The 230686-nt window shown below is 43.1% G+C and carries 220 protein-coding genes, 4 tRNA genes and 7 pseudogenes (2 of these 231 cut by a window edge); 127 read left to right on the top strand and 104 right to left on the bottom strand.

Translation table 11 applies throughout. The features are described from left to right. The 3 genes from MSSIT_RS18780 to crcB (MSSIT_RS18770) form a co-directional block, all read left to right on the top strand. Window positions 1-123, top strand: partial view of a molybdopterin molybdotransferase MoeA gene (locus tag MSSIT_RS18780; protein ID WP_048173980.1) — the 3' portion only. It extends 1068 nt beyond the left edge of the window; 123 of the gene's 1191 nt are visible here — the last part of the coding sequence; the start codon falls outside the window, past its left edge; it ends in the stop codon at window positions 121-123. A 151-nt stretch (window positions 124-274) separates the two neighbouring features. Beyond that, entirely contained in the window at window positions 275-655 is a 381-nt protein-coding gene (gene crcB, locus MSSIT_RS18775; RefSeq protein WP_048175094.1) for a fluoride efflux transporter CrcB, read from the top strand. 3 nt (window positions 656-658) lie between these two features. Continuing rightward, entirely contained in the window at window positions 659-1027 is a 369-nt protein-coding gene (gene crcB, locus MSSIT_RS18770) for a fluoride efflux transporter CrcB (RefSeq protein ID WP_048173979.1), read from the top strand. Window positions 1028-1512: 485 nt separating this feature from the next. On the opposite strand, the gene MSSIT_RS24365 is transcribed toward crcB (MSSIT_RS18770), so the two are convergent. Then, on the bottom strand, window positions 1513-1686 hold the full coding sequence (locus tag MSSIT_RS24365; protein WP_157860371.1) for a DUF5350 domain-containing protein: 174 nt from the start codon (window positions 1684-1686) through the stop codon (window positions 1513-1515). Window positions 1687-2263: 577 nt separating this feature from the next. On the opposite strand from MSSIT_RS24365, the gene MSSIT_RS18765 reads away from it, so the two are divergent. Then, window positions 2264-2968 carry a YkgJ family cysteine cluster protein gene (locus MSSIT_RS18765; protein WP_048173978.1) on the top strand — a complete coding sequence of 235 codons (705 nt, stop codon included), beginning with the start codon at window positions 2264-2266 and terminating at the stop codon, window positions 2966-2968. Between the two features lie 20 nt (window positions 2969-2988). Here the strand turns inward: MSSIT_RS18765 and MSSIT_RS18760 are convergent, their stop codons facing one another. The 4 genes from MSSIT_RS18760 to MSSIT_RS18745 all read right to left on the bottom strand — a co-directional run bounded on the left by MSSIT_RS18760 (window position 2989) and on the right by MSSIT_RS18745 (window position 6417). Beyond that, window positions 2989-3675 carry a 2,5-diamino-6-(ribosylamino)-4(3H)-pyrimidinone 5'-phosphate reductase gene (locus tag MSSIT_RS18760; protein ID WP_048173977.1) on the bottom strand — a complete coding sequence of 229 codons (687 nt, stop codon included), beginning with the start codon at window positions 3673-3675 and terminating at the stop codon, window positions 2989-2991. A 211-nt stretch (window positions 3676-3886) separates the two neighbouring features. Then, window positions 3887-4741 (bottom strand): CBS domain-containing protein, encoded by an 855-nt coding sequence (locus MSSIT_RS18755; RefSeq protein WP_048175092.1) that lies wholly within the window; start codon window positions 4739-4741, stop codon window positions 3887-3889. An 85-nt stretch (window positions 4742-4826) separates the two neighbouring features. After that, entirely contained in the window at window positions 4827-5288 is a 462-nt protein-coding gene (locus MSSIT_RS18750; RefSeq protein ID WP_048173976.1) for a universal stress protein, read from the bottom strand. Between the two features lie 19 nt (window positions 5289-5307). Beyond that, window positions 5308-6417, bottom strand: coding sequence for an amidohydrolase family protein (locus MSSIT_RS18745; protein WP_048173975.1), 1110 nt, complete (start codon window positions 6415-6417; stop codon window positions 5308-5310). Between the two features lie 578 nt (window positions 6418-6995). Here MSSIT_RS18745 and MSSIT_RS18740 point away from each other — a divergent pair. Both MSSIT_RS18740 and MSSIT_RS18735 read left to right on the top strand, forming a co-directional pair. Next, complete coding sequence (locus MSSIT_RS18740) at window positions 6996-7313, top strand: DUF167 domain-containing protein (RefSeq protein ID WP_449288713.1); 318 nt, start codon at window positions 6996-6998, stop codon at window positions 7311-7313. Window positions 7314-7394: 81 nt separating this feature from the next. Beyond that, a complete protein-coding gene (locus tag MSSIT_RS18735) occupies window positions 7395-7823 on the top strand; it encodes a toprim domain-containing protein (protein ID WP_048173974.1) in 429 nt (142 codons plus the stop codon). Between the two features lie 361 nt (window positions 7824-8184). Here MSSIT_RS18735 and MSSIT_RS18730 read toward each other — a convergent pair whose 3' ends face one another. Next, window positions 8185-8601: a DUF356 domain-containing protein gene (locus MSSIT_RS18730; protein WP_048173973.1), complete on the bottom strand. Its 417-nt coding sequence runs from the start codon at window positions 8599-8601 to the stop codon at window positions 8185-8187. Window positions 8602-9454: 853 nt separating this feature from the next. On the opposite strand from MSSIT_RS18730, the gene MSSIT_RS18725 reads away from it, so the two are divergent. From MSSIT_RS18725 to proC, 3 genes are all read left to right on the top strand, one after another. Continuing rightward, window positions 9455-10798, top strand: coding sequence for a glutamate-5-semialdehyde dehydrogenase (locus MSSIT_RS18725; protein ID WP_048173972.1), 1344 nt, complete (start codon window positions 9455-9457; stop codon window positions 10796-10798). 138 nt (window positions 10799-10936) lie between these two features. Beyond that, the gene (gene proB / locus MSSIT_RS18720) at window positions 10937-12094 is read left to right on the top strand and encodes a glutamate 5-kinase (protein ID WP_048173971.1); all 1158 of its coding nucleotides are present in this window, start codon (window positions 10937-10939) and stop codon (window positions 12092-12094) included. A gap of 308 nt (window positions 12095-12402) precedes the next feature. Then, entirely contained in the window at window positions 12403-13215 is an 813-nt protein-coding gene (gene proC / locus MSSIT_RS18715; RefSeq protein WP_048173970.1) for a pyrroline-5-carboxylate reductase, read from the top strand. A 708-nt stretch (window positions 13216-13923) separates the two neighbouring features. Here the strand turns inward: proC and MSSIT_RS18710 are convergent. Next, window positions 13924-14589, bottom strand: a complete 666-nt coding sequence (locus MSSIT_RS18710) for a peroxiredoxin (protein WP_261789154.1) — start codon at window positions 14587-14589, stop codon at window positions 13924-13926. A gap of 321 nt (window positions 14590-14910) precedes the next feature. On the opposite strand from MSSIT_RS18710, the gene MSSIT_RS18705 reads away from it, so the two are divergent. The 3 genes from MSSIT_RS18705 to MSSIT_RS18695 all read left to right on the top strand — a co-directional run bounded on the left by MSSIT_RS18705 (window position 14911) and on the right by MSSIT_RS18695 (window position 17338). Beyond that, entirely contained in the window at window positions 14911-15891 is a 981-nt protein-coding gene (locus tag MSSIT_RS18705; RefSeq protein WP_048173968.1) for a YbgA family protein, read from the top strand. Window positions 15892-15925: 34 nt separating this feature from the next. Next, window positions 15926-17017, top strand: a complete 1092-nt coding sequence (locus tag MSSIT_RS18700) for a hypothetical protein (RefSeq protein WP_048173967.1) — start codon at window positions 15926-15928, stop codon at window positions 17015-17017. A gap of 141 nt (window positions 17018-17158) precedes the next feature. Further along, window positions 17159-17338 (top strand): PspC domain-containing protein, encoded by a 180-nt coding sequence (locus MSSIT_RS18695; RefSeq protein ID WP_048173966.1) that lies wholly within the window; start codon window positions 17159-17161, stop codon window positions 17336-17338. A 144-nt stretch (window positions 17339-17482) separates the two neighbouring features. Here the strand turns inward: MSSIT_RS18695 and ftsY are convergent, their stop codons facing one another. From ftsY to MSSIT_RS18640, 12 genes are all read right to left on the bottom strand, one after another. After that, window positions 17483-18736 (bottom strand): signal recognition particle-docking protein FtsY, encoded by a 1254-nt coding sequence (ftsY, locus tag MSSIT_RS18690; protein WP_048175088.1) that lies wholly within the window; start codon window positions 18734-18736, stop codon window positions 17483-17485. A gap of 219 nt (window positions 18737-18955) precedes the next feature. After that, a complete protein-coding gene (gene pfdA / locus MSSIT_RS18685; protein ID WP_048173965.1) occupies window positions 18956-19384 on the bottom strand; it encodes a prefoldin subunit alpha in 429 nt (142 codons plus the stop codon). Window positions 19385-19389: 5 nt separating this feature from the next. Further along, window positions 19390-19569 (bottom strand): 50S ribosomal protein L18Ae, encoded by a 180-nt coding sequence (gene rpl18a, locus MSSIT_RS18680; RefSeq protein WP_331455333.1) that lies wholly within the window; start codon window positions 19567-19569, stop codon window positions 19390-19392. 54 nt (window positions 19570-19623) lie between these two features. Continuing rightward, on the bottom strand, window positions 19624-20283 hold the full coding sequence (locus MSSIT_RS18675; protein WP_048173963.1) for a translation initiation factor IF-6: 660 nt from the start codon (window positions 20281-20283) through the stop codon (window positions 19624-19626). 32 nt (window positions 20284-20315) lie between these two features. Further along, window positions 20316-20585, bottom strand: a complete 270-nt coding sequence (locus MSSIT_RS18670; RefSeq protein WP_048173962.1) for a 50S ribosomal protein L31e — start codon at window positions 20583-20585, stop codon at window positions 20316-20318. Between the two features lie 19 nt (window positions 20586-20604). Next, a complete protein-coding gene (locus tag MSSIT_RS22630; RefSeq protein ID WP_011024005.1) occupies window positions 20605-20760 on the bottom strand; it encodes a 50S ribosomal protein L39e in 156 nt (51 codons plus the stop codon). 295 nt (window positions 20761-21055) lie between these two features. Continuing rightward, window positions 21056-21658 (bottom strand): DUF7411 family protein, encoded by a 603-nt coding sequence (locus MSSIT_RS18665; RefSeq protein WP_048173961.1) that lies wholly within the window; start codon window positions 21656-21658, stop codon window positions 21056-21058. A 5-nt stretch (window positions 21659-21663) separates the two neighbouring features. Next, entirely contained in the window at window positions 21664-22032 is a 369-nt protein-coding gene (locus tag MSSIT_RS18660; protein WP_048173960.1) for a DNA-binding protein, read from the bottom strand. Window positions 22033-22119: 87 nt separating this feature from the next. Then, entirely contained in the window at window positions 22120-22569 is a 450-nt protein-coding gene (locus MSSIT_RS18655) for a 30S ribosomal protein S19e (RefSeq protein WP_048173959.1), read from the bottom strand. Between the two features lie 294 nt (window positions 22570-22863). Further along, window positions 22864-24138 carry an adenylosuccinate synthase gene (locus tag MSSIT_RS18650; protein ID WP_048173958.1) on the bottom strand — a complete coding sequence of 425 codons (1275 nt, stop codon included), beginning with the start codon at window positions 24136-24138 and terminating at the stop codon, window positions 22864-22866. A gap of 227 nt (window positions 24139-24365) precedes the next feature. Beyond that, window positions 24366-24707 carry a TIGR00304 family membrane protein gene (locus MSSIT_RS18645; RefSeq protein ID WP_231590009.1) on the bottom strand — a complete coding sequence of 114 codons (342 nt, stop codon included), beginning with the start codon at window positions 24705-24707 and terminating at the stop codon, window positions 24366-24368. A 17-nt stretch (window positions 24708-24724) separates the two neighbouring features. Further along, window positions 24725-25039: a TIGR00304 family membrane protein gene (locus tag MSSIT_RS18640; RefSeq protein ID WP_231590007.1), complete on the bottom strand. Its 315-nt coding sequence runs from the start codon at window positions 25037-25039 to the stop codon at window positions 24725-24727. Between the two features lie 918 nt (window positions 25040-25957). On the opposite strand from MSSIT_RS18640, the gene MSSIT_RS18635 reads away from it, so the two are divergent. From MSSIT_RS18635 to MSSIT_RS18610, 6 genes are all read left to right on the top strand, one after another. Beyond that, window positions 25958-27199 carry a proteasome-activating nucleotidase gene (locus MSSIT_RS18635; RefSeq protein ID WP_048175085.1) on the top strand — a complete coding sequence of 414 codons (1242 nt, stop codon included), beginning with the start codon at window positions 25958-25960 and terminating at the stop codon, window positions 27197-27199. A gap of 183 nt (window positions 27200-27382) precedes the next feature. Continuing rightward, window positions 27383-27457, top strand: a tRNA-Glu gene (locus MSSIT_RS18630). Between the two features lie 318 nt (window positions 27458-27775). Then, window positions 27776-28735, top strand: a complete 960-nt coding sequence (locus tag MSSIT_RS18625; RefSeq protein ID WP_048173956.1) for an ADP-ribosylglycohydrolase family protein — start codon at window positions 27776-27778, stop codon at window positions 28733-28735. Window positions 28736-28761: 26 nt separating this feature from the next. Beyond that, complete coding sequence (locus MSSIT_RS18620) at window positions 28762-29214, top strand: GIY-YIG nuclease family protein (RefSeq protein ID WP_231590004.1); 453 nt, start codon at window positions 28762-28764, stop codon at window positions 29212-29214. 124 nt (window positions 29215-29338) lie between these two features. Beyond that, window positions 29339-30880: an MBL fold metallo-hydrolase gene (locus MSSIT_RS18615; protein WP_048173955.1), complete on the top strand. Its 1542-nt coding sequence runs from the start codon at window positions 29339-29341 to the stop codon at window positions 30878-30880. Between the two features lie 214 nt (window positions 30881-31094). Continuing rightward, window positions 31095-31550, top strand: a complete 456-nt coding sequence (locus tag MSSIT_RS18610) for a phosphatase PAP2 family protein (RefSeq protein WP_148705980.1) — start codon at window positions 31095-31097, stop codon at window positions 31548-31550. 7 nt (window positions 31551-31557) lie between these two features. Here the strand turns inward: MSSIT_RS18610 and MSSIT_RS18605 are convergent. Continuing rightward, window positions 31558-31642: transfer RNA gene (locus tag MSSIT_RS18605), tRNA-Leu, on the bottom strand. A gap of 69 nt (window positions 31643-31711) precedes the next feature. Continuing rightward, window positions 31712-31783 (bottom strand) — tRNA-Gly (locus tag MSSIT_RS18600). Between the two features lie 1011 nt (window positions 31784-32794). Here MSSIT_RS18600 and MSSIT_RS25795 point away from each other — a divergent pair. From MSSIT_RS25795 to MSSIT_RS18525, 15 genes are all read left to right on the top strand, one after another. Then, a complete protein-coding gene (locus MSSIT_RS25795) occupies window positions 32795-32899 on the top strand; it encodes a CcmD family protein (protein ID WP_082089069.1) in 105 nt (34 codons plus the stop codon). A gap of 26 nt (window positions 32900-32925) precedes the next feature. After that, window positions 32926-33306, top strand: a complete 381-nt coding sequence (locus MSSIT_RS18595; RefSeq protein ID WP_048175082.1) for a cytochrome c maturation protein CcmE domain-containing protein — start codon at window positions 32926-32928, stop codon at window positions 33304-33306. Continuing rightward, the gene (locus MSSIT_RS18590; RefSeq protein WP_048173953.1) at window positions 33282-34169 is read left to right on the top strand and encodes a geranylfarnesyl diphosphate synthase; all 888 of its coding nucleotides are present in this window, start codon (window positions 33282-33284) and stop codon (window positions 34167-34169) included. Before MSSIT_RS18595 ends, MSSIT_RS18590 begins: the two co-directional genes overlap by 25 nt. Before the next feature lie 138 nt (window positions 34170-34307). Then, window positions 34308-35489: a radical SAM protein gene (locus MSSIT_RS18585; RefSeq protein ID WP_048173952.1), complete on the top strand. Its 1182-nt coding sequence runs from the start codon at window positions 34308-34310 to the stop codon at window positions 35487-35489. A gap of 899 nt (window positions 35490-36388) precedes the next feature. Beyond that, a complete protein-coding gene (gene ahaH, locus MSSIT_RS18580; RefSeq protein WP_011024040.1) occupies window positions 36389-36718 on the top strand; it encodes an ATP synthase archaeal subunit H in 330 nt (109 codons plus the stop codon). Further along, the gene (locus tag MSSIT_RS18575; RefSeq protein ID WP_187151804.1) at window positions 36711-38657 is read left to right on the top strand and encodes a V-type ATP synthase subunit I; all 1947 of its coding nucleotides are present in this window, start codon (window positions 36711-36713) and stop codon (window positions 38655-38657) included. Before ahaH ends, MSSIT_RS18575 begins: the two co-directional genes overlap by 8 nt. A 4-nt stretch (window positions 38658-38661) precedes the next feature. Further along, entirely contained in the window at window positions 38662-38910 is a 249-nt protein-coding gene (locus tag MSSIT_RS18570) for an ATP synthase (RefSeq protein WP_048173950.1), read from the top strand. A gap of 199 nt (window positions 38911-39109) precedes the next feature. Continuing rightward, window positions 39110-39661, top strand: coding sequence for a V-type ATP synthase subunit E (locus MSSIT_RS18565; RefSeq protein WP_048173949.1), 552 nt, complete (start codon window positions 39110-39112; stop codon window positions 39659-39661). Between the two features lie 6 nt (window positions 39662-39667). Then, window positions 39668-40750, top strand: coding sequence for a V-type ATP synthase subunit C (locus MSSIT_RS18560; protein ID WP_048173948.1), 1083 nt, complete (start codon window positions 39668-39670; stop codon window positions 40748-40750). Continuing rightward, window positions 40750-41055: a V-type ATP synthase subunit F gene (locus MSSIT_RS18555; protein ID WP_048173947.1), complete on the top strand. Its 306-nt coding sequence runs from the start codon at window positions 40750-40752 to the stop codon at window positions 41053-41055. Before MSSIT_RS18560 ends, MSSIT_RS18555 begins: the two co-directional genes overlap by 1 nt. Continuing rightward, window positions 41046-42785: an ATP synthase subunit A gene (locus MSSIT_RS18550; RefSeq protein WP_048173946.1), complete on the top strand. Its 1740-nt coding sequence runs from the start codon at window positions 41046-41048 to the stop codon at window positions 42783-42785. The genes MSSIT_RS18555 and MSSIT_RS18550 overlap by 10 nt, the downstream gene beginning before the upstream one ends. A gap of 2 nt (window positions 42786-42787) precedes the next feature. Beyond that, window positions 42788-44170 (top strand): ATP synthase subunit B, encoded by a 1383-nt coding sequence (locus MSSIT_RS18545; RefSeq protein ID WP_048173945.1) that lies wholly within the window; start codon window positions 42788-42790, stop codon window positions 44168-44170. Between the two features lie 5 nt (window positions 44171-44175). After that, window positions 44176-44805, top strand: coding sequence for a V-type ATP synthase subunit D (locus MSSIT_RS18540; protein ID WP_197080299.1), 630 nt, complete (start codon window positions 44176-44178; stop codon window positions 44803-44805). Window positions 44806-45066: 261 nt separating this feature from the next. Beyond that, complete coding sequence (hypF, locus tag MSSIT_RS18530) at window positions 45067-47373, top strand: carbamoyltransferase HypF (protein ID WP_048173942.1); 2307 nt, start codon at window positions 45067-45069, stop codon at window positions 47371-47373. A gap of 159 nt (window positions 47374-47532) precedes the next feature. Further along, window positions 47533-47997 carry a DUF1699 family protein gene (locus MSSIT_RS18525; protein WP_052721722.1) on the top strand — a complete coding sequence of 155 codons (465 nt, stop codon included), beginning with the start codon at window positions 47533-47535 and terminating at the stop codon, window positions 47995-47997. A 27-nt stretch (window positions 47998-48024) separates the two neighbouring features. Here MSSIT_RS18525 and MSSIT_RS18520 read toward each other — a convergent pair whose 3' ends face one another. Continuing rightward, on the bottom strand, window positions 48025-49674 hold the full coding sequence (locus MSSIT_RS18520; RefSeq protein WP_048173941.1) for a coiled-coil domain-containing protein: 1650 nt from the start codon (window positions 49672-49674) through the stop codon (window positions 48025-48027). A gap of 938 nt (window positions 49675-50612) precedes the next feature. Here MSSIT_RS18520 and MSSIT_RS18515 point away from each other — a divergent pair. After that, window positions 50613-51407, top strand: coding sequence for a corrinoid protein (locus tag MSSIT_RS18515; RefSeq protein ID WP_052721721.1), 795 nt, complete (start codon window positions 50613-50615; stop codon window positions 51405-51407). A 69-nt stretch (window positions 51408-51476) separates the two neighbouring features. Next, complete coding sequence (locus tag MSSIT_RS18510) at window positions 51477-52511, top strand: uroporphyrinogen decarboxylase family protein (RefSeq protein WP_148705978.1); 1035 nt, start codon at window positions 51477-51479, stop codon at window positions 52509-52511. Here MSSIT_RS18510 and MSSIT_RS18505 read toward each other — a convergent pair. Beyond that, window positions 52462-52818: a pentapeptide repeat-containing protein gene (locus MSSIT_RS18505; protein ID WP_048173939.1), complete on the bottom strand. Its 357-nt coding sequence runs from the start codon at window positions 52816-52818 to the stop codon at window positions 52462-52464. The two genes, MSSIT_RS18510 and MSSIT_RS18505, sit on opposite strands and share 50 nt — an antisense overlap. Window positions 52819-52947: 129 nt before the next feature. On the opposite strand from MSSIT_RS18505, the gene MSSIT_RS18500 reads away from it, so the two are divergent. Continuing rightward, window positions 52948-54315, top strand: coding sequence for an MFS transporter (locus MSSIT_RS18500; protein WP_231590002.1), 1368 nt, complete (start codon window positions 52948-52950; stop codon window positions 54313-54315). 875 nt (window positions 54316-55190) lie between these two features. On the opposite strand, the pseudogene MSSIT_RS25870 reads toward MSSIT_RS18500, so the two are convergent. Beyond that, a pseudogene (locus MSSIT_RS25870) lies at window positions 55191-55425 on the bottom strand (IS1634 family transposase); the annotation flags it as partial. Between the two features lie 406 nt (window positions 55426-55831). Between MSSIT_RS25870 and MSSIT_RS18490 the strand changes: the two are divergent. Next, entirely contained in the window at window positions 55832-56026 is a 195-nt protein-coding gene (locus tag MSSIT_RS18490) for a hypothetical protein (RefSeq protein WP_048173937.1), read from the top strand. A gap of 168 nt (window positions 56027-56194) precedes the next feature. Here MSSIT_RS18490 and MSSIT_RS25865 read toward each other — a convergent pair. Next, a pseudogene (locus MSSIT_RS25865) lies at window positions 56195-56414 on the bottom strand (IS1634 family transposase); the annotation flags it as partial. Between the two features lie 276 nt (window positions 56415-56690). Between MSSIT_RS25865 and MSSIT_RS18485 the strand changes: the two are divergent. Both MSSIT_RS18485 and MSSIT_RS18480 read left to right on the top strand, forming a co-directional pair. After that, window positions 56691-57545, top strand: coding sequence for a helix-turn-helix transcriptional regulator (locus MSSIT_RS18485; protein WP_048173936.1), 855 nt, complete (start codon window positions 56691-56693; stop codon window positions 57543-57545). A 1077-nt stretch (window positions 57546-58622) separates the two neighbouring features. Next, a complete protein-coding gene (locus tag MSSIT_RS18480) occupies window positions 58623-59030 on the top strand; it encodes a DUF1699 family protein (RefSeq protein ID WP_048173935.1) in 408 nt (135 codons plus the stop codon). A gap of 782 nt (window positions 59031-59812) precedes the next feature. Here MSSIT_RS18480 and MSSIT_RS18475 read toward each other — a convergent pair. The 3 genes from MSSIT_RS18475 to MSSIT_RS18465 all read right to left on the bottom strand — a co-directional run bounded on the left by MSSIT_RS18475 (window position 59813) and on the right by MSSIT_RS18465 (window position 62683). After that, entirely contained in the window at window positions 59813-60691 is an 879-nt protein-coding gene (locus MSSIT_RS18475; protein WP_048175076.1) for an EFR1 family ferrodoxin, read from the bottom strand. Window positions 60692-60939: 248 nt separating this feature from the next. Beyond that, a complete protein-coding gene (locus MSSIT_RS18470) occupies window positions 60940-61347 on the bottom strand; it encodes a DUF1699 family protein (protein WP_048173934.1) in 408 nt (135 codons plus the stop codon). A 436-nt stretch (window positions 61348-61783) separates the two neighbouring features. Continuing rightward, window positions 61784-62683 carry a DHH family phosphoesterase gene (locus MSSIT_RS18465; protein WP_048173933.1) on the bottom strand — a complete coding sequence of 300 codons (900 nt, stop codon included), beginning with the start codon at window positions 62681-62683 and terminating at the stop codon, window positions 61784-61786. Between the two features lie 793 nt (window positions 62684-63476). Here MSSIT_RS18465 and MSSIT_RS18460 point away from each other — a divergent pair. The 5 genes and pseudogenes from MSSIT_RS18460 to MSSIT_RS18440 all read left to right on the top strand — a co-directional run. Continuing rightward, a pseudogene (locus tag MSSIT_RS18460) lies at window positions 63477-64547 on the top strand (4Fe-4S binding protein); the annotation flags it as partial. Continuing rightward, complete coding sequence (locus MSSIT_RS18455) at window positions 64548-66302, top strand: formylmethanofuran dehydrogenase subunit A (protein ID WP_048173931.1); 1755 nt, start codon at window positions 64548-64550, stop codon at window positions 66300-66302. Window positions 66303-66306: 4 nt separating this feature from the next. Further along, entirely contained in the window at window positions 66307-67173 is an 867-nt protein-coding gene (locus MSSIT_RS18450; protein WP_048175075.1) for a formylmethanofuran dehydrogenase subunit C, read from the top strand. Window positions 67174-67183: 10 nt separating this feature from the next. Continuing rightward, window positions 67184-67573, top strand: a complete 390-nt coding sequence (locus MSSIT_RS18445; RefSeq protein ID WP_048174417.1) for a molybdopterin dinucleotide binding domain-containing protein — start codon at window positions 67184-67186, stop codon at window positions 67571-67573. Between the two features lie 2 nt (window positions 67574-67575). After that, window positions 67576-68877 (top strand): formylmethanofuran dehydrogenase subunit B, encoded by a 1302-nt coding sequence (locus MSSIT_RS18440; RefSeq protein ID WP_048173930.1) that lies wholly within the window; start codon window positions 67576-67578, stop codon window positions 68875-68877. Window positions 68878-69371: 494 nt separating this feature from the next. Here MSSIT_RS18440 and MSSIT_RS18435 read toward each other — a convergent pair whose 3' ends face one another. From MSSIT_RS18435 to MSSIT_RS18420, 4 genes are all read right to left on the bottom strand, one after another. Next, entirely contained in the window at window positions 69372-70082 is a 711-nt protein-coding gene (locus MSSIT_RS18435) for a class I SAM-dependent methyltransferase (RefSeq protein ID WP_048173929.1), read from the bottom strand. 347 nt (window positions 70083-70429) lie between these two features. Then, a tRNA-Thr gene (locus MSSIT_RS18430) sits at window positions 70430-70501 on the bottom strand. A gap of 187 nt (window positions 70502-70688) precedes the next feature. Next, entirely contained in the window at window positions 70689-71162 is a 474-nt protein-coding gene (locus MSSIT_RS18425; RefSeq protein ID WP_331456197.1) for a chorismate--pyruvate lyase family protein, read from the bottom strand. Between the two features lie 107 nt (window positions 71163-71269). After that, complete coding sequence (locus MSSIT_RS18420; protein WP_048175073.1) at window positions 71270-71584, bottom strand: DUF5611 family protein; 315 nt, start codon at window positions 71582-71584, stop codon at window positions 71270-71272. Between the two features lie 374 nt (window positions 71585-71958). On the opposite strand from MSSIT_RS18420, the pseudogene MSSIT_RS22620 reads away from it, so the two are divergent. The 3 genes and pseudogenes from MSSIT_RS22620 (at window position 71959) to MSSIT_RS18400 (ending at window position 74584) form a co-directional block, all read left to right on the top strand. Further along, window positions 71959-73056 (top strand): annotated as a pseudogene (locus tag MSSIT_RS22620) (IS1-like element ISMac25 family transposase). 302 nt (window positions 73057-73358) lie between these two features. After that, window positions 73359-73760 (top strand): pyridoxamine 5'-phosphate oxidase family protein, encoded by a 402-nt coding sequence (locus MSSIT_RS18405; protein ID WP_048173926.1) that lies wholly within the window; start codon window positions 73359-73361, stop codon window positions 73758-73760. Between the two features lie 521 nt (window positions 73761-74281). Then, window positions 74282-74584, top strand: coding sequence for a hypothetical protein (locus MSSIT_RS18400; RefSeq protein ID WP_048173925.1), 303 nt, complete (start codon window positions 74282-74284; stop codon window positions 74582-74584). A 128-nt stretch (window positions 74585-74712) separates the two neighbouring features. On the opposite strand, the gene MSSIT_RS18395 is transcribed toward MSSIT_RS18400, so the two are convergent. Further along, window positions 74713-75711: a methanogenesis marker 2 protein gene (locus MSSIT_RS18395; protein WP_048173924.1), complete on the bottom strand. Its 999-nt coding sequence runs from the start codon at window positions 75709-75711 to the stop codon at window positions 74713-74715. 313 nt (window positions 75712-76024) lie between these two features. Between MSSIT_RS18395 and MSSIT_RS18390 the strand changes: the two genes are divergently transcribed. Beyond that, window positions 76025-76201: a 4Fe-4S binding protein gene (locus MSSIT_RS18390; RefSeq protein ID WP_048173923.1), complete on the top strand. Its 177-nt coding sequence runs from the start codon at window positions 76025-76027 to the stop codon at window positions 76199-76201. Window positions 76202-76300: 99 nt separating this feature from the next. Here MSSIT_RS18390 and nifB read toward each other — a convergent pair whose 3' ends face one another. From nifB to queC, 5 genes are all read right to left on the bottom strand, one after another. Then, entirely contained in the window at window positions 76301-77272 is a 972-nt protein-coding gene (gene nifB / locus MSSIT_RS18385) for a nitrogenase cofactor biosynthesis protein NifB (RefSeq protein ID WP_048173922.1), read from the bottom strand. A 209-nt stretch (window positions 77273-77481) separates the two neighbouring features. After that, window positions 77482-77835, bottom strand: coding sequence for a 6-carboxytetrahydropterin synthase QueD (gene queD / locus MSSIT_RS18380; protein WP_048175071.1), 354 nt, complete (start codon window positions 77833-77835; stop codon window positions 77482-77484). Window positions 77836-77960: 125 nt separating this feature from the next. Continuing rightward, the gene (locus MSSIT_RS18375; RefSeq protein ID WP_048173921.1) at window positions 77961-78728 is read right to left on the bottom strand and encodes a 7-carboxy-7-deazaguanine synthase QueE; all 768 of its coding nucleotides are present in this window, start codon (window positions 78726-78728) and stop codon (window positions 77961-77963) included. Then, window positions 78729-79289 carry a DUF366 family protein gene (locus tag MSSIT_RS18370; RefSeq protein ID WP_048173920.1) on the bottom strand — a complete coding sequence of 187 codons (561 nt, stop codon included), beginning with the start codon at window positions 79287-79289 and terminating at the stop codon, window positions 78729-78731. A 123-nt stretch (window positions 79290-79412) separates the two neighbouring features. Then, window positions 79413-80108 (bottom strand): 7-cyano-7-deazaguanine synthase QueC, encoded by a 696-nt coding sequence (queC, locus tag MSSIT_RS18365; protein ID WP_048173919.1) that lies wholly within the window; start codon window positions 80106-80108, stop codon window positions 79413-79415. Window positions 80109-80319: 211 nt separating this feature from the next. Between queC and MSSIT_RS18360 the strand changes: the two genes are divergently transcribed. After that, window positions 80320-80820, top strand: coding sequence for a metallophosphoesterase (locus MSSIT_RS18360; protein WP_048173918.1), 501 nt, complete (start codon window positions 80320-80322; stop codon window positions 80818-80820). A 150-nt stretch (window positions 80821-80970) separates the two neighbouring features. Beyond that, the gene (locus MSSIT_RS18355) at window positions 80971-81393 is read left to right on the top strand and encodes a putative zinc-binding protein (RefSeq protein ID WP_048173917.1); all 423 of its coding nucleotides are present in this window, start codon (window positions 80971-80973) and stop codon (window positions 81391-81393) included. Window positions 81394-81404: 11 nt separating this feature from the next. On the opposite strand, the gene MSSIT_RS25085 is transcribed toward MSSIT_RS18355, so the two are convergent. From MSSIT_RS25085 to MSSIT_RS18345, 3 genes are all read right to left on the bottom strand, one after another. Further along, window positions 81405-81578: a hypothetical protein gene (locus tag MSSIT_RS25085; protein ID WP_231590000.1), complete on the bottom strand. Its 174-nt coding sequence runs from the start codon at window positions 81576-81578 to the stop codon at window positions 81405-81407. Window positions 81579-81653: 75 nt separating this feature from the next. Next, window positions 81654-82004: a metallophosphoesterase family protein gene (locus tag MSSIT_RS25080; RefSeq protein ID WP_231589992.1), complete on the bottom strand. Its 351-nt coding sequence runs from the start codon at window positions 82002-82004 to the stop codon at window positions 81654-81656. A 16-nt stretch (window positions 82005-82020) separates the two neighbouring features. Further along, window positions 82021-83949 carry a hydantoinase/oxoprolinase family protein gene (locus MSSIT_RS18345; protein WP_048173916.1) on the bottom strand — a complete coding sequence of 643 codons (1929 nt, stop codon included), beginning with the start codon at window positions 83947-83949 and terminating at the stop codon, window positions 82021-82023. A 355-nt stretch (window positions 83950-84304) separates the two neighbouring features. Here MSSIT_RS18345 and MSSIT_RS18340 point away from each other — a divergent pair, with 355 nt between their 5' ends. Continuing rightward, a complete protein-coding gene (locus MSSIT_RS18340) occupies window positions 84305-85006 on the top strand; it encodes a class I SAM-dependent methyltransferase (RefSeq protein ID WP_048173915.1) in 702 nt (233 codons plus the stop codon). Window positions 85007-85200: 194 nt separating this feature from the next. Here the strand turns inward: MSSIT_RS18340 and MSSIT_RS18335 are convergent, their stop codons facing one another. After that, complete coding sequence (locus MSSIT_RS18335; RefSeq protein ID WP_048173914.1) at window positions 85201-86034, bottom strand: ABC transporter permease; 834 nt, start codon at window positions 86032-86034, stop codon at window positions 85201-85203. Further along, a complete protein-coding gene (locus MSSIT_RS18330) occupies window positions 86031-87020 on the bottom strand; it encodes an ATP-binding cassette domain-containing protein (protein WP_048173913.1) in 990 nt (329 codons plus the stop codon). Before MSSIT_RS18330 ends, MSSIT_RS18335 begins: the two co-directional genes overlap by 4 nt. A 900-nt stretch (window positions 87021-87920) precedes the next feature. On the opposite strand from MSSIT_RS18330, the gene MSSIT_RS18325 reads away from it, so the two are divergent. The 6 genes from MSSIT_RS18325 to MSSIT_RS18300 all read left to right on the top strand — a co-directional run bounded on the left by MSSIT_RS18325 (window position 87921) and on the right by MSSIT_RS18300 (window position 91541). Then, a complete protein-coding gene (locus MSSIT_RS18325) occupies window positions 87921-89330 on the top strand; it encodes an ammonium transporter (protein WP_048173912.1) in 1410 nt (469 codons plus the stop codon). Window position 89331: 1 nt separating this feature from the next. After that, window positions 89332-89679: a P-II family nitrogen regulator gene (locus tag MSSIT_RS18320; protein ID WP_048173911.1), complete on the top strand. Its 348-nt coding sequence runs from the start codon at window positions 89332-89334 to the stop codon at window positions 89677-89679. 89 nt (window positions 89680-89768) lie between these two features. Further along, the gene (locus MSSIT_RS18315) at window positions 89769-90200 is read left to right on the top strand and encodes a hypothetical protein (protein ID WP_231589989.1); all 432 of its coding nucleotides are present in this window, start codon (window positions 89769-89771) and stop codon (window positions 90198-90200) included. Window positions 90201-90518: 318 nt separating this feature from the next. After that, a complete protein-coding gene (locus MSSIT_RS18310) occupies window positions 90519-90818 on the top strand; it encodes an Hsp20/alpha crystallin family protein (protein ID WP_048173910.1) in 300 nt (99 codons plus the stop codon). A gap of 76 nt (window positions 90819-90894) precedes the next feature. Next, window positions 90895-91179, top strand: a complete 285-nt coding sequence (locus MSSIT_RS18305) for an Hsp20/alpha crystallin family protein (RefSeq protein ID WP_231589988.1) — start codon at window positions 90895-90897, stop codon at window positions 91177-91179. Window positions 91180-91316: 137 nt separating this feature from the next. Then, window positions 91317-91541, top strand: a complete 225-nt coding sequence (locus tag MSSIT_RS18300) for a DUF1059 domain-containing protein (protein WP_048173908.1) — start codon at window positions 91317-91319, stop codon at window positions 91539-91541. Window positions 91542-91705: 164 nt separating this feature from the next. Here MSSIT_RS18300 and MSSIT_RS18295 read toward each other — a convergent pair whose 3' ends face one another. Next, a complete protein-coding gene (locus MSSIT_RS18295; protein WP_048175068.1) occupies window positions 91706-92188 on the bottom strand; it encodes a TspO/MBR family protein in 483 nt (160 codons plus the stop codon). Between the two features lie 340 nt (window positions 92189-92528). On the opposite strand from MSSIT_RS18295, the gene glnA reads away from it, so the two are divergent. The 5 genes from glnA (at window position 92529) to MSSIT_RS18265 (ending at window position 99053) form a co-directional block, all read left to right on the top strand. Next, complete coding sequence (glnA, locus tag MSSIT_RS18290) at window positions 92529-93872, top strand: type I glutamate--ammonia ligase (RefSeq protein WP_048173907.1); 1344 nt, start codon at window positions 92529-92531, stop codon at window positions 93870-93872. A gap of 827 nt (window positions 93873-94699) precedes the next feature. Next, the gene (locus MSSIT_RS18280; protein ID WP_048173905.1) at window positions 94700-95752 is read left to right on the top strand and encodes a class II glutamine amidotransferase; all 1053 of its coding nucleotides are present in this window, start codon (window positions 94700-94702) and stop codon (window positions 95750-95752) included. Then, a complete protein-coding gene (locus tag MSSIT_RS18275) occupies window positions 95749-97260 on the top strand; it encodes a glutamate synthase-related protein (protein WP_048173904.1) in 1512 nt (503 codons plus the stop codon). The genes MSSIT_RS18280 and MSSIT_RS18275 overlap by 4 nt, the downstream gene beginning before the upstream one ends. A 2-nt stretch (window positions 97261-97262) precedes the next feature. Further along, entirely contained in the window at window positions 97263-98006 is a 744-nt protein-coding gene (locus MSSIT_RS18270) for a GltB/FmdC/FwdC-like GXGXG domain-containing protein (RefSeq protein ID WP_048173903.1), read from the top strand. Between the two features lie 6 nt (window positions 98007-98012). Then, window positions 98013-99053 (top strand): Coenzyme F420 hydrogenase/dehydrogenase, beta subunit C-terminal domain, encoded by a 1041-nt coding sequence (locus MSSIT_RS18265; protein ID WP_048173902.1) that lies wholly within the window; start codon window positions 98013-98015, stop codon window positions 99051-99053. A 242-nt stretch (window positions 99054-99295) separates the two neighbouring features. On the opposite strand, the gene MSSIT_RS18260 is transcribed toward MSSIT_RS18265, so the two are convergent. Then, on the bottom strand, window positions 99296-99739 hold the full coding sequence (locus tag MSSIT_RS18260; protein ID WP_048173901.1) for a GNAT family N-acetyltransferase: 444 nt from the start codon (window positions 99737-99739) through the stop codon (window positions 99296-99298). A gap of 693 nt (window positions 99740-100432) precedes the next feature. On the opposite strand from MSSIT_RS18260, the pseudogene MSSIT_RS18255 reads away from it, so the two are divergent. From MSSIT_RS18255 to MSSIT_RS18235, 4 genes and pseudogenes are all read left to right on the top strand, one after another. After that, window positions 100433-100772: pseudogene (locus MSSIT_RS18255) on the top strand (UPF0228 family protein). Between the two features lie 274 nt (window positions 100773-101046). Further along, on the top strand, window positions 101047-102123 hold the full coding sequence (locus MSSIT_RS18250) for a hypothetical protein (protein WP_231589986.1): 1077 nt from the start codon (window positions 101047-101049) through the stop codon (window positions 102121-102123). 754 nt (window positions 102124-102877) lie between these two features. Beyond that, window positions 102878-104539 carry an IS1634 family transposase gene (locus MSSIT_RS18240; protein WP_048169656.1) on the top strand — a complete coding sequence of 554 codons (1662 nt, stop codon included), beginning with the start codon at window positions 102878-102880 and terminating at the stop codon, window positions 104537-104539. A 79-nt stretch (window positions 104540-104618) separates the two neighbouring features. Next, window positions 104619-104843, top strand: coding sequence for a hypothetical protein (locus MSSIT_RS18235; protein WP_052721719.1), 225 nt, complete (start codon window positions 104619-104621; stop codon window positions 104841-104843). Window positions 104844-105842: 999 nt separating this feature from the next. On the opposite strand, the gene MSSIT_RS18230 is transcribed toward MSSIT_RS18235, so the two are convergent. From MSSIT_RS18230 to MSSIT_RS18205, 6 genes and pseudogenes are all read right to left on the bottom strand, one after another. Continuing rightward, on the bottom strand, window positions 105843-106466 hold the full coding sequence (locus MSSIT_RS18230) for a UPF0228 family protein (RefSeq protein ID WP_048173899.1): 624 nt from the start codon (window positions 106464-106466) through the stop codon (window positions 105843-105845). Window positions 106467-106706: 240 nt separating this feature from the next. Continuing rightward, window positions 106707-108217 (bottom strand): annotated as a pseudogene (locus tag MSSIT_RS18225) (IS1182 family transposase). Between the two features lie 14 nt (window positions 108218-108231). Continuing rightward, the gene (locus MSSIT_RS18220; RefSeq protein ID WP_052721718.1) at window positions 108232-109092 is read right to left on the bottom strand and encodes a reverse transcriptase N-terminal domain-containing protein; all 861 of its coding nucleotides are present in this window, start codon (window positions 109090-109092) and stop codon (window positions 108232-108234) included. Between the two features lie 677 nt (window positions 109093-109769). Further along, window positions 109770-109913 (bottom strand): hypothetical protein, encoded by a 144-nt coding sequence (locus tag MSSIT_RS23730; RefSeq protein ID WP_156157498.1) that lies wholly within the window; start codon window positions 109911-109913, stop codon window positions 109770-109772. Between the two features lie 32 nt (window positions 109914-109945). After that, window positions 109946-110359, bottom strand: coding sequence for a hypothetical protein (locus MSSIT_RS18210; protein ID WP_048065937.1), 414 nt, complete (start codon window positions 110357-110359; stop codon window positions 109946-109948). A gap of 148 nt (window positions 110360-110507) precedes the next feature. Continuing rightward, window positions 110508-111410, bottom strand: coding sequence for a hypothetical protein (locus MSSIT_RS18205; RefSeq protein ID WP_048065938.1), 903 nt, complete (start codon window positions 111408-111410; stop codon window positions 110508-110510). Between the two features lie 551 nt (window positions 111411-111961). Between MSSIT_RS18205 and MSSIT_RS22615 the strand changes: the two genes are divergently transcribed. Next, window positions 111962-112135, top strand: a complete 174-nt coding sequence (locus MSSIT_RS22615; RefSeq protein WP_082089067.1) for a winged helix-turn-helix transcriptional regulator — start codon at window positions 111962-111964, stop codon at window positions 112133-112135. A 76-nt stretch (window positions 112136-112211) separates the two neighbouring features. Here MSSIT_RS22615 and MSSIT_RS18200 read toward each other — a convergent pair whose 3' ends face one another. After that, the gene (locus MSSIT_RS18200; RefSeq protein ID WP_048173898.1) at window positions 112212-113405 is read right to left on the bottom strand and encodes a M24 family metallopeptidase; all 1194 of its coding nucleotides are present in this window, start codon (window positions 113403-113405) and stop codon (window positions 112212-112214) included. Between the two features lie 414 nt (window positions 113406-113819). Between MSSIT_RS18200 and MSSIT_RS18195 the strand changes: the two genes are divergently transcribed. Further along, the gene (locus tag MSSIT_RS18195; RefSeq protein WP_048173897.1) at window positions 113820-114359 is read left to right on the top strand and encodes a DUF2284 domain-containing protein; all 540 of its coding nucleotides are present in this window, start codon (window positions 113820-113822) and stop codon (window positions 114357-114359) included. Between the two features lie 151 nt (window positions 114360-114510). Here the strand turns inward: MSSIT_RS18195 and MSSIT_RS18190 are convergent, their stop codons facing one another. Beyond that, the gene (locus MSSIT_RS18190; protein WP_231589985.1) at window positions 114511-116067 is read right to left on the bottom strand and encodes a S8 family peptidase; all 1557 of its coding nucleotides are present in this window, start codon (window positions 116065-116067) and stop codon (window positions 114511-114513) included. Window positions 116068-116640: 573 nt separating this feature from the next. Here MSSIT_RS18190 and npdG point away from each other — a divergent pair. The 3 genes from npdG to hdrB all read left to right on the top strand — a co-directional run bounded on the left by npdG (window position 116641) and on the right by hdrB (window position 119544). Then, on the top strand, window positions 116641-117348 hold the full coding sequence (gene npdG / locus MSSIT_RS18185) for an NADPH-dependent F420 reductase (RefSeq protein ID WP_052721717.1): 708 nt from the start codon (window positions 116641-116643) through the stop codon (window positions 117346-117348). A 792-nt stretch (window positions 117349-118140) separates the two neighbouring features. After that, window positions 118141-118626 (top strand): CoB--CoM heterodisulfide reductase subunit C, encoded by a 486-nt coding sequence (gene hdrC, locus MSSIT_RS18180; RefSeq protein WP_048173895.1) that lies wholly within the window; start codon window positions 118141-118143, stop codon window positions 118624-118626. Between the two features lie 15 nt (window positions 118627-118641). After that, complete coding sequence (gene hdrB / locus MSSIT_RS18175; RefSeq protein WP_048173894.1) at window positions 118642-119544, top strand: CoB--CoM heterodisulfide reductase subunit B; 903 nt, start codon at window positions 118642-118644, stop codon at window positions 119542-119544. Window positions 119545-119599: 55 nt separating this feature from the next. Here hdrB and MSSIT_RS18170 read toward each other — a convergent pair whose 3' ends face one another. The 7 genes from MSSIT_RS18170 to MSSIT_RS18140 all read right to left on the bottom strand — a co-directional run bounded on the left by MSSIT_RS18170 (window position 119600) and on the right by MSSIT_RS18140 (window position 124432). Next, window positions 119600-120067 (bottom strand): DUF1284 domain-containing protein, encoded by a 468-nt coding sequence (locus tag MSSIT_RS18170; RefSeq protein WP_048173893.1) that lies wholly within the window; start codon window positions 120065-120067, stop codon window positions 119600-119602. Between the two features lie 52 nt (window positions 120068-120119). Next, window positions 120120-120653 (bottom strand): DUF1847 domain-containing protein, encoded by a 534-nt coding sequence (locus tag MSSIT_RS18165; protein WP_048173892.1) that lies wholly within the window; start codon window positions 120651-120653, stop codon window positions 120120-120122. A 252-nt stretch (window positions 120654-120905) separates the two neighbouring features. Next, window positions 120906-121604, bottom strand: a complete 699-nt coding sequence (locus tag MSSIT_RS18160) for a DUF169 domain-containing protein (protein WP_048173891.1) — start codon at window positions 121602-121604, stop codon at window positions 120906-120908. A gap of 157 nt (window positions 121605-121761) precedes the next feature. Further along, window positions 121762-122694: a nucleotide-binding protein gene (locus MSSIT_RS18155; RefSeq protein WP_048173890.1), complete on the bottom strand. Its 933-nt coding sequence runs from the start codon at window positions 122692-122694 to the stop codon at window positions 121762-121764. Then, complete coding sequence (locus tag MSSIT_RS18150; RefSeq protein ID WP_048173889.1) at window positions 122691-123545, bottom strand: ATP-binding protein; 855 nt, start codon at window positions 123543-123545, stop codon at window positions 122691-122693. Before MSSIT_RS18150 ends, MSSIT_RS18155 begins: the two co-directional genes overlap by 4 nt. A 45-nt stretch (window positions 123546-123590) precedes the next feature. Continuing rightward, entirely contained in the window at window positions 123591-123965 is a 375-nt protein-coding gene (locus MSSIT_RS18145; RefSeq protein WP_048173888.1) for a NifB/NifX family molybdenum-iron cluster-binding protein, read from the bottom strand. A gap of 95 nt (window positions 123966-124060) precedes the next feature. Then, complete coding sequence (locus MSSIT_RS18140; RefSeq protein WP_048173887.1) at window positions 124061-124432, bottom strand: NifB/NifX family molybdenum-iron cluster-binding protein; 372 nt, start codon at window positions 124430-124432, stop codon at window positions 124061-124063. A gap of 214 nt (window positions 124433-124646) precedes the next feature. Between MSSIT_RS18140 and MSSIT_RS18135 the strand changes: the two genes are divergently transcribed. From MSSIT_RS18135 to MSSIT_RS18120, 4 genes are all read left to right on the top strand, one after another. Then, window positions 124647-124985 carry a DUF134 domain-containing protein gene (locus tag MSSIT_RS18135; protein WP_048173886.1) on the top strand — a complete coding sequence of 113 codons (339 nt, stop codon included), beginning with the start codon at window positions 124647-124649 and terminating at the stop codon, window positions 124983-124985. Between the two features lie 51 nt (window positions 124986-125036). After that, window positions 125037-125879 (top strand): Mrp/NBP35 family ATP-binding protein, encoded by an 843-nt coding sequence (locus tag MSSIT_RS18130; protein WP_197080298.1) that lies wholly within the window; start codon window positions 125037-125039, stop codon window positions 125877-125879. Window positions 125880-126232: 353 nt separating this feature from the next. Then, on the top strand, window positions 126233-127816 hold the full coding sequence (locus tag MSSIT_RS18125; RefSeq protein ID WP_231589984.1) for an ABC transporter substrate-binding protein: 1584 nt from the start codon (window positions 126233-126235) through the stop codon (window positions 127814-127816). A gap of 250 nt (window positions 127817-128066) precedes the next feature. Beyond that, window positions 128067-128693: a class I SAM-dependent methyltransferase gene (locus MSSIT_RS18120; protein ID WP_052721716.1), complete on the top strand. Its 627-nt coding sequence runs from the start codon at window positions 128067-128069 to the stop codon at window positions 128691-128693. Between the two features lie 245 nt (window positions 128694-128938). On the opposite strand, the gene MSSIT_RS18115 is transcribed toward MSSIT_RS18120, so the two are convergent. Beyond that, window positions 128939-129499: an epoxyqueuosine reductase gene (locus MSSIT_RS18115; protein ID WP_156158904.1), complete on the bottom strand. Its 561-nt coding sequence runs from the start codon at window positions 129497-129499 to the stop codon at window positions 128939-128941. A gap of 319 nt (window positions 129500-129818) precedes the next feature. Here MSSIT_RS18115 and nikB point away from each other — a divergent pair, with 319 nt between their 5' ends. From nikB to MSSIT_RS18085, 6 genes are all read left to right on the top strand, one after another. After that, complete coding sequence (gene nikB, locus MSSIT_RS18110; protein ID WP_048173883.1) at window positions 129819-130766, top strand: nickel ABC transporter permease; 948 nt, start codon at window positions 129819-129821, stop codon at window positions 130764-130766. After that, on the top strand, window positions 130750-131580 hold the full coding sequence (locus MSSIT_RS18105) for an ABC transporter permease (protein WP_048173882.1): 831 nt from the start codon (window positions 130750-130752) through the stop codon (window positions 131578-131580). Before nikB ends, MSSIT_RS18105 begins: the two co-directional genes overlap by 17 nt. After that, a complete protein-coding gene (locus tag MSSIT_RS18100; protein ID WP_048173881.1) occupies window positions 131577-132560 on the top strand; it encodes an ABC transporter ATP-binding protein in 984 nt (327 codons plus the stop codon). Before MSSIT_RS18105 ends, MSSIT_RS18100 begins: the two co-directional genes overlap by 4 nt. Further along, window positions 132553-133494 (top strand): ABC transporter ATP-binding protein, encoded by a 942-nt coding sequence (locus MSSIT_RS18095; protein WP_048173880.1) that lies wholly within the window; start codon window positions 132553-132555, stop codon window positions 133492-133494. The genes MSSIT_RS18100 and MSSIT_RS18095 overlap by 8 nt, the downstream gene beginning before the upstream one ends. 242 nt (window positions 133495-133736) lie before the next feature. Continuing rightward, window positions 133737-134222 (top strand): thioredoxin family protein, encoded by a 486-nt coding sequence (locus tag MSSIT_RS18090; protein ID WP_048173879.1) that lies wholly within the window; start codon window positions 133737-133739, stop codon window positions 134220-134222. A gap of 156 nt (window positions 134223-134378) precedes the next feature. Then, window positions 134379-135029, top strand: coding sequence for a cytochrome c biogenesis CcdA family protein (locus MSSIT_RS18085; protein ID WP_048173878.1), 651 nt, complete (start codon window positions 134379-134381; stop codon window positions 135027-135029). A 108-nt stretch (window positions 135030-135137) separates the two neighbouring features. Here MSSIT_RS18085 and MSSIT_RS18080 read toward each other — a convergent pair whose 3' ends face one another. From MSSIT_RS18080 to cbiT, 8 genes are all read right to left on the bottom strand, one after another. Further along, window positions 135138-135563 (bottom strand): hypothetical protein, encoded by a 426-nt coding sequence (locus MSSIT_RS18080; protein WP_052721714.1) that lies wholly within the window; start codon window positions 135561-135563, stop codon window positions 135138-135140. Window positions 135564-135772: 209 nt separating this feature from the next. Continuing rightward, on the bottom strand, window positions 135773-136495 hold the full coding sequence (locus MSSIT_RS18075) for a precorrin-8X methylmutase (RefSeq protein ID WP_048173877.1): 723 nt from the start codon (window positions 136493-136495) through the stop codon (window positions 135773-135775). Continuing rightward, a complete protein-coding gene (cobJ, locus tag MSSIT_RS18070) occupies window positions 136485-137285 on the bottom strand; it encodes a precorrin-3B C(17)-methyltransferase (RefSeq protein WP_048173876.1) in 801 nt (266 codons plus the stop codon). The genes MSSIT_RS18075 and cobJ overlap by 11 nt, the downstream gene beginning before the upstream one ends. Further along, the gene (locus MSSIT_RS18065) at window positions 137254-137607 is read right to left on the bottom strand and encodes a cobalamin biosynthesis protein (protein ID WP_048173875.1); all 354 of its coding nucleotides are present in this window, start codon (window positions 137605-137607) and stop codon (window positions 137254-137256) included. The genes cobJ and MSSIT_RS18065 overlap by 32 nt, the downstream gene beginning before the upstream one ends. A gap of 75 nt (window positions 137608-137682) precedes the next feature. Continuing rightward, window positions 137683-138138 carry a cobalamin biosynthesis protein CbiG gene (locus tag MSSIT_RS18060; RefSeq protein WP_082089065.1) on the bottom strand — a complete coding sequence of 152 codons (456 nt, stop codon included), beginning with the start codon at window positions 138136-138138 and terminating at the stop codon, window positions 137683-137685. 80 nt (window positions 138139-138218) lie between these two features. Further along, on the bottom strand, window positions 138219-138947 hold the full coding sequence (locus tag MSSIT_RS18055) for a cobalt-precorrin-4/precorrin-4 C(11)-methyltransferase (protein ID WP_048173873.1): 729 nt from the start codon (window positions 138945-138947) through the stop codon (window positions 138219-138221). A gap of 17 nt (window positions 138948-138964) precedes the next feature. Then, window positions 138965-139573, bottom strand: a complete 609-nt coding sequence (locus tag MSSIT_RS18050; protein ID WP_048173872.1) for a cobalt-factor II C(20)-methyltransferase — start codon at window positions 139571-139573, stop codon at window positions 138965-138967. Window positions 139574-139663: 90 nt separating this feature from the next. Continuing rightward, the gene (gene cbiT / locus MSSIT_RS18045; protein ID WP_261789153.1) at window positions 139664-140350 is read right to left on the bottom strand and encodes a precorrin-6Y C5,15-methyltransferase (decarboxylating) subunit CbiT; all 687 of its coding nucleotides are present in this window, start codon (window positions 140348-140350) and stop codon (window positions 139664-139666) included. A 470-nt stretch (window positions 140351-140820) separates the two neighbouring features. Between cbiT and MSSIT_RS18040 the strand changes: the two genes are divergently transcribed. Continuing rightward, on the top strand, window positions 140821-142152 hold the full coding sequence (locus MSSIT_RS18040) for a homocitrate synthase/isopropylmalate synthase family protein (RefSeq protein WP_048173870.1): 1332 nt from the start codon (window positions 140821-140823) through the stop codon (window positions 142150-142152). Window positions 142153-142241: 89 nt separating this feature from the next. Here the strand turns inward: MSSIT_RS18040 and MSSIT_RS18035 are convergent, their stop codons facing one another. Further along, window positions 142242-143270: an isocitrate/isopropylmalate dehydrogenase family protein gene (locus MSSIT_RS18035; RefSeq protein ID WP_048173869.1), complete on the bottom strand. Its 1029-nt coding sequence runs from the start codon at window positions 143268-143270 to the stop codon at window positions 142242-142244. A 353-nt stretch (window positions 143271-143623) separates the two neighbouring features. On the opposite strand from MSSIT_RS18035, the gene MSSIT_RS18030 reads away from it, so the two are divergent. Then, window positions 143624-144466 carry a TatD family hydrolase gene (locus tag MSSIT_RS18030; protein ID WP_048175059.1) on the top strand — a complete coding sequence of 281 codons (843 nt, stop codon included), beginning with the start codon at window positions 143624-143626 and terminating at the stop codon, window positions 144464-144466. Between the two features lie 286 nt (window positions 144467-144752). On the opposite strand, the gene MSSIT_RS18025 is transcribed toward MSSIT_RS18030, so the two are convergent. Next, window positions 144753-145238: a multiprotein bridging factor aMBF1 gene (locus MSSIT_RS18025; protein WP_048173868.1), complete on the bottom strand. Its 486-nt coding sequence runs from the start codon at window positions 145236-145238 to the stop codon at window positions 144753-144755. Between the two features lie 57 nt (window positions 145239-145295). On the opposite strand from MSSIT_RS18025, the gene MSSIT_RS18020 reads away from it, so the two are divergent. The 12 genes from MSSIT_RS18020 (at window position 145296) to MSSIT_RS17965 (ending at window position 154714) form a co-directional block, all read left to right on the top strand. After that, window positions 145296-146594: a proteasome-activating nucleotidase gene (locus MSSIT_RS18020; protein WP_048173867.1), complete on the top strand. Its 1299-nt coding sequence runs from the start codon at window positions 145296-145298 to the stop codon at window positions 146592-146594. 133 nt (window positions 146595-146727) lie between these two features. After that, window positions 146728-147318 carry an endonuclease dU gene (locus MSSIT_RS18015; RefSeq protein WP_048175058.1) on the top strand — a complete coding sequence of 197 codons (591 nt, stop codon included), beginning with the start codon at window positions 146728-146730 and terminating at the stop codon, window positions 147316-147318. A gap of 514 nt (window positions 147319-147832) precedes the next feature. Further along, window positions 147833-148957, top strand: coding sequence for a cell division protein FtsZ (ftsZ, locus tag MSSIT_RS18010; protein ID WP_048173866.1), 1125 nt, complete (start codon window positions 147833-147835; stop codon window positions 148955-148957). A gap of 421 nt (window positions 148958-149378) precedes the next feature. After that, on the top strand, window positions 149379-149594 hold the full coding sequence (locus MSSIT_RS18005) for a protein translocase SEC61 complex subunit gamma (protein ID WP_048129861.1): 216 nt from the start codon (window positions 149379-149381) through the stop codon (window positions 149592-149594). Next, window positions 149591-150049, top strand: coding sequence for a transcription elongation factor Spt5 (locus MSSIT_RS18000; protein WP_048173865.1), 459 nt, complete (start codon window positions 149591-149593; stop codon window positions 150047-150049). Before MSSIT_RS18005 ends, MSSIT_RS18000 begins: the two co-directional genes overlap by 4 nt. A 110-nt stretch (window positions 150050-150159) precedes the next feature. Beyond that, window positions 150160-150645, top strand: a complete 486-nt coding sequence (locus tag MSSIT_RS17995; protein ID WP_048173864.1) for a 50S ribosomal protein L11 — start codon at window positions 150160-150162, stop codon at window positions 150643-150645. A 231-nt stretch (window positions 150646-150876) separates the two neighbouring features. Continuing rightward, window positions 150877-151518 carry a 50S ribosomal protein L1 gene (locus MSSIT_RS17990; protein ID WP_048173863.1) on the top strand — a complete coding sequence of 214 codons (642 nt, stop codon included), beginning with the start codon at window positions 150877-150879 and terminating at the stop codon, window positions 151516-151518. After that, entirely contained in the window at window positions 151519-152565 is a 1047-nt protein-coding gene (locus MSSIT_RS17985) for a 50S ribosomal protein L10 (protein ID WP_048173862.1), read from the top strand. Between the two features lie 43 nt (window positions 152566-152608). Next, window positions 152609-152923: a 50S ribosomal protein P1 gene (rpl12p, locus tag MSSIT_RS17980; RefSeq protein ID WP_048173861.1), complete on the top strand. Its 315-nt coding sequence runs from the start codon at window positions 152609-152611 to the stop codon at window positions 152921-152923. A 261-nt stretch (window positions 152924-153184) separates the two neighbouring features. Further along, the gene (locus tag MSSIT_RS23720; protein ID WP_197080297.1) at window positions 153185-153307 is read left to right on the top strand and encodes a type II toxin-antitoxin system HicB family antitoxin; all 123 of its coding nucleotides are present in this window, start codon (window positions 153185-153187) and stop codon (window positions 153305-153307) included. Between the two features lie 129 nt (window positions 153308-153436). Beyond that, the gene (locus MSSIT_RS25075) at window positions 153437-153604 is read left to right on the top strand and encodes a hypothetical protein (RefSeq protein ID WP_231589981.1); all 168 of its coding nucleotides are present in this window, start codon (window positions 153437-153439) and stop codon (window positions 153602-153604) included. A gap of 117 nt (window positions 153605-153721) precedes the next feature. Then, window positions 153722-154714: a radical SAM protein gene (locus MSSIT_RS17965; RefSeq protein WP_048173859.1), complete on the top strand. Its 993-nt coding sequence runs from the start codon at window positions 153722-153724 to the stop codon at window positions 154712-154714. 70 nt (window positions 154715-154784) lie between these two features. On the opposite strand, the gene MSSIT_RS17960 is transcribed toward MSSIT_RS17965, so the two are convergent. After that, complete coding sequence (locus tag MSSIT_RS17960; protein WP_048173858.1) at window positions 154785-155114, bottom strand: pyrimidine dimer DNA glycosylase/endonuclease V; 330 nt, start codon at window positions 155112-155114, stop codon at window positions 154785-154787. Window positions 155115-155301: 187 nt separating this feature from the next. Between MSSIT_RS17960 and MSSIT_RS17955 the strand changes: the two genes are divergently transcribed. Both MSSIT_RS17955 and MSSIT_RS17950 read left to right on the top strand, forming a co-directional pair. Beyond that, complete coding sequence (locus tag MSSIT_RS17955; RefSeq protein WP_231589979.1) at window positions 155302-156282, top strand: hypothetical protein; 981 nt, start codon at window positions 155302-155304, stop codon at window positions 156280-156282. Window positions 156283-156435: 153 nt separating this feature from the next. Then, on the top strand, window positions 156436-156918 hold the full coding sequence (locus tag MSSIT_RS17950; protein ID WP_048173856.1) for a peroxiredoxin: 483 nt from the start codon (window positions 156436-156438) through the stop codon (window positions 156916-156918). Window positions 156919-157209: 291 nt separating this feature from the next. On the opposite strand, the gene MSSIT_RS17945 is transcribed toward MSSIT_RS17950, so the two are convergent. The 4 genes from MSSIT_RS17945 to MSSIT_RS17920 form a co-directional block, all read right to left on the bottom strand. Beyond that, on the bottom strand, window positions 157210-157443 hold the full coding sequence (locus tag MSSIT_RS17945) for a DUF378 domain-containing protein (RefSeq protein WP_048173855.1): 234 nt from the start codon (window positions 157441-157443) through the stop codon (window positions 157210-157212). A gap of 1027 nt (window positions 157444-158470) precedes the next feature. Further along, window positions 158471-159859: a deoxyribodipyrimidine photo-lyase gene (locus MSSIT_RS17935; RefSeq protein WP_048173853.1), complete on the bottom strand. Its 1389-nt coding sequence runs from the start codon at window positions 159857-159859 to the stop codon at window positions 158471-158473. Between the two features lie 522 nt (window positions 159860-160381). Further along, on the bottom strand, window positions 160382-161122 hold the full coding sequence (locus MSSIT_RS17925) for an MBL fold metallo-hydrolase (RefSeq protein WP_048173851.1): 741 nt from the start codon (window positions 161120-161122) through the stop codon (window positions 160382-160384). Beyond that, window positions 161119-162405 carry an ATP-binding protein gene (locus MSSIT_RS17920; RefSeq protein WP_048173850.1) on the bottom strand — a complete coding sequence of 429 codons (1287 nt, stop codon included), beginning with the start codon at window positions 162403-162405 and terminating at the stop codon, window positions 161119-161121. Before MSSIT_RS17920 ends, MSSIT_RS17925 begins: the two co-directional genes overlap by 4 nt. A gap of 495 nt (window positions 162406-162900) precedes the next feature. Here MSSIT_RS17920 and purC point away from each other — a divergent pair, with 495 nt between their 5' ends. Continuing rightward, a complete protein-coding gene (gene purC, locus MSSIT_RS17915) occupies window positions 162901-163614 on the top strand; it encodes a phosphoribosylaminoimidazolesuccinocarboxamide synthase (protein WP_048173849.1) in 714 nt (237 codons plus the stop codon). Between the two features lie 161 nt (window positions 163615-163775). On the opposite strand, the gene MSSIT_RS17910 is transcribed toward purC, so the two are convergent. From MSSIT_RS17910 to yciH, 3 genes are all read right to left on the bottom strand, one after another. Beyond that, window positions 163776-165002: an Nre family DNA repair protein gene (locus tag MSSIT_RS17910; RefSeq protein ID WP_048173848.1), complete on the bottom strand. Its 1227-nt coding sequence runs from the start codon at window positions 165000-165002 to the stop codon at window positions 163776-163778. Next, on the bottom strand, window positions 164999-165364 hold the full coding sequence (locus tag MSSIT_RS17905; protein ID WP_048173847.1) for a transcriptional regulator: 366 nt from the start codon (window positions 165362-165364) through the stop codon (window positions 164999-165001). The genes MSSIT_RS17910 and MSSIT_RS17905 overlap by 4 nt, the downstream gene beginning before the upstream one ends. Before the next feature lie 210 nt (window positions 165365-165574). After that, window positions 165575-165883 (bottom strand): stress response translation initiation inhibitor YciH, encoded by a 309-nt coding sequence (gene yciH / locus MSSIT_RS17900; RefSeq protein ID WP_011023951.1) that lies wholly within the window; start codon window positions 165881-165883, stop codon window positions 165575-165577. A gap of 474 nt (window positions 165884-166357) precedes the next feature. Here yciH and MSSIT_RS17895 point away from each other — a divergent pair, with 474 nt between their 5' ends. From MSSIT_RS17895 to MSSIT_RS17870, 6 genes are all read left to right on the top strand, one after another. Next, window positions 166358-166597: a transcriptional regulator gene (locus MSSIT_RS17895; RefSeq protein ID WP_048173846.1), complete on the top strand. Its 240-nt coding sequence runs from the start codon at window positions 166358-166360 to the stop codon at window positions 166595-166597. Between the two features lie 476 nt (window positions 166598-167073). Beyond that, window positions 167074-169221: a phosphoribosylformylglycinamidine synthase subunit PurL gene (gene purL / locus MSSIT_RS17890; RefSeq protein ID WP_048173845.1), complete on the top strand. Its 2148-nt coding sequence runs from the start codon at window positions 167074-167076 to the stop codon at window positions 169219-169221. Between the two features lie 241 nt (window positions 169222-169462). Beyond that, window positions 169463-170599, top strand: a complete 1137-nt coding sequence (locus MSSIT_RS17885; RefSeq protein WP_048173844.1) for a glycoside hydrolase family 57 protein — start codon at window positions 169463-169465, stop codon at window positions 170597-170599. Next, entirely contained in the window at window positions 170596-171786 is a 1191-nt protein-coding gene (locus MSSIT_RS17880) for a glycoside hydrolase family 57 protein (protein WP_048173843.1), read from the top strand. The genes MSSIT_RS17885 and MSSIT_RS17880 overlap by 4 nt, the downstream gene beginning before the upstream one ends. A 43-nt stretch (window positions 171787-171829) precedes the next feature. Beyond that, window positions 171830-172636, top strand: coding sequence for a V4R domain-containing protein (locus tag MSSIT_RS17875; RefSeq protein WP_048173842.1), 807 nt, complete (start codon window positions 171830-171832; stop codon window positions 172634-172636). After that, window positions 172633-174609: a glycoside hydrolase family 15 protein gene (locus tag MSSIT_RS17870; protein WP_048173841.1), complete on the top strand. Its 1977-nt coding sequence runs from the start codon at window positions 172633-172635 to the stop codon at window positions 174607-174609. Before MSSIT_RS17875 ends, MSSIT_RS17870 begins: the two co-directional genes overlap by 4 nt. A 318-nt stretch (window positions 174610-174927) precedes the next feature. On the opposite strand, the gene serS is transcribed toward MSSIT_RS17870, so the two are convergent. Beyond that, on the bottom strand, window positions 174928-176193 hold the full coding sequence (gene serS / locus MSSIT_RS17865) for a serine--tRNA ligase (RefSeq protein ID WP_048173840.1): 1266 nt from the start codon (window positions 176191-176193) through the stop codon (window positions 174928-174930). Window positions 176194-176328: 135 nt separating this feature from the next. Next, window positions 176329-177567: a signal peptide peptidase SppA gene (gene sppA / locus MSSIT_RS17860; protein ID WP_048173839.1), complete on the bottom strand. Its 1239-nt coding sequence runs from the start codon at window positions 177565-177567 to the stop codon at window positions 176329-176331. A gap of 327 nt (window positions 177568-177894) precedes the next feature. On the opposite strand from sppA, the gene metG reads away from it, so the two are divergent. Further along, the gene (gene metG, locus MSSIT_RS17855; protein ID WP_048173838.1) at window positions 177895-180030 is read left to right on the top strand and encodes a methionine--tRNA ligase; all 2136 of its coding nucleotides are present in this window, start codon (window positions 177895-177897) and stop codon (window positions 180028-180030) included. A 272-nt stretch (window positions 180031-180302) separates the two neighbouring features. Next, window positions 180303-181082: an N-acetyltransferase gene (locus MSSIT_RS17850; RefSeq protein WP_048173837.1), complete on the top strand. Its 780-nt coding sequence runs from the start codon at window positions 180303-180305 to the stop codon at window positions 181080-181082. A gap of 91 nt (window positions 181083-181173) precedes the next feature. Here MSSIT_RS17850 and MSSIT_RS17845 read toward each other — a convergent pair whose 3' ends face one another. The 6 genes from MSSIT_RS17845 to MSSIT_RS17820 all read right to left on the bottom strand — a co-directional run bounded on the left by MSSIT_RS17845 (window position 181174) and on the right by MSSIT_RS17820 (window position 187308). Continuing rightward, a complete protein-coding gene (locus MSSIT_RS17845) occupies window positions 181174-182835 on the bottom strand; it encodes an IS1634 family transposase (RefSeq protein WP_048169656.1) in 1662 nt (553 codons plus the stop codon). 411 nt (window positions 182836-183246) lie between these two features. After that, window positions 183247-183777, bottom strand: a complete 531-nt coding sequence (gene cyaB / locus MSSIT_RS17840; protein ID WP_048173836.1) for a class IV adenylate cyclase — start codon at window positions 183775-183777, stop codon at window positions 183247-183249. 103 nt (window positions 183778-183880) lie between these two features. After that, window positions 183881-184279 (bottom strand): Zn-ribbon domain-containing OB-fold protein, encoded by a 399-nt coding sequence (locus MSSIT_RS17835; RefSeq protein WP_048173835.1) that lies wholly within the window; start codon window positions 184277-184279, stop codon window positions 183881-183883. 5 nt (window positions 184280-184284) lie between these two features. Next, window positions 184285-185457 (bottom strand): thiolase domain-containing protein, encoded by a 1173-nt coding sequence (locus tag MSSIT_RS17830; RefSeq protein ID WP_048173834.1) that lies wholly within the window; start codon window positions 185455-185457, stop codon window positions 184285-184287. Window positions 185458-185473: 16 nt separating this feature from the next. Further along, window positions 185474-186523, bottom strand: a complete 1050-nt coding sequence (locus tag MSSIT_RS17825) for a hydroxymethylglutaryl-CoA synthase (protein ID WP_048175056.1) — start codon at window positions 186521-186523, stop codon at window positions 185474-185476. 44 nt (window positions 186524-186567) lie between these two features. After that, window positions 186568-187308, bottom strand: coding sequence for a helix-turn-helix domain-containing protein (locus tag MSSIT_RS17820; RefSeq protein ID WP_048173833.1), 741 nt, complete (start codon window positions 187306-187308; stop codon window positions 186568-186570). A gap of 140 nt (window positions 187309-187448) precedes the next feature. On the opposite strand from MSSIT_RS17820, the gene MSSIT_RS17815 reads away from it, so the two are divergent. From MSSIT_RS17815 to MSSIT_RS17770, 9 genes are all read left to right on the top strand, one after another. Then, on the top strand, window positions 187449-188267 hold the full coding sequence (locus tag MSSIT_RS17815) for a CRISPR-associated protein Cas4 (protein WP_231589978.1): 819 nt from the start codon (window positions 187449-187451) through the stop codon (window positions 188265-188267). Window positions 188268-188965: 698 nt separating this feature from the next. After that, window positions 188966-189343: a hypothetical protein gene (locus MSSIT_RS17810; protein ID WP_048175053.1), complete on the top strand. Its 378-nt coding sequence runs from the start codon at window positions 188966-188968 to the stop codon at window positions 189341-189343. Beyond that, the gene (locus tag MSSIT_RS17805; protein ID WP_231589976.1) at window positions 189340-189972 is read left to right on the top strand and encodes an ABC transporter permease; all 633 of its coding nucleotides are present in this window, start codon (window positions 189340-189342) and stop codon (window positions 189970-189972) included. The genes MSSIT_RS17810 and MSSIT_RS17805 overlap by 4 nt, the downstream gene beginning before the upstream one ends. Window positions 189973-190090: 118 nt before the next feature. After that, complete coding sequence (locus tag MSSIT_RS17800; protein ID WP_261789152.1) at window positions 190091-191023, top strand: ABC transporter ATP-binding protein; 933 nt, start codon at window positions 190091-190093, stop codon at window positions 191021-191023. Between the two features lie 427 nt (window positions 191024-191450). Beyond that, on the top strand, window positions 191451-192221 hold the full coding sequence (locus tag MSSIT_RS17795; RefSeq protein ID WP_231589974.1) for a hypothetical protein: 771 nt from the start codon (window positions 191451-191453) through the stop codon (window positions 192219-192221). 1080 nt (window positions 192222-193301) lie between these two features. Then, complete coding sequence (locus tag MSSIT_RS17785) at window positions 193302-195584, top strand: PKD domain-containing protein (protein WP_048173830.1); 2283 nt, start codon at window positions 193302-193304, stop codon at window positions 195582-195584. Between the two features lie 263 nt (window positions 195585-195847). After that, a complete protein-coding gene (locus MSSIT_RS17780) occupies window positions 195848-197239 on the top strand; it encodes a beta-propeller fold lactonase family protein (protein ID WP_449288710.1) in 1392 nt (463 codons plus the stop codon). A 290-nt stretch (window positions 197240-197529) separates the two neighbouring features. Beyond that, window positions 197530-198132: a hypothetical protein gene (locus tag MSSIT_RS25790; protein ID WP_048173829.1), complete on the top strand. Its 603-nt coding sequence runs from the start codon at window positions 197530-197532 to the stop codon at window positions 198130-198132. A gap of 171 nt (window positions 198133-198303) precedes the next feature. Further along, complete coding sequence (locus MSSIT_RS17770; protein WP_048173828.1) at window positions 198304-198900, top strand: UPF0228 family protein; 597 nt, start codon at window positions 198304-198306, stop codon at window positions 198898-198900. 119 nt (window positions 198901-199019) lie between these two features. Here MSSIT_RS17770 and MSSIT_RS17765 read toward each other — a convergent pair whose 3' ends face one another. Continuing rightward, window positions 199020-199307 carry a hypothetical protein gene (locus MSSIT_RS17765; RefSeq protein ID WP_048173827.1) on the bottom strand — a complete coding sequence of 96 codons (288 nt, stop codon included), beginning with the start codon at window positions 199305-199307 and terminating at the stop codon, window positions 199020-199022. 184 nt (window positions 199308-199491) lie between these two features. Here MSSIT_RS17765 and MSSIT_RS17760 point away from each other — a divergent pair, with 184 nt between their 5' ends. After that, entirely contained in the window at window positions 199492-201396 is a 1905-nt protein-coding gene (locus MSSIT_RS17760) for a phosphoadenosine phosphosulfate reductase domain-containing protein (protein ID WP_048173826.1), read from the top strand. 528 nt (window positions 201397-201924) lie between these two features. On the opposite strand, the gene MSSIT_RS17755 is transcribed toward MSSIT_RS17760, so the two are convergent. The 3 genes from MSSIT_RS17755 to MSSIT_RS22610 all read right to left on the bottom strand — a co-directional run bounded on the left by MSSIT_RS17755 (window position 201925) and on the right by MSSIT_RS22610 (window position 204696). Further along, window positions 201925-202179: a protease inhibitor I42 family protein gene (locus MSSIT_RS17755; protein WP_048173825.1), complete on the bottom strand. Its 255-nt coding sequence runs from the start codon at window positions 202177-202179 to the stop codon at window positions 201925-201927. Window positions 202180-202659: 480 nt separating this feature from the next. Next, window positions 202660-203760, bottom strand: a complete 1101-nt coding sequence (gene dinB, locus MSSIT_RS17750; RefSeq protein WP_082089063.1) for a DNA polymerase IV — start codon at window positions 203758-203760, stop codon at window positions 202660-202662. Window positions 203761-204558: 798 nt separating this feature from the next. Continuing rightward, window positions 204559-204696 carry a hypothetical protein gene (locus tag MSSIT_RS22610; protein WP_156158903.1) on the bottom strand — a complete coding sequence of 46 codons (138 nt, stop codon included), beginning with the start codon at window positions 204694-204696 and terminating at the stop codon, window positions 204559-204561. Window positions 204697-205310: 614 nt separating this feature from the next. Here MSSIT_RS22610 and cbiM (MSSIT_RS17740) point away from each other — a divergent pair. Genes cbiM (MSSIT_RS17740) through MSSIT_RS17730 form a run of 3 tightly spaced genes read left to right on the top strand, consistent with a single transcriptional unit; the run spans window position 205311 to window position 208105 of the window. Beyond that, complete coding sequence (gene cbiM, locus MSSIT_RS17740; RefSeq protein WP_048173824.1) at window positions 205311-206300, top strand: cobalt transporter CbiM; 990 nt, start codon at window positions 205311-205313, stop codon at window positions 206298-206300. A 30-nt stretch (window positions 206301-206330) separates the two neighbouring features. Continuing rightward, the gene (gene cbiQ / locus MSSIT_RS17735) at window positions 206331-207272 is read left to right on the top strand and encodes a cobalt ECF transporter T component CbiQ (protein ID WP_048173823.1); all 942 of its coding nucleotides are present in this window, start codon (window positions 206331-206333) and stop codon (window positions 207270-207272) included. Next, complete coding sequence (locus MSSIT_RS17730) at window positions 207269-208105, top strand: energy-coupling factor ABC transporter ATP-binding protein (protein ID WP_231589969.1); 837 nt, start codon at window positions 207269-207271, stop codon at window positions 208103-208105. The genes cbiQ (MSSIT_RS17735) and MSSIT_RS17730 overlap by 4 nt, the downstream gene beginning before the upstream one ends. A gap of 36 nt (window positions 208106-208141) precedes the next feature. On the opposite strand, the pseudogene MSSIT_RS17725 reads toward MSSIT_RS17730, so the two are convergent. The 3 genes and pseudogenes from MSSIT_RS17725 to MSSIT_RS23715 form a co-directional block, all read right to left on the bottom strand. Further along, a pseudogene (locus tag MSSIT_RS17725) lies at window positions 208142-208899 on the bottom strand (IS5 family transposase). 462 nt (window positions 208900-209361) lie between these two features. Further along, entirely contained in the window at window positions 209362-209598 is a 237-nt protein-coding gene (locus MSSIT_RS17720) for a hypothetical protein (protein WP_156158902.1), read from the bottom strand. Window positions 209599-210007: 409 nt separating this feature from the next. After that, window positions 210008-210148: a hypothetical protein gene (locus tag MSSIT_RS23715; protein ID WP_156158901.1), complete on the bottom strand. Its 141-nt coding sequence runs from the start codon at window positions 210146-210148 to the stop codon at window positions 210008-210010. A gap of 691 nt (window positions 210149-210839) precedes the next feature. Here MSSIT_RS23715 and MSSIT_RS17715 point away from each other — a divergent pair. Together MSSIT_RS17715 and cbiQ (MSSIT_RS17710) are read left to right on the top strand one after the other, a co-directional pair. Continuing rightward, window positions 210840-211790, top strand: coding sequence for an ATP-binding cassette domain-containing protein (locus tag MSSIT_RS17715; protein WP_231589967.1), 951 nt, complete (start codon window positions 210840-210842; stop codon window positions 211788-211790). Continuing rightward, a complete protein-coding gene (gene cbiQ, locus MSSIT_RS17710; RefSeq protein WP_048173821.1) occupies window positions 211790-212596 on the top strand; it encodes a cobalt ECF transporter T component CbiQ in 807 nt (268 codons plus the stop codon). Before MSSIT_RS17715 ends, cbiQ (MSSIT_RS17710) begins: the two co-directional genes overlap by 1 nt. 139 nt (window positions 212597-212735) lie before the next feature. Here the strand turns inward: cbiQ (MSSIT_RS17710) and MSSIT_RS17705 are convergent, their stop codons facing one another. From MSSIT_RS17705 to MSSIT_RS17690, 4 genes are all read right to left on the bottom strand, one after another. Then, window positions 212736-214895 carry an MEDS domain-containing protein gene (locus MSSIT_RS17705; RefSeq protein ID WP_082089061.1) on the bottom strand — a complete coding sequence of 720 codons (2160 nt, stop codon included), beginning with the start codon at window positions 214893-214895 and terminating at the stop codon, window positions 212736-212738. Window positions 214896-215461: 566 nt separating this feature from the next. Beyond that, a complete protein-coding gene (locus MSSIT_RS17700) occupies window positions 215462-216316 on the bottom strand; it encodes a nicotianamine synthase family protein (protein WP_231589963.1) in 855 nt (284 codons plus the stop codon). Next, window positions 216276-217058, bottom strand: coding sequence for a nicotianamine synthase family protein (locus MSSIT_RS17695; protein ID WP_231589961.1), 783 nt, complete (start codon window positions 217056-217058; stop codon window positions 216276-216278). Before MSSIT_RS17695 ends, MSSIT_RS17700 begins: the two co-directional genes overlap by 41 nt. Window positions 217059-217479: 421 nt before the next feature. Continuing rightward, entirely contained in the window at window positions 217480-218274 is a 795-nt protein-coding gene (locus MSSIT_RS17690; protein WP_231589960.1) for a class I SAM-dependent methyltransferase, read from the bottom strand. Between the two features lie 400 nt (window positions 218275-218674). Between MSSIT_RS17690 and MSSIT_RS23710 the strand changes: the two genes are divergently transcribed. Genes MSSIT_RS23710 through MSSIT_RS17680 form a run of 3 tightly spaced genes read left to right on the top strand, consistent with a single transcriptional unit; the run spans window position 218675 to window position 219781 of the window. Continuing rightward, entirely contained in the window at window positions 218675-218827 is a 153-nt protein-coding gene (locus MSSIT_RS23710; RefSeq protein WP_156158900.1) for a hypothetical protein, read from the top strand. A 7-nt stretch (window positions 218828-218834) separates the two neighbouring features. Beyond that, on the top strand, window positions 218835-219479 hold the full coding sequence (gene cbiM / locus MSSIT_RS17685) for a cobalt transporter CbiM (RefSeq protein ID WP_231589958.1): 645 nt from the start codon (window positions 218835-218837) through the stop codon (window positions 219477-219479). After that, window positions 219476-219781, top strand: a complete 306-nt coding sequence (locus MSSIT_RS17680; protein WP_048173817.1) for a PDGLE domain-containing protein — start codon at window positions 219476-219478, stop codon at window positions 219779-219781. Before cbiM (MSSIT_RS17685) ends, MSSIT_RS17680 begins: the two co-directional genes overlap by 4 nt. Before the next feature lie 233 nt (window positions 219782-220014). On the opposite strand, the gene nth is transcribed toward MSSIT_RS17680, so the two are convergent. Together nth and MSSIT_RS17670 are read right to left on the bottom strand one after the other, a co-directional pair. Continuing rightward, complete coding sequence (gene nth, locus MSSIT_RS17675) at window positions 220015-220719, bottom strand: endonuclease III (RefSeq protein WP_048173816.1); 705 nt, start codon at window positions 220717-220719, stop codon at window positions 220015-220017. A 172-nt stretch (window positions 220720-220891) separates the two neighbouring features. Then, window positions 220892-222244: a dihydrolipoyl dehydrogenase family protein gene (locus MSSIT_RS17670; RefSeq protein WP_048173815.1), complete on the bottom strand. Its 1353-nt coding sequence runs from the start codon at window positions 222242-222244 to the stop codon at window positions 220892-220894. A 390-nt stretch (window positions 222245-222634) separates the two neighbouring features. On the opposite strand from MSSIT_RS17670, the gene purH reads away from it, so the two are divergent. Together purH and MSSIT_RS17660 are read left to right on the top strand one after the other, a co-directional pair. After that, window positions 222635-224251: a bifunctional phosphoribosylaminoimidazolecarboxamide formyltransferase/IMP cyclohydrolase gene (purH, locus tag MSSIT_RS17665; protein ID WP_048173814.1), complete on the top strand. Its 1617-nt coding sequence runs from the start codon at window positions 222635-222637 to the stop codon at window positions 224249-224251. A gap of 716 nt (window positions 224252-224967) precedes the next feature. After that, a complete protein-coding gene (locus tag MSSIT_RS17660; protein ID WP_048173813.1) occupies window positions 224968-225753 on the top strand; it encodes a helix-turn-helix transcriptional regulator in 786 nt (261 codons plus the stop codon). 269 nt (window positions 225754-226022) lie between these two features. Here the strand turns inward: MSSIT_RS17660 and MSSIT_RS17655 are convergent, their stop codons facing one another. From MSSIT_RS17655 to MSSIT_RS17645, 4 genes are all read right to left on the bottom strand, one after another. Continuing rightward, entirely contained in the window at window positions 226023-226946 is a 924-nt protein-coding gene (locus tag MSSIT_RS17655; protein WP_048173812.1) for a UbiA family prenyltransferase, read from the bottom strand. Window positions 226947-227654: 708 nt separating this feature from the next. Next, the gene (locus tag MSSIT_RS25065) at window positions 227655-227885 is read right to left on the bottom strand and encodes a hypothetical protein (protein WP_052721712.1); all 231 of its coding nucleotides are present in this window, start codon (window positions 227883-227885) and stop codon (window positions 227655-227657) included. A gap of 43 nt (window positions 227886-227928) precedes the next feature. Beyond that, on the bottom strand, window positions 227929-228237 hold the full coding sequence (locus MSSIT_RS25060) for a class I SAM-dependent methyltransferase (protein WP_052721711.1): 309 nt from the start codon (window positions 228235-228237) through the stop codon (window positions 227929-227931). Between the two features lie 305 nt (window positions 228238-228542). After that, entirely contained in the window at window positions 228543-229145 is a 603-nt protein-coding gene (locus MSSIT_RS17645) for an acetate uptake transporter (RefSeq protein WP_048173811.1), read from the bottom strand. A gap of 269 nt (window positions 229146-229414) precedes the next feature. Between MSSIT_RS17645 and gpmI the strand changes: the two genes are divergently transcribed. Continuing rightward, on the top strand, window positions 229415-230686 hold the 5' portion of the coding sequence (gene gpmI, locus MSSIT_RS17640; RefSeq protein WP_048173810.1) for a 2,3-bisphosphoglycerate-independent phosphoglycerate mutase. Its footprint extends 282 nt past the window's final position; 1272 of the gene's 1554 nt are visible here — the first part of the coding sequence; the start codon lies at window positions 229415-229417; its stop codon lies off the right edge, out of view.

Here is a 230686-nt window from a genome sequence, read left to right as displayed (position 1 = left end):
CCCCTTACGGGAAAGGCAGGCGTCCTGAGTTCGGTTGCGAAGGCTGACGGTTACGTACTCGTGCCTGAGAACCTGGAAGGCTATGAGGCAGGACAGGAAGTGGACGTCTTCCTTATTGAGTGAAATAATAATCAATAAGCTGGTGCGTAAACGGGAGCGGTTAGCTCTTTCAATTACTTTGCTATATAAAATGAATAAAATTTTATACTAACAGGGGGTAATGAGAAGGACATAACCGTCCTTTACTCCAATTTCCATAATTAAAGTGAAAAAAATGCCCTCCCCAGATAGAGAAATGGATAAGATTTTTTTAATAGGAGCCGGCGGCTTTCTAGGAGCAGTTTGCCGATTTTTGCTCTGTGAGCTTGTGGAAGGGCAACTTGGAATCCTGTCCGTAAACGTCATCGGAAGTTTCATGCTGGGCATGATAATGTACGATACCGAGTACCTTGGCTTCATAGGTCCTAAAGGAAAGATTGCGTTCGGGACAGGTTTTATGGGAGCATTTACGACCTTTTCCACTTTTGCAGTCCAGTCTTTCAGCCTGCCTTTCATCCCGGCTCTCGGGAATATCAGTGCAAATATCTTTCTTACCCTTACAGGCGTGTTCTTCGGCAGGAGTGTCATAAAAGCCCTTTCAAGCAGGGAGATCTGAGATATGTTCCCCGCTTCAGGCATAGGAGACCTTTTTTTGGTAGGCACGGGTGGTTTCATAGGGGCATCTCTCCGTTATACGATCTCAAGCCGCGTACCAAAAATCCAGAATATCCCCGCAGGGACCCTTACAGTAAACCTTCTGGGCAGCATAGTGCTCGCACTCCTAACTTTTTCCTCGGAACCGGAGTCCATGGTCTACCTGGTAAACATAGGAATACTTGGTTCCTTTACAACTTTCTCTACTTTTGCCTATGAAACTTTCAGGCTGCTTGAGGACGGGCAAAACATTTCTTTTTTTCTCAATATCTTTCTGAATGTCATGCTCTGCCTCCTGGGAGTGAGCATCGCATATCTTGCCCTTATGCTTTGATTTTGGAAAGTTATTTGTATTGAAGCATCGGTCATAGCGGTTTCGGATTAATTTGTAGTTTTATTACGGACTCCGTGAGAGAATCACTTATTTCTCCCTGTGCCGCACATTGAGGAAGCCAACCCGGGAGCCAGAGAGATAAACTCCTTGACTCCGGAGATCGCTTTCAATTCAGGAAAATAAAAAAACCTCCACCTACCGGTCTGATAGCTCATCAAAAAGGAAGTAGGTACATGGTTTTGAGAACGAGCTAATCCCAAAACCTATTTTATTCCTGCATCGATAAAAGTTTTAGAATTATTCTCTTTATTTATAGCTTGATTGACTATTTTATAGTCAAGATTCGGAGAGCCAATTTTGATTTTTGGGATCAGCTCTGATATCAGCTCTGATACTACTTTTGGGATGAACTCAATATGTAAAAAAAGACCGTTATGTAACTTAAAAACAGAACTAAAAATGGTAAAATAGAAAAGCCCTGAGGTTTATTTTACCAGGGCTTTTGCAGATCTTCTGATGAAGCGCCTCTTGTGGCCCGAAGAGGTGAAGCGCTGTGCAGGTCCAGGGTGTGCTTTCTGAGATTTTGATTTCTGGATCTTGATTACTCTGCCTTTTCTGCCTTTTACTTTTACCCAATCAATGCTACCGGTTTTGCCCATTATCATTCCTCGTTAATTTTGATCTGAATTTAGTTTGTATTTGTTTTAACTTTATTCACATACCATGTCTGCTTTGTCGCCGACCACTGCTGTTTGCCGCGGATTTACCCTTCAGCAGCGATCCCGAAACATAGGTATTTGATTCGATGATCTGTCAAATCGATAATCTTTCAATGATCTTAATTGGAATACTTGAGATTCCTTGAAGCCTGAAAGTAAGAGATATGATTTTCATCAAGCCTTGAGTTTATCATAAAGAGAAATGCTAGTAATTAAATGTTACGGACATTGCCCTGAATCCGGGCACAAAAATATCGGAAACATACGCAAGATATAAATAATTCTTTCAAGGGAAGATGCATATAGATTTCCTAAGCTTTGCAGGCACGCAGTGATATGTGGTACCCAGCCGGTGATGTACTCAGACATTAAGGTACCCAGGATGCGGCATTCAGATGATACCTTACTCGGATGATAAGGTAATCAAATTATGCTAGGAACAGGATGAACAGCAGGAAAGGAGATAACGGGACCTTCGAATAGCAGAACAAATGTTTCATAATTCTTTTCTTAAAAGGTGATTTCCGTAAAAAATAATCCAATTGAAACCAGGATTGCCGAAGTGCGAGAAGAACTGAGAGACTTAAAAAGCTTCCCGGGCTCAGAGTTTGTCGGCATAATCAAAGAACTGGGGTTCAGGTGTGAACTCTGTGCCCGTTGCTGTACCAAAGAGTTTAACGACCACGTTTTTCTGCTCGATTCGGACCTGGAAATAATAAAACAAATCGACCAGGAGGAGGTCACTCCTGCCCCATATTACGAGTTTTGCGACCAGAACGGCAGGTTCTATGTCTCCGGCTATGCCCTAAAAACAAAACCTGACGGTTCCTGCATCTTCCTGGAAAATAAGCGGTGCAGGATTTACAAAAACCGCCCCTCAATCTGCAGGGTGTATCCCCACATGCTGCACAGGGAAGCTGATGAAACAGGAAAAGTAGACTGGAGGCAAATAAGCGGTTTGAACGAACATGGAAGCTATCATTCAGAACTCGATGACTCGACGTGCGAAGCAATTGCACAGGAGACCAGGGCTTATGAAGAAGCTTACCTGATGCAGATGATTGGTTTTCTTGAGGCTGTCCGGGATCACTTCAGGAGGAACAACTTAAAACATGTCCAGAGAACCTACGACCGTAAAATGAGGGAATTCCTTAAAGGGGAGTGCGAACTTGAGGTCTTTGTGTACTGCAGAGGCGGGTTCAAAAGGCAAAAACTAAGGTAATAGAAAAGAAAAGAAAGGTTTCAGTTTCGTTTACCTTCGACCTTCCACTTAAGAAGTACTCCGGCCTCAATTTTTTCAGCCGAAAGCAGTTCAAGTCCGAGGAGTTCGGCTTCCGTGAACCCTTCCCCGTCCGTGAAAGTAGGGGCTGTTTTTCCTCCGATAATGAGGTTCCCGACGAAAGTATAGACCTCATCAACAAGGCCTGCGGAGAGCATCCCCCAATTCAGGGTCGCGCCTCCTTCGACCATTAGGGTGTTTATGCCCATTTCCTTTAATTTTACCGCAAGTTCTGGAAGGTTAACTTTAAAGTCTCCTGTCTTAATGACCCGAGCTTTTTCTTCCAGGCTTTTGATCTTCTCTGAGGGAGCTGAATTTGAAACGGCAATTACCCTGAGCCCCTCACCTTTTTTGAAGATATCGGAATTAAGAGGAATTCTTGCGGCACTGTCAACAATAATTCTTACTGGATTTTCGCTTTTTCCGGCGGCTTTTCGGGAAGCTTTCCTTTCAGGAGATTTTACCGTCAGGCTGGGGTCATCGGCAAGTACGGTGCCTATCCCTACCATGATTGCATCTGCCTGAGCCCGGAGTTCATCCATTCTTTCAAAATCGAGTTTTCCGGAAATCTTTACCTGTTTTCTCTCTTTTGTTGAGAGTTTACCGTCGGCTGACATAGCGGAGTTTATAAAAATAAAGGGCCTGTCCATGTTATGGCTCCTGAAAAAAGTATTAAATTAAAAGGCACTTTGTATAAAAAATCACCGTTATACATTAGAATCCTGAAATACGCCGGACTTGAAATGAGAGTTTTTCCGGATTTTTATCTGTTTTTATTTTTTGACTGAAATAAGTTTGAGCTGAGGCTTAAAATATTTTTAACCCGGCTCAAAACTGTATTCAACCCGCATTAGCCTGGGATTATTCCGATTCTATCAGAGGCTTAAGAAGATCGTGGTCTCTTAGGAGGCCCTGAAGCTTGCGGTTTGAATTAATAATCGGTATCTGGTCGATCCTGTTACGTTTCATTTTTCTTGCGCAGTCGCTGACAGATGCAATGTAGGTAGCTGTGATTGGTTCCCGGATCATGATATCGCTTCCGATCAGGTTCGGGACCTTGATCCTGGACACGCTGTAGTAGATGCTCATGGTATCCCGCATGGACTCCCAGGTCCAGGCATCGTCGTCCTGCCCTGCGGACATATCCGACATTTCCACGCTGTCTTCGATAACACTTGCGGCGATTACGTCCCGGTCCGAGATGATCCCTATGAGTTCAAGAGCTGCATCAAGTACAGGCACAGCCTTGACCCCGGAAAGTTCCATGATCCTGGCTACAACAGGTAACGGGGTCTCGCTATAGATTGCAACTACTTCCTCTTCCACATAGTCCTTGATAGGAATATCGATATTCATATCCGCAATTGTGCCCACCAGGTCTGCAACCGTAACAAGCCCCACAAGTTTTCCGTCATCAACAACCGGAAGTCTTCTGATACCGTGCTGCAGAAGCAGGCGTGCAGCAGTCTGCAGGTCCGATCCAGGGGATATGGTTATCGGGTCTCGTGTCATAAGAAGGGCCAGTTGTTCCTCTTCAGGGTTTTGTAACAGGTTTGTCCGGGTTACTATTCCTACTACTTTGGAATCCTTGAGTACCGGAACTCCCGAGATATGTTTGTTCTTAAGAATTTTAAGAACCTCGTCCCTGGAACCTGGCAGGGTCGCGCATGCGACGTCCCTTACCATGATATCTTCTATGAAGATGTTTTTTGGCATATGATCTACCCCTGTATTGTCCTCTGAATCCTGGATTTTTTTGATTAATCGTTTCTCTTCAAAAGGCTTCCAGTCGATAGCAATATCAGCTTGTTTCTCCACTCCGGACGACCATTACCGGAACAGTTGAGCTTCTGACTACCTTTTCTGCAACACTTCCCATGAGGAATCGGTCAAGTCCGGTTTTTCCAAGCGTTCCCAAGACTATCAGGTCAACATTGTTTTTCTCTGCGAACTCGAGAATCGCAGCACTAGGGTTCCCTTCCCAGACAATTTCTCTTATGTCTTCTACCCCTGCGGCCTTTCCCTGCTGCTTGACGGCAGAGACTGCACTCTGACCCTCCTTTTTCAGGATTTCGAACATTGCTTCCCAGCCGCCGTCCGAACTCATGGGTATCGACGAAAAAGAAGATGTGTCCACTACATAAAGTGCGTGAACTGTGGCTCCACTGAGTTTTGCAATCTCAATTCCGTAAGAAATTGCTCTCTGGGTGTTCTCAGATCCGTCTGTTGCAATTACTATGTTCCGGTAAAATTCGCTCGTCATATCTCGTTCTCCATTTGCTTTACGAATGAAGTACCGCTAATATATCGTCGGGCCTTGCCCTCTTTGTGATTCCACTAATAGGATCTTTTATTCCTGCCAGATTGTTTGAACTTCCATTCAGGATCATTAAATTCGCTTTATTCCCCTTTTCGATCGAACCCGTGGAATCAGGCCCCATTACAAAAGAACCATTAAGTGTGCAAATTTTAAATACTTGCCTATCCTCGATCGAAAAGACCTTGGACATAAATTCCATTTCAGCAAACATATTTACAGAGTTCAGCATTACATTATCTGTTCCGGCTGCCACACGGATTCCAGCCCCAAGCATTTCAGCTATCGGCGCCATTCCTGATCCTGTCACGAAGTTAGACCTCGGACAGACAACAACTGGGGCTCCTGTCTGAGCTACTTCCTCCAGGTCTTTTTTTGTGGCGTGTGTTAGATGAATCAACAGGTCAGGCTCCAGGGACAGGGCTTTTTCAATGTCACTTCTGTTCTTTTCCCCTGCGTGGATTGCAAAAAGTTTTTTTTGGACCCTGGTGCAGGTTGTAATCTCCTGCAAGAGTTCCATATCGAGATCATTTGCTCCACTAATTCCAAGCCCGTCAGAGTGCAATAAAACCCTTTTTATTTCGGCAAGTACCACTCCCGGAGGAAGCTGGGGTTCTGTGGGTCTGCCAAATATAAGGGAATGCAGGTCAAGTCCTTCAAGGGCTTTATTAAGGGCTGCAAGTCCTACAACTCCTCCTTCTCTAAAATCCGCAAAAGCACAGGTTCCGGTCTCAATAATATCCAGGAGAGACTTTCTAATGTACTGAATTAGTGTTTTATAAGAAGTTTCCCTGAGAATTCTGTGTTTCAATCCGTCCGGTGGCTTTACCAGGGAGTCGAGGTCTTTCTGGATCCGGAAACCGGAGACTGTTCCCATAAGAGGGTCTTTGCAAACTGAATCTCCAAGATGGGTATGGGCATTGACAAAACAGGGAGCTATTATGTTTGCAGAATATGTATGCTCTTCTCCAATTTCCGTTATAATCCCATTTTTTACACAGATGTATCCCTCTATAGGATCAAGTTCGGGGCCTGCGATAATTGTTCCGGAAATTACCTGTTCAGTGCCGTACATATATACGCACCTCTGTTGTTTATCAAACGCTTGTGCTCAGTTAATGGAAGACCAAACATTATACATCATATATAACTTTTCCTTAAACTCCTTTAATGGTGCCCGAAATGTTTCCATTTTCGGAACTTGTCAGAATAGTTTTCCTTATGTTTCAAGAGGTTTCCCCATAAGTGATGCTCATGCCGGGGTTCGATTTTACCGGTATATTTATAAGTTAGTAAATATATATAACCACCTGTCGCATTGTATAGGTCCTTGCATGAGACAATGGAAAATCCTGACTGTGAGTGTACAGACAACCCCAATGCGGTACATCGATAGTGTGACACTGCCCGACACGAGGGTAACTGAAAGGGACTGCGGAAAACCAGAGGATGAACTTTCGGAGTTAGTGCGCTCGGGCTACAGCACTATTTTACACAAATCTGTTTTTAGAGCTCACTTCATAAAAGTTCACTAAATTATTCGGACTATTTCTTAATTATTCGGACTATTTCTTAAAGATCGAGCATTATTCCCTTAATTTGTCGGGAAACCAGTTACCCATTTATATATTTACTTCCAAAATGATGACACATATGTCCTTCGAAGAGGCAATAAAAACTCTGGACTCCGGTATAATTATTGAGATTGAAGTTACCCCCGGCTCCAGGTCACTTTCCGTTCCCAGCGGCTATAATGAATGGCGAAAGAGGATTGAAGTAAAATTGACTAAAAACGCCCAGAAAGGAAAGGCAAATGAACAGCTTATTGAGAGCCTTGCCGAACTTTTCGGGATCGGCAGTTCGGAAATTCTGATAAACAGCGGAGCTACAAACAGCAAGAAGTCTTTACTGATAAAAGGAATCTCATATCAACAGGCGGTATCGGTTCTTGGTGCCCGTTTAAAGGAATGAGAAAATAATTGCAAGACACGATTTTTACATTAATCCCCTGATTAACCAATCTCCTGTTTAACTAAAAGGTTGCAGAATAACGTGACTGATATTGAAATATACAGAAAAAGACTGGAAAGAATTGAAGAACTGCTCCTGGAACTTTCGGAATACTCCAAAAAGGGAGCAGTGGTTATCGTTGAAGGGAAAAGAGACATTATTTCCATGAAGCGGCTCGGCATTGATGGCAACTTTGAACTTGCAACCCACCACTCTCTTTTTAATTTTTCGGAAAGAATAGCGAAACTGGGCTGCGAAGTTATCATACTCACTGACTGGGATAGGAGAGGGGACATACTTGCCACTAAACTTTCGGAATATTTTGGAAACTTTGGGGTAAAACCTGAACTCCAGATTAGGAATAAATTGAAACTAATAACGCAAAAAGAAATTAAAGATGTTGAAAGCCTGTATACTTACGTTTCCAAACTGAGGTCAAAGACAGGTGTATATTTCGATCAGGAAGATTAGATATGAGGCACAGAAAGATGCAACATAAGATCCTGAACTAATTGAAAGATGCTTTTAAACCGGGTGAAACTTACATAAATGTGGATTGAATCCGGACAAAAATTCGGCTAAACATATATTTATTAATAAAGTCCATAGCTAAAAGTCCATAGCTAAAAGCAGTCCATAGCTAAAAGCAGTCCATAGCTAAAAGCCCATAGCTAAAAGCCCATAGCTAAAAGCCCATAGCTAAAAGCCCATAGCTAAAAGTCCATAGCTAAAAAGGTTAGTTATCTAAAAAGGAGATTTCTCTTTTTCTCTACATATCTTAGAAAAAGAGAAATAAAAGGTAATTTTAACTTTCGCTTTGGATGAGAAAGTATTACTCTTTATGCATCGGGTTGGGTGTTTCCCCTTTCTCCTGAATCATATCCATACTTTGAGAACTCTTTTGATGATTGAAGGTTCTGTCAAATTCAGGATATTTCTGGAATTTGCCAGCCAACTCTTCAAACATTTTATGCCTTGGACTGATAATAATTATATGTGCAGGAGGATGAATCTTCTTCAACCTGCTAATAGCCGCTCCAGCGTGATTACTCAACTCAACAAGGGCTGCAGAGTTGCATTTTGACCTTAGTGATACGCCCATTACATTTACAAGAAGCTCATCAGCATAATTAGGTTCTATACATTTAGGAGTCGCTGAAAATTGAATATGCCCGTATCGTTCTAGATCATGTAATGCTATTTTTACTTTATCCGAGTCGTCTGCCCGGACTAACGCGAATGATTTCATTTTTTACACACCACCAATCTACAGAAGTTATCCCCATTCCGATATGGATTTACCCCTATAATAAACTTTGTGTATGAAACGGCTTACTGGACGACCGTAAATTCCCAACAGAATGCGGCATCCACAATATATAAAAACTGTTTAAAATGGCCATTTCCGGGGCCTTGATATTTTGTCCGTCTTTCGTCTCATTGCAGAATATGCTCAAAAATTACAGGGGTATTTCACAAGCTCTTTTTTCAAGATCTAGTATGCGCTCCCACGAAATGAAGTCGCATATGCTATAGTTATATGCATCGTATATATATTCGTTTTGAAATAATATTTTACTAACAGGGAATCTTTACATAAAATTAAATGTAGTTGAGTTCTAGGAAACATTCATTATTATATTACTAATGTAAAATGTTCCTGTTTGATCCCTTAAACCTTGTTTTTTCATTCCCGAATTTCGGAAAATAAGAGACCTTTATCCGGATTATTCCCTAAATAAAGGGATATCACAGCCTTAAATGATTTAATATAATCTTTAAAAATATCATTTCAGATTAAAAAAATGATGTAATATATACTTACTCTTTTTATTCTGCCACAGGAACCAAGCCACAGGAACCAAAAATAACTTCGCTAAATGGGATCTTTTATTTAGAACTTTGCCATATCATATACCGAGACAGTATACAAAAATATTTATCATAGAACTCTCTGTGTTCTTTTTTCATCTTTGTGCATGAAAAAACTCAAGTATTCTATGGACTGAATTCCTCATCTTATGGATCTCAATCAATTACATCTTGTAATCTCAAATATCCTCTAATCTCGATTAGGGTCATTATATAAAGACGGTGAATATATGGCTGAAGACATTGAAACGAAAGTGATTAAGGCAAAAAAAGCTTCAATTGAGCTTTCCGGTGTAAACGAAGAGGTAAAAAACAGGGCTCTTGAAGCTATGGCAGAAGCCCTGGATAGAGAAAGAAAAGCTATCCTTGAAGCAAACTCAAAAGACCTTGAATATGCATCCGAACTGAAAAAAGCCGGGAAGCTTACCCAGGCCCTTGTAGACAGGCTCAAGGTTACAGATTCAAAGATTGACGGGATGATCGCAGGAATCAGAGATGTAATAAAGCTAAAAGACCCTGTTGGAGAAACTCTTTCCACACTCGAGCTTGACAATGATCTGATCCTCTATCAGATTAGCTGCCCCATAGGCCTGATAGGAGTGATTTTCGAATCCCGGCCTGACGTTGTGCCTCAGGTAATGTCCCTCTGTCTGAAGAGCGGAAACGCAACTATTTTCAAAGGCGGAAGTGAGGCTAGAGAGTCAAACCGCACAATTTTCGAAATTCTTGTTAAAGCCATAGAATCCATTGAGGTCATGCCTAGAGGAGCCTTCCAGCTAATGGAGACAAGAGAAGAGATCATGAGCCTTCTGAGCCTTGATGCGTATGTCGACCTCCTGATCCCCAGGGGTTCCAATGAGTTTGTCAAGTTCATCCAGGACAATACAAAAATCCCGGTCCTCGGGCACACAAGCGGGATCTGCCATATATACGTGGATGAGTTTGCAGACCTGGACACTGCCTGGAAGGTCTGTTTCGATTCCAAGGTCCAGTACCCTGCAGTCTGCAACGCCATTGAAACCCTGCTTGTAAACCGCAAAATTGCGGAAGTTTTCCTGCCGAAGATGGCAGAGATGTACATAAAAGTAGGAGTGGAACTGCGCTGTGATGAAGACAGCTATACCCTGCTTGCGGAAAAGGGACTAGCCCCACTTTCAAAGGCGGCAGAAGAGGACTGGGGCCTCGAGTATAACGACCTTATACTTTCAATAAAACTTGTAGATTCCATAAAAGAAGCAATTGACCACATAAACACCTTCGGCTCCCACCATACTGACGGAATAATCACGGAAAATGCTTCCCGGAGAAAAGAGTTCATAGGGCTTGTTGACTCCTCAAGCGTGATGGTAAATGCCTCAACCCGGTTTGCGGACGGTTACCGTTATGGAAAAGGTGCCGAAGTCGGGATCAGTACGAACAAGATCCACTCCCGTGGGCCTGTTGGTATGGAAGGGCTGCTGATTTACAAGTACATCCTTATGGGGGAAGGGCAGATCGTTGCCGATTATGCAGGAGAACAGGCAAAACCCTATACCCACAGGAAGCTTGACCTTAAGTTCGAGGATGTGGATTAATACACCCCTGAATATTTATGATATGTTTATATATTTGAATCGAAATACCAGCGCAGGTAAAGTGCAAAAACCGGAAATCCCGGTTGCGGTCGAGGTTATCTGCAGCCGTCTTCCAAATAACCTTCAGAGGCACTTCCATTGACAGATAGAGAACAATTCTTCCGTGATGTTAATAAAATCGTTATTAAGATTGGAACTTCTTCGATAACCAGAAAGGGCTGCGACCACACAAAGGAAAACTGCAATATTGACCCGGCTTTTATGGAAAGTATCGCAGCTCAGGTCTACGAGCTTCGAAAACAGGGAAAAGAAGTAATTCTTGTAAGTTCGGGAGCAATAGGCGTGGGGCTTAACGAGATGGGCATAGTCCCCAAACCCCGTGAGATCCCTATAAGGCAGGCAGCTGCAGCTGTGGGGCAGAGCATACTGATGCAGGACTGGAGCAGGGCTTTTTCCAGATATGGGATGAAGGTAGCCCAGATCCTTCTTACCTATGAATTCTATTCCGACCGCGTAACCTACCTTAACCTGAGGAACAGCATTTCAGCCCTTCTGGAGTATGGGGTCGTCCCGATAATAAATGAAAACGATTGTACCTGTACAAACGAGATTGAAGCAATCTTCGGGGACAATGACAAGCTCTCTGCAATGGTTGCAAGCAAAATTGATGCTGACCTCCTGATCATCCTTTCAGACATTGACGGTCTCTTTGACAGGAACCCAAAAATACATCGTGACGCAAAGCTACTGGCCCTTGTAAAAAAGATCACACCTGAAATCGAGAGCTACGGAGGAGACCCCACAAGCTTCAAGGGTGTGGGAGGGATGCGGACCAAGATAAAAGCTGCAAAAATCTGCAGCATGGCAGGCTGCTATGTCGTAATCGCAAACAGTGACATAGAGGATGTGGTTATGAAGATCCTTTCCGGAGAAGAGATCGGAACGCTCTTCCTTGCAGAGAGGCATATTCAGAAAAACCGCGCTCGCTGGATAATTCTTGCCAGGGCCTCAGGGACTGTCCGGGTGGACGCCGGAGCAAAAGCTGCGGTGCTGGGAAAAAACAGCCTCCTGCCTGCAGGGATTGTGGATATTGATGGAACTTTTGACAGGGGAGACGTCGTGAAGCTCGAGTGTGAAGGCAGGGTCTTTGCAAAAGGGATCACGGATTATACTTCCGAAGAACTTATCAAAATCAAAGGAGCCCAGACAAATCAAATTGACAGTATTCTGGGCTATAACAATTATGATAATGTAATTAAGAAAGAAAATATCGGCATACTGGAAGAGATAAATTAAATTCATCGGTCAGGAAAATATCCCGTATCTCGTCTGACCCCGGAAAACCGCAATAAATCCGGAGAGTTCGACCGGGATATTGAGTTTCCGAAGCTTAAAAAAGTAATATGAGTTCCCGAAACTTTAACAGGTAAACTTTAACAGGTAATATTGAGTTTCCAACTCTAACAGAATATGAGTTTCCGAAACCTTAACAGGTAATAAATGCAGGTGTGCTTTGAGATCAGCATTTCACAGGTGAGCTTCGGAAGTATTCCTTTTCAAAATTTAATTTAAAATTATTTTCTGGAAATAAGGAGATTTTGTACATGGAAAATCAAAAAATAGGATTCATAGGGGCAGGGAAAATGGGCTCTGCCCTCATGCAGGGCATCATTAAAGCCGGAATCGTAACGCCCGAAAATATAGGGGCAAGTGATGTATACGAGCCCTTTTTGAAAGACCTGCAGGCAAAGCTGGGAATCCGGGTATCAACTGACAACGCCGTTATCGTCCGGGAATCGGATATTCTTGTTCTTGCAGTAAAGCCCCAGACCCTGGGCCCGGTGCTCGCAAACCTCAAGAGTGACATCACTTCGGAAAAACTCGTGATCTCAATTGCTGCAGGAGTACCTCTCTCCACCTACGAGGACGCTCTCCTTGAAGGCACCAGGGTCGTGCGCGTGATGCCAAACATAGCAGCCACGGTTTCTGAAGCTGCTTCAGGGATCGCCCCCGGAAAGAACGCCACTCCCGAGGATCTGAAAGCTGCCCTTGAGATCTTTTCTGCAGTCGGCACGGCAGTCCAGGTACAGGAATCTCTGATGGATGCCGTAACAGGGCTTTCGGGCAGCGGACCTGCGTTTATTTTCCCGGTTATTGAAGCAATGGCTGACGGGGCTGTCCTTGAAGGGATGGACAGGAAGAGCGCACTCACGCTTGCAGCCCAGACTGTGCTGGGAGCTGCAAAAATGGCGCTTGAAACAGGCATGCACCCGGGAGAACTCAAAGATATGGTTACATCTCCCGCCGGAACTACAATCCAGGGGATTCACGCCCTTGAAGAAGCCGGGATCCGGGCTGCTTTTATGAATGCAGTAATAAGGGCAAGTGAACGCTCAAAGGAACTCGGAAAGAAATAATATCCGACTCCTTCTCTCCTTCCCTTTATTTTTATATCATTCATCTTCTTTTTTAATTGGTAACTTATTCAGAAGATTTCAAAATGTGAATTTATTCAGATTAAATTTGGTTTTAAGGCTTAGTTTTTGCCTTTTGATTTTTATTCTGTCGTTATTTAACCTCTCTCTGACTTTAACCTCACCTCTGACTTTAACCTCTCTCTGACTTTACCCCCCTCTGACCTTATCCTGCTCATCTCGTATAATTATCTAAAAAAGATAACGAATGTTAGTGATAAATAGGAGCAAATATTATATATCAGTGTATTCAATATTATTTTAGTCAAATAATTAAGCTGAACATGTAAGATTGGAAGAAACGGGGGTCATACTTCATATCTCATGTCCAGCTTTCAGTTATGACAATATTCGGACTTGGAGTATCTATCCGTATTCTTCCGAGCTGCGAATTTATTCTTCCAGCGACATTCATCATCGAACTGAGAAATCACGATAAACGGAAAGTCAACGAAAAGCTGAGATAAACAGTAAAGATGAAAAAATTACAGAAAATTTTGGGGAATCGGAGTTCTTAAACACTCCGTTCGCCAGGAGGAATCTCTTATGGGGGAAAGAGGTTCCTCCCCAAATTGTTCTTTTATTTTCAGTCCCCGCAGAAATTCATATATCTGGGGAACTCTCATCAAAAAAAGTAAAATATTTTTTAGCTTATTTTTTGCTATCTTTTTTCAGGCAGAGGAACCAGTCAAGACAACACTTTCCTTCCTCTTCCGTTCCAAGCCTTTCTTTTACGGCTTCCATTGAATTGGGAGGCGGAATGATTACATCGTCGCCGGGCTGCCAGTTAGCCGGGGTTGCAACTTTTTCGGCTGAATTCTTCTGAAGGGCGATTACTATTCTCTTGATTTCCTGCATATTCCTGCCGGTTGACTGCGGATAGTAGAGTATTGTCCTGATTTTGGCTTCGGGGTCTATGATGAATACGGCTCTTACAGCCTGTGTAGTCGAAGTTTTTGGCTGGAGCATACCGTATTTTTTTGCAACCTCCATTTTCAGGTCTTCTATCACAGGGAATTTTACCTCGATATTTTTCATACCTTTATATTCGATTTTCTCTTCGATCCGCTTAAGCCAGGCAATATGAGAAAATACGCTGTCTATGGAGAGTCCTATCAATTCGGTGTTCATTTCCCTGAACTCTTCCTGCATACTGGCAAAAGTCATGAATTCCGTAGTACATACGGGCGTGAAGTCTGCAGGGTGGCTGAACAGGATGACCCATTTTCCTTTATAATCATCAGGGAAATTGATCATTCCCTGTGTGGTCACTGCGGTGAATGAAGGGGCATCATCTCCAATGAGAGGCATACGTATCTGTTCGGATTCTGTTTCTGTTATGTTCTCACCTCATACTCTAGGATGCAACAATTTTCCGTTATCGGAAGCACGACTTCAGGTTAATGGTATTGAATCATGAAAAGCACTACTCATTCCCTTTAATCGTCCCCAAAAACTATCTTATTATTCATTCCATTGTTATATATCTCTTGCTGATAACGGAAAAAATCCCTCCTTTCTGGAAATACTGCCATTATAACCCCTATTATAAACTTACAACTCTTTTGAATAAGCCCCATGCTCTTTTTTGCCTGAAAAGCAATTTATGCAAGTAATTCCTTTTTGTATGGGGGTTAAATGCGAGAGTTTTCTCGGCCGAAGGTCGTTGTTAGCAAGTGCCTTGAGTTCGAACACTGTCGATATAACGGGGATATGATTAGGAGTCCTGCGGTGGCAAAACTTAAGGAATACGTTGATTTCCTGCCTGTCTGTCCAGAAGTAGAGATCGGGCTTGGAATTCCAAGAAAGCCGGTAAGAATAGTCCTGGAGAGGGGCGAACACAGGCTTATTCAGCCCTCGGGAGGGAAGGATGTCACGGAGGATATGAAAACTTTCTGTACTCGTTTCCTTGACTCTATAGAAAACGTGGACGGTTTCATCCTGAAGTTCAGGTCTCCTTCCTGTGGGTTCAAGGACGTAAAGTTTTACCCGTCCGTAGATGGAAAAGGAGCCATTGGGAAAACTTCGGGATACTTCGGGGGTGCGGTTCTGGAAAAATACCCTTTCCTCCCTGTTGAAGATGAAGGCAGATTACGAAATTCCCGGATAAAAGAGCATTTCCTGACAAAACTCTTTACATTAACAGCTTTTCGAGAAGTAAAGGCCAAAGGTAGTATGAAGGATCTTATAGACTTCCACACGGAGAACAAACTTCTTCTTATGGCTTACAGCCAGGCAGAGCTCCGCAAATTGGGGGAAATTGTCGCAAACAGAGAAGGAAAAACCTTCAAAGAACTGGCTTCCGAATATGAGATACACCTGTACAATGCTCTCTCCGGTGCCCCGAAATATACCTCCACAATAAATGTGTTGATGCATGTATTGGGGTATTTTTCGGATAAACTTTCGAGCCGCGAGAAGACCCTGTTTCTTGACTGGGTCCAGAAGTACAGGGAAGGAAAGACTACCCTCTGTCCCGCAATAAATACAATCAGGTCGTGGATCGTACGGTTTGAAAACGACTACCTTATGCACCAGACCTTTTTCGAACCGTATCCCGAAGATTTGATAGAATTGAATCCTGCGGAGTCTCACTTAAGAGAGGGCCTCTGGAAATGAGGTTTGATTGAGTATATCCGGGTGGGTGTTGATCATGAAAGCTAGAATTAAACTGATTTTTCTTTTCTTACTCGTTTATCTGGTCGGGGTTTATTTCTTCTGGCCTTTTTCCGAGGAATCCGGAGATTCTGGTGACAAAGGGATACAGAATAACCTGCAGGGAGCAGCGGATGAAAATATTGAGCCTTCCAGCAGCCTGGTCGTGGAAGAAGCCGTATCACCAGGGAAATCTTCCCGAACTTACTCATGGAACTATGAAGGCTACAGGTGGAGCCTTAGTTTACTGCTTGACGACAAGCTATATGACGCTTATAAGTCAAGGACGCGCAAAAGGGAGTATGACCTTTTTGCTTCGGATCCCTATGACGACTGGCTGATCAAAAATATTGCAGATACCCTTCTTTCCCTTTCAAAAGAGTACGGGCTTGAAGAAAACAAGGTACCCGGACTTTGTGTTTCTTTTATCCAGTCCCTGAACTACACTTCGGACTTTGCAAGTTCAGGATATGACCAGTACCCCCGTTTCCCTTATGAGACTCTCTATGATAACGGAGGAGACTGTGAAGACACCTCCATCCTTTCCGTAGCGATCCTGCAGGAGATGGGATACGATGTCGTCCTCCTCGAACTCCCGGAGCATATGGCGCTCGGAATAAAGTGCGACCCTGAAACAGAAGGCAGGAGTTTTGAATATAAAAACAATCACTATTACTATCTGGAAACCACAGGAAGCAACTGGCAGATCGGAGAGATGCCTGAAGAATATAAGAGTGAGCCTGTCCAGGTCATCCCTGTGTACAGAAGACCCCTTGTTAACCTGGATTTTAGTGCTCAGTGTGAGTACTCGAATAAAGGAGGGTGGGTGGACGTAAATGTAACTCTCAGAAATGTGGGTTCCGAAATGGCTGAAAATACCACTATTTATGTTGCCCTTCAGGCTGATGATGAAAGCGTGATTTGGGACCAGGTAGAAAGTGATCCTGTAGATGTAGAGCCGGAAGAAGCTTACCAGTTTACCGCAACAGGGCTTAGGGTTCCCGGAGGCAAGACTTTCAGGGTGTATGTGCGGGCTCTTGGGGAAAACCTGTTCACGGAAGAAATAATTAGTGAATGGGTAAGCATCTGATACAAAAAAGGATAATCACTTATAAATCTTATATAAACAATTCATTATAAGGGAAAACCAAATTCAAATCCGGTATAATCAGAAAACTGGTTATAATTAAGGGAACTCGGAACGTTTTCCTGAAGTAGAGGTTGTAGTCATATGAAGAAACTATACAGATCAAAGAAAAACAGGATCATTGCCGGAGTATGTGGGGGCATAGGCGAATACCTTGATGTGGACCCTACGCTTATCAGGCTTTTATGGGTGCTCCTTGCCCTGGAAGGGATTGGAGTAGTTGGTTATATTATCGCCTGGATTATAATTCCCGAAGAGCCTTAAAGATACCCGATTTTACAGTTGAATTCCCGGAAAACACTCAGAGCTACGGGCATAAATACGCTACTTCCGTAAGTGAGCTATTTGTTCCTGCACTCTTTCTTTTCCGGGAATCATTCTGATTACTGAGAGCTTACTGTTTTACGCTTACTGGTTGAAAAGCTGGTCTACAAACCATTCGGGATCGAATTTTTTCAGATCTTCATACCCCTGCCCAACCCCGAAAAAGAGAATCGGTTTGCCTGTAATGTAAGCAATGGAGATGGCAGATCCTCCTTTTGCATCGGCATCGATTTTTGTCAGGATGGACCCGTCAATCGGGACGGCCTCATTAAACTGGGCAGCCCTTTCTACCGCATCGTTTCCGGCCACGGCTTCGTCCACGAAGATAATAAGGTCAGGAGAGCTTACCCTGCAGATCTTCTCCATCTGGGCCATAAGGTTCATGTTCGTGTGCATACGGCCTGCGGTATCGGAAAGCACAAAATCGATCTTATGGGCTTTTGCATACTGGACAGCATCATAAATAACAGCTGCCGGGTCGGCTCCTGCCTGATGTTTGATCATCTTTACCCCGAGTCGGCTTGCATGAATTCCAAGCTGGTCAATAGCGCCTGCCCTGAAGGTATCTCCCGCAGCAAGGACTACGGAATACCCTGATTTAAGCAGCCTGTTGGTTATCTTTGAGATCGAAGTGGTTTTCCCGGTCCCGTTAATCCCTACAAAGACAATATGAACCGGTTTTTCCCTGTTTTTCACATATTCATCGAAATCAAAGGTATTGGCAGATACGACGTCAAGGATTGCTTTCTTCAGGGCAACCTCAACTATCTCCCCGGTATTGCTTCCGATCCTTTTTGTGGTGCCTGTGAGCTGGTTTTTCACGGACTCGACAATAGCCTCGGAAACCGATAGGGCAAGGTCACTTTCCAGAAGGCCCATCTCGAGCTCCCAGAGAGGCTCTTCCAGGTCTTTATTGTCCAGATATACTTCCCTGTTAAATACAAGAGCTTTAGCTTTCTGGGCAAACCCTATTTTCGGGGCGACTTTTTTGAAAAAAGACTTTTTCTCTTCAGGAGGCTTTTCTTCCTCCACTTTTATCTCTCCGACTTCCTTTCGGTCTTTGAGCTTTTTCCTGTATTCAGCCTTCTTCAGATCATCTATCGGAATATGAGCAATAGCCTGAGAAGCAGTTTCCGTTTCAGCTTCGGGACTTTCTGCTTCCAGGGCAGCCTCAAGGACCTCTTCCTCAATTATCGGCTCAATTTCCTCTTCGAGGCTTTCTTCGCTTTCAGGCACCTGCTCAATGACTACCGGTTCGACTTCTACTGCCTTTTCATCAATCGTTTTGCTGAGCGCCTTCTTAAAACTCCCAAGTTTCTCTTTAAATTTGTTGAACACAGGATCCATCCCAAAAAAATTCAGTAAAAAATAGGAATTAAAGTTTAATGAAGTAATTATGATCAGTTAAATCAGTTAGGTAATTGGGGTTGATGGAATAATTAAAGTTAATGATATTGTTCGATTCCCAAATACGGACTTTGATTCTTTCAATAAGTCTTCGAGATCCTCAAACCCGTTGTTTTCCGAATAAGTTGTATGCCTGAGCCAGGGCTTTATTCAGGCCTGGCCAGGTTGAAGTTTTGCAGCTTCTGCTTCAAGGGTCTGCATCCCCTGTACAATCTTAGTCAGTGAAGCATTCATCTGTTCAAGTATTTTTGTAAGCTGCTCTTTGCGGCGGTTCAGAGTTCCGATTGCTTCTTCTGCAGTTTCCTCCGCGCTAAATTCTGCTCCGAGATTGACAATAATTCGATCTGGATTTTTTACTTCAGCATAAACGTAAGAACCAAAACCTACCGGAACCATTGTTTCCGCAGGCTTGCCTGCTTCTGAGGCTGCTTTCAGCTCATTTATCGTCACAATGGCCTGGTCGCAACTGGAGAGAGAAGTCTGTATCATGCCCATCTCCTGCCTGATAGCTTCAGCCTGCCTCTGTAATTCCTGATGCCTGGCTGCCAGATTTCTGATTTCTTCACTGACTTCTGCCATATCCTTCACTCCTCAGCTACTACGCTTTCGATCTGGACCTGGCTTCTGTTAACGCCGTGCTTGCTTCCGAAGATCGAATATGTCTTGTCAGTTGCGTTCTTTTCATTCTGACTTTCGATCTTCTTTGTGAATTTTTCCCAGGTATTTCCTGCTTTAAATTTACCTTTAACAATAAAACTCTTCATCATTACCACTCTCTTGCTGTAACTTAGTTCCGGAACAGATGGATGATATGATGCTTACTCCAGGAACCCAAGGGCTTCTTCAATTCTCCCGAGTTCAGGACCTGTTGTTTCAGAGCCTGCCACAAAGTTTTTTGAGTTTGCAAGTAACCCTGAGCCAAGCATCTGGGTCCCGAAGTTAGTAGTCCCTATGTTTACCGGAAATCCGAAGATATTTTCCAGAGCATCTCTTTCAGAAGCTGTCACTTTAGGATGTACCAGAAGCCCCTTATTCGTAACGACTCCTGCCATCCCTACATTTTTAATCCCGGCAATCGTTCCCCTGTAAACATCCACCTTAAGGGTCCCGGCAATGGCTTCCAGAGCTTTATCTGACAGGTCGGGGTGAACAAGAGCTGCTGAATCGTTTGCAAGCACGATGTTTCCCACTGCATTTAGTCTGTCAGGGAGGATGCCCACGGGAATGCCGGTGAGCTTCTGCATCTCCTCAGCCCTGGCTCCGTATGGAAGCATAAAACCGTTCGAGTTACCCCTGGAAAGGGCTCCCACTACGATGCTTTCGTTTATAAGGATCTCAAGGACTCTTACCTCCAGCACGTCTTCGAGTAGGGCGCAGACCTCTGGCTTTGTCAGAGGGGGAACTAGAACAATATCTTCGGTACAGGTTGCAAATACCCCGATGATTGAGGTATCGTAGATATCCACTGTTCGAATCATATTCTTTGACTTTTCGCGTTCTCTGGTAATACTTACTGGGCAAGTTCTGCCTGTACTTCACCATCTGCGAATTTCACAGCCCGTACCCGGATTGAGAGAGGCGGCTTTTCACAGCCTTTTTCCCAGAGACGTTCATTGATGGATTTGTCCAGCTTAACCTGCGCGGATTCGGTTTTCATGTGCCTTACGAGAAAACCCCTTACTTCAGTAACTGCCCTGTTGGCTCTTTTCCATGCAGGGACTTTCCTTATCTCTCTGAGGGGAATAGTATATATCTGTTCTTTGACCATGTCGTCTGCCATTTTTTCCCACCGTCCTCGCTTATTTCACATCCAGGCTTCTTCTTCTCCAGTGTCTGCGCCTGGGATGACTCACTACCTTCCGGTTAGTTTTCACAATAACCCACACTGGGACTCGCGTATTCTGTTTGTGCGCCTTTGCAAGACGCTTCTTCTGTCCTTTCATGTTATGACTCAAGTGGATCACACCTGTTGACCTGTAAGTAATCTAATTCTGTAAATTTACAGTTATATCCGGTAATTAGCTGATTGTGATTTCAACCCTTACGTAATTGCGGCTCTCCCATGCCTGAACGAATAGGCAAGTCTGTTAGGCAAGTCTATTGAACCATATCCTGTAAATTCTATGATGGTCTATAGTTAATCTGCAGCAGTATAGGGGTTGAATATAACTCGATTATTCTATAAATCTTTATTCCAGAATTTTCCCCTTCAAGGAAGCCTCCAGTTTTTGAGTTCACATGCTTCCCTTTTTAGGGAAATTTCTTCCTGGAAAGCACACGGGACTGGAAATGGACGGGAAACAGTTTCTTTATTGCATCTTCTCCCCGTCTCTGCCGGATTAACTCCCTGAGTTCGGTTTCGTAATCTGCTTTCTGGGTGCTTTCACTCGGCCCCTGTTCAATATTTAGGCGAGATCCGACGAGAGAATCCACAACTTTTTTGCCATAGCCTTTGAGGGGGCAAAAATACTGCACTCCCAGCCGGTCTTCAATGCTTCTCACCTGTGAGACCGAAAGCACCGGGACCCTGTCATCCCGCCTGGTTCCGTCGGCAATCAGTTTAACTGCCGGGTCCAGAGCAAGCGTTTCGACAGCTTTTTCATGAATATAATTGATAGCCCCTCTCGGAAACCCTTCATTTAGAACCAGCTCGTAGGCCTTTTCCAGGATCTCCCGGTCAAGAGAAAGGACCCTGTGCGGAAAATGTAACTCCTCAGCAGTTTTTGCTGCGATTTCTCCTGTCGGAAGCAATCCGAAGTTACAGGTTACGAGTTCGACCTCAAAAAACGGTTCCAATAAAAGGGCAGAGAGTGAACTGTCCTTTCCTCCACTAAAGAGGACCGAGACTTTCATTTTGCTTAAACCCGGGTTATGGACGTCTTGCGTTTCTTGGGCTGCATCCGCATAAGGAGCGTTTTCAGCTGCTCATCATCGATCTGAGCCTTGATTCTCCCACTCTGAGCAAGCGAAATAAGTTGCATCTCGAGCTGTTCCCCAAGAGCCGGCCTCGACATCTTAAGAGTGGTCAGGCGTTCCCTTGCCTCGGGAGTCAGGATCTGCCTCAGGATAGCCTGTTTCTGGGCTTCCATTTCGGCCCTTGCCTGCTCCTGCTGGTAAGCTGCCTGCACGTCAGAAGGCTGTTGCTGTGCCTGCTGTTTCTGAATCTCTGCAAGTCGTCTCTTTCGGATTTCTTCGAGTTCGTCATCCATATTAGACATGGCAATCACCGAAAAAACCGGTTTTCTGGAATATTGTTAGCAATATTATATATGGGGACCCGAATACTCAGACCCCTTTCCGAAGGATTTTCATTCTCAGTATTTTGCAAGTTCCGGGATCTTTTCAACCAGCTCAAGCTTAAGTTCGTGAGCTGCGTTGTCCACCATGGAACGTCCTTTTGCAGATACTGTTCTTCCGTCCTTTACCTTCTGCAGGAAGCCTGCAGCTTCAAGCTGCTGTACGGTCTTTCTTGCAACAGAACCACTGCCCTTTGCCTTGTGGAAAGGCTTGGAACCGTTGTCCTTCTTACCCCCATATACGGAGCGAAGTCTCTCGATTCCGATTGGCCCATCGGTATAGATCTTTCTCAGGACTGCTGCACACCTGATGTACCACCAGTCGTCATTGATCGGGGGAAGTTCTTTGTGAACCCCGGTTTTCACGTTCCCTGCCCATTCAGGGGGGACGATCTTATCATTTTCTTTAAGAATGCCTGCAAGCTTTTCGATCATTTCCATTGCAGGGACATCGAATACTGTTGTCATGCTCTCCTCCTTATGCGAATTCCGTTAGTTTTGCAGGTTCGGGGATAGTGCCGATTTTTTTCCTCGAATCTGTCAGGAATGTAACTCTTGCTCTCGAAATGAGGTAACTCTTATGCTCTTCCGAGAAGTCCATTGCTGGTTTTTAGCTGGCTACGGACTCTTGGGATTTGGGCCGGAAGGCCCGATAATGCCGGTTAATATAATTTGAGTCTAAACTGGAAAATGGGGTTGATAAATTTATTGGTTAATATATACACTTTTCGGTAATCTATCGGGAAGATTTACTTAATGGCATTATCCTTTTTTAAAGGTTTGTTCCCTTCCCGGGCCCACAGAGATATAGTTAATAGGGACTTTCATCAGTTCTTCAAGCCTTTTGATATAGTTTCGGGCGTTTTCTGGAAGCTCACTATAGGCTTTTACTTCGGTCAAATCGTTTTTCCAGCCAGGAAGGTCTTCATATACCGGACTGCACTCCCAGAGGTCCTCGGCAAGTTCCGGGGGATAGTCCAGGTCTTCTCCCTTATATTTGTATCCGACACAGATCCTGAGAGGGTCAAGCCCTGTCAGCACGTCCAGCTTGGTAAGGGAAATTTCCGTATATCCGTTGAGGGCAATAGCTTTTTTAAGGAGCGGGAGGTCAAACCAGCCGCACCTCCTACCTCTGCCTGTAGTTGTCCCGAATTCTCCGCCGGCTTTCTGGATCTTTTCTCCCAGTTCCCCGGAAAGCTCTGTTGGAAGGGGTCCTTCTCCCACTCTTGTGATATAAGCTTTAACTATGGCAATAACGTTATCCACCCTTGTAGGGCCCACTCCGAGGTTGGCACATGCAGAACCCGAAATTGTGGAAGAAGAGGTTACGAATTTCTGGGTCCCGTGGATCACATCAAGATGAGTCCCCTGGGCAGCTTCGGCCATGACATGCTTTCCTTCGTCAAGCGCCTGATTGATTTCCATGGAAACATCCGTAACATAAGAAGCAAATTGCTCGCCAAGTTCCAGATACCTTTCTATGAGGGCGGGGTCTCTTACGATCTTCGGGTCTCCCCCCATTGCCTCGATTTCTTTTTCCTTCTGGGGGGCAAGTTCTTCAAGCCTTCTCAGGAAACGCTCTTTGTCCACAAGTTCAGCCATGCGGATCTCGTCCCTTGCGACCTTATCGATATACGCATAGCCTATTCCGCGCTTTGTAGTCCCGATTTTTGTTTTCCTTGCAGCTTCCCTGAGCCCGTCCATTTCTATGTGGTAGGGCATAATGATGCTTGTCTTGGCATCTACTCCGAGTTTCCCTGCGTCTACCTTTATTCCGTGCTTCTCAAACATTGCGGCTTCTTCGGCTAAAACCTCAGGGTTCAGGACAACCCCAGGCCCGACCAGGACCCTGGCATCAAGTAAAATGCCCGAGGGGATCAGGTGCAGTTTGTAGACCTCATCTCCTACCCTGACTGTATGGCCTGCGTTGTTCCCACCCTGGAAACGGGCAACAATGTCATAGTCTTTTGCAAGAAGGTCGACAATCTTGCCTTTTCCCTCGTCACCGAACTGCGCGCCTGTGATTATCGTAAACATAAGCCCTGAATCGGGCTTAAACCTTAATAAGGTTTTGTCCGGTTTATCTGCCTCTTTCCCGGAGATTTTTTACCCTGAACCCTTCAAGGTATTAAATAGTCAGCCGGTAAGAGAAAATTAGGGTTGGTATGTGTAGACAGGGGTGTCAGAAGCAGTAACGTGCATAAACCAGCAAGATGACGTGAAGCAATAACAATGAAGGATACATCTAGAATATATTGAATCGATTAGAAGATCATACCTCTGAAAATAAGAAGGCTAAGAACCATAAGGATTATCGCAAGGATCATTGCTGTCTTTGCACTATCTCCATCGCTTCCGAAGACAATTGGAATCGGGCCGAGCATGATTACTCCTCCACCCTTTATCCCGGATTTAGCTTTTTCTGCATGGGGGGCTTTCCGGTCAGGGCCTTTAAAACCGAAAGAATTTCCCGAACCAGCTTCCATTCCGAACTGATCCCTTCTATTTGAATATTCATTTCCAGATTCGGAATTCTCGCGCATGCCAATGGCTGTTCCGATGATGAGCATTAAAAATCCGAAGAGTATTATGAAAATTCCAGTCAAAATAAGTAAGTTTCCAATCAACGTTTAGTCTTCCATAGGAATAGGTAAAGGATCGTTATTAATAACCCAAGTCCAAGCATATTTGTTGTAATTTCAGGAGCAGAGCCAAACACTATCGGGATGGGACCGAGCATAATAAGGCCGCCCATTTGAGCGCTTGCGGGATGTTGTAACATTGTGAGAGCGATTCCTAACAATACTATAATAAAGCCAACAAATGTAACTGTTGCACCTACTCTTAGAAAATCTTCTGATGCACGCATGTGGAATGATATTATGCTTTTATTATTAAATCTATCCTTTGAATTTTTTAGGCATGTAGCCGAGTTCATACTTTTTATTGCCTGGTATGGAGAACTATAGAGAAAACAAGGATCAATTATCAGTAATATGATGAGGTGAGGGACTGGTTTTAACTATTTATGCTTGTTTGTCTTTTCTCAGCCCGGAATTCTACACATCTCTAACGAAAGGTTATTATAGTACTGTATTCCCAAGGCAGAGAAATATAAAAGTGGCGGAATTTTCGGCTTCTATGTCTTGAATTAGAACTCTATATGGGAGAAATGCGGGGCATTGAAAAATGCCAATTGTGTATAATGTAGAATTAATAAAGAGGAAAGATAAAAAGTCTGAAAGAAACAAAAAAGCTGATGTATATTAAGTGAGTATTAGACAGTAATTAAAAAATTAAGTGAGTATTTGGCAGTAATTAAAAAGGGGCCGTCAATGGGCTGCAGACGTTGCAGGAACTTATATATATCCTTTTTATATTTTACTATATATAAATTATATCCGGCATCTTATATATACTGTGAATACGATAAGAAGCTCTTCAATTGCATTTTAACCTTTGATATGTGTACGCTGTCCTGTAAAAGGCATATGTATGAAGTCCTGTAAGAGTAGCATGCAATTTCCTTCCGAAGGACAATAGTCATAAAGTATCGTTCTGTTCCTAGCGTCTGTTTTCAGGCTTTTGCTTTTTTGTAGAAGCCCTGAAAGAGCAGAAGAAGGTCCGGAAGAATTACATAATCCATAGATAGAAGTCTGCAGGACAATTCTCAGAACTTTGTAGTTACAGCTTATACCTGCAAACCAAATTAATCTGTAACATCCCACCTTCAAATATAGCCATATAATACACGTTTAAAACCCAATAATCATACAAACTATTTAGAACCCAATTAACCTGAAAACGGACATCCAGATCAATTTTATCGATAAAAAAGGTGTTTCAAATGTCAGATATGTCAGATGACAGTGCCATAAGATCTTCCCTGGAAGATATCAAGTCCAGGGTAGAATTTCAGCTTGAGAGCGGGGAAATCAGTCCCGAGGATGTGAAATCTCTCTTAACCGAAATCGAGATACTTAAAGTCCAGAACGAAAACATGAAGGCACGGCTCCTTGAAGCCAGCGTAGCCACAGGCAGGCACCTTCAGGAAATCAATAAATTAAAAGCTCACCTGGAACAGCTTACCGAACCTCCGCTTTTCATTGCGACCATCCTTGAGGTAAACGGGGAAATTGCTCTTATCAGGCAGCACGGCAACAACCAGGAAGTCCTCACGCAGATCCCGGAAGAGTGCCTCGGAAAAATAGAGCCTGGAATGAGGGTTGCCGTAAACGGAGCTTACTCGATTATCTCCATAGTGAGCAGGGCTGCCGATGTGAGAGCCCAGGTTATGGAGCTTATCAATTCCCCAGGCGTGGACTACAGCATGATTGGCGGGCTTGATGAAGTGCTTCAGGAAGTCAGGGAGAGTGTGGAACTTCCGCTCACCGAACCCGAACTTTTCGAGGACCTGGGAATCGAACCCCCCTCCGGAGTCCTGCTTCACGGTGCCCCCGGTACCGGAAAGACCCTGATCGCAAAAGCCATAGCCTCCCAGGCAAAAGCCACTTTCATCCGGATGTCAGGTTCCGACCTCGTCCAGAAGTTCGTAGGAGAAGGCTCAAGGCTCGTAAAGGACATCTTCCAGCTTGCAAGGGACAAGTCCCCAAGCATCCTCTTCATAGACGAAATCGATGCAGTAGGCAGTATGAGGACATATGATGGGACCAGCGGTTCAGCCGAGGTAAACAGGACAATGCTTCAGCTCCTTGCTGAGATGGACGGCTTTAACCCTAAAGGCAATGTAAAAGTAGTTGCGGCAACCAACAGGATTGACCTACTTGACCCCGCCCTCCTCAGACCCGGCAGGTTTGACAGGTCGATTGAAGTCCCACTTCCTGATGAGAAGGGCAGGATAGAGATCCTGAAGATCCACACCCGTAAGATGAGACTTGCCGATGATGTTGACTTTGAGAAGTTTGCAAAGACTCTGTCAGGAAAAAGTGGAGCAGAGATCAGCGTAATCGTCAAAGAAGCCGGGATCTTTGTACTGCGCAGGCGCGGCAAAGAGATCACCATGGCAGATTTCATGAAAGCTTACGAAAAGGTCGTAAACGTGAAGGAGCCCTCCATTCCTCAGGCCATGTTCGTATAACTTGTTACCGGAAAAGTAAACAGATAACCTTCATATGAAGGAAATCTCCTTCAGCCCTCTGCCGGGAAAAGTTGAATACCTTCTCGGCAGCCTCAATTTTTTTAGAGGATCGGACGAAAGATTTATATTTTATAAATCACTTGAAAGTATGCTGTCTTACTGACAACACATAATTAACAGCGTGCTCCGATAGTGTAGCTCGGCCAATCATTCAGGACTCTCACTCCTGCGACTGGGGTTCAAATCCCCATCGGAGCATATTTCCTTTTTGCGCCTCATTTTTATAACTTTTTACATTATTTTTATCCATTTTACATTTTTCTGTGCAGTTTTTCTTTTTCCTTTAAACTACGCTCAGTTTTCAAAAACAGAAAAGGGAGAACTGTAGAATGGGAGGACTGTAAAATAATAGTGCAAAAGAATATAGAATCATTTAAGAGGGAACGAAAATTAAGATAGTTACTAAATTACAAACCACTTAAAACATCAACTGCCTGATGAGGGAGCACTTTTTTCTTTGATATGTGTTTAATTTTACAACAGCTGAAATCAAGATAATTACAGGATTAAAAAACCATGAGTGAAGGAAACACACAATCCACTCCTGATCTTGAAAACAAACTCCAGGGCTACATTTTCGGCACAGCCTGCGCAGATGCTCTCGGCCGCCCCGTAGAACACCTGACCCTTGAGCAGATTAAGGAGAAATACGGAGAAGATGGAATCCTTGAGATTCCTCCTGAGTCCCCCTGGACCGATGATACCCAGTTGATGCTTGTGCTTGCCAGAGGGCTCTTGAATGGAGCAGAACTTGAACTTCCCGGACTTATGGATAAGATTGCAGAGGAACTTGTCCTGTGGCTGGATGAACCTGACCTTGGAGCAGGGGCGACAACCAGAGGTGCAGCTCTGAATCTCAAGGACGGGATTCCCTGGAGCAGGTCAGGAATAAACTCAAAAACATGTGGAAGCCTCATGCGGGTTGGAATCCTCGGTTTCATCTTCAGTAATGATCCTGAAAAATTGATTAAAGCAGCCTCAATTTCCGGCAGGATTACACACTCTCACCCAACCGCAGACGCTGCATCCGTTGCGGGAGCATATGCTGTAAAACTGGCTCTTGATGGGATGGTCCCTGAAGATATGTTTCAGCCTCTTCTCAGGGTAACCGAAGGAATTTCGGAGGAATTTACGGAAGCTCTCAAAGGCTCTTATGAGCTTGCTCACAGCAATTTGAGTGATGAAGAAGCTCTCCAGAAAATCGGGCAGGGCTGGTATGCGGATGAGACTTTTGCTCTTGCTTATTTCTGCATCCTGAGATATCCTGATGATTACAAAAAAGCCGTTCAAACTGCAGTGAACATAACAGGAGACTCGGATTCGGTGGGCAGTGTTGCAGGTGGAATTCTAGGGGCAAGGCTTGGAATCAAAGCAGTGCCATCTTCCTGGGTTGAATCCCTGAAGGAAAAAGAGAAACTGGAAGGAATGATTAAGCTTCTGCTTGAGAAGCATTTTCAGGTTTCCGGGATGAATTGAGGGCTTAAAACCAGGGGTCTTTGAAAATGGATTTTTCGAAAATGGACTTTTCCGAAAAAGGAGTTTACTGCCTTGTATTCGAGAACAGGGATTGCGTGATTGAAGTGGGAAAAAAGGGCAATTTTTCATTTTCTGAAGGTTTTCATATCTACACTGGCTCAGCGCTCGGACCCGGAGGCATGAAGCGGGTAAAAAGGCATATTGACCTTTCTTCGAAGAGGGATAAAAATCCCAGATGGCATGTCGATTATCTCCACCTGACCCCTTCATTCAAACTGGAATGGGCGATTTGTGCCGCCACTTCTGCCCGTCTTGAGTGCGAACTTGCCCGCAGGCTCGGAGGAGATTCGGTTCAGGGCTTCGGGTGCACGGACTGTGCCTGCAAATCTCATCTTTTTTACAGGAAAAAGAACCCTCTTTCGGAGATAAAAGGAGTCTTTGAGGTGTTTGAACTCCGGGCTATTGTGCTTGAGTGCTGAACTATTATGAGTACTAATTATTTGATTGATGAATCTTTTTTACAGATACGGGAAAGTTTAAAGTAAGGCAGGATTTTATTTACATTAACCAGAAAAACGGCTTTATCTGATCAGAGGCTGCTTTATGGAACAATTCTCTTTTATCGCCTGCATGCCAGATAAGCCCGGAGCCCTGCACAGAGCAGCCGAGATTATCACGCGGTATGAAGGAAACATTAACCGGATCCAGTATGACCGGAGAATCGACAGGAACACCGTTTTTTTCGAGGTGACGGCAGCTTTGCAGGCATATCAGAAAATCCTTGGGGAGCTGGAAAGAATAGGATACCTCCAGACCTCCCTGCAGCCTGTGGCTTTTCTGAAATTCAATGTCTATCTCCCAAACTGCTCGGGAGCATTATTTGATTTCCTGAACCATACTTCTTCTTCCGGGGCAAATATCACATTTCTTGATTTCGATGACCGGGGGCAGCACCCTGAAAGGCTTGTTGTGAGCCTGAATAATGAAGATGCCAGCCTTATAGATGCACTCCTGAACAGGCTCAAATCAAAATACAGGCTTGAGATCGTTGAGTATGACACGACAGGAGAAAAGCTCGACGATACGGTTTTTTACCTCAGGCTTGCCCAGAAACTGAGGAACTATGTCGGAAACGCAGAAGATGCTTTTTTAATGAAATTCCTGCACGACATTAACCACATAGCCCAGGAGCTCTCAAACCTGAGGAAAGATCCCGTTGAGGTCTTTGAAAACATCCTCAAGGTCGGAGAAACTCTCAGCCGGACTTCAGGGGAAGGCTTTTATGCCGATGTGCAGAGGGTCAGGATAAAGGACGACATTGAACTTTTCTGCTTCCAGTTGCCCTGCGGAGGGAATATATATCTTTTTGATACTCCCGACGAAAGGGTAATGATTGATACGGGCTACGGGATATATCAACCTGATGTCGTGAATATGCTCCAGCACTACGGGCTTGGGGACCTGAGCCTCCTAAAAAGAATCTATATTACCCATGCAGATGCAGACCACTGCGGGGCAGCAGGCTATTTTTCCGCCCCTTCTTACCTGAATGGGGAAACCCTGAAAATCACGCGGGAAACCAGCAGGGCCTATGGGTCCAGCAATCAGGGTTGCATTCTGGAAGAGGTTTATACAAAAATGATTAACCTCTTTTCAAGGTTCACTCCTCCTTCAAATGTGATCCTTTTTCCGGAGATCTCAGTGCAGGCCGGAGAAGGCGAGAAAAGGGGAGCTTTTCCGCTTATTGCCCGTTTCAGGGTAGGAAACCTTGAGTTTGAAGCCCTTCAGGGTCTGGGAGGGCACATGCATGGAGAAATCTTCTACCTGTGCCCCGAAGAAGGGCTTGTCTTTCCCCAGGACGCGGTGATTAACTTCAGGAGCCTGAGCCAGGAGAGAACGGAGTACAATACCCTTGCTGATTATCTCATGACATCGGTAAATGTAGACAGCACCCTTGCAAGAGAAGAACGAAACACCCTTATGTCCCTGATACTTGAACTTGAAAACGAGCTTTCAAAAAAAAGTAAGAAATGCCTCATCTGTTGCGGACACGGTTCATTGTCCGTACTTGAAAATGGGAAACTTGTCGAGCATCCCGGCTCAGAGAGATATCTTGCAAGAAAATCCCGTAAGAGAAAAGCATAAGAGAAAAACATGTGCAGAGAATTAGCGTCTTGCCTTAAAATAATAGATAGTTTGAAATCAGAAAATAAACTAATTAAATTAACTTAAATTAAATATAAATGGTTTTAGCCCTGAATCCGGAAAAGCTAAGAAGTGATCCTGCTTGTCAATATATTCTCAGTTTGATTATTATGCCCTGATATTTCTTAACTCTTTTTCCTTTCTCGACCCTTTCATGTTATTTGTAAGCCTTAAATTCGATTATTTTATTTTTCTGATTATTGCTGTGCTCTATTATTATAACGGAAGGGAGCAGACGATCCTTTTCCTTGCCTTACTCGTATCAGCATGGGCTCTGGCCCTGGCTCTAAAGCCTGTTTTTGAAGTCCCAAGACCTGAAGATATCCGCTTTGTGACTTGCACCACAGGTTACTCCATGCCGAGCGGGCATTCCCTAATGTCCTTTGCTCTGGCTACATTTTTACATCCGAGGGCAGGAAAGTACAAACTTTTAGTTTGGGCTTTTGCCATTACCGTAAGTTTGAGTCGGATATTTATAGGAGTCCATTACCCTTCGGATGTGATAGTTGGTGCATTTATCGGCTTACTGGTCGGATTTTTCTGGATATGTGTTGAAAAGATGCTGATTAAGTACGGGCTTTTCGGATATTCTCTGGAAAAAGCCCGGTAAAAGAAAATGCGAGGGGTGCGATTCGAACGCACGAATTCCTACGAAAATGGGTCCTAAGCCCATCGCCTTTGACCTGGCTGGGCAACCCTCGCACTAAAACGTCTCTGGGTGCGGTAAAATAAGGAAAAAGAAATTTAAACACTATCCGAATAAGATTTAAATGCGCCGACCGGGATTCGAACCCGGGTTTTGGGCTTGGAAGGCCCAAGTCATAGCCGCTAGACCATCAACGCAAACTGCAACACCTTTAGAGGTATTTGTTAAATATAATGTTTTCGCTCGACATAATATCTTTTTTCATACACTTGGAAATTAGTACAGCAAATCACTTTCTTCCTCACCACAACTCACTATAATTTGCCCTATATTTATGAAATTCTCCCGGGTTAGTCCTCATTATTCTTCTCTTAGTTCAAAACTCCCAGGATTAACCTTTACTATTCTTATTCTTAATTCCCAACAGTCTGATTTATCAGTACGGAAAGGATCTGGATTTATATATTGGTATGAGACTTTTTAGATCCATCTTCCAATCCAGAAGTTGGGATGTGTCCATACCGCCCCGTAGGGCGATCTTCTCGGAAAAAATAAATGAACATATAAATGAAAACCAACTGATTATTCATCAGTTAAAAAAGACAGACAAAAGAAAACGTGAAGCTGAATTGGATTAACACTATTGAACCGTGCAAAGGAACACGTTTAGAAAAAAATTGAAAGCTCCAGTCGAATTATCATGAAAAATATTATGAGATGTATAGTTAAATTTTATATGAGCCGCTTTATTTTATTGTTAACCCAGCTGGCCTGAAAAAGGCTTTTAACAGGAATGTTTTAGAGTAAAAATCCCAAAATACAAATATAACAATAAAATAATTATTGTTATGTTTGAGGCGAACTTTCCAGGCAAATTAGTCGTTTTTTGCTAATTTTTAAATGAAAAGCACTTCTTCCCCAGGCAACAACTTTGCAAAATTTTTTATTTTATAAATATGATATATATAATATAATACATCAGCAATAATATTACACACTTGGAATAAAAATCACTATTATTATTTTTACTGTTAAGAATAAAACTGGGATTTCATCTGCTTTCTCTCCAGAAATCTTATTTCTCTGAGAAAGAATATATACTCTTATATAGAGCTAGACACAAGTTTTCAAAACCAGCGTTCTTACTTTTCCTCGCCCTGGATTCAAAATCGGGTTGAAGGAACTGATAGCGCAGAGATGTGATATGAATGGAACCTTTTATTCTGGCATTTGCAATCAGCTGGATACTCATAGTTGCCTACTTTCTTTCATTAATCAGGAAGTATGCGGGACTCAACAAAAGGTTAATGTAATGATCGAGCCATACGGGGTTTTAAAAATGAATAAAAAAAAGAAAACATTGCTTGCAGTTGCTTTTATTGCTGGTGTGTTCCTTATAGGGTTATACGGAGTCGACTCTTCTGAAGGATACCTGGCAGTATCCGAGCTGCTTTCTGACCCTCAGGGCTATACCGGGAAAAATATAAATGCCGTCGGAATCGTAGAAGCAGGAAGCCTTGAAAAGGCCCCTGGCGTGACATCATTCGAACTGAAAGACGAAAATGATGAAAACCTTAAGATACATGTGAACTATGTAGGAGACCTCCCTTCCAATCTTGCCGAAGGAAAACAGGTAACCGTTAGCGGAACAATGATTTCCGAGTCTACGTTTGAGGCAAATAAGGTCATTACCGGATGCCCGTCAAAGTATACGGAGTAATATTGATGAATATTGAAGAGTGGGAAGAATACAGATATGTTGAAGCCGGGATCGAGGACTCAATTGCCCGGATAGGGGACTCCAGCTTAAAAAAAATGGTTGAACATGTCTGTCATTCCGGTGGAAAACGAATTAGACCAATTATCCTGCTTCTGGCAAGTGAGATCTGCTCAGGCTCTTATTCCCGGAGCCTTGATGCTGCCCTTGCTGTTGAAATGATGCACTCGGCTTCTTTAATTCATGATGACCTGCTTGACCAGGGACTTCTCCGAAGGAACCTGCCCTCTGCACCGGAAAAATTCGGGCATTCCAGAGCCCTGCTCTGCGGGGACTATCTCATTGCAAAATCTATTGCTTTCATATCTCCCTATGGGAAAAAGGTCATTCGGGACTTCGGAAAAGCCGGGATGGATATGGCGGAAGGAGAAGTTCTTGACCTGAGACTTGATGACGATAAGTTCGGAGAAAGCGATTATTTTAAATGCATATATAAAAAAACAGCTTCCCTATTCGCAATCAGTGCATCCATCGGAGCATATACCGGAGGAGCTGATGAGGTTCTTGCGGAGCGTTTTAACTTCTTTGGAAATTCCCTGGGAACTGCATATCAGATTGTTGACGACATCCTTGAATTTTTAGAAGTTGTTGAGGGTAAAGAGTCCAAATTCACGTCTGAAACTTTGCCGCACATTTACATGAGGAACATGTCAAAGGAAGAAGCCTTAGAGAAGTCCATAGTTTCTGTAAAGCAGCACGTTAGTGCCGCAAAAGAAACCCTGGAAACATTCAGAGCATGTTCGGCGAGGGATAAGCTTTTCCAGATAACTGATTATATAACCGTAGACATGCTTGAGAATATATGATTTAGTCCCGCTCATCCTGAAAAATGAATCAACTCTGTCAAATTTCTGGATCTGAAATGCCATAAATGATACCATTTAGTTGCTTACTTAAACCCTTAAAGTTTTCAGCTTTTGACACTAATTTTATCAGGTGTATCCATGCGAGTATATGATAGCCCGGTGATTAAGGTAAACGCCAGCACGGAAAATGAAAAGATGGTGCTCGATGCAGAGGGCCCTCTTTCCCACCTTGCAAAACCCTTTCTGAAACGTATAAATAACATCTTTGCGGAAGAAAAACCCATCTCGATAAGTGAAGAAGAGATTATCTTTTCTACCTGGATCCCTCCCATCCCGGGCCCTGTTTTCAGCCGGGTCATAAGTGCTGAAATTGCCGCCATAAGGAAGAAACGCGTTCCGGATCAATTTTCAATAGGAATTACCGCACGCTGTCCAAACAGGTGCATTCACTGTGGGGCAGCTGACATAAAACCTGAAAAGGAACTGACCCTGGACGAGATCTGTTCCGCTGTTGACCAGAGCCTTGACCTTGGGGCCTATCTGGTTTCCTTTGATGGCGGGGAGACAATGCTCAGAAACGACCTGGTTGAAATGGTAGCAAGGGTAGACAAGACAAAAGCAATTGCCACATGTTTTACTTCAGGCTTCAAGCTCTCCGAAGAAAGATCAAAAGCCCTTAAGACCGCAGGGCTTTACGCCTCAAGGATCAGCCTTGACAGTCCCTTCGAAGCTGAGCACGACCGCATAAGAGGCCGGGCCGGGGCATACAAAGACGCAATTGATGGGATAAAGAATGCAGATGCCGCAGGAATCCTTACCGATATGTTTGTGGTTGTTTCTCCGCATAACATCGATGACCTTGAAGAGTTTTATTCTCTTGCAGCCGATCTGGAAATGAAGGAGATGTCAATCTATGAGATCATTGCGGTAGGGCGCTGGCTTGAACACGAAGACGAGGTAATAAGCAAAAAGGACGTCTCAAGGCTTCAGAGTTTCCAAAAAAACATGAACATCAAACCAGAAGGCCCGAGAGTCACTGCTTTCCCATATTTTATGGGACCTGAACTTTTCGGATGCTTTGCCGGCAGGCGCTGGATGCATGTCGCTTCGGACGGAGAGGTAATGCCCTGTGCATATACCCCACTATCTTTCGGCAATATCTCCGAAGAGCCCCTGGAGACTATCTGGAAGCGCATGGGAAAGCATAATGCTTACAAAAAAGATGATGCAGCCTATTGCATGATGCGAAACCCTGAATTCCGTAAGGAGTACATACATACCATTCCCAAAGGAGCAAAAATCCCTTACCGGCTTAAATAATTTCCTTTCAATGTCCTATATGGGTGTACTTGTTCTTATATAGGTATAATTATTCCTTAAGGGCAACTTATTTCTGGTTTTTTGCTTTTTCCAGAGTATTCCATCTTCTTTAATATTATTGGATATTTATTTTTTTGATTTCCTGTATTTTTCATTATTTTAAAGGAGTTCCCGTGTTTTCAGGGATCATTTTCCAGCTTTTTACCTTACCTTATAATCTTCAATTTCATCTCATTTTCTCTGTATATCTTTCTGTAATATTTTTTTTGAAATTCACAAGTGAAAGGGGAAAATGAACAGAGATACCCACCCTATGAGTCCCATCATCGGAGAAACACAGTATATATTTTTAAAAAATCATTATATTTATCACTCTTAATAAATTCATTTATTTCTTAGTTAAAATTACTTTAAATTTCTTAACGATGAAAAAGGGGAGTATATGCGTTTTAAGCCCAAACACATCTATACGATTTATTTTACAAAGTTTTAAATCCAGGACGTAAATTCACATTTATTTTTGGCTGAACTTAATATTCCCTATTAAAATGTTAATTTAAAAAAGGTTTTTCATGGCTTTGCATTTCTATTCTGCGGGCAGGATTCAGCATTTTCTGTCAATTAATTATATTAAACTGTTTCTATTTAATTATTTTTTACTGTTCTATTTAATCTTTTGGATTTTAACCGTATATGTTGATATTTATATTTTTAAAATTCTTAAAAATTTCCTGTAAATTCAGTACATAATGATTGATCGTGATAATTATTAATGTCCTCTTCGATAAAACCGAAGCTGTTATATAGTTCTTTCGCAAAGGATTTGTTAACTACCTCCATTGGAGTAGGGATTTTTAATTATTAATTTATATATTAAATTTTGAGAGACGGAGATTCACATGGCTAAAAATGAAATCTTATCCGAAATAAAAAAGGCGGAAGAGAGCGCCAAAGCGATGGTTGATGAAGCCATTGATTCTAAAAACAAGCGCATCTCCGATGCTCGGGCCGAAGCCAGGGAAATCCTGCGACAGGCCGAAATCGATGCACATAAAGCTGCACAAGACTCTTTTAAAGTAGGTGAAGAAAAGATCCTGGAGGAAAGAGATAAGATCGTCAACGATGGTGAAAAAAACGCATTAGCCATGTCCCAAAAAGCTCAAGCTAATATCGACAAATCCGTCAATTACCTTGTACAGGAGTTTGAGAGGGCGGTCCTTAATGAGTAGACCTAAAGAGATGACAAGGGCCGTTATTGTCGGGCATAAAAGCATATTAAAAGAAACCATCGATTCACTGCATGATACAAGTCTCTTTCATATTGAAGATTTTGTCGAAGACGAGTCTGGTTTTAAGATCAGCAAGCCATTCAAAAACGCAGAAGAAGTCTCGAAAAAGCTTGTGAAGATCCGTTCTATCGCCAATTATTTGGGGATTGTAAACAAAGAACCGGTAGTTCAGAAAACTGACTCTGTCCTGCGCGACCTTGATTCGAAGCTGGATGAACTGGATAGTGCAATTGAAGCGAAAATAGAATCAATTGCTCAGCTAGAAAATGAGCTGAAAGACCTGGAATCCCAGAAAAAGGAGATCATGCCTTATCTATCCATCAATCTTGACTTTGATGACTACCGTGGTTACGAAAGCCTGAAAGTTTTCGCAGGCACTATAAAAGGGAACCTGGATGGAAGTCAGATTTCAAGCATCACCAAAGCTTACGAGTTGTACTTTGACCCTCAATCGAAGGCTATTGTACTGTTTGTAGCTAAAAGCGGTGCCGACAAAGTTTACGAGTTACTTCAGGGTCTTGGATTCAGAGAACTCAGAGTTCCGGAAAGAGGTGGTGTCCCAAGCGAACTGTTAAGATTTATCGAACAGAGAGAAGCCGAAGTCACCAAAAAGATCGAGTCCTTAAAGGCTGATATTGAATCCTTGAAATCCAAGTATGCAGATTTCATCCTGGCCAGCGACGAGGTCTTGAGCATCGAGAGTCAGAAGGCAGAACTGCCTCTGAGAATAGCTACATCTGCAAATGCATTCATAATAGAAGGCTGGACCCCAACCGAAAGTTATGACAAAGTTGTCAGTGCGGTCAACAGTGCCACTAACGGCAAGGCATACGTCACAAGCCTCGAGGTAGAAGAGGAAGAAGAAGAGCATGTCCCTGTTGAGTACAACAACTCAAAAATTGCAGAGCCGATGCAGCAGATCATGGACCTGTACTCCAGGCCCAAGTATACTGAACTTGATCCATCCTCAGTGATTTTAATCACTTTCCCGCTGATGTATGGACTGATTCTCGGAGACATCGGATATGCACTGATACTGGGAGCAATTGCGCTGGCTATCAAAAAAGCAGTTAAGTCAGATGCAGTAAAGCCTCTCATGGATATTCTGATCTATTGTCAGATCTCAACATTTATATTCGGGATTATTTATGGTGAGTTCCTGGGATTCCCTCTTGCGAGTATGCATTCGGAACACGGAGTGGTTCCGGGCCTGATTCCGGGCTGGGATACTATTGTTCTGTTTGGAGGGCTCGGAGGCGAGGAATTTACATTCCCGATCCATAGAACTCACATGGTAATGACTATGATTGCAGTAACTGTCCTGATAGGACTGCTTCACCTGAATCTCGGGTTCCTGCTAGGATTTTCAAACATCGCCAGGCACCACGGAATGAAGCATGCGGTTCTTGAAAAAGGCAGTTGGATTGTTATTGAACTTGGTGTACTTCTTGCAGCCATCGGCTACCTTGGCGGCACAGGACTGGCTTATGTCGGTGCTGTAATTCTTGTTCTTGGAATTGTGATGCTCACCATGGGTGAAGGTATCAAAGGTCCGATTGAATTGCCATCTCTTATGGGTAATGCGTTGTCGTATGCCCGTATTATAGCGGTCGGTCTGTCTTCGATTTACATCGCTTCAACGGTCAATGATATTGCTTTTGAAATGATCTGGGCTGATCACTCCAAGATCGGTTTCGTAGCAATAGCTGCAATACTTGTGTTTATACTCGGACATGCTCTTAACACTGTCTTGAGTATCATCGCTCCCGGACTGCATGCACTCAGGTTGCAGTACGTAGAATTCTTCGGAAAATTCTACGAAGGCGGGGGCAGAAAATACAACCCATTCGGATACATAAGAAAATACACGGAGGAATAAAAACATGGTAGGAGAAGAAATAGTTAGTGGACCTTTCCTGGACGCAGACGGAATGAAAGCACTCGGTGCAGCACTCGCAATCACAGTAACTGGGCTTGCATCTGCATGGGCTGAAAAAGAAATCGGTACCGCAGCAATCGGCGCTATGGCAGAAAACGAAGGGTTATTCGGTAAGGGTCTTATCCTTACTGTCATTCCTGAAACCATCGTTATCTTCGGTCTTGTCGTTGCATTGCTTATTAATTCTGCTTAAATTTAAGAGCGTATCCCGCTCTTAAATTTCTTAGAGCATTACTCGAGCCCCCCGGGTGTGTTTTTCCCTTACCAGGTGGAGTTGGAGTGTTTATATGCTCTAAGTTTCCCCTTAGGTATCGTTGCACTCTAAGCAGCTTAGAGTTTTGCTCTAAGCTTTAGAGCACTTTTTTGCTCTAAATTTATTTGGAGGTGTAAGCATGGGACTAGAGATCGTTATAAAAGACATCCAAGAGGGTGCGAGAGCTGAGGTTTCCCGTATAAAAGCCGAAGGCGATGCAAAGGCCTCCGAGATCACAAATGAGGCTAAAGAAGTACAGAAGAAGATGCTCGGGGACAGCCTTGCCAAGGTGGAAGAGGACCTCCAAAAGCTGCACCAGCAGGTTATATCAAGTGCAAACCTAGAAGTAAAAAGAATTACGCTGAACAAGCGTAAGGAGCTTCTAGATAAGGTTTATAGCCAGACAGTTGAGTCCATCAAGTCAATGCCAGCGTCCAAAGAAGAAAAATTACTGAAGCATATTATTGACAAATATGAAGCTAGCGGTAGTAAGATTTATTCTTCTAAGGCTTCAGAAGAGACTGTCAAGAAATTATCTTCTTTAACTTATGCTGGTAATATTGACTGTATCGGCGGCGTTGTTCTGGAAAACGAAGACGGGTCAGTCAGGTTAGATTACACATATGATTCAATCCTGAAAAACGTGTATGAGCGTTCATTGAAACAGATATCTGACATATTATACGGGTGATGTTCGATGCGGCTTTTGGAGAGACTCTGGGGGAAAAAACCCTCACGAAAATCCGATAAGAAGAAAAAAGGCACTTCTAACTATGCTTATGCCGTAACCCGTGTCCGTGCGATGAAGAGTAAGCTGCTTCCAAAAGAAACATACCCGCGGCTTCTCAATATGGGGATTGATGAAATTACCCGCTTTATCCAAGAGTCTGAGTACAAAAACGACATTGATGAACTGGCAATGAAATACAGCGGCGGCGATCTGGCCGAACATGCATTAAACAGGAATCTTGCGCTCACCTATGACAAGTTGCTCAGGATCACCTCAGGAGAATTGAATTACCTGATCACTGCATATCTTATGAGGTATGATGTCTGGAACGTAAAAACACTTCTCCGCGGTAAAATTTACAATGCATCCGTTGAGGACATCCTGGAGTCTCTGATATCTGCCGGAGAGTTTACCTATACCTTCCTGTCAGAACTTGCAGCCAAGGCCACATATCAGGAAATCATTGATGCCCTGAAAGATACCGATTATTATCCCCTACTGCAGGAATTTGACGGAAATAATCTGGCATATATTGAAAACGAGCTTGACAAGATGTACTATTCAAGCCTGTTTGCCGCAATCGGAAGACCAAGATCCAAGGACCGTAAGCTCTTTGCTAGGTTCGTCAAACTCGAAGTCGATGTCAAGAACCTGGGTACCCTCTTCAGGCTGAAAAAAGCAGGAGTTGAAAAGTCTGATGAAATCATGCCTCTTATGATTGAAGGTGGCCTGGAGCTGAAAACCGAGAAACTGGCATCTCTTCCTTATGAACAGTTCATCGAGGATCTTCGGAAAACCGACTACTGGGATGCAATTTCAGCTGTCGCGGATCCGGAAACGACTTCTCTGACTATCGTTGAAAGCAGGCTCATAAGGTACTATCTTGAATCTGCAACCACTTATTCGCATGTATCTCCGATCTCAATTGTACCTATCATGGACTTTATTATCCATAAAAATAATGAGGTCGACAACCTCCGGATTATTTTCAGAGGTAAAGAGGCCGGCCTCGATGATACACTAATTAAAGACCAGTTGGTGGTTATCTAATGGAATTGGCAGTGATCGGAAAGAGCGAATTTGTCACGGGGTTCAGGCTGGCGGGGATTAGAAAAGTCTATGAAGTAATCGATACCCCGACCGCTGAGTCCGCGGTAAAATCGGTGCTTGAAGACAAAAGTATCGGGATTCTTGTAATGCATAATGATGACATTAGTAATCTGCCGGAAATATTAAGTAAAAACTTGAACGAGTCTGTCCAGCCCACAGTGGTAGCCCTCGGAGGATCTGGAGAAGGCTCAACGAGTTTAAGAGATAAAATAAAACAAGCGGTAGGTGTTGATCTGTGGAAGTAAAAGGTGAAATTTATCGTGTGGCTGGGCCTGTCGTCACCGCTATCGGCTTGGATGCAAAGATGTATGACCTTTGCAAAGTCGGTAACGAAGGGCTGATGGGTGAAGTCATCCAGATAGTAGGTGACAAGACCATCATCCAGGTTTACGAAGAAACAGGAGGCGTCAGACCAGGTGAACCCTGTATGACTACAGGTATGTCTCTGGCCGTAGAGCTCGGTCCAGGTCTTCTCTCCAGTATTTATGATGGGGTTCAGAGGCCACTGCATGTCCTGCTAGAAAAAACAGGTGGTTTCATTGGCAGAGGTGTCACTGCAGACGGGCTTGACCACGAAAGAATATGGGAATTCAAGCCAGTTGTCAAGAAAGGCGACTCTGTAAAGGGTGGAGATGTAATAGGAGTTGTTCAGGAAACCGTGAACATTGAGCACAAGATCATGGTGCCCCCTGACTCTCCAGCAAGTACGGTTGCTGAGATCAAGAGCGGTAACTTTACAATATTAGATACTATCTGTACCCTCACTGACGGAACCGAACTGCAAATGATGCACAGATGGCCAGTCAGAAAACCAAGGCCAGTCAAGAGAAAACTCACTCCTGAAAAGCCTCTGGTCACAGGGCAGAGAATCCTGGACGGACTTTTCCCTGTCGCAAAGGGAGGCACTGCTGCAATTCCAGGACCTTTCGGATCTGGCAAAACCGTTACCCAGCAGCAACTTTCAAAGTGGAGTGATACCGAGATTGTGGTCTACATCGGCTGTGGTGAACGTGGAAACGAGATGGCAGATGTTCTGTGGGAGTTCCCGGAACTTGAAGACCCGCAGACCGGAAGGCCTCTCATGGAGCGTACCATTCTTGTCGCTAACACTTCAAACATGCCTGTGGCTGCAAGAGAAGCATCTGTGTACACAGGAATGACACTTGCGGAGTACTACCGTGACATGGGATATGATGTATCCCTGATGGCAGATTCCACCTCAAGGTGGGCAGAAGCCATGAGAGAAATCTCCTCCCGTCTTGAAGAAATGCCTGGTGAAGAAGGTTACCCGGCATACCTGTCTGCAAGGCTGGCAGAATTCTACGAGCGTGCCGGTGTTGCCGAGACTCTCTGTGGTGAGAAAGGCTCAATCACTGCCATTGGTGCAGTGTCCCCACCCGGTGGTGACTTCTCCGAGCCTGTTACTCAGAACACTCTGCGTATCGTGAAGGTGTTCTGGGCTCTGGATGCAAAGTTATCCCAGAGGCGTCACTTCCCTGCAATCAACTGGCTGAACAGCTACAGCCTGTATAAGGAAGACCTCAATGACTGGTTTACCGAAAACGTGGCTCCCGACTATGTTGCTATGAGAGAAAAGGCAATGGATATGCTGCAGACGGAATCCGAACTGCAGGAAATCGTGCAGCTTGTCGGTTCTGATGCTCTGCCGGAAGAACAGCAGCTCCTGCTTGAAATTACCCGTATGATAAGGGAAATCTACTTGCAGCAGAACGCATTCCACCCGATAGACACCTACAGTCCGTTCGCAAAGCAGTACAAGATCATGCAGGCTATCATGAAATGGGGAGACGCTGCAATGGACGCCCTGAAATCAGGTATACCGGCATCGGAAATTGTCAAGATGGAATCAAAGGACGATCTTCCAAAAGTCAAGTTCGAAGAAGACTTCGAAGGTTCTTTGAATACTGTCCTTGGAAAAATGGACAAGGAGTTTGCAGCCCTGGGAGGTAGGTAACAATGGTAAAAGAGTATAAGACAATCACTCAGATTGCAGGGCCTCTTATCTTTGTCGAGAAAACAGAGCCTGTAGGTTACAATGAAATTGTTAACATTAAAATGTCTGATGGGACAATGCGTAGGGGTCAGGTGCTTGACTCTTCCGCTGACATTGTGGTTGTTCAGGTTTTCGAAGGTACCGGTGGGCTTGACAAGGAATGCGGTGTGATTTTCACAGGGGAAACCCTGAAGCTTCCCGCATCTATCGACCTTCTCGGCAGGATTCTATCCGGTTCCGGAGACCCAAGGGACGGCGGACCTAGGATTGTTCCCGACCAGTTGCTGGACATCAACGGGGCCGCAATGAACCCGTACGCCAGGCTGCCTCCAAAAGACTTTATCCAGACAGGCATCTCCACAATCGACGGGACAAACACGCTGGTTCGTGGGCAGAAACTGCCTATCTTCTCAGCATCAGGTCTCCCACACAATGAAATTGCCCTGCAGATCGCAAGGCAGGCTTCTGTGCCAGGGTCCGAATCTGCTTTCGCTGTGGTTTTCGCAGCAATGGGTATCACCAATGAAGAAGCCCAGTATTTCATGAGCGACTTTGAAAAGACAGGCGCTCTCGAAAGAGCAGTTGTGTTCCTGAACCTTGCAGACGACCCTGCTGTCGAACGTATAGTCACTCCGCGTATGGCTCTCACAGCAGCCGAGTACCTGGCATACGAGCACGGAATGCATGTTCTCGTCATCCTGACTGACATTACAAACTATGCAGAAGCTCTCCGTCAGATGGGTGCCGCCCGTAACGAAGTTCCTGGTCGCCGTGGTTACCCCGGTTACATGTACACTGACCTTGCAACTCTCTACGAGCGTGCAGGTATTGTCAAAGGTGCCAAGGGATCCGTTACTCAAATTCCTATCCTCTCAATGCCCGGTGACGACATAACCCACCCGATTCCTGACCTTTCAGGGTATATTACCGAAGGCCAGATCGTGGTTGCCAGAGAACTGCACAGGAAGGGTATTTACCCGCCAATTAATGTGCTGCCATCCCTGTCAAGGCTGATGAACTCCGGTATCGGACCAGGCAAGACAAGGGAAGACCACAAGGCGGTTTCTGACCAGATGTACGCAGGTTATGCAGAAGGGCGTGACCTGAGAGGTCTCGTGGCAATCGTCGGTAAGGAAGCGCTGTCCGAAAGAGACACCAAGTTCCTTGAGTTTGCCGACCTCTTCGAGGACAAATTTGTCCGTCAGGGCAGAAACGAGAACAGGACAATAGCGGATACCCTGGAGATAGGATGGCAGATCCTTACTCACCTTCCTGAGAACCAGTTGGGTAGGATTGACAACAAATATATCGAAAAATATCACCCGGCACACAGAAAGGCTAAGTGATTGCCATGGCTCAGCAGGATGTAAAACCAACTCGGTCAGAGTTAATCCAGCTCAAGAAAAAGATCAAGCTGTCTGAAAGCGGGCACAAGCTCCTGAAGATGAAAAGAGACGGTCTGATCCTTGAGTTCTTCAAAATCCTTAACGAAGCAAGGAACGTCAGAACCGAGCTGGATGCTGCCTTCGCAAAAAGTACGGAAAAAATTAACCTGGCCTGTGCTGTGAATGGAATGGTTGAGGTCAAATCAACTGCCTTTACAGCTAAGGAATTCCCTGAAATTCAACTTTCAGGGCATAACATCATGGGTGTAGTGGTGCCAAAGATCAGTTCTACTGGAGTCCGCAAACCCCTCTACGAGAGGGGTTACGGTATTATCGGTACAAACTCGTACATTGATGAGACTGCCGATGCTTACGAGGACCTTGTAGAAAAGATCATTGTTGCCGCGGAGCTGGAAACAACAATGAAAAGGCTCCTTGATGAAATCGAGAAGACCAAAAGGCGTGTTAACGCTCTTGAATTCAAGGTCATTCCCGAACTCAATGAAACCATGAAATTCATCCGTTTCGCCCTTGAAGAAATGGAAAGGGAAAACACCTTCAGGCTAAAGAGAGTCAAGGCAAGAATGAAAGATTAAGCTTGATTTGAATGGCAGCTTGCGACGATCGATCGAATCTGATTGAAAGAGCAGTACTTAAGTTAGGTGAACCCGAAAACCAGGCCCGCCTGCTGCAGGCAGCTTGGCGGATCTCCCTTTTAATGATGATCATCGGGTTCATTATTATCTTAAAAACGATCTTTCCAAATTTTACAATTACCTGAACTCAGGATAATTCTTTTTTTATAAGCCTGTTACCAGAAAGTTATTTTAACGACAAATATCAATCCTAATTTCCTTATGCAAAACGAAGCCAGACTTCTTCATGTGACAGGCACGGTGCAGGGTGTCGGCTTTCGCCCTTTCATCTATCGGCTTGCAAAATCCCACGGGCTTTCAGGTTACGTGAAAAACCTTGGAAACCACGTAGAGATCCTTATCGAGGGCAAAAGGGCAAACCTTGAAAGTTTCCTTAACAACCTGCCTGAAAAGAAACCTCCGCTTGCGAGAATAAAAAAAATCAAAATAAATATCGTCTCTTTTTCCGGTTTACCGGAGTTCATTATTATCCAGAGTGAAGAGGGGACATTTGAAAACTCCATAATTCCTCCAGACACGGCTATTTGTGAAGAATGCAGGAGGGAAATTTTTGACTCCTCTTCCAGATACTATCATTATCCTTTTACAGTCTGTACAAACTGCGGCCCACGTTACACAACAGTCCGCACCCTCCCCTATGACCGGGAAAATACTACAATGGCAGATTTTCCCCTCTGCGAGGACTGCGAAGTGGAATATACCAACCCTTTCAACCGGAGGTACCATGCCCAGCCTTTTTGCTGCCCGGAATGCGGACCCGAAATCTGGCTTTCGGATGCTCAGGGAAAAGTCTTCGAAAAGAATTATGAAGCAATTGTAAAAGCTTCCGACCTTCTCGAGCAGGGTTCGATTCTCTCGATCAAGGGCTTCGGAGGTTTTCATATTGCCTGTAATGCCCGAAAGGAAGACCCCGTAAAAGAGCTTCGAAGAAGGCTCGGGCGCCCGGAGCAGCCTTTTGCGGTCATGGCAAAAAACACAGCAGTTGTAGAGTCCTTTGCAGAGCCGAGAGATGGAGACCGGAGATGCCTCACCTCTTCCCGCCGCCCCATAACCGTGCTTCCCAAATCAAAGGCCTTCAAACTGGCAGAATCGGTTTCTCCGAACCTGCACAATATAGGAGTCATGCTTCCCTATACAGGCACCCAGAACCTTCTATTCGATCTTGTGCCGGATTCTGTATATGTTATGACCTCGGCAAACCTTCCGGGAAGGCCTATGGTTATTGAAAATGAAGAAGCGCTTGAAAAACTTAAAGGGATTGCGGACTTTCACCTGTTACATAACAGGGTTATCGCAAACAGGAATGATGATACAGTTATCCGGGTTGTTAACGGACAGAAGGCTTTTATCCGGCGTTCCCGAGGATTTGTGCCTGAACCCATAGGACTGCCCTTTGAAGTTGAAGCAGTGGCAGGGATCGGGGCTGAAATGAACTCGACAATAACCCTGGCGAAAGGAAACCTGGCTTACATCTCCCAGTATCTCGGAAATACCAGCCATATTGAAACCTTCAGGTACCACGCTGAGGTTTTCCAGCATCTGGTCCAGCTTACAGGAATAGAACCCCTCAAATGGGGCTGCGACCTGCACCCTTCTTTTAATACAACCCGTTTTGCAATAAGCAGGGGCGAAGAAAAAGCCCTTCGGATCCAGCACCACTACGCCCACATCCTTGCCCTGATGGCGGACAATTCCCTGCCTGAAGACTCCAGGGTTCTGGGAATTGCCCTTGACGGGGTCGGTTACGGGGAGGACGGCACGGTCTGGGGAGGAGAAATTCTTGGAACCTCATATTTCGGATACAAGCGCCTGGGACACCTGCTTCCCCAGTCCATGCCTGGAGGAGACCTTGCAGTAAAAATTCCTGGCAGAATGGTTCTTGGGATGCTTTCCGGGAAGCTTGGAGAAGCAGAACTGGAAAAGCTGCCTCTTTACTTCCCCAGGGGCAGGCAGGAGTTTTCTGCAGTTGCGCAGCAGCTCCGGCGAAAAATAAACGTTACCGTGAGCAGCAGCGCAGGAAGAGTGCTGGATGCGGCGGCAGCCCTTCTGGGAATTTGCCAGGTAAGGACCTATGAAGGTGAGCCTGCAATGAAGCTTGAATCTGCAGCAAAGAAAAGCCTTCAAAAGCCTGACCTTCCTCTGGTTTTCAAAAAGGAAGGAAAAGCCGGAACCCCGGTACTTGATACTACTGAACTCCTGCTGGGAGTTTACGAATATTCCGGCGGAAAATATTCCCCTGAGGATCTTGCGTTTGCCGTGGAAGAAAACCTTGCAAAAGGAATAGCGGAAATTACCATCACCCTTGCCGCGAAAAAAGGTTTTGAGAAGGTCGGATTGAGTGGGGGGGTTGCCTACAACGACCATATAACCTCCTGTATTGCAGGAACTGTAAAGGAAGCAGGCTTTGAATTTCTCACTCACCGCCGTGTCCCGTGCGGAGACGGCTGTATTTCCTTCGGGCAGGCTATAGCAGCCGGGCTCGCAACTGGTTCAGAAGGAACTCTATGATGTAGGAAGCCGTTAATTCAACAGATAAAAGATTTACTGTCACCGTTTCTGCTGGTTCTGCCTCCTGCTCGCTCATCCGACATACTGAAATTTGATCCGAAATACTGAAATACAAAATTAAATAAATGATTCATGCTTACTATAGGAGTGGGAGCATAAATGGGGTTAGGTAGTATACGTATTAGAGTGGTAACCAGCAGGGATGAAATCCTTAGCCTGGAACATGAAGAAAAGGCAGTACATCTTGCTTTCAGGCCCTCGGATAGGGACCTCTTCAGTCTGGTCAAGACCTGCCCTGGAATTGAAATACTTCAGCTTCCGGCCTCATCCTATGAAGGGCTTTCAAAATTTATTAAGATGTTTTTAGGCTCTTCAGGAATTCACCTGGTAAAGGGTGATGTCAGCGGGCACTGGCATGACCTGAATAATTATTTTGTAATACCTTCCTATGTGCTCGAGAAAATAAAAGAGCTGGAGGTTCAGGGCAGAACCGAAGAAGAAATAATTGAGGAGATAACAAGTCTCAGAAAAATCAGCCCTGATATGGTCCTTCACCTGCTTCACAGTTCTTTTCTTACCACATGCCCCGAAAGGCCCGGAATAAACAATATAAACCGGTTTTAACCAAATGAGTTTAAGTAATCCAGGGGATTACAGGCGTTTCCACCATTTCTTTGAGGATTTCTGTTCTTCTATCTGTCTTAATCCTTCAGCTTCAAGTTTCTGCTGCTTCCTGTACTTCCGATTTTCTTCATTGAGCCGGGAAACTTCTTCTTCTTTGCTTACAAGTGTGCATCTGATCTGTTTTATTAGTTCATCTTTTTCCCGGAGCTGCTCCACCAGTTTTTCTTCTCCTTTATATCCAGAGAGTTGTTTTTCAAGCTTTCTGGCTTTTTCTTCACTTGCGGCAAGCCTGGACTCTACTGTGTTTATCTTTCTCTCTTTTGCAGTGAGCTTCTCTTCCAATCCCTTTACTTTCCCACTCTTTGCAATAACCTCTTCGGCAAGGGTCTTAAGGTCCTGATCCTTTACCCGGATGCTTTCTTCAAGTTTTTTCATAGCTCTTTCTTTTGCCGGGAATTTTTCATTAAGCATCTTTATTTCTTCAATTTTTACTTTGAGAGCCTTACCAAGGTCATTCCTCTCATTTTCGAATCCAATCAGCTCGGTCTTAAGTTTTCCGATCTCCTCATCCCTAACGGCAAGTTCTTCGAGAAATACCTGAAGCTTTGAGTCTTTTTCCTGAACTCCGACCTCAAAAACGCTTATAACTTCTTCTTTCTCTTTCAAGCTGGATTTAAGCTCTTCAATGATGCCGCTATTTTGGGTAATCAGGGCTTCGAGCTTTTTTATAGCTTCATCTTTCAGAACAAGCTGGTTTTCCAGATCCTTTACAGCTTCATTTTTCTGAATAAGCTGGTTCTCCAGATCCTTTACAGCTCCATCTTTTGTAATAAGGAGACCCTCGAGAGTTCTTATTTTTTCGTTTTTTTCAACGATCTCCCTCCCAAATTCCCCAAGTTTACCTTCCTTTTCGGAGATTAGCTTTTCAAGCTCATTGAGTTTGACTTCTTTTCCGGCGAGCTTTTCTTCAAGGTCTTTAATATTTTCTTCCGAGTCTGAGAAAGATTTTTGAAGGGCAACTATTTTTCCGGCTCTTGTTTCAAGTTCTTCCCGAAGACCGCTGATTTCCCTGTCACTGCCTGCAACCCGGCCCTCAAACTCTTTTATTTTCTGCAGGCTTTCTGCAAGTTTGATTTCCAGGCTTTTTAATTCCGCATCCCTGTTTGCAAGCTGGGAATTTAAAGAATCTATTTCGGCTTTTTCTTCTCTTTTTTCCACTTTTGGAGCAATAGGAACTGCTTTTTCAGATTCTGAAACCTGCTCTTTTTGTTCCGGGAGCAGGCAAAGCTGTCCTCTTGTATTTTCACAAATTTCAGCCCAGGCGAGAATTGATGCTATCGGCGTTATCCTCTTAAATACGCTGTCTCCGGGCTTGCAGCCGTAGATCTTACTGGCAATATAACCTTCCAGGGTATTCAGATCAAGGTTAGGGTCCCCCAGCCTGGAGTTTGTTGCATTTCCTTTTTTAACCTTCCCTCCGTTTTCCTGCAGAAAATTAACGGCTTCTGAAAATATTTTCCAGGGGAGGAAGGGCTGATTTTTCAGATTATCAACGTAGATTCCGTCTTCTTCTGCCCTGGATTCGAAAAACTGCTTCCCGCTCATGAGGGGAATCTTTGCTGGATTTCCTTTTTTATCAAACTGATTTTTTATTCTTGCAACAACAGGGTCTTCCATGCATGGGCCTCAAACAGTCTTAGTTTCTGGAATATAATAAGGATAACATTTAATAAAAGTTATGTTATGGCCCAAAAATTTATGGAGCAGATAGGGACAGAAAGCAAACGTAAAAGAACTTTGGGTTGAGAGAAAACCTACACTCTCGGAAGCTCAGGAACATAAAGGTTCCCGAATTGAGGAACTCTACTTAATTGCCGGATTTATTCAGGAATCGAGCAGCAAACCTATCCGTTATCTCTTTTCGCACCGCACGGAAGTTAATACATTCCTTAACTTCAGAAACGGTATTCCAATTAAGAGAAATCTAAAAGCCTGCACAAACCTGCATATCTGCCCGTCAAAAAAGAAGTTATTACCGAATTTTGTGAGTAGGGAAAACGGCACAAAACAGCAGGAAGCGACTGAATTTCAGATATCTACAGAATAATTATATATATGTTGTGGCTATAAAGGAAAGCATTTGAGAGATACAAGCCTAAAAAGCCTGAAATTCAGATTCATAGCCGGATCCGGAATTCAATTTCAGGCAGGAAAATCAACGCCATGCCGGAAATCAACGCCGTTGATATTATAAACGGGGCTACGAAATAATCAAAATCTGAAGGTTTTATGAAGAGATGTTTCAGGAATTAACATGTTTATTTTTCAGAGCCTTCTGTTTTTTAAAAGATTGTTTATTATAGTAATTGAATATAATTTTTAATATACGCTGCTATTTTTAATATGGAGCATATTTTCATTAAAGTTATGAGTTTTTCCGATGACGGTTAGTATATCTATTTTTGAAACCTATATCTAATTGCTTTCTGTTAGAAGAAGGAAAAGATCCGGACCTTTACCCTGTACCTCTTCAGATGCAATATGGTGTATCAATAAGTGGAGTATTGATGAGCAGTTGTGGATTATTATGAGCAAATCGAACCAGAGGTATCAAAATGGATGATCTACCGGAAGAAGTCCAGGAAATAATCGAAGAACTGGATGAAGCAGCAGAAGATGAAGATGAGGATGCAATTAAAGAGCTGACCCAAAAGCTTCTGGCCACCGGAGCTGATGTGGAAGCAATTACCCTCAAAAAACTTGCACTCCTGGTAATGGACGGAGAGGAGGAAATGACCCAGGGCTGGACACAGGTGGCAATCCAGATCGGAATGGACCCCTTCAAAACCCTTATAGAAGGGCTCGCAGCAGGTATGAGCCTTATCGGGAAAAAATACGAAGAAGGAGAAGCCTTTGTTCCCCAGCTCCTGATAGCTTCGGCTGCAATGTACGGCGGAATGGACCTTCTCGCCCCCTACATGAAACAGGATGAAAACAGCGCTTCAAAAGCTATAACAGTTGTCATTGGGACGGTTGAAGGCGATGTCCATGATATTGGGAAGAGCCTTGTAAAAACCCTGCTCAGCGCAAATGGTTTCAATTGTGTGGACCTTGGAAATGATGTCCCGGCCCCCAGGTTCATCGAAGCTGCAAAAGAGAATAAAGCAACCGCAGTTTCCATGAGCACCCTTATGACCACAACCATGGCCGAAATGCCGAAGGTTGTCAAAATGCTTGAAAATGAAGGCATCAGGGACAAATTACTGGTAATGGTTGGTGGAGCTCCTATCACAGCCGAGTATGCATCCCAGATAGGGGCAGATGTTTCTCCCCACGATGCAGCCAGTGCGGCAAGCTGGCTGAAAGGAGCGGTTTTTGACTTTCCATCCGAAAGCGTGAGATGGAGTTAAACTTTACAGGTGCTTTTGCGAACAGATCTGACTAAAAAGCATAAAGAGAGTAAAAAAGGAGGAAAAAACATGGTATCTGAGATGACCTCAAAAGAAAGGGTCTTTGCAATGCTCAACAGAAAGCCGGTTGACAGAGTCCCGGTGATCACAGGCTCTGCTATGGTCAAGGAATATATAGAGAAGAGCGGGAGTTCCTGGCCCGATTACCATAGCAATGCAGAGATGATGGTCAATACTGTGAGCCTTATGCATACCGACGCCGGGCTTGATAATATTGTAATGCCTTTTGGAATGTTCATAGAATCCATGGCTCTTGGCCTTGAAGTGAAGATGGGAAGAATTGATATTCAGCCTTCGGTAAGGAGCTTTTTCAACAAGCCCGAGGAGGTAAAATATGACAATTTCCTTGAAGACAAATATGTACAAACTACACTTGACGCCATAAAACTCGCAAAGGAAAAATACCCCGACGCAGCAGTTACTGCGTTTCTCGTAGCTCCCATAACCCTTGCAGGAGATCTCATGGGTGCTGAGAACCTGTCCATGCTCAGCATCAAGTGCCTCCAGAAGGAAAAGCAAATGCAAAAAATGAAGGACTGGATTTCGATAGCCCTGGAAATTAACAAAATCTATGCCAAGGCCTGTGTCGAAGCCGGGGCTGATATCCTGTACTATTCGGATGCATCCGCATCTCCCAATCTGGTAATGCCTGAGTTCTACTACCAGATAGCTGTTCCTGCTGAAAAAGAAATAGGGGACTTCGTGCACCATCTAGGATGCCCCTGGGAACTTCACATCTGCGGAGATACCGTCCCGATCATTGAAGGAATGGCATCCACAGGCGCGGACTGCCTCAGTGTAGAACAGGCTGTGAATATGGACGAAGCAACCAAGATCGCCGGAAACGTGCCTATTGTCGGGAATGTGACCCCCCTCCTGATGGTCGAAGGCACGGAAGAGCAGATTATCGAAGAAACAAGAAAAGGGCTTGACGGCGGAGCAAAAGCCAGCATGCTCGGATGCGGAACCCCTCCCCTGAGCAGCTCGGACAAGCTCAAAACCTGGGTAAAAGCTGCAGCTGACTGGTCTGCAGACAATCTTTGATCAGATAAGATTTGATCAGATAAGCTTCGGTCAGATAAGCTTCGGTCAGATAAGCTTCGGTCAGATAAGCTTCGGTCAGATAAGCTTCGGTCAGATAAGCTTCGGTCAGATAAGCTTCGATCAGATAAGCTTCGGTCAGATAAGCTTCGGTCAGATAAGCTTCGGTCAGATAAGCTTCGATCAAAAACCCCTGGTCAAAAAACCTTGCTCGGGAAAATGCATCAAAAAATACGAATTGCTGTTTGAAGAAAAAAACTGTTCCGGGAGGAGACCACCTCAGTAAGAATGGGATATCGGCATCTTTCATTCAAGATCTTCCCGGGATCAAAACGGAAGGACCGGATTGCAGCACATCTTGTAAAGGATTCCTGATTCCGGTACCCCTTTACACCTGTATTATTCGTGTTCTTAATTATTGTCATTGGGAGCGAGAGCTATGGAAATTAATCAGGATAATGTAAGTAAAGTTATGAAATATCGCTGGGTTGTCTTTGTTATCCTTGCCCTTGCATATTTCTTTGTGTACTTCCACCGCGTGTCTACAGCAGTAGTTGCGACTGACATCATGAATACATTTGGAGTGGGCGCTGCCTCCATAGGACTGCTCGGGTCCGCATACTTCTATGCCTACACGGCAATGCAACTTCCAAGCGGGATATTAAGTGACAGCTGGGGTGTAAAAAAGACCGCTGCTGTCTTTACCCTGCTTGCCGCAGTCGGAGCCGTCCTTACCGGAGTTGCCTCCAACTTCACTATGGTCCTTATCGGAAGGGTATTAATAGGGATAGGAGTGGCAATGGTCTACATTCCTGTAATGAAGGTACTTGCCATCTGGTTCAAGAAGAACGAGTTTGCTTCAATGTCCGGAGTCCTGCTGGCAATAGGGAACATCGGTGCCCTCAGTGCGGCAGGTCCTCTTGCCATAATGGCAGCGGCCTTTGGAGACTGGCAGAAAGTCTTCCTTATGCTCGGGGTATTTTCAGCACTGCTTGCAGTAGCAATCTTTGTGCTTGTTAAGGATAAACCCGAAGATATGGACTGCCCGACCATTCCTGAAATCGAAGCCTACGAAAAAGGTGAAAGATACGTACCCCCGAAAGCCGTCGAAAAAATTCCGATGGGTGAAGCCCTCAGGCAGACATTCAGCTCCGGCATGAAGTTCTGGCCCCTTTCCATCTGGTTCTTCTTTATGTACGGAAGCCTCATGGTCTATCAGGGCCTATGGGGAGGCCCCTTTTTCAGGGACGTTCTCGGCTGGGATAAAGGGACCTATGCAGGTATCCTCTCCTTCATAGCAATAGGTATGATCTTCGGCTGTCCGATTGCAGGCTACCTCTCGGATAAAGTGCTCAAGTCCAGAAAGAAAGTCCTCATTGCAGGCACTGCAGTATACATAGTGCTCTGGGGAGTCATCTGGTCACAGGCAGGAAACATTACCAGTACCACCGCATACACCCTCATCCACTTCCTCTTCGGGTTCTTCGGAGGTTTCTTCATCGTATCCTATGCCCAGATAAAAGAATGGTTCCCGGCATCGATCGTAGGAACCGCAACAGGGGCATACAATATTTTCCCCTTCCTTGGAGGAGCCATCTTCATGACCCTGACCGGGAAGATGATGGAAGTCTCGGACGGCGCTGTTGCTTCCGTAGCCCAGTATAAATCCGTCTGGCTCCTCATGTTTGCCTGCATGGTCTTTGCCTTCCTCTGCCTGCTGGTCTCAAAAGAAAAAGGCGCAGAAAACACTGCTGCCCCCGTAAAAGTTACAGAAGCCGGGGATGCGCCTGTCGGGTCTCAGAGATAAGAAAATAAGGAAGGTATGGAGCAAAAATCAGGGAGAAAAGAAGCAAAGATAAGGAACGATATAGCAAAAATTTGGAAAAAATAAGAAGTAAAGACAGAAGAAACTGAGAGAAGACAGGTATCGGAGAAAGAGCTGGCTAAAAAACAATAATTATCCGTGTTTTCAGGTATGTAAGCCGGGAAATGGGAATGGCTTTATTCTCCGAACCTTCCTTTTCAGCCTTCGAATTATGAAATTCAAAATATGTCCATGTTTGAGATTTGACTTACAAAGTGTAAAACGAAGTGTAAAACCTCCAAGATTAAAAACGAGCACGAGGTCCTGGAGACAGAAAAAGAGTTTCCAGAGTACCTGAAAAACCCAGAGTATCTGAAAAACCTTAGTTTTCCAGACCTCGGTCTTCCAGAAAACACCCACATCCATTCAAAAATCAAGGTAAATGGTTCTTCGTGTATTTAGCAGGAACATTTCTTCCCGAAGTGTGCATAAGAATTTTTGAAAAGCAGAGTGGTTCCAGATGCGAAAATGCTTTTGTGCGAGTTTGCAGCAAAAACCTGCAAAGGCGAAGAGCTTCATTTACACACCTCCCGCAGGAGTCTCCAAAACTCTTGTGAAGTGTTTCACATCGATGGCAGTAAAACTTAGCTTTTCTAAGATGTGCTGTCATCATATATCCCCAGAGCAGGCAGTATGCCTGCAACCCCACCTCTGCGCAGGCACATATTGCCATTTTAATGTGCTTGCGCAAACTTTTTTACAGCCTATATCAGGAAAGATGGAGAAAATATCTGGAGAACGTGGAACTCCGGGCTAGCTGTTAGGCTGGCTGTTAGACTGGCTGTTAGACTGGCTGTTAATACCTAACTTCCGTTTTTTCAAGCGCACAAATTCAATTTTTCCATAATATTTCTTTTTGCTTTCTTGTGATTTCCATAACTATTACATCCCCATCTTGCAGTTATACTTTCCTTATATTTTCAAGTTTTAAGAGTAAACTTTCAACTGCATATTCTTCGATAATCTTAGTTTCTTTCATATATTGAGCAGCATCATTCTTATTATGAGTCCGATGAAACAGATAAATATGAATCCTTTTATTGTCGAATCTTTATGTGCCTAACTCATGAGTTCCTTAACACATTTAAGTGCCATTGTAGCCGGCATGATAAAAGGAATTTGTTCATCGAGCATCCTTTTGATTGTATATTTAGGGTTGTAACATCAACAGGTCGTGTCCTTAAATCATTGACTTAATATTATATAATTTTAAATCTGTTATTATTTGGAGGATCTTAATCACTTCTGAAATCGATTTTTCACAATTTTTTTGCTGGAACAAAGACTGCATTGATTATGGAATTAAAAATCAAGGAAATATAGTCCTTAAAGAGAGATATGGTAAAAACAATCACGTTCTACTTAATGTAAAACCTGTAAATGTTGTTTTAGTGAAACCAGAGGAACAATATTTTTCGAACTCAATACTCCTGATAAAGAAGTCCTAAGGACAATATCTATGCTTCCTGAAAAAGGCAGTATTCGTGGAGTTGCAAGAGCTACTGGACATAGTAAAGACACTATTTGTAGATGGCTTGAGATCGCAGGAACCCATGCAGAAGAAGTTACAACTTATTTCCTCAAAAATCTTAATCTTACGGGAGTAGAGGTTGACGAGATCTGGTCATACATAAAAAAAAGCAAAAAAATGTGACTGAAGAGGACTCTGAAGAGTGTGGTGATGTATATTCACTTACAGCAATCAAAAGCAACACAAGATTGCTTCTTTTCCATCATGACGGAAAACGTAGTACGGAGGATGCTATAGAGTTATTTAATGGAGTTGAGAAGATACGAGACGCATCTTCTCCTATTCCTGTATTATGCTATACATCACGAGAATGCCTTTTTCTTTATCCACAATCACAGAGAGATTTATTTGAGGGAGATCAAAACCATCTCTATTACATCCCGCATTCAAAGAGATTTACCAGTTGAGAGCAACTTAAGAAACTGGTAAGATCGTAAACTAATGTGCGTTTTGTTCCAAGATTTCTGAGCGTTTTGCCCGTAAATGTAGATGGGATGTCACCGTTACCTACTGAAAGTCAAAAGAAGGAAAACTCATGCGCAATTGCGCATGAATAGAGAGAACTCAGAAAGGATATGAAAATTATGCGCTTAAAATGTGGGGACTAAGGTTAATAACTTTTTGATGCAATCAGAATAATAACTTTTTAATATCAAATAATCCTATATTAGGTTGCTTATAAATTTCAAAGAATGTTTTCTGATTCTCTTCTGCTAATATTCAATGGCGTTGATCCTGTCAAGCTGTCGTTTTACCCTGAAGGGTTATAAGTCCTTGGTGATTGAGATTGGACCCATCTTGCCTGATAAAAACAATCTTTTTATCCGAAAAAAGAAAAAATGTACTGGTTCTTCTCCTGAAAGAAGGGCCAAAGAGCATCGATGAAATAAAAGAGGCTCTTGATGTCAACTCAAGTGCCCTTATGCCCCAGATTAAGAAACTTCTTAAATGGGATCTCGTAACCTACGACCCCGTTGAAGACAAATATAAGTTATCGGACATGGGAGTCCTTATTGTTGAAAAAATCGAGGAATTTCTGAATATTATCAACATTTATGTAGAAAATCATGAGTACTGGGAAACCCGCGACCTTAGTGAAATCCCGTATCATATGAGAAAAAGAATCGGAAACTTGAAGCATTGCGAGCTTCTGGAAGCAGACAGAGACTGTCTTTTTGAGTTCCATCCGACTTTTGTCGAAAAGGTCCTTACCTCAAAATATGTTATGATGACAAGCTCCACCTTCCAGCCCCAGACAGTCAGCATATTTTCAAAGCTCCTCCGGAATAACGCAAAAGTCTCTTTCGTACTTACGGAACAGGTTTTTGATAAGTTTTTTGACGATTTCCCGGACCAATTTAAGTGCTTCCTTTCCCATGAAAACATGAGTGTTTCCATGCGCAGCGGGCATATTGGCCCTCTTACTCTTGCTGTAACAGACACCTTTATGGCACTCTGGCTCTTTGACAAGAACGGGAGGTTCGACGGGACCACACTTATAAGTTACGAGGAAAGCGCTATCAAATGGGGAAGAGAACTCTTCACTTATTACTCCAGCATCTCAAATATGGTCTATATAAATTTGGATTCCGGAAAAATGGAGTTTACAGGCTATAATATCACAAAAGCAAACAAATTCTGAATTGTTTCAGAATTTTTTGTATTTATCGGTAGATTTCTCCCGGTTTACAATATTATAATTTGTGAAGATAAGAATGTACGCCTGAAAAAAAAGTATGTTAAACCAAGCTTCATCCGAAAAGAATATGTTAAATTTTACATCAATTGTCTTGCTAACAGGTAAAGTAAAAAGATCAGGCAAAGAAAAAGAAATAAATGCATCAATATCCCAAGGGCTACTTCTGAATCTACTTTGTTGTTGCTTAAATATGGAACGTTTTGTTTCAAAGTGGAGAGAAAATTCCTACGGACATCTGCCATAATTATGCAATAATCTCTCTCATATATAGAATTATAGTTTTGATTTAATCACAAAATTTTACATTATCAACGTGATGAATATTACCAAATGGGGCTTTACTGTACTAATTTAACTTTTGTAGAGAACACTAGAGATCGACAAGGAAAAACGGAAAAGGTGTGAAATCTAAACGAACTCTTCAAGAGAATGTGATAACTCGGAAAAATTAGACCTGTTTGGAGATTTCCCTTTCTCCGTAGATACATCCTTTTCTACCTGAAAAAAAGATGATCCAATTGAAGACAAAAAATTAGGTCCTTAATAATGTCCGGAGAATATAAGCTCGCTGAAATTTCAGCTTAAAGTTAACACATTTTGGAAACCCAACAGACTTACGCAAGACATTTACACAGATGGACTTCAGGGATATTTACGCTAAAATATGAAAAAGTGAATAAGTACAATTTTGGAGGGTAGGAAGTATTCTTGAGAACTTCGACACTATTAAAAATGCCCTGACTTGAGACAAAACAAATATTGTTTTGATAATATTCTTATTTTTTGTTGATTTTGTTCCTCATGCTTTTCAGAAGTTCAGACTGATTAGTTATTAATATGTGAAATAAAAAAGTGCTCCATATGCCGATTTTGAATACGGAAAAGAAAAATACGTGGGAATAAAAGAAAGAATGTAAATACTAGTTATTTCTAAATAAATCATGTAGTTATAGAAAAATATTTAATGAAGAATTTTTTAGTATCAAATGAAAAAAAATCAATAGATCGGGAGGACAAACTTTGAAAATAAGGGTTGTGAGTTCAAGAGAAGAAATCTTTACATTGAATCCAAACGAAAGAATAGTTCACCTGGCATTCAGGCCTTCAAACAAGGATATTTTTTCCCTGGTCGAGAACTGCCCGAAGATTGAGGTAATACAGCTTCCGAAATCATACAGGCGCACGGTCTCAAAGTCCATAGAAATGTTCCTTGAAATGCAGCGCATCCAGCTCATAGAAGGAGATGTCTGGGGACACAGGAAAGATATAAACGAATACTACCGCATTCCTTCCTCTATAATTGAGGAGATAAAGGAATTGAAAATCGAAGGTAAGTCCACTGAGGCTATCGAAGAAAAAGTCTCAAGGGAAAGCAAACTTAATCCTGAAATGGTTGCATACATCCTCAGAAAGGATATTACTGCATGAGCCTCTAAAATAAATTTACAGGCTCTTCCCATTTTATTTTCGTTTAATTTTTATTGCTTCGTAATTTTAATTATTGATTTATTCGTGTTACTTTTTTAAATAAAGGATCTTATAGTTTCATTACTTTTCAAGTTTAGTTACTATTTTATTTTAATTACTTCTTATTTTTAATTACTTATTATTTTTAATTACTGTCATATTACCATTGTCTTGTAACTTTTTATAATGGCGCCTTTTTTAATAATTCGTCCCATAATAATACCCATAAAATGCGATAGAGAGAAATTTCTGGATAGAGCTTCTTTCCAACATGAAAGTGTAAAAGTTTTTCAAAGCTGATACGATAAATTTTTCTAAATTGTTATATCAATTCTTGAGAACTTATCTCATTAGTGAGATTTCAATAAACGGCTGGAAGAGTTTATTCATATAATTCATTGAAATCCCTATATCTAGAATAACCAAGATTTGCATCAACGATATCGAGTTTTCAGGTTTGACAAGAAGGATGAATGCATTAGTTTCCATAAAAAGGTATGGATACCCTCATCTGCCGAAAATCTATCTGTTGACCTGATATTCCGTATAAGTACTCCAGGCTTATGAAATGAATGCGGGGAGAAACCACCGTATCCGAATGAGAAAGAACTATCTTCATTGTGAACATCCTGAAACGCTACACACCTGCAATGTAAGTCATGAATCTGGAGTAAAACCCGATAACCCTGGAAATTCCATAAAGAATTCAAAAAACTTCCTGAAATATGCCCGTGCCGTGAAATTCAATCTTCAAGTAAGTATTTTTTTACCCCTTTCCAGAGAAATCCCTTCGCCAGATCCTCTACCGGAAACGGTCGGATTCCTTCCATTCTCTTTTCGATTTCCTTGAGGTCATACCCTTCCTTCAGGATGATGAATTTGAATGCCCCTGCACTAAGGGCTTTCCCGGGACAGCCGTAAATACATTTTAAGCATAGAAAACAATCCTTTCCAAAGACCGGTTTTCCTTCCAACATATTGATGTTGTTTGCAGGGCATTTTTTTTCACACCAACCGCAGCCACTGCAGTTCTCATTTACCTGAATTCTTTCCCCAAAGAATTTGGTCCCTTTTTTTTCCAGCTCCCCAAACATGGAGAATATGCGGTCTATGAAATTGGGCTCGGTTCTGCGCACAACGCCTGCTAGCAGGTCATCAGCTATACGCTCAACCTTTGAAGGCAGGATCTCAAGCAACCGGATAGCCAGCATATCATCGGTTTTCACCACCCAGTTTGAAGGCATAACTATCATCTTTTCATAAACAACCCGGTAGTTCTTTTTCTCCAGTTTGCGTATAGAGCTTACTCGGCAAGCAGTATTGGGGGTTATTTCCCCACCCCCAGAAACGGATATTACAGCCGCTGGAACGATTTCATTATTCTCGGAAAGGCTGTCAATCCACTGATATACAATCCCGGGAGCATTGAAAGCATGTACAGCAAATAATAGTACCAGGAGGTTCTCTTTATCTCCGGTAGGGAGATTTCCGGCCCTTATCCCGAACCTGACGACAGATACCCCTCGCCTCTCCAGTTCCTTCTGGAGAGCACCTGCAACCCGAGCTGTGCTTCCGGTTCCTGAAAAGTAGGCTATTTTGACTATACGAATTTTTCGCGGCATTTCCATGATAGAGTTCCTTGAATGTGGAAAAAGAAGGCAATTTACCTGTTATATAGAGCTGGTTTCAGAAATATAAATCTTCATGAACGAGGATTCTAATAAATATTCTGCAGGTAATCAAAAAAGAGCCCAGAAGAATAAAAAGTCTCAAGCTTTAAGTTAGAGATTAGATCCCGATATATAACCCCGGTTATATCCGATCTAATCTCCAGTAAAACACCTACTGATATGCTTTATCCTACTTGAATTTAAGCAAGAGTTTCCTTTGTCAGGAGATAAGCGACCATTTCAGGATTCAGCTTGCTTTCTCGTGAAACCTTTTTCTCAATCTCCTCCGCGGACTTGCCTTCGATTTTTAATTCCTTAATTTTTTCAATCACTGAAGATGGAATTGCGTAATATTCGTTTATATCTTTCCTGTGCCCCCAGACATCTCCTTCAAGAAGCTGGATGCGCTGCATCTGCAGGAACATCTCTATAGATCCTGAAACAGTGGCCATATAAGATTTGGGTAACTGAATTACCTCAATCTTCGGGCATGTTTCAACCAATCCAAAGATGTCCTTGTTTGAAGGTCTGAATGCCAGGTGAACTATTCTTTCGTTTGGATTCAATGTAAAGATTTCTTCTCTTGAACTGACTACTCTTATCTTCATGATATTCTCCTCAACTGTTGAGGTCTTTTTTTATTGTATGTAGATACAAGCTAGGTTTACTTATTATAAATAATTATCTCATTAAACTAATATTATTTAGATAGTATTCAGACAATGCCAGTTGTATCAAACCTACAAGAAAGATCTTAAATTGCTATAAGAAGGGTCAAAACGGCATATATAAAGTCAGATATTTAAATTTTACTCTGGATTTTGCCTTTCTTCATACTATAATTTTTTTTAAAAACTAATCAAATTATTTTTACATTTAATACCTTTTAGATTTATAATTAAATGGAACCTTCCTCGAGAGTAAAAGAGAAATTTAATGCAGGGCCTGTTCCTGAAGGAAAAATTCCTGAAAAAAGAAATGATAAGTGAGTTAAACTCAGATATAATGAGTTTATTTCCCATTTTTTAGATCTAAAAGAAAATTTTAGACCTGACAGAAAAGTAGACGTGGGAAATCCATATTCTTTTTCTGGAACCCTGCAGCGTTCCTGTGCCCCCCGCCTCCGTATTGCTGAGCAATTTCGGCACAATCGGGGGAGTCAGGATTCCCCGAATCCGACCTCAGACTGAATACCACCATATCTTCCACAGCCTGCCACATGATAGCAATATCATATTCAGGCATCCTGTAGATGAATTCTCCGAGCTCGGAGATACTTCCGGTAGTGTTCACAAGCCTGGCTCTCCAGTTATGGAAAGTGCAATCTACCCCGCGTTCGAATGCTTTCCGAAGCTTGTAATTTTGAGATTCCAGGAGCAATTTACCGAGAGATATCATCTTATTTACAGTATCCTCGCATTCGGACCCGGAACCAAGAAGCACTTCCCATGCCGGATCCTCAGGAGTTTTCACCATCAGACTGAAGCCAGCGCTAAAAGCCCTGGTCTCGGCGTATTCAAACTTCCACATGTCTTTGTCCCCGATATAGGCAACGGCTGCAGGAGGTGAAAGAGTTTCAGGATGCGTGTACTCCCATGTAAGTACACAGGCTGCCTTTTTGATAGACCTGATTCCCGGGATATTGCCCGAATTCCAGAGCTCAGGAAATTTCTCGATGGCAGTTTTATGATGATCTATCCATGTAAGTTTAGGCCCGCAAACCTTTACGAATTCATTCATTTTATCGCTTGTAAAATCAAGAAGCCACACTTTTTCAGCTGCCCCTATTTCCTCCTTATTCCAGGATTCCTTGCCGTAATTTATAGCAACAAACTTTATGGCAAATTCATTTCGATCATAGTAATTTCCAGCAACGGCGGCTGCACAGTATCCATCATTGTCATCGTGATAATAAATTAAAATCGTGCGTTTATCATCTGTCATTTACTGTTCTCCCTTACTCTATATGATCTCCTGTAAATTATACCAGTTGCCCAAAATTTGTTTAGTTGTCATATTTATTTTATTTTATTTTATTTTATTTTATTTTTATAATTGAATTAAGCTCGTAACAAAACCAATTTTATTTTCACATCTTAACAGTTTCAGAACTATTTCCATAATCGGAAATTCGATTGATCAACTGGATTTGATAATTCAAAGGTGCAATTTTGAGTTTTGTGATCAGCTCATATAATACCTGTTTTTTAGATCAGGTAGTTGTCAGGGAGTGATTTTTAAAATTATTTTACCGGATAATTTTATCAATAGCAGATAAAGAATTAACCTATACTACGGGGCTTTTAGGGGGCTTGCCTGAGAGTATTTTATTTCAATTCCTTTGGACAGGAGATCAGATAAATAAAGATTTAATGGGAGTATTGGTGCCTGCTTTGAAACAGGGCTGAGGACGCTGTTTTTAAGTACGGTTGTGGAGGTATGACCGTTTTTGACCTTACGGATGAAACGAACTCAAAATCCAGATGTGAAAACTGATCGCTGAATTGGAGAAATCCAATTAAAATTTGCGTGCCGAAAATATGACACTAAACCTTGCCGGAATTAAGGACTTATCCGAAAAGTGGTTACCTGCTGAAACTTTTACAATATGTAATATGCAAAACCAGAACGGATACTCTGATATTATAGATCCATTGTGATTTTTCAACATGCATTTTGACTTTTCGGATAGGCTCTAAGTGCAAAATGACCGAAGGGAAGCTGCTGTGCAGCGGCTGCACAGTATAACGTAAAGGGGGTAAGCAAAATGCAAGATGATATGCGATTGCCTGTCTTTGCAGAAAAAAAAGACAGACAGCTGATCTATAAGCCTGAAAGATGCATTGGCTGCGGGACCTGTGTACAGGCATGCCCTAAAGGTATCCTGGCAGTGGGGGCTGTGGGAGCTGTAGTAAGAGGATTATTGGATGCGAATTTTCTGGAAATGAAGGAACGTGAAGAATGTATTGCCTGTGGTATTTGTGCGAGAGTCTGTCCCACCGGGGCTCTTGAGTTGAGACAGGAAGGAAAAACTCTCAATGACAGATCCTATCTTTTTGAAGCCATGAAACCAACAACAGTAAACGAAAAATGTGTTCACTGCGGGCTTTGCGAAGATATCTGCCCTCAGGGCTGTATTGAGGTAACCCGGGAGATTTCACCCGACGGAAAGCTGAAGCTTGTAGGAAAAACCGATATCGATACAGATTGCTGTGTCCACTGCGGATGGTGTGCTGCTGTCTGTCCTGTTAATGCCATTGTTGTGGAAAAGCCCTTTGAAGGGCGCTGGACCGGGAGCGAAGATACCTGCCGGACCTGTCACACCTGTGTGGAAGTTTGTCCTGCAAATGCCATTTTCAATAAAAAAGCCAAATTCGGAGAAAAAGTAGAAAAGATCAGTCACCGTCCTGATGCGTGTATTTACTGTGGAGCCTGTGCGGTTTCCTGTCCTGTAAACGCTATTGATGTCCGAAAAACTGCAATTCTGCCGGATGTAGAGAAAAAGAGTGTTCTTGAGAAAAAACTGCTTGAAGTCCCCGTTCCTGAGGCTCTGCTCCGTACCTGCCTGGAAACGGATAAGTATGCGTGCCTGGGCTGTGGGAACTGTGTGATTGTCTGCCCTGTAAATGCCCTCTATAGCCGTGAACTTGCTTCCGGGTACCTGAACGATATGGACGAAAAAGCTCTCCTTGAGGTTAAGAACGGCATAATTTCAGTCGTAAACCAGGACGTGTGCGGAGCAGACGGAGCCTGCGCCATGATCTGTCCTGTTAATGCTATCTGGCTTGTGAAAAGAGAGGTGAAATAAATGGCAGGAACAATTGCAATCAAGAATGGATACGTCTTTGATCCCCTCAATGAAATTAACGGGGAAATTATGAATATTTTCATCAGAGATGGAAAAGTTGTAAAAGAGCTTTCTGCAGCCGAAATTAAAGAATCAAAGATTATTGATGCTTCTGGTATGACGGTAATGCCTGGAGGCGTTGATTCTCACTCTCATGTTGCAGGCCCAAAGGTCAATACCGGAAGGATGATGCGCCCTGAAGACCATTATAAAGAAAATCTTAAGAAGACTTCACTAACTCATTCAGGTTCGGGTTACACTGTTCCTTCCGTTTACAAACAGGGGTACGATTATGCAGCAATGGGTTACACAACAGTATTTGAACCTGCAATTCCTCCTCTTGAAGCTCGCCATGCCCATGAAGAGATGCATGCAACTCCACTCCTTGATATGGGAGGATATCTGGTACTGGGAAACAACTTCTTTTTGATGCGCTATCTCAGGGATGGAGAACTTGAAAGAGCGGCTACTTATGTTGCCTGGATGATGAAGACCCACAAGACCTACGGGATCAAATGTGTTAACCCTGCAGGCGTCGAAAACTGGGCCTGGGGTAAAAACGTAAGCGATCTTGACGAAGCCAACATTCACTTTGAGATTACTCCAAGAGAGGTTATAAAGGGACTTGCTGAGATCAACGAACGCCTCGGTATGCCAGTACCTCTCCATCTACATGCAAACAACCTGGGGCACCCTGGTTGCTATACAATTACGAAAGATTCTCTCAAAATTCCCGATGGCGTAAAGACCAGACAGAACATGGACGTGGAATGGGCAGAAACCAAAATCGACCCTTCAAGGGACCGCTCCATATATCTTGCCCACCTGATGTTCAACGGTTTCACAGGTACTACCTGGGCAGACTGTGAGTCCGGTGTTAAAGACATTGCAGATTACATCAATAACAGGGATCACGTAGTAATTGATAGCGGCTGCACTCCTTTCGGAGAAGCCACAGTTATGACAGGAGACGGACCCGCCATTCACGACCTTTACACCCTTACAGGAAACAAGTGGTCAAACACCGACATTGAGATGGAGTGCGGGTCAGGTGTCATTCCCTTTACCTATCTCAAGTCCAACCCTGTACACAGCCTGCAGTGGGCAATGGGGCTTGAATGTCTTTTGCTTATCAATGACCCCTGGAAGACGATCATGACCACGGACAGCCCCAACGGTGGGCCGTTTACCAAATATCCTGAGGTGATGACCTGGATAATGTCCGAGGCTTTCAGGAAGCAGACCTTCGGTGAATGCCACAAGTGGGCAAATGACAGGAGTGCACTCGGAGGCGTAAACCGTGAGCTTTCCCTCTATGACCTTGCGATCCTGACCCGGGCCAATCCTGCCAAGACAATTGGCATGGCTCACAGAAAAGGCTCTCTCGGAGTGGGCGCGGACGGAGATGTTACAGTCTACAACTTAAACCCGCAACAGCTTGACGCAAATAACTACGAAGCCCTCCTCCAGGCCTTCAGAAAGGCGGAATACACTGTAAAGGGCGGTGAAATCGTGGCGGTTAAAGGAGAGATTGTCTCCCTGCCTGAGAAGCGGACTTACTATTCCGAAGTTCACGTAGAAAATGAGCGGGAAAAGGAGATGCTGGCTGACGTGAAGGAATGGTTCAGGTACTATACCCTGGGCTTTGCCAACTACCCTACTCCAGAGAAATACCTGGCAAACCCGACTCCCATACAGGTAAATTGTGAGAGGTGAAGGCATGACAGAGGGAGTACTTATTAATAAAATGACCGAAACCGGAAAAAGTGCCGGAGAAATGGAAGAAGTAACGCTTATTCCTAAAAAATCAATTGACATTAAACTGGAAGCAGACGTGATTACTCCTGACTCCTTTGCAGGCAAAAGTGCAGAAGAAATAGGAATGCTTTCCGTCTGGCAGGGGCCTACAACCTATCCTCTTTCCGATTTCTTTGAAGTAACAGGCAATGCAGGCAGTTCTGCCGCCGAGACCCTGGTCCGCATAAAAGGCGATGCAATGAGGATCAAAAGGATCGGAGAAGGCATGAGTGCAGGTAAAATTGAAATTGAGGGCTCTGCAGGTATGCATGTCGGGACCGGGATGAAAGGAGGCGAGATCGTCGTTTACGGAGATGCCGATTCCTGGGCTGGCATGGAAATGCTTGGTGGGCTCCTTCACATCAAGGGCAATGCCGGGGACCATGTGGGCTGTGCTTACAGAGGCAAGTGGCACGGCATGAAAGGCGGGTGCATAATTATCGGAGGCTCGGCCCGGCACCAGCTCGGCGGTGGCATGGACGGCGGCGAAATTCTGGTGGAAGGCAATGTTGAAGGCTTCTGCGGGATTCGCCAGAACGGCGGGCTCATTGTCGTAAAAGGCGGGGCTCTTCGCACAGTTGGAGTGGAAATGGCAGGCGGAACCATAGTTGTCGGGGGAAAAATTCAGCGCTTCTCCCCGGGTTTCGAATTTGTGTCCATGGAAAACAAAGTCACTTCGGGTGAGACTGAGATAATAGGCGAGTTTAAGAAGTTCACAGGGGACTATGCGATCAGCAAGAGGGCAAAAGGAGCTCTCTATGTGTCTGCAGATGCAAACCCGGAGCTCTGAGGTGAGAGTTATGGAAGTATTACTCATTACCGGAAGTACGATTGACGAAGGCAGGCTTGCCAAAGGGGGGGACAAGTTCACGGATGATTACACCATGGAGTGTGCATCCTGCTGGATTTCTCCTGCGGATTTCGTGTCCCTCTGTTCCCCTGCTAAAGTAAAGGTAACAAGCAGGGACGGGAAACATTCGATTGTTGTTTATTCTAAATGTACGGATTCGGTCCAGCCTGGACAGGTGTTCATGCCGAGGGCTATCTGGTCGAATGTTGTCATCGATCCCGATACCCTTTCCACGGGTTCCCCTCTCTATAAGGGTGCCCCGGTAAATGTTGAGCCCTCGGGAGAAGAGGTTCTCAGCGCCGAAGATGTAGTGCTGAAAGTTTATATCGGAGGGCAGTGAGCATGATTTACAAAAACATAGTCTGTCCTGTGTGCGGGGCAGCCTGTGATGATATCCAGGTTGAGTACGGGGACGGAAAGATTGAGGCCAGAAACGCATGTAAAATGGGGAATGCCAAGTTCAAGGAAGTCGTAAGTTCCCACAGGATCAGGCAGCCTCTTATCAAAGATGGTGGAAAACTGACCCCTGCAGCCTGGGACGAAGCTCTCGAGAGAGCTGCCGATATCCTCGTCTCGGCAAAGCGCCCCCTCCTTTTCATGGGCAGTGAGACTTCCTGCGAAGCTCATGAAATCGGGCTCAAGATCGGGGAATACCTGGGTGCGCTTGTCGACTCCAATTCAACTGTCTGTCACGGGCCAACAGCTATGGGGATTCAGGAAGCGGGGAAAGTCGGTGCAACCGAAGGGCAGAAGAAAAACAGAGGCGACCTCATTGTCTACTGGGGAACCAATCCTCTCGAGTCCATGCCCAGGCAGATGTCCAGGTACGGGGTTTTCCCGAGAGGTTACTGGACCAAACGCGGGCGTTTTGACCGTACGGTCATCACTGTGGACCCGAGAAGAACTCCTACGGCTGTTGCTTCCGATCTGCACGTGCAGCTTAAACCGAACTCTGATTATGAACTGATAAGTGCACTTCTCACTCTGCTTCACGGAAAAACCCCTCATCCCTCAGTAGAAGAGATTACTGGAGTGCCTATTCCTGTTATAGAAGAGATGCTTGATATAATGAAGGACTGCAACTTCGGGGCTATTACAGTAGGTCTCGGGCTTGCATCTTCAATGGGGAAATACAGGAATTCCGAAATTGCCATGAATCTGGTAAAGGAACTGAACAATTATGCCAAGTTTACTCTTGGAGCTATTCGCGGCCACTGTAATGTTGCAGGCTTTAACCAGATTGCTTCGTACATGTATGGTTACCCCTTCGGGCTTGACTTTATGCGCGGGCACCCGCGTTACAATCCGGGTGAATATACAACCGTGGACGTACTCCGAGAAAAGGATGTGGATGCAGCCCTTGTGGTGGGTGCTGACCTTGTAAGCCATATCCCTGCTGACTGTGCAGCTTACCTTGGAAAAATACCTATGGTCTGCGTGGATATTACTCTGTGTCCGACTACAGTTGTTTCAGATGTAGTGCTTCCGGGTGTTATCGATGCCATGGAGTGTGACGGAACCTTCTACAGGCTTGATGATGTGCCAGTACACGTTGAACCTTTCACAAGCCCACCCTTCGAATTCACTCAGAGCAACGAAGACACCTTAAAACAGCTATTTGAGAAGATTAAAGCAAGAAAATAGTCATTTACAGGTTATTTCTTTCTGCAATAAGAAAGTTGAAAAAAACAATAACTCGAAATTTCCCGGACCTTTGGTAAATGAAAAATTAGCATGCAATAACAAGGATTTGCGCAGCTGGATTGGGAATATGGTAGGGAATTTCGAGAAACATCCTATTTAATTTTATTTTTATATATTTTTTGTGTGTAATTCTCAAACTCTGAGGCCTCTCTTAGAGGCTGTATTAAAATTCAAACCATTTCTACATTTGGATAATGATCGTTGTTGATTTTTAATTCAGATTGTAAATTCATTAGATTAATAAGATTAGATTTACTCGCTCGATGTATAAAATCAAATATATCAGACATCATGGTTAAAATTTATACTTTAGATATTTAACGGTTTAATGCTACATTTTTCAGTACAAATGAGTAGTATACTAAGTAGTATACTATCACTATTGCAGAATCAATTTAATATTAAGAAACATTATTATAAATTTTACAGTCTCTTCATTTGGTTGCAGCCATTATGGCAAGGTTGCGAGACTTCCACAAGCAATCAACATATCTAAACCCTGCTGCCTTCATATCATGGAATGTCTCCCATAACGTTCCGGGCTTATCGCCCATTTTTTGGGCATTTTCCAGCCGATTAAGCTTCAGCTCATCAAAGGTCCATTCCTGTCCAAGTTTTTCTTTAAGGCGTATAACCAGAGAAGATATGCTGTTATTAAACTCCCATTGATCAATAATAAGAGAATCTTCCCTAAAGAGATCCCCGTTTATGAATAAACCCTGGTCTTTCAGGACTTTATGGATATCGGAGTACAACCTGGTTCTGTTTTCAAACTCCACGTGATGTATAGAAAAACAGGATACAACAGCATCAAATCCCCTATCTTCGGTTATGTCTAAAATCCCTTGATTTAAATTCTGTTTAACTACAGTTATATTTCTATCATCCCTGAACCTTTCACTACTCCGCCGTATCATTTCATCAGAAAAATCAAGCATAAGAACATTGGCGTTGGGCTTTAACTTCACAATTTCAGCGGTCACATCGCCTAAGCCGCAGCCCAGATCAATCATCTTAGGGTTGATGGCTGCCAACTCTGTTGCAAGCCTTGAAATAATTGACAGCATTTCTCTCCTTTCAGGTATAATTATATCAGCCATCAGAGCATAATTTTCAGCAGCTTCTGGATTAGTCCATCCTTCCATACTCTCTTTCTCCTATATCTAACGATATTTCTCCGCTCAATTATAAATCTCTCTTGGAGATTGTATTACTTTCATCAGCTTAAACCCTGAAACCTTCTAGCAATCTCTTTACAAGGTTTGAAACTAGATCTTGAGTATTTGAATCAAACTTCAGCCCGTAATATCATGAAATTAGTAGCTTGAAAATTAAATTTCAGCCAAAAAAAGAAAAATAAGTAGGATTTTTAGGACTTATATATTTCAAATAGTGATTCTATATGCTGTAGAAGACTATAGTTATAAATGCCCACATCCACAATGTCACTTCTTTATGTGAAAAAGTGGGACTTTAAACCAAAAAAGAAAAAAGCCTCGGGCGGGATTTGAACCCGCGACCTCGTCCTTACCAAGGACGCGCTATACCCCTAAGCCACCAAGGCACTGTTGCTGTAAGAGCATCTCCAAAATATCATACTACAGATATAAAGGTTTCGACTGAGAGGGACTGTAAACGGAAAAAAGCCCTTTACTGTTTGAAAATATATATGAATATGCACAAAACAGAGAGGGAATTGCAGGGAAAATTACCCGTCTCTTTAAAAAATATTTTTTAGTAGAACTCTGATTTCAGAGTTTCCAGCGTTCATCTATGGGGAAGCGCTCGTTGATCCACATAAGGACATGGTTGTTGTGGACTATTTTGTAGGTACGGGAGAGGATGGGGATTCCATCAAAGGTGGGTTCGCCTTCAAGGATTTCGAGTTCTACCATGTCTCGCCTGGTTTCGAGGTTGTGGCTGCGCAGGATGCGGCCGATTGGGATGTCTGCCCGCATTAGCTGGTCCCGCATGGTCTTAGGCATGCGTTCCAGAGGGGAGAGTGACCTTGCATGGACCAGAACTGTGTCTTCGGCATAGAGCCGGACGGTCCTGTCATTTACCTCGCTGCCTTCGTCTACCCCGAGAAGGTCAGCTATTTCCTTATCGGCTTTGACCACATATTGAGACTCGGTTTTTACACTGACCGGTCTTCGGGTCATTATTTCAAGAAGAAAAGTTACGGAACCGTCAGTCCCACAGCAGACCCGGAGGCAGGTGGGAATTTCGAGACTTTTCAGTTTTTCAAGGAAATTTCCTTCCAGAACTATACCTCCAGGTAAATGCTGCAGATATTATTGGCAATATTAGATAAAAATGAGTAGTCAGGAGGTTATGCTTTTCCGACTTCCTTTTTCGCCATTTTCAGGCGCTCTTTTGCCGTATACCCGGTAGCTTTTAAGAGAAAATCCCGGTAGGCTTTGTTGGTCTGCAGAATCGTGTCATCATCCTTTACGGTAACATCGGAAACCGTGTCCACACAGAGCTTTTTGTTCTCTACCCAGACCGTTATCTTTGACATTGCCCCATATGAGGTCTCGAAGCGGTCCCCATTCCGGGAGATTTCGACAGGGAAGCATTCCTGCATTACCTGATAGATTCTTTCAGGTTCGGGTTTAAACCCGCGTTTTAACTTATATTGCTGCATTACTATCCTCCAATAAGATATTTTCATCTCAGATAAAGTTTGCTCAGAATTTCTTTGCCTGGAACATACAGGAATAACCCGGAGCAAGCGGAATATCTCATCCCGAAAGGCGGCTTTTTCTTCAGGGATCAGAGCCATGCATTTTTACTTCAGGTATACTCGCAAAATTTTGAGCTACTCAAGTTGATTTTTCGGGAAACCGAATTGGTTCCAGAGCAGATAACCACTTATTATTAATTAGAATATTAGAGTTAATCAGTATTAAATTAATTATAAATATGTATTTGCCACACCTTATAATACTGTATTTAAATACATTGATGGCCAATTTGTATTTGATTGGTATTATATATGAGGAATTATATGTTTATATTATGGGGAAGAGAGGTCCTAAACCACAATTTACTGACGTTGCCTGTCCTAACAAAGGCTGCAAGCTCTACGGCCTTACTGGTCAAGGCAATGTTACTGGAAATGGAACTTACATAAGCCGTGGAGAAAAAACAAGAAGATATCGTTGCCATGCATGTGGCAAAGCATTTTGCAACCATACAGGTACTTTTTATCATGATCTTCGCAAAGATGATAAAACAATTGATTTAGCTTTAAAGATGTCTATGAAAGGAATGAGCATTCAAGCTATTGCCGATGTTTTAGAGGTACAACCTGCCAGCGTAAAGCGCTGGCTATCCCGTGCAGCTGAACAATGCGATAAAGTAAATGATACTATGATGAAGAACGTAGATGTGTCAAAGGTAGAAATGGATGAACTATGGGTTATAATCCAAAAAAATATTCCCCACGAATGAAAAATTATGAAGATGATGGGCCCTGGATGTGGGTATCTTTTGCACCAGGTTGCAGGCTAATTCTTGACTTTGTAATAGGTCCAAGAAAGCAGTATGTTGCAGACAAAACTGGTTGAGTTAACTATCAAACATCTTCCAGATAAAATCCCTCTTTTTGTCACAGATGGGTTGAACTTTTATAAAGAAGCTCTTTTAAAACAATTTGGAGTTTTGATAGAGTTCCCAAGAACTGGGAAAAGAGGAAGACCAAAGAAACCAAAAATCGTTTCCTCTGAGGATTTAAGGTATGCACAGGTAGTAAAAACAAGAAAAAATGGAGTACTTGAGAAAGTAGAGAAGAAAATCATTTTTGGAGAAGACATTGAACAAAGCGAAATATCAACAACTTTACTGGAAAGACAAAACCTAACCTTCAGGCAGGATAACAACAGAGTGTCAAGGAAAACAATAGGGTTTTCAAAAATGAAAGAATGGTTAGAAATACAGATGAAGCTCTATTGCACGTATTTTAACTTCTGTAGAGGGCATGGAGGATTAAGATACAAAGATGAAAGAGGGGTTGAATGCAAAAATACACCTGCAAGAGAAGCAGGGATTACAGAGTCAAAGTGGACTTTGAAGGAAATACTGACATTTAGGTGTTTCAAAACATCAATCGGATAAAGATGGACCATCAATACATTCATACGTTATTAAATAACTATTAAATACGGTTGCAATCAGCCAGATGCAGCTTTTATAAGGATTACAGGAATTATAAGGATTTTAGGCCTGAAAACAGGATCTCCGAGTCAAAAACAGAAGTATTTGGAGTAAAAAATGAAGTATTTGGAGCAAAAACAGGAAACCGGAGTTAGAGAATAGCAGGCTTAGTCTCCGGCTTAAAATGTATAACTTAATCCGGAACTGCCGGATATCTTACTTATTTCTAAAAGATTGAACTGAAATAAAAGGAGATAATAAACATGGTAAAACTTCCTGCAGATGTAAAAGAAGCACTTGCAAATCAGCAGGTTGCTTCCCTGGTGACAGCAGACAAGAACGGAGTGCCAAACGTATGCCTGATGGGTTTTGTGCAAGCAAGAGATGATGAAACCATAATTATGGCAAATGTTTTCTGGAAAAAAACTGAGGCAAACCTGAAAGAAAACCCGAAAGCTGCCCTCAGTGCGTACATGCCTCCGATGAAAGCCTACCAGATAAAGGGAAATGTTGAACTTATCAGTGAAGGGCCTCTCATGAATGAGGTTATCGATTGGGTCGCCTCAAAGATGACAAACCTTAAACCCAAAGGAGCTGCCCTTCTCCACGTGGAAGAGATCTACAGTGTAAGTCCGGGACCTACCGCAGGGGAAAGGATAGCATAAGAATAACGAAAACATAGACCTCAAACTTTCAGAGACCTCAGACTTTCAGAGGCCTCAAACTTTTTTCATTTTCACGCTTCCTGGAAAGGAGCTTACTCTTTCGGGTTAATGATTTTAAAGAGTTTAACTTCAGCATCTGATCTTTGTTACTGCGACACGGATGATAAGAAGCAACCATTAAGAAGCAACCATAAATAGGATTATACTTATCATGATTCATGCACAAAGAGAGACAGGACTGGAAAACTTTTATCCAGAACAGGAGATATGGCCTTAGTTTGAAATCATTCTGTATACAGATCAATTGCTTTAATTGACCAATTGATTTGATCGATTGCCCTGATCGATCAGCTACTTAAATCGATCAATCACTTTAATAAACAAGTTACTTTAAGCCCTTAATCTCTTTAAAAAGGAGACAAGAATTAAGTCGCTTAACTCTATTTGAATTAGCTTACTATCTTCTTACTAATGGAAAATAAGATCCAAGAACTGCAATCAATAAAGGAAGGTGACCCCGGATGCACAAAACACTCAATCTTGATGATTTAATTGCCAAAAAGAAGCAAGAAAATGCTGAGAAAGGTTCCGAAATGGAATATGAAGAGCTCTACGACCTGATTATCCCCCCAGGAACGGTTGTGTCCATAATCTACGATATGGTGGAAGAATTTGAGCTTGAACCCATAACTCGGAAGATGCCCGTAAGTATTGCAAACAGTGAAGAAAGAGAGATTCTTGTCCTCCGCGGGCCTCTTGAAAAGGTTCAGGCTGCGGAAGAATTTCTCTATAAGGAAATGAAAGCCTGGATTGAAGATAAGTAACTTCAGGAGTTCCCGACCAGAGAGGAATTAAAGTAGTGGGAACAGGTGCTGGAGAAGTGAAATAAAAACTTTCCAGCAAAAAATATTTTTTCTTTGAAATCAGTATAAAACATGTGGGAAGGTCCCGATTATTCGGAAACTATACCTGTTTCGGAAACTATACCTGTAATACTATCTTTGGAAAAGTCAAAAACGGTTACTCTGCCTGTTTTATCGTACATATCGAGTTTTGAGCCCTCTTCAATGATTCCTATAACTGCAGATGTGAGCCCCGCTTTTTTAAACACGTCCACGCACTCTTCTGCGTTTTTCGAGCCCGCAGTAAAGACATAACCTGTTCCGGGGTGGACTTTAAGCCACTGCTCAAAGTCCACATCTACCGGCCTTGGAACCTTTTCCAGATCCACGGAAGCTCCTACCCTGCTAGTCTCGCAAAGCATTCCGAGCGTGCCTATTATCCCGGGGTTACTTATATCCTTGCCGGCGCTTACAAGCTTTTTCTTTGCGATTTCCTGAGTTACAAGATAATTTTTTCTTAACACCGAAGGTTCCTTAAAAGAAGTAGTGTCCCAGCTGTAAGGGGAGTTCGGGCCGATTTTCCCGTCCATATCATAAGCTGCAATTACCAGATCACCGGGCTTTGCTGTATCACTCCTGATTACGCAGTCCTTTTTGACAATCCCTATGATAGCAACGGAAAGGGAATTATACCGGGTGTCGGGATGGACGTGCCCTCCTACCACAGGGACTCCGAACTTTCTGACCCCCTCAGCCAGCCCTTCCATCAGTTCCCTGCAGGCCTGAGGAGAATTTGCAGAGGCAATATCCACCATGGCGAGAGGTTTTCCGCCCATGGCTGCAATATCATTTATGTTAACGACCACAGCCCCGTACCCTGCCCACCAGGGACTTGCATCCAGCAGCCTCCCCCAGATGCCATCCGCTGCAAAGAGGATAACATCATCTCCTCCAATATCGATCACCGCAGCATCGTCCCCGAAATCAACGATAGCGTCCCCATATTCCGGGCGGACGGCTTCGAAAATGGAAACTATATCTTCAATCTGTTTTTTGCGGGTAACCCCTTCAAAACTTTTTATCCTTTCGGCTAGCTCTTCCAGACTCAATTAAAGGCTTCCTGTTTGTTTTTTAATTGTATCAATACTGATTAACAAAAATTCATAATAATATAACGATAAACTGATGATAAACTAGTGGTAAGGTCGCGATTATTCTTCCTTAATTATTCTTCCTTAATACCAGGGAAATTCAAAGCATTAAGGTCAGTACGTAATTAGGGTTATCCTTTATTTGTTTTGTTCTTTGACCCAGAAAAGGGAAGCGACAGCTTTTTATTAAATTATTATCTCCTAATATGTCTACCCAATATAATTTCGGCTCTATAAAAATCCCAAATTGCTGAAATAAGGAGTGAAAAACATGGTAGCTAAAATCGACGCAGACGCCTGCACAGGCTGTGGAAGCTGTATAGATGAATGCCCTGCAGCTGCAATTTCCCTCAGTGACGATGAGATTGCAGTTGTAGACGAAGATGAATGCCTTGACTGCGGGGCATGTGAAGATGCCTGCCCGAATGGGGCAATCACCCTCGAGTAACGCTTTTAAAATAAGTCAGAGAAGCGGAGTTCTCAAACTCCGCCTTTCGGCTCCGGCCTTCAAAGCTTTTTAGCCCGGAACTGAATATTTTCGAGTTTTTCAGTCTTCTTTTTTCCCGTTCTTCTCAAGAACTGCCCTTGCTTTTTCCATGTCTTCTTTTGTCTGGATTTTGATAACCTTTCTGCGCTCTTCACTCATCTGCGACATGTCCTGGGCAAGGAGTCCGTAAGCATCGGCTCTGCACTGCCTGCAGTGGCGCATCTGCATAACATAAGGCTCACAGGCTTCCTGAACGGCTTTTCGCTCTTCGGGGGTGGGGGGCTCAAGGTCTGCAAAGGCGCCCTGGGTGATAAGGGGCATGACGTTCATAATGTAAACCCCGAGTTCATTGAGTTTTTTGGCGATTTCGATTACGTGTTTGTCATTGATGCCCGGGATGAGCACGGTGTTGACCTTGACAACAATTCCTGCATCAACCGCTGCCTTTATTCCATCAAGCTGGTTTTTAATCTGGATTTTGGCAGCTTCAACCCCTTTGTAGACCTTACCATGGTAGACTATATGATCCACGATTTTCGCCTGAATTTCGGGGTCTATTGCATTTACTGTAACCGTAAGTGTGGAAACTCCCGTACGCAGCATTTCCGGCAGTTTTTCAGGGAGCATAAGTCCATTTGTGCTCATGCAGAGGGTTATTTCAGGAAACTCGTTTCTTATAAGTTCAAACGTCTCAAAGGTCTCATCATTAGCTAAAGGATCTCCCGGTCCTGCAATTGCAACGACCTTGATGAACGGATAATCTGCCAGGATCTGCCTTGTCTTTTCAAGGGCTTCTTCCGGAGTCAGGACTTGACTCGTAACCCCGGGCCTGCTCTCATTTACGCAGTCAAATTCCCGGACACAGAAGTTGCACTGGATATTGCACGCCGGGGCAACCGCCAGGTGAATTCTCCCGTATTTATGCTGGGCGTTCTTGTCATAACAGGGGTGCTCGGAAATCTTTCTCAGGAGCTCTTCCCCAAGTATGGGACCGTTATTGTTCTCTTTGGTAGGTTGGTTCTCTTCTGGCAAATTATTCGCCTCCGCTGGAATATTTAAAAGTGAAGTAAAATCTCAGTAAAGGGGGTTTTATAATGTCTAAAGCACCTATTGATACACCCCTTCATATACATTGTGGAATTATTACTTAACTATTTAGAGAAATATTTGAAACTTTATTTTAAGTTCGTTAAAACTATTTCAGAACTATTGTAGATCCTGGTATGATTTATTCCTCCTTTTCAATTTGAAAAATTGTCCATCTCGCACCACTTGCCTTCTCCTTCCCAAACCCTTACAAGAAAGGGAAAGCCGAACCTGTTCAGAAGGTGGGCATGGATATGCTGGCAGAGATATTCGGAGCTGGGATACTCTATAAGATCATTTAGCAGGATATGGTCGTATTCCTGAAGGGTTTCCTTAATACCTTTTTTCAGGTCATAAAAATCAATTACCATCCCGTTTTCCCGGACTTCTCCTTCTACCACTACCTCGATTTTATATGTATGCCCGTGTACTCTTCCGCACTTCCCATGCCCTGGAAGGTAATGGGCACTGTCAATATAATCAATTACTCCCAATCTCATTTTTGTCATTTTATTCATCCCTTTTAGGACTAACTGCTCCTGCCATTTGACCACTTACAGTGTATCGCTTCTTATTTTGTTAAACTGTAATTCTACACTTTTATACCGTAACTTTCTGCCGTATCCAGGTAGGATTATAAGCAGCCCCACATCCTGTGGGTCTGAGGAATGATACGCGTATCGGCAAGTTCAAGCAGGGTTTTTTGCAGTTTTAAAATGGTCTGCACGGATGCCTGTGTAAACCGTGGGGTCCTTACCGCACTGCCAATCGGCGTTTCGGGCTGCAGTATTATACAGGATACATAGGAGGCTATTGCCTCGGCAGCCAGAATTACGGTTTCGGGCTTTGTATCCCTGCCTACAACGATTTTACAAAAGCAGTCTCTAGAATTGTTTTTTCTCAGGAGCCTGAAGCACTCTACCGTATTTTCCACATGCACATCCCGGACTTCAGGGCGAATTTCCCTGAGAGCTTCCGGGAGTTTAAAGTCCCCTGCGACATAGGCGATGTTTTCACGCAGCTTCCTTGCCTGTTCCGGCAGAGTCATGTTGGACTCAAGATAAAGAGGCACGGGAAGCTTCAGTTTTTCGATGAAATCCGCATGCATAAGAGGTTCTCCTCCTGTAAGGGATACCGAATGGAGTTTTTTGAACGGTTGCAGCAGGGATTCCAGTTTTTCTACGTTTACAGGGTTTGGGATCCTTTCGAAAATGCCACTTCCCTCGACTTTTTCATACTCGCAGGTCCCTGGGTTTTCAAAGTTCGTATCGCAGTAGTTGCAATTAAGGTTGCAACCTGAAAACCGGACAAAAGCCTGCCTTGTGCCAACGTACGGGCCTTCCCCCTGCACAGAGCAGAAGATCTCTCTTATGGGGGCGGCTTCATAGCTTGAAGAGGACATTTACACCACCCCGAGTGGGCGGGATTTCCGGAGGTCCTTTTCTATGTCCTTAAATTCCCTTACATAAGCTTCCCCGATTTCCTGCATGAAACGCACAATGCTTTCATCGTCGCCTATTCCGGCTTCTCTCAGGTTTCCGTATACTTCGTGGGAGACGTTGATCCCGAAGTGGATTTTCTGGGAAACTGCCGAGGTGCTGGCAATTGATACGGTCAGCTTTTTTCCTTTGAGGAAAAGGTCATCTCCTTCCCTTGAGGTGGAGACTCCCAGACCGGCAAGGCGTTCCCTTACAATTGCGGTAAAAAGGCGCTGGCGTGCATAGACCAGTTTCAGTCCAGTTGAATCGAAATGTTCTATAACGAAACTCACCATGTCTTCGGACCAGATGGACTCGTTTGCCCTCCGGTCTTCGAGGTCAATCATGTGCTCGATTTTTACGTCACATGCCCCTCTGAAAACAATAATCGAGTCTTCCTGCACTCCGAAGCTGTTGTATGCCCAGAGGGAAGAAATCTGACTCCCATCGTAGTCAAATTTATCGGGTAAAATGATACATTTCATGGAACTCTCTCCGCAACTCTCTCTTAACTCTTTCTGTAACTCATTCTATAGAGCATTCTTTTCCATAGAACATTCAATTCAGCTGCGGCTTCTGCAGCCCTCTGCTCTGATGCTTTTTCAGGTTCAGAGCCCAAGCCTTTCCAGAAGAGGGTCTTTTGCACCTGTATTTTTGAATGCTCTGGCTCTTCGCACACAGCTTTCGCACTCCCCGCAGGGAGTCTCATCCCCGTGGTAGCAGCTCCAGCTGTATTCCAGGGGAGCCTTTACTTCTAGAGCCTTTCTTACGACCTCTGTTTTTCCGAATTTGATCAGAGGAGCCAGTACCCGTACCCCGTTCTGAGTAGAATAAGAAAAAGCATTATCCATTGCCTCTACATAGTCCATAGAGTTGTCAGGAAAGGTCACGGCTTCTTCTCCATTGAAGCCCACAATAAGATAATCACAGCCTCTGCTTTCGGCAAAGCTTCCTGCAATATTCAACATGACTCCATTCCTGTTCGGAACCCAGACAGCCTTTGCGGAAGCTTCGGTAACTGAAGCAGGAGCTGTTTCATCGATATCTTCAAGGGACAGAGAAGGCACCTCTTCTCCCCTGTTTACGAGGGACGTGTTTGTTATTCCTGCAAGCCAGTCCAGCTTGATTACTCTGTGTTCGATTCCGTAATGTTCGCAGACTTTTCGGGAATACTCGATCTCCCGCTGCCCGGCTCGCTGCCCGTAATCAAAGGTAATTGCCATCTCAATTTCCAGGCTCTCGGCTGCAATCGCAAGCGCTGCAACTGAATCAAGCCCGCTGCTCAGGAGGGTTATAGCTTTCATTCCTTCCTCACTAACTCTAATTTTACGGATAATTTCCCTGTACTTGCTACTCCTACAGGATTCTTTTGGTATTCTTCAGAGAATATTCCAATAATACCAATAACTTATATTTAAAAATAGCTGCTCTCTGGCTGGAAAATTTCCCCTTGAGAGAAAACCGGGGCATGTCTTAAATATTCAGGAAATCTAATATTAAAGGAGGTGGGATTACTTGATAGGAATTATTTCAGACTCGCATGACAACCTGACAGCTATCCGGAAAGCTGTAGAATTCTTCAACAAAAAACAGGTAAAAGCGGTACTGCACGCTGGGGACATTATTTCTCCTTTCACGGTAAGGGCCTTTAAAGAACTGACTCCAAAACTCTATTTTGTCTTCGGAAACAACGACGGTGATAGGGTAACCCTGACGAAGTGGTTTGAAGAAATAGAGGCCGTTTCCTGCGGAGACTTCGGAGACCTGACGATTCAGGGGATGCATATCGCCCTCCTGCACGGAACGAACGAAGCCCTTGTTAAAGCCCTTGCCAGATCAGGTGATTTTGATGTGGTAGTCAGAGGCCATACTCACGATCCGGGCGTCAGAATGATCGACGGAACCCCGGTGATAAATCCGGGAGAATGCTCAGGGGTACTATCAGGGAAAGCTACGGTTGCAATCCTCGAAATTGCAAACCTGAATGTCGAGATCGCCGAACTTGAGATTGACTGAGCACACCCCCTGCTCCTTTAATATTTTTTACCTTTTTTGTATCTCTACCTTTTTTGTTTCAATCAAAAACACCAACCATATAAAGGGGTCGATCTATTTTTAATTTCAATAGTTTTTGAAACAATTTCCCCGCTAAAGGTTGTAACAACAATGGAAACAATAGAATCGACAAAAAAGGATCAAAAAGAACTACTGAAAAACAGAACTACTGAAACGGAGAATCCTTCGGGAAAAAGGAAAAACACCCTGATTTTTGCCTGCTCGGGCCTCTCGAACACCGGAAAACTGACCATGCAGGCAGCGTCAGCTCTCGCTTTCAGGAGGCCGGACATGTACCGGGCTGCTGCTGCTCACAAAGGGGCTGAGGCGGCAGAGGATGCAGCCTCCGAAGGCTTCCGTATTTTTGCCCTTGACGGCTGCACGGATCGCTGTGCTACGAAAAAACTTGAGGAAGCCGGGATGCAGGCCGAGGTTTACCTTATGGTTACGGAGCTCGGGATTGAAAAAACCAGGCCTTCGGACGTGAAGCCCGAATATGTGGAAAAAATAATACGTGCGATAAGAAATGCCTGAATTTTTAATTCTCAGTATCCTCGCTTAAGAATTCCTGCCAGTTCATCTGCATGGGGCATTCTTTCTTCTATTTTTGCACAGACCGCATCAATATCGCAATCAAGGCGGAGGAATTCAACTTCTCCGGTTTCCGTGTCAAAAACCCCACAGCCTGCTCTTGTGTCCCCATCTCTCGGCTGCCCCACAGAACCCGGCTTTATGATTGTCAGGGCTCCAGGTTTCCTGTTTATGGGAATGTGAAAATGCCCGACTTCGAGAAATTAGACATCAACAGGTTCCATCGGGTCTGCAAGCATTGCCATAATAGCTTCGCCAGGGGTCTCGGGCTTTATATACTCGAATATGGGATGGTGGCCCGCATGGATAAAAAAGAGCTTCTTTCCGTTGATCTCTTCCCTGACGACAAGAGGGAGCTTCCGCAGGTATTCCATCTGGGACTGATCGAGAACTCCCCACGTGTATTCTCGCGTTGCAATCGGGAGATGTTTGTACCTGTATCCGCACTGGCAGTCTGCTTTGAAAGCAACGGCGTTGTCGTGGTTCCTGAGAGTCAGGGTGTTCTTTTTTCGCAGGAGCTCTTTGCATTTGTCCGGGTCAGGTCCGTAACCCACTATTGAAGAGTTCGCTTCAGGTGGAAAGCCCCCGCATTCCTACTCCCATTATTAGCAGGTTTGTTTCCATCGGGGGATAGTTCCAGCCTTCAGGGGAAATGGTCTTTTTCTCAATAGAAATTTTGACCTGGTTTCCGCTGAGACCACAGTCTTTCATATAGTCCTCAACGAGCTTTTTCCCGAGTTCCGTTGCTGCGTTAAGAGCTTCTACATAAACATCAAACCTCAGCCTCCTGCCTGGGGCAAAGACCAGGAAATCCTTGTCAGGAGACATCAGGCTTGCAGGCCTTATCAGAATTTCCACCCTTTTGATACCTTTCCCCGCAAGGGCTCCTACTGCGTTTCCTACCTCGGCATGTTCGGGTACAAGAATTTCAGCATCTATGAATTCCTTGAGTTCTTCCCGGTAAGCCCGAACAGGTCCTCCGAGCAGGACAACGGGGATTCCGAGCTTGAACTTTGCAGGGTAGTTTCCGTCCAGGATTTTTTCAACGGCTGTGTACGGCACTCCCTGCAGAATATATGAGAGGAGGTGAAGTGACATGTTCCTTGCAACCCTCTTTTTTACGGCAGTACAGAATTCTCCGGGTGGCATGCGCATGAGCCTTGCAAGCCTTTCAGCCCCGATTCTGGAAGCTTCTTCATTCCAGGCAGTATAATCTCCGAGTACATGCAGAGCATCAGTGGGAGTAAATCCAATTGCCTGGACAAGGCGCTTTTTAATAAGGGAATCAAGGGTCTGAGGAAGAAGATCTTTTCTGATAAGGGCTTTGATCTCAGGCACGGAAACAGGTTCTTCTCCAATCGCTCCAAGCACTTCGGCTTCGGCTTTGCTAAGTCCGCCTGCCTGGTAGCCCGACCTGACAAAAAACTTTGTGGGTTGGATATTTTCGCAGAGGTCTTCTCTGGCAGGCAAGGGAGCCCTTTGGAGGGAATTCAGGAAACCTGGGTACAGAGCTGCAGCTACTGCCAGGGGGACGACTCGGCGAGGGCCGAGGAAAAGTTCCTTGTTCACTGTCCAGATATGGCTGTCTCCCCCTGTAGCGGTTGTCTCCATCCTGATTGCCCGGACCCGCGTCTTCCAGCCGCCCACAACCGCCCCTTCGTCGCTCAGGTCAGGGACTCCCATACAGATCGAGGAGATATCGGTACTTGTTCCACCCACATCCACAACCGCACATGTCTTCAGCCCTGAAAGGTAAGATGCGCCCACAAGGCTCGCTGCAGGGCCTGAAAATATGGTTTCTATCGGTTTTTGCAGGGCATCTTTTATCCCGACAACCGATCCGTCGCATTTGAGCATGAGAAGCTGGGCATTGATCCCCCTTTTTCTGATATCTGCAATAATGGACTGGACAAACTGCCGGGTTATGGGAATCAGCTGAGCGTTCAGGAAAGCTGTAACTGCCCTTTCGTAAGCGCCCAGTTCCTGTGAGAGTTCGTGCCCGCAAACCGCAGGAAGTCCTGTAAGCTCAAGTATGGAATCCCTTGCTTTAAGTTCGTGTTCAGGGTTTCGAGTGCTGAAATAGGAAGAGATTGCAAAAGCTGATACTTTATCCCTTACTCGCAGGGAAAATTTTTCAATTGCTTCCAGGTCGAGAGGAGATACCTCTTCTCCGTTGTGGTTATGCCCTCCACTGGCAAAGAGCACGTATCCTGTGGGCAGTTCTTTTTCAAGGGGATGGTCCCCTATAAGGATCAGAGCTACGGGAAAACCTGTTCCTTCAAGGATAGTATTTGTGGAGAGAGTCGTTGAGACCGATACCAGTCTTACGTTTTCGAGATATTCCGGATTAAGGCTATCAATTACGCTCTTGATGCCGGAAAGGGGGTCTGGATAGGTTGTCAGAGCTTTATTTGAATCTACAATCTCTCCATCCGAATCCTTTACGAGCACTGCATCGGTGTAAGTGCCCCCTGCATCAATCCCAAGGCTGTAATGCATAAAAAAATGACTCCTTTTTCTATTTGTTTTTGTTTTTGGGCTATTGCAATCTGAGACTTCAGTACAATAACCTGGTTGTGTTAAAACTAATATGGTTCAGGTATACTGACATCAGATAAAAGGAATTGCTTATCACTGTGAACATTAAATCCAGAAATCGAAAGCGATTTTTTATTTTTATCCTGCAAAATTCAGGAAATTAGGTTTGAAACTGGATTCCAGACAAAATTAATTTAGCGGAAAAATTGGATTTACTCTAAGGAAAAAAATAATTACCCCATTTATGAAAAGAAAAAGACTATTCAATAAAAAAGACTATTCAATAAGATACTGATACCAAGAGGGACTTACCGCTATGACTCCTGCAAAACCTGCCAAGAACGCAACTCCTCATCCCCCTGAAGATTACGATGTCCGAATATCCGATTTGCTCCCATACTACTCTTTTTTTCATAAGGAAACTCTCAATTTCGTCAAATCATTTCCTTCCAGCCCTAAAGTGTGGATGGATACCGGATGCGGGACAGGGACCCTGGTCAATAAGGCAATTGAGGAATTTCCCGATACAAAATTTCTATTACTTGACCCTTCGGAAGGCATGCTGAATCAGGCAAGGGAGAAATTATCTTCCTGCCCTGCCAAAAGACTGGAATTTCTGAAGGCTTCCCCTACCCAGAAGTTCTCCCAAAAATTAGAGGAAAAACCGGATGTTATAACTGCTATACAATGCCACCACTCCCTTAACCGCAAAGCCAGGACAAAAGCCACAAAGGTATGTTATGATCTGCTTAAGGAAGGCGGAGTTTACATAACCTTCGAGAACATAAGGCCGCTAACAGAAGAGGGCATTGGTATAGGAAAAAGATACTGGGGCTACTTTCAGTTAACACACGGCAGGAGTGAGGAAGAAATAGAAGCTCATCTAAAACGTTTCGATACAGAATATTTCCCCATAACTGTGGAAGAACACCTGGAACTGTTGAGAAAAACAGGATTCAGAACCGTGGAGTTGTTCTGGTACTCTTACATGCAGGCCGGGTTTTACTGTATTAAATAAGATGTTCGTTTGCTACTCGGTCTTGCAGCCATTTGTATACTGAATACAAATCGACCCATGTAAAGTAAAGCTACTATTAAATGAGGCAGCTTGAATGCATACAATACCACGATTCAGAATAAAAAACAGAATAAAAAACAGAATAAAAAAGAAAGAAAAAAACAGAATAAAAACAGAATTTCAAGGTAGTTTATTTACACGTCCACCTTGTTAAACCTCCAGAGGGATGTAGCTAACATTGCGAAAGCAAAGAGCAACAGGCCCAGGAAAGACACGAGGATAGACGCTGGTGTGTACACGTAGTGAATACCCATTACAGTGAAGTTATTCCCCAGAGCGAAGTATCGGATTCCGTCTGATAGAAGTGTTAGCGGATTAAACATTGAAAGGAACCTGAGGACAGATGGGAAGGCATCAATGGGATATAACGCATTGCTTACAAAGAACAGGGGCATACTGAGCAGGGTGAGAATCGACTGCATTCCTTCAGGGTTCTCAAGAGTAATGGCAATAGAACCTGAGAGGAAAAGGAAACCCAGAGTAAAAATTCCCACAAGTAAAAAGATGCCTATGATCGAGATAAACGTTTCAGTAGGCGTATATCCGTTAAAAAAATCCATTCCTATCAGTCTTCCGAATCCTATTATCATAGCAGTTTGAATAAATGCTTTTGTCACGCCGGAAAGCCCGACACCTAGGATGATATGGGATCTGGGGACCGGACTTGCAAGAGTTTCCCTTAGCAAGCTATATTTTTTATCAAACATAAGGGAAGTGCCCCCAAAAAGGCTGCTGAACAGTACATCCATTGCAATTATTCCGGCACCCATATAGGAAAGGTAATCAACATTCGGGACTCCTTCGATTGGAGGGACAAGAGAAGTCAGCTGGTCAAAACTATCTGACATTGCAATCCCGAAAAATGCCAGCCACATCACAGGCTGGACCAATGAACTGATCAGCATCGATTTAAATCTAAAGAACTTCAACATATCTCGCCAGTATATGGCACGAAATTCGAAATTCATGCTGAAACCTCCATCGGTTCTGATACTTCAAAATTTTCCTGCGGGTCTCCTTCCCTCAAGCCATGACCGGTATAGTGAACAAAAACGTCATCCATTGAAGGCTTTTTGATATTTATGGTTGTAATTTCTATTTCTGCCTGCCTGATCCTATCCATAATTTGAGGGAGAACGTGAGTAACATCTTCTCCGATCATAACCCTCAGAGATTTTGTGTCTTCTGTGACTGTTTTTACAGAATTGATTGAATTTAAAATCTCTACAACGGTTTTATTATCGCTGGTTTCCAGATAAATCAGGTCTTTACCAAGTTTATTCTTTAATTCATCTGCAGTTCCTGTTACGATTATTTTTCCGTGATCAATTATACTAATCCTGTCACTGAGCTGATCGGCTTCTTCCATATAGTGGGTGGTCAGGAATATCGTAGTGCCTTCCCTCTTGATCTCTCGCAAATACTCCCACATCCTCATTCTTGTCTGGATATCAAAACCTATTGTCGGTTCATCCAGGAAAAGGACTGCAGGTTTTGTCATCAAACCCCTTGCAAGCTCCAGCCTCCTCTTCATACCCCCGCTCAGATCTTTTGCAAGGGTGTCCCTTTTGTTTTCCAGCTCTATCAGCTTTAAAAGCTCTTCAATACGCTTTTTTCTTTCCCTTTTTGGCATCGAATATATTTTACCGTGGTATTCCAGATTTTCACGTACAGTCATTTCGTGGTCCAGGCAAAGCATTTGAAAAACAATACCAATTGACTGTCTTACATGTTTTGAGTCTCTTGCCACATCATATCCATTTACTTTAGCTTCCCCTTTCTGGATCTTCCGAAGCGTTGTGAGAATATTAATCACAGTACTCTTTCCCGCACCGTTTGGACCAAGAAATGAGAATATTTCACCTTTTTTTACATCAAAACTTATGTTATCAACGGCTTTTATAGAACCATACGAATGCTCAAGTCCGTTGACCTCTATGACATTTGCGGTCACCTATAATCAACCCCCTTCCCACTCCGTGTTAAACTTACTCTATCACTCCGACTAAACCCCAATTAGAGTGATAAGAGCTTCAGGATATTATTGAAACAATTAAGTTCGGATAAATATCGAGATAGTTTTACACAAGTAGTTGTAGCTCAGATGGCTTATATAATTAGGAAATAAAGATTCTAAACTAAATTCCTGTAAGCTCTTTGTTTTCGGTTTTTCATTTGTCGGCAGATATTTAAAATCCTGCTTAATCTTTCTTTTTTAGGGGATTGAAGGCCCAACAAATTTCCCGAGTTTGTTTTTTTGAAAATAATTATTTTCAGAACAAATTATATTCGATAATGATTATAAATAAGTAGGAGATATCTTTATATAATGGAGCTTTACTCGAAGTAATTTGGACTGCTGCAAAACAAAAGATTCTCTTTTGAGATGTAAGAAAAGATGAAGGGGATTAGGGATAAATTGGAAACAAGGTTGTAAGTTTTCATCGATATTTACAAGCCAGCCACTTTAGTGGCGGCAATTGGGGAAATATCTGGAAAGAGCGAGACGGAAATTTAACTGCATTTTTCAGTGATAAAGTCAAGACTGAACATTGTATCCTGTATATTAATCTATTTTTTCGAATACATATTTCTTGTAGCATTTCAGCACTTGCAGCAACACAGAGAACGGAATCTACAGTGGGATACTCAAGTTAGATCTTATTAAAAGTATATTGCTGACCTTTGCTGACATGAAACCAAACATCTATAAATTTTTTAATTTGAAGATGGGGCAACCTGTATTTGAAGAACAGAACAATTAAATTTAAAAACTTTACCGATATCTATAAATATAATAAAGTAGACAAGCACTTACCGGTTGCCGATAGAATAAAGGAGGCAAAAGAATAGTATGTTAAAAAATGTACAAAAACTAGGAAAATTCTTGATAATTATCTGTATGATATTTATAGCGCTGTCCTCGCCGGCATTTGCTGCAACGGCAGAGGAAAACGCAGTAGCTATCGAAGGAGTGCAGACTGCTCTGACTTTCGTATGGCTGCTTATAGCAAGTGGACTTGTATTTTTCATGCATGCAGGTTTCTCTCTCGTGGAAACGGGACTTACGAGGAGTAAAAACACTGTCAATATTCTGATGAAAAACTTCATGACGATTGTCCTCGGCATCCTTGTCTACTGGGCTGTGGGCTGGGGTGTAATGTATGGAGCCGATGCAGCTGGACTTATAGGAACTGACCAATTTTTCCTTTCAGGTGCCGACAACGCACTCTGGAACGGCTGGTTCTTCCAGATGGTCTTCGCTGCCACCGGTGCAACAATCGTTTCGGGAGCAATGGCCGAGAGAACCAACTTCAAAGCATACCTTATATATTGTATAATGATGGTAGCGGTAATCTACCCTGTGTACGGGCACTGGGTCTGGAGCGGAGCTGACATGGCCCTCCTAACCGGAGCCGATAGCCCGATTGTGCAGGCAATAGGAGTCGCAAGCCATGACTTTGCAGGCTCTGGAGTTGTGCACTCAATCGGAGGATATTCTGCTCTCGCAGGTGTGATCCTCGTAGGGGCAAGGATAGGGAAGTTCAAAGATGGAAAAGCCGTGCCAATCCCGGGTCACAACCTGACCATCGCCTTCCTGGGGACCCTGATCCTGGCTCTCGGGTGGATAGGATTCAACGGCGGGAGTACCCTTGACGGGAATGACCCTTACATGAACCTGGTCGTAGTCAACACCTTCCTGGCAGCAGCTGCCGGAGCTGTTGTAACGATGTTTATTACCTGGATGAAAACCGGAAAGCCTGATCCTTCCCTTACCGCAAACGGGCTTCTTGGAGGGCTTGTTGCAATCACTGCTCCTTGTGGTTCGGTTAACAACTGGGCAGCCATTATCATCGGAGCCATTGCAGGAATAATAATCTATGCAGGAGTCATGTTCAATGAAAACACGCTGAAAGTAGACGACCCTGTAGGTGCAATTGCCGTACACGGGTACTGCGGAAGCTGGGGCCTGATCTCTGTCGGGCTTTTCTCGATAGGAATTGGAAACGGAATCCTTGCAGATGCCGCATATGCTGCTGAAGTGCCAGGGCTCTTCTACGGAGGAGGAATCAGCCTGTTGTTGATCCAGTTGATATCAGTACTATGTTCCATTGTCTGGGCATTTGGGATCTCATTTATAATCTTCAAAATCCTTGATGCTGTAGTAGGGCTCAGGGTTTCTGAAGAAGAAGAAATACTTGGTCTGGATATTTGCGAACACGGAATCAGAGCATACCCCGAGTACCTGATGAGGGAGGAATAACATGACTAAAATGTGCAAAGTAGAAGCAATTATAAAACCCCTGAAACTGCATCAGGTAAAGGATGCACTGGAAGAAGCCGGTTTTCCAAGCCTGACAGTTACCGACGTTAAAGGTCGTGGTCAGCAAAAAGGGATTGTGCAGCAATGGAGAGGTAAAAAATACTGTGTGGACCTACTCCCAAAAACTAAAGTAGAAGTGGCAGTACCTGAAGAAGATGTTGAAAAAATAATACAGGTGATTCAGAGCACGGCTTATACTGGAGAAATCGGAGACGGAAAGATCTTCGTAATCCCGATTGAAACCGTAGTAAGGATCAGAACCGGAGAAAGGAATGGAGATGCCCTTTAACCAGGCACCTCTTTTTCCTTTTTCACTTAAATTATTTACTTTAATTAATTAACAAATACGAAAAAATTCAAGGAATAAGGCAAGATACCATGATGACCAAAACAAAATCGGAAACTCCAACCTTTGATATCCCACGCGGGTACGGAATGCCCGTGATTAACCTGTACTTCTGGGTAGGGCTGGTTTCTGCAATCCTGCTTAGGGGCATAATTATAGCAGACCACTACAGTGTGTTCTGGGGAAAGGCTATATGGTATCTTGGAGTTACAGGTTACCTCTGGTTCTTCACGCACAGATACCACATTGCAAAGCGGAGGTTCAGTGTAGTTAAAGATCTGGATCTGCTTGAAAAGGTGAGGACCAGACAGAAACTTTCAGAAAAAGACCTTGAAGGAATGGAGTATCTACTCTGGAGCCTTTCCGTATCAAAAGAACGTGCAAATTACCTTATAATCACAGTATTCTCAGTAATAGCAATTGCCCTGTCTCTCTGCCTTGATCTGGGAATCCTGAAACTCTAAAAAAATTCTCCTTTAAAAAAAAGCTCCTTATTAAGGAGCCTTTCAATATTTTAATTCTTATACAGGTTGTTTTTACAGTTTGTATTTTTACACTTGTTTCTAGCAGGTTGTTTCTTATCGTTTTTTAATTTGACTCATACAATTTGTTTTTACTTAGAGATGAATTTCTTTAATTCAATCCGGAGTAATAATCAAAGACTACGACAATCTCCATAAAGACCTTGTTTATGATTTAGAAGAAGGAGAAAAATATGGTATATTATAAATAAATGGATACTTATAAATAACTTAATTAGCGATTCTATTTGGGGTGAATATATGGTGGAAACTTTGAGATTATCGCCAGCCATTTGTGCATATCCGGACGATACATACGAAAATCTGAAGATAGAAGTGGTTCTTCCAGGAATAGAAAAAGAGAATATTTCTTTCAAGGTTGTGGAAGATGGTTTTTATATAAGAGCCACCAAAGAAGGGGTTGAATATGCGGACAGCTATGCAGTATGCTGCCCTATAAGCCCGGAAAAAGCTACTGCAACCTATTCCAACGGAGTCCTGAATGTTACCGTGCCTTATCAGCAGCCTTTCGAAAAAGCAATAGATGTAAAAATTGAGTAAACGGATGTTTAAGGCAAATAACTTGAGTATTTTTTCATAGGGGGAGCATTTGATGGAGAATCCCGTGCCTAGGATAATGAAAACTCCGATTATTGCCATGTATCATGATGACAAACATGAGAACCTTACTATAGAAATTGAACTTCCGGATGTCATGAACGAACATATAACTCTTCTGATGCATGAAAACAGTTATTACATTAAAGCCTACAGCGAAAATGTTGAATATCTGGGATCTTTTTTTCTGGACGGACCCGTAGACCCGGAAAAAGCTCTTGCAGTAAACAATAATGGGATGCTCACCATTAAAGTTCCATATAAAGAAGGATTTGCTTGCGCCAGATACATCCCTATAGACTGAAAACTTGAAGATAGAAAAAGCACTTCACAGAGAAAAAATCCTGAAAAGACTTAATTTTATATCCAATAACTTATTATTATAATTAACTTGAATAGAAAAAGCTATTTTGATCAGTTTCTATTGCAAGAGGAGATACTATGAAAATTGTTAAGTGTGGCGATCTGGGGTTCAAATGTAACTTCATGGCCGCTGGCAATGAACTTGAGGAAGTCGAAAAAGCTATGTTTGATCATATAGAAAAAGAACACAAAGAAGAACTTGACAAGATGTCCGAAGATGATATCAACCATCTGAAGCATCGCGTATCAACCCTTCTGGGAAGAAGCTGCGGTTGCGGTGCCCTCCATACTGATGACCTTTAAATCAATATTTATCCGGGTTTTCCAGGTAGAGACTTTTTTTCAGAATTTTTGTGTGAATAGGGGTTTTTTGTGAATAGGGATTTTTTGTGAATAGGGATTTTTTGTGAATTGACGTTTTGTGGAATTCGATCCTTATCCGAAATATTGCTCATGAGAGCATATACTCATGGATTAAGTACCCAGATTTGGTAATTAAGCAGCACCGCAAAACTGACCCAGAGAAAATAGGGAATAAGGAGATAGGAAGCTACCTTTGAAACCTTCCAGAATTGTATAGCTGTCAGCAGAATTGCAAGCCAGAGCAGGAGAATCTCAAGAAAGGCAAGATAAGGAGACTGCATGCCAAAGAATAGGAAAGACCAGAATATATTGAGGCCCAGCTGTACCCCGAAAAGGAAAACTCCCACTCTTACTTCTTTTTCCTGCACCCCCTTTCCCCATACAAGGAAAAGGGAGATTCCCATAAGCGTATAAAGCGCTGTCCAGACAGGGAAAAAGACCCAGGAAGGAGGATTAAACGTCGGTTTTTCAAGTAAAAGATACCAGCTCTCCAGAGAAGAGGATGTAAATATGGAGCCAATAGCCCCCGCTAACAGGCAGATTATAATAGAGGATAGAAACCTGAAGATATTTTCTTTCTGAGACATATACCCCCAAGGAATATTAACTTCAACGCTAATTAATATTAAGGTCAAAAAAGCTTCAATTTTCTTTTCCTGTATATTAGAGTTTTCTGGAAAAATCTCCCAGAAAGAAGAGACAAAATAAAACCCTGCTTGGAAATTCGCTTCTTCTGGAATGAGATTTATATACAGGGGAATAGAAATATACATAGCTAAATCGGGGATAAATCACATAAATATTTTTAGAGTTTAGTTAGTCCTGTCTAGAGCTTTGAGCGTATCCTATTCCATAGGAAATATAGAAAGATATATATAAGAATAAATAGGTAAATGGTTACCTAATGCCTAGTGAGGATGAAATCAAATGGTGCAGATGAAAAAGTGTACAACTAAAGAAGATGTATTAGAGGCTGTAAAAGAACGAGACGTAAAGTTTATCCGGACACAATTTACGGATACACTCGGCATCATCAAAAGCTGGGCAATTCCTGCAGAACAACTGGAAGAAGCTTTTGAAAACGGTGTAATGTTTGATGGCTCTTCGATTCAGGGCTTTACAAGGATCGAAGAATCCGATATGAAACTCGTGCTTGACCCGTCAACGTTCAGGATTCTACCCTGGAGACCTGCAACAGGTGCAGTTGCCAGAATTCTCGGAGACGTATACCTTCCCGATGGAACCCCCTTCCAGGGAGATCCAAGGTATGTTCTGAAGAGCGCAATCAAAGAAGCCGAGAAGATGGGCTTCTCAATGAACGTAGGACCAGAACTTGAATTTTTCCTTTTCAAGCTTGATGCAAATGGAAACCCGACAACGGAACTTACCGACCAGGGCGGATACTTCGACTTCGCCCCCCTCGACCGTGCACAGGATGTACGCAGAGACATTGACTATGCCCTTGAGCATATGGGATTCCAGCTCGAAGCTTCCCACCACGAAGTCGCACCTTCCCAGCATGAAATCGACTTCAGATTCAGCGATGTACTTAACACGGCCGATAACGTCGTGACCTTCAAATACGTGGTAAAGTCAATCGCCTACCACAAAGGATACTATGCAACCTTTATGCCAAAGCCCCTCTTCGGAGAAAATGGTTCGGGTATGCATAGCAACCAGTCACTCTTCAAAAATGGGAAAAACGCCTTCTACGACCCGGATACTCCTATGCAGCTTTCTCAGGATGCAATGTATTACATCGGAGGGCTGATGTCCCACATCAAAGAGTTTGCAGCGGTCACAAACCCGGTGATAAACTCCTACAAGAGGCTTGTCCCGGGATATGAAGCTCCTATTTACATTACCTGGTCCGCAAGGAACAGAAGTTCCCTTATCCGTATTCCTGCAACCCGCGGAGCAGGAACCAGAGTAGAACTCAGATGTCCGGACCCCTCGTGTAACCCCTATCTGGCTTTTGCCCTTATGCTGAGAGCCGGGCTTGACGGGATTAAGAACAAGATCGACCCCGGAGAGCCGACAAACGTTAACATATTCCACCTGACGGAAAAAGAGCGCAATGAAAAAGGCATTGGTTCCCTTCCAGGAGACCTCAAAGAAGCAATCGATGAGATGAAAGGCAGCCAGTTCGTAAAGGAAGCACTCGGAGAACACGTCTTCAGCCATTATCTCTGTGCAAAAGAAATGGAATGGGACGAATATAAGGCAATCGTTCACCCCTGGGAACTTGAAAAATACCTCCCTATGTTGTAAGGGCAATCACCCTTGATTAAGGTAACAGCCGGATAAAATCCCCCGTAATGACTTACAAGAAAAGATCAACAGTGAATCGGAAAGCACACCTTATCCGGCAGGTGTGCTCCACCTTTCCAAAAACCATTTTAAGGTTGAAAAACGGGATGGCTCTTTTCGGAAAAGAAAAAATTTCTTTTATCGGGATAAAGCGTTTTCTATTTTTTCAGAAAAACTGGACCGAAAACAGATTTCGGTATAAAAATGCTTTCCTTAGTAAAGCTTGCAACTTCGGTTCAAACTTTCAAGTTTATCTCATTACTCTTTTTGGCAGTCAGCAGTACCAAAAATTAATCTAATGTAAATGGGGCCGGTAACACCGAACAGAAGAATCATTGTAAACTGCTTATAGCCTAGAAATTCAGCCAGTTATGCGTGGGAATAAAGAAAAATTAAGCAGTTAAAACGTCATGCTTTGCAGCATTACTGCAAACAATTCTGCTTCTGAAAAAAGAAACATATATATATTGTCAAATAGGTACTAAATTACTTACTTCCCTTAGCGGCGACCCTCTCAACTTCTCGGAAAGAACCAAAAGCAGAGGCAAGAAAGCTGTCACGAATTAAGATCATATATATAATAAAATTGAATTAATTTAAGTAAAATATCCCCTTACTTACGAGATCTCTTACTTACGAGATCTTATAGAATATCCCCTGAAACCCAGTTTATCCAGCTGGCAAATTTTTTGACTATTTCTCAAAAATGAGCCGCAGAAATATTAGGAGAAATTACTGGCAGAAGTACTTACATCGCGTTCATTTCTATCATTTCTAGAGTGATTAAAATGTGTGGAATAATAGGCTTTATAGATCGAACAAAGTCCAGAATGGACGGGTCGAGCATAAAAGCCGCCCTCAGTCTCATGAATGAAAGAGGCAGTGGAGACGGGGCAGGCTATGCTGCATATGGGATTTACCCCGAATATGCAGACTATTATGCTCTTCATGTTTTCTTTGACAACCTGGGAGAACCAAAAACAAAGGTTGACGAGATTCTCGAACTCTGGGGAGAAATTGCTCACCAGGAAGAAATCCCGACAACCCCCCAGCCAGGCTTAAAAAAGGTCCATATCCCCTGGAGGTATTTTTTCAAGCCCTCAAAAGACCTGATGACAGGAAGAATGGATTCCGAAAAGGACGTTGTCACGCACATCGTCATGGAAGTAAATGCCGATGTAAAAGGTGCCACAATTTTCTCCTCGGGTAAAAATATGGGAGTCTTCAAGGCTTCCGGCTGGCCTGAGGATGTAGGAAACTTTTACAGGATCGAGGACTATAAAGGGTACATCTGGCTTGCTCATAACCGCTACCCTACAAATTCTCCGGGTTGGTGGGGAGGGGCTCATCCTTTCAACCTGCTTGACTGGTCAGTGGTGCACAACGGCGAAATTACCTCATATGGTACAAACCAGCGTTATGTGGAAGGTTATGGATACAAATGTACTGCACTTACCGACACAGAGGTTGTGGCCTATCTCTTCGACCTGCTTGGGAGGCAGCACGAGCTTTCTCATGAGATGGTTGTCCGGGCTCTTGCCCCACCCTTCTGGGACGACATTGACCGCATGCCTGAAAAAGAAGCCGAATTGAACAAGGCAATCCGTCTGACCTACGGGTCCGCCCTTATGAACGGGCCTTTTGCTATTGTAGTCGGGACAGATAATGGAATTGTAGGTTTTACTGACAGGATTAAACTGCGTCCCCTTGTCGTTGGGGAAAATGAAAACAAGCTTTACATCTCCAGCGAAGAAGCAGCAATAAGGGTCATTGATCCCGAAGTTAAGAATGTTTACACTCCCCGAGCAGGAGAACCAATCATCGGGAGGTTTACCGAATGACTCTCGGAAGTGTACCCCCAAAATATAAAGTCAGCATTGACCGCGACCAGTGCATGGACTGCGGACGCTGCATTGAAAATTGTTCCTACGGCGTATACAGAAGAGAAGGCGACAGGATCCTGATAGAGTCCAGGAAATGTACAGCCTGCCTCCGCTGTGTTGCAATGTGCCCGAGGGACGCAATCACCCTTACGGAAAAGCCCGTAGACTACCGTTCTCACCCCCTCTGGACCAGAGAAGCCAGAGAAGATATAATTAACCAGGCCCGCAGCGGAAAGATCATCCTTTCAGGGATGGGAAACGCCAGAGACCTGCCAATCATCTACGACCGGCTCCTTCTGGACGCCTGCCAGGTCACAAACCCGAGCATCGATCCTCTGAGAGAACCAATGGAACTCAGGACTTATATCGGGAAGAAACCGGCAAAACTCAACTTCAGAAAAACCGAAAGTGGAGACGTTGAGCTTGAAACAAAGCTTGCCCCCAATCTGAAACTCGACACCCCTGTCATGATCGGGCACATGAGTTTCGGAGCCATCAGCCTTAACTCCCAGCTCAGCATGGCAAGAGCCGTAGCCGAAACCGGGACTTACATGGGGACCGGAGAAGGGGGGCTGCACAAAGAGCTTTACCCCTATCAGGATCACATGATCGTGCAGGTCGCTTCAGGCCGCTTTGGGGTTAACATTGACTACCTGGAAAGAGGTGCTGCCATTGAGATTAAGATAGGACAGGGAGCAAAACCGGGTATAGGAGGACACCTCCCCGGAGAAAAGGTAAACGAGGAAGTTTCCAAAACCCGTATGATCCCCCTGGGCAGTGACGCCATCAGTCCAGCTCCTCACCATGACATTTACAGCATTGAAGACCTTGTCCAGCTTGTCAGGAGCCTGAAAGAGGCAACCGAATGGAAGAAACCGGTCTTTGTAAAGATTGCAGCCGTGCATAATGTGGCACCCATCGCTGCAGGCATTGCCCGTTCCTCTGCAGACGCAGTGGTCATTGATGGGTTCCGCGGAGGGACCGGAGCAGCCCCGAAGGTCTTCAGGGACCATGTAGGAATCCCAATCGAAGCTGCAATTGCCAGCGTTGACCAGAAACTAAGGGAACAGGGAGTAAGGAACGAAATCTCCATTATTGCAAGCGGTGGGATAAGGAACAGTGCCGACCTTGCCAAGTCCATTGCACTCGGAGCGGATGCAGTCTACATAGGAACTGCTGCCCTTGTTGCTCTGGGGTGCAGGGTCTGTGGAAATTGTTACAGAAACCTCTGTCCCTGGGGCATTGCTACCCAGCGCCCGGACCTTGTGAGCAGGCTTGACCCCGAAGCCGGAGCAGCACAGGTTTCAAACTTGATACACGGCTGGACCCTGGAACTCAGCGAACTTATGGGCGCAGCAGGCATCAACAGTATAGAAAGCCTTCGCGGGAACAGAGACCGTCTGCGCGGATACATGCTGGATGAAGGAATGCTTAAAATCCTGGACGTACTGCCAGCGGGGGCCTGAATATGAAGACAGTAAGAATTGATGCTAAAGGCATGCACTACACCCCCCTAAACCAGAAAATAAGGTCTGCAGTTGCAGACGGGGCAGAAGAAATTATAATCGACAATGTGCTAGGACAGCGCTTTATCGGGGACGGAGTTAGAGGCGATGTCCGCATCATAATCAACGGGGTTCCCGGAGGAGACCTGGGAATGTTCATGAGCGGACCCACCTGTATAGTCCGCGGAAACGCCGAACACGCTCCAGGAAACACAATGAACAGCGGCATGCTTGTGATCCACGGAAGTGCAGGAGATGCGGTCGCCCATAGTATGAGAGGCGGCAAGGTCTTCATAAGGAACAATATCGGATATCGCGGCGGCATCCACATGAAACAGTATGAAGTGGAAGCCAGACCCGTACTTGTCGTAGGAGGCACAGCTCACTCCTTCCTGGGAGAATATATGGCAGGAGGCCTTGTGCTTGTGCTCGGAATCGGCAAAGAAAAAGCCATGACGGACAGGGGTATCGGAAGCGGGATCCATGGCGGAGAGATTGTTATCCGCGGAGAAGTGGATGACTACCTGCTCGGGGTCGGAGCCAAGAAATTTGAGTTTACGGAAGCCGACCTGGAACGCATAGCCCCGATTATAAAGAGCTTCTGCGAGCAGTTCGGGTATGACTCCGCAGAGTTCCTGGACACCAATTACACAAGGATCGGACCTGCAAGCAGCCGGCCTTTTGCAAGCAAATACGTCTGGGAGTGATCAGAAATGGCAGAAAATAAACCAATCAGTAAGAGTTACATTGACCTGAAATCAAAAGTCTGGGATACGGGACTCTGCTCAGGCTGCGGGGCCTGTGTTGCAGTCTGCCCTGCTGACTCCCTGTACTTCGAAACAGGCGGCGAGTCCACATACCCGAAGAGCAACAACTACTGCAAAGCCGCTGTTGACGACGTCCCCTGCGGAGCTTGCTATGAGATTTGCCCGAGACTGGACGAGCAGTCTTCAAGCCTGCTGGGAGACTACCTGGAAATCACCACCGGAAAAGCAGAATTCGACGTCCCGAGGAAGCAGAGTGGAGGAGCAGTAACTGCAATTCTTGCAAACGCCCTAGATACCGGCCTTGTGGATGCCGTTGTAACAGTCACCGACGACCCCTGGACCCTCAAGCCGCGTTCCATGGTAATCACCTCAAGCGAAGTCCTCGTGGGACAGGCAGGAAGCCGCTACAACTGGTGGGTCCCACTGGTCTCTTCCCTCAAAGAAGCCGTCGTAAAGCGAAAGTACAGGAACGTAGCAGTGGTAGGAGTCCCCTGTGTGGTCCAGGCAGTCCGCAAGATGCTTGAATCCGACCACCAGCTAATCAGCCCCTACAAGAAGTCCATCCGCATCATAATCGGGCTCTTCTGTACCGAAAGCTTCGACTACGAAAAACTCATTGCCGGCAAGCTGAAAAGCGAGTACGCCCTCGAGCCCATGAAAGTCTGCCGCATTGATGTCAAAGGCAAGCTCGAAATAACCCTTAACGACGGGACCCAGTACGTGATCCCCCTTACCGAACTTGAGGACACCGTCCGCCCCGGCTGTGCAGTCTGCACGGACTTTACCGCCCTCAAAGCCGACATCTCCGCCGGCGCAGTGGGAAGCCCGAACGGCTATACAACCCTTATAGTCCGCACCCTTGTAGGACAGCACCTCTTAGAAAGTGCAGTTGCCAACGGGAAGCTGAGTATAGGGGGCGGCAGCGAGCTTAACCTGGGAATTATCGAGAAACTTGCCACAAAGAAGCTGGAAAGAAAACCGGAGTAAAATTGCTTCAAAAATGGTTTTGGATGGAGCCAACAAACTCCATCTTTTTTACGCTCTTTTTTTGCAAACCTGGATTATATTTGGGATTATATTTGAAATCAGTCCCCCGGGAATTTACTATTTGAGGTAAATGCGGTTATTTGACGCGGTGTTATTAATAAGCTTGTTATTAATAAGCTTGTTATTGTAAGAAAAAACAGCGAACTACATGGTTCAATATTCTCTCATTATGCGCATAACCTTTAGAAATCCTTTTTAAGATAAATCATATCAACAAGTTGTTTGTTACACTCGAAAATTGGATGGTCATAATTATCTGTAAAGAAATTATTAACACGATGAGATATGACAAATCCACAATGTTTATAAAATGAGATAGTAAACGGACTATCTCCCGTACCAACAAACATGGTTTTGCATTTGCCTTTATAATACTCAAAGATGTATTCTACAAGTTTCTTACCGTAACCTTGCCCTTGATATTTATTATAAGTAGCTATGTTTTTTAATTCGTAGATACCATCATCTTCGCATGTTACCACACAGATGCTTTTCAAATCGCCATCATACAGAGCAAACAGATCCCCACGATCTAAATATTTATTAATCATATCTTCTTGTTCGTCTGCTAAAAGCAACAAATCAAGAAATTGTTTTTTGTTGTCAACAACTATTTTAAAATTCATGGCAAGCCTCGAAAAATACAAACAATAGAAATGGAGATATCGGTATTGTGTCTAATTTTCTGAAAAATTTACCCAACATACTTTAACCTTAATCTTAAATTACATTTAACGATATTTAAGAACAAGTCTGATTATTAAAACATATATACTTATAATGGCAAATACCATCAAAGCATAAAATGTAATACCTACTAATTTGCTAAAGAGCATAAAAAAGAATCATTGTTAAGGAATATGTACTAAAAAACAGTGATGAGAAGTAACATTACAAAGAATATATCTGCCAATGATCTACTGGATATCCTTCTAAACATACTACTTATCTCCTTGTGATGATCAGGGCACAGTTAATCGAAATCGTCATCGTCCCGTGCAGAAAGACCACTGGCCATTTCCTTTATCTTATTAAACGTTATTATTCTGGAAACTTACTTTTCTTACTTTAATAACTAATTTGTGGCCAAATCATCAAACTGAAAGAATAGTCAAACCTAAATCCAAATTGTTTGGGGATATATAGATGAAGTAGATTGATAGTTAGATGATTTGGCCATAAAACATTTAAACAACTAATAAAAATGAGTTTGTGGAGTTTGGAAGTATTTCCCTATACCTTATTGGGAAACATTTGGCTCTGAAGTTGACCGTATATATGTGAGGAGTTAAAACGCCTCATTTTTTTCGGGGATTGATATGAATAAAATTAGCAAGGTAGTAGTTGCTTTTATTGTCATTCTAACTATCGTATTACTGATGAATCAATCCCACGAAGTTAAAGTGGCTGCTTTATCTATTCAATTTGAAAATGAAACTACTGAGCCGGAAGTAAAATCCATTTTTTCTTACAACACTTGAAAAAAACAATCTACAGTTAAAAAAGGCAGTCGTGTGTTATATCCATTTTAAAGATGGATCAACAGACTTGGTTGTGGGAAAGAATTGTATTCTGGAAAAGGATGCAATAAGGATCAAAAATGAGCTTGAAGCAAATGAAAAAGTTTTGAGTTTAGGCTTGGATTATATTCAAGGGTAAAACACTGTACTAATTATCAATGCAGAAATAGCGAGGCAGTATAGTGAACGTCCTGCAAGTGCCGGTTTAATCCCCTTTTTCTTTGCTATTCAAAGTGGAGTTTTCATTTTTGAAGATACATATGTCATCCACCATTACACTGTTGATGATTTTCACGATTAATTTCTAGTGCCACAAATGCTTAAGTTTTCGTGCATCGAAGCAGGAATTTTACATTATATAAACATTGGGATTAGTTTGCCTTTCTTTAGTTATTTAAATATGGAGCAGTTGTATGATGAGAAAATCTGAAACTTTATTGATAACGTTACTGCTATTTTTTGGGGTCTTGGTATTTCCTGCGTCTGCTGATGATTCAGTGCAACTTTCGACGGGAAGTAATAATTCTGAAAATTCAGAAATAAGTAATGTAGATTTTGACTATTATACTTACTTTTTTGGTCTGTATTCACAGGGAAATAATGTAATTACAAGATACGGAAAACTTCCTGTACTGGAAACAGAGGATCAAAAAGAAAACTGGAACTCTACTCTTGAAGAACTTAGTAATGAGATAAAAGACACTGTTGTCTCCAAATACATGTATCCTCATGGAGAGGTAATGACATGTGGGGCTAATGCTAATGGATACTTTGTAATTTTGTTTAAGTATGGCAATGTTGACGAGCAGTTAATGGATGAGATCCACTCTCTAATAGATAATTCTGCAGAAGAAATGGGTATACAGGATATTCCAGTAGAATTCGGATACGGAACTTATAGGGAAGTAATTTACCTGGAAGGCATTAATCGCTGGTACTGGTTTGGGGAAAGTACAGAGAATCTTTCTGAAGCTGATATATATACACTTGAAGAAGTTATGAAGCAAAAAACGGTCATGCCAGTGCATAAAACCATTGCAGCTTATGGGAATATCCCTCTGTTAAAAGATAAGAATGAGACAATTTCCTGGGTGAATGAGCTGTCTGAGATTGCTAATGCTACCGAGGAAAAAATCACTCCATATATGGAACAAGGTCAGGTAATTAGATACTCAGCAGGAATTAGATTGGAAGTAGAGATTAACGAAACTTTGTCTCCTGAAGAAAAAATTTTTCTTGCTGAAGAAATCTACCAGACCATTGATCAAGAGGCAAGAAAACAAAATGTGAATAATGTTCCAGTTATTTTTATGTCGACACCTGAAGAAGATATAAAAGGATCTGATAATTCAAAAAACAATAATTCCGAATCTGGCAGCGGGGGTAGCTCAGGTAGAAATGAATCGAGTAAAAATAACTCTATTCCAGGCTTCGGATTATTGGGGAGTCTGGCCTGTCTGTGTGGTGGATGGAGGCTCAAGAAAAGATAATGCAGTTTGAAAACTACAGGACACTGGAGATTGGTAACCTATTGCCTTTCGGGTCTCAACTAAATTTTAGGCGCTTAAAAAACATCAAATATTCTTTTTTGATGAAAAAAGGATTAAAATCAATCACTGAACAAGCAACCGTCCAAAATGAAAGTAATTTCCTTCTGACAATCGTGGCGAATAAAAATACAATTGCAGGATTCCAATAAATATTCCAAAGAATCCTTAGTAAACAATTGTGGAGTTTATCCCAAAACTCAAAATCGCGTCTCAAAATCACACTTCTAACAATAAATCGAGTTTCTGATCATGGAAAAATGTTCTAAAAACTTACTGATTTGAGAAAATTATAGTAGAGTGATTTTAATTAAGAGGATTAAAATGCAAAAAAGAAGATTGCTAATTATTTTTGCAGGTATATGCCTTTTATTAATACTCGCTGTTGTTTTACCTTATGTTATCACGTATAATTCTCTTCATGAAACAAAAGAAAATCATACGTTAATTATACGTAATCAGGACAATACAAGTCATGAACTTACTGTAAAATTATTTGATTTAAATAACAGTTCTATATTTAACTGAAGTTTCAAAGAAACGCGATTTTAACCTCAATTTTCTCTAAAAAACAATATCAGCTGACCTTTTGCAAATTTTTTATTTGTAGATCCTAAGTATTAAATTCACTTTAAAAAGTCTATTGATATTGTTTATTTCAAAAAGTTATTTATATAGGTAGATCATAATCAATACTATGGTATTTTTAAGAAAGAAACTCGTCAATGGGAAACCTTACTGGTATATAGTAGAATCTGCCAGAGTTGATGGAAAGGTAAAAACCATTTTTCAGGTTTATCTGGGTAGCGCAGAAAAAATACTTGAGATGAAAAGGCAATGTGAATCATTGCCCTATGATAAACTTAGATCCTTTGATTACGGCAAGCTTGCCGCACTTCTTCATGTGAATGAAGAACTTGGATTCATTGACATAGTTAACAAGCATACTGACAAAAAATTAATAGATGGATTGAGTGTTGGAGAATACCTCTTACTTGATGTAATCGGAAAAAGTCACGGCGTTTTAAGTGAAAACGGGATTGAAGAGTGGTTCAAAAAATCCCCTTTAGCTTTCATGTGGAAATTCCCGCACAAGTTAAATTGTCAGAATTTTCTGAACCAAATGAATTATGTCGACTTGGATACTATGAAAAAGATTGAAGACGATCTTTGCAGAGTTCTTGTAGGAAAGGGATTTACTCCATCAATAATGTTTGTGGATGAATCAAACTGGTTTACGTATGCTAACAATTATGATGACGAGAGCGAACTGCTTCATAAAGGATATAACAAAAAGCATAGGAAAGACAAAAATCAAATATGTGTTTCGCTAGCTGTAAACGAGGATAACATACCTTTTATTCATGAAACATATCCTGGAAATGTTCATGACTCTGAAGAATTTTCAGGCATAGTAGATAAAATCATAAACAGACTGACTGAATTAAATATCTGTTCTGAAGATCTTGTTCTTGTTTTCGATAAGGGTAACAACTCAAAAGATAACATTGAAAAGGTAACCTCAAAAATGAGTTTTGTAGGATCTGCAAAAACAAATCAAGCCGAGGAGCTTCTCGATGTTCCGCTTTCCAAATATGAGTGTTTATACAAGAATTCGAAAGGTAACAAAATTTTTGGATACAGAACAAAACACCAGTTTTACGGAGCAGAATATACAACCGTAATAACCTACAACGAAGGAACTTACAAGCTTCAAAAGAGCACTTATGAAACAAACAAATCAAGAATAATTGATAGTTTGGAGGATCTCCAGAGAAGATTAGAAAGCAGTAAAGGAAAAGAAAGAAACAGGAGCAGCGTAGAACGTGAGGTTGCAGGAATTATTCTGAAAAAATACAATAGCGTTATAAAATATGAAATAATTGATGCTCTGGAAGGGAAGAAAAAGCCTCAGTTAAAGTTCTGGATTGATGAAGAAAACGAAAAAAAGTGCGAAAAGACGTTTGGGAAGAACGTCCTATTTACGGATAAGCAAAAATGGCAAACTAAAAAGATAGTGAAAACATATAACAGTAAGAATCTTGTTGAAGATGATTTTAAACTGTTGAATGATCACTTGCTTGTTCCTGTAGGACCAGTATATCATCACAAGGATGAAAACATTAGAGTTCATGTGTTTTTGGCTATGGCTGGCCTACTTTTCTACAGATACCTGGCATGGGAGACCAAAATGTACGGTTTCTCTTTGAAAAAGCTCATTGAAAAACTGTCTGAGATCAAGATTGCGGTAGTTCAGGAAAAAGAGTCCAAAAAAAGCAAAATTATTGTGGAAGAAATGGACACAAAACAAGCATCGTTATTTTCTTTTCTAAACATGGAAAAATACCTGCCATATTAACAAAATCGTTATTGTCAGGATTATTCTTTTATTAGGCATACACAAACAAAGCCAGAGGATAACGGAAAATCACTCATCTTTGAAAGGTGAGTTTAATGAATCATATGTTTTAGATCCTGAAGAAAAAATAAAAAGTCAATATCCGGTTAGATTGATAACAGGGACATATATTGAAGTTACATTAGACAACAATATTACAAAAGCTGAAACTGTTTACTCAAATTTGAGCGATACAGATATATTGTATATTAATATAGATGCGCGTTCCGATAACCTGTTGGCTCTAAGTATTGTTACTCCATGAATTTGATTGTACCAAATTGAGCAAAATTCTCTTAAATTACTATTTAAGTGGGAACTATTTTTTTCTGCTAGTTGAATCAGTTCCAGGTATTCTCAGTCATGTCATAGACCTCCGTAAGAGGGTTCCATCTTTTTGTCACAGTGATCACAGTATAGGAATTTCTCCTCCCAATTAATATCATAATTAATGAAAAGTTCGTTTTTAGGGTTAAGACAACTTTCTAAATTCTCATTGGCATATTCATGGCAGAGAACTCTTTTCTTGGATAGGTACAAATAAAGATAAAATCCTGCCCAGGTGTGAGAAGGAAATTATTTTTTCTTCCTCATGTCCCCTGTCCTATTGATGAGCATCATCATAGCACCCATCTTCAAGAGTAAAAAAAGCTCTTTAAGCCGGTTCGATCTCTCGCAGGTCTTTTAAGTGCCATCTGATTAAGTAGTTCGGGTTAACATCTCTCAACCTTCTGTTCCTTATACGATTGATTTCAGCTTCTATTTCTTTCACCTTTTAAAGAGTTAGCCCATCGAATGCCGTAAGCTTCAACCTTACCATCAGAGAGATTATTTACACTTGCATCCCAGGAACCCACACTCGCAGTTTGTACAAGAACAAAACAATTCACAAAGCTAACACCGACTCATGCCCCTTATCCAAAAGACAGGATCAGGCAAGCCTTAATATTCACAAAGCTATCATATTCTTGCCTCTGGGCAAGGTGGAGTTCAAATAGACTTACCAGAGAAAATTTAAACTTTTCTAAATATCTTTTTAATGTTCATTTTTTCATGGATTTACCTTTATAATTAATTTGTGGCCAAATCATCCAACTGAAAGAATAGACAAACCTAAATTCGAATTTTTTGGAGATTTATAGGGCTATTAGTTGGATGAATTATGGCTTTTTGGAGCGCTTGGAAAGCCCGTAGCAAAAAGACAAACTAGAACCAGTCAACAGTACTCTATTTTTACATTAGAACCCGAAATCATTATGTATTTTTACCCTTCAATATAATCAGGCATTACAGTCCAAACTTTCTCATTCATTTCAAGCTCATTTGTTATTCTGATTGCATCCTTCTTTGTAATACAATTCTTCCCCAGAATATCATGCCCAGTTGAATTATCTCTGTAGCTAATTAAACACCAGACGAATGTTTTTACTTGAAGGTTATGTCTCTTCAGTATCTCAAGAAAATCTTTATCATGAATAGCTTGTTCTGTTACCGGATATATAATATAATCTCCTTTTGTAAAAGAAGGTAAAACAGGATCAGTCCAATTTTCATCATTTTTCAATCCGTCTTCTACTACATCAGGCATATTATCTTTCTCCACCTTTATGTAATATTTATAACCCCCATTATCACTATTGCAATCTATGTTATAGCTCAATATCATATTGTAATTTTCAAGAATGGCTTTAACTTCCGGCTCAGTTGTTCCATTTTCAAATTGAACAAGAAAACCAGCTACTTGCGGTTCATTAACTGACATATTATCAACTGGCACTTTTGTATCTACTGGAATTTTCAAATCAATTGGTGTTTTTATAAATAGTACCAGAAGTACTATGAGAACCATAAAAACACCAAGGACAACAGCTATCTTATTATTTTTCATATCACCACAACTTAAAAAAAAGAGGAGTTAGCTCCTCACATGTTTTATATTACATATATCCGATTAGCTTCTGAACCAAATGGTTCTAGTATCGCGAAAAATTAATTGTAAATCATAATATTTGAGTAGTCTCTCAGTAGATCAGGGATTCAGGACTTATTCAGATGATCCATACAGGCTGTCTCATAACCATTTTAACTTGTACAATTGGGTAATACCCATTTCAATTTTTATTTCATTTCAACAATGAGAGATAATTTTCATAGGTCCACATAGCTTATTTGTTATTCTCGCTCGAATTCCCCTTTATTCCAGCCTTTACTTCCTCCCCCAACTATCATTTTCAGTATATCTTTCAGGTTTTTCCCTTTCCTTTTTATGAAGTCTGCCATTTTCTTTATATTGTGTACAGTACACATCATAACAAATTCAATTCCTGTTTTCCTTTCCCCTCTCAACAGAAATTCCCTAAACCCCCTATCCTGTTTCATCTGACCAAACACAGGTTCTACGGTAGACATTCTTTTCTGATACTTTTCCGTCCCCTTCTCTGTGTTCAGTTTATCCCTCATATCATCCATCAAATGTTCTCGAGGATCTCTTGTTATCGTCCTTTTTTCACTCATAGTACATGCATTTTTCAGCACACACTGAGAACAATAGCTACATACATAACACCTTAAATCAGGTTCACCTTTCCTCTTTTGTATTCTTGTAAAGGGAATTTCAAATGCAGCCGGACAATAATAGCAGTCTTTTTCTTCATCGTATGTAAAAAGAGCTTTCCTTAACTTCCTGTTTTTTCCTTCTTTTTCAGCTTTATAGAAGTTGTCAGGAATATAAGCATCAATTCCTTCTTCCTGTAAAAATTCCAGATTCTCATATGAGAAATAACCTGCATCTGCAAGCACTATTGTTGGTTTATATCCCAGTGTATTTTTTACATTTTGTATCATTGGTTCCATTTGATGCAGGTCGTTTTCTTCGTTGACAACTTCTGCTGCAACGATTATTTGTTCTTTTTCATCAACAGCAACCTGACAATTGTAGGAGGGCTTCTTGCTCCCATCTTTATGCTTCATAATTCGAGCATCGTTGTCTGTGATATTTACTTTTTTCAGCTTTTCTTCATCAAGCTTCTTCTTAGCAACTTTTATTTTTTCCAATCTTTTCTTCTTGTCAACAAGCTCTTCTGGAATCTGATATGGTGTTGAGTCACCATAAATTTCATCTTCATACTTATCTGTCTCAATACTCTCTTTGAGTATCTTATCTATTTCTTTTTCGAGAGCATCCGAACTCTTGCTCTGTCTTGATGAAGCATTTGCCTTAACCTTTGTTCCGTCAATTGAGATACTGGAACCAATCATATCCATTTCTTTACAAAATGTGACAACCTGGGAAAAGATTTCTTTTATAGGTCCAAGATGAGTTGAACGGAATCGACAAATCGTATGAAAATCAGGTTTTTGCATGGCTGCCAGATACATAAATGCAGTATCAGTTTGAGTCATTTGTTGCAGCTTACGTGAACTTCTAATGCCTATAAGGTACCCATAAAGCAATATTTTTAAAAGAGGTCTTGGATGATAGGCTGGGCAGCCTTCCTTAGAGTAAGTGGATTCTATAACATTAATGTCAACGACATCTACGATGTCGTTTAGTACTCTGGCCATATGATTTTCAGGAACAAAATCTTCCAGGTTTAATGGAAGTAAAAACTGCTGCTTTTGATCGTACTTTCCAAACATGGTGAACATTGGAATTAAGTTTTGTAAAAAAGATAAAAATTACGGGTTTCTGACCCAAATGTATGATCGGGTATAGTTTTGAGACAGCCTGCATTAAGGAGTTTTTCTATCCCATCTAATGTCATATTCGCAAGGAGGGGAGAGATTATAGATCCTTGTGGAGCACCTTTATCAGTATGGTGGAAAGTATCATCAAAAATGAAACCGGACTTAAGGAATTGGGACAGGATTGAACTATCAGTTGGGATATTGTTCTTGAGCCAGGAATGGGAAATGTTATCGAAACATCCTTTGATGTCTCCTTCCAGGATCCAGGGGTTTGATGTATCTCGCCAAAGGCATCGGAATGCATATGATGATGCATCCTGTGCACATTTGAAAAGACGAAAACCGAAGGATCGAGTGTCAGCAGTAGTTTCTGCTACAGGCTGAAGAGCTAGAGAGTACAGTGCTTGCATAGCTCGATCACTCATGGTAGGGATGGATAGATGACGTTTAGTGGATTTTCCTTGTTTGGGGATATAGATACGGCGTAGTGGATGTGCTCGATAGTGTCGGTCTGAAAGACTAAGTGCTGCCTGCATCTTGTCAGATGCAGTAGTCCAAAGTTGACCGTCAACACCAGCAGTTCGTTTGCCATGGTTCTGTGTAACGATTCTTACTGCGAGCAGTTTAGCTGAGTAGGAATGAGTTAACAAGTATGTGAGTCTTTTAACCAGATTCCAGTTTTTATTGTGTGTTGCCTTTGCAATCCGGGTCTGTAGCCGGTTAACTCGGTATTTTATTACTTTCCAGTCAATAGAATTCCATTGATTGGCAAGGTTCCGGTCAGTGCGCTTCTCGCTATGAAGCGTCTTTGAATGCTGCACTTTCACTGGTATGCCTCCCTTCTTTGCCGTGAAACACCTGTTTCAAGTCAGCGCCCTTTCAGGCTAAGGCATAAACCTTTATCCTGTCAATTGCAGGCAGGCGTTCGCTTTTTGAAACATCCTCTCCCGTCTACATTATTTGTGGGTCTCGCGACCTCCATACCTCTTTTTGGAGGGATGTATACGGGTTACCAAGTTCAGTATCGGAGATAATTTTTTTTTCGGCGCTTTAGGAGCCATCTTTAGACCGGGAACCATTCCGTCCGTTTGACATCCTGTGAAATCACCAAGATGACCAGGTTCCATGCCATTTTGGCTCAAGTGTATCACCCTGTTTTCACTTGTTCATCATGACGATCCTTTCGATGATTCAGCGTTTGCTTCTCCATGGCGGCTTTTTCCCTAGCAGATTGTATAGATCAGGGTTCTATTCTTCTCCACATTGTCCTGTAGGCTTCACACCTTCCCGTTAACCAGGAATGCATGCTACAGTAGGGACACCCTAAACGGATAGGGGACGGATTAACCCGCAATCTCTGATACAGCTTCTTGTCGCACGATTTCGCTGATGCTAAAGCCTTGTGAATACAAATCTCGTATCAATAGCCATTCCTCCATTTTCAACATTATTTAGGATCCTCGAGCTTTTCTCAAGGATTGGAAATTGGGGAATTTTAATCCGGCTAAAATGAGGAATTATTCACTGGCCTTGACATAATCAGCTCTTCGACTATTTCAGGGGCAAGATTAAGCTCACTGGAACGTGCTTCTAGCTCATTTAAAGGAATTACTTCTATCCCATATTTTTCCATTTCTGCTTCAGTCATTTTGCTCGGAGCACGAATACTTCAATAGCATCTTAACAAGAGGACTGTCTTTCCGCTTTAACTACTCTCTTTTTCATGTATAGACAAATTAAGAATATTGTAATATAACCTCCTACCAGACTTGCTTTTGAACTAACTTCAATATTCAATAGGTACGCAAATATCATTAGAATAAGCCACAGGAAATAACCTATTAGATTACTTTTTATGATTACTATGTCTTCAATCCTCTTTTTTTCGTCAATTGCACCACTTGAGACTATATAATGCCCTGTAAACATGAAAAGAATAAGAAGACCCATCGAAACCCAAATATTTATCTGGGTCTGGGCAAAAAAGTTAATTTCAAAGCTCATTGTAATGGTTACAAACAGCCATAAATACCAAAATATTAACCCAATCAGGAGTCCTATAATCTCTTCAAGTTCTGCTTTAAATATTTTCATGTGGTGCACTCTCTAAATTTAATTTTTTGAAGCGATTATTATTCAAATGTAAACTAATTTTGAAGAGTGATAAAACAACAATTCTTAAAATATAGAAGGACGATGTTTAGGCAACATTGTCCTTGAACTTCATAAAATTAATGATGCATTATGGGTTCGACAGACCGATAAAGTTCCATAAAGTATAGGAGGCAACTCTGTAGTAATCAGGAACATATTTGGATGTCAAAGGATTGGGCGGAAGTCCTAGACGCCATCCCCAGTTATGAGCACACCAGCCCCAAATGCATCCCTCTTCATCGAGAAGGATTGAACTTGTTGGTCCACCCAATAAAGCTCCCAGTCCTGCTCCAACAATAGCACCAATTCCTCCACCAACTATTAAACCAATTGTCGCTCCAGCTACTGCTGGAGCGCAATCAGCTATCGCGTCAGAATATGAGTCTTCAATATGATAATGTTTAAGTTTAGTGCCAGATATATACCAAGTATCAAAAATTTCACCGGTATATGAATCATAATCCGGATGAGGATACTTTATGCCAGACCCCTTAACAAAATGTACACCATCCCACGTATATTTTGTGGAAGTGATAGCATTAACAGTTTCAGTGCCTTGCTTAGCAGAAGAGCCACCAAGTATTTCTTTCATCGAACCTGGTACAATAGGATTGTATACTGAAGTTACTGTATTAACTAATTCTCCTTCTTGATACACATCAGTCTTGAATTTTCCATCAATTTCTGAAACTTTATAGATAATATTCGTCACTTCATTAGTTGTCAGATTTTCAATTTGCATTTCTGCTTCAGTGTGTTCCGGATTAGACTCGAAGGTTATTAGCGTGTCTCCAACCTGTACTATATTGGAAGTATCATTGATGTTAATAATCTTCAATTCCATTTCAGGTAACTTTGTGACCTCTATTTTTTCTTTATCAGCAGAAGATGAAGAAACCGATTCAGCCTGTGCACTCACAGCTGGAACAAAAGCAATACCCACAAGAAGTATTGCTGCAAATATTGCGCTTATCTTAAGCTTTTCCTTCATTATATGATCACTTCTGTTCTTTACTCCAGAGGCCGGATCAAGCAAGCCTTAAATAATTGCAAGGCTAACACTAACTCATGCCTCCGGGCACAATGGAGTTCAAATCTACTCTGGAAGGTGCGTTTGAACTCCACAAACTATTTTCTCAGACATATTACATAAAGTATAAAGTTTTTCACCATATCATCTAACAATAAACGCTGAATTTACGATTACTTTCATCAGTTGTAACACTTTATGTGAGAAATTACATGATGATTTTGACAGAATGATTATAACTCCCAAATGTTGCCAGTACTTATTTTACAAAAAAAGAATGTGAAGTCTGTAACTTCACCTTTTATTTTATTCGTTCTGAAAACTTCCCGGATATCAGGAGAAGGATTCTGCAATATTAAGCAGCTCCCCCTTATCAAAAGAAGAAATAATAGTAATTTCGAATTCCCCATCTTGCCAGGTCAGAGCTTTCATATTTCCTCCAAATACCGAAGAAATAGTACCGGACTTGTCATTGACCGGAACAGGCTCTCCTTCACTTTCAAAATCCTGAGATTACAAATCAGGAGATCTCAGAAAAATTGAGTTTGAACAAAAGCACTATCCACTGGCATATTAAAAAGTTGAGGGAAGACAATATTGTATTTTCCAAAGCAGATGGGAAGTTTTCAAAATATTTTATAAACCCTGCTGTGGAACCAGATATGCTAAAATGGCTTAAAACATAAGGCATGAGACAGTTTTTCTCCTAATTTAAAACGAAAATAAGATAGCTGCAACGTGATACAGCAACTATCAAAGCAATTAATATACAGGAATCAATCCCGGATTGTCCCCTGTAATACACTCTCCGCCTTTTGCAGTTACTATGAAGGTATTCTCAATGCCTACCATTCCGATATTTTCAATCCCCCTTTTGGGTTCGAGGGCAAATACCATTCCTTCCTTCAGAGGCTCGTCAAACCCGGCGGCAATTACGGGAGTTTCATCGATCAACAGGCCGACGGCGTGCCCGAGAAATTTCACTTTACGGTTGCCAAAACCCATGAAGTTTTGCAGGAATTCCTTATCGAGCCCATTCATTATTGTAGTATAGATTTCAGAGGGAGCAATTCCGGGTTTTAACATCGCTGCAGCTTCGTTCTGTATATCCACACATTTATTGTGGAGATCCATAGCATACTGAGGGAGAGGAGAGCCAAACATGTATGTCGTTGTTTTATCCGTATGGTAGCCGTCAACCCCGCAGCCGACATCAACAAAGACCAGGTCGCCTTTCCTTAATTTCCGGTCCCGGCTCCCAAGCAGGGGGACTGCGGGGCATAATCCGCGCTTCCCGCCGGGCCCGTTGAAATAACACGGATAGATGGAGCTTTCTCCGAAACAGACATTCCCAAGGATCATTTCCGTATCGAACATGCCAAAACGGGAGACTCCGTGATGTCCTTTTTCTATAAGAGCAGAATAAATATCGATCGATAGGTCGGCTTCACTCATCCCCTCTCGCAGCATCTCAGGCACAAGGTCTTCGAGCACATGCTGATGAATCCTGCCGGATTCTCTTGTAAGAGACAGCTCATATTCGCTTTTTACCGCCCTCACAGCTGCAATCTGAGAATCAACGGATTTAACATTTTTAAATGGGAAGTACTTTTGAAATCTCTGGTATAAAGCCAGAGGGACTACTTCGGTTTCCAGATACACCGCGTCAGGTAGTTTGCTCGCATCCCCTGCAGCATCACGGAAGCTTTTCATGGGTTCGATATTCGGGAATAATGATTCGTCCAGAGCCCTTTCATAACTGCGGCGGACCCAGAGTGTTGCTTCTCCGTTCTTCGGAATAATCAACATTCCGTCCTGCATCGTACCGGTAAAGTAATAGATATTTATTTTGCTGAAGATTACGGCAGTCTCCCACTGGGGGCTTGAGGCATCCATCTGTTTTCTAAAGCAGTTCATACGGTTTTTCAATTCGGTCAAAGGCACTTTTTTAATCATGGGAATCCCTGTACTAGCTTTATCTACTCACAATTATAGAAGTGTAACCCGTCAGAAGAATCAAATAAAAACTAAGGAACAAAAGTACAAAGATGTACTAAGTTGTTGCTATTTATTCATAGTATTAATACTAGAAGATAAAAAATATCCATATCACGCATATCCTATTTTGTGGTCGTATCCGTGAGCTGTTGACCTATTCCGAAAAAGGAGATGAATTCCTCCATATGGGAGAAAGTATAGAGCTACTCCTATCCTTAGATACTCCTATCCATATGGTTTTCAACAACTTCCGCCCACTAACTATTTTTTTAAGATGGATAAAATAATTAGCAAAAAAACGAATTAAAAGGAAAGAAAAAGTGAAACAAACGGGAATAAAATAAAAAATAAGGTTTTTGAAGAGGCATTAGCATGCCCGGGAAATACAAAGATCTTGTTGAAAAGGCATCGGAGATGGGTCTCAAAGCTTATTTTCTGAAGGCAGAAGACATTCCGGTTGAAGACAGAATTGCCCTTAAATGCGCTTATGGGTGCAGAAGCTATGGAAAAAGGTTGAGCTGCCCGCCTCATGTAATATCAATTGGGGAGTTCAGGAAGGTCATAAGAGAGTACAGCAGTGCACTTCTTCTCGTAGAAGAATACGATACGTCAGGATGCAAGGATGTCCTTGAAGCCTGGCGAAAGCTTCGGAAGAGTTCATTTCATAAGATGTTCGAGCTCGAACAGGAAGCTTTCAGGGAAGGCTTTATCTTTGCTCACCTCCTGAGGCCCGGCTCCTGTAACGAATGTGAGATTTGCAACCTTGAAAAATGCGCAAAGCCGGAAGTGAGGCGCTTTGCCCCCGAAGCAGTAGGAATAAATGTCCGGAAGGCAATGGCAGAAGTTGGGCTTGTTCTCGAGTTCTGCAAGCCTGAAAAAACGGCATGTGTAGGGATTTTACTGCTTGAGTGAAAATATAGTGAGTCCGAGAAGGTTCAAATGGACCATGGAGCCATTTCCTGCCGCATCCCACCAATGAAAAGCTCTGGTGCTAAAAAATCTTATTGCCGTTCTTAAAAGTGGTTAGATAGAGAGCAGAGCTTTTCAAGCGGCATGGAGAGTTTCAGCATAAAGATCTCATTTGATTCCGCAGCCGAAGCTCCGAATTTTTCAAAGGACAGTCTTTTTCCGAGGACAGGCCCCCACCGGGGGAGAACCTTTCAAGGAAAAAGACTATGCTTTCGTTAACCGAACCGTACCCGAAGGTAGTATCGTAACCAGGCTCGCCAAGATCCTCAGCTGAGGAACACAGTATTCCGTGGATTTCACTGCCGTTTTTTTCGGGGTACATGCTCCAGATAAGAGCTCCGATCCCCGCTACGGAAGGGGCAGAAGCGCTTGTGCCCGTAAAGAAACTGCCAGTTCCTGTTGAGCCGGAAACTTTCACGCTGCCGGGCCCGCTGAGGTCTGTCTTGTTTCTGAGTTCGGGTTCCGGATAATAGATACTTACAGGCCCGCGGGAAGAGTAGGGAGCTATACTGCCGCTTTCCTGGTTTCCGGTGTCAACCGCTCCAACACAGATAACGTCCGAAACGGCAGGATGCCCGAAGACCGAGTCCTCTGCAACAAGGTTGTCAGGATGGACCTTTACAGAGGAGTTGGGGTAAATGTAAACCTCCAGTACCCTATCTTCTCCGCAATATTTCTTGACAGCTATACTCAGTGTTTTTGTGTCTTCTTCTTTGTTGAAGTATTTGATAAATTCAAGGGGGGTGTCTATGCCACTCTGGGTTTTTTCACTTACGGCAATTTCGTTTCCACTGCAGCAATCGTAGAGGTAGAGATCGTAGTCGTTTTCGGAACCGTTCCAGGGGTCATTCCACTGAAGCACCACAGTCACCTTCTCGCCTGCCGGGACATCCATGTAAATATTTCTGAAATCGCTGTTCCCGGAACTGAAGTCATGCCAGCCTGATCCGTTGTCAAAAAACATGCCCTGATAGTGGCGGCCTGCATCATTCCCTGCCGCGCTCACATAAAGAATTCCCTTGTTTTCGATTGCCTCTTTAACATGGGCAGCCACAACCCCGTCCTCGAAGAAGGGTTCATCAGGCCAGCCCACATCATCACAGAGGACCTGGCAGCCTTCGGAAACGAGGGCATCAACAGCTTTGTTAAATTCAAGCTTATTACTGCCTGCACCGTGGAAGTACAGTTCCGCACCGGGAGATGTTTCATGGACTATTTCGAGCATTACAGTCCCTTCTGTTCCGTTTCCTGGAGAAAGGACATGTATATCTTCGGGGAGAACTCCCGAATCAATTGCTTCAGATATGTCTTCTACTCCATCGGAAATTATCCCTATTTTAATTCCGGCTCCTGTCACACCTTCCGGTCTCCATAATTCTTCTGAAGAAAAAGTTGCTTTTTTTTCCAGGTTTACCTTCCTTATAACAGGAGAAATGACTGGCTGGACTGAAGATACTCCATTAAGAGTGGAGAGTTCTTCAAATGATTCCGGATTAACGCAGACTGTAGCAATGCCGGAGTCTTCATCCCATTCCTCAACCCTGCCACAGGAATTCAGCAATCCTGAATCCGTTCCCGGAAAAAGCCTAACATATACGGTAAGATTCTCTTTTGCTTCATCTCTGTAGATCTCTGACGAAATCCCTTTCAACGGTTCCGAATGTGTTGCAGAGGGGCATACCAATCCCGGATCTGGCGGAATTGGTTCTGAAGGGAATGAAACGGGAGTTAGTAGCCCGGAAGTTACCTGTTCAGATTTGAAAGTTCCAGCTCCTCCACATACTAGAAAACTGAGATGAAAAAATATGCCTGCAAACACTAATATTAACATAAACAGATGGAACATTCTCATAATGTAACTCCCTAGGTACAGTACCCCCCGATATTGCTTGTATAGTAAGTCAGGGATGCAAACAGGATACATGTATGTCCAAAGTAATTCCTGCAGCGATACTCTGACAGACTTAATTTATTTTGTTATATGCTGAAATACATTATAAAGATTTCTATGAATTTATATTAAGTAATTGAAAACAAGACAAAAGATAAACAGAATTAATAGAATGATATTTGGAAAAAAATCACAGCTAAAAAACAATTTTACAGTATTAACTAATTTAGTAATAACATTAAAAAATATAATTTGGTGACTAAAGGCAGAAGATATATTAACTTCTGGGCATATGTTATGGGAAGTCATAGCAAACTGGAGGTCTTGTTCAAATTGAATTCTGAAAAGCTCAAAATAGCTGTCCTTGGAGGAACCGGCAATATAGGAGAAGGAATGGTCCTGAGGCTTGCCCTCCAAAACCTTATGCCCGAAGGTGTGAAAAATGAGGTAATTATCGGATCCAGATCTCTGGAAACGGCGGATGGAGCCGCAAAAAAAGCGTTATCAGAACTTGAAAACTGCGGATTTGATACATCAAAGATGACAATTACCGGCATGGACAACCTTGCTGCAGCACAGGCAGCCGAAGTAATAATACTTACGATCCGTTTTAACCACGTTCTGCCTTTGCTGGAAGAGATCAGAGAGGCGATTGAAAATAAGATCCTTATTACCCCTGTGGTCCCGATGGAAAAAGAAGAAGGCCTTATGGTATACAAACCACCGGAAGAAGGCTCAGCAGCCCTTGCAATCCAGAAAAATGCCCCTGAGTCCACCAGAGTTGTTGCAGCTTTCCACAACATCCCTGCGGGAAAACTCAAAGATGTCGTTAAATGCAAAGCCGTGCACGATGCGCTTGTATGCAGCGATGATGCCGAAGCAAAGAAACTTGTAATGGAGCTTACAAGGCATATGGGATGCCTCAAACCCCTGGACGGCGGCCCCCTTAAGCAGGCAGGCACCATGGAATCTCTGACACCTTTACTAATCAATCTCGCAAAACTGAACGGGCTTAAAGACCTGGGAATAAACTTCTCCTGAGAAATAAAACCGGAAAAAGCCTGAAGAATATAAGGGTGGAGACTGTACGAAAGTAATAGAAACCTGTTCGGGGACGTGGAGTCCACATTAAACAACTTGATTTTTATATAATAAAAGACATAGTGTGAGGTCTCAAAGGTTTTGTAGGGCGAAGGAAAATATAACCTTTGCTTATGGACATAGAGCCAGACATTAGAAGCGAGATAAAAATAAGGTTAAAACAACTCTCGAGAAGTGAGATTAAAAATAAAGTTACAATCGCTTCTGAAAAGTGAGATCAAAAAATGAGGTTACAGCTACTCCCGGAAAGAGATATGTTATTTCTGGAGATATGTTATTTCTGTTTTCAACAAAGACTCCGGGAGGTATTCAGAACCTATTCAAAAACCGGTTCGAATCTAAGGTTGGCCTCATAATCTTGGATTTTAACCCTGAATATATTTAGTTTATGTTAAATAACATGAGAGTAATACGAAATATAGTAGGGAATTTACCGGAAGAAAAGCAGTGAAAGAGAAGCCTGTCGTAAAAAGCTTCTGGCAATGCCTGTTAAAAAATAAAACTGCTGAAATTATCTTATTAAAGCTTTAAAGGAATATAAAAGGAACTAATATACTGGAAATCCCCTAAATCAACCGGTAGATCGGTCTGTTCATCCTGAAAACCAAAAATTCTGCCCTGAATACAGGGTTTTACTCAGATCTTTTTCTTTCGGTTATATTTGCTTTTTTAAACGGAAGAACATATAAAAACAGACTCAAAATCAAACTCAAAACCAGACAGTGAACCTGTATGAGTGAAGAACTGCTAAAACTGCTAAAGGCTGAAGGGCTTGACCTGCTTTCCTGCATGCATTGCGGCATATGCACGGGAAGCTGCCCTTCAGGGCGGCACACCGGGCTCAATACCCGGAGAATAATTCGAGATGCACGCAAGAACAGAGTTGCTGTTCTTTCTGATTATGACCTGTGGCTCTGTACGACCTGTTATACATGCCAGGAACGCTGCCCGCGCGGAATCCCGATTACGGATGCTATTCTTGAGCTAAGGAGGCTTGCAGTAAGGGAAGGTTTGATGCTTCCAGAACACCGTTTTGTTTCGAGAATGGTACTGGAATGCGGGCATGCGGTCCCCCTTGATGAGGAAACAAAGAAGAAGAGGGTAGAACTCGGGCTGGACCCGATGCCCGAAACCGTCCAGAAAGATCCGGAAGCCCTTGAAGGACTGAAAACCCTGCTCAAAACCTGCAAGTTCGACGAGCTGGTGGCTGAAAAATAAGGAGGCAGGAAAATAATGGCAAAACTATCACTGTTTCTTGGTTGTATCGTACCCAACCGCTACCCCGGAATTGAAAAGGCAACTAAACTCTGCCTGCAGAAACTTGAAGTTGATGCAGTTGACCTGCCGGGAGCCTCCTGCTGCCCTGCTCCCGGGGTGTTCAAGTCCTTTGACAAAGCAACCTGGCTCGCCCTTGCCAGCCGGAACATTGTCCTCTCGGAAAGGATGGACAGAGACATTCTGACCGTTTGCAACGGTTGCTACGGGTCCCTGGCAGACGCAAACATAGAACTTAAAAAAGACCCTGAGATGAAGACCCGTACAAACATCTGCTTAAAAGAGATAGGTATGGAGTATGAGGGAACAGCAGAGGTCAGGCACATAATCGAGTTTCTGTACAGGGAACCGGGGCCTGAAAAACTCAAAAGCTTTATCACAACTCCCCTTGACCTGAAAGTCGCCCTTCACTACGGATGTCACCTGATCAAACCATCAAAAGACAGAAACCTTGGAGAAACGGAAGCTCCGGTCTTCTTTGATGAACTTGTTGAAGCTACCGGTGCAGAAAGTGTGGACTATACCGACAAGATGATGTGCTGCGGAGCAGGCGGAGGAGTGCGCTCAGGGCACGCTGCCGAGTCCCTGGAAATGCTTGAACATAAGCTTGCTTGCATCCGGGATGCAGAAGTGGACTGTATTGTCAATGCGTGCCCCTTCTGCCACCTCCAGTTCGACAGGGGACAGCTTGCAGTCAACGAAAAATTCGGAACAGACTATTCAATCCCGGTTCTACATTACTCCCAGCTCCTCGGCCTTGCTCTCGGCTTTTCTCCAGACGAGCTAGGAATAGAACAGAATGCAGTCCAGAACGTTGAATTTCTTGCAAAAATCTATGAAATCAGCGCAGGTTTAAGGTGAGAACCCGGATAAGGCAGGAAAAAGAACAGATCAGAAAGTTCTTGCACTTCACTTTCTACACTTCACTTTCCTGTTTTCCGGCCTGTATATACCAGAGGCATTTTTGCCTCCATTTGCAGGTCCCGCATACTTCCTCAACATGCGAAGCTTTGTTGAGTTTTGAATTTATTAGCCTGAAGGCTTCATCCGCATTCAGGACAGTCCCGACATCCAACTTCAATATTTTCAGGACAGTAAGGTCCATCTGCCGGATCTTCTGGGAAAGGACAGATTCCTGAACAGTGCATTCCATTTTGCTGGGGCATGAGACGCAGATTGCATCACATACCGTAACAAGCTTGATAGGCCTGGAAGGAAAAACTTCAAGATCCGAAATCACGGCCCGCATATTGGCAACAAAAACCGGACTGTACCCATACCCCTGGAACCCCTGGATACAGCAGAGGTGATGAGCCCTTATTCTCAAGAGTTCGGAATCGGATTTTGAGTCGGTTTCATATCTACATATGGATTTCTCGGGCATGAATTTCTCCGGGGCTTAAAATCACAAAGATTAAAAAATGTTTTTTAATAATTCAGTCTATAAAATCGATTTCCGAATCTCCCATAGAGGACAGTTCCAGCAGAGGAAGAGTTATCGCAGGAGCTTCTGAGTATTTTGCAAATAGAATATCATAGCCAGTTTTAAGCCCGAGCATGATATTCAGGTCGGTGCCGTCATTGTTAAGGAGGAGAGCCTGGCCTATAGGGTTGCAGGCTGCTTCAAACTCTGGATTCCCGGGTTTTTTGATCCCGAGACTCTCTTTATCAAGGCTGCAAACCTTGCAGCAAACTGAAAACACCTCAAAATATCTTGAAAGTATATCATAAACCAGCCTTGCTTCCCTCTCATACTTAATACAGAAAGCAATTCCTATCTTTCTGTACCCGAGCCTCTTTGAGTAAATTGCAATTTCCTCCAGCTTTGTCCTACTTACAGGATCAGATTCAAGCCAGGCGGAAATCTGAATCGATTTGAGAGTATCGCCTTTATATTCAAGTCCTGATTTGATAACAGAGCAGTTTTTGCCTACAAGGCATTCCTTATTTCTGCACAACGCACACTGCACACTTTTTCTCCCGGCGGTTTTTAAAACGATTAGGTATTGTAAGCATAAATAAACTTTGCATGTATAAATATTGACATGAAAAAATAAATGTAATGATAGGATTCATGGTAAAGAAAATAAATGAAAAAATCCAATGAAAAAATCCAATGAAAAAATCCAATGAAAAAATCCAATGAAAAAAACAAGATAAGAAAAACAAATGAGAAGAAAATACCTCACTTAAAAATAAGAAGAAATAAAACCCCAGAAGGGTTATTTCTGCCTCGCTTTGGGCATAGGGCCTTCATAGAGTTTTTCAAGGGCATTGACAATTTCTTCAAGCTTATTGAAAGGAATCCCTATGAGCATTTCATCATTTTCGATATCAGTGGCTTTTCTACATCCAAAACAGCCTAAGGAAACATTTATTTCCCCTGTCAGGCTCGGCAGGATGGTTGTGTCGGCACAGGTTGCCTGGAAAGCTGCACTGCTGAAATTAACCCTTCCACCTTTATAGTAAGTGCTTGCAGGGATAATCCAGTAAATAGTTTCTGGCCTATCCACGAGAATAACCACATCAGGTTCAATCTTTGCATCCTTCAGAGGGCCCACAACGGTCGCAATTCTGCTTTCGGGCTCAAAAGCCGGGCGCTTGGAAATCATGCCGGCTGCTGCCTCCACACTGTCAAACATTCCCAGGTTGTGGTGGAATTCCCCTAAAACCACCTTTTCAGGCGTAGGAATAAGCCCGAGGCTTGAAGCGCCTACAACGCAGGCATGCTTACCTGCAGGAATTACAAAGGACTCCCCTTTCCTGGCTTTCATGATGGACTGGCAGTGCCTGAGATTTTTCTCGGGCTCATGATACCCTTCGGGAATGGGTTCTCCTTTTTTGATAACTTTCACTGCAACCGGTTCGTACTTGAGGTCAAGGAACTTGACCAGTTTCTCTGCAAGCTGAGTATAATCCATTGAATTCCCTCACCAACAATTTATTGAACTTACTAACGATTACTAAAGAATTCATCAACTATTTATGAATAAAATTAAAAGAACAGACTGTTATATTAATTAACAGCTGCTATATTATTTAACTTCTTAACATTTCAGTTGAGACTATTTATTTAAGTTAAGATTCCCTCATAGGGAGGGTTTTTGAGCATATTTCTTTATCACAAAGCCCTGAAAGCCTCATTTTGAGATCTGCCCAGAGCTTTCGAATAATATTTGCAAATTCTACAGCTTCAGCCTCCCGGGAATGAGCGGCATATTCGATCACTGTTTCTTCATTCATCATTGCCTCTGTAGTTATATCCGTATAAGGCAAACGAGCAAGAAGAGGAATTCCGGCTTCCCTGCAAAAAGCCTCAATTTCGAGGCTCTTTTTTTCGTTGATATCATACCTGTTAATGCAGGCAACAGCCGGAATTCTGAAATGTGCGGTCAGTTCGATTGCTCGTTTCAGGTCGTGGAGCCCGGAAACAGTGGGTTCGCTAAGCACAAGGATAAGGTCTGTACCGGTAATTGCTGCCATAACCGGACATCCAGTACCGGGAGGACCATCAATAAGAATGAGTTTGCTGGAATATTGATCTGCAAGTTCCACGGCCTTTTTTCGGACCAGGGTTACAAGCTTTCCACTGGCTTCTTCTCCAGTGCCCAGCTTTGCATGAGCCATGGGCCCGAAACGGGTTATGGAGGAAACTGCCTGTCCTGAAACTCTCGGCATCAGGTACACCGCTTTTTCAGGGCAGGCGACAGTACAAACTGCACATCCTTCGCAGCCATACGGATTTATCGTGAAGTTTTCAAGGACTGCCCCGAACCTGCATATTTCCCGGCAGGTGCCGCAACCTGTACAGCATTCAGGGTCAATGTAAGCTAGTTCCATTCCCAGACAATCCTCGGTATTAAGTATCCGGGGCTTAAGGATCAGAGGCAGATCGGATGCGTCGACATCACAGTCCGCAAGCACGGCATTTTCCGAAAGAGAAGAAAAGGCAGCCGTAAGAGTGGTTTTTCCACATCCGCCTTTTCCGCTAATTATAGCCAGTTGCCTCATGATACCCCCATATTTTTGCAAGTCTGGGCTCTTATCATTTCGAACATGGACTTGAACTTTTCTTTCCATCCGGGCATTTTCTTAACAAAGGGGATGCCCTCTGAATAGAGCTTGGCAATCATTCTATCATTAGGGATGCGGAGCAGGATTGGAATTCCTTCAGCCCTGCAAAACTCTTCCACCCTTGTGTCCCCAAGCCCATCCCGGTTGAGAACAACTCCTACAGGAACCTTAACTGTCCTTGCAGCTTCGAGTGCAAGAAGGAAATCATGGAAACCGAAAGGAGTGGACTCGGTCACAAGTACGCAGTAGTCAGCACACCCCAGAACTGCAAGAACGGGACATGCCGTTCCCGGAGGGGAGTCGATGATTGCATGTCTGTTTTCATCGATATGCTGCTGGAGCGCCCTGATGACAGGCGTTGCCATAGCTTCCCCCACGTTCAGGACACCACGGAAAAACGTGAGAGGAGTTTCAGAGGAATTTTTCTCGATAAGTCCGATAGACCGGGGGTTTTCGTCTATAGCCCCTTCAGGGCAAACAAAGCTGCAGCCTCCGCAGCCGTGACAGAGGGATGGAAATGACAGGATTTTTTGGGGAAGAGCAGCCAGGGCGTTGAATTTACAGAAGCTGGCACAGTTTCCGCAAAGAGTGCACCTCTCAGGATCGATCTCCGGAACCAGGCAGGTTACTGCTTCTACAGGCTCCAGTTCGAAACCCAGAAACAGGTTGCAATTAGGTTCTTCCACATCACAGTCAAAAAGCTGTACCTCTTCAAGAGCAAGGGCAAGGTTTACTGAAACTGTAGTTTTCCCGGTACCCCCTTTGCCGCTTGCAATTGCAATTTTCATGAGCTGAGCCTTCTAATCCCGCACATAAAGATAGGAATTGATCCCTCAGTGATGGTGGTCGTGGTGGTCATGTTCTGCACATGTGTTTTCAGCACTGGCACTGCGGAGTTTATTTGCTTTCCAGGCCTCTACCGCATCCCTAACAGTTCCTTCGGCTCCTACAAAGACATCGATTCCATAAGATTCAAACATCTTGACAGCTCTGTACCCAAGCCCCGCACAGAGCATGATTTCCACCCCATATTTACTGAGTAACTCGGGAGGCAGTTTCACCCCTCCCATGTGTTCACTGGTATTGGGGATCACTGAGACTTCGCCGCTGTCGGTATCCAGGATGGTATAGGAGGGAGCTTTCCCAAAATGCTGCTCTACAGTCCCTTCCATGCCGTTATTGTCTCTTGTGGGTATACATACTTTCATGTAGATCACCTTTTTTAATTTAGATATATTTTATAAAATATTGTACAACATTTTTCAGATTATTTAAGATTTTGTTTCCAATTTTGACAATTTACTCAACTATTCTTCATACCACTATGAGTAGAAGCATTCGGGCTCTCAAGGACGGCAAGCTTTCCGGATTGATACTCACTCAGAGCAAAGGCTACCTTACCTTTGACCCCATAGTATGTTTCAACGCCTGCTTCGGAGAGTACGGAGAAAGAATTCGGCCCCATGCTACCCGTTAAGAGGATATCTACCCCTGCTCCCACAACTGCCTCTGCTGCCCGGATTCCTGCACCGCTTGGGGCTTCCGAACCGGGATTTTTGATTGATTCTACTGATCCGATCTCCGGATCAATAATCACGAAATAATTGCATCTTCCGAATTGAGGATCCACTTCAGAATCAAGATCTCTTCCGTAGGCACTTATGCAGATTTTCATACTTTATACTCCAATATAAAATCCGCTGACTCTCAAACAATACATTTCTCTGTAAATGTTTCAAATAAAGTGAGGCATATGAGTCCTCCATAAACGCAGAGAAGTCAGAGATATAGAAAGTACAATTTCACTCATTTGTACATAAATATTTATAGTTTTCTATTCGAAAAGAGAAATTGTTATATATTTACTCGGCGATGTGCATAAGTAGGCTATGAAAAAGTGCAGAGGAAGACCAAAATGTCCCAGGCGCGTTGAGCAAACTCCTGATATCACATATTTCAAGCCCCGAGGAGTCCCGCTGTTGGACCTTGAAGTGGTGTCTCTCACAGTCGAAGAGCTTGAAGCCCTGAGACTTGTGGATATTGAGGGGTTACGGCAGGAAGACGCCGCCAGCAGGGTAGGAATATCAAGGAGAGCTTTCTGGGAGGATCTGAAATCCGCCAGAATGAAAGTAGCTATTGCCCTTAGCAAAGGAAAAGCCATAGAAATAAAAGGCGGTAACTATATCAGGGCTGAGGGTGCTGACATAGATGAAGATGCTGACGCTTGACAGAAGCATGTGAAAAAGGGGAAAACCGGAAATTTTAGAAAGGCGATAAAAATGACAGATAAGGTTCAATCACTGGAAAGCTTATCGAAAAAGCCCGAGGAACCAAAAATCGTAGTCAACCTCCGGCGCATCAAACGTAAGATTATGGTAATGAGCGGGAAAGGCGGAGTAGGGAAAAGTACAGTTGCCGCAAATCTCGCTGTCGGGCTTGCGCTCCGCGGGCACAGGGTAGGACTTCTGGACTGTGACATTCACGGTCCGACTATTCCCACCATCTTCGGGCTGGAGTCTGCAAGACCCGAAGTAAACGAAGAAGGAATTCTCCCGGTTCAGGTGCTTCCCAATCTCTCAATGATGTCGATTGGTTTTCTGCTTGAAAACAAAGATTCACCCATAATCTGGAGGGGACCTGCCAAAATGGGAGCAATCAAGCAGTTCCTGGAAGAAGTTTACTGGGGAGCACTTGACTTTCTGATTATTGACCTCCCCCCCGGAACCGGAGACGAACCCCTGAGTGTTGCCCAGCTTATCCCCAACTGTGACGGCTCCGTACTTGTTACAACCCCCCAGGACGTAGCCCTCATCAGTGTCCGGAAATCAATCACATTCTCGGAAAAACTGGATGTACCTATAATAGGACTTGTGGACAATATGCACGGGCTTATCTGCCCCCACTGTGATAAGCCAATAGACGTATTCGGAAGCGGAGGCGTTGAAAAAGCTGCAGAAGACTTCAATATCCCCATTCTTGCCAAACTACCCATAGAGCCCAAAGTCGCAGAAATGGAGGACAAGGGAACAATCATTCAGGACCAGCTTAAACACGGCACGGAGTGGCAGAAAAACTTCGAAAAAATTGTGGATGCGGTTCAGGAGACTTTGAAGGAAGAATAAGACCATTTTAAGCCAATTAGTTAAAAAAATTCATATTTACTTATTTACATTCTTTCTTCTATTTTTATTTTTACAGTGACTCATCTTTTTTTTCTATTTTTATTTTTACAGTGACTCATGTTTTTCATAAATATGCCTTCCATTACAATATACACAACTATCAGTTGATGTTACATCAGGATTTCCAAAATCCTCCTTACTTAGCTTTCCCTCTTTTCAGTAATAAATAAAAAGGATATAATAAGATTTAGTGACACAAATAAGAATGTTAATATATATCACTCGAATACATACTTTTAGTGGTTAAAGTGACAAGTAAGAATAAAAATAAAAATAATCACATTTTTATCATATTGATTTTCATTATAATTGCATCGGTATTCTTTTCCGGATGTGCAGATTCCGATTCCAACACTGGTGAAGCGTCTTTACTTAATGATTCTGAAGATGCTGGAGAAAACATATCCTCCGAAAAGGATGGAAACCTTCGAGCCGTTATGATATTCGGGCCGGATGAGTCCCTCGACCCAGGTTACAAATGGGTAGGCTGGTACGTCCGGGAAGCCGGGATATATGAGACTCTTTTTGCCTATGATGCCGATATGAACCTCGTGCCTGAACTTGCGGAAAGTTATGAAAGTCTCAATGACACTGCCTGGCAAATTAACCTGAGGTTAGGAGTAAAGTTCCATGACGGGACACCTTTTAATGCCGAAGCAGTGATATTTTCGATAAACCGGGTACTTGACCCTGATAACACCAGGCATACAGAGTATGATTTTATCGAATCGGTATCAGCTAAAAATGATACGACTGTCATCATCAGGACAAAAGAACCATATGCACCGACCATTGCAAGCCTTTCCGACCCCCTGCTTTCAATAGTAAGCCCGGAAGCAGAAGATCTTACCCATAAACCCGTAGGGACTGGACCTTTTAAATTCAAAAATTACAAAGAAGGCCTCAGACTATCTGTTTTACGAAACGAGGACTACTGGGGAGGAGATGTTAAGCTTGAAAGTGCGACTATCGACTACGTTTCCGATCCTCTTACAAGGTCATTAAAACTCCAGGCAGATGACTGCGACCTCGTCCGGGGCATCCCGGCCACAGAATCAGAAATCATCAACGAGAACCCTGACCTTGAAGTCCTCAGTAAGGAAACCCTGCGACTCTGCTTTATGTATGTGAACGCGAACAAAGAGCCCCTTGACGACCTGAGGGTAAGACAGGCTCTGAATTATGCGATAAACCGCGACCAGGTCGTAAGCGCGGCTCTCGAAGGGGAAGGAGTGCCTGCAACAGGAGTATTCCCGTCAACTCTGCCCTGGTCATCCAATGAAAAGCTCGAAGGCTACGATTATTCCTCCGAAAAAGCAAAAGAACTGCTTTCGGAAACAGGAATCACCGATACTGACGGAGATGGCTGGCTTGAATACGAAGGGGAGCCTTTCGAACTTACCATTCGCACCTATGAAAAAAGAGCCGAACTCAAACCCACAGCCGAAGTTATAGCTTCCCAGTTTGAGAAAATAGGGATCAAAACCGAGGTAATTGTCCTTGAAACAGGTGCTTTGAGTGCGGATACAAGCGACGGGAACTATGATCTTTCCCTTTATGCCTGGGGAGTTGCCCCTGCCGGAGATCCTGACTATTTCCTCTCCTACCATTTCGAGTCTTCCGGAGAACAGGCCGGATGGACAGGGTACTCTAACAGCGAGGTTGATGAATGGATCAAAGAAGCCAGGGAAAGCACAAGCCAGGAGGAGAGACAGGAATACTATGACCTGATCCAGGCCCAGGTGCTTGAAGACTCTCCGGAAATATTCGTATTCTATTATACGGAACTTGACGGAATAAACAAACGGGTAAAAGGATATGAGATTTACCCGAATGAGATTTCCTTCATTACGAAGGACATCTACATCGAAGAATGATTCGAAAATTTTGCAGGGAGAACTTCTGCTGAGAGGGTTTCCCTGCTTTTCAGGTTAATAGCTTACCTGGAAAAAATCAAATTTATGAAAATTGAAAAGCAGTTTCTGCTTTTCTCTTAAGAATTTTTTATTGGGGAGTAAAATTATGGACTGCAAGAAAGTTATCGCTGATTACTGGAACCTCAGGTCTTCCACATATACAAATGGAGAGAACGGCTTTGATGCATAAGAGAGGATTATCTGGAGGCGAATGCTTGAAAATTTCTTACCTCCCGGGCAAAGGTTAAAGGTGCTGGATGTAGGAACCGGTCCTGGTTTTCTTGCGCTTCTCTTTGTGGAAATGGGACATGAGGTGACAGCCATAGATATCTCCGCGGGCATGCTCGAAAAAGCACGAAATAACGCAAAGACCCTGGGTGTCAAGGTTGATTTATTTCATGGCGATGCGGAAAAACTGCCGTTTGAAGACTGCTATTTTGACCTGGTCGTAAACAAATACCTGCTCTGGACCCTACCTCAACCGGAAACAGCAGTTCAGGAATGGATGCGTGTCCTCAAACCTGGAGGCAGGGTTTTTGCTATCGACGGCAACTGGTTTAACCCCCGCCCGGACAAGAAGGTCAAGCGCTGGATTACCGGCGTGGTGAACCCCGACATGAACAAAAATCCCTCCAGATCATTTTTCAATGAATTTTACGGGCCGATCCGAAAAGCCCTCCCTTTCTATGAGGACATAAGCCCGGAGAATGTCTCAATTGTCTTTTCCAAAATGGGTTTTGAAAACACTGCTGTAAATCCCCTTCAGGAAGCGCAGGAATTCAAGAAAAACAAGCGTTCATTCATTCAAGGATTTCTCAGGGATACCCCATCTTCCTGATTACGGGACAAAAGGCGAATGAATAAACCTTCATGTTTTCTACATTTTTTGAGTTTAAGCTTCGCCACTGTTTTTTGTAGATCGCCAGGCTTCTCCCGGATCTGACGAAGACTTCAATGCAGACCTATAATTCAGGCGTTATACAAGAAACAATCAATCAATAGCTTTCTCCACAGAAGACATCTTTTTCAGGTATTTCAGAGTCCGGGGACAGGTAGCAATACAGATCCCACATATAGAGTTTTTCACGCTACTTTTTTGAAATTTTTTGTATATTCCCCGCAGAAGGAGCGTTCTACAGGTGTACCTGATATGAGAGGCGCATTGGTAAAGACCGTATTTAAGCGAAGAGCCGACCCAAACGTCTCTGTAACCAGGAGATCACATTTGCCTATCCAGCCCAGGCCCACCCTTGTGGCCGCAGTTTTGTGGGGAAAATCCACGGCTAATTTTTCCCTATCTAAATTTTCCGTGGTCGGACCAAGGGAAACTGCCTCAAATCCCCTCTCTTCCAGATAGCTTACAAGCTTTGTGCCCAGTTCCCTCAGTTTCCCGTTGGCTCGTGTGCATTCGGCAGAATACCCAGAATCGGGCCAATCGATGAGCTCCCTGAGAAATTCAGGGTCCAGTGCAACCCCGTAAACTACCGCCTTCTGCAGGTCCGGATAAGGATTCGAATCCAGAGAATCAAAACCTGCAACTCCTGCTACGGAAGCCCCGTTTTCATCAAGATAATGTACAACTTCGGAGGTAATATCGTCATTTGTTAATTCACCATCACCTATCAATTTACTATCATCTGTCAATTTACCATCTCCTCTTTTTTGTCCACTATTCACTGAATTCTGGAAACCGGTATATACTACAGTGGAAAGTATTCAGCATATTGAGTTTTTCATCAGTATGAATAAAATTTTTTATAAAATTATACCCTGAAAAGAGATTTCCAGGCCTTATAACCATTTTTACAATTAGTTATTACCATTTTTAGAAATATCATGAATCCAGACCTGCTGAAACAAATAGAAAATACTATATATGAAGAATCGAGTGAAAAATTAAACAAGATAATAACAAAAAATTCTAAAAAAAGACAAATTAATGCTAAAAATGGCGTGTGTAAAAATGCTAACACACATATTAAGAAAGATAGTGTTTATGGCGCCTGTACTTCTTTTCATTTCTATTGTCAGCTTTTCATTAATCTATATAACTCCCGGAGACCCTGCAGAAATCATCCTGACAAGCTCCTCTGGAGGGGCTGACCCTGTCGCGGTGGAAGAATTCAGGATTAAAGAAGGTTTTGATAAGCCCCTGTACGTGCAGTACCTCAACTGGCTTGGAAATGTGTTGCATGGTGAACTTGGCTATTCATATATGAGCGAACGCCCGGTCTCAGAGGCAATCCTGCAGGCCTTTTCCGCAACTTTCAAGCTTGCAATTGCAAGTTTCCTGGTCTCGCTTGCGATCTCGATTCCGGCAGGCATCCTTGCAGCTTTGAAGCGGGATACCTGGATTGATGATCTTAGCAGGCTTTTTGCCCTCCTTGGGGTTTCCATGCCAAATTTTTGGCAAGGTTATCTTATGATACTGGTTTTTGCCGTTTTCCTGCGAATTCTTCCTGCGGGGGGGTTCGGAGAAAACGGAGACTTTTTATATCTTATCCTGCCGATGCTGACTCTCGGGACAAGTTCCGCAGCAATTACAATGCGCCTGACGAGAGCCAGCTTCCTTGAAGTGCTCCAGGAAGACTACATCTATGCAGCCAGGGCAAAAGGGCTTTCGGAAAAGGTTGTAATTGGAAAGCATGCCCTTAAAAACGCCATGATTCCCGTAATAACCATGGCAGGTCTGAATTTCGGCTACCTGCTAAACGGTTCTGCAGTGGTTGAGACCGTATTTGCCTGGCCGGGGCTCGGAAATCTTATTGTTAATTCAATTTACAACAGGGACTACCCCATGATCCAGGGTACCCTTCTCTTTGTAGCCGTTCTTTTTGTAACAATAAACCTGCTTGTTGACCTTTCTTACAGCTATCTTGACCCGAGGATTCGAGATGAAATGCGGAATTAAAAACAGGAGCTTACTTGCCGGGATCATAATCCTCAGCTTCCTCACCTTTATAGCTCTTTTTGCAGCCTGGCTTGCCCCTCATGACCCGGAAGCAATAAACCTGGACCTGAGGCTGACTCCTCCAAATTCCGAGTATCCCTTCGGTACCGACCATCTGGGGAGGTGCGTGCTGAGCAGGGTACTGTTTGCGAGCCGCATATCCCTCCTGATAGGGATTTCAGTCGTGACGCTGTCTCTTTTTGCAGGGATAGTCATCGGCACCACTGCCGGCTACATAGGCGGGCTTGCAGATGAAGTCCTTATGCGATTTGTAGACGGAGTTCTGGCTTTTCCGAGCATGTTTCTAGCCCTGGCGATCGTGGGACTTTTCGGGGGAGGACTTGCCAACATGGTACTGGCCCTTGTCCTGATAGAGTGGACAGGCTATGCAAGAGTGGTAAGAGCGTCGGTACTTACGGTTAAAAGCCGGGAATTCGTAACGGCAGCCAAAGGGTTTGGGGGAAGCGATCTGTACGTTATCGTTCGTCATGTTCTTCCTCATGCCTCATCCCCTCTCCTTGTTATGGGAACCCTTGGGATGGGATATGTGATCCTCGCATCTGCAGGCCTAAGTTTTCTCGGGTTTGGAGTGCAAACCCTTCCGGAATGGGGATCCATGCTTAATGAAGGGAGGTATTTTTTCAGCACCGCCCCATATCTTATGATCTTTCCAGGGATTTCGATAATGCTGACCGTCCTCGGGTTTAATTTCCTGGGAGATGGGCTCAGGGACTTGTTTGATCCGAAATCAAAGCAGAAGAAGGACTCATTATGACGCGAATTCCTATTACCCCTGATCCCGGATCCAGGAATGGTTCTCCACCCCTGCTTGAGATCCGGAATTTGAAAGTTCATTTTCCTGACGATACAGGCCCTGTGAAAGCAGTTGACAGTATTGACCTTATAGTCAGGGAGAAGGAATGCTTTGGAATAATAGGAGAGTCCGGCTCAGGAAAAACGGTGCTTTGCCTGGCTATTCTCGGGCTTCTGGCCGGAGATGCGTCATTTTCAGGAGAGATCATTTTTAAAGGGGAAAACCTTTTTTCGATGTCTTCCCGGAAGATCAGGAAAATTCGCGGAAAGGAAATAGGTGCAATTTTTCAAAACCCGGCAACTTCCCTTGACCCTGTATTTACAATAGGGGACCAGCTTTCGGAAGCCCTGATCAGAGGCGAAGGCTTTTCGAAAGCTGAGGTAAACACAAATTTAATTCTTCTCCTGGATAGAGTCAGCATCCGGGACCCCGCTCTTCGCATCAGGCAGTACCCCCACGAACTGAGCGGGGGCCTGAGGCAAAGGGTGATGATTGCCATGGGAATTGCAGCCGCCCCCTCCCTTATCATTGCGGACGAACCCAGTAGCGGGCTGGACCTCAGGATAAAGCGGAGAATCATATCCCTTTTGCAGGATATCAGCCGAAATGCGTCAATGTTTATAGTTACACATGATCTGGAGCTTGCAGAAAAACTCTTTGAGACTCTTGCTGTGATGTACGCAGGAGAAATTGTAGAAATTGCAGACTGCAAAGAGTTTTTCAAGGCTCCGATGCACCCTTTTTCAGAAGGGCTTTTGAATTCGCTTCCTTCCAGGGGAATGCAGCCGATTCCGGGATCAAGCCCTTCCTTGACTGCTCTCCCGGAGGGGTGCAGGTTTTTCCCCCGGTGCAGGTATGCAATGGAGATTTGCAAAAATAAGCACCCGGAACTATTTCACGTAATGGGAAAACGCCAGGTGAGGTGTTTTAAGTATGCTTGAAGTCCGGGGGCTGAAAAAATATTTTTCATCGGGGATTTTCAAAAAAGAGGCTATAAAGGCAGTAGATGATGTTTCATTTGAAGTCCGGAAAGGGGAAACTCTCGGGTTTGTGGGGGAAAGCGGGTGTGGAAAAAGCACTGTTGGGAAGTGCATCCTTCGTTTTGAGCAGCCGGGCTCCGGGACCATATTTTTTGACGGTAAAGAGTTGACAGGACTTCCCAGAAAAGAGTTTTTGAAAGTACAGCCCCGGATGCAGATGATCTTCCAGGACCCCTATTCATCCCTTGACCCGAAAATGAAGATAAAATCAAGCATTTCAGAGCCCCTCAGGCTTCAGGGAGTTAAAAAGAAAGCAGCTTATGCCGAAGTTCCCCTCCTTCTGAAATCGGTAGGGCTTTCCCCGGAACATGCAAACCGATATCCTCACCAGTTGAGCGGGGGGCAAAACCAGAGGGTTTCCATAGCAAGAGCACTGTCCCTGAAACCTCATTTCCTGATTGCGGATGAGATTACGGCTTCCCTGGACGTATCAGTACAGGCACAGATCCTGCATCTGATAAAGAACCTCAAAAAGGAGCTTTCCCTGAGTATGCTTTTTATTTCTCACGACCTCGAAGTTGTAAGGCATATGTGCGACCGGGCAGCTGTAATGTATGCAGGGAAGATCCTGGAGATCGGAGCCGTAGAGGAAGTTTTCTCCCGGCCTCAACACCCTTATACCCGGCAGCTCTTATCCGAGCCAGGTAGGGATTTGGAGGAAAAAGAGACTCAAAAGCCTGATTTTGAGGCAAAAACTGACATTACCTCTAGTTTTGAAGGCTGTGTATTTTATACAGAATGCCCTTATGCGGACCCGGAATGCAGAGCTGAAAAACCTGAAATGCTACAAACAGGGAAAGACCACTACATTCTGTGTAAGAAGTTAACGAGATGAATCCTGTTTTCACACTCCATTTTTTACACATTTTCGGCCTTACTCCGTGGAATTCATCAGTCACCGCAACACTGTCCAGAGAGGATTTCTGGGGGCCGGATGAAATTCCCTAATTACCCATCCGCTGAACTGCAGGATTACTGACCTTCTGGCGCAGGAAAAACAAAATTATTTGAAATAAGAGAGAATTACTAATACAGAAAGCTTAAAGAACTACAAAATGAACAAGCAATGTTGAGAACATGAATAAGTTAACTATACTATTAGTCCTGCTCGCATCCGTAATCTTTACGGCAGGCTGTACTGATGATTCGGGAAATGCCACCAGTGCCCAGGAAATAAGCGTTGTGGAAAATATGACCGCTCTGGAACAGATAAACACATCCGTCCAGGAAGGCCCTGTCCTTATAAAAATAGGAGCTGAGTGGTGCGGACCATGCCAGCAGATGAAACCCATCCTGAGCGACCTGGCAGCGGAATATACCGGAGAAGTCACGGTCATGTCTGCAGATATAGACCAGAGTCCCGAAATCGGAGCGTATTTCGGAATATCCTATATTCCTGATTCTTTTGTTGTCGTGGGCCTTGAAAACGGAGAATACGTTTACATGCAAGAAGACGGAAACATCACAACGGACAGATTCCAGGCAAGAGTTCTGGGATTCAGGGAAAAACAGGTGTATGAAGAACTTCTTGACAGAGCCGTTCTTTACTATGAGAACAAATAATAAAAATAAAAAATAAAAAAGCGGCTTTCCAGTAGAACTGAACTTCAAAGCCTGTGTCAGTAGGAAAACTCAGGGTTTCGACCAATTTAGACGGAAAACAATTTTCCGATTAAAAAACGGTACCATAAACCAAACTGAAAAACAGCGAACCAAACCATGTCTTATGAAGCCATTTCACCCGTGGTTGCGTTTGGTGCAGGAGTCCTCAGCGTCCTGTCCCCATGCATCCTTCCCCTTCTTCCTGCAGTTCTCGCAAGTTCAACAGGAAAAGGAAAGTTAAGGCCCCTTGCTATAGTGCTCGGAGTATCTATTTCTTTCACCCTCATGGGAGTTGTGACCTCTGCCTTCGGAGCAGCTTTCCAGGCACACCTGGGACAGCTAAAAATCCTGGCAGAACTTCTGATCATCACGATGGGGCTTGCAATGCTCTTTGAGATAAGCCTGTTTAACGCCTTTGCAAGGCTCCCCCTGCTTGCAGGAATGAACGAGAAAGGCCCGATCTCAGGGCTTCTGTTGGGACTTTCCCTCGGAGTGCTCTGGATTCCCTGCGTGGGACCTATCCTTGCCTCAATCCTGACGATGGTAGCCCTGGAAGGAAGTACTGCTAGCGGTGCACTGACCCTTTTCATCTATTCCGCAGGGTTTGCGGTACCCATGCTCCTGCTTGCATACTCGGCTCACCTCTCCACTTCGAAAATAAAGCTCATCTCAAGATACGACGCAGCTTTCAAAAAAGGAGCCGGGATAGTGCTTATCCTTGTAGGACTCTGGATGGCCTATCAGAACCACCTCAGCTGGCTCATTTAAATTTTTCACTTAGCGTACCAAACAATATGCATACATTTGACACAATTTGAAACAAAAATTTAGGGAAGGAAACAGCAGGTTAAAACAATAGGTTAAACCTGTTTCTTCTCATACCGTTTCTGCAATTTCCATGAAAATAGGGACAATTTCTCCTGACTCATAGTCCTTACTGTATAACCAAATATCAACCAGGGAATAATTATTAGGAATTTCCATCTTAACCGTACTTGTAATCTGTTTATCCATAGTTACCTTAAACGTATACTCTCTTTTTTCCCGGTGGAACCGAAGGCTTGAAGGACGAGCCTGTGAAAAATCGCCTTCGGATTCAAGACTGTATGTTTCGTTTATTATTGATTTGTTCTGCTGATCGAATACTTCAACTGCCACTTCATGACCCTTAATATCATGGTTGTGTATTACGAAAAGAGGTGCTGCAGGTCCCCTAAACATGAAAGGAAGAGAGATATAGAAAAACAAAGCGATTGTCAGGAGCATAAGGAGAATAACCAGTTTTCCATCATTGTTGCCCAATCAGACCCGCCTCCGAGAATAATGTAAAAAGAATATACATATCGTTCTATGATTTTTTTTCTTTATTCGGATTACAAGATGGAGAATTACAAATATAAATTTATTGAAAATGAGAAAAATAAAGTAGGTATGTTGTAACTAAAAAACCGGTTAGGAAACAAAAATTCGCTCGAGATAAAAGAAAAAATTAAAAAAGAGGGCCGAAAGTGTTATTCTTCACTTTCCCTTGCGATTGCCACAAGCTCGTTTACACAGGCAACAGCCATCGGAGTCCCGCCCCTTGTCCCGACACAGCTGATTGAGGGGATGGGAATTTTCAGGTTCCGGACCATTTCCCTGGACTCAGCTGCGTTTACGAAGCCAACCGGAAGACCGATGATAAGTGCAGGCCTGACCCCTTTTTCAATGAGTTTGCAGACCATAATGAGAGCCGAAGGTGCATTTCCGATTGCGATAATGCTCCCGTCCAGTTTGTCTTTTGCGGCAAGGTATCCTGCGGATGTCCGGGTAATTCCGTATCTGTTGGCGATTTCGGCGCTCGGGTCTTCGTCAAGGACGCAGATCACTTCCGAGGAGTGACCGACCTTTGTGATCCCGGCTTTTACCATATTGATGTCCACGAAAATGGGAGCGCCTTTTTTAATTGCTTCAACCCCTGCGGGGATGGGGTTGTGCGAAAAACGCATGATATCGGCAACCGAGAGGTCGCCCGTAGCAATTACGCAGCGCTGGCGGAAACGGTCCTCGGGTGTTGAATTCCCGACAATTTCCCGGATCATTGTCCGGCTTTTCATGTAAATGGCTTTTGCCTCTTCAGTCCTTGCCCCCGAGTCGGTACAGATCTTTACAAGTTCGGGGTCTACTTCCACCGTAAGCTCAGTAAACTCTTCAAGGTTCTCTTCGCTTTCATTAGCACTTTTTTCAGTAGTCATATTTCTTATGATACCCCCTGGGTGTTATGATAATATCCTTTTTCGGAGACTTCCAGATCCGTGACTCTCCGTTGCCTATGAGAATAGCGGTGCTCATGTCCACCCAGTCCTCATATTCCATGACTTCCCCGAGGGTCGTCACGATCTGGTCCTCCTCCTCCCCTCTCATGGCGTTCTTGACAAGCCCCACAGGCACGGAACCGGCCTTGTACTTGCGGATGATTTCGATTGCCCTTGCAAAGTTGGACTTTCTCTTGCGGCTCTTCGGGTTGTAGAGTCCGATCACGAAATCGGCATCTGCAGCCATGTTAAGCCGCTTTTCGATAACCTCCCAGGGAGTTAAGAGATCGCTTAAGCTGATAACTGCAAAGTCCGTCACCACGGGTGCGCCGAGAAGGCTTGCTCCGGCAAGGACTGCTGTAACTCCGGGCAGGATTTCGATGTCCACGTCAAGGTTCTCGTGTTCAGCGACCTCCAGCACGATTCCTGCCATACCGTAGACGTTGGTGTCGCCCCCGCTGATCATGACCACGTTTGCGTTTTTTGCAAGTTCCACGGCTTTCCGGGCTCTTTCAACCTCTTTTCCCATAAAACTCCGGATTACCTCCTGGGTGCCGAGAAGACTTTCCATCTGGTCCAGGTAGGTACTGTTCCCGAGAACGTAATCGGCATTGAGGATTACTTCCCGGGCTTTGAGGGTTAGCTGTTCCACGGAGCCCGGCCCTATCCCTACAACGTAGAGTTTTCCGCCGGATGCCTTATCTTGCGATTGCGATTGTGACTCTGCCATAGACTTTCTTCCTGCAAATCAATTCGTGTTTTTCCGAGAGGGCCAGTGCAGCAGGCTCTGCAACTCCTTTTAACCCGAAGCGAGAAGCCTGGGAGGATGAAGGAGGGTTGTAACTATTCAGAACCTCATCCGGCAAAAAGTTCACCGGAATGCCGAGAATTTCACATGCTTCCAGCAGGCCCCGCTCATTTTCCTTGAGTTTCGCAGAGGCAAAAGCCGTAATCTCCTGGAGACTCAGGCCGCATTCATCAAGCGCCTGTTTTACGGCATCAAGGACTTCTTCATTTGTAATGCCCCTGCGGGTTCCGATTCCGAGAATCATCAGTAATCTTTTCCACTGCTTTATTATGCAGTTTCGTCATTAATCGGCTTATTAACTACTAATGGGTGTTTATTATCAGCTGTTTCCTGCACTTTCATCCTGTGCTTCAGCCTGTTTTTTTCTCACAAGCACGGAAACATCCTCGTCCACAATAACAATCCTTGGCCCTTTAACCTCAAGGACTTCTACCTGCCGGTCAAGGAGGGCACAGTTTACAGCGATTGTGGATTCTTTATTGAAGACCTCACAGCCAAATCTGTCAGCGATCCCTTCAACCGAGGGCTTGCCGTGGACCTCGGTAGCCGTGGTGAGCACGGGAACTGCCCCCAATTCCGCAAGCTTTCGGGAAATCTCGTTTGCCCCGTGATGCCCTCCAAGGAGAGGGATTGCGAAATTCAGGTTTGAGTCCACAACGACTACTGCCGGGTCCGACCATTTATTATCGAGAAGGGGGGCAATATCCCTTACCACAATGCCCGTAGCAAAGACTGCAACGATTGCCCCGTAGTTTTCAAAGGCTTTCCTGAAAATGCCCTTTTCATAGAGCAGAAGGTCAGCTTCAAGATGCTCTGCTATCTTTGATGCAATTTCCCTGTTTCTTTCAAAGGTAATTACAACGGTTCCTGGGCCACTCCGTATAGGTAGGACCTCCTGTAGTTTTTAGGGTCAACAACCCCGCCGAGAATTATCATTGCCGAGCGCGTGATCCCTGCATCTTTCACCTTGTCTGCAATATCTTCAACCGTCCCTGTGATAATTTCTTCATCTTCCCAGGATGCGTGGAAGACAACCGCCACAGGGGTATCTTTCGGGCACTGGACTTTTTCCATAATTTCCCTGATCTTCTGCGTGCCAAGGAAAATTGCCATGGTGGTATTATAGGCAGAAAGCTCGGGGATAAGGTCTTTTTCCAGGGTTTTTCCCGCGGGACGGGTGAGGATCAGGGTATCGGAAACCCCGTTAAGAGTAAGCTGGGTACCGAGAGCAGCGGCGCTTGCGAAAACCGAGGAGACGCCTGCTACTCTTTCAACTTCGATGTCGTATTTTTTCAACTCTTCCATCTGCTCTATAACAGACCCGTAAAGCGAGGGGTCTCCGCTGTGGAGGCGCACCACGAACTTTCCTGCATCCACGGCATCGGCAATTATTTTCGTAGTCTCGTCAAGGGTAAGCCCGTAGCTGTCGACTGTTTCTCCCTTTGTGTAGTTAAGGACTTCGGGGTTTACAAGGGAGCCCGCATACATAACAAGGTCCGCTTTTTCAAGCATTTCACGCCCGAGGACGGTAATCAGTTTGGGGTTTCCGGGACCTGCCCCTACAAAATATACTTTTCTTTCCATCTGACCATTCCCTGTGCTTATTTTTTACCGTAAATAATGCTGAAATAGTTCCCTTTTTCCGGGATATCTTCTTTCTCACTGATAATCAGTTCATTGTCCGAAAAAAGCCTTTCTGCGAAAATAAACTCCCTGTACCCTTCGGTTTCGAGTTTCTCAATAATCTTTCTCGGCTGTGTGGCTTTAAGGTGGATCTTGTACCCGATCTCGGAACCGTCGCTTACTTCAAAGGAACTCTCGACCGCTACATCAGCCCTTGCAGCAAAAGACGTGATGGAACTGATTCCCGGCACCGTTGCAGTCTCAACATCAGGGTAGTGCCTGTTCATAACCTTTTTCAGGTGAGTGAAAGTGGAGAAAAAGTTGGGGTCACCTATAAGCCCGAAAGCCACTGTCCCTTTTCTGGCCTCATCTGCGACACGGTCTGCATTTTCTTTCCAGAGGGTATTCAGGACTTCGATGTCCCTTATCATGGGGAACTCAAGGATTTCGGCGTCCGTATATGGGGCTACAAGGTCTTTTGCCAGGCGTCCTGGGACATATACCTTATCACTGTTTTTCAAAACATTCACTGCTTTCAGGGTCAGAAGTTCAGGGTCTCCGGGACCAAGTCCTACTCCTATTAACATATTATCGCTCCATAAATTTACAGGTAAATATTAAACGTGATTTGATTAATTTGATGGTGAGTTAACATGATAGCGATTAAAGGATAATTTTCAGGCTTGTTTTTTTCCGACAACTATGTACACCGGGTTTTCAGGTTTGAACATAGTCTCTCCGGCAATCGGGGCACTTCTCGAGACTGCAATGTGGACTACCTCGTCAAAAATTCCCAGCCTCTTCATAGCCTCGATTGTTCGGACAACCGTCTCGATACGGACTGCGTTTACCACAATACTGCGAGTTTTTTTTTCAACAAGTTTCTCAAGGATGGTGTCAATGTTTTTTGTACCGCCAACAAAAGCGCAGTCAATCAAGTCAATAGGACCTCCTGAGCCCAGAAGTTCCGAGGCTTCACCGGCCAGGACCCTGGCATTTTCAATCCCGAAACTATTGAAGTTCGCTTCCGTAGCAAAGAGAGCCTCTTTACGGGCATCGATTGCATAGATAGTCAGGTTCCGGGCAATCCGGGATGCTTCTATCGAGACCGAACCCGTACCGCAGCCTACATCTGCAAACCGATCCCCATCCTGCAGTCCGAGTTTGGAAAGGGACACTGCAATAATTTCCGGTTTAGTCGGACCGCCGCTAACACTTACTATTTCGGACATGTTATACCTCGGGAAAAATAAATATGTATTATTAAATCTGTGACGATATAATTTTGAAATTATATTAACTCCGGATGTGCAGTTAGAACCGGAAATATATGATTTTTCAGGTCCAAACCATATGCAGAGCATGTGGAGAGACATAAATAAATTAGATATTTCAGATTTACCCGATTATAAATATAACTTGCTGTAGATATACCTTATTACCAACACGAAGGGCAATAAAGGAAAGTAAACTTTAATGAGGCGGCCACGGATTCATATGGAAAAACATAAAATATTTTTACTACGTGGGTTTCTGATTACCTTAGCAGCTTAAAAGAAAGAGATTTTAACTATAACAGCATATGAGAGTTAAGTTCTTTGCACTCGCGATATAGTGCCTCTTTGAGAAAAAGTTAAAACGCCTTTTAAGAAAAAAACTAGAGATACTCTCAGGTAAATGTTTTTTTAACAGGAAAAGGAACATCTTCGGTTTAATAGCTGATTTTTTTAATCTGCATACTTAACAGCATATTTTTGACAGGAAATTACTCCAGCAGTGTAAGCCCGCCCTCTCGACACAGGGCTCTGCCACCTAAAGGAAAGGAGGATACCAGATGAAAAATTACGAATCATATGAAGACCTGCCCAAGCTAAAGTTGCCTTATGGAAATGAGATCTTCATAAGTGACAGCACCATCCGTGATGGCTCCCAGATGCCAGGAATAGTCTTGAGCAGAGAACACAAAATTCAAATTTACGAATATTTGCACGAGATAGGAATCGAAAAACTTGAAGCCTTTGTATTCAATAAGAGGGACAGGGATGCAGTTGAGATTATGTTCGACCGGGGGTACGAATGTCCAGAAATCACAGGCTGGGCAAGGGCTTCAAGGGCTGACATAGACAAAATTTTGGAAGTCGACGGTCTTGAGGAGACCGGGATTTTAATGTCGGTTTCGGATACGCACATTTATTCGAAGATGAGGCTTTCAGGCAGGGAGGAGGCTGAAGAGAAATATCTTGATGCCCTTCAATATGCGGTGGACCATGGGCTTCGTACGAGAGCCCACCTGGAAGATATGACGAGGGCTGACAACTACGGCTTTGTTTTCCCTCTGGTAAAAAAGATTATGGAAATCGATCCTGACTGCATTGTAAGAGTCTGCGACACCGTTGGGTACGGGATGCCGTTCATGAATATTGACGAACCGTACGGAATTCCGAAAATTGTCCAGTACCTCAAAAAAGAGATAGGAGTCAAAAATATAGAAACCCACATCCATGACGATTACGGTTTCGGAGCAGCAAGTTCGATTGCAGGCTTCTGGCACGGAGCAAACTGGACAAGTGTAACCTTCCTGGGCATAGGGGAACGTGCAGGCAACAGTGAAATGGAAAAAATCCTGCTCTTCCTGGCGGACAGGGTTGAAGGTTTTGACAAATATAACCTGGAACCCGTTACTCGCTTTGCAAAGTTTATGGAAAAAGAACTCGGGCTCAGAGTCCCAAGGAACAAGGCTGTTGTCGGGAAAAACATCTTTGCCCACGAATCAGGAATCCATGCCGCAGGTGTCCTGAAAAATCCCTTTAACTATGAACCTTATCCCCCTGAACTTGTAGGAAGTACCAGACTTCTCCTCATAGGTGACTCATCGGGTCTTGAGGTAATACGTTACAAGATTCAGGAAACCTTAAACGACCTCCTTGATGTTGAAACCATAATAGAAAAAGATGACCGGAGACTGCTCAAGATCCAGAAAGAAATTCAGCAGCTATATGATAAAGAAGAAAGGGTCTCCTGTATCTCGGATGAAGAGCTCCTTGCTTACGTTGAGAAATATTTCCTCTATCAGCCAATCTGTGACCCTGCACATACGGGTCGAGGGAAATTTAAAGGCAAAGGGAAAATTCAGGAACCGGTAGAAGAGATCGAAGAAACGGATTAAAAGTAAGAGCAAAAAATCGGTAAAGAACAAAAAAGAAAGCAAACGAGAAATCGCTTGCTTTCAGAGTCTCATTTTTCAGATGCTCGAAGTTATTTCAGGATTTCGGCGGTGTATTTTGCGATCTCGTCTGCCATCTGGCTGAGTTTTGCATCGCCTCCGAGGTCGTAGGTCACATACTTGCCTTCGGAGATTACGCGCTCCGTGGCTTTGAAGATGGCTTCGGACTTTTCCTTTTCACCCAGATAGTCCAGCATCCAGGCTCCTGCAAGCACGGTTGCAACAGGGTTTACTTTATCCAGTCCTGCATACTTAGGGGCTGAGCCGTGAGCCGGTTCGAACATTGCAAAATTGTCCCCGAGATTTGCAGAGTAAATAAGCCCGATACTGCCAACAAGGGCTGAACACTCTTCGCTGATAACGTCCATGAAAAGGTTGGTGGAGAGAAGGATTTTTTTGTTGAATATCTGGGGGTTTTTGATAAGCTGCTGGGCGATGTTATCAATGTGATAGGGCCAGACCTCAATGTTCGGGTAGCCCTGCGCAACCTTTTCGACTTCTTCTAAGAAAGAGCCGCAGGTCAGTTTAAGGATATTGCTTTTATGGATGGGCACAACCGTGTCGTAACCTCTCTTTTTGGCTTCCTCAAAGGCATAGCGAGCAATCTTGCTGGAAGCCGTGCGAGTAATCTTCCGGATTGCAATGGAAACGTCGTCCGTGAGCTGGATTTCCTCACCGATATAAAGCCCTTCGGTCCCTTCACGCACACAGACCATCTCGACATCCCCGAGAGGTGCATTTGAGTTAGGGAAGGTCTTTATCGGCCTGACGTTTGCATAGAGGTCGTACTTTCGCCTGATAGATACGGCCACACTTCTTGGGGAACCTATTCCTCCGGGGGTAGTTGTCGGACCCTTGAAACAGGCATCTGAACTGTCAAGGATATGCCAGGTCTCATCAGGGACAAGGGAATTGCCACCATGCTCTTCCCACCAGCCAGCTCCTGCTTCACACATTATGAATTCAACATCAGTGCCAGCGGCGGTTGCAACTTTAAGCATTGCGTCTACAAGTTCGGGGCCAACCCCGTCACCTTTGATTACTGCTGCGGTTTTAGTCATGTTATCACCAGATCTATAAGGTTCGTGTTAAAAGAACCGTAGCGATTGAAAAGTTAAAAAAGGGGGGAACTTTTCGAAGAATATGGTAAGAATAATTGAATCTCGCTGCGTACTCAACGTAAGGCTCATATTTCAACTTTTGGGTAATTATATTATAGAATACACCCGGAAAATAGATACGGGTCCACAAATATAATTTTGCCTTCGTGCCCTGCAAAGATAGGTAGGGTTTTCAAATAAACCGTTAATAGCTCCATTTGAAATTAGTGAAGGAATCTTATAATTTGAATAGAAGTATTTGAATATAAGTAAAGGATAGTAAAATGTTTTCTGGAAATTTCCGGGGGATAAACATGCCTGCAAAAATTCCGATTACCGATAACCATATGCATATAGATCCGAGAGCCCGGGGGCTTGAAGCCGTAAAAGAGTTTCAGAAATCGGGAGGAACACACATAATCCTGGTTACGAAACCCAGCTGGTCCCTTGGAATTACGGTCAAAAAACCCGAGGATTATCTTGCGGTCTTTGAAGAAACCGTGGAAATCGCATCAAAAATCCGTGAAATCGGAGTAGGAGCTTTTCCGGTTCTCGGAGTTCACCCTGCCGAGATTTCAAAGCTTACGGAATACATGGAACTCCCGGAAGCGACCGAAACTATGAAAAAAGGCCTTGAACTTGCTGCGGGATATGTGGAAAGAGGCCTTGCCGTGGGAATAAAATCGGGACGCCCGCACTATCCCGTATCCTCAGAGGTATGGGCAGCCTCAAATGAGGTAATGGAACACGCCTTTTTTCTCGGGAAAGAACAGGACTGCGCAGTCCAGCTCCATACTGAAAATGTAGAGGAGCCCGAACTTCATGACATAGCAGAAAGGGCCAAAAAAACAGGGATAAAAATGTACAGGGTAGTCAAGCATTACTCGCCCCCCCTTGTAAAAACCTGTGAGGAACTTGGGATTTTTCCGGGAGTCATAGCCGTTAAAGGGGCAATCGAACAGGCGCTTGGAGAAGGTACCCGCTTTATGATGGAAACCGACTATATCGATGACCCTGATAGACCGGGGGCAGTCCTTGGCCCGAAAACCATCCCTAAAAGAACCCTGAAACTCATTGAAACGCATGGAGAAGAACCTTTTTGGGTTGTTCACAAGGAGAACCCTGAAAAAGTTTATGATATAGAGATAGAGCTTTAACACAACGCCGAAGATGCCGGTGTTCTAAAAGGCGGGATTAAAAAACAGAGTCAAAAGAAGTAGAATATAAAGCAAGAAGAAAGTAAAATAAGCAAAAAGTAAAGATAAGCAGATGATAACATAAGTTCAAAAAGTTTAAAGCCAGATCTGTCAGGGTAAACACAATCTCCATCAGAGTTGTTTCCGGGGGAAAACCTACCGGAAACAGTTTTTGATGCTGGGACGGAACCTCAATTTAAAGCTTTACAGTATCTCAATTTAAAGCTTTACAGTCAAACATTACAGTTTATTTGCGCTTTATTTTTACGATATCACCGAGGGTTGTGTCTTTTCTCATGTGAGAGACTTCCTGCCCTGCGTCCTCCACGCGCTCGGTGAGCTTGATGTTAAGGGTGTGTTCCAGCTTCTTTCTAACGGAATCTTCGGGCACAATTTCACTGCGCTCTATCTTTTTGATCAGAGATGCTTTTTCCTTGATGTTTTCAGCAAGATCCTCCTGAGACCAGCCTCTGGCCTCCCTTGCGTCCCGGATAATCTGATCGTAGTTGTCCAGGAGTTCATCTTTTAAAATATCGAAGAAATCCTTCTTTTGCCTCCTTTCAGTCCTTGGGACCGTACGAACTATCGGAGAGACTTTTCTTGATACGGGAGTCCGTTTGTCAACGGGCTGACCATAAGGTGCACATTTCTGGCAGACCTGGAGTTCGCTGTTATCAATTTTTACGCATATAGGCTTTCCGCGGATCTCTGCACCACATATTTCGCACTGCATGTTGATCACTTCGAAAACGCTATATACGGTACGAACTTAAATATTATTCGGAGCTCCATGACGGAAATTACCAAAAGTAAGGATGAAAGCATGCGCAGTCACCTTGTGAAGCCCGGATCTGTGTATGACGGAATCGAGCCTGGAGAGCTGGGGGAGTCAACTGAAAGCGTCCAGGACCGAGTGAGGCAACTTGAAAGCCGCAACAGTTTTCTGGAAGAGCAGTGCAGCCAGATAGAGTCCGAAAAACGCTATTTGGAGAACCAGAAGATCAAGTATGAGAGAGAAATACGAAAGCTTCAGTCGGAACTCGATCGCATGAAGACCTCTCCGCTGATCATTGGTACTGTTATTGATGTGATCAAGAATGATCGTATAATCGTCCGTAGCAGTAACGGGCCTCAGTTTCTGGTTAACGTCTCACAATATATTGACGAGAAAAAACTGTTGCCAGGGGCAAAGGTTGCCTTGAACCAGCATACACTTGCCATTGCAGAGGTTATTCCTTCAACAGAAGAGCCTTTTGTTGCTGCAATGGAAGTAATTGAAAGTATTGAAGTTGATTATGAGCAGATCGGCGGTCTCGATGAGCAGATTCAGGAACTTCAGGAAGCAGTCGAACTTCCGCTAATCGAACCTGAGCGCTTTGCCAGGATAGGAATTGAGCCACCCAAGGGAGTATTACTCTATGGGCTCCCGGGAACAGGCAAAACCTTGCTCGCAAAAGCCGTAGCCCACAGGACCAATGCTACGTTTATCAGAGTTGTTGGTTCCGAACTTGTACAGAAATACATTGGGGACGGTTCCAAACTGGTAAGAGAAATCTTCGAGATGGCAAGGAAAAAAGCTCCCAGTATCATATTTATCGATGAACTGGACTCAATAGCTGCAAGGCGCTTAAACGAGACGACTGGCGCAGATAGAGAAGTTCAAAGAACTTTGATGCAGCTTCTTGCGGAAATGGATGGTTTTGACAAGAGGAAAAACATTCGGATCATTGCAGCTACAAACAGACCGGATGTTCTGGACCCTGCAATTCTCAGGCCGGGCCGTTTTGACAGGCTTGTCCATGTTCCGATGCCCGGAATAGAAGCCAGAGGAAAAATCCTCAAAATCCATTGTGAAAGGATGACTCTTGCGGGAGATATCGACTTTAAAAAGCTTGCAAAAGTTACCGATGGGATGAGTGGGGCAGACCTGAAGGCAATTGCCACAGAAGCAGGCATGTTCGCGGTCAGAAAAGATAAGGCCCTTGTTGAGATGGAAGATTTCCTAGAAGCAGTTGGGAAGGTATCCATGGCTGCTGATACGCAGAAGATGATGCCTGGCAACCTTCCAGAGACAACAATGTTCGTGTAAAGAAATCCGGTGATTCGCCTTTTAAGAGCGCTTGTTTTTACCGGAAAAACTCCTGTTTCCCTTTGAGTTCTTAGGAAAAAGATCTCATGGGAAACCGGCAAACTATTTTTGTAATTCCTGCATAAAGATACCTGTGAATTCAGATTTTCATATCAAACCCGAGATCCGAATTCTGGGCATAGATGACTCTGCGCTCCTTAGTGAGAAGGTAATGATAGTTGGAACTGTTTTCAGAGGGGGAGACTGGATGGACGGAGTCCTGCGCTCGGAGATCACAAGAGACGGGCTTGACGCCACCGAAGTGATAAGCACGATGGTAAAAAATAGCAGGCATTACGGCCAGCTCAGGGTCATCATGCTTGATGGGGTCACTTACGGAGGCTTTAACGTGGTCGACACAGAGGAGCTTTACAGGGAAACCGGACTTCCTGTTATTGTGGTCATGCGGGCTTACCCGGATTTCGAAAAGATCAGGGCTGCCCTCAGGCACTTCTCCGATGGAGAATTGCGCTGGGAAATTATACAAAAAGCCGGAAAAATAGAAAAGCTGGTCACGGAAAAAAACGGCACTTCGATTTACATCCAGAAAGCCGGGATCGGAATAAAAAGCGCAGAAAAGATAGTCCGTCTCACTTCGATAAGAAGTAACATTCCGGAGCCTCTCAGGGTTGCTCATCTAATTGCAACAGGCATCATCTTCGGGGAATCAAGAGGAAAAGCATAACTGAAAACATAACCGATTTTTCCAGTATTCCGGGAGAGTATCATGAAGCAACCCCCAGTAGAAATCCGGCAGAATAACGAACTAAAGCCCCTATCTCCCCGAAACTTCAGGGAGTATATAGATGCACCGGGCAGGACATGATATCGGGATAAACGAAGAAAAAAATCCGGAAAAAAGGGAAAGATAAAAATACAGGAACCCGCCTCAAAAAAATATAAAAAATAAAAAAATATACATTTGAGGCAAAGAAATTAAAGAAGATGGCGAAAAAAATTAGAAATCGACCGGATAGTCCCCCGAGAGCAAAGGATATAATACATCAGACAGAGGACTAGAGTAACATTAATAAAATTATTAAACATACACAGCATAAATTCAAAAACTGGAAAAGGAAAACTATTAAATTGGTAACTGTATATGTGATGATTAAAATAATTTGTTCCTTGTTACAGTATAATGATTTCTAACACAATCCGTTAAATGATCACCCCAGCATATGGAGGAAAACAGTAGCATGAGATCCATTGTGGAAGAAGCCCTTGCTCGATCTGCCCTGGAAGGACGTGCCGGGCAGGGAGAATACTCAAATTCAGATTACTCTAATGAAAACTTAGAAGTGGATGCTGAACTTGAAGAAATACTGCGGAGCCTTAAAACAACCATCAAAGTGGTAGGTTGTGGAGGTGGCGGTTCGAACAGCATCCAGCGTATGATGGGCGAAGGTATCCAGGGAGCAGACCTTGTTGCTCTGAACACTGATGCCCAGCACCTTCTTCATATACGCTCCGGCAAAAAAATTCTCATCGGGAAAAAGAAAACCCGGGGACTTGGAGCCGGTAGCCTCCCCCAGATAGGAGAAGATGCTGCAATCGAGAGTATAGATGAGATAAACAAGATCGTCCAGGGCTCGGATATGGTCTTTATCACCGCAGGTCTTGGGGGAGGAACCGGAACAGGATCTGCCCCTATAGTGGCTGAGGCAGCCAGGGATGCAGGAGCCCTTACGATTGCAGTCGTAACCCTTCCGTTCAGTGTGGAAGGGCACGTAAGGAGGACAAATGCCGAGGCCGGGCTCGAAAGGCTTAGAGATGTTGCTGACACGGTTATCGTTGTTCCCAATGACAAGCTGATTGAAGTTGTCCCGAGACTTCCGCTTCAAGCTGCCTTTAAAGTCTCGGACGAAGTCCTTATGAGAGCAGTAAAGGGTATAACCGAACTGATCACAAAGCCCGGACTTGTCAACCTTGACTTTGCCGATATAAGGACTGTCATGCAAAACGGAGGCGTTGCTATGATAGGACTCGGAGAATCCGACGGTGAGAACAAAGCTGTCGAATCCGTCCAAAAGGCCCTGCGCAGCCCACTCCTTGATGTAGATATCTCAGGTGCGACCTCTGCCCTCGTTAATGTGGTTGGAGGCCCTGACATGACCATTTCGGAAGCCGAGAGTGTAGTGCAGGAAGTCTACAACCGCATAGACAGCAATGCCCGCCTGATCTGGGGAGCCCAGGTTGACTCTGAGTTGGAACAGACCGTACGTACCATGATCGTGGTTACAGGCGTTACATCTGCCCAGATTTACGGTCATGGAAGCGACAAGAACATTACATATAAATACGGAATTGACTTCGTAGAGTGATCAATCAGGAATAAACAGCAAAAATGGATACAGGCGTTCGGTTGGAGATAAATACTGTTTTCCTCTTCTTATTGGAAAAGAAGGAACGTAGAAATATAAATCCAATCGAAAACTATTTTTATGGTAAATGCAGTATGGTGCCGATACAATTCGGCACCAAAAATGAAAATTTTTTACTGACACGATTAGGGTTTTTATGTAAGCGAGAATCCTGCGTCTAAATTTTATGATGTGTTAAAGACCGTGTCAGTGATATCTTCATATAATAGGAATTAATAATATAATCCGCCCGTCCTTTCAAAACAGTAAATCCGATATTCTGCGATTGAGAAGCAAATGTCGGAGATGCAGCATACAGAAGAATAGATACGGGCAAAACTCCAGATATGAATATGTATATAAAAACCTGGATGTGAATTAATTGGTAGAATCCACATTTGAACCGAATATAACCACAAAAAGCGTTGGTCAGGCAATCCGGGCACACCTGAGGGTCCTGAAACTTACGAAAAAACCGTCCAGGGAAGAGTTCTTGACCATTGCCAAAGTTGCAGGTGCCGGCATTCTGGCTGTGGGAGCAATTGGATTTATTATTTACGTACTGCTGACAATGTTGCCCCAGTGGGTGGCCCAATGAGTGAGGATTCCCAGATATTCGTAATCAAAACCACGGCAAACCAGGAAAGGTCAGTTGCAATGACTCTTTCCAGGATCGCAAAGAAGGAAAAACTGGACATCAGGGCAATCCTGGCTCCTGACGAGCTCAAAGGATATGTCCTTGTCGAGGCCCCCAAATCCGGAATCGTGGAGCTGGCAATTCAGACAATTCCACATGCAAGAGCCCTTGTGAAAGGGAGTTCTTCAATTGCTGAAATCGAACACTTCCTTAAGCCCAAGCCAATAGTGACCGGTATCAAGGAAGGGGCTATAATTGAGGTTACCTCCGGACCCTTTAAGGGAGAAAAAGCCAGGGTTAAAAGGGTTGACGAAGGGCATGAGGAAATTACGGTGGAACTCTTCGATGCTGTGGTTCCGATCCCCATTACGATTCGCGGCGATACCGTAAGGATACTCAAAAAAGAAAACGAATAAGCCAGAAATCAGTGGGAAAATTCCAGCTTATTAATAACAAAAATCACCAGTACTCAGTGGATTGAGACAAATCTGCAAAATTCATACTTATTAAAACCGGTGAGACTCAGATGACAAGTATTGTTGAAGCACTTGTCCCCGGAGGCAAAGCGAATCCCGGACCACCATTAGGTCCGGCACTTGGTCCGCTCGGGGTCAACATAAAAGAAGTGGTCGAAAAGATCAACGAAAAAACAAGGGACTACAATGGAATGCAGGTCCCTGTGAAAGTAATTGTTGACGACAAGAAAAATGTCGAGATCGAAGTAGGCACCCCTCCTACCGCATCTCTGGTCATGAAAGAGCTGGGGATCCAGAAAGGGTCAGGAAATGCAGGAAGCGAGGTCGTTGGAAATCTTACAATCCCGCAGGTAGCAAAAGTTGCCCGTATGAAAAAGGAAGACGTGCTATCTTATGACCTCAAAGCCGCAATGAAAGAAGTAATAGGCTCCTGTGTCCCGATGGGCGTGAACGTAGAGGGAATGGAAGCTAAGGAATGCCAGAAGGCACTCGACGAAGGCAAATTTGACGACTTGCTTGCAGGCGAGGCATGGTAAGCCTTATTTTCCCTTACCTTTCAGTCCGTGACCTTGTCTACACACCAATAGTTTTAAATTGGATACCACTAATAGCACAAGAGCCTTGAACAGTGTTCTACTAGAATAGTTCAAGTTATTGGTGGCTTAGTGTTAGAAGTAACAGACCCAGGAGGGGAGCCCCTACGACCACCGTAGTAAGCCGGAACGGCTGTCTGGACATAAAGTTCAAACACTACGGGGAGGAACAAGATGGTAGAAAAGACTATACTGGAAGCTGTCAAGAAAGTCGTTGAGGATTCGCCAAAACGCAATTTCTCGGAAAGCGTAGATCTGGCGATTAACTTAAAGAACCTTGACATGAACCAACCAAAGAACAGAGTCGATGAAGAAGTAATTCTTCCGCACGGGCTCGGAAAAGAGCTGAAGATCGGCGTTTTTGCAAAAGGTGATGTTGGCCTGAAGGCAAAGGCTGCCGGTGCTGCGTATGTTATTTCTGACGTTGAGCTTGAAGAGCTGGCAGCTGACAAAAACAGAGCCCGAGTTCTTGCAAACGAATGTGACCTTTTTATCGCAGAAACTCAGTTCATGCCGATCATCGGTAAGAACCTTGGTATTGTGCTGGGACCCAGAGGTAAGATGCCTATCCCGCTCATGCCGAACAAGGATGTCGGTGAACTGATCCAGAGCAAGCAGAATGCGGTCAAGCTCAGGTCAAAAGACAGACTTACCTTCCATGTGGCTGTTGGCAGAAGGAACATGAATCCTGAAGACCTTGCCGAGAATGTTGAAACCATTGTTGGTAGACTTGAGCGTGTCCTTGATAAGGGCAAGCACAACCTCAGGACGGTCTATGTCACGACAACCATGGGAAAATCAGAGAGGGTGGTGTAAATGGCAGAAGAAAGGCATCACACCGAGCACATCCCGCAGTGGAAAAAGGATGAAATCGAAAACATTAAGGAACTCATCCAGTCCCATAAGGTTTTCGGGATGGTCGGGATCGAAGGCATCCTCGCAACCAAAATCCAGAAGATTCGCCGGGACCTTAAGGACGTTGCGGTGCTCAAAGTCTCCAGGAACACCCTCACAGAGCGGGCGTTAAACCAGCTTGGGGAAACTATTCCCGAGATGAACAGGTACCTTAACAAGCAGACCGCTCTGATATTTACCAATGAAAGTCCCTTCAAGCTTTACAAACTTCTCGAGCAGACAAAAACACCTTCTCCGATCAGGGGAGGTGCAATAGCTCCTGCGGATATAACTGTCCAGAAGGGGCCCACCAGTTTCCCACCCGGGCCTATTCTGGGTGAACTCCAGAGCGCAGGAATTCCCGCTTCTATCGATGCCGGAAAAGTCGCAGTTAAGGAAACAAAGGTTGTCTGTAAAGCAGGCGAGGTAGTCCCGCAGAAGCTCGCCACAATGCTTTCAAAGCTGGAGATTTACCCACTCATAGTAGGGCTTGACCTTAGAGCCGCCTACGATGACGGGACAATTTATGAGCCGGGACTCCTTGCAGTTGACGAAAGCAAGTATTTCTCTGACATAATCAGGGCAGCTCAGAATGCTTTCAATCTATCGGTCAACACCGCATACCCGACAAGTGCAACAATTAGCACCCTGCTGGCAAAAGCCAGTGCAGAAGCAAAGAACCTTGGTGTCAATTCTGTTATCCTTGAACCGGGAGTTATGGATGCTCTGCTGGCAAAAGCACATGTCCAGATGACAGCCGTTGCATCCGAAGCCGCAGACAAAGACGCAAATGCCGTGGATGACGACCTTAGGGAAGTTCTCGGAGCAGCCGCAAGTGCAGCCGCAAGTGCAGCCGCAGCAGCTCCAGCAGCAGAAGAAGAAGTAAAGAAGGAAGAAGAACCTGAAGAGGAAGAAGAGGATCATGCCGAAGAAGACGGAATGGCCGGCCTCGGTGCCCTTTTCGGATAAACAGATTTACAATTTACGCTAATATAAAGTTAGGTGATTAACGATGGAATACATATATGCAGCTCTCTTATTGCACAACGCTGGCAAAGCAGTTACCGAAGAAGCAATCACTGCCGTTCTTCAGGCAGCCGGTATCGAAGTGAACGAAGCCAGGGCAAAGGCCCTTGTTGCAGCCCTTGAAGGCGTGGACATCGAAGATGCAATCGCCAAGGCAGCATTCGCAGCCCCTGCTGCAGCAGCCGCACCCGCAGCAGCCGCAGCAGCAGAAGTAGAAGCTCCTGCTGAGGAAGAGGAAGAGGAAGAAGAGGATCATGCCGAAGAAGACGGAATGGCCGGTCTCGGCGCCCTTTTCGGATAATTTCAATACCAACAGCCTGCCTCAGGGCGGGCAACTTTTTTTTTGGATTTAGAAACTGTGTAATAATTATTGTACATTAAAATAGTCGTTGAAATCCATTAGGGACTATTTTTTAACCCCCTTAATATCTTCAATTTACATTATGTTCAACTCGTGTTCTACAGTTAACCGCTGGAATTCAACACTATACTATCCCGCAGATTTCAGACCCGTCTTCAAAACCATGTCTACCTATTTATAGAATAAACTAGAGAGTATGGCATGGTCAATATGACAAAACAAAAATTTGTCGTGCTAATCGAAAAAGACGAAGATGGGATCTACATCGGAACTGTTCCCGAACTGAAAGGGTGCATAGCTATGGAGATGCACCTGACGAGTTAATGGAGAACATCCGAGAGCCATCTTAGCCCATCTGTAACTCTTAAAATCAAAAAACGAATCTTTGCCGCCCATTAAGTTCCAGGGGATTCGGGAAATTGAAATCGAGGCTTAAAATTGATGTGATTCCCAATGAAAATGCCGCTCATCCAGGGGAAGAAATGTGTAAAATCGCCTTCAAACTGGATTTTGAGATGGTTCGGCAAAGAGGGAGTCATCGTATGGCAACACTCCAACGGAAGTACGACAACAATACCCCAGTGTATCCCGGCAAAAACCTGCCAAGAGTTTGACTCGTAAAATCTTAAATGACCTTGATATTCACAGTAGAAGATTACATAAAAATGAGATAAATCCTTTCAAATCCCTTCCATTTTATTTGGATTTTCTTTTGTAGAAAAACAAAACGCGATTGCCATGTCCCGATTTGACCCCATCCTTGCTTCAAAAGCCCTCTGGCAGATAAGGATAAAAAAGCGTCCTTTTGTCCTATCTCACGGCGTAAATGCTAACTGCAATATGCGTTGCAAGTTCTGCGAATACTGGAAAGAGACCGGAACAGAACCCTCAAGAGACGAGGTATTCAGGCTTCTGGATGATGCGAAAAAATTCGGGATCGGCGTTTATAACGCCTGGACAACGGAACCTCTACTCAGAAAAGACCTGCCCCTGATAATGGCTCACGCAAAGAAACTCGGGCTGGTCACCTCCATGGTCACGAACGGAAAGCTGCTTTACGAGAGAGTGGAAGAGCTTGAGGACGTGGACTTCCTGTCGGTTTCCGTGGATGGGGTTGAAAGCTACAAAGAAATCCGGCGGATGGATTTCGAAACCCTTCTGAAAGGCCTGAAAAAGGCTATTGAGGTCAGAAAACTCCAGAAACAGAAAAACCCGATCCTGATGAACTGCGTGCTCACAGGGAAAAACCTTGATGACATTGAAACCCTTATTCTGCTTGCAAAAAAGCTGGGCGTAAAAATTTCATTCGAACCCGTCCACGAGTTTCCGGGCATCAGCGAGGAAATCTGGAACGAGATCGGAATCCGCGACAAAGAAAAATTCCGCAGCGTCGTGGACAGGATAATCGAACTTAAAAAAGAAGGCTATCCCGTCATCAACTCAAAGACCTACCTCGGCATGGTCAGGGACGGAAACATGGACTACAAATGCCGGGCAAGCAGCGTAATCATCAACGTTACCTATGACGGTACAGCCGAAACCTGCCGGGTGCAGCATGAACCGCTCGGAAACGTCATGACGGACGGATTTGAGAAGGTGTGGAATAATTCCACGGAGCGCAGGAAAAAAATTGTAGAGAACTGTGAAAGCTGCCTTTTTTTCGGATATACGGAAAATAGCTTGATGCAGGGATTTAACCCGGAAGTTTTGATGCATTACGAGTGGATGTAACGGCAGAGTTGTGCCTCCAGAGTTCTGCTTCGGGATCACAGGAAATCGGATATTTTCTGGAAACTTCCGTTCAGACCCGGCATTCACATCCTCTTTCCTTGAGGATTCTGACCTGTTTTTCATAAGAGTCAACAAACTCGTCCTGCACAGCTTTTCCTGTCGCAAGAGCAGGGTCCAGTGGGGTATGGTGATTGTATCCTCTTCTTCCCATTTCTTCCACAAGAGCCTCGTGCCTCAGGTAGAGGGCTTTTAATTTCCCTTTCCATCTCAGGGTCTCGGGGTGGTGGGCATAAGCTTTCTTGTTATTGGTAATTATTGACCACAGGGCGTGCAATTCGCGGTGTTCTCCCAGAAGGTGCTGCCTGCACATATTCTCAGGAGGGATGTCCCAGATTCTCATATGATAAACTTGAACACATTTCAGAAAGGTTTTTCGGCAGAATTTTTTAGTTTTTTAAGCCTGAACTTATTGTGTTCAGGTGACTGTTTCTGATTCTATATTCCGATACCTATTTACTGGTAGCAGGTGAAAAATCCAGTCTATGAAACGGTGGATCTCAAGATCTTCTGCCTTGATATTTATTTTTATGGCGGGAATGTGTTTTTTGCTTATCCCTGTGTTCGCTCATGTTCCTACCTTTGGAGAGGGAGGCAAAAGCCCTGAAACCGCAACTTCCGTCGAAAACCCTGCAAAGTCCAGAGTCCTTTACGGACAGCTTTCAGATGAAGATGTTCAGTTCTACAGTTTTAAGATAGAAAAAGGAGAAAGAATCTTACTCGGACTGATTGTTCCTGTAGGGGGGGAAAGCCAAGATCATACTCCGGACCTGATCCTGATGGGTCCCGAGCTTGCTGATAAAGGAAAATTACCGGATACTTTAGAATTGCCCGAAGGATACGGGGCAAAGGTCTTTTCGGGAGAGATGCCTGAAAGCGCAACATACGAAGGCTTTACTCCGGCTGCTTTCTACTCCCTTGCTCGGGCAGACCTCCAGGCCCCTGAAAGCGGCACATACTATGTGGCAGTGAGTTCTATTGAGGGGGGAGGCAATTATGGGGTTATTCTGGGATACCAGGAAAAATTTTCCCTTCTTGAGTGGCTGTTAATTCCTCTGACCCAGATCAAAACCTATCTCTGGGAAGGACAGAGCCTGCCTTTTATTTTCTTTCCGCTGGGATTAACGCTTGCAACCGGGATTCTGGTAATTTCACTTAAAAAAGAAGCTGCATCCGGGTTCAATCCGGCACGCTGGTCAGGCTTGTTCGCAGGACTTTTCTTTCTGGGCACAGGTTTATCCTCCATATTCCAGATGCTTTTTTCACTAAGCAGAAGCTCGTATTCTCCTGAAGTAATCATTACGGTATTTCTGGCTCTTGTCGGTATCGGGCTTGGACTTACAGCCCTTATTCTTAGTCTGAAAGATGGAAGGTACGGCATAAAATCGACACGGAAACAGTTTTACTTTTTTGGGCTCGGGCTTGCGGGGCTTCTACTCTGGGCAGGCTGGTTTATGGGGCCTGTTCTGGCGTTTGAAGCGGCGGTTCTGCTCTGGAGGGAAAAAAACTGAAATGAGGGCGTGGGTGCAAAAGCTATAATATAACTAAGATACGAATAATAATGCATAGAAAATATAACCTGTAAAGCAGATTAGGTTCTATAACTTTTATAAATTTATTTAGTAACCGCATATAAGCGGCACTGGCTTACCGGGGGAAAATATATGGAAAATACTTCACTGGAATCAGGGCAGTCTGCACCTGATTTTTGCCTTCCAGACCAGGAAGGGAACCGGACCTGCCTTGAAAACTTCAGAGGTAAATGGGTAGTCCTATACTTTTATCCGAGGGATAACACTCCGGGCTGCAGCCTGGAAGCTAAAAATTTCAGCTGCCTGAAAAAATATTTCGAAGCTGAAAATGCGGTGATCCTGGGAGTCAGCAGGGATAGTGAGGAATCTCACAGGAAATTTATGGAAAAGAAAGAACTCAAAATAAAACTGCTTTCTGATGAGCAGGCAGAAGTCCACGGAAAATACGATGTTCTGCACCCTAAACACTTCAGGGGCAAGGATGTTATAAGCGCTGTCCGGACAACTTTTCTTATCAACCAGGAAGGAATAATTGTAAAGGTCTGGGATAACGTTAAAGCTGCGGGACATGCCGAAAAAGTACTTTCGGAACTGAAAAAATTGAAAGAAATGTGAAATGAAAATAAATTGTAAAGTAAATTTCAGTAATATTACCTGTATCAAAATTTGTTGATAATTGTGAACCTGAGATTTAGTTATTATCGAAAAATTAGGTTAAAATAAAGATAGAAAAAATAAGAATAGACTATTTAAACAGAACAAACTAAAAAAATAAAAATAGATTATTTAAAAAGAAAAAATAACCTTATCTTATTTTTATATCATCCAGCCTTTTAAAATAATTATAGCTGGTTAAGGCTCTTTCAAAGTACTATACTGGAAAGGAGCTTTTCCGATCTTTTTTACTTAGTGACGTACTGCGGTCTCATGAGTCTGATATGTTTCGGCTCTTACAGTGAAATAGATCATATAAAGTGCTGCAAGCCCGACAATTATGTAGATAATCCTCGAAAGAGTACTTCCTACCCCGAAAATAGCATCTACAAGGTTATACTCAAAGAGTCCGACAAGCCCCCAGTTTAATCCGCCCACTATAACAAGTATAAGGGCGATCAAGTCTACTGGATTCCTTACTGCCATAAGTATCACTCCCCTTTTACTTTATTTCCCGTTATTCCATGATGGGAGAAATATATAAATCCCAATATTTAAATTGGATGTACTTGTATTTATATGTGACTAATTTTAAAATTGGAGCCTTATAGAAGAAAATAAAAAATAAAATAATAATTAGTTATTTTAAAAAAGGAATTTTTATTTTAGTTGAATACCTGATAGCTTCTGTGGGGTGCGCTAGGGCAACTTTGATTGTTAAGGTTCTTTTCTAACCGGATATTATAAATATCAGCGTTGGGTTTCAATTCTGTCTTAATAAATAGTATCTGCTGTGCCTGCATTCTTGTTGAATCTGGTGGGTTGGCACCCTCAAGCCCGGGGTAAATTGCCCCCTCATGAAGCCTGCAGGCGAGTGTTAGGAGCGAGTGTCAGAGGGCTCCAAACATCCCGGATACTAAATATATGGAAATTACATAAAAAATTAAGTTCACAAATACTTTTCCAGCTTTATAGTCCGAATTTGCTTGATATTCACTTTCATATAGTTCAACGTATAACCTGTATGCTATTGATTTTCGGTTCCAGTTATCAATTAACACACAAAATGTTCCTACTAACATAATAAGAAAACTCGTTTTTGTTGCTAAATTAACGACCTCTGGATAACTCTTTATTAGTAAGAAAGGAAGTATAATACCATCAAGTCCTATGAAATACTTGTAGTAATTATCCAGAGAAAAATAATGCCGATTCATGCTTGTACACCTTATAAATTCTTGTCCTAAAATAAAAACAACAAGATAAATATTAACTTAATGCTTCAATACGATTATTTTTACCTGCTGATTGGTAGGTTTAAAGCCCAGTCTCTCTACAGAAATAGGTATATTTTAAGTTCCGTATCCGGGAGTAGGTGAAACACCTTAATCTTCCGGGGAAAACCCAAATTTTAGCTTTGGTAACCCTGTATAAATATCGATAGGAGTTAAAATCTCCGTATACAATATTAACAAAAAATCGGTAAAAATTATCTGGATAATATTGAGGGCTTCTACAGAGCTGAATATTTTTCAATATATAATTTGACGTCGAATTTTCTTTTGCAGCCCTCATAACTCATATATCGGATTTTTCCTGTTACTTCTCTTTCCTTCCAGGCTCGGTCATGGACGCCTCCGATACTCCAGGCAATTCCGGCATAACCATTGGGGTCCCTTCCGTCCAGCTCATACCTGTCGTTCAGGCAGATTGCAATTTCAAGGGCTTTTTCGGGAGATTCGCTCCATTCAAGAATCTTTTTTGCCCAGTACATCCGCATATAGCTGTGCATCTTCCCGGTACGGAGCAGTTCAATCTGGCTTGCATTCCAGAGTGGATCATGCGTCTTTGCGGCCTCGAACTCCTCAAGGGTGTAAATATACTTTCTCCGGTCATTCCGGTGGGCATTCAGGGACTTCTTTGCCCAGTCGGGAAAACTCTCAGAGCTATCATATTCGGGGTTGTAATAACAGAAGTTGTCCGCAATCTCTTTCCATACAAGGATCTCGTCCAGGAAATCTTTCTTTGATTCTGGGTCATTTTTTGCTTTTTCCACTTGAAGCACCACACTTTGCGCTGAGATTTGCCCGAAATGAAGGTAAGGGGAAAGGTTTGAGAGTACGTTCTTTGTAGGGTCGTTACGCAACGTGTTGTAAGAATCAAGCCGCTCTGCAAGAAAACTCTCCATTACCTTCCTAGCAGCTTTTTCTCCGGGTTCGAAATTATCGGGCTCAAAGAGCAAATCCTTATTTTTGTCGGAGATTTCCTCCGGAAGCAGGGCTTTTATTCCGGTTTCCTGTGCCCGGGATAAAATTCCCGGCATACCGGTCCCTGATCGGATTTTCAAAGATTCTGAGTTTGGCTCAAGTTCCGGAAATTCCTCCAGAAATTCGGAGAGGTGCCCATAGAGTTTCGGACGAAAAGTATGCGCCGCATACTCCTGTTTTGGAGAAGCTTCCCAGCAGGGCACCACATTGTGGGCATCAACCTCAAAAAACGGAATTTCGATTTCAGGAATAATTTTCTCTACCCATTCAGCCTTTATGCGAAGCGGACTGAAATCAGTAATTAGAGTCCCTACATCATACTCTTTTACAAACTCAGGGATTTTTTGCCCCGCGTCTCCTCGTAGAAAGTAGAAGGGAATCTTTCTCCGGGAAAGGGCTCCCTCAAGTTCCTGCAGACCTTTGAGCATGAATTCATAATGTCTTCTCCCAGCTCCCAGAAACCCTTCAGTCAGACAGAAAACCACAACTACAGGGACATTCGTCTCCTGTGCTATTGCCCGTGCAAAGAGCAGGGCCCAGTTGTCCTCAACCCTCTGGTCGCGGCTCATCCAGTAAGCAACAGACCCGTCTCCTGATTTCCCCGGTTTGAGAGTCCGGATGCGTTTAGGGTTCATATGCAGTTTTGGAGTTCCAGGATATATAGAACTAACATTAGAATAATGAAAATGGAAATTCTGCCCCGCCCGAGTTCTGTTTCGGCACCCGAGTTTCGCTTCGGGAGCACGAGGTCTGTTTCGCTCCGCTCAAGCAGACTAAATTACAATATCTCTGTCCCGTACGCTCAAGAAGACTAACTTAAAAACAACATGCTAGCAATCAAAAGCTTCTGAGATGCTTGTGAGTGTAAAAAAGAACAGCAGATCAAAAGGCAGAAATTTTGATCTTATTTCTCTTTCAAATCCGCTTTTTCTGCTTTTTGTGAAGGGCCGCCAGACAAGCTGGCGGAGGCGACGATATTTATCTATGAATTTTAATGAGATGCCCCTGGTCAAGATCTAAATTCGCCTGTTCCTTTTTTGCGTTGCAGAAGAGAAAAGTTCAGCCCTGTAAGAAGTAGAATCAAAAAACAAAAGATCCCGGTTTCAGATGTCTGAATAACATCAGATTAATACGGGACCGCCCAAACTTAAGAGAGCTTAAAACTCAAAGACCTGTCCGTCATACCCCAGGGGTAAAAACATTGATTCGATGTGGTGCGGGCGGAATAAGTGGCTGAGATGGGTCAGAATGACTTCTTTTGCGTTGAGCTTTTGAGCAAGTGCCATGGCTTCTTCCGAATTCATGTGCTTTTTAATGTGGATATGCGGAGGAACAATGGCATCTGCAATAAGAAGATCAGGGTCTTTCATATACTCCAGGCTTTTTTCAGGGATTTCCGTGTTCGTATCACTCGTGACCACAACCTTGGTATCCCCTTCAAGGATAACAACTCCTGCAGGGGTTTCTACCGGAGGGTGGGATACCTTAAAAAGAGTGAATTCAAGCCCGATCAATTCAAAAGGCTCATAGAGTTTTACATAGTGGTACCTGGGGTTCAGGAAAGAAACATACCGGTCTATGTAATCCAGGGTTTCTTGAATTCCATAGACGTCAACTTTATGCTGAACCCTGTAAAACTCTCCGAAGCCCGCGTAGTGGTCGTAATGTCCATGTGTCCAGATAACCCCGTCTATACCCGAAAGTCTTTGCCTGAGGAATTGCTGCCTGAGGTCCGGGCTGGTATCAATGAGAATTTTGCCCCGGTTGGATTCCACGAGGATTGAATAACGAAGACGCTGGCTCTTTCCACCTTTACGGGCGTCTTCACATGCCGGGCAGTTGCAGCCAATTTTCGGAGTCCCGACAGCGTCTCCGGTCCCGAGCAGCGTTAGCCTCATGAAAAATTCTTCCCTCTGTATTCATCGGATTTGAGGTTTGCCCTTTCATCAAAAGACTTTACGGCTTCCAGCAGGTCCTCCTGGGTGAGTACCTTGCGTTCTTCCAGAAGGGCGCTCAGGACAGCCTCCCTAATAACCATGCGCAGGTCGGAACCCGAATAACCTTCGGTTAATTCCGCAATCTCTTTCGTATCGAGGTCTCCCTCTATATGCCGGGTCACAATGTCCAGGATATTTTTGCGCATATCAAGGTCAGGCAGAGGGAAATGAACTATTTCGTCAAAACGTCTCCATGCGGCACTGTCAAGCATTCTGGGGTGGTTTGTTGCAGCAATCAGGAGGACTCCATGTTCTACCAGGCTGATTTCGTCTATAGCTTTCAGGAGCGTATTAACCGCCCTCTTGATTGCGGCGTTTTCGTCTGAAGTCCTGGCTTTTGCAACAAAGTCCAGTTCGTCTATGAAAAGAATACACGGATTCAGTTTTTTGGCAAGCAAAAAAACCCGGTCTATGTTTTTTGCGGTCTCTCCGAGGTACTGATCCGTAATCATCGAGAGCTTGACCTCTACAAAAGGTATGGAGAGCTGTTCGGAAAGGGCACGGGCAACTGATGTCTTTCCGGTGCCCGGCGGTCCTACAAACAGGAGTTTTCCTATATCATGCAGTCCGATTTCCCGCAGGTATTCCCTGTGCTGGATAGCTTTCATAATTTTTTCAATTTCGTCCTTCTGCTCTTCTGTAAGCACAAGATCCTTGACTTTCTGTTTGACGTCTTCAGGAGCGATAATGACAACGAGCTTGAGCATCTCTTCGCTTTTGTCCTCTTTCCTGATTTCGGATATCAGGGATTCGATCCATTCCCTGTCGACTTCCTTCGGCCTGATCTTTGCTTTTGCAGCGGCATAGTTTGCAGCCTCAACCTTTCTGACTTCTCCGAAATAATAAGCAAGGACAGGATTATTTTCAATTTTCTCCTGGGAACCTTCCTGTTTTTCAAACCATTCTGCGGCAAGTTCAAATGCACTCAGGCGGAGTTCAAAGTGAGCCCTATCGACGCTTATGAAAGGTACATTCCTTACACTTTTTTCGATATCTTTAACCCCATATAGTTTTTCGAGCCTTACAAATGAAGCTATTATGGGTTTGGGAACTGTTTTTTCTGTGCTGCTCCAGTAACTTTTCCGAATATTCTTGGGAAGGTCGTTCACGTCCAGTTCTGGATAGCGGTTATAGATCTCTGCGGTCAAAAGCAGCTCTACTATGTCTAGTATAATCCCTGACATGTTTTTTTACCCGTTACGTATTGAGGTGAGCCCATTAGTATGCGGTGGGCGATCAATTACCGTAATTATCTTAAGTAATTTTCTTAATTCTTTGTTTAAGTTGCTAAAAATATTAATTGATTTTCTTCAAAGATATAATTTACGAAGCAGGCGACAGATCTTGTTGAAGGGCAGAACACCGGCAGGAGATGATAACTTTATCTATCAGAAGGGCTTTATCATTTACTCCGTCTCTTCATGAAATCGAGAGTATAATCTCAGAAAAAATATCTACAAATCTGCAAACGTCTCGAGTTTCAGGGAGTATATTTGGGAAGTGATTCGATCATTCCCATAAAGCAATCCAGTTCCGGTACACATTCCATATCCGCTTCTGAAATGCCAAGGCGTTATTAGAGACCTCATATATTAAATTTACTATTGTTCCGGGGTAATATTTCCGGAAAATCTCTCTATCTAAGGAAATCCAGAATTATCCCTAGAGAGGACTACTGCATGAAAAGAGAACAGCTCTATTCAGGGAAAGCAAAGACCATCTATGCTACAGATAATCCCGACACCTTAATCGCCGAATTCCGAAACAGCCTGACCGCGTTCAACGGGGAGAAAAAAGGCGAGATGGAAAAGAAGGGTTACTACAATGCCCAGATCTCTAAAAAGGTATTTGAAATGCTGGGAGGCAGCGGGATAAATACGCATTTTGTCAGCATGCTTTCTAACATTGAGATGCTTGTAAAGAAAGTTGAAATCATAAAGATCGAGGTTATTGTCAGAAACATTGCCGCGGGCTCCATTACAAAAAAATATCCGATGAAAGAAGGTACTATCTTCAAGTCCCCTGTTCTCGTTTTTGATTTCAAAAGCGATGATTACGGAGATCCTATGCTAAATGACGACATCGCGGTTGCGCTTGGTGTCGCAACCCGCGAAGAACTTGCTGCCCTCCGGAAACTTGCGCTCAGGATCAATGAGCTACTTGTACCTTACCTTGACGAGAAGGGAATCCTGCTCCCCGATTTCAAGCTTGAGTTCGGAAGAAGGGACGGGGAAATAATCCTTGCCGACGAGATCTCCTGTGACACCTGCCGTTTCTGGGACAAGAAAACCGGGCAGTCCATGGATAAAGACGTTTTCAGGTTTGACAAAGGTGACATTTCCAAAGCTTATGAAGAAGTTGCCCGGCGCATTGTGCCCGAGATTTTTGAATAAGCCTTAATAAATCTAACCTAAACCGGACCTGGAAACTTGAATAATTCAAAAAGGGCTTTCAAGGTCCTGTTTATAGGTTTTAAATATAGGGTGGGGCTTCTTTTTTACCTCCCTATTTTCCTAACTGCTCAATTTCAGTGCTCTATTTTAGCTTTGAATCCTTAGAGACTGAAAAAAGAATCGAGCGTTTTCTGGAACCGAAAATCAGAAAGCATCTTTGCCTGCTTTATCCATTCTATTTTTGGAGTTTTCACCCGGCCTGCAAGGTCCGAAACCGCTGCTTCCAGGGATTCGAAGGTTCCTGGGGGATTTTGAAGTGCATTTCTCATACCCTCCCGGACCACCCAGACTCCGAGAGGAGCCCAGTAATCGGGAGTAATTTCCCTCAGCACAAAGACTGAAGCCTGCCTCTTGATTTCTGTCAGGTACTCAAGTACGGGAAGCCTTGCTGCATAATATCCTCCTGCCAGAGGGGAGTACCCTTTCTTTCCGTCAAGCCCTTCACTGTCCTCTCCTATCCAGCTTGATTCCCCGGACCAGACAGTTTTTGGGAGCCAGATTTCAATAAGTTCAAAGGAATAAGCCCTTGGAAGGATAAGGACTTCAAAATGGTTTCCGAAATGCGTCCCGCTGAAAAGCCTGATGTCAGAAACCCAGGGAAAATCCTTTATGCGGTCTGCAAGTTCCTTTCCTGCCATATCGTCCACGGCTGTGATAGACCAGCGGGTAGGCACTATTTTACGCTCTTTTCCGAGCAGACCTATGGAAAAAAGACGGGTGATATGTTCCGTGGAAACGTCACTTTTTAATAGTTCGGTAACAGCATCTTTTGCGAGGGCATCGGTATCATAGACCAGGTAATCCACTTTTTTAGGGACATCCGGATTTTCGGCCAGCTCAAAGTTTTTCATAAGTCCTGAAGGGCCCATAGGTGTCAGGACTGCATCGAATTTGAGTTCCTGTTTGGGGGCTTTAAAAAACCAGGCCTCGGTATCCACTGGCTTTTTAGAAAGCGCCAGTTCCTGGGCTTTTACAAGAAGAGGATTTTCTTTGCTCCGTGCATCTTTTACATGCAGGCTCGTGTTTGCCCTGACCATACGGGAACGCATGGAAATGACGTCTTCTATCTTCATGTTTCCCCAGGCTGAAGGTTCTTCTAAAAGCAAAGCTTCGTTTTCCTTTGCTAAAGGAGGGATCAAGGGGCCTGCCGAAACCCTGGGGTGACCGTAGCTTCCTACAAAAAGAGCTGGGGGAGATGCCCCAAATACGGAATCTCCTGAAATTGCAGGAGAAATTGATTGCAGGGACCTGAACTTCTCTAAAATTGGACAGTGGGGGCGCCCGCAAAGTCCTTTTCCCTTGCATTTTATGCACAGTGAGTCTTTCACTTCTCGTTCATATCCTTGCAGATGATACAGGCTTTAGCTTCAGGCTCATTTTTGTATAGCCAGCCAGACTTCTGGACAAAACAGCAAATACTGCACATACCATTTACTTTTTCCTGAGAGGATAAACCGCCGTTTAAGAGTACTGATGCAAATTTTCTAATTTCATTCTGGGTCTCCTCTGAAAAATCAACTTCAGCTCCGCGTTTTTCACTCACATACTGGGATACCGCAGCTCTCGAAAGCTCAAGGATATCCGCTACATCCTGCTGGGTGCATCCATGCTCAAAAATCATCACCCTTGAAAGCTCAGCTCTGATTGCAGGCAAGACTTTCTGTACCATTATTTCGCATGTTGTTTTCATTGGAGACCAACACTTGCAAGGATAAATATATATAACGCATTTTTTGTACGATTTCCGAGCAGGAATTCGTCTTCCAGCCATATATCTGCTGGAAGAAGATGCATGCTATCGAAAAACTGTCAAAAAGATACGTACAACTCCGAATCTGAGTCTATAGGCTGATACTCCTGTTCTCAGGCTATTTTTTCCGTTGGGGGACGGGTTCGGAGTTTAATTTTTAATTTGTTCAGCAGAGAAACCCTTTTCCATGAGGACTTCTTTCATGCGGGCCAGGTGGTTGCCCTGAAGTTCTACAGTGTTTCCTTTTACTGTACCGCCGCATGCAAATTTTGATTTAAGATATGTGGAAAGTTCATGAAGGTCAATTTCACTTGCATCGAAACCTTCTACAACAGTGACTTCTTTTCCATATCTCCTTCTGTTTACTTTCACAGTAATTCTCTGTTGCTCTTTTGCAACCTCTTCGCAAATGCAAAGTTCTTTTGGAAGCCCGCATACCGGGCACATTCCGCTGCTCATTTGTTAGTATGTCCTCCAAATTTGTAATCATTGTATATGTAATTTACATCCGAAAATAACTAAATAGATATAAAGTACTTATCAATGATGGTATTAAAGCCTAATGGTATTTTTAAGGCACTTTATACTGAATTTCAGTCATAAACTGAAATCTCCAATAATATAAAAAGCCAACCAGATCTTCGTATTTCTTTGCTTTTCGTATTTGCAGTAAATAGTCTCACAGGGAGACCGGAAATCTCCCGGTCTTAGCTTCAAGAAATAAAATCTCCGGAAAAACCAGATTCGTATCCTGAAGAATAAACCCCTAAAATTGTGTTTTTGCCGGAAAAAGCATTTTTCAGCTATCAAAAAGCTAAATATAGCTTGAACCCCATCTTTTTATATAACCTATATGATTAGGTATTTATACACTTTAGATATATAAACATGTCTGTATAATATTCAGAGATCAAACATATAGGGAGGTACCATATGAACGAGTTAATAGGTTTTGTGAACGGGAACAGCGTAAGGCAAAAAGTGCTCTCTCTGCTCTCCTCTAAAGGGGAAATGGAAGGAAAGCGTATCTCTAAAACTCTTCGGGTGGTATATCCTACCATAGCAAAAACTCTTGAGGAACTGGAAGAAAAAAAGCTAATTGCAAAAAAAGAAAATGTTTACTTCCTAACCGAAACCGGAATTAAGGTAGAAAAAATGGTTCAGCAAATCTAACTTCTAAATCTAATTTCTATATTCAATTTTCTACTTTTTTAGTTTCAAATTTCATTTTTTAAAGCTGGTTACTTTTCAGATTTTCTGCATTCTTCTTCATTATATCCGTTAATTTGAAGAATATGTATTCTGAATTTTCTTAAATTCTTCCTTTCTTCTGATATCTTCTTCAATCCCTTCTTTTTCATGCTCTCGATTTTTTAAATCTCTTCTCACTTCTTACCTTCTTTCCGGATTTTATTCTCGAAAATCCGGGAAATCTGCGGGCAAAGCGTTTGCAGATGCTTGTTCCGGATAAATATTTTTTTCTCTGGCTTAAAGAAATATTTATCTAATCCCTGTCCCTTTATGTGCGCATAATCTATTATCGTTATATTGAAAAATCGCTATATTGGAAACCCTGAAATTTTAGGGAAGTTACAAAAGAAATTAGAGCTTCGGCATTTAAATGAGGCTTAAGAATCAGAGGCAAGGCAATGTTACCTGAAGAAGATCTGAAGATTATTCAAAAAGAACTTGGGAGAGAGCCTACCCTTGTAGAACAGGGCTGTTTTTTAAATTTGTGGAGCGAACACTGCTCCTACCGCTCAAGCGCCCCTCTCCTTAAAACTTTCACAAGCACGGGCGAAAACGTCCTTATCGGTCCCGGAGACGATGCTGCAATTCTTAAATTCGAAGAAGGATATGTGCTTGCCATAGGCATGGAAAGCCACAACCACCCTTCATACGTAGACCCCTACAACGGGGCAGCTACCGGGGTTGGAGGAATCGTGAGGGATATTATATCTATGGGAGCTCGTCCGATAGCTCTTATGGACCCCCTCTATTTCGGGCCTCTGGACACCCCGAAAAACCTTTTCCTTTTTGAGCAGATCATTAAAGGAATCGCAGGGTACGGGAATTGTATAGGAGTGCCCGTGGTAAACGGCGAGACCTTTTTTGACCGCCGATACAGCGGAAACCCGCTGGTAAATGTTGTTGCAGTCGGGCTCTGCAAGGAAGAAAATATTACTACAGCCCGATCCCAGAAAGCCGGAAACAAGCTCATTCTTGCAGGTTCAAGCACCGGAAAAGACGGATTAGGAGGCGCTTCCTTTGCTTCCAGAGACCTATCCGAGTCCGCTGAAGCCGAAGACCGCCCGAGTGTTCAGGTAGGAGACCCCTACACCGAAAAGCTTGTCATGGAAATGACCCTTGAAGCCATAGAAAAAGGCTATGTAAAGTCCTGCAAGGATCTCGGGGCTGCCGGGCTTGGGGGCGCAAGCTCGGAACTGGCTGCAAAAGGAGGCCTTGGAGCCCGTATAATTACAGATGCGGTCCCGCAGCGCGAACCCAATATGAATGCCTACGAAATCCTGCTTGCCGAGTCCCAGGAACGCATGCTCTTTGAAGTAGCTCCTGAGGATGTCGATGCAGTCCTTGCTCTGGTCCGGAAGTATGACCTGAACGGGGCTGTGGTCGGATACCTTACGGAAGAGCCCACATATGCCGTTGAGTTCAGAGGGGAAATCGTCGCGGACATCCCAATAGCTTTTCTGACGGGAGGCGCCCCTGCCTGTGAGCAGACCTCAGAAGTCCCCACGCAGAGGGAAGAAGGCAAGAAGCCGGAAGCTCCCGAAGACCTGAAAGCTGCTTTCCTGAAAGTCCTGTCTTCCCACAATATTGCCTCAAAGGAATGGATCTACAGGCAATATGACCATGAGGTCCAGCTCAGGACCGTTGTCAAGCCCGGGGAAGACTCCGGTGTGCTCAGGATAACCGATTCAAAAGGAATCGCACTTACCTGCGGCTGCCAGCCCAGAGTCACCCTGCTTGACCCCTACACCGGGGGAAAGACCGCAATTATCGAAAACGCCATGAATCTTGCAGTAAAAGGGGCAGAACCGCTGGCAATCGTAAATTGCCTTAACTTCGGAAACCCTGAGCGTCCTGAAACATACTCTCAGTTCAAAAATGCCGTACTTGGGCTTGGAGACGAAGCCAGAAAGTTTTCAATCCCGGTCGTCGGAGGAAATGTTTCTCTCTATAACGAGAGTGACGAGTTTAAGACCGCAATCCCCCCCACCTCCTCGATAGGCATGATAGGAAAAGTTGACCTAGAAACTCCTCTCCCTTCAGGTTTCTTTGCAAAAGCCGGAGACAGCATTATCCTTGTAGGAGAGACAATTCCTGAAATGGGAGGCTCCGAATACTACGCCTGTATGGAGTCCGAAAACGCCGGAAAGGTCCCGGCAGTCCCGGAGAATGCTCCTGAACTTATAAAAACCATAATTAAAGCTGTTAAAAGTGGAAAGCTGAGCTCCGCACATGATCTCTCTCTCGGAGGACTTGGGGCAGGGCTTGCAAGGATGTGCAGGAACATGGGTGCAAAAGTAGACCTCGGGAAAGTTGCAGGAGAAATACAGGCAGACGAACTCCTGTTCTCAGAAGGTCCGGGAAGGGCCCTGCTTGTAAGCTCCGAACCCGAAGCCGTGCAGGAAATTCTTGAAGGCATGCCCTATGTGGTAATCGGAAATGTTGGCGGTGAGACTCTTGAAATCAAAGGCAAGAACTTCGAGCTTTCCCTTTCCCTAAAAGAAATGGCAGAAGCTTACGGCAGCCTTACTCGTTTCATGATGGGATGATTCCTTCATCCCTCTTGATTGCTGTACTGGCTTGTAAGTCGTTTTTATCTGGCAGGCAGGTGGACTCCAACCCGTTGCGGCGCAGGGAGGGAATACTGAGATATTCATTTTTCGGGATCAGAAGCGTGATTCCTATTTAATCTGGAACAGGTTTCTTTGAACGTTGTAATAATTCGCTATTAGGTAAAAGGCTGAGTGAAACAATAGTTTTTAGTAGGTTTCCGCACAACAGTATTCCGTTATGAAAGCCGTATGCATGTGTTTGGGAGTGCATCTGCCTTACAGTCCGAAGTGGTATTGGCCTGTAGAGGGTTTTTCCGGAGTGCCTGAAATGGACCGGTATTTTGATCGGAACCACATTTTTTCAAGGCTCTTGAAAACAGGCCGGGAACTTCTGCGCCTTAATGACTTTTTTCTGGAATCCATTGAAAGGGGGGGGAGCTATGCTTTTGACCTTTCAGGACCTTTCCTTGAACAGTGCAGGTGGGACCCTGAACTTCTTGAATCTATCAGGGAACTTGCGGAGAGTAAGAAGGTAGAGTTTACGGGGGGTTGCTGTTATCATTCTCTGAGTGCCCTTTATCCCGATCTCTCCGGGTTCAGGGAGGAAGTAATGGTTTACAGTGAAATGCTCAGGGAACTGCTGGGAGTAAACCCCGTGACTTTTGTGAACACCGAACTTCTTTACACCGAAAGAGTGGATAGCATACTTGCTGATATGGGTTTCAGGTGCCTTATCGCCGAAGGGTCGAGAAACATTATGGATGGATGCGATCCTGTCCGAGTTTTTGAAAACGGACTCCCTACCCTTTTAAGGCATATAAACCTCAGTGAAGACCTTGAACTGCGTTTTTCGGAAAAAAGTTGGGAAGGTTATCCTTTGATCCCGGATAAGTTTGCAGACTGGATTGCAGGCATAGAAGGGGATATTCTTACTCTTTATTTAAATTATACAAGCCTCTGCCTTCACCACAGGAATAAAAGTATGATAGCCGATTTCATACGGACTTTTCCGGAAACTCTTAAGAGCCGGGGAATTGAAATGATTACCCCTTCGGAAGCAGTAAACAGGTTCAGTCCTGTGAAACTTCCTACCCTCGGGACCGAACAGACCATTCGTTATGGTATGCACAACGCTATCGGAAACCATGCCCAGCAGCTTTATCTCCGGGAGCTGGTGAGGATTGGGGAAGAACTTGCGGAAATTAAAGAAAAACCGAACTACCAGAAACTGAAGCAGGTTTTTGGCTACCTCCAGCAGAGTGAAATCCTGTTTTCAATGGGTCCCGAAAACACCCGGGAAGGGTATGAAAGGGCTGTGAACTACTATTCCATTCTCTCGGATTTAAGAAGAGCCGTTTTGGAGGAAAGGGTATGACCTCTGTTTGCATGTATTTCCAGGTGCATCAGCCTTTCAGGCTGCGCAGGTTCTGGCCTGATGACAGGTCTGGCTTTTTCCGCTATTTCGATGAAAGAAGCAACAAGGAGATCTTTGAAAGGGTATCCCGTAAATGTTACACCCCTGCAAACAGAGTTCTTCTGGACTCCATTGACGAGCATAAAGGAGAGTTCAGATTTTCCCTTTCGATTACCGGCACACTGCTTGAACAATGCAAACTCTGGGGTGAAGAGGTGCTGGAGAGTTTTCGCGAACTTGCAAAAACAGGGGCTGTAGAGTTTCTGGACGAGACCTTCTACCACTCTCTTTCAAGTCTTTTTGAAGACAAAACCGAGTTTATTGAGGAGGTGAAGGAACACCGAAAAATAGTTTACGACCTCCTCGGAGTCAAACCTCAGGTCTTCCGGAACACCGAACTTCTTTACAATAACTCTATCGCAAAAATCGCTTCAGAGCTTGGGTACAGTGCGATCCTTACGGAAGGCGCAGACCACATGCTTGATGGCAGGTCTCCGAACGTACTCTACAGGGCAAAGGGTTCGGGACTTCCCATTCTCTTCAGGAACTATAAGCTGAGCGACGATATTGGTTACCGGTTCTCAGCAAGATGGTGGGAAGGTTATCCCCTCACTGCGGAAAAATGGGCTTCGTGGGCTTCGGGGGTTAAGGAGGATTTCATCAATATCTTTATGGACTACGAAACTTTCGGAGAACACCAGTGGGAAGAAACCGGAATTTTTGACTTCCTGGAAAAACTACCTGAAGAAGTCCTCAAAAATGGCATGGAATTCAGCACTCCTTCAGAGATTGCCCTAAAATATTCCCCTGTAGCTGAGATCGATATAGGAGACTTTTCCACGATTTCCTGGGCTGATATGGAACGCGATACCAGCGCCTGGCTTGGAAACGATATGCAACGGCGTTGTTTTGAGGAAATAAAATTGCTTGAGCCTTTTGTGAAAAAAACAGGAGACCCCGAAATCCTGCGTATATGGAAGCACCTGTTGACTTCGGACCACTATTACTATATGTGCACCAAGTGGCTCGGGGATGGAGACGTACATTCTTATTTCAGCGTCCACTCTACCCCCTTCGAGGCAGCAGTAAACTTTATGGCAGTACTCATGGACTTCAAGGCTCGTGTATTCAGGAGCTTAACGCAATGACTTAATGAAATGTATACATATAATTCATGGGAGTTTGAGTCACATGGTTAGGGACTTATGCATGTTTGCAGGATTTAACGAAGATTCGCAGATTGTATGGTTCAAGATTACTTATTCGAAAGAGCCTGGATCTTTATCTGTAATAACCGATTTACTTGAAAAAGAGAATGCCTTCATTAAGTTCGGACATATTGATAATATTACGCAGACGACCGGAGAATACTCCATATTTACAGAGCTTAAGAAAGATGCGGATATGGCGAACCTTGCTCAAAAAATTGGAGAACTGGAAGTTGTAAGTGCGGTCGAATTTGGGATCTCGGAATTCGGAATGATATACTCTGTTGATTTTCCCCTTAATGTCATAGGAGTCAGGGGAGTTATGGCAAGGGCGCTCACAATTGTTGATATCATCAAAACTCTTAATCAGAATGTGCCGCATGCCGAAGGACTTCTTACCTTATCCGGACTGCGGGGAGGAAGCCATGCCGCAAAATATTTCAAGAGTATTATGCCTATTAATAACAACAACTTCGAAAGCATGCTTGCGGAACTGTACCGAGCTGTTGGCTGGGGAATTCTGGAAATCGAATGTAACCCGGAAACCTATGAAGGAAGAATCATTGTTAAAGACTCGTTTATAGCCGATGTTTACGGAGCTTCGGACCAGCCTGTCTGTGCCTTTATGAGCGGCTACTTTGCGGGTTATCTGACCGAATATTTCGGGAAGAACATAAGTGTGAGGGAAGTCAGCTGTAAAGCCACAGGAAAGGAGGTCTGCGAACATGTGATCTCTCTGGCTCCTTCTCGTGAAAACCAGGAATATCAGCTTAGAGGGGACACCCGGTGATCCGACAACCGAATGTCATTCTCGGAAATGACGAAATGCTTGTGACAATGGGGCGAAAGGGAGATATTTTAGGCTTATTTTATCCCCGAAGAGACCATGCCCAGCACGTAGAGGAATCTCTTGCCTGCATCCATACGGGGGATAGGCTTCTCTGGACAAATGATAACGATTGGCATTCTATTCAGAACTATATCGAGGATACAAATATCGTATCCACGAAACTCTACCACGACTCCGGGATAAGGATCTCGATTCTTGACCTTGTGCACCCTGAAGTGCCTGTCCTTATCCGCAGATTTAAGGTGCAGTCCCAGCAAAAAATGTCAGGAAAATTTTTTTATTATTCGAATTTTAACGTGGGGGAGACTTCCAAGAAAAATTCCGCATTTTGCGATGCCGAAGCTCGCCTGCTTGCACAATACTGGCAAAATTACTATATCGGAATCTATGCCCTGCCGGAGTTTACGGAATGGCAGATCGGGAAGGCAATGGATACGATATGGTGGACAAACTCTAAATACGATATGGAGGACGGGAAGCTCCAGCGGAATAAGGAAGATATCGGAAATATCAACAATGCTGCTGGCTGGGACCTCAACCTGGAAGCTGACGGAGCAAATGAGTTTGTTATCTTTATGGGGGCTGCATCTTCCCGAAGCCTCCTGTATAAGAGAATGCATGAGTTATCCAAACTGCCTCTTGAACATATCTTTGAAAAGACAAGGGAACACTGGGTAATGTGGCTCTCAAAAAAACATGTGCTCAAGATGCCCGGGCTTGAAGGCCATAATAACCTGCGCCAGGAACTCTTCAATGCCTATAACCGGTCTCTACTCATGCTTTATCTCCTGAACGATCGTGAGTATGGGTCCTTTGTGGCTGCTCCGGAGTTTGACTCCAATTTTGAGAAATGCGGAGGATACGGGTTTTGCTGGAACAGGGACACCTCGGAGCTGGTGCTCGCCCTCAAACACTCGGGATATCCCGAATATTGTGACAGATTTTTCAAATGGTGCATTCGGACCCAGCTCCCTAACGGTTCCTGGTTCCAGCGCTACTGGCTCAATGGAGACATAGCTCCTTCCTGGGGAAATTTTGAATATTCAACTCAGATCGACGAGACAGGAGCCACACTTCATGCCATGGACGTATATTATCGGATTCTTGAAGGTCTCAAAAAGGTTGAGTTTCTGGAAGAAGTCTGGGTCTCCGTGCTCAGGGCTGCCGAATACCTGATGAAGAGGACCAAGTCCGGGCTGCATGAAAGCTGTATGGACCTGTGGGAGACCTATTACGGAGTTTTCACCTATACCAATGCCTCGATCTATGCAGGGCTCATGGGAGCCTCTCGCCTTGCAGAAGAAAACGGAGAGTCGGGCATGGCAAGGCGCTGGAAGAAGAGGGCTGAGTTCATCAAGCAGGCTACGATTGACCGTTTCTGGCTTCAGGAAGGTTATTTTGCAAAGGGAATCATAAACGAAAAGCTGGATAAGACAATTGACGCAAGCATCCTTGGAGCCTATATGCCCTTTGGGATGATTTCTCCGAAAGATCCTGTGGAAAGGGACATGATTCTTCTCCTTATAGAAAATATCCAGAAAAAGCTCTCAATTCCTATCAATGGGGGTTATGGAATCAAACGTTACGAAAATGACAGTTACATCGATGGAAATCCCTGGGTGGTAACAACCCTCTGGCTTTCGGAGGCTATGTTTGCCTTTATCCTTGACCTTCCCAATGGAAAAGAAGGGCCTTATATCGAAGATTTGAAAAAGTTGACCATTGAAGGGGTCAAATGCCTGAGGTGGGCTATGGCCGGGTCAACAAGCACGGGGCTTCTCCCAGAACAGGTGGATAAGTCTTCAGGAAAACCGGCCTGGGCAGTTCCCCTTGGCTGGAGTGGGTCTCTCATGCTTGACAATATCCTTCTCCTTGATAAAATCTGCAGAAGAAACACGGGAAACCGTGAATAATGCAGGCTAATGAATGGTATAAGGCTGAAGGATGAAAGATAATTCCTATAAAAAGAACCGAAGAAAAAGAGTCGAAAAAAAAGAATCGAAGAAAAAGAACCGAAAAAAAAGAATCGAAGAAAAAGAACCGAAAAAAAAGAATCGAAGAAAAAGAACCGAAAAATAAAGTGAAAAAAGTGAAGGAACCTGTTAATTACTTCTTACAGGCGAGGATTTGCCCTTAAGGGCGTTCCTCAAAATAGTGTGACAGGTTGCCTATGATAAGCCTTCTTTTTTATCGAATTTCAGGCGATAGTGTTTTTGAAGTGACCCGCAAGTTCACTCTTTCCTGATTTCTTCGACTCCGCCCATGTAAGGCCTGAGCACTTCCGGAATTTCCACACTGCCGTCCTCACGCTGGTAGTTTTCCAGGATCGCAACGACGGTCCTGCCTACAGCCAGGCCTGAGCCGTTAAGCGTGTGGATAAACTGCGGGCCTTCAGGAGTCCTGAAGCGGATGTTTGCTCTCCTTGCCTGGAAATTCTCGAAATTCGAGCACGAGGAGATCTCCCGGTACTTTTCCTGTGTGGGGACCCAGACTTCGATGTCGTAGGTTTTGGCAGCCGAGAAGCCCAGGTCGCCGGTGCAAAGGGTTACGACGCGATATGGCAACTTGAGGAGTTTGAGAATCTCTTCGGCATCGAGGGTGAGTTTTTCCAGCTCTTCATAGGAGGTTTCAGGTTTCACGAACTTGACAAGTTCAACCTTGTTGAACTGGTGCTGCCGGATGATGCCTCTCGTATCCTGTCCGTGTTTTCCCGCCTCCCGTCTGAAGCAGGCAGTATATGCCGTAAGGAATACAGGAAGTTTTTCCATATACTCATCCATGAAGAGGTTGGTCACAGGGACTTCTGCGGTCGGGGCAAGATAATAGCCGTCAGCGCAGCATAAGTACATGTCATCCTTGAATTTTGGCAGCTGCCCTGTGCCGGTCATGGCTTTTTCATTGATGAGCACAGGCGGGAAAACTTCGAGATACCCCTGCCCGGTGTGTACGTCAAGCATGAAATTTATGAGAGCCCTTTCAAGCTTTGCGCCCAGGCCTTTATAGACCGTAAAGCCCTGCCCTGCTATCTTTGCTCCTCGTTCAAAGTCGAGTATATCCAGCGCCTCTCCGATTTCCCAGTGAGGCTTTGGAGTAAAAGTAAATTCTCTCTTCTCTCCAACTGCCCTTACGACAGGATTGTCATTTTCATCCTTGCCTACCGGCGTTGTCTCGGAGGGGATATTGGGGATGCTGAGCATTATCTCATTTATTTTTGATTTATAGTCACGTATCTGATCATCGATTTCTTTAATACGGTTGTTGATGCCCTGCATCTCATTTATCTTGGATAAGGTGTCCTTATTTTCCTTCTTAAGCTGCGCTATCTCGCGGGTGACCACGTTGCGTTTATGCTTGAGGCTGTCGCCCTCGGTGAGGCATTCCCTCCAGGCAACGTCATACTCAAGAAGGCTATCTATAAGCTCTGTGCCCATATTTCTGTTAACAAGAGCACGCCCAACTATGTCGGGGTTATTTCGTACAAATTTGAGTTCCAGCATGTTAAGCCCGAATTATCCTGCATGTTAGCTAATATATATTTTGCTATTTTTCAGGCAGAATGCCTGCCCTGAAAAACAGATAACTGTCCAAATAAAAAATATTATGGAAAAAGGGAAAGAGATAAAATCCGGGAATCAGCTCATACAGGCAAGAATCTTGCCGTAAGGACTTTTCTCAAAGTAATCGACAAGCTGACCTGTTTCTTCCCCGGAATCCCCTGACTCCGAACCGAGAAGCAAACTTGAAAGGCTTACTCTGTTCATGTACACAACTCTTGGCTCTCCCTGAACACCTCCCAGTTCCGCAGCCTTATCAATAGCGTCATAGAGGTTCCCAAAGCCGTCCACAAGCCCGAGCTCCTTTGCTTTCGTTCCTGTATATATGCGCCCGTCAGCAAGCGCTTTTACTTCACTCCGGTTCATATTGCGCCCTTCTGCAACCTGGTCTACAAAATTTTCATAACTATCCATTACAACGCTATCAGCGTATTCTTTTTCTTCGTCCGTAAGCCCTCTCCAGGAACCTCCCATATCCTTGAATTCTCCGGATTTTGAAATGTAATACTCTACACCTTCCCTTTCGTAGTAAGAAGACATATTCTCAAAAGTCCAGATAACTCCTATTGATCCCGTACTTGTGGAGGGGTTCGCGTATATGTAATCTGCAGGCACAGAGATATAATATGCAGCACTTGCCGCAAGGTCTCCCATGGATACAACAACGGGGATGCCCTTTTCCTGGGCTTTCTCAATCTCTATTGAAATCTCCTGAGCAGCTGCAGGAGATCCTCCGGCGCTGTTAATCCTGAGTACGATTGCCCTGACATTTTCATCCGCTACAGCGGAGTGGATATTTTCAGAGATTTCTTCCGAAGTTGCATAGCCGAGCCCCGAGGGAACGTTTCCGGTGAGCATGGAACCCTGTACATAAATTACCGCGATTTTTTCGGAATTTCCTAATTCTCCTCCGAAACCTAGTCCGTAGAAGATAGCAGCCATACTGACTGCAATAACAGCAATAAGGGCCAGTAAAACCACAAAATAGGACCTGTTGCTGCGCTCCTTTTTCCTTACGGAAGAAGAGCCTGAATTTGTGCTTACTCTCTCGCTTTCAATTCTTCTGTTCTCCGTTTCCCGGTAGTGGAGTTCCGAAGTATTCGTTTTTGCTTCTTCCTGTCTTTCAGGAACGGAATCGGGATCCGAAGAGTTCTCCCTGACGGTACTTGAAATACCCCTCTCAGGGATAATAGGCTCTTTTTTCTCATAAGCACTACTTCTCGAAAGGTCGTCTCCAGGCGTTTCTTCCGGATTCGTGTTTTTTGAATCCGTGCCTTCTGGGTTTGTACCTTCTGGGTTTACATTTTCATCATTCATATCTGACAGGACCGTATTTCTTGGTTTTTTTCTTTAGTTCCCAGTCTATGCTTTTTACTGCTGAAAACTCCAGTAAGAGGGCAGGCAAATTCTCTGGTCGGAAAACTGCCAGAAATCTGTTTTTTAGAAGCCTGCAGATAGAGAGTCAATTCAACAGGTCTGAATTGTCAGAGCAAGTATTTATGTTTCTCTGCATTCCACCTTTCTTTATATAGGAGTATCAACTATCCCTCAAATAAGTTTCCTTGCAAACACAATAAGCGAAATATTTTTCAGAATTGCAGTCGTCCAGAAGGGATACACTCATCAAAATCTATGGAGATAAGAATGTCAGACTCATCCAGTAAACCCGTACTTGTAACCTGCGGCCTGCCTTATGCCAACGGTAAGGCCCATATAGGGCATCTCCGAACCTATGTGCCCGCCGATATTTTTGCCCGTTCCCTGCGGAAGGAGGGGAGGGATGTTACCTTTGTCTGCGGCTCGGATACCCATGGTACCCCGATAGTCGTGAACGCCGAGGAGCTGGGGATCACCCCTAAAGAACTTGTAGAGATCTACCATGAACACTTTGACGAAACTTTCAAGCAGCTCGGAGTTTACTTTGATGCTTTCGGGACAACCGACGATCCTGAAAACCATAATCGTACCCTGGATATTGTAAACAGGTTGATTGAAAAGGGCTATGTATATCCGAAAATTATAGAAATAGCCTACTGCCCTGCATGTAACCGCTTCCTTCCCGACCGCTATGTGGAAGGAGCTTGCCCTTACTGTGGCGAAACCGCCAGGGGAGATGAATGCGACCAGGGCTGCGGAAAACACCTTGAGCCCGGAGAACTTCAGAACCCTGTATGTACTATCTGCGGAGGCCCTGCAGAGTACCGGCATCAGGAACACTTCTTTTTCAAACTTTCCGAGTTCAGTGACTACCTGATGGATTACCTTTCAAACGATCTGGGGGGAACCACAAATGCCATAAATTACGCACTTGGCTGGGTAAAGCAGGGACTTACGGACTGGTGCATCACAAGGAACCTTGAATGGGGAGTTAAATTTCCGGGGCATGAAGACCTTGTGGTTTACGTCTGGGTGGACGCTCCCATAGGATACATCGCTTTTACCGAGGAATGGGCTGCACAGGCAGGCGACTCCTGGGAAAAGTTCTGGAAAGGAGACGGGGAAATCGTCCACTTTATCGGGGGGGACATTACCTACCACCACTGTATTTTCTGGCCTGCCATGCTTAACGGGGCGGATTATTCCGTGCCTACGGCTGTAGTAGCCTCAGGTATGGTTAAAATAGAAGACAAAAAGTTTTCCAAGACCCGGGGTTATGTGGTCTGGGTCGGGGAAGATTATCTTGACCACGGGTTCCATCCCGACCTCCTCAGATATTACCTTGCAAGCTATACCTCCCATACCAAGGAACTGAACTTCTCCTGGCGCGTACTTCAGGAAAAGATCAACGCCGAACTGGTGGCCGTGCTCGGCAACTTCCTGTACAGGACCATGCTCTTTGCTTTCAAGAACTATGGAGAAGTTCCCGAAGGGAACCTCGAACCTGAAGTAAGCGCAGAAATTGAAGGAGCCCTGAAAGAGGTGAAAGAGGCAATGGCTGAGTACGAGTTTAAGAAAGCCGTTGATTCTGCCATGACCCTTGCTTCTTTTGGGAACACTTACTTCCAGTCTCATGAGCCCTGGAAACTAATAAAAGAAGACAGAAATGCATGCGGACAGGTTATCTATAACTGTCTTCACCTGGCAAAAGCCCTGAGCCTAATCTTTGAACCCGTGCTCCCTCAGACCATGGAAACTGCCTGGAAAGAGCTCGGGCAGGAAAACGATATCCATGCCTCACAGTATGAAGAAGCTCTTGTTCCCCTGAAGGCAGGCACGAAACTTGCAAAGCCTGAAATCCTCTTTACCAAGCTTGAAGACGACAGGATCGGAGAGATGGAAGAGATTGCAAACCAGAGGGTAAAAGCCGCAAATGAAAAGAAAAATGCAGCAAAGGGAGGTGAAAAGAAGCCTTCTAAATCCGAAGGAATGGGACCTTTCGAAGAGCCAAAAGCAGCTAAAAAAGCCGGAGAGGTGGCAAAAACTGAAGAAAAGGTTCAGATCGAAACCCTTCCCCAGATTGAGTATGAAGACTTTGCAAAACTTGACATCAGGGTGGGAAAGGTGCTCTTTGTCGAACCTGTAAAGAAGTCCAAAAAACTCCTGAGGGTTGAAGTGGATATCGGAGACGAAAAGCCAAGGCAGCTTGTAGCAGGCATGGCTTCGTATTATACTCCCGAAGAGCTCGTAGGCAAATATGTTGTTGTGCTTGCCAACCTCAAACCCGTCAAACTCTGCGGGGTTGAGTCAAACGGTATGATGCTCGCAGCCGATGACGGCGGGGCGATTGTAGCAGCTCTTATGCCGGACAAAGAGATAAAACCCGGTTCCAGAATAAGGTAAGAATTGAATCCAGAAAAAGTAAAAGTTTCAGGAGGCTGAAAAAATTATTTGGCTCTTCGCTGCTCCATACGGGCCGAAAATAATTGTTCGGTTAGAAAGTATCCAGGCAAAAAAAGAAACATCACGCTTAAATGTGATTTCAACCATAAGTGTTTCTAAATTTTAGATATGATGTTTTGACATTCAGGATGTTGACAATCAGGAGATGAATCTAAGTTACACACCCGAAACAGCGAAGAGCCGAAATAAATGAGTTGTGGGATTGTGTCTCTATGACTGACATGGAAATAATGGACCTTACTCCGGAAAACATTGCTGAGTATGGTGTTTGCGGATACAAAGAGTTAAAAAAGCACCTTGAGTTAAGAAGGAAAATTGACTGGTTTAAAGAATACTATCCAAAAGGGCTCAGGATAAAAGTAATCATCTCAGAAGAAGGCGGTTACCAGGGCATGCTTGAATATATCCCGGGAAAATATGCACACCGCCCGGTCGATGCAGAAGGATATATATTTATCCATTGCATTTTTGTCGGATTCAAAAACGAGTTTAAAGGGAAAGGATATGCGTCTTCTTTGATTGAAGAGTGCATTAAGGATGCAAAAGAAGCAAACATGCAGGGCGTTGCGGTTGTTACAAGAAATGGCCCATTTATGGCCAGGAAAGATATTTTCTTAAAAAAAGGGTTTATTCCGGTCGATGAGGCTAAACCTGATTTTGAATTGATGGTTTTAAAATTCAACCCGAAAGCCCCGGATCCGAAGTTTAAAACCATCTCAGCGAATACGGAGAAATATGAGGAAGGCCTGACCATCATACGCTCCGCCCAGTGTCCTTACTCAGTAAAAAACGTGGATGCTATTTTGGAAACTGCCAGAAACAAATTGAAAATAAAGGCTAACCTGATCGACCTTAAGGATTCGGAGGAAGCTCAACAAACACCCTGTGCTTTCGGAACATTTTGTATTATTTATAATGGGAAGGTCATCAGTCATCATCCGATCAGTAATACAAGATTTGAAAATATTATGAAAAAAATGTATTCCATTTAACTCACCTTTCAAAGATGAGTGATTTTCCGTTATCCTCTGGCTTTGTTTGTGTATGCCTAATAAAAGAATAATCCTGACAATAACGATTTTGTTAATATGGCAGGTATTTTTCCATGTTTAGAAAAGAAAATAACGATGCTTGTTTTGTGTCCATTTCTTCCACAATAATTTTGCTTTTTTTGGACTCTTTTTCCTGAACTACCGCAATCTTGATCTCAGACAGTTTTTCAATGAGCTTTTTCAAAGAGAAACCGTACATTTTGGTCTCCCATGCCAGGTATCTGTAGAAAAGTAGGCCAGCCATAGCCAAAAACACATGAACTCTAATGTTTTCATCCTTGTGATGATATACTGGTCCTACAGGAACAAGCAAGTGATCATTCAACAGTTTAAAATCATCTTCAACAAGATTCTTACTGTTATATGTTTTCACTATCTTTTTAGTTTGCCATTTTTGCTTATCCGTAAATAGGACGTTCTTCCCAAACGTCTTTTCGCACTTTTTTTCGTTTTCTTCATCAATCCAGAACTTTAACTGAGGCTTTTTCTTCCCTTCCAGAGCATCAATTATTTCATATTTTATAACGCTATTGTATTTTTTCAGAATAATTCCTGCAACCTCACGTTCTACGCTGCTCCTGTTTCTTTCTTTTCCTTTACTGCTTTCTAATCTTCTCTGGAGATCCTCCAAACTATCAATTATTCTTGATTTGTTTGTTTCATAAGTGCTCTTTTGAAGCTTGTAAGTTCCTTCGTTGTAGGTTATTACGGTTGTATATTCTGCTCCGTAAAACTGGTGTTTTGTTCTGTATCCAAAAATTTTGTTACCTTTCGAATTCTTGTATAAACACTCATATTTGGAAAGCGGAACATCGAGAAGCTCCTCGGCTTGATTTGTTTTTGCAGATCCTACAAAACTCATTTTTGAGGTTACCTTTTCAATGTTATCTTTTGAGTTGTTACCCTTATCGAAAACAAGAACAAGATCTTCAGAACAGATATTTAATTCAGTCAGTCTGTTTATGATTTTATCTACTATGCCTGAAAATTCTTCAGAGTCATGAACATTTCCAGGATATGTTTCATGAATAAAAGGTATGTTATCCTCGTTTACAGCTAGCGAAACACATATTTGATTTTTGTCTTTCCTATGCTTTTTGTTATATCCTTTATGAAGCAGTTCGCTCTCGTCATCATAATTGTTAGCATACGTAAACCAGTTTGATTCATCCACAAACATTATTGATGGAGTAAATCCCTTTCCTACAAGAACTCTGCAAAGATCGTCTTCAATCTTTTTCATAGTATCCAAGTCGACATAATTCATTTGGTTCAGAAAATTCTGACAATTTAACTTGTGCGGGAATTTCCACATGAAAGCTAAAGGGGATTTTTTGAACCACTCTTCAATCCCGTTTTCACTTAAAACGCCGTGACTTTTTCCGATTACATCAAGTAAGAGGTATTCTCCAACACTCAATCCATCTATTAATTTTTTGTCAGTATGCTTGTTAACTATGTCAATGAATCCAAGTTCTTCATTCACATGAAGAAGTGCGGCAAGCTTGCCGTAATCAAAGGATCTAAGTTTATCATAGGGCAATGATTCACATTGCCTTTTCATCTCAAGTATTTTTTCTGCGCTACCCAGATAAACCTGAAAAATGGTTTTTACCTTTCCATCAACTCTGGCAGATTCTACTATATACCAGTAAGGTTTCCCATTGACGAGTTTCTTTCTTAAAAATACCATAGTATTGATTATGATCTACCTATATAAATAACTTTTTGAAATAAACAATATCAATAGACTTTTTAAAGTGAATTTAATACTTAGGATCTACAAATAAAAAATTTGCAAAAGGTCAGCTGATATTGTTTTTTAGAGAAAATTGAGGTTAAAATCGCGTTTCTTTGAAACTTCAGTTTAAATCTGAATAGGTTTTCAGTCACAGGAACAATATAATCGTTGTTCTATTTCTCTTTATCACATTTTGGTAAAAATACTATATTTATTTGCAGTATTGTCGCGCCAATCCTCAGAATTAAAAGATAATGAAAAAAAAGATTCTGAACGCTGTAATCGGTTATACTGGACATTCCATTCTTACTGCTGACATGATATTTACTGCTGACACAACAGCATTAATGGGTAAAAATGCTTTCAGTTCTTATTTCCAAGTACCATCTCAAGGTAAGATGTCCGGATGGAATCTTTTTCATCTACTCCTAACTGAGATAATAATTTAAACAACTGATCCCTGGAACTTCCAAGATCTTTTTCATCTTCTACATCAAGCTCTACTTCCAGGAATTCTCCCAGCCCTTCGACTGCATCAAGGCAGACGATTATTTCTCCTGCTCTGAATATTTCTCGTTTTTTGCGGACTGCTCCGGCTTCCGAGAACCCCAGGGCACGAAATATTTTTACTGCTGTGGCTTCATCTACAGGAGTTTCGAGTTCTTCTCGGGTTTTGGATACTTTATCGAGTTTAGGCCCTTTATATGTTAAAACAGCTTGCCCACCCAGAGAGCGGATCCTGAGGGCTTCATCAGTCTTTGCAAAGTCCCTGTACGGAGCTGCAAAATAGGTATCTGCCTGTTCTTCAACCCCTATTTTGCCTGCCCCGATTTTCTCAAGGAGCGGGCGGATCTTTGAGTGATCCGCTCTGACCTTGACTTCCACTTCGATCATAGTTTCCAGACATCTCCGGTTCTGTTCAGGTTCAATCCGTAATTTATTAACTAAACCGTAATTTATTTCCTAAATTTTCCAGGAAGGAAAAGTCTTGGCCCAATCAGTCCTCTGCAGGGACAAACTTGGTGCCGTAGTATATCATGCCGTGTTCCCCGTCTTCCCCTAGCTTTCTGAACACGGACCTAACCCGAGTTCCGATCTGGATCTTTTCAGGGTCGCCAATTACCTGAGAGGTCAGGCGGGGCCCTTCGTCCAGTTTGATTATTGCAAGGGTATAGGGAGCCTGGCTTTCAAAACCTTCCGCAGCCGTGTGAATCAATGTGTAGCTTACGATTTCGCCGGTGCCTTTGAATTTGAAGGGTTCGAGCTCACCCATGCGCCTGCAGTTTACGCAGACATTGCGTGGGGGATAGAAGTATTCCCCGCATTCCTTACAGCGGGTTCCTTCGAGGTTATACCTGCTGCCGAGGTTTCTCCAGAATCTTGGTACAGAAGACATCTATTTCACCTATCCCTCGAGAAAATGTGTACTACTGCCGTTGCTCCTGACCCTCCGACGTTGTGGGTCATTCCGTACTCAGCCCCAGCTACCTGGCGCTTGCCTGCATCTCCGCGCAGCTGGGTTACGATTTCCACAGCCTGCTTTATGCCTGTTGCTCCCACGGGGTGTCCGCAGGCTTTCAGGCCGCCGGAGGTGTTGACAGGGATTCTTCCGCCGATTGCAGTTTCTCCATTTTCGGTGACAATCCCGCCTTTGCCTTTTTCTGCAAAGCCGAGGTCTTCAATTGCACAGATCTCTGCAATGGTAAAGCAGTCGTGCACTTCGACAAGGTCAATATCTTCAGGCTTCAATTTTGCCATGGAATATGCCCTCTTTGCAGCCATTACGGTTGAGTCCAGGGTTGTGATATCTCTTCTGTCATGGAGGGCGATAGTATCACTTGCCTGTGCGGTTGCCTTAATGTAAATGGGGGTATCGGTGTATTTGTGGGCAACATCCGCAGGTGCCAGGACAAGCGCAGATGCCCCGTCTGTTATTGGAGAACAGTCAAAGATATGTAACGGGTCGGCTACCATTATTGAGTTCAGGACGTTGTCTACGGTGATCAGGTTCTTGTACTGGGCGATCGGGTTAAAGCATCCGTTTTTGTGGTTCTTTACGGCTACTTCTGCAAGCTGTTCACTGGTGGTTCCGTACCTGTGCATATGCAGTTTTGCAATCATTGCATAAAGCCCGGGGAAAGTTGCTCCTGCCATGCCTTCCCATTCCCGGTCGGCGGCTGCCGCAAGAGCTGAAGATGCCTCTTCGGAGCCAACGTCTGTCATTTTTTCCGCTCCTGCCGCAACCACGATCTCGCTGTAGCCCGAAGCCACGGACATTATGGCCTGGCGCAGGGCAAGCCCTCCTGATGCACAGGCGGCTTCCACTCTTGTAGCCGGGACATGGAGGTTCCTTGAAAGCCCTGAATAGTCCGCAATGAGAGCCCCTATATGTTCCTGCTCAATAAAGCGGCCTCCACTCATGTTCCCTATATAAAGCGCGTCAATATCTTTTCCGCTTACGCCTGCGTCCTGGATTGCTCCTATGCCGGCTTCTACGACTATGTCTCTTAAGGAGCGCTCCCAGAGTTCCCCGAATTTTGTATTCTTTACTCCGATAATTGCTACGTCTCTCATTATATTCACCCCGTTTTCAGGCCAGACGGATCTTGCCTTTATGCCTGGCATACCTTGCGTAGTCGATGTATACAGGATCCTTGATAATTTCGGAAACCGTCGGAGCCCGATTTCGGATTTCCTCAATCCTGTCGGTAACTGTTATGCTGAATGCGTCGGCCCCTGCTCCGGACCCGAAAGCGGTTGCAAAAATCCTATCTCCGGGCTTTGCCTGGTCAAGGGTTGCAGCAATTCCCATTAGGCAGGAACCTGAATAGGTATTTCCGATTTTAGGGACAACAAGTCCCGGCGTGATCTGGGTTTTTGTAAACCCGAGCATCTTTGCAGCCTTGCTCGGGAACTTTCCGTTTGGCTGGTGAAATACCGCATAATCATAATCTTCAGGTTTTGTCCCGATTTTTTCAAGCAGCCCTTTTGCACCGTTTGTCACATGCTTGAAGTATCCGGGCTCTCCCGTAAACCTGCCTCCATGCTCGGGGTAGGGCATTCCTTCCCTCCTCCAGAAGTCAGGGGTATCCGTTGTAAAAGAGTATGTATCTTCAATTATTGCAGCAAGTTCGGATTCTTTTCTTCCGATCAGGCAGGCAACTCCACCTGCAGCTGCAGTGTATTCAAGAGCATCGCTCGGGGCCCCCTGGGAAACGTCTGCTCCTATGGCCATCCCGAGGTCGATCATTCCTGAGCCCACCAGGCCCATACAGGCTTGAACTGCGGCTGTTCCTGCCTTACAGGCAAACTCAAAGTCTGCTGCAGTCATTTCGGGGGTTGCGCCGATAGCCTGGGCTACGATGGTGCTTGTAGGTTTTACAGCGTAGGGATGACTTTCTGAACCTGTGTATACCGCCCCGATTCTGGAGGTATCGACACCGCTTCTTGCCATTGCGTATCTTGCTGCTTCCACTGCAATCGTTGCTGCGTCTTCATCGACATCAGGTACGGATTTTTCGTACACCATGAGGCCATTTCTGAGAGCCTCGGCATCATCACCCCAGAGCCGGGCGATTTCTTCAATTTTTATACGGTATCTTGGGACATAAGCACCGTAAGATACAATTCCAATAGTCATTTGTTCACCTGTTTTTGAGTGTTTAGGCATCAGTTTCAGGGTTTTCATTCCTTCGCATAATATTGACTGTATTTTTTCAGTAACTGCACAATCTGATCGAGGTCCATTGTGGTTGCGACAAGGGGGATACGGTCTACCTCTGCCATCTTGACTACAACAGGTTCGACCTCTTCTTCACGGAGCCCGTGGAGCACAACGACTCCGGGTTTCAGATTGGTGACCCGGATAGCTACCATGGGGGATTTCCCGGTACTGACCTTCGTAAAGATCATGGCTCTGTCCGTACTCCAGCCGTAGAGCTTCTGGAATTCATGGGAGGAAAGTTCCAGGATCGCCCTCTGACTGTCGATAACAGAAAAACCATACAGAGGCTTTTCAGCCCCTTTGTAGACAATGTCGCCTTCGATAAGGTTGACCAGTTTTGCAAGCTGTATCGGGATGGTATATTCATAGGTTGAATAGATGGATTTTGAACTATTTTCAGCGTTAAGTATGGATTCGTAAGCGTGGATCTTCTTCCCCCCCCGCTCTATATCAATTTCAAGCAGGGATTCAACGATTTTCCGGACTATCAGTGTCCCTGGAGACTTTCGCCTTCCGCTTTCATAGTCACTTATCACAGAAGGAGAAACCTTAAGGTAATTTGCAATATCAGTCTGGGATATTTCGAAGTTTAACCTCCACTTTTTCAGGGACTCTCCGGGTTTTTCCGAGAGTGTGATATCACCAGCCATTTTTTCCGCGAGACGGTTGCGCAGATTTTCTGAGGAATCGTTTGATGTCATGACTTACTTAAACTAAGACGAAACATTACCATATATATCTAACGAATGCGAGTTCGGCAATTGTCGCAGTACGGGAATTGTTTGAGACCGGACATCTTATACAAAAAATTTATAACATCTGGATGGTAAATTGGAATGTGATGCCTGCAGATTCACGGAACCCGGATATAAGCGTCTCCGACATTCTCCTATATAACAGCTGCCCGCGGCGGGTGTACTTTGTCAGCCGCGGATTTGAATTGTTCCCGGAAATAAACGCTTCTCGGCTCGAGAGAATGCTCCTGAAAGAGCTCTCTCTGAATTATCCTGAAATTGTAAACAAGTGTTCGTTAAACGCCGATACCCTGTGCAAAGAACTTGAAGCTGCTCTGAATCAGGCATATGAAGACCTTCCGATAATGTTTCCTGGAGATTTTGCCCGCATAGAGGGAGGAGTCCTGGAAGAAGGGAGCGCGCGGGCAAGAGCAAAAATTCCGGAAATTGTGGCTAACCTTCTCAAAGGACTTGAAGAATATGGAAAAGACACCATGCTTGCGGCACTTACTCCTGTAAAAACCGAGCCGTTTCTTTCCTCGGAAAAAATTAACCTGAAAGGGGTGCCTTCCAAAATAGTCCGTTTCGAGGGCACGGATGTTCCTTCGATCCTGAAGCCGGGGAGTTGCCCTGTCCAGGGCGTGTGGGCGTCCGATAGAATTCACGCTGCATCCCTTGCCCTCCTCCTTGAAGCCGAATCCGGAAAAGAAGTCCCTTTCGCTTTTGTTGAGTACGTAAGTTTCGGGCTGCTCCGAAAGGTGGTTATCCGAAGTTCTGACCGGAGAGAGGTATTGAAAATCTGCAGGCGCGTGGAAAAAATAAAAGCCGGACTCATGCCCGAGAAAACGGAAGAAAAATTCTGCACGCAATGTACATTTTCGGAGCACTGTGTTTCGAATTCTTCTCTGATGTCTAAGTTTTTTTAAACAGAACCTTGAAGGTTGAGAACAGTTAAAGATTTTATTTGCCAAGGTTTCAGTATCTAATATTGTTTAATGTCTTATTTGTTATTTTTCTTAAAAGATACTTTGCCGTTCTTCAATCATATTTTGGTTCATATCGGAACTACCTTGCTTTTTTATACTTATCTTCTATATTTTTATCTAATTTATTATTTAAAAAGACAAAATTCTTCTCAAAATCTTATATTTTGATTTTTTTTCAAAAAATTCGCTTGCAATAGGTATGTATTATATAATTTTTCTGACCAGGGTCTCTAACAATCAATACTAAGAGGATAATTATGGACTATAAACAAGTGTGAAAATCCTACCGTTTGATATTGTGGAGAGAAAACTTATAAAGAGTTAACGAAAAGGAGTTTATGGAGTCCATATGTGCTTTCCAACATTCCCCCTAACTCCATTAAATCTGCCCTAAGAGGGTGAGTTTAAAGGTTCTGATGCATTCAAAATTAATAATGTCTCAAGCGGGACTGACTCTCTAAATTTAGCCCTATATACGATATGGAATGTCTTATCTGATTGGGTTTTTCAGATTGCTAGCTGGTTGTATAATGAACTTGTAGACTTACTAAGCGAAGCAGAGGACTTTATTAATCAATATTCTTAAATTGGCCATATTTTGCTGGGTTCAAACCCAGCATTTTTTCGAATGTGATATCGTGAAAACCGGAAATTTATTGTTTATAGGAATAGTGGTCGGGCTTGTATTATTCGGGTTTTTTGAATTTTTAGGGTTTGATCCAACATACGGAGGGATTATAGGTGCGGTTATTGTAGGTACATTAATTGGTAAATCCATAGGCAAAGGATCGGAGAAATATGCTTTTTTTTCAATATTTACATATAACCTGATCGGCTTGATTTTAGTATTTTTGTTTACCTCCGATGGAAAGCTCGCGTTACAATATGGGGGTGTGGCTCTGTCTGCTCTCATCGGTTTTGCGCTCATTATGGTTTTTTTCTATTCAATAATCGGGTCTTTTGGAGCATTTGTTGCCTCCAACCTCAGCAGTAATCAACAGGATGAAGGACTATGAATTTCTCTGAAATACGAATTATCGGGGAAGATGAAACATTAAGGAGTTCAAAAAGTAGATATGTATGGCTTTTTGGCGGAGTTTTTATCTTTCTTTGTTTTCTGGTAATGCACTATAGTACAAGTTACCTATTCCTTTTCTTTTCAAATTATGGCGGCATTCCGTATACTTTGATTTCTTATCAGGTGGTATTGCTTATCGGACCTGTTATGACTATGATAGCATCTTTTGATATCATAAGCAGTGAAACTGAAACCGGGTCGGTAAGATACATTCTCTCCAAGGTCCACAGGTCATCTTTTGTCTTAGGAAAGTTTTTCTTTTTATTACTGGTATTTATGTCCGTTTCTTCCGGAATTGCACTTCTAAGCTTGATATACCAGTATTCCGCAGGAAATGCCTTTCAGTTTGAAAGTATCATTCTACTCTGGATTTCATCAGGCCTTTATCTGGGGTGCTTCATAAGCATTTTCATATTTATCTCAACATTATCTGCAAACAACAAAATTTCGTTTGCAATGTCTGCAGTCTTTCTTGGGATTTTGATATTCTTCATTTTACAGGGAAATGAAAGTTATCTAAAATATATCACCCCTTTTTTTATGGAATTAAAAATATGGAGTTCATGAGAGGCTTCCCGGTTGAAGGGGGATATCTTAAAGTTTTTGAAAGCCTGGTGTCAATGTTCCTGTACATACTGGCCTTTTTGTCCATGAGTTTGGTAGCCATTAAAAGGAGGGATTTCTAATTACTGCGGCCATCTCTACCAAAAACCTGTACAAAAAATACGGTTCCCGCTTTGTTCTGGAAGATCTTTCCCTGAATGTAGAAAAAGGAAGTATCTACGGTTTTTTGGGCCGGAACGGTGCCGGAAAAACAACTACAATAAAATTATTGTCAGGGCTTTCAACGCCTACACAGGGGCAAATTTTTGTTGACGGCATGGACATGTCTGCCGAATCGGGAAAGATTAAACAGATCCTGGGTCTGGTCCCCCAGGATTCCGGTTTTTACGATGAGAGGACAGCCTTAAGCCACATGATCTATTACGGCAGGTTAAAAGGCCTGAGTAAAAAAGAGAGCCTGGAACAATCTCGGGATTTACTGGACCGGGTCGGGCTTGGGAATGAGATTTTCAAAAAAGTGGGTTATTTTTCCCATGGTATGAAAACACGGCTGGGAATTGCCCAGGCTCTTTTGAATAATCCTGAAGTACTGGTTCTTGACGAACCAACAAACGGTCTTGATCCTGTTGGTATCCGGCAAATCCGGCAAATTCTTCGCGCGTGCAATAACAAAGGGATTACGATATTTCTTTCATCCCATAACCTTCTGGAAATACAGGAGATCTGTACCTATGTCGGGATTCTGGATAAAGGCAAGCTTATTGCCGAAAGTGCAATTGAGAAAATTCGCCACCTTGAGTCAAATGGAGTTATTACGATTGGGGTCTACAATCTCTCTTCCGGGATGATTTCTTTAATCGAGAGTCTGGAGTTTGTTGTAAAAACCGAATTGAAAGCCGAAAATACTCTGGATATTTTCGTAAATTCCAGGACAGATGTCAAACCGGAAATCAACAGGTTAATTGTTGAAAGCGGAGGCCGTGTTTTCAAGCTTATAGAAAATTCTCTCTCATTGGAAGATGCTTTTTTTAATGCTACAGGAATGAATCTTTAACTTTCATGCAGGAAAGCCGTGTTTTTGCTTCAAAAGGAAGAAACATGGCTTTACCTATGGTCTGTGAAGGTCGGATCATACAATTAGCTGTTCCCAAAACCCGGATTTAGATCCCAAATTTTTGCGTTTCCTTTTGTTTCCTTTTAATAGTATCCTTCGGTTTTTAATTTTAGGGGAGCCATTGCGTTAGGTATGGGGATATGGGTGAGTATATATTTTCGCCAGCATCTAAAACAATTTCTCATATTATATAATATTTCTGAAAAAGTGGGTTGTATATCCAGTATTATCTCAATTGTTAGAGAGAATGGTCAGAAAACTTATAAGGAATTAACAAAAAGAGACTTGTAGAATTCAAATGTACTTTCAGAATAATTCTGACATTGGAACATTGCTTCTGGCAATGTTGCTTGTATATACAGTGCTTATGCCTGCAGTAAGTGCAGAGGAAAATTTAAAAACAGGTGATAAGCCTTCAGAATGGGAGCAGGGGTTAATTTATGCACTGAACTCAAATACGGAAAACCTATCCACAGAAGATGTGATTGCGGATTATTGTAAAGCAAACAGACATAAAATTTCAATGCCAAAGCTCGATACTGCTTCAGATGAAAACAATTCAAGGACATATCAACTGAAAGACGGATCAAATATAACTTTCACAAATCAAGGTTATTTTGTTATTGATAACCTGATAGTAGAAGAAACAAAAAATAATACATTCCAGTTAAATAACCAAAAAAATACAATCCAGCCAAGTAGTCAAAAAAGTGAAATGGATTCCCAGTCGCTGGTGAATCCGGATTATACTTCTACTCTAACTCATTCCGTAAGTGAGTATAATTTCCTTGGTTGGAAATTGTTTACAGTTACCACAGAAGGGTATTTTGGGTATGATCACAAATCAGTACAGCCTTATCATCTAGACTCATGGTACGTACACAACATGCCTCTCAATCTCTGGCAAATTTCTAACTGGGAAGATGGAGAGAATCTAACTTCTAACAATACTGCAGAAGTTTACGGCCAGGGGAATTTCCATTACGGTTTTGAATACAGGGGCAACAGCATAACTGTTCAAAACTATTACATCAAGGTTTATTTATCGTGTGATCAAAATGGAAATTATGGGACTCATTATTCTATAACCGATCTTAACCAAAAACTCAAAATTGGTCCCCTTAATCTTGAATTCTGAACTCTCAATCAACTCTTGTCAATGCTCAATTAATCTTATCGATGCTCAATTAACTCTTATCAACGCTCAATCAAGCTTCTGATCATGCAAAATGGTTCTGACACTTTTGGTTTTAAGAAGAAATCCGGGTTTGGAATTAGCTCAATTATTGAAATGAATTAATTTCTTTGTATGGGTGTGAATTTATTATGAAAAGATCAAGTTATGAAATATTGTTTCTCGCTTGTTTTGCCTTTTTTTTTATTTTGAATCTCCTGAATGTGATTGGTCAACCGGATATGTCAATCCTTATAGCAATAATTATTGCAGCTTTTATGGAATCTCTAATTCCCTATTTGATTATAATTCTGATTATACACATAGTAAATCATGACAGCAGAGAATCTTAATTAATGAAGATTTTACTATGTTGCTGCCTTTTGGTCGAGCGTATAATGAGACTATATGCAGGCTCTGTAAAAACCCAGAATTAAGAATTTCTACAGAATCAACTTCAAGGCACTCCTCAAAAAATGTAAAAACCGAGCATGTTGTCCTGCGCCTAGTTATAGGTATTTTTTGAATGCTATTGAACGTTTTGTCTCTCCCTTAACATAGCACATTTTAAATTTTTAATCCTGATTATGCACTTGCTCCGGTACGAGTATATAGTACGACTATATAAGTTCTATGACCCGGGTCTTAAACAATTCTTCATATTAAATCATATTTCAGAGAACTGTAATTATAATTCCGACATTCGTTCTGATTGTTAGAGACTATGGTCAGAAAACTTATATGGAGTTATGTAAAAGGAATTTTTAGAGTTTGAAGATACATTCCAGGCAACCTGAACTTTTCATTTTTTCAATTTTCGTGATATAAAATTATTAGCACAGTACGCAGGATCGGAATTTGTTTCAATAAAACAGTAGGGTTGTCACTCAACTACTTTCCGTCTAATTCAAACTCGTTTATCACTTCTAATAATTAGTTTAAAATTTCTATTCCTTTGAATGAAAGCATAAAAGTATCTGTGGTTAAGAATCTGCCATCTTTGAAAATACAAGAACAAGGCCTTGAAGGATAGGACGTAAAATAATGGGAATAAACAGACAAATAATTTGTCCACTTATCTTTGTTGTTTTTTTGGTAACGATCACAGGGTCGGTTTCTGGAGTTGCCGCTGATCCTGAAGTCAACATGAAACCGGTGGGGCATTTCGGTGGGACGATGGATGCTGTTGACATCTCTGGCAATTATGCTTACGCTGGGCAGGGGCAGGACCTTTTGATATTAGATATAAATAATTCCTCTTCACCTGTTTTAGTGAGTAAGATTATGACAGAAGGTTTTGTGAGGGATATAACAGTTTCCGGAGGTTATGCTTATGTAGCCGATGACGATAATGGTCTTTTGATTATTGATATCAGCAATCCTGCTTCTCCTACCCTGAAAGGAAGCTACAATATTCCCGGATATACTTATTGTGTTGCAGTTTCCGGTAATTACGCTTATGTAACTGACGATGATGGCCTTTTGATTGTTGATACCAGTAATCCTTCCGATCCGATACTCAAAGGACGTTATGTCGGTTCTAATGGCGATATTGCAGTTTCCGGGAATTACGCCTGCGTAACCGACTGGGATAATGGTCTTATGATTTTTGATATAAGCAATCCCTCTTCACCGATCCTCAAAGGAAGCTACGATACTGAAGGAGATATTTACGGTGTCTCCATTTCCGGGAATTACGTCTATGTGGCCGATGGCAATGCCGGTCTTTTGATTGTTAATATGAGCAATCCCTCTTCTCCTACTCTCAAAGGAAGCTACAATACTGCAGGAATTGCTTGTGATGTTTCAGTTTTGGGTAATTACGCCTATGTAGCTGATAATGACAACGGTCTTTTGATTGTTGATATAAGCAATCCTTCTTCCCCTGTTCTGAAAGGAAGCTGTGATACTCCGGGATATGCCAGAGATATTTCAGTTTCAGGTAATTATGCCTGTATAGCGGATAAAAATGATTTTGTAATTGTTGACATCAGCAATCCTTCTTCTCCAGGTCTCAAAGAAATTTGCAATACTATCGGAATGAGTAAAAGTATTTCTATTTCGGGCAATTATGCCTATGTGGCCGATTGGGATAACGGTCTTTTGATTGTTGATATAAGTAATCCTTCTTCTCCCATTCTCAAAGGAATTTGCAATACTCCCGGATCTGCTCAAGACGTTGTGGTTTCAGGCGATTATGCTTATATAGCCGATAGGAATGATCTTGTGATTGTTGACATAAGCAATCCGTCGTCTCCAACTCTGAAAAAAAATTTCAATACCGGGGGGTGGGCTCAACATATTACGGTTTCCGGAAATTATGCCTATGTAACCGACAATGCTAACGGTATTTTCATTGTTGACATCGGAAATCCTTCTTCTCCAACTCTTAAGGGGATTTATGATACTTCTCCAACCGTCATAGAAAATTATGCGTATATTGCATGTATCTGGAATGTTGAGGTTTCGGGTAATTATGCTTATGTGGCCGATGAAGGAGACGGTCTTTTGATTGTTGATATCAGTGACCCTTCCTCTCCTGTTTTCAAAGGAAGCTATGATACTGCAGGGTATGCTTACGATATTGCAGTTTCAGGAAATTATGCCTATGTAGCCGATAGCAAAAATGGGCTTGTGGTTATCGATATTAGCAATCCTTCTTCTCCGGTTATGGTAGGAAGATATGATACTGTAGGATACGCTGACCGTGTTTCAATTTCAGGAAATTACGCCTATGTGGCCGTTGATAATAGTATTATGATTGTTGACGTCAGCAATCCTTCTTCTCCGATATTAAAAGGGATTTATGCCGTTCATGCCAGTGGTGTTGAAGTTTCCGGGAATTATATCTATGCGATTAATGGTGTTAATGGTCTTGTTATTCTTAAAGCAAATCCTGAACATTCAACCTTTTTTGTTGCAGACTTCAGTAGTAATATCACCTCCGGTTACGCTCCTCTCTCGGTCCAGTTTAATGATCGCTCTCAGAACGCAACTTTATGGAACTGGGACTTTGGAGATGGATTTAATTCAACCGATCAAAATCCGGTCCATACTTACTCCTCAGCAGGAACCTATACTGTTAACCTGACAGTAAACAATGAAGACAGAACAGCTTCAAAAGAGGCCACTATCTTTGTGCTGAATGCAACAAGTCCCGGTGAAAACGGAATTGGCGGCGAAGGAAACATTAGTTCCGGGGCAACATTAACAACAGATAAAGGCAATCCTGCAAAAGATAGCAAAAGAACTCCCGGATTTGAAATCGTTTACGTGATGATAAGCCTGACAGTTGCATTCCGGATAAAGGAGGACAATAAAAAGTAAGAAAACTTTATCCTGAAATTATTTTGCCTCAGGATTCATTTCAATTTTTTCATAAATTCATAACCCTAAAACCTTATCAGATTCGATTTTATCCGGAAATCGAATTAAATTATAGAAGATTTTAGAAAATATCATAAATCCGGATTTTTTGATAACAATACTGGCATGAAGGACAAACACTGATTGGAAAACAAAAGATGAAAAGTAAAACTATCTCAACAATACCAATTGCAACTTTTTCGATTCCACTTCCATCTATGGTAATGTCTAATAAAGCACGTAGAGGACGTACTCTCATAAGAGCTTTTGGAACAACGGCGTTTGTGATTCTAACACTGGTGGGCTTAGCAGGCGCAGCTCCGTTTGCATATGTGACGAGTATAGGAATCGTCACCGGTACTGTCTTTGTAATTGACACCGCAACTGACAGTCTAACAGCTGTGATACCTGTAGAAGGCTGGGCCGGAGAAGCCGCAATCAACCCTGCAGGAACAAAGGTATATGTGACAGACATATCAGGATTAAGCACCAATGTTTTTGTAATTGACACGGCGACAAATACCGTTGACGCCGTAGTGGATGTAGGGTATTATCCCCGGGCAGTTACGGTTAATCCGGCAGGATCAAGGGTTTATGTGACGAATCGTTACAGTAGAGTGGAGGATAATAGCAACATTGTTTCTGTAATTAACACAGTAATTGGCACATCCACAAACACTGTAATGGACCCGGTTAATATGGGGTTGAGTACTTATAACGTTGCATTTACACCGGATGGGGAAAAAATCTATGCTACGAACAGTCGCAACAACACTACTTCTGTAATTGACACGATTACTTACAAAATTGTAGCTACAGTACCTGTGGGAGACTATCCTACTGATGTTGCAATCAGTCCTGATGGAAATAGGGTGTACGTGATTAATTCGGGCAGCAACAATGTTTCTGTAATTGACACCAATACAAACAACGTTACAGGAACTGTGCCTGTAGGAGACGGGCCCAGTGATATTGCGGTCAGTCCTGATGGAACTAAAATATATGTGACGAACTCCGGTTCCCTTGATGAACCGGGTAACACTGTTTCTGTAATTAATACAGCAACAAACAATGTTACAGCTACAGTGGCCACAGGAACTGCTCCCAGAGGAGTTGCAGTCACTCCAGATGGAAAAAAGGCCTATGTAGTGATCTCTGATATCCACTCAAGTGACTACACAGATAATGTCTCCGTAATTGACACAGCCACAAACAAAGTTACAGCAACTGTAAATACAGGAAAATATACTATGAACTGTCCTTTTGGAGTTGTCATTGGACCTCTTAAAGGTTCTGAAATTACTGATCAAATTAAGATTGTAAGTTCCAATGAAACTGACAAAGGTACAGTGGCTATTTTTAATGCAACTGAAGATATAGGAGTTGAAGAAACTAACTTCTCGCCTTCTGACGAAAAAAACATTACCGTACCCAACAATTCAAACAACACTAACAATACCAACAATTCAAACAACACTAACAATAATAACTCTGAATCTGATAATGGCAGTGGTTCAGGTGAAAATGAGTCGAGAAATAGTAACTCTGCTCCAGACTTCGGATTATTGAGTAGCTTAGGCTGTATTTATGCAGGCCGGATGTTCAGGGAAAAGTAATGTGGTTTGGACAACTCCAGTTCAGAGTGCGTTGTTTTCCCTTACATCTTTCCGATAATTTCGCTATGAAGGTCTTCTTTTCATGTACGCACATATAGATAATTGAATAATAATTTTGGAAAAAATAATTATAAATCTGATTTCCCTTCTGATTGTTAGACGATGTGGTCATAAAACTTATAATGAGTTATCAACGAGATGTTTATGGAGTTCGAAAGTACTTTTCAGGTTAATACGAAATCCATAAATTGATATGTTCAAGTTTATATGGCCGGGTTTGGAGAGAACAGATGAATAGTAAAGATTGTACGTTAGTGCTGTGTATTGCTGCAGTATTGTGTTTATGTCTGATACCCTTAGCCATGGCTTCTCCCGACGAACAGCAAACCAACCAGACTAAAGATGCTGCCCAATTAAAGATAGAGGCTCTGGAAGCTGAGCTTGGGGAAGAAGGAATGAAGGAGGTTGAGGACTACCTGGAGCTGCAGGCTTCTTTGCCGGAGGTAGTGAAACGTATGCCATATAGTGGGCTTGCTTTTGCTGCTACAGATCCTGAAAGTCGAGCTATAAAGATGGAATATATTGACAATTTCGACGTTTCTGAGAAGAAGAAAGAGGAGTATAAAGCCGGATTGCAGGACATCTGGGACAGGTATCCAGACAATATCACTAAAGATGACTATGCTTTCATGAGTGAGCTGGGTCCGATGATCGATAAAGAGGCTTTTAAGAAATATCAGGATCAGAATTCTTCAAACAACATTGGCCCCGAATCTGATAGTGGCAGCAGTTCAGGTGAAAATGAATCGAGCAAAAATAACTCTGCCCCGGGCTTTGGATTGTTGGGAAACTTAATCTGTCTGTATGGTGGATGGAAACTCAGGAAAAAGTAACACAAGGGAAAAAGTAACACAGGGTTTGGATTGAACATTTATTGCTGGGATTGCTGGCGGCTGACGATTCATTCCTATCAACCCAGGTAAATGAAAAGCATAGAAACTGACGATTGAAGCTTCACGCATACTGTGAGGGATTAAAACCTTTCATCTTTTTGTGGTGTTGGTATGGGCAAAATCAATACAGAACTCGCTGTTTTTGTTGTGTTTCTAATTCTTGTAGTTCTTTGGGGGCTATTTATTAAGACGCCAGTTGATACGGAACCAACGGTCAACAATGAGCTTAAGGCATGCGGCATATATGTCCGGTTTGAAAACGGAACTTCCGATTCTGAAGTTGAAACTATTCTTGAAAACTACAACATGAATGTGAACTATAGTATCGAATATAATAATAGGAATATGGCGGACGACTACTACATCATGTTAGACAAAGATGAAAGGGATGTAAGGCGCGAACTGAGTGAAGGGATGAAGGAGGAGAAAAAAGACTGGACGGTGTCTTCTCTTTCACATGTTGTCCGGAAAGGAGATTCTTACGTAATCGCGGTATCCGAACAAGCTGTCAATGATAAAACTTTTCTTGCGATACTGGAGAAATATGATATTCGGTTGAAAAAGTCTGTCTGGTGCTATATTTGCTTTGAAATGCCGGACGGGACCAGATATTGGATTCCGGAAGAAGATGCGATCAGAATAAAAAATGAGTTTGAAAATAATGAAAGTGTTTTTTCTGTACATATTGACTATATCTATGATCAATAATTTATTCACATTTTTGAGAAGGTGTTTGAAGACAATTCGGATCTTCTGGTCCGGGCCCCGTATAGTCATATTCTTCAATCAATTCTCTGATAGCAGCAAATTCGGGACAGTGCTAACACTCAGTGCAAAAGTCCTACCCTGAAGCCTTTTTTTGAGCCAACCAATGAATTGTACAGGCTAGCTGCAATACGCCCTATGAAGTATCCAGATACTCCATAAAATATAGGCAGATTGAGCACAGCCCATTTCCCGAAAATCAAGGAAAAAATTCCGAATTTCCTTGGCACCGAAAATCCCATAAAAGCAGCGATTGTTGTAAAGGTTCCGAAAATGAAACCCATTGTTCCGTAAAGGATTGTAAGGATTTTCCCGAATGTGACCGAATCGATTTCTTTTATTACTACCATGACTTTCCCCCAATACACTATATTTTTTGCATTTTTATATAATTATGTTACTATTATTTTTGAGATATCTGAAATATAAACACATATAAAGCACACGTACTCAGAAAATCATTCGGAGGAAGTCGAGAAAATCCGCAAGAAAGCCAAAGCCTTTTAAAGGGGAACTTATCTCAATCTGCTTGACATGTCCAGACCAGCATACCTTGGCAAAATGCTCCTGCACTGGTGCGAAACCTGTAATGTGCCTGTGCTCGGGAAAAAGTGTGGGTGCGGAATAAGAACAAAACGAGTTGAAGTCACTCCTCCCGGAGATATCCGCCCGGCTTTTGATTATGATATAAGGCGCATAAATTCCGTTTCTGAAAAACAGTTTAATGCTCCTCTTATCCCCGAAGGGTATCTTGCGGTGCTTAACAAAGCCCCCTATGAAGACCGGATGGATGAAATCATAGTGAACGGGGAAGTCCTTGCATCCATCAGGTTTGAAATCGAGAACTGTGAATGGGTCCTTCTCCCCCGCCTCGAAGGGGCAAGGCGGCTTTTCCAGGGCAGGGACAGAAAAAACCTGAAAAAGTGGGTCGTTATTGAAGAGGAAATTCTACCTTTTATCCTGAAAAAAGGGGCAAGTATTCTCGCTCCCGGGGTTCTTGATGCAGACCCTGAAATCAAAAGAGAAGACGAAGTCGTTGTCCTGAACCCTGCCGGAGAAGTGGTCTGCTGCGGACGCGCCCGGATGGCAGGAAAAGAGATGATTGATGAAAAACGCGGAAATGCGGTAAAACCACGCTGGAGTGCAGAGCCAAAAGCTGCAAAAATCCTCGATTCAGGAAAAAGCTGGGATGATGCCGTAAAAGCCAATGAGAAAATCCTGAATTCCATGATAGAGGATGCCCATGACTTCATAAGAAACGTTTCCGGAAGCATGGACCTCAAGGTCAGCGTCTCCTATTCCGGGGGTAAGGACAGCCTTGCAGTGCTGCAGCTTGTGGATGAAACTCTGGACAATTATGAATTGATGTTTGCGGATACCGGGCTTGAGTTCCCTGAAACCCTTGAAAACATCCGAAAGGTTGCGGAATATTACGGAAAGCCACTCAGGACCGCAAGTGCCGTGGATTCCTTCTGGGAGTCCATAGGGATTTTCGGACCTCCAACAATGGATACGCGCTGGTGCTGCAAGATCTGCAAACTCGGGCCTATTACCCAGTTAATTGACGAAAACTATGAGGGGGGTTGCCTTAGCTTTATAGGGCAGCGCCAGTACGAGTCCCATGCACGTTCCATCAGTAAAAGGGTCTGGAAAAACCCCTGGGTCGGAAATCAGGTTGGAGCGTCTCCTATACAGGAATGGACAGCTCTACATGTCTGGCTCTACCTCTTCAGGACAAAAGCTCCCTACAACCCGGCTTACGAAAAAGGGTATGATCGGATGGGCTGCTGGCTCTGTCCCTCATCGTCACTTTCAGACTTTTTCCAGCTTGAAGAAAGCCACCCTGAGCTTGCAAAAAAGCTCAACTCCTATCTCCTTACTTACGCAGAAAAGATGGGGCTTTCTCCCGAATGGGTCAGGTACGGCTTATGGCGCTTCAAACGCTACCCTAAGGTCCTGCAGGCACTTGCGGATAAAAAAGGAATTTCCCTGCTCCCTTCCCAGGAAACTCCCGGAGAGCTCCATTTTGAAGTTGCTACAGGCTACCGGCCCTGTAAAGCAGGTGGAATCTCTGCGGACGGAAGCTTCGGGCAGGCTATCAATCTTGAAACACTGGAAGAAAGCGGGATGCTTAATCCTGTCGGAAAAGTCTCCTTCATCGAAGGGGCTGCTTCTGTTGCTCATGGAGAGTCGAGAGCCCAGGTTTTTGCTTCAGGAAACGTAAACGGAAGAAGTGCTGATGAAAAAACCCTTAAAAAACTCATGCGAAAGGTCGAGTTCTCGGTAAGAAGAGCCCTTCTCTGCCAGGGATGCGGGGTCTGCGTAGGACACTGCGAGCACAATGCAATTCAAATGAAAGAAAAAAGAGCCTGGATCAGGGACAGCTGTACTCACTGCGGAGCCTGTATCGAAGTCTGCCCGCTTGTGAAATTCATGTGAGTACTGCCCTAAAATGGTCAGGTTGTCCACAGTTAATTGTTTGACATTATTCCGGGCAGCATGACCTTCTTTTTTCTGTCCGGCGCCCGCATAGTTTGGTTTCATTTTTTCTATTCTGCGTTTTGTGAGTTGCTGCGGCGCATTCACCAGAGAATAAATGATACTCTGCAAACCTGCCCTGTATTTGAAATAATCAGGATTTCGAAATTCCTTCCCTGACATCATTTAAAGATATGACTCTGGAATACAAGACTGGAGGAAAAGTTATCAGTATTATTTAATTAGCCCTTTTGAGCGTAACTAACTACTAAATCCAATAAATCAGTCCTCTTGAGCGAGCAAAGCGAGTGAAAAGGACCTCGTGCTCCCGAAGCGAAATTCGGGTGCCGAAGCGAAATTCGGGTGCCAAAATTAAGGAAAAGAAGCAGATGCAATGTAAGTTAAACCCTCGGCAAGGTAGGGCGGATGGGATTAAACCAGAGAAGGTTACCTTGCCCGGGCTTCAGGCGCTGTGACCTGTATATAATATCATTCGGCATCGATATTGATCTCAAAGCAACTTGCTATCTGATTACCCCTCCGGTATGTACCTGTTATCTTTTGACTACCCTGAGAAGTTACCCGAATGTCCCATACACGGTATCCCCCATTACCTGTCTGTTCCTCATCCTCGGGGACGAACCTGTCCCTCATTATCTGTAAGCCGTTACTGGTTGCAATGTCCCAGCTGAATCCGCTGACCGGATTTTCCGGAAACTGGATTGTAAACGGTTTTTTAATCATATTTCCCTCTCCTGACCGTCCTTATACAGCCCCCTTCCTCTCTTCCCAACTTTAAAATTTTCGCTATTTCAGTGCATTCCAGATCAAGTGCCATTTTGAAGAAATGCGCATGCAGAGCTGATCTACATAAAAAATAGCTGGTTTAAAAAATGGGATAGAAATTCAGGTTCTGGAAGTAATTTCGGTATATATCCTATATTATCATTACATTTCTTGTATGATAAATTTTATGAAATAATTCTCTTCCGGGTTAACAATAAAGAGAACTAAATTGCCTAAATCTTTTTGACGGAGGCAAATGCTGTTTATATACTAAATAATAATCTAAATAATGTAGGTTACTATACGCCTGTATGGGCTTAATTGAGTAAACGTAATTCTCTGGAACCGCATGGTTGACAGAGAAAACATAGAATCCAGATATATACCAGTAGTGAGGCAGGGATGTCCATATACATATTTACAAAGTAGCATTCGGGCTTAATAATCAAAAAGACTTTTTTGACCTTTTTTTTCCTGGAGTCCCCCTACCCTAACTCCCACACGTCGGAATTCGGTTTTGCTTTCCGAAAGGAACTCACTAAGGATTTCCCGGGCAGCTTCAAGCAGGGCTTCCTTTGACGAAACCGGGTGGTTGAGAGTACGGCTCTTCGTATACATTCTGAAATTTGAGTTTATGACCGTAACGGTTACAACCCTGAAGGAGAGCTCTCTTGAGCCCAGTTTTTCAATAACATCTCCTGCGAGCTTCTCCAGCAGCGGAAGGATAAGCTCCTGATCCAGCGTATCCTCAGGCAGAGTTGCAATCCTTCCTATCTGTTCCGAGCCTCCCCTTTCCTTTAGGGGAGAGTTATCTATTCCTGAGGCAGCCTGCTTAAGCCACGTGCCCCGGGATTTCCCGAAGGCGGAAATAAGTTCTATTACATCATGTTCCGCTAAGTCCTTTACCGTAACTATGTTCATTTCCTGCAATTTTTTTGCAGTTACATCCCCTATCCCCCAGAGTTTGGATACCGTCAGAGGCCAGAGAAAAGCTTCCAGTTTATCCGGGCTCACTGCCGTAATCCCATCGGGTTTTTTTGCGGAAGAAGCCATCTTGGCAATCAGTTTGTTAGGACCTATTCCTATAGAGCAGGTCAGTTTTTCTTTTTCTTTTATTTCTTTTTTTATCTGCATTCCCAGCTCAAAAGCAAGGTTAAAATCTCCTCCTGCCCGGTCGGTAATTTCAAGGAAAGCCTCATCAACACTTATCTGTTCAAAGGAACCTCCGTTTTCTCCGGAATCTGTATATCTACGGAGGATTTCCATGATCCGGTCCGAAACCGAAATGTAAAACTTCTTCCTGACAGGCAGGAAAACAGCTTCAGGGTTAAGTTTTTTTGCCCTGGAACAGGGTATCCCTGACCGGATTCCAAATTCTCGTGCAATGTAATTGCATGTGCTTACCGATCCGCTGAGTTCGCTTCGCCCGGAGAGCATACAGACTACAACTGCTTTTCCACGGAGTTCGGGTTTTTCCCTCTCCTCGATAGCTGCATAAAAATAGTCCATGTCTACATGAATAATGACCCGCTGCATCACAGTAAAGGATGAGGGGAAGATTTGTATAATTATCTCTTAGGCTTCAAACCAAAAATTACAGATAATGTAGTGGAATCAAAACTCTTCAGTCTTTTGTGAAAGTACAGTAAGTTCCTGAGAACCTGTTTTCCCGGTATTTAAGTATATTTAGGATGCGTATCCGTTTTTTGTTTGTTCGTACGACCTATGGATCTATGAAGGCAAATTACTTAATATTATTGCTAACTAAAGTGTTACTTGTTGTATAGATCAATGAAATTATATATTATGACTTTAGGGATAAACTTATTTTTATTAGCTGGCACGAAGTATAGAAAAGTACAAAACATAACGCATAGAAGAGATAACTTCATTAGCTAACACTATTTTGAAAAAAGTTAGTTTTCAGCGGTTAGATGCAATCTTCATGAAGAACATTTGTTAGAAAAAACAACGGCAAGTAAGAGAAAAGGGGTACAAATGAGCTAAGATCGGGAAAAACATATCCACCCTAACTTCCGCCTTTTTAAGCGCATAAGGTTCTTCTGATATCGGTTCTTCTGATATCATATTATGCGCTTAAACTTAAGCGCATGAACAAGAGGTTCTAATTTAAAACCGCAATCAACTGACTTAGTAGATTAGTGGAATTAGATTTATGTGCTTAAATTTTGGGAACTCAGGATCCACCTGGATCGTAAATGAAATGAACCTCTCTCGATTGCTCAAAAGTTTTGCCCCCTATCGACATCCCTGAAAGGAAGTATTTATTGGCCGGTACAGCAGCTATTCGTGACTGTATCCAGAATGCTCTGGTGGTTATAGTCTATCCTTATTTGTGCTCATGTTCATGTCCATGCTCATGTTCATGCTCGTGTTCGTATCTATGTATGTGCTCGTGTGTGTGAACCGCTCCTTCATGTTCATGCTCATGTTCATGTTTATATTCGTGCACATGTAAGTGTATATGTACGGTCGATTCTTCGAGCGCTTGCTCGGGCTTATGTACGTGTATGTGTGTTTCCGCTTCTCCCATATTTTTCACCATCTCTAATATTTCAGCCGGACGATTAGAACCTTAAGTTCATCAGGCTATATCGTCTTATAATTGCTATTCTTTAAAAACATTTCCTCCAAAAAGGTTTACGAAGTAATACTCATTAACAAATAAATATTAATTAAATATTAGTTTGCTTGAATTGAATAGTTGTTTGTTAAAATGAATTATTGTCTGGCTGAACTTATAATTGACAAGTTACTGATTAAATTGAAAGACTTCAGGTTAGTTTCGGGATAGTTTATTTAAAAGCGTTCCATATTTGTCTTTCAAATCAGTAGACAAGTTTAACTAAAATACTTTTTGAAACTAATTAATGAAGTATGGGATTAAGATAACTAGTCAGACTATGATTTCAAACCATATGACTATAATGTACCAAGTATGAAAAAATAATAGCATCTAATCAAGTATGAACATATAATAGCGTATAAAGTGTGAATATGCACTACTTTTATATGATAAAAATATAATTATATGTGACAAGGAATATATTTGCAATTTTGGGGATACTGTGCATATTCCGGATGGTTATTTAGGGCCAAGTACATTTATCGCATTCTGGATCATCATGATCCCGATTTGGATTTATGCAGGAAAGAAAATGGGAACTCTCGGGTCTAAAAGAGCTCCACTGCTTGCTCTAGCATCGGCATTCGCTTTTGTTATTATGATGTTCAATTTACCCGTGCCCGGCGGAAGCAGCGGCCATGCAGTGGGCGGGGCTATAATCGCTGTCGTTATAGGACCATGGGCTGCAGTTATAGCCATATCTATAGCCTTGGCGCTACAGGCGCTAATGTTTGGGGATGGAGGGCTAACCGCTTATGCGACAAACTGTTTCAGCATGGCAGTTATTATGCCTTTTATTGGTTATTACACTTACAAGTTTATTAGCGGAAACACGGATATCAAATCCTCACGAAGGGTAATCGCTATAGCCATCGGGGCCTGGTTATCCCTCACCGTAGCAGCTACGTTCATGGGAGTTATTCTCGGGTTGCAGCCCATTTTATATACAGATGCAAATGGATTACCTCTGTATATGCCATATCCACTAAGCGTGACTGTTCCAGCAATGTTTCTGGAGCATGCATTTGCATTCAGCATCGTTGAAGCGCTGGTTTCGGCACTCATATTCGTCTATATTCAGAGAACAGATCCATCCATATTCTATGCAGAGAAAGCTGCGCCGCAAGAAGTATCTAAAAAACGCACAAGAGACCTGGCTATTGGTATGCTGTTGTTGATAATTCTAACGCCTCTGGGTCTGCTTGCGGCAGGTACTGCATATGGCGAGTGGGCCCCGGAGGAGCTTAAAGTCAGGGTCGGCTATATGCCACCGGGTCTGGAAAAGCTTTCAGACCTCTGGCATGCCCCAATCCCAGATTACAGTTTTTCAAATTTCCATCCGGTTATCGGGTATATTCTAGCAGCTGCAATAGGAGTAATATTGTGCATGGGTATCCTGTACTTCATGGCCAAGAAGATCGCCAAAGATTAACTGCTCATTTTACTTTTTACTGGAGGTTCTATGATCCCAGACTGGATGAAAGAAATAAACGCAGGACCTTGCGAGTGCTCTGTTGTGTATCACGGCAAGAAGAGCTTCATTGGCAGGACAATTGAGGAAATATTCGAGTTCATAGAGACTTCTTTTATTGCGGAGAGCTACTCAAGACGCAAAGGCCTGCTTCAGAGCCTGGATCCTAGGATCAAGCTGATTTCCATCATAGCTGTAGTATTCGCAACGGCCCTGGTAGCGAATCTGAGGATACTGATACTTGTCTATTTCTTGTCAGCGTTAATTGCATACCTCAGCAAGATTGAGGTCAGATTTTTCATCAAACGGGTCTGGCTCTTTATTCCCATCTTTTCGGCAATCATTGTCTTACCCATGATTTTCAATATATTCTTTCCAGGTGATCCTCTTATTCAATTGATATATCTGGGACCTGGCGCCCACATAGGACCGTTTCCACTGCCGGAAAGCGTTTATATTACGAGACAGGGTGTCTACGCAGCAAGTGTTTTTATCATGCGTGTTGCAACATGTGTTTCTGCCATAGTTCTGCTCTTTCTTACCACACCTCAGCAGATGCTCTTTAAGTCCGTACGCAGTGTTGGCGTTCCGAAGATCTATGTTCTCACACTAGGTATGACATACAGGTATATCTTCTTGCTAACTAGTCTGGTTCGCGAGATGTACATTGCAAAGAGAGCCAGAACCATAACATCTCGAAGCATGTTTGAGGAGCAGAAATGGGTTGGGGGACGCATAGGATATACACTGATGAGATCTCTGGATATAAGCGAAAAAGTTCATATGGCCATGATATCCAGGGGCTTCAACGGGGATTTTAAGACGATGGAAGAGTTCAAAATGCGTAAGCGAGATTATATCGCAGGTGCAGCGTCGCTAGCCCTGAGCATAGTCCTGGTGGCGACCTCCCAAAATATATTCAGGTGGACATGAACGTGGGGACGATCTTTGACTTAAGGAATGTATCATATTCCTATACGGGAAAAATAAATGCCTTGAAAGATATCAACTTCAAGGCTAATTCAGGCGAGCAGATATCCATAATTGGCTCAAACGGCAGCGGCAAATCGACTCTGCTGGCTATTCTGGATGGACTCATATATCCAACAGCCGGAGAATTCTACGCCTTTGAGAATATGATAATAGAAGAGGTTTTCGATACTATTAAGGACAATGAATTCAGGTCCTATTTCCGGACAAGAGTTGGCTTTGTCTTTCAAAATTCAGATGTGCAGCTCTTCTCGCCTACGGTCTTTGAGGAGATTGCATTTGGGCCCATGCAGCTTAATATGACTCCGGAAGACGTCGAGACCAGAGTAATGGAAGTCCTGGAAATGATGGAATTGACCAAGCTCAAAGATCGGTCGCCTCACACTCTGAGCGGAGGGGAAAAGAAAAAGGTTTGTATTGCAACTGTCCTGGCTACTAATCCTGATATCCTTTTGCTGGATGAACCTACTGCCGGATTGGACCCGAGAACCCAGCTATGGCTTACAGAGCTATTACAGGAGCTTGGAAACAGGGGAAAGACGATAATTATTGCCACTCATGACCTGGAACTGGTAGAACAGATCAGCAAAAGAGCCATAGTCATGAGTGAAGACCACATGATTAAAGTGGATGGAAACGTGGAGAAAGTGCTGGATAACCTGGAACTCCTTCTTTCCACAAATCTGATTCATGAGCACATGCACTTTCACGGCAAGCTTGTGCATGAACACCTGCACGCCCACTATAAGGAACACATGCACGAGCATGAAACTTAAGGTTGTAACTGACCGGCAAAAACCAGGATTAAGAGCCTATCTGAAAAGTCTTGCTGCTCTGAAAGTTATCCATGCGCATGCGAAATGTAGCATTGCTAGATAATTCTCAATCTTCTTTTCCCATCTAATCAGCAGCCTTCTGAATCTATTCAGCCAAGAATGTGTCCTTTCCACGACCCACCTTCTTGCCCTGTAACCTGGTATATCTATTCTTATGTTTTCTTCTCCACGTTTCCTGATATGAGCAGTATATCCATAATCATCAACCAATTGTCTGATATCAGGAAAATCATATCCTTTATCCATGCAGATATTCTGATTTACTTTATGCGAAGGTCTTTCAATAATAATGGCATCAATCGTTCCTTTCACAAGCTTTTTATCGTGACGATTGGCACCATCCACGACAACAGAAAGCGGTATACCTTTACCGTCTGTTAACAGACTTCTTTTTGTACCTTTTTTTCCACGATCAGTTGGATTAGCTCCTGTCCCAGCTCCACCTAATGGTGCTTTTGTCATAGCATCGTCAATTGCTTGTCACTCCCACTCTAATCCGTTTTTAGTATCGTACTCCAGTAGACCAGTTTGCCACATTTTTTCAAATAAGCCTGATTTTCGCCATTCTTGAAATCGATCATGGACGGTGCTTGGAGCTCCATAAATCGTGGTAATGCCTTCCATTGGCAACCAGTACGAAGAAGATAAAAAATACCACTCAGTAGTCTCTTACCATCTTTTCGAGGTCTTCCAGCCTTCTTTTTCGGTTTAGGGAAAGATAATAATGGTTTGATTTTAGTCCAGAATTTGTTAGAAATCTTGTAGTCCTGTCAGTTTTTTCGTATTGCCACTATCAATATTAACCTAAAATGTAGTTATTCTACTTTTCGGATAGGCTCTTAGTCTCTTGACGAATATTAAAGTCTGAGGAGCAAAATGAAAAATGAGCATTAAAATAAAAAGAAAATTGAAAAGAAAATCGTAAGAAGATGATAACTTCATTAAACGTAAACACTATTTTTAAAAAAATTAATTTTCAGCGGTTAGATGTGGTCGTTATACAAAGCATATATTTGAATTTAGCACAACCGGTAAGAGACGGAAGCCAATAAGCGAAGATCAGAAAAATCGTATCCATTTAGATTGTAAATGAAATGGGTCTCTCCCGCTCAAGTTCTTGCTCCAATCAAGTAACTTTCAAGGAATGCGATCAGAATATTCTGCTGGGTATGGTTTTTCTGATAAGTATGGTTGTCCTACTGGTGCGTTTTATCTTTATTCTTTGTGCTCATGCTCATGTCCGTGTACATGTTCATGCTCATGTTCAATTCTATGTAAATGCTCATGTGTATGAGTCTCTCCTTCATGCTCGTGTTCATGTGTATGTTTGTATTCATGCACATGTAAGTGTATGTGTATGTGTGCTTCTTCTTGATTTTGTTCCTCAGGCTTGTGTACGTGTATGTGTGTTTCTTGTTCTTCCATTTTCTCACTATCCTTTTATTTTTTCAGCCAAAAAGTTCATCAATTGTATTTTACTACCTTTAGGTTAATTATTGTTATTTATTAAATACTTTTTGGAAGATTATTTCTATTTAGTAATATTAAACTTCTCAAAATTCGCACTCATCCCTTCTCACTCATCCCGGGAGTATTGTCGCTAAAAAAGATTTTTTAACCTACTTTGATTCTTTTTAGTGGACTACGCTTGTGTTTCCAAAAAGAACTAACATTGTTATAAACAGCCGGTCTCAAAACCGAATTGAATACTACAATTGAATAAACGTGTTTACTTTTTATACAGTCGGTTATTCGGGGATCCTTCCAGATTATGACAAAGTATTCCTTGCCAATATCAGAATGAGACTGAGGTTGATATGGACTGCAAGGTATCAGTTTTATTCATGTAGGCCATGCGATTGAACTGGAAAAGAATTCCTGCATCTCACTTTTAAACGCTTGCTGGAGGACAGGGGATTTTTCAAAAATTTGTCTCCAGAACTTGCGCTCTTCCTCATCAAAGCCGTTTACTCCGTTATACAAGTGGAGGACCTGAAATCCCAGTAATTAGCAATAAGTTCCTTGAAGTCGATAAATACTTCAGATACTAATAGCAAAAAATATTAATGTAGGGATATACTAATATACTTTTTTATCATAATAAATATTACTAAAATTTTATTAGATCAAAAAATTTCATACATAAAAAACTAAAATTATGAATATATATTGCCCAAAACATAACTATTCAGGCTATTCAAAATCAGTATTTTGATATCGATTTTGGCATGGTAGCTAAGCAGATTACTACCTGAGGAGAATAAAAAACATTACCAATACCAACAAGTAAAGAAAAATCAGCTAGGAAATTCATCCTTAAAGCCTTAATGGGATTTTGGTGAAAGGACTAAAACATCATAGAATATGTATTATCCCTCCATTTATTGCCCTGTTAATTCTTATTCTTTTTAAGGGATTACCTGGATTTACATTGTTAGACTAAAGCGCAAGCAGTGAATGGAAACAAGAAGTACCAATATAGTCTATAAAATATGTAAAATAAAAACCATAACACATAAAACAGATAACTTCATTAGATGTACCACTATTTCTGAAAAATCATTTTTCAACGCTTAAAATACAATCTTCATACAGGACGTTTTCAAGTATGAGCATATCGAATTCCTCACACAACTTTGAAATCACAACAAACACTCTACCAGAAGCGGAAGGCATGATAACTCCTAAAACAAAGACCAGCCTCGAAGAAGTAAACAGGGCTTCTGAAACAAGTGTTATTCCTATCCTTGAAATCAAAGACCTTTGCTATAGATATCCTCATCTTGATTCAAACGCCCTTGATAAAATCAACTTGAAAATATTTAAAGGGGAGAGAGTTGCCGTGCTCGGGGCTAACGGGGCAGGAAAATCAACTCTTTTTAAGCACCTCAACGGGATCCTGCGCCCTCTTTCCGGAGAGGTCCAGGTAAAAGGAGAAATAATTACTAAAAAGAATGTCCGGATGTGCAGAGAGACCGTGGGCATAGTTTTTCAGGACCCCGATGACCAGGTGCTTGCTCCTAGTGTTGAAGAAGACATAGCTTTTGGGCCTATCAATATGGGGCTGTCCAGAGTAGAGGTTGAAAAGAGAGTAAAGGAAGCCCTGGAAATGGTGGGACTTACGGGTTTTGAAGAAAGAGCCCCTCACCACCTGAGCGGGGGGCAGAAGAAACTTGTGGCAATTGCAGGCATCCTGGCCATGCGTCCTGAAGTTATCGTGCTCGACGAGCCGACAGCAGGCCTTGACCCTCTGAGTTCTGCCCGCATCCTTGAGTTGATTATGAAAATGAATCGGAAGCTTGGGATCACCCTGCTTCTTTCCACTCATGACGTGGATGTCGTTCCTTATTTTGCAGAAAGGGTTTTCGTACTCCACCATGGAAATCTTGAAGCTGATGGAAGCCCGGATGAGATCTTTAACGATTCCAATCTACTGGGGAAAGCTCACCTCAGGCTTCCGAGAGTGGCTGAAGTATTCGAAATGCTCCAGCAGGAAGGACTCGATGTAAACATACAGATTACAGCCGAAAAAGCCAGAGATGAGATCCTGCGGCTCGTACGGGACAGAAAATCGGTGGGATTGATTGAAAGCCGAAAAGAAGGCTCCTTCTCGGAGAATCTATAATGGTAACTCTCACTGATATTGAACGTGAATCCTACAAAAACAGTCCCATACACAGGCTTGATCCCCGGGTAAAATTGCTTTTTTCGATTGCGATAATCATTTACGTGGTTAGCCTGCCTAGGATTCACGAGAATAATATGGTTCGCCTTTTTGCCATAGAAGTTTATTTGCTGGTTCTTGTGCTTGTTGCCGGGCTGGATTTAAGGTATTTTTTCCTCCGCATTCTTGCGATTTTACCCTTCGGGCTTGGAATTGCCCTTATCCAGCCTTTCCTGAGACCTGCCTTTATAGAAAATTATACGGTTTACCCTCTTGACCTGCCTTTCGGGCTTAGCATAACCTATGAGGGACTCGCCTTTGGGAGCTCTCTGCTTGCGAAATTTCTGGTCTGCATAACATCCATCGTCCTACTCTCTTCCACCACGCGGCTGAAAGATATGGTTTCAGCAGCCGACAGGATAGGCATCCCGAGGGAATTTACGCTGCTTCTGAGCATGATGGTGCGCTATCTCTTCCTTTTCTTGTCCGTCCTCAAAAGGATAAGGGTTGCACAGCAGACAAGGCTCTTTGACATCTGGAATAAAGATGTGCCGAGGAAATGGGTCATCGAGCAGGTGGGAAACAGCATGAGCTCAATCTTCATCCGCTCCTATGAGCAGGGAGAAAGGACCTATATCAGCATGCTTTGCAGGGGCTACGGAAGCGGGCACGAAAAATCGTATTACAGGACTAAAATCAGAACCCCAGATGTCCTTTTTCTGCTCCTGAGTGCAGGTTGTATATTATATATTCATCTTTATGTCTGAATGACTTACTGCCTTAAATCCCTGAAACCGAGAGATATAGTTATTAAAAAGACCTTATTTTGTATTGACCCTTGAAATCAACCGTTATTAATCAACGATTGTTTAGAATTTAGGGGTTTTGATGAAGCTGGTACTTTTTTTATCCGGGCTTATGATCTTCCGTGACCCAAAATGTAATTCTGAATTTCGTCCCCTCTACTTTCTTAAGCTCTATTTCTCCATCAACCTGATCAACAAGGATATTTACTAGCTGCAAGCCCAGGGATTCGACACTTTCTAACGCTACGTTTTCAGAAATTCCTTTCCCATTATCTGAAATTATCAGGCTGAAAAGGGATTTGTTTATTTCGGGATCCAGTTTTTCCCTGCAAAGCCGGATTCGAATATCTCCCTCTTTTTCAGTAAAGGCATGTTTGAGAGAATTCGAAACGAGTTCGTTAACAATTATTCCTAACGGGACAGCGGTATCCATATTGAAGAAGGCATTTTCTTCCAGATCCAGGAACAGTTGAACATTTTTACTACAAAGGCTGTAGGTCTGGAGAAGATTTTCAGCCAATTTTTGGAGATATACTGAAAAGTCCAGAGTATCGGTTCCTTCTCCTTTATAGAGTTCTTCGTGTATCAGGGACATTGAGATTACACGGTTCTGACTTTCCCTGAAAGCTTCAAGAATTTCCGGAGTAGTAACTGCCTTCTTATGACTGAACTTTTCAGCCTGAAGGTCAAGAAGAGAAGAGATTACCTGTAAGTTGTTTTTTATTCTGTGGTGGATTTCTTTTTTCCTGGCATCCTCAATTTTCACCAGGTTTTCTTTTGCTTTTATTCTCTCGGTGACGTCGGTTATTGTGCTCTGATGATTGTCAGACCTCCCATTCTTGCCCGGAATCTTCTGATATACTTCATGCACCCATTTTATTTTTTCGTCCTTACACCTTATTCTGTAGCTAAGTTTCCCATAATGTGGAGAGCGGGCATTTTTGATCTCTCTTTCTTTTTTGAGGAATAAAGGCAGATCTTCCTTCTCAACAATTTTTCTCCACCGCTTTTTAGATATTAATTCTTCTTCACTGTACCCTGTAATTTCTTCTACGTTCCCTTTTACAAACTCCAGGTTGAGATCCTCGTCTTGCTGAAAAGCAATCCCTGTAAAGTTCTGTATAAAAGAACGGTACCTTTCCTCGCTTAATATAAGCGAGTCTTCAATTTTAGTACGCTCCGTAATGTCCTGGAGGGTTCCCTTCATTCTAATGGGAGTATTTTTTCCATCAAAAATAACTTCTCCATGTGAATGGACTATGCGCTCTTCTCCATCAGCTGAGATGATCCTGTGATCAATGCTAAAGGGGTCTCCTTTTAAAGCTCTTTTAACGGCATTATCCACATATTCCCGATCGTCGGGGTGTAATTGAGTTAAAACATCATTGTGCGATAAACCAGATTTTCCAGGAGTACACCCAAAAATATGATACATTTCATCAGACCAGCAGAGTTCATCACTTACAATATCCCATTTCCAGCTTCCAATATGAGCCATTTTTTGAGCTTCAGAAAGATCTATTTCACTCTCTTTCAATCGTTTGTAAGCCTTTTCAAGCTGCATTGTGCTCTCTTTAACTAATTCTTCTAAATAATCGTATGATTCTCTCGATTCAACTTCTGCATTTTGTACAGCGCAAATAGCGGATTTTTCTACTTTTCTGCACCCGGGATTTCCTATCCGCTCCCATATACCCTCTCTTTTTATCAAAGAGAATCGATGATTTACTGCAATGTCAATTATCTCGATTGCGCTGTACCTGTCGAGAAAATAAGTGCATAGCGCCATTATCTGGCAGTTCTCTATGATGTTATCCAGTTTTTCTTTGAGGTAAACAATATCATTCCGGTTTTCTTTTTCCAGCAAGGGATTATTCACGGACAATCTCAAACCGTCATAGCCATTGGCAAGAGCTTCGTTAAGTTTCCCGACCAATCCGTTTAATAGCCCCTCCAGATCAAAAGTACCCTCTTCAGGAAGCCAATGCGTACGGGTAATGATTTCAATTTGACCTTTCTCCAGATAAACATCAATATCCGGGGAATAATTCCTCAAAGCTTTTTTTGCTTCTTCTACATCGGGAGGTTGTGACGTGATCCAGAGACAAAATTCGTTACCTTCCAACCCTGCTTTAAAATAGGGAACAAGTATATCCATCAAATCTTCTTTGGTTTGATAGAACTGGCACAGGTGAACTCCCCAGTGAATGTCTCCAATAATATCGATGCCAGAACTCCTATTGTTCGTTCCCATCCCCATCTCTCCAACTTAGGATTTACGCAGTGGCAGGTTTATATAAAGAATTCCAGGCATTATTGGAATTTATTCTTTACATTTCAGAATAATTTTAAGTTTTCAAGGATTCAGCTGCGTAAGTCATAATGTATCTAGTTTTGTTAAAAAATAAACATTGTTTGTCATTTATACATATCGTCAGTAACACGATATAAACGTTTATGACATTTTAAACATTTATGACATTTATTTTGAAGGTGCATTTTTAAGATATTTTATATTTTTGGCACAAAGTCAAGACTTCTACCCAAGGAAAGTCTTCTTATAATGCCCAAAGCCTCCAAAAGCGTCAAGCCTCTGAAATTAGCTGTAGAATTTGCCCTGTTACAAATTTTTCTTTCAATATAACATGCAAAATAAGAATTTATTAATAATAAATAATATTTTTTGGAATAAATATATTAAATATACGATCGTACTTCAGATGCTTGTTAGTTGTATCCAAAAAAATTACAAAAATCAATAATTTTTTCCGCATCCTTCTCCTCATTTATAACCTCGGATCAGACTGTAATGTCTCTGGAGCCTTTTTATCTTCGTTTAAGAAATACAACCGTATTATTAACTGGAGGTTTCGGCTGAACCCTGAGATATTCTTCAAACCCTGAAGGCGGCTCAAAGAGGGAACTCCCGTCCATAACTCTTCGGAGTCCCTTTTCGTAGAGGCGGTAGGAGACCTTAGTTCCTCCGGGAAGAATTTTTGCCAGGTGGTCGAACACCTCCTTTTTGGGTTCAGCCTGAGCGGCGACCATATAAAGGTAACATCTGGTTTCAAGGGGTAGGTTGAAGTGGTTTCCTTCAACTATTTTGATGCTTTCGGAAAGTCCGAGACAGGCAATCACCTCTCTCGAAAGCTTTGCCCTTTTTTCGTCCTGCTCTATTCCGATTCCGAAAAGGCCGTATTCGTGGCAGAGTACTATCAGACTCAGAGGGAGAGGGCCGCTTCCAAGAAATAGGATGCAATTTCCGGGTTTTATACCGGAACCTGTATATTCGGTCCTGGCAAGCTGCAAGTAGTTCGAATAAAATGTAAAATTCCGGAGAGTTTCCCACGGGTCCGAGCTTTCAAGAAGGCTTTTTGCTTTTTCGTTTTCAAGTTTCAGATTGTATAAAAACCGGAATCGGGAAATTGAATCTACCAGAAAATCAAAATCCGGACTTTTAAGGATTGTATCAATAGACTTTTCATTTACTTCCAGGGCTGCGAGTTCATCCAGCCTGTTAAATAGTACCTGCAGCTCACTCGCGGAATCCTCCTGAATATCCTCTTCTCCAGAGCTCTTTACCAGAGCAGAAATCTGCCGAAGTTCGGCAATTAAGGAAGCAGTCTCGATTTTTGGAATGTTATTCACACTCCAGGAAGATGAGGGTGTTGTTTGCCCCACAGGAAGGGTTTATTTCATTTATTTTCCGAAAACCCCGGGTATGCTCAGGAAGGACAGGCCAGTAGAATAGCTGCCTCATGCCCGTATAGCTACGGTAACACACGGAAATAGGCTTATCATTCTCGAATTTTTTCTTTTTGATTATTGTATGGAGATTCTGGAAAATACGCGGCTTCGGTTCAGCAAGAGCTGCTATGAGCACGGCGTCCCATTCGAGTTCCGAAAGCATATTCTCATCCCCTTCAATAATACTGATTTCTTTTTCAAGACCAAAGTGCTTTACACAGCTTTTTGCCAGAGCTACTGCTTCTGGGTCTTTGTCTATTCCAATGCAGTGAATGCCGTACAGTTTACTGAATAGCAGCAGGGTGACAGGAAGGGGGCCACAGCCTATAAAGGCCAGCACTTTAATTCGGGTGGAATTCTGGAACTGGGTGTTGATCAGATTTTCATATCTCGGATACAGGGAAAAGGATTCGAGTATTTCCCAGGGGTTTTCATTGTCAAGAATTTTTCGTGCAAGCTGGATTTCATGAAGGCTAAAATAACTGCTGTAGCTGGAATGGACTGAAGGAAGTAAGGCCCTAATTACAGGGTCCTGAAGCACAAACTCACAAATCGTGCTGTCAACGTCCAGATGCCCCAGCTCATCTAGCTCGGAAAATATCTCATAGAGCTCTTTCAGATTTGATTCTGCAATTGTACTTAGATCACGGTTTTTAATATTGTCGTAAAAATGCAATATGTGTGATCTTATGTTGCATAATTGTGGCTCATATTCCCGGAATAGGACTAAATGAGAGTTGCCTTCAGCGTTCAGTAAACTATTCATGAGATCATATGCCTCTTTATCGTTCTTTTATTATACTTCTAAAATTATTTATTCAAATTTAATTTAACGTTTATTTTTTCGGATCCAGATAAAAAGCTTTCTACAATTTTCGAAATGTATGTATGTTAAAAAGTTTTGTTGCACCAAGTAAAAAAAACCTGATTAGAAATGTAAAACTAATCCGTATAAATCGTCAGGATCGTATGAACATAAATAATAAAAAAATGTTAACGGTGAAGAAATAAAAATGTCAGGGCATCTTATGGAAAAAATTCAACTAAAAAATATGAAGGGACAAAGAAAGCTTATCCTTGAACTTTAAAGCTTATCCTTAAATTTTCTGCCCCGATATCAGAAATATGGAGTTATTCTCAAACAGCCTCTGTGAAAACGGGTGCCGATTTCTTTGAAACTTACGCACCTCTAGGAGAGGATTGATTGCAGTGTTCACAAGTCCTGTTTCGGAAAAGAGAAGAGAGATACTTTCCGGGCTTATTTTCTCATAGAGGGGAAGAGAATTCCTTATCGGAGCGTAAGAGTTCTTGAAAATCCGGTTGTACTGTTTTTTCTTCGCAAGGCTTTCTATCAACTCGGAAAGCATCCTTTTGATGTACCTGTCCGGACGGGGATCAAACCAGTTGCCATCTATGGCAAAAATCATGCCTCCCGGTTTAAGGACTCGCTGCCATTCGCGAACAGCATAGGAAGGCTCCTGGAGGGTCCAGAGCAGGTATTTGTTCACAACCAGGTCAAAAGAGCAATCTTCGAAAGGCAGGCTTTCCGCGTCCCCATGGAAGAGATCAATTTCTAGGCCCATGTTATCGGCGTTACGCTTTGCTTTTTCGAGCATTCCTTCGGACAGGTCTATGCCTGTTACTTTATGTCCCATCTCGGCAAAAAGGAGGGCTAGAAAGCCTGTGCCTGTTCCCACATCCAGTACTTTTAAACGCTTGCCGGAAACCAGGGATTTTTCAAAGTTTTGTTTCCAGATCGTTCGCTCTTCCTCATCAAAACCGTTTACTCCGTTTGTGTAAGTGGAAGACCTGAAATTCCAGTAATTGGCAATAACTTCCTTACAGTCGATAAATATTCCTCCATGTAATAATGAGAATATTGTAATACACAAATATTCTTTTTTTAATAATAAATATTACCAAAGATTGAAATCTGATGAGCATATATTACTTAATTGCTTATAAAAGCAATCCATTGGGAATAAAAAAGGTAGTATATAACTCATTGGGAATCAAAAAGGTGATAAAACGGGATTGATGTGGATTAACATCAACTTTTCCGGGATGAATATCTATTCGGCTTGATGGAATATTCCAGGATACTTATTCGATAGAAAAATAAAAAACCCGACACATGAGAAGATTTTCTAAATAAATTATCAAAAAAAATAATACCATAATGTATATATGTAATACTGAATTATTTAGGATTATCAGAAAATCTTCTGAAAAATATCTTCAAAAATAGACATTAGGAAGAGTCATTATAAATTTCTAGTGGTGCTAGTTAACGTGGTAGCACTTAACAAATTTTGGTCTTTTGGGTGTTTTTTATCTTTATATGATGAATATTCTGAAAAACATGGGAAATGGAATGTTCACAGTGTAAACGAAGATAATCAAAATAAGGTGAAGATAGAGGAATACGAAAATGCATATACCTGATTCTTTTATGCCGTTAAGCCAGGCAATTGTCTATTGGATAATTGCCCTTCCATTTATAATAATGTCAATGAAGTGGGCAAAAAATGATCTTGACGAAATGAAAGTGCCCGTTCTTGCCGCCCTTGCAGCAGGGATCTTTGCTATCCAGGCTATGAATATTCCCATAGGGATGGGGACAAGTGGACACATGGTAGGAGCAACCCTTGTTGCCATCGTCTTCGGAAGCCCCTTGGCTGGTGTACTTGTACTCACACTCGTGCTGCTTGTACAGGGTTTTGCCTTCGGAGATGGCGGGATCACTACAATGGGTGCAAATATCCTTAACATGGGCATCATTTCCGGGTTTGTCGGATATTATACCTATGTTGCTCTTCGCAAGATTACAGGCACAAGCATTGCAGCCTTCGGAGGCGCGTGGCTAGGGCTATTTATCTCGGCAATTGTTTGCGCAGTTCAGATGTGGATTGCAGGGACTTTCCCCCTTGTTCCGGGTCTCATTGCAATGGGAACCTATCATCTGATAATTGGTTTTGTCGGTGAAGGGCTGATAACTGCAGTTGTAATCACAGCGATTGCAAAATCCCGCCCCGATCTCCTTGAAGACGATTTCACTGTAAAGTCGGAGAAATCCAAGAAGGAGGCTCATGCATGAGCGGAAACTCTAATATGAAATTCCTTTACGCCGGAATTGCAATTGCGCTTTTGCTTTCAGTTCTTGCTCCTTTTCTTGCATCTTCCGACCCTGACGGACTGGAAAGTGCGGCTGGAGGGATAGTTGAAGAATCGAAAATGTCCGCAATTGAAGAAATGGAACCTGCAGTAAGTTCTCCTATGCCTGATTATGCAATTGAAGGTATGGGAAAAAGCGGAGAAGTCCTGGCGATTGCAGTGGGCACGATTGCAGTACTGGCAATAAGCTTCGGTTTTGGAAAGGTTTTTAATAAAAAAGCCTGAGCAAAAAAATCGTTTTCCTTTTGAAAAGCCGTTTTTCTTCGGGGGGAGCGGCTTCTCATGTATTTTCTCCTTAGATTTTTATGAGTTTTTTGTGTCTCTTTTATGAGTTTTTTGTGTCTCTTATTAGTATTTTATTAGTATTTTATTAGTATTTTTCATGAGTTTCTGATTTAAATATTATTTTTCCGGATTCTCTTCAATCAAGATATTTTTGACCCTAAGAATTTCATTTCTTACTCTCCAATAAATATAATGCTGGAAGGGCACAGCTTTTTTACAACACAAATATGGCACCTGGGTTTTCTTGCCTGGCAAACTTTCCTGCCATGATAGATCAGGGTCATGGAAATTGAATCGAGGTCTTCTTTTCGGGCAAGGGCTATCAGGTCCTTTTCAATTTTTTCCGGGTCGGAGTGCATGGTAAAGCCAAGCCTTCTTGATACTCTTTTTACATGGGTATCCACGGCAATACCTTCTATTACCCCAAAAGCCCTTGCAAGTACTATATTCGCGGTTTTTCTCCCTACACCGGGAAGGGCTACCAGTTCCTCCATGGTCTTCGGGACTTCCCCCCCAAAGCGTTCTACAATTATTTGTGCCGCAGCTTTGATGTTTTTTGCTTTGTTTTTGTAAAAGCCAGTGGAATAAATGTCAATTTCGAGTTCCCTGAGGTCTGCCCCGGCATAATCCTCGGCAGTCCTGTATTTTTTGAACAAATTTTCAGTTACTCTGTTGATCTGGACATCTGTTGACTGGGCGGAAAGGACAGTTGCTACAAGAAGTTCCAGGGGGTTGCTGTAGTTAAGAGAAGGTTTTGCATTCGGGTACTCTGCTTTCAAAAGCGCCCATACCCTGTCAAAATTATGTCTGTTGTCGGGGATATCATACTCCTGCAGGGGTTCACTGGGAGCTGATTTCTTCGATTTGTTTTCGGTCATCGAAAAAACTCCGGTCCGTATTTGTTTTCCGGCTTCAGCCGTAAACACAGGTTTTTTAAAGGCATCTGGATCTCTTTTTATTTTACTTTTTCCGGATAAAGATGATGGGGATCGGGTAAAGGTAAATAAGTCAAGATAAATCTCAGATGACCTGTTTCCACACAACTGGAGTTTACAACATATAAAGAATATCGGAACATGTCGTTGGATAGGTGAACACCATTTTCTTTATGCTGGATGCCCTTAGCCCAAGCTGCATTGCCATAGCAAATATATTGATGGTCTCTTCGGCATTCGGTCCCAGAATATGGGCTCCTGCTATACTGTCATTTGTTTTATCGAGAATTACTTTTGAGGCTGCAAATTCAAGTCCTGCTCTTCGGGTAGTGTTCCATTTACTGCGGTCACGGAAAATTACTCTGTGTTTATCATTAACCTTTGCTTCGGTGATCCCGACCGAAGCCAGGACAGGAATAGTAAAAACTGCACTCGGAGTCCCCGTGTAATCTATTTCAACTCCGTTCTCCTCGAAGATGTTGGCTGCTGCGATTTTCCCCTGCAGGGTTGCTACCGGAGTAAGCTGCATGCCTTCGGCAGTACAGTCTCCTCCGGCATAAACGCGGGGGTTTGAAGTTCGCATGTGCTTATCAACTATAATCCCTTTTTTTTCAGCTTTGATCCCGGCATTTTCAAGCTGCAGGTCTTCTATATCAGGAGTTCGACCTGCACCGTTTACTACCATGTCTGCATTGAAAGTCTGAGTTTCGGATTCGGTTTCGGTTTTGTATTCGGTTCTGACCAGAAATCCGTTCCCTTCTCTTTCGACAGCTATCACCGGCCTGTCTGTAAAAATCCTGATGCCTGCACTCTCAGAAGCCTTGACAAGCAGATCCACCATGTCGGAATCAAAATTTCCCAGGGGCTTTTTGCTTCTGTGCAGGATTAAAACTTCTGCCCCTGCTCGCAAGGCAATATGTGCAAACTCGAAAGAGACATACCCGCCCCCGACAAAAATTATCTTTTCAGGAAGCTTCTCGGTTTCCATGAATTCTTCGCTTGTTGTAAGGTATTCTTCACCCGGGATGTTCAATTTCCGCGGTTTTGAGCCGGTCGCAAGGAAAATATACTTTCCCTTAAGTTTGTTTTTCCCGACAAGTATGGTATTCTCATTCTCAAAATTAGCTCTCCCGTGATACATATCAATTCCCATATCTGCGAACATTTTCTCGGCTTCACGGGGATAATCCCTGGTAAACGTTCTCTTGAATTCGATAAGTGAAGGCCAATTGATTTCCAAAGGCTTCTCTGTTCCCGCACCTTTGCCTATAAGCCTGTTGTTCCAGTCCGTAGCTTCCGATGCGCCTGCAAGAGCTTTTTTGGGATCGCACCCTCTAAGAGGGCAGGTACCTCCGTACTCCCTCGAATCAATAATAGCAAACTTCAATCCCGTGGATTTTGCCCTGCCTGCAAGGGTTCTGCCTGCAGTGCCCGTCCCGAGAATTATAATATCGTACTCTTTTTCCATCGGCTTCCCATCTTTTTCCCTGTTTCTCTAAATATGAGCTTAAAAAGTAAAATTGATTTTAAAAATCAGGAGCAGAGTGAAAGAATAATTCTGAAGAATACCACTCCCGTACTCCTTATTCTTTCCTATTCCTGACAATAAAAATTTCACCTAAACTTTTATTCAGAAAGAATGTCCTTATCTCAGGGGGATGAAAAAGATAGTTCAAGATACCAAAAACTTAAAGAACTAGAAATCCGTGAGGTTCATGATCAAATGTTAACAGAAATGTTGCATTTGAGGGATTTAACTCTGATTTTCTTCAATAACAAAATTTCTTACCAATAAAATAATGTGTAAACCATAAGTTTTATAGCTAATAATTTTTAAACCAAGTATATTGGTGATTTTTTGGTAAAAAGGGCACTGCTCAGCGTCTCAGACAAGACAGGAATTGCGGAATTTGCACGCGGGCTTGAAGCACTTGGCGTGAAGATCATCTCAACAGGCGGAACTGCGAAAATCCTTCGCGACGCCGGCATCGAGGTTACCGATGTCTCGGAAGTCACAGGCTATCCGGAGATGATGGGGGGAAGAGTCAAAACTCTCCACCCGAGAATTCATGGCGGGCTCTTATGCCTGCGGGACAGCAAAGAACAGATGGAGGAAGCTGAAAAAGAAGACATCTCCCTCATAGATCTGGTGGCCGTAAACCTGTACCCCTTTGAAGTAACGGTTTCCAAAGAGGGTGTGGAACTTGAAGAAGCCATCGAAAATATAGACATCGGGGGTCCTACCCTTCTCCGTTCGGCAGCCAAAAACTATCGTTCGGTAACAGTTATATCTGACCCTTCGGACTACGGGCATGTCCTTAAGGAATTGCGCTCAAGTGGGGTAATCTCTGACAAAACCCGTGCAAACCTCGCGGTTAAAGCTTTCAGGCATACCGCTGACTACGATGCAGCTATCGATACCTATCTGAGCAGGACTCTGCTTGGAGAAGAGGTATTGCGCTTGAAGTTTACCGAAGGGGTCAAGCTCCGCTATGGAGAAAACTGGCACCAGAAAGCCTGTTTCTACAAAGACCCCTCCCTCGAAGGTCCAAGTCTGGCAAAAGCAATTCAGCTCCATGGAAAAGAACTTTCCTACAATAACTATGTTGATGCCGACAATGCCCTTCAGACGGTCAAAGAGCTGGGAAATGCCTCTCCTGCAGTAGTAATTGTAAAACACAATAACCCCTGCGGGCTTGCCACTGGGGACACTCTCCTCCAGGCCTTGCAGGCTGCCTGGGACGGAGACCCGATTTCAGCTTATGGGAGCATAATCTGTACAAACGAAACTTTTGATCTTGAAGCTGCAACTTTTCTGAACGGGAAATTCATAGAAATCATTCTTGCTCCTGACTTCAATCCCGATGCTCTTGAATACCTGAAAAATAAAAGTGAAAATCTGAGGCTCCTGAAGCTTCCGGAACTTAGAGAGGTTTTCGGGACGGAATGCACTTACAAATACGTGATCGGAGGTATGCTTAAGCAGAGCCGGGACATAGGGATCTACGACAAATGGGAATCTGTTTCCGAAGTTTCCTATCCCGATGACAAACGTGCCCTTTCGGAGTTTTGCCTTAAAGCCTGCAAAGCCACAAAATCCAATGCCGTGATCCTTGCTAACGAATATGAGCCCGGATTCTTCATGGTGCTTGGTATGGGGGCGGGGCAACCTAACAGGGTAGACTCGATCCGCAAACTGGCAGCCACAAAGGCAGTTGAAAATCTAAAGGTAATCTATGAGCGTGAGCAGCCTGCTGTACCCTTTGAAAAGTATTGCCAGAAGATTCTGTCCGAATGTGTAATGGCATCGGATGCTTTCTTCCCCTTCGATGACAGTGTAATCCACGCAGCAGAAAATAACATTCGTTATATTGTCTCCCCGGGTGGGTCTATCCGGGACAATGAAGTTATTGCTACTGCAAATAGGCTTGGAGTTGCCCTGGTTTTTACAGGCATGAGGCATTTTCTTCACTGAATCGTCAGCCTGGACTACGAAAAACTCAAGGTATGCACCTGAGCTCAATACAAAAACACGAGTACCCTGCATCAAAGGACAGGGTACATTCTTATTTCAAGTTTATTTTTCAAAACAGCAGAGTTTGGAAGGTACGGTTTTTTCCTGAGTTGAAATTTTTATATTCTCGATTAAAGGTGCTATGTTTCCGGGCTTAATTAGATATCAACTTTATTAAGTTCTTTATGTGTCCTTCAAGTATTTATTTCCCTGCTGGGGCTGTGTACTTTCATAAATAATTCATCAAACAACGAGCATTAATTATCAATTTTTTATTCCTGATTTTCAGCCGGTATGTTGAATCTGTAGTTTTTTGCCGTATATTGATGGAATAATTTTATCTCATTGTCATATGATTATTATTTGTAAAGTAATCTCCTTTTTTTAACTGGATATTTTACATTTTCGAAAGACTGGTACATAGACGATCTATATACTATGAAAAATTATTATGTGTCAAGTCTACTCTTGAAAAAGATAATATATCTTGAATTCGTATACCATTCTAGCAATATTATATCAGTCTGATATAAGTGCCACCTCTATTCAATATAAAAAATGAGAAGAATTAAAAAATTAAATTACCGCCACTTCGAATCAAAGCTGGAGTACTTACCTTTCAATAATAATTCTCAAATGACTCTTGAGACAGTATAAAAATCAATGGGCTGATATGTGTGAAATCAACTGGACTTTTAAGCATCCTAACCTTTTCTGAAAAACGAAAAGAAATCTTATTTTTACTTCAGGAGAGCCCAAAAACCCTTTCGGAGATCAAGGTTTACTTCGATGTGAGGTCCCCGGAGATTCTACCTCGCCTGAAAGAAATGGAGACCGCCAATTTAATTGTAAGACAGGAAGGAATGTATCGGTTGACTTCCCTGGGAAAAGTTTCAGCTATATATTACAGGCCTTTCCTTGATACTCTGGCAGCTATAGAAGCAAACGAAGACTTCTGGAGAGACCATGACATTGCAGCAATTCCGGAATCGTTGCTAAACCGAATTCAGGAGCTGAAAGAGTGTAGAGTTGTAAAGGACGAGCACGAACATATTTATGATTCGCATAAAGCGTTCATGGAAAACGTTCTGACTTCCGGTCGTTTTTTGGGTTTTTCATCCATTTTCCTCCCTAGCTATCCCTCAATGTTCCTTGAGCTGGCTCGCAGAAATATCCCTATCTCTATAATTGTTACACCCAATGTCTTTTTCAAGATAAAAAGCGAGCACAATGCTGAGATTGAAGAATTTCTTAAGCACAAACACACAAGTTTCCATGTCTACGACAGTGCAAAGGTAGCTTTTGTCGTAACAGACAGGTTTATGTCACTCTCACTGTTTTTCAAAAATGGGACCTTTGATCCGAGGCATGACCTTGTGGGTTTTGATTCTTCGTCAATTAAATGGGGTGAAGAACTTTTTAAATATTACAAAGAGAATGCAGTTGAGATCAAAAATCTGTAAATCTAAAAAATGTAATGGGGAATGTTATCTCTTTCGATTGCAGATCTTCGAGAGTCTGAAAGAGGAAAAGCTGTAAAACAGAATTGAAGAATAGCTGATGAAGAGGTTTGATCTTCAATCTGGCCTTTTTAAAACCTGTTTAACCAGGCTCTCTACCTTCCTTACTCTTTCTTTTGGTAATGTTTTTTACCTAAATGTCTTGCTCCGGATGTATTTTCTGTTTGGTTTTGTCTTAGTTTTTTGATAGGAATCTTTTCTCATTCAGGTTTTTATGCAATCAGAGCCCCTGTAATCATCCTGAGCCCGACAATTGAAGCGGATTCTCCGTCCACAAGCACGGTTCTTTCAAGTTTTTGGGAAGAATGTTTCTCATCCTCGGGAGCTGTAAGGCTCTGAATGCAGATCAGCCCGCAAATGAAACTGTAGATAATTATGAGAGGTTCAAATGCAAGAATTCCGTGGATAAGGGCAATTCCAAGTGCCAGGTGGCAGAGAAGATGCATGGAGGAAAGAAGATTGCGGGTTTTCTGGATTCCGAGGCTTACGGGCAGGGTCTTGATGCCTGCAAGGGTGTCTCCTTTAATGTCCTTGAAATCATATATGGCAGAGTTAATAAAGAGTTTTACACCGAAGAAAATGAATACCAGAACAACAGGGGTCAGATTTCCACACCTACTGCCTGCAAGTCCTGTAATAAAAATTCCCCAGGTAAGCCCCACAATAATGTTCTTCATCCCAAGTCCCCCTTTAAGTTTCAAGGCGAACTTGCCAATTTTTATGCCTTTACTGTACAGATAGCCGGTTATGAGAGGTACGAATGCAAGTGCAGGAATTCCTTCTTTTGCCAGGATATAAGTTCCGATCATAAAAGCCAGCAGTGAAACTGCGAGTCCAACTTTTTTATTCGAGCCCCTTAGTTCTGTCCGGTTTACAGTATCTTCTTCAGACTCCAGAGCTCTGTCTATGGTGTATACAGTATAAATAATTAGACCACCTGCAATACAGGTTTGTATGCTTGATTGTATATGTAATAATAGAAATGCTATGTGTATTCTTAAAGCGCCTGAGAATGCAACTAAAATAGAACTTTTTAAAAGTTCAAAAGTGGCATTTTCTTCTTTATTTCTAAAATTGGTCGTTCTGTGGTGCTTGAAAATGTGTCTCAGATTACCAGAAAATACATTGAAGCTCATGGAGCTAATTCTGTACGACTTTCTAATATTATTATTTCAATATAATTTCAACAGATCTGTATAATTAATGCCGTACTAAACAAATCGTATATTAATGAACTAACATATAAGTTGATAAACTATCTATTATATTTATATAGATAACTTATTCTGCCCTGAACCCCTTAAAAATCAACGGGCTCCTTTATTCTATAAACTCAAAAGTCCGCAAAAACGCGGATTTTGGAGGATCAAAACTTTACTCGAGTATTAACACGTATTTAAAAAGAAACATTTTAATTTCTAATAAAAAGAATGTCAATATATAGCCTGAATGTAAAGCCGATAATTTTCCCAAAAATAACATATGTAATTTCTATAAAACATCTTATTCTGAGTAGCACAGGAATAGATTTTGAGGTCTCTATGGTTGCTACTCGTCTCTTTGGTCTTTGAGGGGAAGTCAGAGTTCTGAAGAAAAAACAGGCAAAAACACAGGCAAAAGAGGGTCTTGATAATTTTGTTCTTCCGGTTTTTACGGAGGCAAAAAAACTTTCTTTTGAGCTTATGTGTGGAATTTTTCATGGAGGGCGCGAGTTAAAATCTTATATATATTACTTTCGCAAACGATTTCTATCAGTAATATTTAATCCTGTTTTTCATGAAAAAAGGGTCTGAAATATTGTACTCCTGAATCCGGAGTAAAAGTCACTTGATGTTAATTTTTTTTCAAAAGGCAGAAACTTTCCACCACACCTTGACCCTTGTGCTCCGGCCCTTTTGCACAAGAGCCCCATTTTCATCCTCAAGCAATTCCTGGAAGTAACTCCTGGGAATTTCTTCCTGCTCAGGTGAAAATGCAGCGCACTGGGGTTTGAAGTGTTCAAGGGCTACTTCTAGGTTTTCAAAGCGGTTTTTGTGCTCAAAAGGAAAGACCTTCACATCCGGATAGATCTCCATATCGTAGAGTACATTTTAAAGGGTGTCTGCCTTTGGGCCCTGCCTATATTCGCACCCATGCAGAATAGTCGACCATTTTCTGGATTGAAGCTCGGATATCTTTCATGCCCGGGGAGTATGATGCAAACACAATATCATAAAGGGGAAAGATGTCATCCTCTATGTCAATAGCTTCCCGGTCTTTGTATACCCAGTCGATATTCTCCATCCCGTAAGTCTCTATATTTTGTTTCAGAACCTCCATCATCCCTTCTGCAGGTTCGACTGCTATTACATGTACAATTCTTCCGGCAAGAGGAACTGTCAGACTTCCGGGACCAACACCGATGTCAAGGGCTCTTTTGATGTCCATCCTTCTTCCTTATCCATTTTTCCCGTTCTTGATTTTTTGTAATATGAAAAAGCAGTATGTCGTTGGACATTGAATAAAAGATAGGCTATAAAATTGGCTGATGAAATTGGCTGATGAAATTGGCTGGTGGAAATTTCTGATAAAAATAGTTGACAAAAATCAACGATATGCAGCTAATCAACCTAACTAAATTAGCCAAAAGATAACTGATAAAATAGTTAATGAAAAATAAGGGGGTATGAAAGGTTAATAAAAAAATGGGCTTAATAGCCCAAAAAAACATTTCTGAACCTTCACGCTCCTTTTTAGAGCGGAACTATCTTTTTCCCGTACGCCTCATTCAGTACCTGGCCAAGGGCTGTATATATTGCGGCAAGTCCTGTAAAGATACCTTCATAACCAGCGACTTTGAGTATTGCAGGGTTTCCTGGATAGTTTCCTGCTGCAAGCAAGAAGAACAGAATTGCAAGAGCCAGGAAAACAACAGAGAGAGCTTTTGAACCTTTAAGTGTGCCTATGAACATGACAAAGGTAAAAAGTCCCCACATAAAGAGGTATGCAGCAAAGGGTAACGACTCAGTAACGAACCCTGCATAGATTTCATTCTGGGGAAGCAGGACAATTCCCACCAGCGTGAGCCAGAAAAACCCGTATGAGGTAAAAGCTGTTGCCCCGAAAGTATTCCCCTTCTTCCATTCCATTATCCCTGCAATAACCTGAGCTAATCCGCCGTAGAAAATGCCCATAGAAAGGATCATCGCGTTCATCGGATAGAAGCCTGCATTGTGTATGTTCAACAGTACAGTCGTCATTCCGAACCCCATCAAACCCAGTGGAGCAGGGTTTGCACTTAAATCCTTTATTTTTATATCACGAATGTTCATAACATCTTTAATGTCTTGACTCAAGATTCCAATCCTCCTTCCCGTTATTCGGAGATTTTGCCTGAACTTCCTATAAGAAATACATAGAGACACGCTGCGTTTTTGCTGTCTCTTTTTTACCTTTTGGTGAAGTATGTAATTATTAATACTTATATTTACGGACAGTAAATATATTTTCAATACATCATAAATATATATTATTCAATTTCATTAGAGGGCCTCAGAGAATCTTATTCCGGATTTTTGGGGTTTCATGACAAGCTATTTATGAACAGGTGTGGAATTCCCTTCATATGACTCAAGCAAGAAGACCTCTTATGCTCATGATCCTTGACGGCTGGGGTTACAGGGAAGCCGCAGAAGGAAACGCTATCCTAGCAGCCAGAACCCCAAACCTTGACAGCTTGATGAATGAATTCCCCTGGTGCTTTTTGGAATGCTCGGGGGAAGCCGTAGGCCTGCCGGAAGGTCAGATGGGAAATTCCGAAGTCGGCCATCTGAATATAGGGGCGGGAAGAGTCGTTTACCAGGAACTTACAAGAATAAACCTCTCTATCAGGAAAGGGGATTTTTTCGAAAATCCTGTTTTGCTGGACGCAATCTCAAACGTGAAGCTCAATGATTCAAGCCTGCACCTCATGGGGCTTGTCTCTTACGGAGGCGTTCACAGTTATATGACCCACCTTTATGCCCTCATCAAACTTGCACGGGACAAAGGGCTAAAAAAGGTATATATACATGCTTTTCTGGACGGGAGAGACGTGCCCCCTAAAGCTGCTCTTGCAGATATCAGAGAGCTTGATGCTTTTTGTAAAGAAAATGGGAGTGCTAAGATTGCGACGGTACAGGGACGTTACTACGCAATGGACAGGGATAAGCGCTGGGAGAGGTCAAAACTTGCCTATGATGCCCTGACTCTGGGATTAGCTCCATATTCTACTCCTGACCCCGAAACTGCAGTTTCTGAAGCCTATGCCAGGGGAGAATCCGATGAGTTTGTAAAACCCACCGTAGTTACCGGCCCTGACGGAAAGCCTGAGGCAGTCATACGGGATAATGATTCTATAATTTTCTTTAATTTCAGGCCTGATAGGGCAAGGCAGCTCACCTGGGCTTTTGTAAATGAGGACTTTGATGGTTTCTCCAGGGAAAAACTCCCGAAGGTCCACTACGTTTGTATGGCGCAGTATGACGAAACCCTGAATTTGCCAATTGTCTTCCCACCTGAAGAGCTGGAAAATGTGCTTGGGGAAGTTCTCAGTAGGCAGGGGCTTGTCCAGCTTCGTATTGCTGAAACCGAGAAATACGCCCATGTGACATTTTTCCTGAACGGTGGGCAGGAAAAATGCTACGATGGAGAAGACCGCTGCCTTATCCCCTCCCCAAAGGTTGCCACCTATGATCTCAAACCCGAAATGAGTGCATATGAAGTTACGGACGAGGTAATCCGGAGAATTCAGTCCGGAAAGTATGATGTAATTGTACTCAATTTCGCAAATATGGATATGGTAGGGCACACAGGAATATTTGAAGCCGCAGTACAGGCAGTAGAAGCAGTGGATACC

Origin of the sequence: Methanosarcina siciliae T4/M, assembly GCF_000970085.1 — an archaeon.
Classification (GTDB): Archaea; Halobacteriota; Methanosarcinia; order Methanosarcinales; family Methanosarcinaceae; genus Methanosarcina; species Methanosarcina siciliae.
This window is presented reverse-complemented; position numbering and strand designations above follow the sequence as displayed.

What these genes read in the sequence shown, in the direction of transcription:
- MSSIT_RS17680 (WP_048173817.1), top strand. Translation starts at nt 219,476, where the DNA reads ATGAGCGGAAACTCTAATATGAAATTCCTTTACGCCGGAATTGCAATT.
- MSSIT_RS18295 (WP_048175068.1), bottom strand. Translation starts at nt 92,188, where the DNA reads ATGTCTCAGAAAGAAAATATCTTCAGGTTTCTATCCTCTATTATAATC.
- MSSIT_RS18490 (WP_048173937.1), top strand. Translation starts at nt 55,832, where the DNA reads ATGCTTCCTGAAAAAGGCAGTATTCGTGGAGTTGCAAGAGCTACTGGA.
- MSSIT_RS17805 (WP_231589976.1), top strand. Translation starts at nt 189,340, where the DNA reads ATGAATTTCTCTGAAATACGAATTATCGGGGAAGATGAAACATTAAGG.
- MSSIT_RS17935 (WP_048173853.1), bottom strand. Translation starts at nt 159,859, where the DNA reads ATGAACCCTAAACGCATCCGGACTCTCAAACCGGGGAAATCAGGAGAC.
- MSSIT_RS18595 (WP_048175082.1), top strand. Translation starts at nt 32,926, where the DNA reads ATGAATAAAAAAAAGAAAACATTGCTTGCAGTTGCTTTTATTGCTGGT.
- MSSIT_RS18120 (WP_052721716.1), top strand. Translation starts at nt 128,067, where the DNA reads ATGCTTGAAAATTTCTTACCTCCCGGGCAAAGGTTAAAGGTGCTGGAT.
- MSSIT_RS18200 (WP_048173898.1), bottom strand. Translation starts at nt 113,405, where the DNA reads ATGATTAAAAAAGTGCCTTTGACCGAATTGAAAAACCGTATGAACTGC.
- MSSIT_RS18090 (WP_048173879.1), top strand. Translation starts at nt 133,737, where the DNA reads ATGAATAAGTTAACTATACTATTAGTCCTGCTCGCATCCGTAATCTTT.
- queC (WP_048173919.1), bottom strand. Translation starts at nt 80,108, where the DNA reads ATGAAAGCTATAACCCTCCTGAGCAGCGGGCTTGATTCAGTTGCAGCG.
- MSSIT_RS18150 (WP_048173889.1), bottom strand. Translation starts at nt 123,545, where the DNA reads ATGAAAATTGCAATTGCAAGCGGCAAAGGGGGTACCGGGAAAACTACA.
- MSSIT_RS18035 (WP_048173869.1), bottom strand. Translation starts at nt 143,270, where the DNA reads ATGACTAAAACCGCAGCAGTAATCAAAGGTGACGGGGTTGGCCCCGAA.
- MSSIT_RS18450 (WP_048175075.1), top strand. Translation starts at nt 66,307, where the DNA reads ATGACAGAGGGAGTACTTATTAATAAAATGACCGAAACCGGAAAAAGT.
- queD (WP_048175071.1), bottom strand. Translation starts at nt 77,835, where the DNA reads ATGACAAAAATGAGATTGGGAGTAATTGATTATATTGACAGTGCCCAT.
- MSSIT_RS22610 (WP_156158903.1), bottom strand. Translation starts at nt 204,696, where the DNA reads ATGTGCACGAATATAAACATGAACATGAGCATGAACATGAAGGAGCGG.
- MSSIT_RS18370 (WP_048173920.1), bottom strand. Translation starts at nt 79,289, where the DNA reads ATGAAATGTATCATTTTACCCGATAAATTTGACTACGATGGGAGTCAG.
- MSSIT_RS18355 (WP_048173917.1), top strand. Translation starts at nt 80,971, where the DNA reads ATGGAAACAATAGAATCGACAAAAAAGGATCAAAAAGAACTACTGAAA.
- MSSIT_RS17845 (WP_048169656.1), bottom strand. Translation starts at nt 182,835, where the DNA reads ATGGTATTTTTAAGAAAGAAACTCGTCAATGGGAAACCTTACTGGTAT.
- MSSIT_RS18040 (WP_048173870.1), top strand. Translation starts at nt 140,821, where the DNA reads ATGAAAAATTACGAATCATATGAAGACCTGCCCAAGCTAAAGTTGCCT.
- MSSIT_RS18335 (WP_048173914.1), bottom strand. Translation starts at nt 86,034, where the DNA reads ATGAATTTCGAATTTCGTGCCATATACTGGCGAGATATGTTGAAGTTC.
- MSSIT_RS18265 (WP_048173902.1), top strand. Translation starts at nt 98,013, where the DNA reads ATGGCAGAAAATAAACCAATCAGTAAGAGTTACATTGACCTGAAATCA.
- MSSIT_RS18250 (WP_231589986.1), top strand. Translation starts at nt 101,047, where the DNA reads ATGATGAGAAAATCTGAAACTTTATTGATAACGTTACTGCTATTTTTT.
- MSSIT_RS18135 (WP_048173886.1), top strand. Translation starts at nt 124,647, where the DNA reads ATGAAAAAGTGCAGAGGAAGACCAAAATGTCCCAGGCGCGTTGAGCAA.
- MSSIT_RS18055 (WP_048173873.1), bottom strand. Translation starts at nt 138,947, where the DNA reads ATGGAAAGAAAAGTATATTTTGTAGGGGCAGGTCCCGGAAACCCCAAA.
- MSSIT_RS18540 (WP_197080299.1), top strand. Translation starts at nt 44,176, where the DNA reads ATGGCTCAGCAGGATGTAAAACCAACTCGGTCAGAGTTAATCCAGCTC.
- MSSIT_RS18065 (WP_048173875.1), bottom strand. Translation starts at nt 137,607, where the DNA reads ATGATTCTCGGAATCGGAACCCGCAGGGGCATTACAAATGAAGAAGTC.
- MSSIT_RS17945 (WP_048173855.1), bottom strand. Translation starts at nt 157,443, where the DNA reads ATGGCAGTAAGGAATCCAGTAGACTTGATCGCCCTTATACTTGTTATA.
- MSSIT_RS18160 (WP_048173891.1), bottom strand. Translation starts at nt 121,604, where the DNA reads ATGGATTATACTCAGCTTGCAGAGAAACTGGTCAAGTTCCTTGACCTC.
- MSSIT_RS18310 (WP_048173910.1), top strand. Translation starts at nt 90,519, where the DNA reads ATGGTGGAAACTTTGAGATTATCGCCAGCCATTTGTGCATATCCGGAC.
- MSSIT_RS18145 (WP_048173888.1), bottom strand. Translation starts at nt 123,965, where the DNA reads ATGAAAGTATGTATACCCACAAGAGACAATAACGGCATGGAAGGGACT.
- MSSIT_RS18455 (WP_048173931.1), top strand. Translation starts at nt 64,548, where the DNA reads ATGGCAGGAACAATTGCAATCAAGAATGGATACGTCTTTGATCCCCTC.
- MSSIT_RS17950 (WP_048173856.1), top strand. Translation starts at nt 156,436, where the DNA reads ATGGAAAATACTTCACTGGAATCAGGGCAGTCTGCACCTGATTTTTGC.
- MSSIT_RS17755 (WP_048173825.1), bottom strand. Translation starts at nt 202,179, where the DNA reads ATGATTAAAAAACCGTTTACAATCCAGTTTCCGGAAAATCCGGTCAGC.
- MSSIT_RS18465 (WP_048173933.1), bottom strand. Translation starts at nt 62,683, where the DNA reads ATGACAGATGATAAACGCACGATTTTAATTTATTATCACGATGACAAT.
- MSSIT_RS18240 (WP_048169656.1), top strand. Translation starts at nt 102,878, where the DNA reads ATGGTATTTTTAAGAAAGAAACTCGTCAATGGGAAACCTTACTGGTAT.
- MSSIT_RS18345 (WP_048173916.1), bottom strand. Translation starts at nt 83,949, where the DNA reads ATGCATTACAGCCTTGGGATTGATGCAGGGGGCACTTACACCGATGCA.
- MSSIT_RS17885 (WP_048173844.1), top strand. Translation starts at nt 169,463, where the DNA reads ATGAAAGCCGTATGCATGTGTTTGGGAGTGCATCTGCCTTACAGTCCG.
- hypF (WP_048173942.1), top strand. Translation starts at nt 45,067, where the DNA reads ATGCAAAACGAAGCCAGACTTCTTCATGTGACAGGCACGGTGCAGGGT.
- MSSIT_RS18620 (WP_231590004.1), top strand. Translation starts at nt 28,762, where the DNA reads ATGGATTTTTCGAAAATGGACTTTTCCGAAAAAGGAGTTTACTGCCTT.
- MSSIT_RS18695 (WP_048173966.1), top strand. Translation starts at nt 17,159, where the DNA reads ATGAAGAAACTATACAGATCAAAGAAAAACAGGATCATTGCCGGAGTA.
- MSSIT_RS17670 (WP_048173815.1), bottom strand. Translation starts at nt 222,244, where the DNA reads ATGGAAAAAGAGTACGATATTATAATTCTCGGGACGGGCACTGCAGGC.
- MSSIT_RS24365 (WP_157860371.1), bottom strand. Translation starts at nt 1,686, where the DNA reads ATGGGCAAAACCGGTAGCATTGATTGGGTAAAAGTAAAAGGCAGAAAA.
- MSSIT_RS17815 (WP_231589978.1), top strand. Translation starts at nt 187,449, where the DNA reads ATGCCTGCAGATTCACGGAACCCGGATATAAGCGTCTCCGACATTCTC.
- MSSIT_RS18435 (WP_048173929.1), bottom strand. Translation starts at nt 70,082, where the DNA reads ATGGAAGGATGGACTAATCCAGAAGCTGCTGAAAATTATGCTCTGATG.
- MSSIT_RS18650 (WP_048173958.1), bottom strand. Translation starts at nt 24,138, where the DNA reads ATGTTTACGATAATCACAGGCGCGCAGTTCGGTGACGAGGGAAAAGGC.
- MSSIT_RS18700 (WP_048173967.1), top strand. Translation starts at nt 15,926, where the DNA reads ATGAAAGCTAGAATTAAACTGATTTTTCTTTTCTTACTCGTTTATCTG.
- MSSIT_RS17780 (WP_449288710.1), top strand. Translation starts at nt 195,848, where the DNA reads ATGTCTAATAAAGCACGTAGAGGACGTACTCTCATAAGAGCTTTTGGA.
- MSSIT_RS18565 (WP_048173949.1), top strand. Translation starts at nt 39,110, where the DNA reads ATGGGACTAGAGATCGTTATAAAAGACATCCAAGAGGGTGCGAGAGCT.
- MSSIT_RS18570 (WP_048173950.1), top strand. Translation starts at nt 38,662, where the DNA reads ATGGTAGGAGAAGAAATAGTTAGTGGACCTTTCCTGGACGCAGACGGA.
- cbiQ (WP_048173821.1), top strand. Translation starts at nt 211,790, where the DNA reads ATGGTAACTCTCACTGATATTGAACGTGAATCCTACAAAAACAGTCCC.
- MSSIT_RS18705 (WP_048173968.1), top strand. Translation starts at nt 14,911, where the DNA reads ATGCGAGAGTTTTCTCGGCCGAAGGTCGTTGTTAGCAAGTGCCTTGAG.
- MSSIT_RS18260 (WP_048173901.1), bottom strand. Translation starts at nt 99,739, where the DNA reads ATGAATTTTAAAATAGTTGTTGACAACAAAAAACAATTTCTTGATTTG.
- MSSIT_RS18000 (WP_048173865.1), top strand. Translation starts at nt 149,591, where the DNA reads ATGAGTGAGGATTCCCAGATATTCGTAATCAAAACCACGGCAAACCAG.
- MSSIT_RS17995 (WP_048173864.1), top strand. Translation starts at nt 150,160, where the DNA reads ATGACAAGTATTGTTGAAGCACTTGTCCCCGGAGGCAAAGCGAATCCC.
- MSSIT_RS25790 (WP_048173829.1), top strand. Translation starts at nt 197,530, where the DNA reads ATGAATAGTAAAGATTGTACGTTAGTGCTGTGTATTGCTGCAGTATTG.
- MSSIT_RS18470 (WP_048173934.1), bottom strand. Translation starts at nt 61,347, where the DNA reads ATGAAGATAAGAGTAGTCAGTTCAAGAGAAGAAATCTTTACATTGAAT.
- MSSIT_RS18725 (WP_048173972.1), top strand. Translation starts at nt 9,455, where the DNA reads ATGGCTGAAGACATTGAAACGAAAGTGATTAAGGCAAAAAAAGCTTCA.
- crcB (WP_048173979.1), top strand. Translation starts at nt 659, where the DNA reads ATGTTCCCCGCTTCAGGCATAGGAGACCTTTTTTTGGTAGGCACGGGT.
- MSSIT_RS18655 (WP_048173959.1), bottom strand. Translation starts at nt 22,569, where the DNA reads ATGACAACAGTATTCGATGTCCCTGCAATGGAAATGATCGAAAAGCTT.
- MSSIT_RS18575 (WP_187151804.1), top strand. Translation starts at nt 36,711, where the DNA reads ATGAGTAGACCTAAAGAGATGACAAGGGCCGTTATTGTCGGGCATAAA.
- MSSIT_RS17715 (WP_231589967.1), top strand. Translation starts at nt 210,840, where the DNA reads ATGATAACTCCTAAAACAAAGACCAGCCTCGAAGAAGTAAACAGGGCT.
- MSSIT_RS18050 (WP_048173872.1), bottom strand. Translation starts at nt 139,573, where the DNA reads ATGTTAATAGGAGTAGGACTTGGTCCCGGAGACCCTGAACTTCTGACC.
- cyaB (WP_048173836.1), bottom strand. Translation starts at nt 183,777, where the DNA reads ATGATCGAAGTGGAAGTCAAGGTCAGAGCGGATCACTCAAAGATCCGC.
- MSSIT_RS18440 (WP_048173930.1), top strand. Translation starts at nt 67,576, where the DNA reads ATGATTTACAAAAACATAGTCTGTCCTGTGTGCGGGGCAGCCTGTGAT.
- MSSIT_RS18500 (WP_231590002.1), top strand. Translation starts at nt 52,948, where the DNA reads ATGGAAATTAATCAGGATAATGTAAGTAAAGTTATGAAATATCGCTGG.
- MSSIT_RS17960 (WP_048173858.1), bottom strand. Translation starts at nt 155,114, where the DNA reads ATGAGAATCTGGGACATCCCTCCTGAGAATATGTGCAGGCAGCACCTT.
- purL (WP_048173845.1), top strand. Translation starts at nt 167,074, where the DNA reads ATGTTACCTGAAGAAGATCTGAAGATTATTCAAAAAGAACTTGGGAGA.
- MSSIT_RS18030 (WP_048175059.1), top strand. Translation starts at nt 143,624, where the DNA reads ATGCCTGCAAAAATTCCGATTACCGATAACCATATGCATATAGATCCG.
- MSSIT_RS17875 (WP_048173842.1), top strand. Translation starts at nt 171,830, where the DNA reads ATGGTTAGGGACTTATGCATGTTTGCAGGATTTAACGAAGATTCGCAG.
- MSSIT_RS18025 (WP_048173868.1), bottom strand. Translation starts at nt 145,238, where the DNA reads ATGCAGTGCGAAATATGTGGTGCAGAGATCCGCGGAAAGCCTATATGC.
- MSSIT_RS18100 (WP_048173881.1), top strand. Translation starts at nt 131,577, where the DNA reads ATGACGCGAATTCCTATTACCCCTGATCCCGGATCCAGGAATGGTTCT.
- hdrB (WP_048173894.1), top strand. Translation starts at nt 118,642, where the DNA reads ATGGCAAAACTATCACTGTTTCTTGGTTGTATCGTACCCAACCGCTAC.
- MSSIT_RS18635 (WP_048175085.1), top strand. Translation starts at nt 25,958, where the DNA reads ATGTCAGATGACAGTGCCATAAGATCTTCCCTGGAAGATATCAAGTCC.
- MSSIT_RS17920 (WP_048173850.1), bottom strand. Translation starts at nt 162,405, where the DNA reads ATGTCAGGGATTATACTAGACATAGTAGAGCTGCTTTTGACCGCAGAG.
- serS (WP_048173840.1), bottom strand. Translation starts at nt 176,193, where the DNA reads ATGCTGGAACTCAAATTTGTACGAAATAACCCCGACATAGTTGGGCGT.
- ftsZ (WP_048173866.1), top strand. Translation starts at nt 147,833, where the DNA reads ATGAGATCCATTGTGGAAGAAGCCCTTGCTCGATCTGCCCTGGAAGGA.
- MSSIT_RS18300 (WP_048173908.1), top strand. Translation starts at nt 91,317, where the DNA reads ATGAAAATTGTTAAGTGTGGCGATCTGGGGTTCAAATGTAACTTCATG.
- cbiM (WP_231589958.1), top strand. Translation starts at nt 218,835, where the DNA reads ATGCCGTTAAGCCAGGCAATTGTCTATTGGATAATTGCCCTTCCATTT.
- MSSIT_RS18320 (WP_048173911.1), top strand. Translation starts at nt 89,332, where the DNA reads ATGACTAAAATGTGCAAAGTAGAAGCAATTATAAAACCCCTGAAACTG.
- MSSIT_RS18375 (WP_048173921.1), bottom strand. Translation starts at nt 78,728, where the DNA reads ATGTCCTCTTCAAGCTATGAAGCCGCCCCCATAAGAGAGATCTTCTGC.
- MSSIT_RS18555 (WP_048173947.1), top strand. Translation starts at nt 40,750, where the DNA reads ATGGAATTGGCAGTGATCGGAAAGAGCGAATTTGTCACGGGGTTCAGG.
- MSSIT_RS18420 (WP_048175073.1), bottom strand. Translation starts at nt 71,584, where the DNA reads ATGCAGCAATATAAGTTAAAACGCGGGTTTAAACCCGAACCTGAAAGA.
- MSSIT_RS23730 (WP_156157498.1), bottom strand. Translation starts at nt 109,913, where the DNA reads ATGACTGAAGCAGAAATGGAAAAATATGGGATAGAAGTAATTCCTTTA.
- MSSIT_RS17830 (WP_048173834.1), bottom strand. Translation starts at nt 185,457, where the DNA reads ATGAGAGACGTAGCAATTATCGGAGTAAAGAATACAAAATTCGGGGAA.
- MSSIT_RS18740 (WP_449288713.1), top strand. Translation starts at nt 6,996, where the DNA reads ATGTCCTTCGAAGAGGCAATAAAAACTCTGGACTCCGGTATAATTATT.
- MSSIT_RS18195 (WP_048173897.1), top strand. Translation starts at nt 113,820, where the DNA reads ATGCCCGGGAAATACAAAGATCTTGTTGAAAAGGCATCGGAGATGGGT.
- MSSIT_RS17895 (WP_048173846.1), top strand. Translation starts at nt 166,358, where the DNA reads ATGAACGAGTTAATAGGTTTTGTGAACGGGAACAGCGTAAGGCAAAAA.
- MSSIT_RS18525 (WP_052721722.1), top strand. Translation starts at nt 47,533, where the DNA reads ATGGGGTTAGGTAGTATACGTATTAGAGTGGTAACCAGCAGGGATGAA.
- MSSIT_RS18085 (WP_048173878.1), top strand. Translation starts at nt 134,379, where the DNA reads ATGTCTTATGAAGCCATTTCACCCGTGGTTGCGTTTGGTGCAGGAGTC.
- MSSIT_RS18585 (WP_048173952.1), top strand. Translation starts at nt 34,308, where the DNA reads ATGCGAGTATATGATAGCCCGGTGATTAAGGTAAACGCCAGCACGGAA.
- metG (WP_048173838.1), top strand. Translation starts at nt 177,895, where the DNA reads ATGTCAGACTCATCCAGTAAACCCGTACTTGTAACCTGCGGCCTGCCT.
- crcB (WP_048175094.1), top strand. Translation starts at nt 275, where the DNA reads ATGCCCTCCCCAGATAGAGAAATGGATAAGATTTTTTTAATAGGAGCC.
- cbiQ (WP_048173823.1), top strand. Translation starts at nt 206,331, where the DNA reads ATGATCCCAGACTGGATGAAAGAAATAAACGCAGGACCTTGCGAGTGC.
- purC (WP_048173849.1), top strand. Translation starts at nt 162,901, where the DNA reads ATGAAAAGAGAACAGCTCTATTCAGGGAAAGCAAAGACCATCTATGCT.
- MSSIT_RS18095 (WP_048173880.1), top strand. Translation starts at nt 132,553, where the DNA reads ATGCTTGAAGTCCGGGGGCTGAAAAAATATTTTTCATCGGGGATTTTC.
- MSSIT_RS18305 (WP_231589988.1), top strand. Translation starts at nt 90,895, where the DNA reads ATGAAAACTCCGATTATTGCCATGTATCATGATGACAAACATGAGAAC.
- MSSIT_RS17850 (WP_048173837.1), top strand. Translation starts at nt 180,303, where the DNA reads ATGACTGACATGGAAATAATGGACCTTACTCCGGAAAACATTGCTGAG.
- MSSIT_RS17880 (WP_048173843.1), top strand. Translation starts at nt 170,596, where the DNA reads ATGACCTCTGTTTGCATGTATTTCCAGGTGCATCAGCCTTTCAGGCTG.
- nth (WP_048173816.1), bottom strand. Translation starts at nt 220,719, where the DNA reads ATGACCGAAAACAAATCGAAGAAATCAGCTCCCAGTGAACCCCTGCAG.
- MSSIT_RS17925 (WP_048173851.1), bottom strand. Translation starts at nt 161,122, where the DNA reads ATGAGGCTAACGCTGCTCGGGACCGGAGACGCTGTCGGGACTCCGAAA.
- MSSIT_RS25795 (WP_082089069.1), top strand. Translation starts at nt 32,795, where the DNA reads ATGGAACCTTTTATTCTGGCATTTGCAATCAGCTGGATACTCATAGTT.
- MSSIT_RS17835 (WP_048173835.1), bottom strand. Translation starts at nt 184,279, where the DNA reads ATGTCTTCTGTACCAAGATTCTGGAGAAACCTCGGCAGCAGGTATAAC.
- MSSIT_RS18745 (WP_048173975.1), bottom strand. Translation starts at nt 6,417, where the DNA reads ATGTACGGCACTGAACAGGTAATTTCCGGAACAATTATCGCAGGCCCC.
- pfdA (WP_048173965.1), bottom strand. Translation starts at nt 19,384, where the DNA reads ATGGCAGAAGTCAGTGAAGAAATCAGAAATCTGGCAGCCAGGCATCAG.
- MSSIT_RS18545 (WP_048173945.1), top strand. Translation starts at nt 42,788, where the DNA reads ATGGTAAAAGAGTATAAGACAATCACTCAGATTGCAGGGCCTCTTATC.
- MSSIT_RS18590 (WP_048173953.1), top strand. Translation starts at nt 33,282, where the DNA reads ATGCCCGTCAAAGTATACGGAGTAATATTGATGAATATTGAAGAGTGG.
- MSSIT_RS17730 (WP_231589969.1), top strand. Translation starts at nt 207,269, where the DNA reads ATGAACGTGGGGACGATCTTTGACTTAAGGAATGTATCATATTCCTAT.
- MSSIT_RS18155 (WP_048173890.1), bottom strand. Translation starts at nt 122,694, where the DNA reads ATGAGGCAACTGGCTATAATTAGCGGAAAAGGCGGATGTGGAAAAACC.
- MSSIT_RS18275 (WP_048173904.1), top strand. Translation starts at nt 95,749, where the DNA reads ATGACTCTCGGAAGTGTACCCCCAAAATATAAAGTCAGCATTGACCGC.
- MSSIT_RS18520 (WP_048173941.1), bottom strand. Translation starts at nt 49,674, where the DNA reads ATGGAAGACCCTGTTGTTGCAAGAATAAAAAATCAGTTTGATAAAAAA.
- MSSIT_RS18230 (WP_048173899.1), bottom strand. Translation starts at nt 106,466, where the DNA reads ATGAAAAATAATAAGATAGCTGTTGTCCTTGGTGTTTTTATGGTTCTC.
- MSSIT_RS18140 (WP_048173887.1), bottom strand. Translation starts at nt 124,432, where the DNA reads ATGAAAATCTGCATAAGTGCCTACGGAAGAGATCTTGATTCTGAAGTG.
- MSSIT_RS18445 (WP_048174417.1), top strand. Translation starts at nt 67,184, where the DNA reads ATGGAAGTATTACTCATTACCGGAAGTACGATTGACGAAGGCAGGCTT.
- MSSIT_RS18515 (WP_052721721.1), top strand. Translation starts at nt 50,613, where the DNA reads ATGGATGATCTACCGGAAGAAGTCCAGGAAATAATCGAAGAACTGGAT.
- MSSIT_RS18105 (WP_048173882.1), top strand. Translation starts at nt 130,750, where the DNA reads ATGAAATGCGGAATTAAAAACAGGAGCTTACTTGCCGGGATCATAATC.
- MSSIT_RS18675 (WP_048173963.1), bottom strand. Translation starts at nt 20,283, where the DNA reads ATGATTCGAACAGTGGATATCTACGATACCTCAATCATCGGGGTATTT.
- MSSIT_RS18170 (WP_048173893.1), bottom strand. Translation starts at nt 120,067, where the DNA reads ATGCCCGAGAAATCCATATGTAGATATGAAACCGACTCAAAATCCGAT.
- MSSIT_RS18280 (WP_048173905.1), top strand. Translation starts at nt 94,700, where the DNA reads ATGTGTGGAATAATAGGCTTTATAGATCGAACAAAGTCCAGAATGGAC.
- MSSIT_RS18560 (WP_048173948.1), top strand. Translation starts at nt 39,668, where the DNA reads ATGCGGCTTTTGGAGAGACTCTGGGGGAAAAAACCCTCACGAAAATCC.
- MSSIT_RS18390 (WP_048173923.1), top strand. Translation starts at nt 76,025, where the DNA reads ATGGTAGCTAAAATCGACGCAGACGCCTGCACAGGCTGTGGAAGCTGT.
- sppA (WP_048173839.1), bottom strand. Translation starts at nt 177,567, where the DNA reads ATGAATGATGAAAATGTAAACCCAGAAGGTACAAACCCAGAAGGCACG.
- MSSIT_RS18205 (WP_048065938.1), bottom strand. Translation starts at nt 111,410, where the DNA reads ATGAAGGAAAAGCTTAAGATAAGCGCAATATTTGCAGCAATACTTCTT.
- MSSIT_RS18210 (WP_048065937.1), bottom strand. Translation starts at nt 110,359, where the DNA reads ATGAAAATATTTAAAGCAGAACTTGAAGAGATTATAGGACTCCTGATT.
- MSSIT_RS17985 (WP_048173862.1), top strand. Translation starts at nt 151,519, where the DNA reads ATGGCAGAAGAAAGGCATCACACCGAGCACATCCCGCAGTGGAAAAAG.
- MSSIT_RS18405 (WP_048173926.1), top strand. Translation starts at nt 73,359, where the DNA reads ATGGTAAAACTTCCTGCAGATGTAAAAGAAGCACTTGCAAATCAGCAG.
- MSSIT_RS17655 (WP_048173812.1), bottom strand. Translation starts at nt 226,946, where the DNA reads ATGAGCTTCAATGTATTTTCTGGTAATCTGAGACACATTTTCAAGCAC.
- MSSIT_RS18610 (WP_148705980.1), top strand. Translation starts at nt 31,095, where the DNA reads ATGTTATTTGTAAGCCTTAAATTCGATTATTTTATTTTTCTGATTATT.
- yciH (WP_011023951.1), bottom strand. Translation starts at nt 165,883, where the DNA reads ATGAGCAGCGGAATGTGCCCGGTATGCGGGCTTCCAAAAGAACTTTGC.
- MSSIT_RS18750 (WP_048173976.1), bottom strand. Translation starts at nt 5,288, where the DNA reads ATGACGAGCGAATTTTACCGGAACATAGTAATTGCAACAGACGGATCT.
- ahaH (WP_011024040.1), top strand. Translation starts at nt 36,389, where the DNA reads ATGGCTAAAAATGAAATCTTATCCGAAATAAAAAAGGCGGAAGAGAGC.
- MSSIT_RS18075 (WP_048173877.1), bottom strand. Translation starts at nt 136,495, where the DNA reads ATGACTACTGAAAAAAGTGCTAATGAAAGCGAAGAGAACCTTGAAGAG.
- MSSIT_RS17705 (WP_082089061.1), bottom strand. Translation starts at nt 214,895, where the DNA reads ATGGGGATGGGAACGAACAATAGGAGTTCTGGCATCGATATTATTGGA.
- hdrC (WP_048173895.1), top strand. Translation starts at nt 118,141, where the DNA reads ATGAGTGAAGAACTGCTAAAACTGCTAAAGGCTGAAGGGCTTGACCTG.
- MSSIT_RS18475 (WP_048175076.1), bottom strand. Translation starts at nt 60,691, where the DNA reads ATGCCGCGAAAAATTCGTATAGTCAAAATAGCCTACTTTTCAGGAACC.
- MSSIT_RS17770 (WP_048173828.1), top strand. Translation starts at nt 198,304, where the DNA reads ATGGGCAAAATCAATACAGAACTCGCTGTTTTTGTTGTGTTTCTAATT.
- MSSIT_RS17965 (WP_048173859.1), top strand. Translation starts at nt 153,722, where the DNA reads ATGTCCCGATTTGACCCCATCCTTGCTTCAAAAGCCCTCTGGCAGATA.
- MSSIT_RS18270 (WP_048173903.1), top strand. Translation starts at nt 97,263, where the DNA reads ATGAAGACAGTAAGAATTGATGCTAAAGGCATGCACTACACCCCCCTA.
- nikB (WP_048173883.1), top strand. Translation starts at nt 129,819, where the DNA reads ATGCTAACACACATATTAAGAAAGATAGTGTTTATGGCGCCTGTACTT.
- MSSIT_RS18400 (WP_048173925.1), top strand. Translation starts at nt 74,282, where the DNA reads ATGCACAAAACACTCAATCTTGATGATTTAATTGCCAAAAAGAAGCAA.
- MSSIT_RS25075 (WP_231589981.1), top strand. Translation starts at nt 153,437, where the DNA reads ATGAAAATGCCGCTCATCCAGGGGAAGAAATGTGTAAAATCGCCTTCA.
- MSSIT_RS18505 (WP_048173939.1), bottom strand. Translation starts at nt 52,818, where the DNA reads ATGAAAGATGCCGATATCCCATTCTTACTGAGGTGGTCTCCTCCCGGA.
- MSSIT_RS18615 (WP_048173955.1), top strand. Translation starts at nt 29,339, where the DNA reads ATGGAACAATTCTCTTTTATCGCCTGCATGCCAGATAAGCCCGGAGCC.
- MSSIT_RS23720 (WP_197080297.1), top strand. Translation starts at nt 153,185, where the DNA reads ATGGTCAATATGACAAAACAAAAATTTGTCGTGCTAATCGAAAAAGAC.
- MSSIT_RS18640 (WP_231590007.1), bottom strand. Translation starts at nt 25,039, where the DNA reads ATGAACTCGGCTACATGCCTAAAAAATTCAAAGGATAGATTTAATAAT.
- MSSIT_RS17785 (WP_048173830.1), top strand. Translation starts at nt 193,302, where the DNA reads ATGGGAATAAACAGACAAATAATTTGTCCACTTATCTTTGTTGTTTTT.
- MSSIT_RS18730 (WP_048173973.1), bottom strand. Translation starts at nt 8,601, where the DNA reads ATGAAATCATTCGCGTTAGTCCGGGCAGACGACTCGGATAAAGTAAAA.
- MSSIT_RS18325 (WP_048173912.1), top strand. Translation starts at nt 87,921, where the DNA reads ATGTTAAAAAATGTACAAAAACTAGGAAAATTCTTGATAATTATCTGT.
- MSSIT_RS17955 (WP_231589979.1), top strand. Translation starts at nt 155,302, where the DNA reads ATGGCGGGAATGTGTTTTTTGCTTATCCCTGTGTTCGCTCATGTTCCT.
- cbiT (WP_261789153.1), bottom strand. Translation starts at nt 140,350, where the DNA reads ATGCTCTGCATATGGTTTGGACCTGAAAAATCATATATTTCCGGTTCT.
- MSSIT_RS18670 (WP_048173962.1), bottom strand. Translation starts at nt 20,585, where the DNA reads ATGGCAGACGACATGGTCAAAGAACAGATATATACTATTCCCCTCAGA.
- MSSIT_RS17825 (WP_048175056.1), bottom strand. Translation starts at nt 186,523, where the DNA reads ATGACTATTGGAATTGTATCTTACGGTGCTTATGTCCCAAGATACCGT.
- MSSIT_RS18130 (WP_197080298.1), top strand. Translation starts at nt 125,037, where the DNA reads ATGACAGATAAGGTTCAATCACTGGAAAGCTTATCGAAAAAGCCCGAG.
- MSSIT_RS18755 (WP_048175092.1), bottom strand. Translation starts at nt 4,741, where the DNA reads ATGCCAAAAAACATCTTCATAGAAGATATCATGGTAAGGGACGTCGCA.
- MSSIT_RS18315 (WP_231589989.1), top strand. Translation starts at nt 89,769, where the DNA reads ATGATGACCAAAACAAAATCGGAAACTCCAACCTTTGATATCCCACGC.
- MSSIT_RS17795 (WP_231589974.1), top strand. Translation starts at nt 191,451, where the DNA reads ATGCCTGCAGTAAGTGCAGAGGAAAATTTAAAAACAGGTGATAAGCCT.
- MSSIT_RS17760 (WP_048173826.1), top strand. Translation starts at nt 199,492, where the DNA reads ATGTCCAGACCAGCATACCTTGGCAAAATGCTCCTGCACTGGTGCGAA.
- rpl12p (WP_048173861.1), top strand. Translation starts at nt 152,609, where the DNA reads ATGGAATACATATATGCAGCTCTCTTATTGCACAACGCTGGCAAAGCA.
- MSSIT_RS18510 (WP_148705978.1), top strand. Translation starts at nt 51,477, where the DNA reads ATGGTATCTGAGATGACCTCAAAAGAAAGGGTCTTTGCAATGCTCAAC.
- cobJ (WP_048173876.1), bottom strand. Translation starts at nt 137,285, where the DNA reads ATGGCAGAGTCACAATCGCAATCGCAAGATAAGGCATCCGGCGGAAAA.
- MSSIT_RS18665 (WP_048173961.1), bottom strand. Translation starts at nt 21,658, where the DNA reads ATGAAAGTCTCGGTCCTCTTTAGTGGAGGAAAGGACAGTTCACTCTCT.
- MSSIT_RS17905 (WP_048173847.1), bottom strand. Translation starts at nt 165,364, where the DNA reads ATGAAAACAACATGCGAAATAATGGTACAGAAAGTCTTGCCTGCAATC.
- MSSIT_RS18020 (WP_048173867.1), top strand. Translation starts at nt 145,296, where the DNA reads ATGACGGAAATTACCAAAAGTAAGGATGAAAGCATGCGCAGTCACCTT.
- rpl18a (WP_331455333.1), bottom strand. Translation starts at nt 19,569, where the DNA reads ATGAAGAGTTTTATTGTTAAAGGTAAATTTAAAGCAGGAAATACCTGG.
- MSSIT_RS25065 (WP_052721712.1), bottom strand. Translation starts at nt 227,885, where the DNA reads ATGGAGATCTATCCGGATGTGAAGGTCTTTCCTTTTGAGCACAAAAAC.
- MSSIT_RS18760 (WP_048173977.1), bottom strand. Translation starts at nt 3,675, where the DNA reads ATGGACAGGCCCTTTATTTTTATAAACTCCGCTATGTCAGCCGACGGT.
- MSSIT_RS25060 (WP_052721711.1), bottom strand. Translation starts at nt 228,237, where the DNA reads ATGGACATCAAAAGAGCCCTTGACATCGGTGTTGGTCCCGGAAGTCTG.
- MSSIT_RS17765 (WP_048173827.1), bottom strand. Translation starts at nt 199,307, where the DNA reads ATGGTAGTAATAAAAGAAATCGATTCGGTCACATTCGGGAAAATCCTT.
- glnA (WP_048173907.1), top strand. Translation starts at nt 92,529, where the DNA reads ATGGTGCAGATGAAAAAGTGTACAACTAAAGAAGATGTATTAGAGGCT.
- MSSIT_RS18340 (WP_048173915.1), top strand. Translation starts at nt 84,305, where the DNA reads ATGACTCCTGCAAAACCTGCCAAGAACGCAACTCCTCATCCCCCTGAA.
- MSSIT_RS17990 (WP_048173863.1), top strand. Translation starts at nt 150,877, where the DNA reads ATGGTAGAAAAGACTATACTGGAAGCTGTCAAGAAAGTCGTTGAGGAT.
- MSSIT_RS17820 (WP_048173833.1), bottom strand. Translation starts at nt 187,308, where the DNA reads ATGACATCAAACGATTCCTCAGAAAATCTGCGCAACCGTCTCGCGGAA.
- proC (WP_048173970.1), top strand. Translation starts at nt 12,403, where the DNA reads ATGGAAAATCAAAAAATAGGATTCATAGGGGCAGGGAAAATGGGCTCT.
- MSSIT_RS18625 (WP_048173956.1), top strand. Translation starts at nt 27,776, where the DNA reads ATGAGTGAAGGAAACACACAATCCACTCCTGATCTTGAAAACAAACTC.